The following is a 183,147-nucleotide window of genomic DNA, read 5'->3' as shown; positions in this document are numbered from 1 at the left end:
GCCGTTTGGCCCCACCCGCATAGCGGGTGGTTTCTGATGCGGCGCGCTGCGCGCCCCGCACAGGCTAAAGCCCGTAATGAAAAAACCCGCCGCATAAGCGACGGGTTTTACAACCTGGCTCCCCGGGTAGGACTCGAACCTACAACAGCGCGGTTAACAGCCGCGTGCTCTACCATTGAGCTACCGAGGAATAGGTGCGTGCTCTCAAGCAACGAAGTTTATTATACGGACGAATCAGCTTAGGGCAAGAACTTTTTTAAGAAATTTTCCGACCCAGTCATTGGGGACGTTCTTGAACGACTAGTCATTCAAGAACGTCCCCAACGACTACATGAAAGCGCCCCCAAGCAGATGTGCTTGGGGGCGCTTCTTGCTTGACTAGCTCTCGATATAGTCTTTGAGCTTACTGCTACGGCTGGGATGGCGGAGCTTGGCCAGGGTCTTGGACTCGATCTGGCGGATGCGCTCGCGCGTGACGCCAAACTCGCGGCCGACTTCCTCGAGCGTACGGGGATGTCCGTCGACAAGGCCAAAGCGCAGCTCGATAACCTTGCGCTCACGATCGGCAAGCGAGTCGAGCACCTGGGTGAGCTGCTCCTGCAGCATGGAGAAGCTGGCCGCATCGGGCGGAACGATGGCCTGGGAGTCCTCGATGAAGTCGCCCAGCTGGGAATCCTCTTCCTCGCCGATGGGGGTCTCGAGCGACACGGGCTCCTGCGAGATCTTCTGGATCTCGCGGACGCGGTCGGCGCTCATGTCCATTTCGGCACCGATCTCCTCGGGGGTCGGGTCGCGACCAAGGTCCTGAAGAAGCTGGCGCTGCACGCGGACGAGTTTGTTGATGGTCTCGACCATGTGCACGGGAATACGGATGGTACGGGCCTGGTCGGCGATAGCGCGCGTGATGGCCTGACGGATCCACCACGTGGCGTACGTGGAGAACTTAAAGCCCTTCTGGTAGTCGAACTTCTCGACGGCGCGGATCAGACCGAGGTTGCCCTCCTGGATCAAGTCCAGGAACAGCATGCCGCGTCCGACATAGCGCTTAGCGATGGAGACGACCAGACGCAGGTTTGCGCTGATGAGCGCCTGCTTGGCTTCGAGGCCCACGTTCTCAATGCGCGTAAGACGACGCATCTCGGCACGCGTGAGTTCGAGCTCACCAGCATCGGCAGCCTCGAGCTTCTCGGTGGCCTCAAGACCGGCCTCGATCTTCATAGCCAGATCGACCTCTTCGGAGGCGGTCAACAGGTCGACCTTGCCGATCTCCTTGAGGTACATACGGACCGGATCGCCGGTCAGCATCACCGTGGAGGCATCGATGCCACGCACGCGGGAGCGTGAACGGGACGTGCGCACGGTGCGCTTCTTCTTGCTCTTGGAAGAACCCATCTCGGCATCGGCCTGACGGGCCATCTTGAGCTCATGATCGTCAAGCGAGCCGGAATCGTGCTCGTCGTCGTCATCGAAATCGTCGGTATCGGTATCGTTATCGTCATCGTCGACGTCCATGGGGGCGTCGTCGTTACCGCTCGCGGAGATAATCTGGATGCCGCTGTTGCGCAGCGCGGAATACACCGCGGTGAGCTGCTCGTCAGAAACATCGATATCCTTCAGGGCGACCTGAATCTCGTCCTCGGTTACCGAAGTCCTGTTTGAGCCGTTGCCCATGAGCTTTGCAACGTAGGATTCCAGCCCAGTACCCGTGCTCTCAGTCTTTTTTGGCACAGATTCTCCCTTCATAGTCCACAGGACTCAATACTTTAGCACACACATTGACGTCTATACCCAAAAAGAGGACTGGATATAGGCGAGAATACGCTGGTTGACCACAACATCTAGGCTTGTTCAGTGCCTGCGGCCTCCAGGCCGATCAAACGGAACGGGTCCGCCACGCCGCCGATCGACTTTTGCAGTTCGCGCTGACGCTGCGAGTCCCGCGCGGCCTGCACGGTCAGCGAACGACGGCCCTCATCATCGAGCGAACGGTCTTGGCGCAGCTTGGCCTGTGCGGCACGCATGCGGCGCTTGATGGTGTAGAGCTCGAGCGTATCGAGCATAAACACAATGTTCGTCTCGGTGGGGTGCTTGCTCGTCGCCGAGATGCGCCCGGCACTCACAAGCGTTGCCGCCTCGGGACACACCGAGCGTGCCGCATCCATGCAAGCTGCAGGATCGGTTCCCGGCGGCGTAGCCAGAACGGCCCATGCGATGGACTCGTGACGTGGGTCAACCCACTCGATGGAGCAGATGCGGTCGGCATACGTGCGGAACAGGTCGGGGTAGCTCGTGAGCATCGTCAGCAGCTCGCGCTCCCCTGCCAAGGACTTGCGCTCAAGATCGGTCAGAACCATAGGGGCCGAAGCGTCTGCCGGGGCACCGGCGGGCTCAGAGCCCATACCATGAGGCACATCGATTGGCGGCAGATCATCGACGACCTCTACAGGCGCGGCACCGTAGGCATCGAGCGGGACATAGTCGTACGGCTCTTCTTCGACCGGCGCGGACACCGGCGGCGTCGCGCCCGACGCCCAAGCACCACGAGATGTCCCCTGCGAACCAGACGACCGACCGCCCGCGCTACCAGAGCGCTCGGCTTGCGCCCGCTGGCGTTCATAGTTCTGCTCACGACGTCGTTCCGCATCTTCGCGCTTGGCGACATCGCGAAACACGCGACCCGAACTCGCGCGCACCGTCTCCAAATCCAAACCCAGCAAATCAGCAATCTGGATAAAGTACGTGTCGATCATATAGCTATCGCGCAGCGGATAGATAAGCGTCAGCGCATCTTCAAGCGCCTTGGCGCGACCGCCCGGCGTGGTGATGTCGCTCGACTCCTGCAGCGAACGGTAGACAAAGTCCATGAGCGGCTCGGCGGCGTCAATGCGTTTCTGCAGCTCCTCTCCGCCGTGCGCCGTGATGAACTCCATGGGATCGTTGCCGTCGGGAAGTACCACGCAGCGCAGGTCCATCGAATCCTGCTCGATAAACTGAATCGCGCGGCGCGCGGCCTTTTGACCGGCGGCGTCGCCATCGAACATATACACGATGCGCTTGGCAAAGCGGGTGAGCGTCTTGACGTGATGCTCCGTGAGCGCGGTGCCCAGCGTGGCGACGACGTTTTTGATCCCCGCCTCCCAGCAGGCGATACAGTCGGTATAACCCTCCACCACGATGGCGGTATCCTGCGCGACGATAAACTCCTTGGCCCAGTTAAAGCCGTAGAGGTTTCGCTTTTTATGGAACACGCTCGTCTCGGCGGTGTTGAGGTACTTCGGCTGGCCGTCGCCCATAATGCGCCCGCCAAAGGCGATGTTATGACCCTGCTCGTCAAAGATGGGAAACATCACGCGGTCGTAAAAACGATCGGCAAGCTGCCCACGCCCACGGCTCACGGCCACGTTGGCGTCGATCATCTCCTGCGGGGTAAAGCCCGCCTGCGAAAGATGCGACACCAGCGCGTTGCGACCCGGCGCAAAGCCCAGGCAGTAGCGGCGGCAGACGTCGCCGCCCATGCCGCGGCTGGCGAAATACTCGCGCGGACGGCTGTCCTTACCGCGCATGAGCATGGTGTGGTAGAACTGGGCCGTCTCGGCGCACAGATCGTATATGCGGGCACGCTTGGTGCCGCGCTCACGGCGATCTCCGGTGTCATGCAGCTCAATACCCGCGCGATCGGCCAAATAACGGATTGACTCGGGAAAGCTCAGGTTCTCGCGCTTCATGATATAAGTGAAGACGTCGCCACCCTCGCCGCAGCCAAAGCAATGCCACACCTGCGTGGCGGGAATAATATGGAAGGACGGCGTCTTTTCGCCATGGAAGGGGCAGCATCCCCAAAACTCATGGCCGCGGGGCTTGAGCTCAACCGTTTCCTGCACGATGGCAACCAGGTCGGACGCAGCGCGTACCTGGTCTTTTTCCTCATCGCTAATCACGGATGCTCACCCCCTGCTCACCCAAGTTGTGACGAATGTCTTCGATATTACCCTCGACGGTCGCGATCAACTCATCCAGCGAATCGAACACGCGCGACGGACGCAGCCAACGCGTAAACGCCAGCGAAACAGAAGAGCCGTACAGGTCGCCCGTATAACCAATTAAATTAGCCTCGAGATGCGCCGAAGCGACATCGTCGGCATACGTTGGCGGTAGGCCGACGTTCACGGCAGCGGGCCACACGGTGTCATCGACCAGCACCAGACCCTCATACACGCCGTCCGCAGGCACCTGAATACCATCGGGAACTTGTAGGTTTGCCGTGGGAAAGCCCATGCCAGAACCCTCGTGACGGCCGCGAATAACACCGCCACGCACCATATACGGACGGCCGAGTAACTCAGCAGCAAGCTCCACATGGCCCTGTCCCAACTCATGACGAATGCGGGTGGCGCAAATGGCCTCACCGCCCTCGCAAAGCAGGTCGTGACCATACACGTCAACGCCGTGCTCGGAACCCCAGGCGCGCATCTCAGCAACACCAGATGCACCGCCACGACCCAGCCTAAAGTCACTGCCAACGCGAATCGATCGAATGTCGACCAGACGCGACACCAGCGAGAGAAAGTCAACATGGTCAAGCGCCGCAACCTCAGGCGTAAAGGGAACGGCCACCACCGCATCGACCCCGGTTTGAGCCAAAGCATGCAGACGGTCGGCCGTCGTCATCAATTTTTGAGCGGGCGAAGGGCTCACCACAACGTCCGGGTCGGGATCAAAGGTAACCACGACCGCCTTACAGCCATGGGCACGGGCATCACGGACAAGCGCTTCGATGAGTTCCTGGTGTCCACGGTGAACGCCGTCGAACACGCCGATGGCAATCGATGCGGCACCCAAGTGCTCACACTCATCAAACGCATCGGCAGTAACGATGCGAGCCTCGTCCGACTCACCCGCGAAAAAGACACGCGCGAGCTCGCGAGCGGACAACATCATCGAACACCGCCGATTGCCTGCGGAAACACGTGCTCCATGACAAAGCGGCCACCCTCAATGCGGGCGAGCGCCTTGAGTCCCCCATCGAGCACCAACGCAAACGGCGGCTTCGAGGCATCGAAATCGGCAAGCGAACGCTCAACGGGAATGCGTCGGCCGCAGAGCAGGTCGTCGGCAAGATTACCCGGCAAGTCAACACGCGTGGCGCCCAGGGCCGCAATGGGATCCAGGGCAAAGCCAGCGGCGGACTCGGGAGAAAGCTCCTCCACCGCATGACAGGCGCCAATGGAAACAACACCAGAGGCCGTGCGGCGCAGCGCGGAAATGTGCGCGGCGCTCTCGCAGGCGCGGCCCAGGTCGCGAGCGAGCGCACGAATGTAGGTGCCCTTGCTCACCGAGAACGCCACGGTCCACACGCACGTATCACCTTCGCCGCCCACGGCGATCAGGTCGGCGGCATAGACCTCGACGGGACGCGGAGGTAGGTCCACCGCATTGCCCTCGCGAGCAGACTTGTAGGCGCGAACGCCATTGACCGAGATAGCCGAAAACGCCGGCGGCACCTGCATCTGCGGACCCAGCATGGAGGCCAAGTGCTCACGCGCATAGGCAGGATCGCGGAGCTCGTTGGCAACAGCCACCGTGCGGACCGCCTCGCCTTCCGCATCATCGGTATTGGTCTCGGCGCCAAACGAGATGTCGGCGACGTAGCTTTTGGTATCGAGCGTGAGCATACCCAGTAGACGGGTTGCCTGGCCCACGCCCACTACCATGACACCCGATGCCATGGGGTCGAGCGTGCCGGCATGGCCGACGCGCCGCTCATGGAGGGTGCGCCGGCACTGCGAAACCACATCGTGGGACGTGCAGCCCACCGGCTTATCGACAGCGAGCAGCATATTCAATTGAGAAGGCGTACGACGAGCCATGTACCATCCAAAAAGTTAAAGCTCGACGGTCACCGAAGCGGGATCCTCCCCTACCAGCTCGGCCAGCATGGGAAGTGCCACGGTGAGCGTCTCGAGAATCGTTCCGTTGTTGGAGAAACCGGCGGCAGCGGAATGTCCACCCCCGCCAAAGGCAGCAGCGATCTCGGACACGTTGAGGTCGCCCTTAGAGCGCAGGTTGCCGCGCACCTTGGTATCGCCCTCAATGCCCTTCAGGAACAGGCAGACCTCGACGCCCATCACCGAGCGCACCACATCGACCAGGCCGTCGCACTCATCCGAGGTGACACCGCAAGCCTCAAGGTCGCTCTGGTACGCGTAGCTATACGCAACGCGCCCGTGGGCCACCGTCTTGATGCGGCCCATAACGATGGACTTGAGGTGCAAAAACTCAACGCGCATGCTCTGGTATACCTCGAGTGCCACACGCGCCGGATCGGCACCGTGGGCAACCAGACGCGATGCCGCATGGAACGCGGCGGCATCGGCGTTTTGGTACTGAAAACGGCCGGTATCGGTAACCAAGCCACACAGCAGGCAGGTCGCAACGCCATCACGTGCGACAATGCCACAATTGTCCAAGAAACGGTCAATGATCATGGCGCAGGCTGCAGCTTCAACGCGCCTCAGACTGAGCTCGGCAAACTCCTCACGCGCCGGATGGTGGTCGAAACACACCACATGCTTGGAGCGACGAAGCACCTCGGCGGAATTATTGAGACGCTCGACGACCGGTACGTCCACCGAGATGAACAGGTCCGGGTTGCCAGCGTACGCAGATGCCGGCACCAGGCGATCGGAGCCTTCCATAAAGCGGTAGATGCGCGGAACCGGGTCATCGTCTGCCAGCAGCAGCGCAATGTCCTTGTTGGGGAAAAACTTCATGAGCGAAAGGCCCAGACCCAACACGGAGCCCAGGGCGTCGCCGTCGGGAGAAGTGTGTCCCGAAATCGCAATGGAGGACGCACCCTCGATGAACTCGAGGATGCGTCGCTGAATATCTGCAGACTCGCACGAGGCGAGGTCGGCGGAATTAGTCATCTAAAGCTGCCTCCTGGGCGGCATCCACTATCGGATAGCCGTCCTCGTCCTTTTCGATCGCAAGCGTGGCGGGAACGTTTTCCAGCGCACGCGTGATGCGCTCGGCCTCATCGGTCGAGCGATCGATGCGAAAATCGAGCTCGGGCGTAACACGCCAATCGAGCGAGCGAGCCAACAAGCTGCGAATACGGCCCTTGGCGCTAGCGAGCGCCTCCATGACCTCGTCGTAGCGGCTCGCATCGCACGACACATACACGCGCGCGAACGAACGGTCCACCGCGACCTCGACCGCGGTCAAAGTAACGAGGTCGAGACGCGGATCGGAAACCTCAAAGAGCAGGATATAACCGAGCTTCTCGCGAAGCTGCTCGCCCAGACGGCGGGTTGCCTGCGTTTGCTTCATAGCGCTACCCCCCTACTCGGTACGGGCAACCTGGTCGATGCGGTAACCCTCGATCTGGTCGCCGGGCTTGATGTCCTGGAAGTTCTCCAGGCCAATGCCGCCCTCGGAACCGCTCTTGAGGCTCTTGGCCTCGTCCTTGTAGTGGCGCATCGAGGCGATCTTGCCGTTGAAGACCACGATGCCGTCGCGCACCAGGCGCACGGAATCGGTCGCGGCGATCTCGCCCTCTTCGACGCGGACACCGGCAGCGATACCGACTTTGGGCACCTTGAAGGTGTCCAGGACGGTCGCGGTACCCGTGGCGACCTCGACCTCGGTGGGCTTGAGCATGCCGATACGGGCGGCGTCGAGCTCCTCGAGGCACTTATAGATGACGTCGTAGCAACGGATCTCGACGCCCTCGCGCTCGGCGGCGGAGCGGGCCTTACCGTCGGGACGGACGCCAAAGCCGATGATGATGGCGTTGGAGGCGTCGGCCAGGACGACGTCGGTCTCGTTGATGGCGCCAACGGCGGAGTGGATCGTGTTGATGCGAACCTCGGACTGATCCATCTTGTCGAGCGAGTCCTGAAGGGCCTCGATGGAACCCTGGACGTCGGCCTTGATGATCAGGTTGAGCTCCTTGACCTCGGCGTCGGCAATGGTCTCGAAGAGGTTCTCGAGCGTGACGTGCTTGACGCGGCTCTGCTCCTCGATACGGGCCTTGAGCGAACGCTCGTCGGCAAGGGCGCGAGCCTCGCGCTCGTCCTCGAACACGCGGAACTCGTCACCGGCGTTGGGCACGGACTGCAGGCCCAGGATCTCGACAGCGTCGGAGGGACCGGCCTCGGTGACGGCGCGACCCTTGGGGTCGAGCATGGCGCGGACGCGGCCGTAGGTAAGGCCGGCGACCAGCGTATCACCCACGTGCAGGGTACCGCGGGTCACGAGCACGGTAGCAACCGAGCCGCGGCCCTTGTCGAGCTTGGCCTCGAGGACGTTGCCGGAGGCAAAGGTGTCCGGGTTGGCCTTGAGCTCGAGCACGTCGGCCTGGAGCAGCACGGTCTCCAGAAGGTCGTCGATACCGATCTTCTGCTTGGCCGAGATGTTGACGAACATGTTCTGTCCGCCCCACTCCTCGGGGATGACGCCGTACTCGGTGAGTTCCTGACGCACACGGTCGGGGTTGGCGCCGGGCTTATCGATCTTGTTGACGGCGACGACGATGGGTACGCCGGCGGCCTTGGCGTGGTTGATCGACTCGACCGTCTGGGGCATGACGCCGTCGTCGGCGGCGACGATCAGGATGACGATGTCGGTCACCTTGGCGCCACGGGCACGCATAGCCGTAAAGGTGGCGTGACCCGGGGTATCGATAAAGGTGATCTTGCGGTCGTTTATCATGACCTGCGAAGCGCCGATGGCCTGCGTAATGCCGCCCGCCTCGCCGGCAGCAACGCCGGTGTGACGGATGGCGTCGAGCAGCGACGTCTTACCGTGGTCGACGTGGCCCATGACGGTGACGACCGGGGCGCGCGGCTTAAGGTCGGCGGGATCGTCGTAGAACGAGAAGGTGTTCTCCTCCTCGGGGGTGATGATCTTGATCTGACGACCCAGGTCGTCGGCGACGAGCTCGACGAGGTCGTCGGACATGGACTGCGTCATGGTGAGCGGCGTACCCAGCAGGAACAGGCGCTTGATGATGTCGTTGGCCGGAACGTCGAGCGCCTCGGCAAGCTCCTGGACGGTAACGCCCTGGGAGACCTTGATGGCGTCGAGGTCCTCGGGGTTCACGCCCTGGGCCAGCGCCTCCTCTATCTTGCGCTCCTCCTGAGCCTTGGCAGCCTCGCGCTCGCGCTTCTCCTTGCGCTTCTTGCGGCGACCGGTGGACTCGCGAGAGGCCTCCTCGACGGCGGCGCGGGCCTCCTCGAGCACCTTCTCGCGGCTGTACTCCTCGGCCTCACGCGCCATGCGGCTGTAGTGGTCCTCTTCGTTGTTGTGACCGCCCTTGCGCTTCTTGCCCTTGCCCTGCTTATCGGGGTTGGGGAAGTCCATGCCGGCAGCAACGTTGTTGCTGGCGTTGGTGCGATGGCTGTGCGGACGGCTCTCGGAGGCGTTGCGCTCGGAGTTGTTGTCAGAGGCGTTGCGATCGTTACGACGGCCACCGCGGCGGTCGTTGTTGCCGCCACGACGGTTACCGCGCTCGGCAGCGCGCTCGGCCTTGGCCTTGTCCTCGGCGTCCTTCTTCTCCTTGAGCACGGTCTCCTGTGCGGCGATCTGGTCGAGCAGCGAACGGAAGCGCGAACCGGAGTCGGAAGCGGGAACGGCGCGGCGCTGGGCCTCGCGGGCAGCCTCCTCCTTCTCACGGGCAAGGCGCTCCTGCTCGGCCTTCTTCTTGGCCTCGGCCTCGGCGCGGGCAGCCTCCTCAGCAGCCTGGGCTGCGGCAAACTGGCGACGCTCCTCCTCGCGGGCCTTCTCGGCGGCGATGCGCTCGCGCTCGGCCTCGGCGGCGCGAGCGGCCTCCTCGGCGGCAGCTGCCTGCTCCTCGGCCTGCTTGGCGGCCTCGACTTCCTGGGCGCGGGCCTCGATCACCGAGGCGAGCTGCTTGCGGACCATGGCGACATAAGCGTCCTCCAAGGTGGAGGAAGCGGACTTAGCGGGAATCTTCATATCGGCGAGATGACCCATCAGTTCCTTGGAGGTCATGCCGAACTCTTTGGCCAGGGTGGACACACGGACTTTTGCCATATGACTTCACCTACCCTTTCTGGCACCTTGGGTGCCTAGAGACTGAACGAGCGTGGGAGACGCGCCGGGACCCGCCCGGCGCGACCGCGCGCTAGATCAGGTCCTCCGCATCATCGAAGGCGTCGGTGTCATGGACACCGCAGAAACGGGAGCCGGGACGAGCCTGGTTGCGGCACTGGATGCCGTCCTCGGACACATACTCGCAGCGGCGGACGTCCTCGTCCTCCTCGTCACCGATCAGGTCGGCGGCGGGCTCCTCGTGAACGGGAACGTTCTTGAGGATGTCGGCGGCAAGGGTCTCGGACTTGATGTCGATGTGCCAGCCGGTCAGGCGCGCGGCGAGGCGGGCGTTCTGGCCCTCCTTGCCGATTGCGAGCGAAAGCTGGTCGTCGGGCACGATGACGCCGGCGTAGGCCTTCTCCTCGTCGATGAGGACGCGGGTGACCTTGGCGGGCGACAGGGCGTTGGCGACGTAGACGACCGGATCGGCATCCCACAGGATGACGTCGACGCGCTCGCCGCGGAGCTCGCCCACGACGGCGCGAACGCGGCTGCCCTTGGGGCCGACGCAGGCGCCCACGGGATCCAGGCGGTCGTCGAGCGAGTGGACGGCAACCTTGGAGCGCTGGCCGGGCTCGCGGGCAATCGACTTAATCTGGACGGTGCCCTCATAGATCTCGGGCACCTCCTGCTCAAACAGACGACGCATGAGCTCGGGGTGGGTGCGGGAGATGACGATCGGCGGACGGCTGTGCTCGCCGCGAACCGGCTGCAGGTTGGAGTTGGGATCGCGGACGTCGATGATCACGGCCTTGATGTGCTGGTTGTGCAGATAGCGCTCGCCCATCGGACGCTCGTTGCGCTCGTTCTCGTAACGGCGCTGGTCAAAATGCGGCAGCTCGGCCTCGACGCCATCGCGGATCTTGACGATCGTGAAGTCGGGCGTGGACTGCAGCACGGTACCGCTGATGAGGTCACCGATACGACCGGAGAACTCCTCGTAGATCTGCTCGCGGGCGGAGTTACGCACGATGGCGTTGATCTCGGCCTTGGCGTGCTGAGCGGCGATGCGGCTCGTGTTCTTGGGGGTGACGTCGATCTCCTCGAACTCGGTGAAGTTGCCTTCCTCGTCCATGGAATCGTCAATCGGCTCCAGACGGTAGACGTAGATCTTGCCGGTGGTGCGGTCGATGGTCACCTTGGCGCCCCACTCAAGATGCAGGATCTCGGCATAGCTCTTGGCGAGCGACTGCTCCAGGCGGTCGATCAGGTAGAGCTGGTCGATGTGCTTCTCCTGGCAAAGCTCCATCAGGGCGGACATCATGTCGGATGCTGCCATCTTACTTTCCTTCCTTCGCGGGCTTGAAGTCGTAGGTGGGCTTCAACTTGCACTTTTTAACATCAGAGAAATCGAGGGTAACGGACTCGCCGTCCTCGAGCTCGAGGGTCACGTTCGCCTCGGTGGCGGCGGCAATCTTGCCGGCGTACTTGCGACGGCCCTCGGTGGCGGTGGAGGTGAGCTCGCAGTTCTCGCCCACAAAGCGGGCAAAGTCGCACGGGCGGCGCAGCGGGCGCGCCATACCCGGGCTCGACACCTCGAGCGTATAGCTCGAAGAGATGGGGTCGAGCTCCTCAATCACATCGCCGACCCACTTGGTGTTGGCCGTGACGTCGTTGAGCGAAAGACTCTGACCCTCGGCACCCTCGATACGCACGCGCACGCAGGGGGCCTTGGTGGCACCCACGAGCTCGACGTCGACGATGTCGATATCGTGCTGGGGAGCGACGGCCTCGAGCGCGTCGATAATCGCCTGCTCGGTCTTGGTCTTGACCATTGCGGCACCTCCATCCATACAAAAAAGAAGCGGGGCCGAAACCCCACTTCTTTCAATTACAACTTCATTTGCAAGCAAACTATACCAATAGCTGCGGAAACGTGCAAGCACAGTACGAATCTGCAGGTCAGCGTGCGCACAGCTTCTCCACAAGAATAGGACAATTGACCGCAGACATCAGGGCAGGTACATGAAAAACGAGGGACGACCCAATCGGATCGCCCCTCGTCTTTTATGCGTCAGTTAAGCGCGCAATGCTTACTTGACCACCAGGTTGACCAGCTTGCCGGGCACGCAGATGGCCTTGACGACCGTCTTGCCGTCGAGCCACTTGGCGACGGCGGTCTCGGCGGCAGCCTGCATTTCCTCGTTGGAGGCATCGCGGGCCACGTCGATGCGGCCACGGACCTTGCCGAGTACCTGGACGACGATCTGCACCGTGTCCTCGATGGACTCGGCCAGGTCGAACTCGGGCCAGGCGGCGGTGTAAGCGTTGCCCTCGCAGCCGAGCGCCTCGTGCCACAGCTCGTCGGCCCAGAACGGGCAGATGGGCGCCAGGACGCTCACGATGTCCTTGGCCACGCCGTAGCACAGGGCCTTGTCGCGGTCAGCACCCTCGGTGGCGTTGAGGTAGGCGCTCGCCGCGTTGACGAGCTCCATGACGGCCGAGATCGCGGTGTTGAACTGGCCGCGATCGAAGTCCTCGGTGCACTTGGCGATGGTGCGGTGACGCTCACGGTAGAGCTTCATCGCGGTCTCGCCGAGCACGGACTTGTCGAAGGCCACGTTGGCGTCACCCGACTGGACGAGCTGCCACACGATACGCCAGGCGCGCTTGATAAAGCGGTTGGCGCCCTCGACGGCCTTGGGATCCCAGTCGAAGTCCTTCTCGGGCGGGGCGATAAACAGGATCGCCAGACGCATGGTGTCGGCGCCGTAGGGCTCGATAACCGAGCTCGGGGGCACGACGTTGCCTTTGGACTTGGACATGGTGTCGCCGTTCTCGTCCTTGACCATGCCCTGGCACAGCAGGTTGGTGAAGGGCTCGTCAACACTCAGCAGACCCAGGTCGCGAAGCGCCTTGGTAAAGAAGCGGCTGTAGAGCAGGTGCAGAATGGCGTGCTCGATGCCACCGATGTAGTTATCGACGGGCATCCAACGGTCGGCTGCCTCGCGGGAGAAGGGCAGCTCGGTGTTGTGCGGGTCGGTATAGCGCAGGTAATACCAGCTGGAGCAGGTGAACGTGTCCATGGTATCGGTCTCGCGCTTAGCCGGGCGGCCGCAGACCGGGCAGGTGGTCTCGTAGAAGTCCTTGCACTCGGCGAGGGTCTCGCCGGCGCCCAGGTCCAGGTTCTCGGGCAGCGTCACCGGCAGCTGATCCTCAGGCACGGGCACAATGCCGCAGTGCTCGCAGTGGATGGCCGGGATGGGGTTGCCCCAATAGCGTTGACGGCTGATGAGCCAGTCGCGTAGGCGGAACTCGACCTTGCGACGGCCGCAGCCCATGGCCTCGAGGTCGGCCACGATGGCAGCCTCGCCCTCGGAGTGCTTACCGCCGCGCATGCCGGTGTACTTGCCGGACTGGACAAGCGTGCCCTCGGCAGCGTGGGCGCAATCCCAGTCGACGGTCTCGGCATGGAAGGTATCGATGGTCTCGCCGGTGGCCTCGACGGCAGCGCGATCGTCATCGTCCAGGATGATCGGCACGATCGGCAGGTCGTACTTGCGGGCAAACTCAAAGTCGCGCTGGTCACCACAGGGAACGGCCATGACGGCGCCGGTTCCATAGTCGGCAACGACATAATCGGCAACCCACACGGGGACCTTCTCGCCGTTGACGGGGTTTACCACGTAGCGGCCGGTAAAGGCACCGTGCTTCTCGAGGGTGCCCTGGGCACGCTCGACGGCAGAGATATGCTTGGAGTCCTCGACGATCTTGGTGACGGCCTCCTCATACTCCGTGCCCTCGACGAGCTCGTGCAGACGAGCGTACTCGGGAGCCAGGACAAAAAAGGAGACGCCAAAGAGGGTGTCGGCACGCGTGGTAAAGACGGTGATCTTGCCCTCGTCGCCCTCAATGGGCTCGCCATCCTGGTCGCACAGGGTAAAGTCGACCTCGGCACCCTCGGAGCGACCGATCCAGTTGGCCTGCATCTGCTTGACGCGCTCGGGCCAGCCGGGGAGCTTCTCCAGGTCGTCGAGCAGCTCCTGGGAGTACTCGGTGATCTTGAAGTACCACTGCTCAAGGTCGCGCTTCTCGGGCTCGGTGCCGCAGCGCCAGCACTTGCCCTCGGTGACCTGCTCGTTGGCCAGAACGGTCTTGCAGTTAGGACACCAGTTGACCGGGTTCTTTTTGCGGTAGACCAGGCCCTTTTCCCACAGCTTCTCAAAGATCCACTGGCCCCAGCGGTAGTAGTCGGGGCTGCAGGTCTTGACCATGCGATCCAGATCGTAGGAGAAGCCCATGCGCTTCATCGTGGCGAGCGCCTGGTCCATATTCTTATACGTCCAGGCGGCAGCCTGCGTATTGTGCTTGATGGCGGCGTTCTCGGCAGGCAGGCCAAAGGCGTCAAAGCCGATGGGATGCAACACGTCGTAGCCGCGCATGCGGGCCTGACGGGCCATGGCATCGCCGATGGTATAGTTGCGCGCGTGGCCCATGTGCAGGTCGCCCGACGGATACGGGAACATCTCGAGCACGTACTTCTTGGGCTTGCTGTCGTCGGTGTCGACGGCAAAGAGGTTGGAGTCCTCCCAGGCCTTCATCCACCGGGACTCAATGGCCTGCGCGTCGTAGGCAGGAATCTCGTCCTTATGATCTGTGCAATCGCACATATCAGCTCCTTTGTTAGCTGGGTTGGGGCGGGGCGTTCTTACCTTTACTCGCTGCTACGGACAGTCCTGCTCGCACGAAGAGCACATTAAGTGCTCTTCGGCTCGTGCGGAACTTGCAGCGAGCAAAGGTAAGAACGCCCCGCCACATCGTTAACTCGCATGATGATAGCAAATACGACAAGCGAGATGCCTGCGACTTGCATGCATCTCGCTTTATCTAAATAACGTGGTTGATACTCAACCTTTATGTTCAGCTCTTATCCTATCGATAAGACACAGACTGCTGCGAATCCTTGACCACAACATCGTGGGCGCCGCCTTCGACGATGGAGGTGGAGCTGACCAGGGTCAGGCGTGCCTTTTCCTGGAGCTCGGGGATCGAGAGGGCGCCGCAGTTGCACATCGTTGACTTGACCTTGTAGAGCGTACCGCCCACGCCGTCCTTAAGGGAACCGGCGTACGGGACGTAGGAGTCGACGCCCTCGACGAAGCTGAGCTTCGCGGCGCCGCCCAGGTCGTAGCGCTGCCAGTTGCGGGCACGCGCAGAACCCTCGCCCCAGTACTCCTTCATGTACTGGCCGTTGACGTTGACGCGCTCGGTCGGGCTCTCGTCAAAGCGGGCGAAATAGCGGCCCAGCATCATAAAGTCGGCACCCATGGCAAGGGCGAGCGTCATGTGGTAGTCGTAGACGATACCGCCGTCAGAGCACACGGGCACGTAGACACCGGTCTCCTCGTAGTACTCGTCACGGGCGCGGCAGACGTCGATCAGCGCGGTGGCCTGGCCGCGGCCGATACCCTTGGTCTCGCGGGTAATGCAGATGGAGCCGCCGCCGATACCGACCTTGATGAAGTCGGCGCCGCAATCGGCCAGGAAGCGGAAGCCCTCGGCGTCGACGACGTTGCCGGCACCGACCTTGACGTCCTCGCCGTAGTTGGCGCGGATCCACTCGATAGTGCGCTTCTGCCACTCGCTGAAGCCCTCGGAGGAGTCGATGCACAGAACGTCGGCACCAGCCTCGATGAGCAGCGGCACGCGCTCGGCATAATCGCGGGTGTTGATACCGGCGCCGACCATGTAGCGCTTGTCGTTATCGAGCAGCTCGTTAGGGTTAGTCTTGTGGCTGTCGTAGTCCTTGCGGAAGACAATGCCCATCAGGTGATCGTTGTCGTCGACAATGGGCAGGGCGTTGAGCTTGTTGTCCCAGATGACGTCGTTAGCGACCTTGAGGCTGATGTTCTTGTCGCCCACGATGAGCTGCTCACGCGGGGTCATAAACTCGGAGACCTTTGTCTGGTGATCATCGCGGCTGGGGCGATAGTCACGGCTGGTGACGATGCCCAGGAGCTTACCCTTGGGAGTGCCGTCGTCGGTAACCGGCATAGTAGAGTGACCGGTCTTCTCCTTGAGCTCGATGACCTGCTCCATGGTCATGTCGGGGGTCAGAGTGGAATCGGACTGAACGAAGCCAGCCTTGTGATCCTTGACGGCCTTGACCATAGCGGCCTCGGACTCGGCGCTCTGGGAACCGTAAATGAAGGACAGGCCACCCTCGGTAGCGAGCGCGACACCCATGTCGACGCCCGAGACGGACTGCATGATGGCGGAAACCATGGGGATGTTCAGGGTGATTGCCGGCTTCTCACCGCGCTTAAAGCGGGTTAGCGGCGTCTTAAGAGAGACGTTGTTGGGGATGCACTGCGAGGACGAGTAACCAGGGACCAGCAGATACTCCGAAAACGTGTGGGACTCACCGGGAAAGAACGTAGCCATGTTTCTCCTTTTTCCATGCGACCGGTCGGCTGCAGGCCTCGTAGGACCCAGCCCAACCTTGGGCGCCCAATACTGGGGAAGTATCTTAACGCACTTTGACTGCTACAATGCATGTTTTAAGAAGAGCACACGAGGGTTTGACGCAGGCTTTGCGTTTGCCCAGCAAACACTTTAGCGGGGAGACGTGGAGCATATGGAGTACAAGACGACGGCAAAGTTGGTCATTCAAGCGTGCGACAAGAATCTGCCGGGCGTGTTTGGACACGGCTGCGTCTTGCTGTTGCAGGGTATTGCCCGCGAGCACTCGCTCAACCGTGCCGCCAAGAGCATGGGCATGGCATATTCCAAGGCCTGGCGTATTGTGAACGAGGCCGAAGGGCAGCTGGGCTGCAAGCTCATCGAGCGCGACGGAGCCCGCGGATCCACCCTCACCCCCGCCGGCGAGCGAGCCATAGCGGTCTACGAGGAGCTGCAGGCCGACATAAACAAGGTCATTGCCACCAAAGCCGACGCCCTCATCGCCAGCATCAAAGAGTAGCTAACTTGCGAAGGGCGTTGTCTAGGGTGGACGCTACAACCAGGGGATCGTCGGTACCGGCGAAGAGGCGGATGGCGCTCCCCCGCTTACCGCGTGGGGCCGAAAGGCGCGTTCTTGAGCCGCCGGCGGGCGACGTGCGGAACTCCCCCGGCAATGTGTCGAACAGCTCGCCCGCGCTACGATCGATAAGGTCAAACTCAACTGCCGGACCAAAGCCGTGCTCGAGGATTCCCGTTGCAACCGAATGGTCGGGATGCGAGCTCAACCCGGGATAGCACACGTCGCGCACCATCTCGTTGGTGGCCAGATACTCGGCCAGCGCACGGGCGCGGTCGAAGTGTGCCTGCATGCGAGCGTTAAGCGAGGAGAGCCCACGCTCCAGCACGTCGGCCTCCTCGGCAGACAAATCGAGCGCCGACGCCCCACAGCCAGCAAACAACGTATGCGCGCACTCGGAAGCGGCATCCACGCGATGGCGCTTGAGCTGCGAGCGTGCCACCGGAGCGGCAACGAGCTTGCGCGGAGCCTTACCGGCGCACACGCGGTCGAGCGCCTCGAGCGACAGGACGGCACCCAAACGCAGCGGATCGCACCCAAAGACGCTTGCCACGGTGTTATCCACCACAAGCAGCGCACGGGCCTCACGCGCCGCCCAACCCAGCGCACGCAGATCGGGCACGCGCAGACCAAACCCGCCGATGGAGTTGACGAACCACCACAGGTGCGGACCCTCGGCATCAAACGAAGCATCCAAGCCCTCGGACGCGGCGGTAAACGCCGCAACCGACGGCTCCCCCACGAGCACAACGTCGCAGGCATCAAAGCCGCGCGCAAACGCATCGGCAAAGTCGTCCGCAAAGGCCACCAGGCGGTCACCAGGACGCACAATCCCCAACAGAGACAGCGCCGCCGGCACATGCGAGGCCGCAACAAGACGCGCCTCACGCGCGCCGGCCCTTGCAGCCCAGGACTCTTCTAGCTGTTGCACGTCCACGCGGCACCATCCCTTACATAAAACCAAACCAAGACCAGCCCACCCAGGTCGAGAAAACGTCAGCGCAAGCAGCGTCGAGCGGTCCGGCGTTCGTTAGAACGCCGGAACAAAATTAGCCGTGATATTCGCCGTTGTATTGGATCAACGTTAGATCTTCCACGCCATCGAGCGCGCGGATGGCGTCGGCATAGGGCATATCCACGCCGTCCGAGAACACCTCAACGGCCATCTCGACCTTGTCGCCGCGCATCGTCTTGGACTTGACGGAAAACTTGGTGCGCCCAAATGCACGCACGATATCGTCGCCGGTGGTCTGACCCGTGTAGTGGATGACCATCATGTACACGCGCGCCTTGTCCTGGTGGCTCGCAAAGCCGGCAATCATCACCACGATCACCACCGCCGTGAGTCCCACGAGCGCATACATACCGGCTCCCGCCGTAATGCCCGTGGTAATGGCCCAAAACAGATACAGCAGGTCGAGCGGGTCCTTGACCGCCGTACGGTAGCGGACGATGGACAGAGCACCGACCATACCGAGCGAGATGACCACGTTGGTCGAGATCGCGAGCGTGACCATGCAGGTGAGCACGCACATGCCCACGAGCGTCACGGCAAAGCTGCGCGAATACACCACGCCGGTAAAAAAGCGCTTGTACACGTAATAGATCAGGATGCCCATGGCGAGCGCCACGAGCAGCGAAAGGCCAATCTTGGCAGGGTCGACCTGGCCAAACGCCTCCAAAACGGAGTTCTTAAAAAAGTCCCTGGTGCTCATGGTCTAAATATCCCCTCGGTTCTCAAAATCCGATTCCCAGTAGTTAAATCCGCGAAGGTAGGCGGTCTTTTCGTAACACAGGCAGTACTTGGAGACCGCCGTAAGCTCGGCCGCTCCCGGCGGCACCATATCACGCACCAGTTGCGGGCAAAACTCCGTAAACTTGACCTCCATCACCAGCTTGCCGGGCTCCAGGACCGGCAGCGCGGGCAGCGTCGCGTCAAAGATATCGAAGCTTCCCACCGCGGCACGCACGTTCATGTCAAACGTAATGCGCACGGTGCCCTCATCCATCACCCACGGCTCGCGCTCGTAGTCCACGATGGTCCGCGGGCGCATCATGTTGCAGATGCACTCGATGTAGAACTCGCGGCAGAGCGGATAGGGGCTCCTCAGCAAAAAGTCGTAGTCGCCGGCCAGAATCTGCTCAAACTCGCCGCGCGTGAGCGGCGCGTCCTCCTTGTAGATCCAGCTGCCGAACTTCTTTTTGCGCTCGAGCTTAATCACCTTGTCGCTGCCGTTATAGATGCGCACGCGATACTTTTTGCGCATGAGAATACCGGCGTCTTTTTCCTCGTAGGCCGAGTTGCAGTAGTCGTCAAAATACAGGCTGCGAATGGTGTAACCACCCGCCCGCGCATGCTTGTCCAGTTTAAAAACCGGCGCCATGCGACAGGCAAGCGCGGAGTGCTCGCCCTCGTTAATGAGATATTTGAGCTCGTGGCGGTAACGCTCCTGCGTGGTACGCACAGGCGGAGCCGCCAAGCGCTCAAGCAGCGCGCTAGCCCTCCTCATACGTGTCCTCCACGACCTTACCGCCGTCTTGCACGTAAAAACACTTCATGCCGTAGTGCTTGCCGTCGTCGGTCACATAGTAGTCAAACGCATCTTGCCTATAACCGTCGGAGTTGGTGGCACGCACGCGCACAAAATACTGGCCGGTATCGGGCGCATCGCAGGTCACCTCGGGAAGCAGCACGTCCTCGGCCTTAAAGACCACGTCGCTAATGGCATAGTCACGAGCAAGCTCCACAGTGTAGCGAATGTCGCGCGCCTCAAAGTCGTAGGACGCATCCCAGTTAATACGCAGCTTACCGTTATCGATCTGCGGCACGCCGATGTAGAACGGCATGGGCTTTTTAAAACTCTCGCGAAAGCTCTTGTAGTTCTCCTCGACCTCGGAGGGAATCGCCGCAGCGATCTGCTCGTATTGGTCCTTGGTGACAGGCAGATTGTCGATATCGGGCGAAGCAAAGACCAGAGATTCAGTCACATCGCGGTAGTGCTTGATCATCTTGGTCAGGCGAGTCTCGGTCAAATACGAGCGCAAGTCCTTGACGGCACGGTCGAGTTCGCTGCGGAACGACTTGCTGCGCAACGCGCGGTTAAACAGCACGTTGCCCCAGTAGTTGCTTGCACCGCGCTCCCAGCTCGCGTAGTCCGAAAACCCGGTAAGAGAAAGCTCCAGCTTACGCAGCATGCCGTCGTTATCCCAATCTAAAAAGTACCAGGTATTTGAGTTGAGCGGGCTGTACAGATAGCAGTTACGGTTCTGCGTATCACAGTTGCCCGTCAGAATCTGAAACGCCAGCCAATAGACCAGATTCTCGGTATCAAAGTAGGTATCGAGCACGTTATCGATCTTTTGCGATTCGTCGTTGAGCGCATCGAGCATCTCGATGAGCTTGGTGTGGTCCGAATCACCCTTAATCTCGAGCATGCCCTCAAAGTTTGCCTGGTTGTAGTCGGGATCATCAGCGAGCTTAATGGTGTCCTCGTAGCGATGGAAATCAAAGCTGTTCACCTTGTACAGGTGCCCGTTCTTATCCAAGCCGTGCGCCTTAAGCGCCGTCTTATTGAGCTGCTCCACCTGCGTAAACAGGCCGTAGTCCTCAAAGGTGTCGTTGGACTTTTCGGTCTGGTCGCACACCCACAGATGCACAAACTGCGTACGCAGGCCCATCATCTGGGGAATCCCACGGATAAGGTCGTAGGCCATCTTGTTGCGAAAACGCATACCCTCGCCCATGTGCTTGTTGAGCGCAATCCCGCGCTGTTGGCGCCAGGTACCCTTGCCCTTTTTGAGCTCCACCTTGTAATTCTTTTGCGAGTTCATGCTCGACGTCTGGCCGCGCACCTGCACGGTAGCATTGGGCGCTTCCTCGCCATAGCCAACCTCGCCGGCCACCGGGCCGTCTTCGTCACCCGGCTGCAGCAGGCCCATAACCTGATAGCGCGTCACGCCCATGTCAGCATAGTCATACACCGAGTACGTGTTGATCTCGGCCCAGCTGTGGTCGGTGTTCTCGGAGCTGTTGCCGCGCGAGACCGTCAGGTACATGGTCACAATGCCCGAGTCGTCGTAGACCTCGTACAGCTCGTCTTTATCGCGTAGGTGCTTGGTACCGTCCGAGGACTCGGCCTTTTTAATCTTGTCCTGCTTTTTGACCTTTTTGGTCGAGGAGTCTTCCTGCACCGAGCAGCCCGAAAGCAACAGCGCGCCGGCAGCCGCCTCGATCAGGCAGCGGCGAGACATCATCCTATCGGTCATCAGAACCTCCCCAATGTTTTTGATACAGGCGAACCACCATACGTTCAAACGCACTGCGCGGCTCACCGCCCGCGCGCTTGTCCTCGTAGCATTGCTCAACACGGTCGAGCACCCGGCCAAGTTCGGTAAACCAGCCCGTCTTGTCGGTCGCCACAATGGGCTGCTGGCTCAGGATACGATAAGGCAAGTTGGCGGTATAGGTATCGAGCCGCAGCAGCGCCACGATAAAAAACACCGCCGCACCCAACAAAAAGCCAAAGCCGTAAAACTGCTGCGGCAAAAGCAACGACACGGCAGTCGCCAGCCCGGCCACACCGGCAAACAGGCCCGAAGCCAGCACGGCCCCCTTATAGTCGGTAAAATACAGCAAGATGAGCAACAACGTATTGCCCACGGCATACAGGCCATAGCCCACGCATAACGTGCGGAAATACCCGTGCATCAGGTTGTTAAAGCCCAACGGTAGGGCCGACAGCACCGTGGTCTCGAGCGAGATGACCGCCGCCGTCACAAACAGTTGCTTGAGCGCACAAAAGCGCAGTTCTCGGTTGAGCGTGGCAAGCATTTCCTCCTCGGCCACCACAATGTCACCCACCACGCCACCGTCGTTGAACAGGCTGTAGTAGTCGCGGTAGCGCGGATAAAAGTTGACCTCGACCGAGACCACAAAGTTAACGGACGTGACCAGGATCGTCAAAAACGCGATGAGCGCCGGCACATCGTGGTAGGGCGCACCATAAAACAAGCCCTTGACCTGCACGCCAATGGGACCGGCCCAAATTATCACCAAGTGCGCAAAGAGGCCTAGGTTGGTAAACAAGCCCGTGAGCGCCAACGGCATAAACTGATCAAGCCACCGTAAAAAGAGCCAGGGGCTGCGGTCGCTCTGCGGAAAATACCGGTACAGCAGCACCACGTCCCAGGCGAGCATGACGCCGTAGCCCAGAGCAATTGACGCCAAAAGGCCCTCGACCGGCGGCAGCCCCAGCGCCAGCGCGGCCAGGGCGCACAGGCACGCCACGCCAATGGCAGCCGCAAAGCTGCATAGGATACCGCGGTAATCCTTGATGGCCGTGAGGTAACTCATGCCGTTCCAGTTGACGATCATAATGTTGAACAGCCACAGGCACAGCAGCCCCTGCAGCAGCGTGGCGCCCGAGAACAGCAAAAAGACGCCGTAGAGCACGGTGCCCGCAACGAGCATGACGGCATTAGACCCCCAAAACGAAGGCAGGATCTCATCCTCGCGCTCGGCAAAAAGCATGTCCGCCAAAAAGCGCGTGACCGGCATGGAGAAAAAGCTCGTGAGTGTAAGCGACGCCAGCAGCGTATAGGTCACCATGCACACCAGCAGGTCCTGGTTGGCTCGGCCCACGCCCCACAGACCGCACAGCACCAAGATGCCCACCTGGAGTAGCACACCCAGCAGCATGGGGCCCGTGCACACAATGCCGGCGTAGCCATAGGCGCGCATCGTGGCAAACAGACCCTTGCGCCTAAACAGGCGCTTAAGCTCAAAACCGATTCCGGCCACCGGCTACTCCCCCTCTCTGGGCAGGTTAAACGCACGCGCCGTCTCGTCATACAGCGCGCGATAGTTGGCGAGCATCTGCTCGTGCAAAAAGTACGTGGCAACGCGACGCTGGCCGCGTTCCCCCATCTCAATGCGACGAGCGCGGCTTGTGCACATGCGTTCCATGGCATCGGCCAAGCCCTTGCGATACATAGGCGGTGTCACAAAACCTGCCACGCCAAAGCCATCGCCCGGAGCGCCTTCGAGCAGTTCACGGCAGCAGCCCACCTCGGTCGTCACGCAGGGACGACACGCGGCAAGCGACTCCAGCACGCTGAGCGGCTGACCTTCGGAGATGCTCGTCAAAATGGTAAAGTCGAGCTTTTCCATGTACTCGACCACGTTGACGCGGCCGGTAAAGATCAGGTCGCGCACGCCCAGGGTTTCGACCAGCGCGTGGCACTCGGCGCCGTACTCCTCGTCGTCCACGCCGCCCATGATGTGCAGGCGCACCTTGGGCAGGCGCTCGTGCAGCTCAAAGAAGGCATAGATCATGGTCTTGACATCCTTGATGGGCGCAAGGCGCACCACCGCGCCAATATCCACCCAGCCGTCATCGGTCTTTAAGGGAATGTCCTTAAAGCGGTCGAACTGGATACCGTTGGGGATGACCAGACATTTGTCTGCATCGCAACCCATATCGATCTGCGTCTTGCGGGCGTTATGGAACAAACTCGTCACGCGGAAGGCGCGGCGGTAGATCTCCTCCGAAAGCAGGTAGAAAAAGCGAATCCAGCGGTCCTTAAACGAAGGCACCACCCAATCGGCGCGAATGATCTCTTCCTCGCGCTCGCGGGTATAGATGCCATGTTCGGTCAGCAGCACCGGCGCATGGCGAACGCTTGAGCCCAGGCAGGCGAGCAGGCCACCGTAGCCGGTCGAGATGGCGTGGTACACATCGGCCACCGGCACCTCGCTGCCCAACAGGTAGAGCACGGGAAGCAACATAGAGCGCATGGTGTGGAATGCGTCGGCAAAAGGCGTGTAGGGGTACTCGGCAAGGCACACGTCGCGGAAATTATCCATAAACGTGCGGCTCTGCAAAAACGAGAGCGGATGTACGCGACGGCGCTGGAAGATATCGAACAGCACGTCCCAGTCCGGATTGGAGAGCGACACCAGGCGGCGTAGCGCCTCGCGCTCGCGGTCGTTAAAACTGGCTTCGTGTTGCTCGCCCGAAAGCCGCAGGGCATCGTCCAGGAACACCTCGTGCACCTCGACCACGTTGCTGGGCAGCTCGTAGACAAATTTGCCGCGGTCGGCAGCATGCGCGCCAATCACCCACAGCACGAACTCGTGCTCGGGCATGGCCTGGATATAGCCATGCATCCAGGTAGATACGCCGCCGTGCACATAGGGGTAGCAACCCTCGAGTACCAAGCAGATTCTCATCTGTCGCCACCCTCCTTGCGCTCGATCGTCAGGGTCTTATCATTTGCCTTGAGCAGATACAGATTGCCCGTCAGATGCGTAATCTCGCCACCCGTGACTGCACCCGGCTCGCCATTATTGGCGCGGAACATGAGCCACGCCTCGTCGTGGAAATTGCCCAGGCTGAGCGTCCAGGCATCCGCGCTGGTATCCACGCTCACCGTCACGGACGAAAAACGCTGGATGGCACCGGAGCACTCCGACGCCGTCTGGTGCCGCAGATCGGGCGCCGACTTGGTAAGCCAGTCCAGGTAGTCGACCAGGCCGCCCTTGTAGACCTCCCAGCCCTCCTTGGCTCCGCGATCAGGGTCCAAAAGGTCGTCCGGGTGCATAAAGTGCGTGCTCACGTAGTGCATGTTGAGCTCGGACACGGCTGCCAGGCGCATATAGGAATCGTCGACCATGCCGCCCGAAACAATACGTGGCTGCTCCACAATGCCATCGCTCGCCACGCCAAACTCCTGCACGTACGGCAGGTCGGTGCCATCCTCAAAATACGTACTGGCGATGGTCTTAATGCGCGGAACGTCGGTGCCGATGAGCTTGCGCGCTCGGGCAGAAAGGATATTCGATGGCGGCACGTAAACCGAGCCATGAGCGTTGGGCAGGACCTCGTCCTGAAACGCGATAAGTTCGTTGAGCGAAGCGGCAAGCGTCTCTTTGTTCTTCCAAGTCTTGTAGTCGTACAGCGTGCCGTAGTCGGTGTCCCAGAGCGCCAGAGGCTGATGGTTGTAACCGTGAAAGCCCAGCTCGCCGCCCATCTGCAGCAGCATGCCGCCAAAATATCGAAACTGCGTGGTATCGGCCTGTCGCGCGGGCTCGGTCTGGTTGACCGCGTCCTCGTAGTTTTCGATCATCACGCCGGTATAGCGAATGCCATATTTTTGCGCGAGCTTTTGCAGATCGGGCCACCAGACCTTGGTGTAAAAATCCGCAATGGAAAGGCCGTAGTCACGCTTGATATAAGTACCATCGCCCGAGGGCACGGGGCTGGGAAAGTCGTCCAAATAGAACACGGCGCTGTTGATGACCGGATAGGCCGTGGCATCACCCAGCAAGCTTATGGCCGAAGCATAGAACCCACGCATAACCTTGTCGTAGATGCCAATGTTGCACGCCACGGTGTGACCACTGCCGCAATCGTTAGACCAAATGAGCGGCGTGCCCGCGTCACCGGTCCTTGCCCAGACGTGCGCCGTTTCGCGCAATGAAACCGAAAGCGAAGAATCGAAGGGGTCCGAGAACTCGTAGCGCTCTCCTCCGCCCAACATAAAGTCCTCGCTCGGAACGATACTTTCGGCTGTCGCATAGTCATATCCGGCCGATTCGATCCCAAGCTTGGAAGCAATAGCCTGCAGGCAGTTCGAGTTATCTGGCGTCATGCCCAGCATGAGTGAGCCGCCCGCACTCACCCAACTCATCAGATCGGTCAGATGCGCACCCAGTCCGTCAAGCGAGGGCATAAGCAGAATCACGCGATCAAACGACGTGAGCGATGGGATCGCGTCCGCACCGTCGATGGCAATATCAACATCGCGATGGGCGATCTTCATGTCGAGCAGGATCTGGTCGAACTGTTCCTTTACGTCCTCGACGCCATCTTGATCCGAGTCGGTAATGACCAGGCACGTGGGCTTTTGGCCAAAGATTGCCGAGGAGGCCGGCACCGCATCGTTGGCGGCAAGCATCCCCAGCTTATGCTGGCCCGCACTGTACTGCACGCCGGAACGCTCCACCAGCAGCACGGCGGCCATGGCAGTAAAGACCGCCCACACCACGAGGAGCCCCATCCAACGAAAGCGACCTGCACGGTCGCGGATATGTTGCGCCACGCTCATCTGGCCTCCTCCCCGTCGCGCCAAAACGCCAACTGTTCGCGGTTGTCGGCGCTCAAATACACATGTTGCTCGTCAATCGCATCGATCACACGGTGGACCTCGTCACCATCGCGGCGCATCACGGCCAGGCGCAGGCAAAGCATCCAAACCTCCTGCTCCTCGGGCACGTCGAGCACCAGCTGGTCGGTCACGGCCTGCGCCTCGTCGATCTGTCCGACATCGGCCAGCGCCGTCGCGTATCGAATGCGCAGCTCAAAAGTGTCTTCGCGCTCGCAGCGACGCGCAAGCAGGCGCGCGTACTGTTGGCGCTGAATCTGAGCCACGCGCCCCTCGGCCAAGCCCGAGCCTAAGTATTCACCAAGAAAATCACAGTATTCGATGAGGTTTTGCGCGCTCGGGTCCGTCTTAAAGGCGCGCTCCAGCTGCTGCAGTTTAAGGTCGGACTCCTTGGAGATCTGCGCCACCGCCGTCGCGGCATAGTGCGCCACCTCAACGTCGTCGTTAAGCTTAGCCGCCTGCAGCTGCGCCAGGTACGCGTCGGGCTCCTCGGTGAGCATGGAGAGCATTAGGCGGCGCCGGTATGCCGGGTCGTTGACGATGAGCGCCTCCTCGAGCGGCACTACGCCTGCATCGTCCTCACCACTCGGTACCGACATACTGCGATGCAGGTCATCGTTAAAGCGCAGCGACTCCAACGCAGACTCTTTCAGCCCCTCGCCAAACACCGCGCCGCGGACCGATAGCAGAACCACCAGCAACGGGCCCCACAGCGGCACCAGCACTATCACAGCCAGCATATGCCCGCGCACCGGCAGCAGGCCCAACTTCATGAGCGTCCACAGCATCAGACAAACCAGAGCATGAATCAGCAACAAGACTGCGGCAACGACAAGCGAGATCAAGCGGCACCCCCCTCACCGTCACCGGTGTAAGCGATGTGCTGCAGTAGCGCCACGATGTCCTCGCCGTCGACGGGCTCCACCGCAATCTGCTTTGCGCTCAGGCGCTCGCGGATAATGGGCAGATCGCACGCCTTTGCCTGGCGCATAAGCAGGTAAAGCACGTCACCATCGACCAGGCCCGCCGCATCGCTCTCGCGGATTGCCGACCCAATTGCGCCCACCAGCTCGCCGACAGGCTCCATGCCCGGTACCACGCGCAGGAGCAAAAAGCTGCCCATCTTGCCATCTGCCAGCGCCTGCTCGGCCGCGAGCTCTTGGCCAAAGGCAGCCTGCTTGAGCACGCAAGTGCCGTCAACGCAGCGTTTATCCTGTGCCACCGCCTCATAGTCAAAGGCACGGCCCAGCGCGCTTTCGACCAGGCTGCACAAGATGCGGAACAAGTTTTGATAATAAAGGGTCATTTGGTTTTCGGCCGCACGACGCACAAAGATCAACACGGCGGGCGCCCCGTCACGCTCGATCGTGTATCCAAACATGGGAAGCCCCGGCGTCAGCTCGCGGTTCACCCACAGATTCGAACGACCCCCGTCGCCCAAAAGAGGTGCAAGCTGCTCAAGCGTGAGCGAGCGTGCGGCATCTTCGGCAATCGCGGGACTTGCTGCCACCAGGCGTGCAAATGCCCCGCCCGAAACATGGTAGATCGCCACTGAATCGTTCTCGAGGATCTCGCCCAAAAGCTCGCAGCACTTGCGATAGATGTCGCGTGGGTTGAACACGTCGAGCTCCTGCGTCACGGCAAAGATCTTGCCAAAGCTGTCGTGGCGACCCACGATCTGGCGCCTGTACGCGCGCTTGTCCTCGATCGCGTCGTGGTAGAGCTGCGTAAGGAACGTATTGCGGTTGCGCACGAGCTCGTTTTGATCGCGCTCCGCCCTAATGGCTTCGCTGTTGCGCAGCTGCACATAGCCGCACACGGCACCCACAACAAAGTACGCAATAAACGGCAGCCAGTTAGACGGCTCATAGAACAGACCCTGGAAGGTATAGCCGTACTGAGTAAAGTAGCTCGCGGCCAAACCCACCGACGCCAGCAGCGCCGCAACCAGGCCAAAGTCCAAGCCATACAGCGTGCCGATCAGCACCACGTAGAGCAGGCGATAATCGAGCACGTTGAGCTGGGCCGATTGGGAGAACAAGCGCTCCAGCACCTCGAACAGAACCCAGGCAACGCCCGTCTCCAGGCATTTGACAGGCAGCGTGCGCATTTGAATGCGGTCGATGGCCGCGCGCAAGGGGTTGACCTTCTTTGCACGGCCAGCATCCCAGCGAGCCTGAATGGTCGAGAGGTCGCGCAGCAAGTCGTAACGCTGAAACCAGCCATAACGCACGCGAACGACGTCGCTGGCGGGCAGGGCGTAGCCGGCAGAATCGCCATAGGCAACTGAGAGCCCTGGAAACAGCGCCTGAAGGGCCTCGCCCACCTCACCCACCGTGTGATGGAAGGTATCGACTACATCGAGTGTCTCAAAGTTGCCATCCCAGCTGTCGAAGATACGGCGTACCAGCACCGAAAGCTCCTCGGCACACAGCAGGGGAAACGCCGCATCCTGCGCGCCCTGCAGAGCGGCCGATCCAGTTGAGCATGCGTCGAGCATCGGCACCAAAAACGGGTCCTCCAGCGCGGCAGACGCGGTATACAGGAACGGCACGCGCAGGATCTTGGTCTGAACGCCCTCGCGAGCAGCGTAGTAGCGGCACAGGTCGTTGGCTGCGTGCGCGATAATGCCCTTGCCCGTTCGCCCCGCGGCATCGGCGGCGCCCTCGGCACCCGCGGGCCCCGCTACATACAGTAGTTGGACCCGGCGACCCGCGCACGTACGAAAGACCGAGCGCAGTAGCTCGATATCGCCCACGGTATCGGTATGCGGGGTAAGGTAATTAGACAGGTAGACCACGCGGTCGAACTCGTAGGCCTGTTCCAAGTGCTGAAGCAGCTCTTTCCACGAGGCATGGGGCGACGACTCGTCGCGGCGCGATTCCTGCGCGGCTACAACCTTAACGTGGTCCCCAGGGAATGCCTTGGCACAAAAGTCATCGTCAACATATGCGGTGTTGCCAACAACCAGCACCTCCATGGCGTACTCCTCCCCTAAAAACCACTTCTGTCATAGTCAAACATGCGTATTTTACGCTGTCAACGCGAGCTGGGGCGCCTTTAAGGTTGTTTTAAGAACTTTTTTAAAGGATGTGGGGACATCGAGAGCTAGATAGTGAATCCAATCTGTGGCAGATAAAGTGGCCCCCACACTCCACCAGCTGCGACATTTTCAATAAAGCCTCTTGCATAGGAATACAGGTCCTGCATACCGGTGCTAAGTGCTTCTCTGTCAAAAGCATCGTCATCTAAATTCGCAGGAGCGCGATATATGCCAGAAACGGATATTTCGGAACGGTAATAATGGCCCTCATCGCCAGGTAAAAGCTCAATAACTAAGTTGAGCTGACGAAACCTGACTCCGTTTTCGTCCGAGAATGCACTGGTAATAGCATTTCGGACGTTGCATTCAACGTCAGACTTATTGATGCCCTTTTTCGGAGTCACTCCGCCATCAAATGAAAAACTGTCCACTTTTCTGGTCACGCACGTAATCAGCGGAGATTCAATGCGTTGCTTCTGTAACGATTCCATCTACATCTCCAATCGAAAGGCATTCTCATCTGCCAAAGGAGTCGAGTCCCTATAAGCTGGAGCCTCTCCTCCTGGTATCACCGAAAACCGCGATGTGTTAAGTCCTGAGGTCGTCTCACCAGAAGAGAGACCCAGATATTTACGCGCCTCCGGGACATCTCGAATGAGCCTCATAAGATTATTTGCGGTAATAGATTGTTGCGATGCCCCGTTCTCCCAACGAGACGCCGTGGGTTTTGAAACCCCTAATAGCGACTCAAACTCATGCTGAGTCAAACCAAGATCAGAGCGCAAATCCTTTATATCCGAGGGAGATAAAAGTTCATGAGCCTTAGCATATTGGGAAGCCAGTGCATGGGCAAGCTTAGTCGCCTCTGTAGCAGTCATTTCATCGTTACCGCACTCGCAAACATAATGCTCAATTCCTTTTACGGTAATTTTCTCGCCACGGTAAATTTCAGTCATTGGCGCCGTGGTAAATTGCATTTCTTTGCCGCATTCCATGCAACGCATGACTCCTCCTTTAATGAATGTATCCATCGATGTTCGCAGACAAAACGTTTAAATGCGCATTGCCTTCGGAATCAATTGAAAACTTAACGTACCAATCCTCGCATTCAAAACCTCGGCACACGTAGACATCTGCGTAAACATCATGCAGAGGCCCATCCATATCGAGCGCGATGGATTTTCTAAAATCGTCAGGCTTCAGATAATCAAATAGGTCAGCAAGGAAATGATCGATGTCCAAATAACCAAACTGATTCATCAGGTGTCTGCGCACCCTACCATTTACAATCATCTTTCCCGAGCGAGCCAAAGACTTCGCTTCGTCAAGTGAATATGTCGGTCGGAGCTTGGTTCGATTCATAACCACCCCTTAGTTAGCATAATGCTAACTATATTCGTCTTGTTGCCAATTGGCAACTCTATATAACGGTCCACGCCAGGCGCATTAACGCCCCTATTTTGCGTCTATCCGGAAGTGCGGGGCAAGACGGAGATCTGGGGACCAGACCTCGGTCTTGCCCTTCCACGACCTGCGGTTTTGTCGTCACAATACGAGTTGTGCTCGGAGGTTTTCGATTTTTCCCAGCACATCCGAAATGCGAGGCCCTGCAAAGCATGTTCTAGCAACATTAGCGGCATCCGCGACAACATCCAGTTGTCGCGGAAACGTCAAAGGGCCGTTGTCGGAAACCGAACAACGGCCCTTCTTTGTCTCCGCCTCACGCAAAGTGCACGACGACTGTATCACTGAGGACATCCTCTTCAACCAGATCAAAAGCGCAGTTCGTACTTTAAGCTAACTGATAGGAACTTCAATTCTAGATCGTGCTATACAAACGCCGCTCCTAACCGCATAGCACTCAACATAATGTGGGCCAACAAAATCAGTCTTCTCATCATGAAAGCCATCTTTATTGCCACGTTGAATTTCGCCTCGGATGCAGTTTCTCTGAAATGCAGCTTCACCGCAGTTGCGAACTTTCCAGTAAAAAACGCAATCTCTAAAAGAAGCAGCATTGACAACAAAGAAGTGAAGCGAACGCCTTCGTAGCAAAGGACAATGCCTAGACAACATATCCCTAAGTAATGAGGGTCTAAATCCACGCTGTATAACTTCGCAATCGATATCCATCGAACGACGAATGTCAACCTTAAATATATCCTCGACAAATCGCTCCTCAATGGCCACGCCATACCTGGAAGCAAATTGGGCTTCTTCACTATCGGAAGAACCATCGACAACAGCGTCGGAGAATGACTTTCCAAATAAATCAATGAGAGCTTGCTCTTTTTCATCAGAGCTAGTGGCATCGATTAGTTTTCCATGAGCTTTCTTGGCTTTTGGCACAAACGCCCCGCCATCATCATTTGTAACCTGCTGGTTACTACCCAGGGCATGCCAAAATGATTGTTCGCGATCTTGCTCGGACAGAAATTCAAAGAGATCAGCCAAAAGATCATAAGGTTCACCTGAGCGGTCATCCTGGCTGTAAAAATTATTAACAAGAGTATCGATGAGCAGTCCCTTGAAATGGAATCCGAGAGTATTTTTCCAAACCCTTAAAGCATTGCAGAGCCTTTTGCCATCTCCATCGGTCTTTTCAAATAGAGTAGAACAGGCACCTTGCTCAGGAATAGGATCCGTCTTTTTCCAAGACCCACCATCATTTGAATCGGGATATTTGAACGATCCGTCGTCCTGCTCAAAAGCAGGAACCAAATCAATCGAATAAAACCTATCTGTGAAGTTAATCACTACAGCTTGTCCGTCACCTTTTATGTCAGTCTTGGGGTAACGGCTTTTAATTGTTTTTTTGACTTCTTGGAGAAGCGCCGACTGCCCATTAGAGTCATAGGCATTGAATCTCGTATAAACTTCCTGCGGCAGTACAAACAAAAGGTCAAGATCGCTAGTTTCGGAAACAGCAGTTTGCCGACCAACTGATCCGACCACAAGACAATGATCATCGACAGAATCCAAATCGTAGTATTTTTTGTTCAATAATTTCGTCAATGACTCAATCGACGATTGATACTCACTCAATGAATCAAGCGAAATTGATTCGAAGAAATTCTCAAAAGATTGCTTTTCGTCCATGTTGGTCCCTTCAGTTATCTAACCAAATCCCTCAATCCGACAGGGAGTATCTGTTCTATCTCCACCGGAGAAAACCCACAGTTACCTGCCTTAATGCTTTCACGGGCCTTTGAATAAGCTTTGGGATTTGTCATAGGGCTTTTTGCGTAAATTGAAGCAACTTCCTTTTGAAGAGAATCGCGACGAGATCTGATTTCCGCCAAATCAAATGAGCGGATGTCGGCAAGAAGTGATAGATACCCCTGAAGAATCACCCAAATTGCATCTGCGGTTGCGCCATGACAATTTGCCCTCTCGCTCAAGTTTGCCCCTTTAAGATAAATTGTTATTGCTAGACTGATGACAGATAGCCCGGCGGCAACCAGCGCCGCAATTTCCATTCCAGATAGCCAGATACTTACAAAGCCACAAGCGGAAACCGATGTCAAAACAGTCTGCATTACGGATAAACGGTTGTTGAGTCCGTTGGCGCTGTCTGCCGCAACGAGCTGCGTCTTATACGTATATAAAAGATTTGCATAAGCCTCAGCTATTTGCAGTAAGAGCCTGCGCCTTTCTTCAAACTCTTCAGCGGTTGTTTCCATTACTATCCTCCAAACAGTCAGTGTTTTTCTAAAAGGATAGGACGCCGCGAGGACAAAAAATATTGCACAATAAGGCAGACATTAACCCCGAGATTCGAGTACCAGAAGTGAGCCATATGCATAGCCCCATTGATAGCGAAAGCTACGTCAAGCCCATCCTTGGCAGGACCAAAATCGATATCTGGGAGTGTTATGCGAGACATGTTCTGCAATTTATCGATAGCAACAAATATGGCAATTTGGCTTACAGCGACAAACCGGATCTGATCGATCGGGCGCAGTCCCTAGGCATCGAGGTAACAGCTTCCCAATCGCAAGACAGCAGAAAGGCAGAATCCCTCTATTCCAAACTCCTATACGAGAATGATTCTTCTCAGGAAAAACGCCGAATCGAACTTATTGAGCAATGTGGAGCGCATTTCGAAAAAGGAGTCCTGTTTGGTCCAAATGGTACGGATTCATTCGAGCCGATTATTGAAGCTCTTCGCAAAAAGCTGGACAGACTCGACTCTGGTGACTACGAACTCTTTAGGAGAAACGAGTTGTTTGTCAGATCCAATATTCTTGCTGACGAGGAAATGCTTCGCGAAGCGCTCTCCAACATGAAAAAAGAATCCCGAGATCACTCATGGCACTTCGTATCCGTTATCGTCTCGGTCCCTGGATACAATTACATTTTCGACCTCGATGCATCGACATGCGTATCCCTTGAATTCGGATACGCAGACCAGTATCGAATTGCTCTTGAAGCAAACAAGGAAGTGAACATCGCAGAGTCAAGCTGAGCTGAGTTACTATAACCGCTCAACTAGCAGACCATTTCGCAGCAGGTCGGAATAAAGCCCCCAGAGTTCTTTGCTGTACAAGCCTCAGAGTCCCAATGAGCCAGCACACCCAAGCGTCGCAAATCCACGCCAATCCGGCACGAGGGTCCCACCAAGCGCCCTTACCTTGGTGGCAAGCAACCCGGACGCACAAAGCGGCCCGGGGCACCTCCACCCAAGAAAGGATCCGCTATGCTCAAAGACGGCATCGCATGCCTACTTAAGTTCGCACCCAGGGAAGCATACATCGACGACCTGATAAACGGTCACCTCTACATGAACGCAGCCGGCTACTACCATGGCCTGCCTGGCGAACAGGGCGATCCGCTCGAAGCTTCCATGGCTCCCGGGGCGTGCCTCTACAGATATACTTGCCTGCCTATCTACTGCATGTACACGGTCCGCGAGAACGATATCGTCAACAACACTGTGAATATCCCGAAACGCATGATCCAGGAGTTCGGATGCGAGGACGGATGGATCAGCATTGTGCAGTACGCCAGCTTCGCGCGCCTCGCCGACAGACACACCACCGACGACGGAAGCATCTACGCCCACGGTCCCATCTCCTATGGCGTACCCGGACCAAAACTGATCCACGAGATCTTTGAGGGCATCCCGCACAATCTCGTTATTAAAACGCCCAAGTACGCATATCAGCGTGAGTACCGAATCATCGGGACGCAGCCGGTCGAATGCCGTCTTATACCCGACGAGAAACACCCTGGCTGCAAAATTGAAGAATACGACCATGCAGAGCTTGACCTAGGCAGTGGCCTCACTGGCTTTTCCTGGAAGGTCTCGGTGGCGAGTCTCGAAGAGGCGCAAGGCGACCTCATGCTGGAGTTGTCGCATCAGGCATAGTCAACGAAGCACGAGCCCGAGCGCCACCGGGGACTAAAGTGGGGCCACCGCCTCCCCCCAACAATCCCCCAGAAAGTTCACTGATGTTGACTGTTATTCCCGTAAAATAAACCCCAACAAAATATGTGCGGAGTGCTGGCCTGGAGCTGCCTTCGGACCCTATTGGCTGCTCACCGAGAGGCTCCGCTATGAAACGACCCCTTTACTACCTGCTCTGCGCGATCGCGTGCACGTCCATAGCCAGCGCGACGATGCCCATGGCAGCCGTCGCGGAAGCCATCCAGCCTCAGGAGACCGCCGAGCAGCAGTCGCAAGCCGACGCCGCCACGAGCAGCAACACAGGCAGGGCCGAAGACGGCACCAACGCAAATGCGACAGCAGATACCGTAGAGGTCAGCACCGCAACATCCACCGGCACCAGCGCGGCCAACACGGAAACCACCGACGGCACCGCCGCCACGCCCGGCACCACCGCCGCAACCGGCACCCCTGCCCCATCCCTCCGAGCCCAGACCAACCCCACGCCCGCCACAATCTCCGCCGCGTCACAAACCGCCTACGCCCACTGCGCCACCGCAACCCAAAACGGCGTCACCTTCACCGTCTCGTGGAACGACGCCCCCGCGGGCACCGCGACGACCTTCCACGTAACCCAGACCAACGGCTCGACCCAGGCCAAGGCGCGCATGGACGTGCCCACCTATTGGGACGGCGGCAGCCAGGAAAGCGTCTGCGACCCGTCGCGCCCGGCATGGGCCAGCTACTACAGCCTTCGGGCCCGCGCTCGCGATCGGGCCCAAAGAATCCACGTGGGACCACAATTCACTTGCATGGAGCTAGCGAAGGTGCCTATCCCAAATCAGAAATGGTAAAACCAGCAGCAGCGCGATGCAGAGGGGCGCGGCCAGCAGGGTGGCCACGCCCGAGTTGATGCGCTCGCGAATTTCTTGGGGGCTCAAGAGATGAGCTCGTTCACGCGCTTTTGCACAGACGCATAGAGGCTTCCGAGCTTCTTTGAATAGCCGGCGCGCCCCTGCTATGCGTCATACACGTTGCAATTGCCCCTACCTAGAAAGTGTATAGCAGTTCGGTCAATCGCCTTTACGCTTTGGCCTACCTAGAACCGCAATCACGACGTTAACAAACACAAGCGCTGTTCCCAGCAGGAATAGCGCCAAGGAGGCGGCGATCCAGTTGTTTTCGGCGGTCTTGGGGAGCGTGGCGGCGGCGCTGACGGTCTTGGCCTTGGATGGCGTGGACGCCGTGGTCTTGGTCACTGTCGTCTTGGGCGTCGCGGCTGTCCTAGGCGTCGCAGCCGCGGGCTTAAGGACCGGATCCGTCGCGGACCCGGCACCGGGCCGCTCAACGGCAGGACCGCCGCCGGCCGGCTCGCCCGCGCCGCCGGGCACCTCGCGCCCGTCGGTCTCCCCCGCCGGCGCCGTGGCGCCCTGGGGCTCGATCACCACATGCGGCGCCATGGCCCCGGAAGCATCCACCACGCCGCCAGCACCAAAGGCCCCGCCCGCAGGCGTCACGAACCGCGCGGACACGAGAGACCCGCCTGCGCACGCGACGCCGCCATCGGCACCAGACGCATCGAGCCACGAGGCATTTACGGAAAGCCCGCACGCAGCCGGGCCATCGCCCGCGCCCGCGTCCTGCAGGTACACGCCAAAAGCCTGCACGCCGGCGGCGGGCGCGGCACCGGCGGCGACGACGCGCCCGCCGCCGCGCACGGCCATGCGGGCGGCGATCATGCCGGCCACGGCCTCGTCCGTGACGCCGGCCCCGTCCGCCCGGGCATCGACGGCGCAGCCGTCCACCGCGAGCGCCCGCGAGACGTGGATCGCGCACTGCGAGCCCGATGCCGCCAGGGACCCGGTGCCGCGAAGCGTCAGGCTGCCCCACACCTCCATGCCGCACTGCGCGATGTCCGCATCGGGCGCATGCGACTCGGTCACCGAGTTGCGCCCGGCAAGCGTCACGACCAGGTCGCCGTCGGCGCCGATGGCGTCGCCCGCGTAGCCGTCAAGCTCCAGGTGGCCGGCATCGGTCCAGGCCCAGCCGGGGCCCGACACGCCCGGCTCGCAGTACGTCGCGCCCGCGATGAACAGGCTCTCCGCGCCCGCGGCATAGGAAGGCCCGCCCAGCAAAACGCATAGGCAGGCCATGGCAGCGATCGCGATGTGATGACGGCTGGCGTGGGACTCGGCGGCAAACATACCCGCTCCGATCTTCGCAGGAGCCAATAGAATGTGCACCAGAAAATGCCCTGGTAGCGACAGTTATTAGTTTAGCGAGATCGATGCGGGGGCAAAGATAAATCGCGTGGGTAATGTCGACAATTAGGTGTAAATCGTTTTGCCAGTCGGTGAAAGGAGGAATGCAGGGTTATGCGTTAAGACGCGCTATCTTTGACACTCACGTTGCATATAGCTTCTGGGAATCTACTACCCGTTCCAGTTTGCTTCACCTTCCGCTCGCATCAGAGCGCGCCAAAGCTCACTGAGTCGCTAACTCGCTGTAATTAGCGAAGACGATCCCCCCCCCCTCTATCCTGGATAAGACATGTAAAACCGATTTTATTATTCAGACCCTGTTGTTTATATATTCGTCTGTTGCCCCATCTCGAGAAATGATTTTGCATGGGTGCCCAATCACAATCGAATGGCTTGGTACGTCGCAGTTAACATAAGTGTTCGGTGCAACGAGAACGTCGTTGCCTAAACGAACGCCACCAACAATAGTTGAGTTGACACCAAGCCAAACGCAATCGCCAAGAACAGGCGCACCTTTTCGTTTGCCGCGGTTTTCCCGACCAATTGTCACACCTTTGTGCATATTGCAGTTGCGACCGATAACGGCATTCGGGTTTACCGTAATGCCAAAAGCGTGACCCAGATACAAGCCTTCGCCAATCGAGGTGGCAGGCGCGATCTCGAGACCATATTTGCAAGCCATCCTCTTTCGAAAAAGATGCCATAAAGGATTGTGCGAATTCTGGCACTTTCGAAGTAGCCAAACAAACCTCAAAGCATGGTTTGAGAGAATAGACCCCCCCCCAAAGCGAATACGGTCACTGCTGTATACATTCGACATTGCTATCACCCAGCTAATTCCCGTAGAACTCGCGATACCACTTCGCGAATTCACGAAGACCGTCCTCGAGCGGCGTTGCGGGTTTGTAACCAAAATCGCGCTCCAAGGCGCCAGTATCCGCATAGGTTACAGGCACGTCACCAGGCTGCATAGGAACGAGCTGCTTATGCGCCTCGAAATCGTAATCGGCGGGGAGCACGCCCTCCTCAACCAGCACACGCTGCAGGGTGTCCACGAAGTCCAGCAGGTTCTCGGGATTCGAATTGCCGATGTTATACACGCGATGAGCGGCAATTGGCAAACCATCAGCACCGATCTTGACCTCAGGAGCGCCGTCCATGACCCTGCGCACGCCCTCCACAATATCGTCCACGTACGTAAAGTCGCGCTTACAATCGCCCATGTTGAAAATCTTAATCGTATCGCCACGACGCAACTTCTCGGTGAAGCCGAAGTACGCCATGTCGGGCCTTCCCATGGGCCCGTACACCGTAAAGAAGCGCAGACCCGTGGCCGGGATGGAGTAGAGCTTGGAGTAGGCCGCGGCCATGAGTTCATTGCTCTTCTTGGTGGCAGCATACAAACTCACGGGGGAGTCTACGCGGTCCTCCTCGCTGAAGGGAACCTTCTCGTTGCCGCCATAAACCGAACTCGAACTCGCGTACACCAGGTGCTTCACCGGGTGATGACGGCATCCTTCCAAAATGTTAAAGAATCCAATCAGGTTCGAGTCGATGTAAGCCCTCGGGTTCTCAATGGAATACCGCACACCCGCCTGGGCGGCCAAGTTCACCACAACGTCGAAGCCGTTCTCAGCGAACAGGCGCTCTATCAACGCGGCATCGCACAGGTCGCCGCGCACGAAGGCGAAACGCCCCGCCTTGTCCACCTCCGCCAGCATTCGCAGGCGAGCCTCCTTGATGCCAGGGTCGTAGTAGCTGTTCACGTTGTCCAGACCGATGATCGCGTCGTCGGTGGTTTCGAGCAGCCGCTTCACCAGAAACGCCCCGATGAAGCCGGCGGCGCCAGTGACGAGGACTTTTCTATCCTGCATATATACCCCACTCTTTCGTTTTAAGGAAGTCCTGAGATGGAACTCCCAACAAGTTAATTACAGACCTCAAAACGTTTTAAAGCCGCCGCCCTTGACCAGCTTCAGCAGCACCCTCCTACTCTTGGGCAAAGCAAAGCAAATCGCGAAATAGACAACGACGCACCCTACAATGTCCAACCCGACGCCAAGCCAGTTGCTAGATGCGAGTCCATACGTCACCCATGCAAATGCGCACATCATCGATGTGCAGAAAATGGGCTCCTTGAGCGACAACATAGTGCGCCCAAACGAAAGGCCAACCACGAAATATGTGACCACTTGGTTGATAGCAATCAAAAGGATTCTCAATCCCGCATCAGCCCACACGACGGCATCGAACCCTTGCATAGCCGCCACGGTCATAAGCGGCGTCATCAACACGAGGTACATCACCTGCACAAGCGTAGACACGCGCGGTTTACCAAGAGAGCGATACATCTCGCTGCTGTAGTATGAGAGCAGCACCATCGGCCCCTGCACCAGCCCATACAACCCGAACATGAGCGTCGCCTCGCCCCACTGATCGCCGAGCAACAGGGCCACCAAAGGCTCGCGGAATACGAAGATACCCGCAGACAACGGCAACAGGAACAATGCCACCATGAACTGGAAGCGTCGCAGATAAGCAACGTATTCTTCCCGATCAAACTGAAGGCGCGAAAGTGACGAGAACAAGATGGGCGTCGTAGCGTTCGTGATAATCCCGAAGCACCCGCTCACAAAGGTGACTGGCGTCTTGTAATATCCCAACTCAGCCGCACCCAGGAAATGCCCCACGATAAAGGTGCCCGCCCAAGAGGAAAGCCATATGGTGAACGACTCCAAAAGCGTCCATCCGCTGAATGAGAACATAGCCTTCAGCATGTTGAAGGAGTAGAAAAAACGCGGCTTCCACTCAGACAGCAGAGTCAGCCCCACTGCATTTACAATATTCGCCGCCAAAGTGCCAACGATAAGCGACCAGTAACCAAATCCCATAAACGCCAGTACAAGCGTCGAGCCGAAGTTAAGTAAGGTCGACGTCAGTCTCACCGGCATAAGCGACTTGAAATCGAGATTACGGTGGAACAACGCCATCTGAATGCTCGAAAACGACGTCAACGGGAGAGAGAGGCAGGCCACGGCCAAGGGAAAGCCCAGCGACGGATTGCCCACGAAGGTGGCCACCGGATCGTTGAATATGGCAATGAGACACCACAGGACCACCGATATGCCGAAGTTCGTCCAAAAGGCCACGTTAGCGTTGGCATGCAGGTCTTTTTTGTCTCGGAAGCTGTGTTGCACCAGGTACTTCTGGAACCCGGCGTCCGCGAACATGTCGGCAAAGCTCACTACCATGGTGACGGTCGCCACCATGCCAAACGCCTCTGGCGCCAGCAGCCTCGCTAAGACGAGCTGCGAGATAGGCGAGATGATTTTGGCGATAATCTCGGTTGCCAGAGACCACTTTGCCGCGCTTGCCGACCTCGCCCGGAGGTCTTTTGTGTCGGACATACTAAACCTCCATGAAGAAACGCCGGAGCGCGCTTACTGGCTGATTATCCATGCGCACGCACTGAATGCAGCTTTCGTTTGCCATCATTCCTCGTTTTCACGTTGAGGCAAAGAAACCATTTGCCCCAACGTCCTCTCCGCCTCAGCGGGGCTGAAAGGCGTAAACCCGCCCCACGGGTAGAAAGTCAGCTCGCCGACGAGAACGCGCCCCTTGCAGATGAAGAGGTCGACCCTCAAGAAAGGTACACCGTCACTCAGTTTCCTTGATAGCTCGAGCATCTCGCTGAGCTGCTCCGGGGCAGGGATCGTCTCTTCGGAACTCGCGTATCCCATCGCCAAAGGCAGCAGATTCCACTCAGTGTCGTAGAAATCGTTGTACCTCTTCTCAGAATCGTTCTTGTCCCCGTGACAATAAGAAATCAGCCGGGGTTCCCCGTCAAAGCAGAAGAAGTCGAACTCGTCGATGCCTTCCCAGTTATCGTCTTCATCACGGGCATTATCGCCCTCGCTCTCCAAGAACTCCTCGGCGAACACGACGGGCTTCACGTTCTTGTAAGGCCATTCCCTGCACCCGTAAAAATAATTCTGCTTCAAATGACCCCGAAAAAAGTCCTTGGCACCGTTGAGATCGAAGTGTCCCTTGTCAGTGCAGATGAGCACGCCGCCGCAGTCGTGGTTCGTCTTGAGTACGAACTTCTCCGGTAGCCCACTCACATCGATGTCATCAGCGGAATTCCAGGCGCCCAACGTCTTGACCACGTGCTCGGAGCCCACACGCGAGGCAATGAGGTCCTTAGCGCGGTACTTGTCGACCATGGTCGTGTACGCAGGGTTGTGATCGTTAAGCTTCAGCCACTGCATCTTCTCAGTGAAGGTCACCGGCGAGTCTATGCTAGGCCACATGCCCAACTTGGCGCGATGCATCAATCGAAGGTGCGTCCTGTCGGAAACCCATTTCGTTAGACCCTTCGACGTAAAGGCACAGTAGGCCATCCACGGGTCACTTAGGTATTTTTTAATTTTGCTTTCCATATATACAATTTCCTTAAGTCCGAGCTTAAACAAAGCGTTTTACTTTTTAATTCTCTGCGCTACACATGGAACAAGCCCTGGGCGTATGCAAACCACCAACGTAGACTTTGCTCGTATATGCCCGAAACGGTTTCGGGCACTATTTACCCCATCCACACGAACGAATAAGACTCGATACCAAGCCCGGTATGAAGCAGATAGGCATAAAAGGCGTAGAAAAGGAACCAGACAACTAGAAAACAGCCAAGACAAAAACGGGCTTTTATTTTCCGAGCGTCCTTCACGAAGCCTCCGAAAATCACGGGGCCTAATACGGTGAAGTAATAGGCTATGCGGCCGGCGTTGGCAATCACATAAGAGGACGCCGAAGCCAAAATGCCTAAAGCGTAAAACACGAGCGGCATCCGGTTGGCTTTGAGCCGCGACGTTCCGTCGCTCTCAACCGGGGCAACATTCGCAGTTTCGCGGCTGACGAAATATGCGATCGCGAGGACGGTCGCCTGCGCAAAAACCATCAACCCGATGCTCGATTCGTTCACGGAGTAACGCGCATACCGGTCGACGAGCTTAGAGCCCGCATAAGCTGCCAGGAACAGCAGGGCAACCGATGCAAGCATCTTCGCGGCGAACTGCGATCGGCTCTTGCTTTTGTTGGAAAATAGGTAGTAGATGAGGAATAGGACCCCTATCAGGGCGGACGCGTGCAAAAGAGCGCCAACAGCCCACCAAGCGCAAAAAAGCAACGGCTTATTCTGTTCTAAAAACCTGGTTGCGTAGAAAACCAGCGAGACTGCAATCATCTGGCACGTCAGACACATAGACAGCGGGAACACCGTTGCCGTATAGACGAACATCGCAAACGAGAGCGATGCCGTTCGTCTAAAATCCCAAAGCCTGAAAGCAAAAAAGGCGTTGGTGATCAGCGACTCGACGACGAGCAAGAACGAGTAATTGTTACAGATATGGAGCACCGCACTTGTGAAGACACCGTACGGAACGCTGAACGTATGGTTCCACATCGTGGTCCCATACGCGTAGAAGTACTCGATTCCCTCTTTATAACCCAGGGTATCCTGCCCAACCGCATACGACCTCAAGCCCCCGACGGCGGTAAGAAGAACCACGGCAGCGACCAGCCCAGCCTTACTCTTGCCGTTTTCCGACATGCGCGCAAGCGCCGCTGAAAGCAAAACGACAAGAAAGTAGAAAAGCGATGTTTCGATAAAGTTCATCCGAATACCAGCCTCACGAAACCGGGAAGCTCCGAATTGATTTCATAGCCCGAGCCTTTCAAATCCCTCGCACTGGCGCTTGACCCTATGCGATCCGCGGAGAGCGCGGCGTCGGCCCATTCGTCCAGAGCGTCGCCCAGACTTTTGTAAACGACGTTCTCGCAAATGCCAACCTCCCGCGTGATGGAGTCGCTAATCACGCAAGGGAGTCCGTTTGCCTGCGCCTCGACGACGACGTTCGGCAGGCCTTCGTAGACAGAGGGGAAGATGAAGACGTCCATAGCCGAATAGAGACGGCGGACATCGCTCCTAACCCCGGCAAACACCACCCTATCGGTCAATCCGAGCTCGGCAACGCGCCTCTCAACGGCCGTGCGTGTCTCGCCTTTGCCGACGAGAATGAGGACGGCGTCTGGCCTTCTCCGGGCGATTTCAGCAAAAACATCGACAAGGAAGAGGTGGTTCTTCTGCTCACTGAACCTCCCGACGTGCCCGACGACATAGGACTCGGCAGGAACGCCCAGTTCGCGCTTAACATCGTCCCGTGTCGAAGCGTCATAGGCGTAGTCCTCGAGTTTGAGCGCGTTCTTCATGAGATGGAAACGCGGCCCCGATACCCCCGCCTTGCCGAACATGTAGACGCCCGCCTCGGTAGACGGGGCGGCGAAGTCGGTCGCCGCAACCCTGACAAGGGGCTTGAAAAGATTGTGCAGCAGGGTCTCCTTTTTGCTGTTCGAAACTGTACCCGTGTTGCTTGACCTGAATATGGTTCTGGACACGCCTCCGAATCTCATGGCGAGCAAATCAAGACAGGAAAGGCTGTGCTGAGACGACCTGACAGCACAGCAATAACCGCCGTCCCGGGCTATCTGCATGAGCCGCTTGAACGAAGCGACCGGCCCGGCCTCGGTCTTCTTGACTGTGTGCACAATTCTGCCGCCCATCGACTCGATTTCGGCGTCGTAAAAGCCCGGCACGTCGGACGACACACAGAAGTCGAGCTGATAGCGCGACTTGTCCAAAGCCCGGTAATACTTCATGAATACCGTCTCGGCCCCGCCGGTGTCCATCGAGGTCACGATATAGAGGGCCTTCTTCATTGGACGATCACCGCATCGGATTTCTCGATCAGCTTCTGCAGCGCCTTTTTAGCAATCGCCTTCCTGCGGTTGGCCGGAGATTCCTGATAGCGCTCGTATACCTCGGCCTTCACCGCGAACCTTGCGTCGCCTGAAAGATCCGCCATTGCGCGGAGCTGCGCTATATGTAGATGATGGTAGGCGGGAGAGGCGATACGCTTTTCCATGTCGTAATAAGACCAGAAGCCGGCGTCGTAGTCATCCAAATGGCAAGCCAACGTCTCCGCAGAGTGCTTGAATGGCCCGGCGAAGCGCGCGTCGACCAACGATGCGTCATAGAGACCGAAAAGGCTAAACACCCAACCGTTCATGACACTGCGCCTGGGGCGTTGAGGGTACTCCTCCAGGAACAGTTCTCCCCCGTCATGCGACGACACGCCGCCATTGTCCATGTCGATAAGCATGAACTCGGCAGCTTTCAGCGCCGCAACTCTATAGCACTCGTCCCCGAAAGCCGCATGGGCCCTCAGCAGCATCGAGCACCCCTCGCCTTGGGCCATCGAGGAGACGGAGTACTTAGCGCTGCCTATCGGACCAAATGCGTCCCAAGAGCCGTCATCCCGCTGGGCGCCGATCGCCCAATCCGAGCATACCCTTAGTGCGTCGAGAAAGCGCTCAACTTCATCCGACCTGAGAATGCTCAAGTCGTAACAGCCCAAACCGTATTGGAAAATGGCGATGGGGAAATGCACCCGCGCCCCACCGGCGATGACGCTAACAGGGACACCGCCCTCGTCGAGCAGAGTACTGCCAGTGACCTTGCCGGTCAAATCGTTGTAGTACCCGGACAACTGTCCGACATTATAGGCCCTGCCCAAGCTCTGCTCTACGGCCACAGCCGTCTTGCCAGTGAGCATTTTGCTCCACCTTTTGAGCATGGTCATCTTCTGCGCAATCTGGCCCATCATTCACCTTCGTTTCTGTAATCGACTCCGAGCGAGCGCACAAGCCCCTCCACGTTGGCCTCCAAACGGAAGTCCCTCTCCCAAACGGCCCTTGCAGCGCGCCTCATAGAAGACCCTTCGGCCTTGCCCAAAAAGACGAATCGCTTTATGGCCGCGGCGACATCTTCCGGTCCACAGTCGCTAGGTAGGAGAAAGCCGTTGACGCCATCGCTTACTATCTCGTGGGTTCCGCCAACGTCCGTGGCGATGACGGGAATGCCGAATCCGAAGGCCTCCATGATCGAAAGCGGCAGGCCCTCGCTTGACGAGACGTTCACGAAGACGTCGAAATGCTTCGCTGCGTACTCCCCCAAAAGCGCGTCGTTCGGCAAAGCCCCCGCGAACTTCGCGGTGGAGTGCGTCAGCAACGAGCAGGCGGCCCTCGCCTCCTCGAGCTGTGGGCCGTCGCCGTAATGGGTCCATTCGACGCGAAGCCCTTCGGCATCAAGAAGGGTGACAGCCTTAGCAAGAAGAGGCACGCGCTTAACGTCGACAATACGCGAGCACGAGACGACCCGCAACGGGCAGGTCAACGGCTCGCCGGACTTGTCTGGCATCTCCCGCGTTCCGAGATAGGAGGTCGTCACCTTGCCCTCATGGCCCGGCCAGTTCGCGTTTATGTATTCCTCCCCGTCTTTCGAGCAGGGAAGCACTCCGGAAAGCTTGGATAGGAGGTATCCCCGGAAGGGCAAATAATGCACATCGGTACGATCTGCATACAGATCGTACCCATGTGCACGCGCAACGGCGCGTGCACATGGGTACGTGCCGGTCAGCCAAGCAGCGACCAAAGCGGTGTCGTAAAGCCAAAAGCTGTATATGTGCGTGGGCTCAAAGCCAAAGCGGACCAGTTCCTCCGCAAGCACGTCCGCCTTTGCCTTCGCCCTCGCGGCAAAGTAGCCCCGAAACACGCGCTTTCCGATTCCATGAACGGATTCTGTGGCATAGGCCTCACGAACGTCCGCACCGCCCAAAAGGGGAAACGCGATCCCTTTGACTGCAAGCAAAGCCTTGTCCTTGGAGGTATTACCGCAACCCAAGGCCAGGGGCGTCACATTGCCCGGCAGCGCGCAGGTGGGCGCGTCACCCGGCTGCGCCTCGGTCCCCACGGCGAGCACCTCGTCGAAATAGGTCGAAAGAACGCCTATCTCGTTCTCGAGATAGGACTCAGCGGCGACCTCGCCGCGGTTAAAGGGGAACCTCCTCGTCAGAAGGAGCAGCCGTCTCTTTTTTTTATCAGCAGTAATCGCCACAAATACTAATCCCTCTTGAATAGGTCGCGGGTATACACCTTGCCGGCAACATCGGCCAGATCGTCGCTCCACCGGTTGGCAATGATCACGTCGCACTCGGCCTTGAACCTCTCAAGGTCATGCGTCACCTCGGAACCGAAGAATTCCGGCGCGTCCAGCGTTGGCTCGTAGACAACGACCGGCACTCCCTTGGCCTTCACGCGCTTCATAACGCCTTGGATGGAACTGGCGCGGAAATTGTCGGAGTTAGACTTCATGGTCAGGCGGTACACGCCCGCCACGGGCTTCTCCTTGCCTTCGTATACCTTGTCCCACAGCAGTTGCAATACCTCGTCTGCAATGTAGTCCTTGCGAGTGCGGTTGGCATCGACGATGGCCTCGATAAGGTTCTGAGGCACGTCCTTATAGTTGGCCAGCAACTGCTTGGTGTCCTTGGGCAGGCAGTAGCCGCCGTAGCCGAAGGAGGGGTTGTTGTAGTGGGAGCCAATGCGGGGCTCTAGGCACACGCCATCGATGACGTCCTTGGTGTTGAGTCCCCTCATCTCGCAGTAAGTGTCCAGCTCATTGAAGTACGCCACGCGAAGTGCCAGGTAGGTGTTGGCGAACAGCTTCACGGCCTCCGCCTCGGTGGTACCAAGAACGAGCTGCGGGATGCCCGTCGTGCCATCAGGGTTGGTGCGCTCAAGCTCGGCGGGGCCGACGCCTTGGGCGAGCAGCCCAGCAAACGTCTTTGCGGCCTTCACAGCTTCCTCGTCGTCCTTGGGCGCGCCCACAACGATGCGGCTAGGGTGCAAATTATCGTAGAGCGCCTTGCTCTCTCGAAGGAACTCGGGGCTGAAGATGATGCGGCTGTCGCCAAGCGTCTCGCGAAGCGACGAAGTGTAACCCACAGGGATGGTCGACTTGATGACAATCCAGGCCGTCGGGTTCACCGAGCGGATTGCCGAAATTGCGGCTTCAACAGACGAGGTGTCGAAAAAGTTGCGGTCCGAGTCGTAGTTCGTTGGCGTGGCCACGATGGCGAAATCCGCGCCTGTATAGGCCTCGGCGACGTCCACGGTTGCATGCAGGTCGAGCTTCCTCGTGCCCGCCTTAGCCTCGGCCAGGAAGAGCTCAATCTCGTCGTCCTGGATGGGCGACTGAAAAGCGTTAATCTTCTCTACCTTCTCGGAGACGATGTCGAGCGCGCGCACCTCGTTGTGCTGCGAGAGCAGAACGGCCAACGAGAGCCCCACATAGCCGGTGCCGGCGACTGCTATCTTCATTTTTTCGGACATATCATTCAACCTTTCGTTAAGAGCAGGCACACATATGAAATAGTTAGGATTTCGCCTTGCCGAAGAACTTCAGCGCCTCAGAGACGCAGGCGGCGGGCGATGAGGCAATGGCCTTTAAGGCGTAAATCACAGCCTGGCCTGGCTGGTTGCTGCGCTTCATAGCGAAGGCGAGCACGGCGTTGTGGCGAAATTCGATGTAGCGCACATCCTTCTTGCTGAGGCGCGGGTAGTAGCCGCGCACCACCTCGTGCCTTGCGACCTCGCCGTTTACCTTGTTCTTGCCAAGCGAGAGCCTCTCGCCGGAATGGAGGTACTGCCTCACGTGCACCTCGGGCATGTAGCCCATGTGGGCGCCAGCCTCTATGCAGCGCAGCATCAGCCACCAGTCTTGGCCGGTCGCCACCTCGCCGAAACCCTCAGTGCGGTCGAACAGGTCGCGCCTGAGCATATAGATGGCCGTTGGGCTTATCGGCGTTAGGAGGTGCGCGCGCAGCAGACCCTCGGTGGAGAAGTCCTCGCAATGGTCGAGCCTGCGGTGCTCCACAAGCCGGCCACGTTCGTCATACCACGAGACATCCTGCCAGCTCATGTCGAGGGAGTTTTCCTGCATGAAGGCGACCTGGGTGGACACCTTGTCAGGCAGGAACTCGTCGTCATCGTCGAGGAACGTGAGGTACTCGCCCGTCGCCTGGCGGCAGGCGTAGTTGCGCGCCGCCCCGCCGCCGGTCTGGCCGGAGGTGTGCAGCAGCCTAAAGTGCGGAAGGCTCGCGGCATAGGGGGCGACCGCCGCGTCAGTCTCGGCGCTTTCCGGCCACTCCGGCCGATTGTCGCTCACTACAATCAGTTCGATGTTCTCCGCGCCGTAGTCCTGCGCGGCGATTGAGTCCAGGGCCACGCGAATCCTGTCAGAGCGCTTGTAGGTCGGCACCACGATCGAGACGAGGGGTTTGTCAGCACCCATGCGCTACCTCCCCGTCTTCTTCTTGCCGAACATGACGCCAAAGGTCTTGAAGAAGACCTTCCAGTCTGCCTTGAGGCTGGCACCCTTCGCGTAGGCAAGCTCGAACTCCTGGCGCAGGCCGTTCTCGAAGGTCGCGAGGTTGCGCGGGCCCGACTGCCAGGCACCGGTAATGCCCTGCGGGACGGCAAGCACCTGCACCTGCTGCTCGTGCGTAAAGTTCCCGAGCTCCTCGTAGGTGATGGCGCGAGGGCCGATGACGGAGAGCTGGCCCGCGAGCACGTTGAAGAACTGGGGCAGCTCGTCCAGGGAAGTCTTGCGCAGGACGCGGCCTAGCTTGGTGATGCGGGGATCGTTTGTGACCTTCCGCTCGCGGTGCCACTCCTCGATCTGCTCGGGGCTGAGGTACTTCTCCACGTCGTTGGCGTCGGCGACCATGGAGCGGAACTTGAGCACGCGGATGGGGCGACCGAAGCGCCCCGCGCGCTCGTGAGCGTAGATGGGTGCGCCCTTGGTATCGGCCGCAATGAACGCACAGAGCACCGCGCCAGGGATGAGCCCCACGACGCAGACGCACGCGCTGAACGCGATGTCGAAGGTGCGCTTGACGAAGCGGTAGCCAAGCGACCTCGTGTCGAGCGCGCGGGACTCTGCGGCAAACTCGGGCGAGCCTGGGAGGCTCATCGTGCCCGTGCTTGCAGCGGAGCCGGCACCGGCGCCCGCCGCGCTCTCGCGCCGGTCCATGGCCTGAGCAATGAGCGCCGCGCCCACGGGCGCATTATCCTCTATTACTTCTTTAGCAGTCATAATAAAAATTTCGTTCCTGTCCCCAGGAACCCCCCCCCAATCCACAAATTCAAAAACCAAATAAATTGCCGGCGTAACGTCTTCCTTACGTTTTGCTGGGCACGTCGAGCGGAAGCAGCTCCCTAAATGTGGAGTCGCCTTCGCCTACGTCCACCAGGCACCAGCGCTTATGACGGTCGATCTTTTTAACGCGGGCCTCTTGCCCCACCAAGGGACCCTGCTCTATGTGCAGCACACCGTCTTCTATGCGGGCGACGCTGTTTCGAACCACGCCGTCGTCGTCGAGCACGCTGCGGTACCAGTCCTGCGCATCGTCCGGCATGGGCGCATAGGCCCGCTCCTTACTGCCGGCGATCCTGCAGCCAAAGCTCAGCTGGGCCAAAGCCTTATCGAGCAGGGCGGCATCGCGCGTAGCAACGAAGAAGTATTCCTTGTACATGGGTTTGGTTTGAAGCGACCAGGCGCCATCCCGCTTAAACCAGAACTCCTTTTGCATCACAAAAGCGTCCTGCATCAGCTCGTGCGGGATAATACGACGGACCTTTTCGCAGGTCTCGCGCTCTTTTCCATTGGGGGTGTGGACCAGATACCAGCGGACGCGGCCGCGCTGGCTGTTGGTGATGGCGCCACTAAAGGCACCGGGCAGCTGCTCTTGGCGCCGCATTGTCTGTTCCATCTCTCGCCCCCTTAACTTGCTCCGCGACGCACGCGGATGCAGGGGCGTTAAGAACAGGCTTCTCGCTCGCAGCTAGGCGCAGTCGCAAAAGTACAGGTTTTTGTATCTTTCGACGGAGTTCATTATACGAGCAAACTGCTCGCGTTTTCCCAGATTGCACAAAATGCGCCGCGAATGGGCGCATCTCCATACGCCTCTACAAAAACCTGTACCTTTTTGCACAACAAAAAAGCCGCTCTAACCAGCGGCTTTTCTTCTATAGACAACAAAAAAGGCGACCGCCCGCGAGGACGGTCGCCTTTGTTAATTCTTGTATTGTTTGTGCTAGGCGCGAGACTTGATCTCCTCGAGCACCTTGGCCACAAACTCGTCAACGCTCATCTGAACGGTCTCGTTGGAGCGATCGCGGACGGAGATGTTGTCGGCCTCGACCTCCTTCTCGCCCAAGATGAGCATGTAGGGCACGCGGTCGATGCTGCGGGCCTCGCGGATCTTGTAGCCGATCTTCTCGTCGCGGTCGTCGCAGACCACGCGAATGCCGGCCTCCTCCAGCTTGGCGCACACCTCGTGGGCGTAGTCGCGGCTCTTCTCGGAAACGGGAAGCGCCTTGACCTGCACGGGAGCCAGCCAAGTGGGGAACTTGCCCGCAAAGTGCTCGATCAGAATACCGATGAAGCGCTCGATGGAGCCAAAGCACACGCGATGCAGCATGATGGGGCGCTTCTTGGTGCCGTCGGCGTCCACGTACTCCAGGTCAAAGTTAAGCGGCATCTGGAAGTCGAGCTGCACGGTGCCGCACTGCCAGGTACGGCCGAGCGAGTCTTCCAGGTGAAAGTCGATCTTGGGGCCGTAGAAGGCGCCGTCGCCTTCGTTGACCTCGTAGTCCATGTGCAGCTGCTCCAGAGCGGTGCGCAGGCCCTCCTCGGCGCGGGCCCAGTCCTCGTCCGAACCCATGGAGTCCTCGGGGCGGGTGGAAAGCTCAACGTGGTACTTAAAGCCAAACTTCTGGTACACGGAGTCGATCAGGTTGACCACGCCCACGATCTCGTCGGTCAACTGGTCGGGACGCACAAACAGGTGGGCGTCGTCCTGGTTAAAGCAGCGCACGCGGAACAGGCCGTGCAGGGCGCCGCGCAGCTCGTGGCGGTGCACCAGGCCGATCTCGCCGGCGCGGATGGGCAGCTCGCGGTAGGAGTGCGGCTTGGAGGCGTACACCAGCACGCCGCCCGGGCAGTTCATGGGCTTAATGCAGTACTCTTCGTCATCGATGACGGTAGAGTACATGTTGTCCTTGTAGTGATCCCAGTGGCCCGAGGTCTTCCACAGCTGCTTGTTCATGATGAGCGGCGTGGAGATCTCCACGTAGCCGGCCTTGTGGTGGATCTCGCGCCAGTAGTCCAGCAGCGTGTTCTTAAGGATCATGCCGTTAGGCAGGAAGAACGGAAAGCCGGGGGCCTCGTCGCGCATCATAAAGAGGTCCATCTCGCGGCCGATCTTGCGGTGGTCGCGCTTCTTGGCCTCCTCCAGCATGTGCATGTACTCGTCGAGCTCTTCCTTGGTGGCAAAGGCGACGCCGTTGATGCGGGTGAGCATCTTGTTGTCCTTGTCGCCCTTCCAGTAGGCGCCCGAGACGCCGGTGAGCTTAAAGGCCTTCAGCGCCTTGGTGTAGCAGATGTGGGGGCCGACGCACATGTCGATGTAGTCGCCCTGCTGGTAGAAGGTGATGCGGGCGTCGTCATCCAGGTCGCCGATGTGCTCGACCTTGTACTTCTCGCCGCGCTCCTCCATAAGGGCGATGGCCTCGGCGCGGGGCTTCTCGTACACGGAAAACTTGAGGTTCTCCTTGACGATCTTCTTCATCTCGGCCTCGATCGCGGGGAAGTCGTCCTCGCTGATCTTGACGCCCTCGGGCAGGTCGACGTCGTAGTAGAAGCCGTTGTCGGTCGCGGGGCCGTAGGCAAAATCGGCCTCGGGGTACAGGCGCTTGATGGCCTGCGCCATGATGTGCGCGGCGGAGTGACGGATGACGTGCGTGACCTCGTCCTGCGGGAGCTCGGCCACCGAGCCGTCATTGTAGAGTGCCTTCATGGGTATGTTTTCTCCTCTCGGATGCCTGATGCAAGTGTGTGCGATGCGCTCGGCGTTTTTGACTTGCATCATTATAGGCAGGTTGCCTTGGTATACAAGCGCCCGCCGCACCTTAATGGCACGGCGGGCGATTTTCTACGCATGCTTCATCGTGTGGGGCGGGTTGTGGGGCGCGCGTGGCTTGCGGCGTGCCCGCAGCTTGCGGCTGGCCCGGCGATGGATGCGTTACTGGATGCGAGTTCGGCAGTAGGGGCAGACTTTCCAGTGCGCATCGAGCGGGCGATGGCAGCTGGGGCATACGTTGCGAACCTGGGTATCGCACACCGGGCAGACGACGAAGTCCTTCTCGATGGGCGCGCCGCACTGCGGGCAGGTGCCGTATTGGGCAAGCTGGCGCTCGCGCAGGGCCATGTCCAGCTCCTGCTCCTCGCGGTCGGACGCGTAGGAGTGCGGGCGCAGGACCAGGTAGGCGATGAGGCCCACAAACGGGATGAGGGCGATGACGCCCCATGCCACGTAGGCGCTGGCGCCGCGGCGGCGAGCGTCGATGAACACATAGACGACCGACAGCACATACAGGGCGATGATAAAGCCAACGAAGGCATAGACGACGCCCATAAGCTGCGGCGACATGAGCTCGGAGATGTACTTGGACATTACGGGTACCTTTCGGATTATTTACATTCCGGTCAAGTTTACCACGGGGTTTGTTTATATGGGACCACGGCTAGGGGCGGGGCTAGCGCGGACACAAACATCTCAATCTGTAACAGGTGGGAGCGGAATCCGGTCCTAGATGTTACAGATCGAGACACAGGGGTCCCTCCCCGACTTCAATCTCGATCTGTAACATCTTGGGCTCCAAAACCCCTCTTACTGTTACAGATCGAGACATTCAAAATCCGCCGGAAGGTTTGTCTTGATCTGTAACATCTAGAACCCAAATCCTCGTCTAACTGTTACAGGTCGAGACGAACGGTTGCCGTAGCTGTCGGCAGACGAGACCAACATCCGTGCCGGGTCTCCCCTCGCCTGCCGTTGGCGGGTGTTGCGGGGCTGTTCGCCGCATTGCCGCCGCACTGGGGGTGTGTAGACCGTAGGATAGTCTTATTGACAGCCTGTCAACTCGTCTGGGAGGCACTGTGACAGAAACGTTTGATATCGCGATTGTCGGCGCGGGCATCACCGGATGCGCCATCGCGCGGCAGCTCGCGCGGTTTGACCTGTCCATATGCGTGATCGAGGCGGCCAACGACATCGCGCTGGGCGCGTCGAAGGCCAATGGCGGCCTGGTGCACGCCGGCTACGACCCGGCGCCGGGCACGGTAAAGGCGCAGGTCAACGCCCGTGGCTGTGAACTGTACGGTACGTGGGCCCAGGAGCTGGGCTTTCTGTTCAGCCGCACCGGGTCGATGGTGTTGGGCTTTAATGACGAGGACCGCGCACACCTGGAGAAGCTGCGCCAGAATGGCCTTGCCAACGGCGTGCCCGAGCTGGCGATCATTGGCCCCAAGCGTATCCGCGAGCTGGAACCGCGTGCCAGCGCCGACGCAACATGCGCGTTGTGGTGCCCCTCGACCGGTTACGTCGACCCGTTTGAAGTGGCCATCGCCGCGCTGGAGAACGCGGTTGCCAACGGCGTGACGTTTATGCGCTCCGCACCGGTGGAGGCCATTGAAGTTGCCGGCGGCGCTGACGGGGGCACTGCCGCCGACGGCAAGGGCCGCGCGCGCTTTACGCTGGTGACGCTCGCCGGCAATGTGCGCTGCCGTTACCTGATCAACGCCGCGGGCAACGGTGCCGCGGACATCTCGCATATGGCGGGCGCCGAGGAGTTCCAGATGGTCTGGCGCCAGGGCAACATTGTGGTGCTGGACAAGGAGCCGCGCGCGCTCATGCCGCTCTACCCAGTGCCCACGTCAATTTCCAAGGGCGTCATTGTGACGGGAACCGTGCACGGCAACACCGTGATTACCGCGACGGCCGCCGAGCGCGAGCCCGGCGACACGCAGACCTATGCGGGCGACGTCAACGTGCTGCTGAGCGGCGCGCGCAAGCTGGTGCCCGATCTGGACACGCGCCGCGTGGTGCGCGCGTTTGCCGGCGGACGCCCGGTCATAAAGGGGACGAACGACTTTTTTATTGGGCAGTCGACCATGGTGCCGGGGCTGTTCCAGGCGGCAGGTATTCAGTCACCGGGCGTGGCGAGCGCGCCAGCCATTGCCGGGCGCATGGAACAGGTGCTGCGCGAGGCGGGCGTTGCTTTGCGCGAACGGGCCGATTGGGATCCCATCCGCCGCGCGCCGGACGACTTTGACCGCGCCCCGCTTGCGCGCAAGGAAGAGCTCATTGAGTCCGACCCCGCGTGGGGGCAGATCGTCTGCCGCTGCGAGACGGTGCCCGAGGCCGAGATCGTGGCCGCGATCCGACGCCGCCCGGGCGCGATTTCGGTCGAGGGCGTCAAGCGCCGCTGTCGTGCCGGCATGGGTCGGTGTCAGAGCGGCTTTTGCCAGAGCCGCGTGGTAGCGATCCTGGCGCGCGAACTGGGCTGCGACCCCAGCGAGGTGTTGTTGGAGGATGCCGGATCTTGGTTGGTCGAGGGACCGCTGAAGGGGGTGCGCTAGGATGGCGACGTTGGATATGCGCGACGGACGCGCGGAAGCCGGAGCTGTAGCGTCGGTGTCGACGAAGGCCTTCGACGTGGTCGTCATCGGCGGCGGACCTGCTGGCATGGCGGCTGCGCTTGCCGCACATAAGGCCGGCGCCCACGTGGCCATCGTGGAGCGCGAGCAGCATCTAGGAGGAATTCTCCGCCAGTGCATCCACCCCGGTTTTGGCCTTTCACACTTTAAGCAGGAGCTCACCGGTCCCGAGTACGCGCAGCGCTTTATCGACCAGGTGCGCGCGACCGATATTGCACTGTTCTTGGGCAGCATGGTGCTTGGGATTGATTCGAGCGAGGGCGCGGGCGAACCGAGCACAGGCGAGGCCTCGGGAGCCACCGCAGTCCATACCGTCACGCTCATGAGCCGCGCCGGCATGCTTCAGCTCATCGGACGCGCGGTCGTCCTTGCCATGGGGTGCCGCGAGCGCACGCGCAGCGAGATCAAGATCCCCGGCAGCCGCCCCGCCGGCGTATTTACGGCCGGCCTGGCGCAGCGATACATCAATATCGAAAACCTCAAGCCCGGCTCGCGCGCCGTCATTTTGGGCTCGGGCGACATCGGGCTGATCATGGCGCGCCGCTGTACGCTCGAGGGAATTTCGGTCGAGGGCGTGTACGAGCTCATGCCGTACGCCAACGGTCTGCGCCGCAACGTCAAGAACTGCCTGGACGACTTTGGCATTCCGCTTCACCTGTCTACTACCGTCACACGCGTAATCGGACACGACCGCGTGGAGGCCGTCGAGGTGAGTAAGGTCGACGAGCACCTGGCACCCATTCCGGAGACCGAGCGCGTTGTTCCGTGCGACACGTTGCTGCTTTCGGTGGGTCTGATTCCCGAGAACGAGCTTTCGGTGGGCGCGGGCGTTGAACTTGACCCGCGCACGCGCGGCGCCGTGGTGGACCAGAGCCTGCAAACGGGCGTGCCGGGCATCTTTGCCTGCGGCAACGTGCTGCACGTGCACGACCTGGCCGACAACGTGACGACCGAGTCCGAGAGGGCCGGCGCAGCTGCAGCGGCGTACGCGCTGGGGACCGGCGCAGGCGCCGTTCCGGACTGCGAGCTCACCGTCTCCCCTGCCGGCATTGCGGGATACGCGCTGCCGGGACGCATTACGGCCGTGGCGCTCACCAAGCTAAACTTCCGCGTGCGCCGGCCAGTCGATGCCGCCTGCTTGAGGATCTTAGCCGACGGCAAGGAACTGTTCGCCGGCAAGGTCCGTGCGTTTAAGCCGAGCGTAATGGAGAGTTTCCCGCTACCGGCAAAGGTGATTCAGCGTGCACTCGACCTGGGTGCCAGCGAGATTGTCCTGTCCGTTGACCCTGTTGAGGGGGCGTAAAGCCATGGGCACAAACGCAATCGAGACGCTGAAGTTCAACTGCACCACCTGCCCATCCGAGTGCCTTCTGACCGTAGAGGTAGAGCGCGACGCAGACGGCACCGTGGCAGAAGTGCGCTCCGTGACCGGCAACAGATGTCCGCGTGGTGATAAGTTCGCACATCAGGAGCTCACCTGCCCCATGCGCGTACTCACCACCACCGTGGCCGTATCCGGAGGCGACGAGGCGTTGCTGCCCGTGCGCACGGCTGAGGCCATCCCGCTAGCGCTCCACGCCCAAGCCATGAACCTCATCCGAGGCCCAGTCGTCAACGCCCCCATCCGCATGGGCGACATCATGCTGGAAGACCTCCTCGACACCAACATCAACCTCATCGCCAGTATGGACATCGACCGAGTCAAAGTAGCTAATTAGGGACGTGTCTCTTTTAGCTACCCCGCCATCCACCCCGCCCCTCCTCAATTGCGGTGAAATAGTTCCTGATTTCCGCCAAAACCCCGACATCCAGGAACTATTCCACCGCAACTTATGTGGAGGCGCTTGGGATACTATGGTGGCAACCTAGCGAAAGGATGTTTCATGGCACATGTCGATGACCAGCGTGTGGCGCGCGTGCTCGATGCGCTCGAGGCTCAGCACCCCGGCGCGCAGCTGCTTGTGAATGACCCGTGGTCGATCTACTATCTGACCGGCTTTTATGCCGATATGTTCGAGCGTTTTTGTGGCGTGCTGCTCACACGCGATGCCGAGCCGGTGATCCTGGTCAACGCACTGCACCAGCTGCCCGAGTATGACAATGCCCGCATCGCCTATCACACCGATGCCGACGTCGTGACCGACGCCATCGCACGCGAAGTCAATCCATCCAAGCCCCTTGGCATCGACACCGTCATGCGCTCTGGCTTTTTGATGCCGCTCATGGAGCGCCACGCAGCCAGCGAGTTTTTCCTGGGCGACTTTGCCGTCACCGCCGCGCGCACCCACAAGGATGACGCCGAGCAGGAGCTCATGCGCGTGTCCTCGGCCGCTAACGACGCCGTGATGGCCGACGCCATCAAGCTTGTCCACGAAGGTGTGACGGAACGCGAAATTGCCGATCAGATGCTCGGTCTGTACCGCAAGCACGGCTGCGAGGGCTTTAGCTTTCCGCCGATCGTGAGCTTTGGCGCCAACGTCGGCGACCCGCATCACGAACCCGACGACACCGTGCTCAAGCGCGGCGACGTGGTGCTGTTCGACATTGGCGGACGCCGCTGCAACTACTGCTCGGACATGACGCGCACGTTCTTTTGGGGCGAGCCGGACGAGGAGACGGCTCGCATCTACGATATCGTGCGCCGCGCCAACGAGGCCGCCGAGGCGCTCATCGCACCGGGCGTGCGCATGTGCGACCTGGACCGTGCCGCGCGCGATGTGATTGAAAACGCGGGCTATGGGCAGTACTTTACGCACCGCCTGGGACATTCGATTGGCCTGCAGGATCACGAGCCGGGCGATGTCTCGCTCGTCAACGAGCAGGTTGTCGAGCCGGGCATGACCTTCTCCATCGAGCCGGGCATCTACCTCCCCGGTCGTACCGGCGTCCGCATCGAGGACCTGGCCCTCGTCACCGAGACCGGCGTCGAAATTCTCAACGTCTATCCCCACGATCCGGCGCGCCTAGACTAGCTAATGTGGCAAAGGGACAGCCCCTTTGCCACATCCCGCCAACGCTTCGCCACCAAAACGGCCTATCTACTACGTTTAACCCGCATGGGTCGACCATGCGGGTCTTTTTTGAAAAATGGCAAGCATTCTACCTGCGGTTTTAATTTCGCAATTCTCGGCATGGTCGAGGGCAACCGGTCAAACGTAGTAGATAGGCCCATATCGTGGCGAGCAGGTCAATTCAAAGCACAGGGTAGCTAATTTGGGTTAGCGGAGCAGGCCGGCTACTTCGCCGGCTAGGGTGATGGTGCCGGCGGCAACAAAGGACTCGCCCGCGGCATCGAGGGCTGCGAGGGCCTCAGGCACGCTGGGATACACGCCCGCCAGCTTGTCGGCGTCCACAAGGGCGGCGAGTTCCTCTGCCGGCAGGGCGCGGTCGGAATCGGTCTGGGTCACGACCACGCGGGGGAACGCTGGAACAAGCACGTCGACGATGCCCGCCACGTCCTTGTCTGCCAGCGCGGCGAACAGCAGCGTGGGGCGATTCTCCGCGCACGGATCGATCTCGTCCAGCGCGCTCACAAAGTTCTCGCAGCTCTGAGGGTTATGGCAGGCGTCGATCAGCTTGAGCGGATCGGTCCCCAGCACGTCAAAACGACCCGGTGTGGGGCAGCCCATAAGCGAGGCATCCAGCGCATCGTGGTCGAGCTCGCGACCCAGATACCCCTCGCACAGCATAATCGCGCACGCGGCATTCTGCGGCTGATAGGACGGTTTGACCATGCTCGACGTATAGATCGCACGCGGCGTGGTGCAGCTAAACTCCACCGTATCGCCCACGTGTGCCGGAAGTTTAGTCGTCGTATGGCTCACCACGAGCGGCACAACGCCGCACTCGCGACAACGTGCATCCATCACGCGCTGAACGCTCGGCTCATGCGTTCCCTCACCCAAAACAACCAGGCGCCCAGGCTTAATAACCGCAGCCTTCTCACCCGCAATGGCCTCGAGCGTATCGCCCAAAATACGTGTGTGATCGAGCCCAATACCCGTAATGGCAACGGTGACGGGATCGGTCGCACTCGTGGCGTCCCAACGACCGCCCATGCCAACCTCGAGCACGGCAACATCCACCGCGGCCTCGGCAAACACTACAAGTGCAGCAGCCGTCAGCAAGTCAAATGGCGTGATGGTATAGGCGCGCCCCCCCGCCGCCACACGGTGCGCATTCACGCGATGTCCCGCCTCAACAGCGGCCGAAACGCCACGGGCAAACGCCTCGTCGCTCACGACATGACCATCGACCTCCATGCGCTCGGGATAGCGCACCAGCTGTGGCGACGTATACAGCGCGGTTTTGAGCCCCTCACCACGAAGAATGGCAGCCGAAAAACGCGTAGTCGAAGTCTTGCCATTGGTACCGGCAACCTGGATGCAATCGAAATACTCGTCCGGACGCCCCAGCTCATCGAGCATATCGACAACCGTCTCAAGCAGAGGACCAGCATCCCCAGAAATCCGCCCCGTATCAGCAGCAAGCCCCACAGCCTCATCAAACGAAAGCAGCTCAAACGAGAAAGGAACGACATACGACCCAGAACGCTTAGCCATAACCCAAAGTCCCCCATAACAGAAAAGAGGCCCACCAAAAAGAATGAGCCCCTCGCGTTGACAATATCAGCCTTTATCCGCTTGCAGCAAGATCAAGGCCACGAACAAGTGGCCCTAACCTACCAGATGCAAACAACCACGTAAACGAACTGGGAGCGGCCCGACGCTTTGCTCGATACAAGTTCCGCACGCAAAGGACAGCACTAAATGTGCTGTCCGTCTTGCGCAGGACTGTTCGCAGTAGCGAGCAAAGCGTCGGGACGCGCCCCAGAGTAAACCTTACGAGAAGTCAGCAACCTGAGCAGTCAGCGCCGCCAGGATCTCCTTGAGCTCAGCTGCACGGTCCCTCTTCTTCTGGACCACCGCAGGCGCGGCCTTGGCCACGAAGCCCTCGTTAGCGAGCGTCTTCTCGCAACCGGCGAGCTCCTTCTGGGCCGCGGCGATCTCCTTCTCCAGGCGTGCCTTCTCGGCCGAAAGATCGACCTTGCCCTCGAGCACCACAAAGACCTCGACGCCGCTGTCGACCACGGCAATGCTCGCGGCCGGCTTCTCAACGTCGGTACCCATGACCAGCGAGGCGGTGTTCGCCAGCGGCTCAATGGTCGAGCGCAGGCTCTCGAGCTTCTCGATATCCTCAGCACCGGCGCGCACGACCACGTCGAGCTCTGACTTGGGGCTCAGGCGATAACGCGAACGCGTGGCGCGGGCGGCAGACACGACGGCGCGGCACAGCTCAAACGCGCGCTCGGCGTCCTCGTCAACATACTTGACGTAGTCGGCGGGCTCGGGCCACTTGGCGATCATGAGCGCCTCGGCGCGGTCCACGTTGCCCTCGGCGTCCAGGTCGAGCACGCTCGCCGGCATGTTGTCCCAGATCTCCTCGGTGACAAACGGCATAAGCGGGTGCATCAGGCGAATGGAGGTGTCGAGCACAAAGATCAGGTTGCGCTGGGCCTGCAGACGGCCCTCGCCCTTCAGGCGGGCCTTGGTGACCTCGACGTACCAGTCGCAGACCTCGTTCCAGAAGAACTGCTGCACGCCGCGGGCCATATCGCCAAAGGTGTAGTTCTCGATGCCCTCGGTGACCATCTTCACGGCCTTGGCCAGGCGACTGAACATCCAGGCGTCGGCCGGCGTCTCCACGACGGGCTCGCCGGGCGTGTAGCCCTCCATGTTCATGAGCAGGAAGCGGCTTGCGTTCCAGATCTTGGTCACAAAGCTCTTGGCCTGCTCGGTGCGCGGGCTGTCGATGAGCTTCTTGGTCTTCTTGTCGATGTTCGCGTCGAACTTGACGTCCTGATTGTTGGTGCACAGCGTGAGCAGGTTGTAACGCATGGCGTCGGCACCGTACATGCCAATGAGGTCCATGGGGTCAACGCCGTTGCCCTTGGACTTGGACATGCGGCTGCCGTCCTTGGCAAGGATCGTCGGGTAGATGACGACGTCCTTAAACGGCACCTCGTCCAGGAAGTACAGCGAGCTCATGACCATGCGGGCGACCCACAGCGCAATGATGTCGCGCGCGGTGACGAGCGCCGTCGTGGGGTGATGTCCCTCGAGCAGCTCCGGCTTTTGCGGCCAGCCCTGTGTGGCGAAGGTCCACAGCTGCGAGCTGAACCAGGTGTCCAGCACGTTCTCGTCCTGATGCACGTGATGGCCGCCACACTTTGGGCACACGTCGGTGTCCTCGGTCAGGGCGTCCTCCCAGCCGCAGTCCTCGCAGTAGAACACGGGGATGCGGTGGCCCCACCACAGCTGGCGGCTGATGCACCAGTCCTTGAGGTTCTCCATCCAGGTGGTGTAGGTCTGCGTCCAGCGCGCGGGGTGGAAGGTGACCTTGCCGGAGTTGACGGCGTCGAGCGCCGGCCCCTTGAGTTTGTCAACGGCCACGAACCACTGCTCAGAAAGCCACGGCTCAAGCGCGGCGTCGCAACGGTAGCAGTGCATGACGGAGTGATCGAGGTCCTCGACGTGATCGAGCAGATCATGCTCCTCGAACCACTTAATGACGGCCTCGCGGCACTCCTCACGGGTCATGCCGGTAAACTCGCCATAGCCCTCGACGACCACCGCGTGCTCATCGAAGATGTTGATCTGCGGCAGGTCGTGGGCCTGACCCATGGCGTAGTCGTTGGGGTCGTGAGCAGGCGTGACCTTAACGAAGCCGGAACCAAAGTTGGCGTCGACGTGCCAATCCTCAAAGATGGGGATCTCGCGGTCGACGATGGGGAGCTTGACGGTCTTGCCCACAAAGGCGGCCTTCTCGGGATCCTTCGGGGATACGGCGACGCCCGTGTCGCCGAGCATGGTCTCGGGGCGCGTGGTGGCAACAACGATGTAGTCCTGGCCGTTGACAGGCTCGGTCAGCGGGTAGCGCAGGTGCCACAGATGGCCCTTCTCGTCCTTGTACTCGGCCTCGTCGTCCGAGATAGCGGTGGTGCAGTTGGGGCACCAGTTGACGATGCGCTTGCCGCGGTAAATCAGACCGTCATGGTACCAGTCGCAGAAGACCTTGCGCACGGCCTGGGCGTAGTCCTCGTCCATGGTGAAGCGCTCGTTATCGAAGTCGACGGAGCAGCCCATACGCTTGATCTGCTCGACGATAATGCCGCCGTACTCGTGGGTCCAATCCCAGCAGGCGTCGACAAACTTATCGCGGCCGATCTCCAGGCGACTGATGCCCTCGCTCTTGAGCTTCTTGTCGACCTTGGTCTGCGTGGCGATACCGGCATGGTCGGTGCCGAGCACCCAGCGCGTGGACTTACCGCGCATGCGAGCCATACGGACGATGGCATCCTGGATGGAGTCATCGGTGGCATGGCCCATGTGGAGCTTGCCGGTCACGTTGGGAGGCGGAATGGTGACGGTGCAGTCGCCCACGCCCTCGCGGCGCTTATAGTAGCCGCCGTCGAGCCACTTCTGCAGGATCGCCGGCTCGTTGGTCGACGGATCGTAGTTCTTGGGCATTTCTTCCATATATCTCTCCCTTGCCCATCGGCGTGTCCGCCTGCTTGGTTTTCGCTCGGTCAGGTCCTGGGCTCGCACGAAGAGCACATTTAGTGCTCTTCGGCTCGTGCGGAATCTACGAAAACCAAGCAGGCGGACACGCCTTAGGTATCGATTACTTCAGTCTGAAGGTACTAACTTGACAATCTCACAGAATAGCACAGGCATACCTGCCGAAAAGGGACAGGTTTATTTTGGTAGGTTTTATCAGGGGAAACGACAGTTGCCCATATAAAACCGACCAAAATAAACCTGTCCCTAAATGGCAGGCCCCGCGGTGGTTGCCGCGGGGCCTGGATTCAAGCTATTTAACCGTAGATGCGCTGGGGCTGTTCTTCGCCCTTTACGGAGGCTTCGGTCACAACGACCTTGGAAACGCCCTCCTCACTGGGCAGATCGAACATCGTCTGCTGCAGCACGTCCTCGCAGATGGAGCGCAGGCCGCGGGCGCCGGTCTTGCGGGCGAGCGCCATGCGGGCGATCTCGTGCAGGGCCGCATCCTCAAACTCAAGCTCAACGTCCTCGAGCTGGAACATCTTACGATACTGGCGCACCACGGCGTTCTTGGGCTCGGTCAGAATCGACACCAGGTCATCCTCGTCGAGCGCCTGCGTCTGGGTGACGACGGGCGTACGTCCCACAAACTCGGGGATCATGCCAAAGGCGTTGAGGTCCTGTGGGAGCACCTGGCGCAGCAGGTCGTTCTCGTCGACCGAGGTGGGGCCGGCAATCTCGGAGTTAAAGCCCACGCCCTTGTTGCCCACGCGATCGGCGATGATCTTATCCAGGCCCACAAAGGCACCGCCGCAGATGAACAGGATGTTGGTCGTGTCGATCTGCAGCAGCTCCTGCTGGGGATGCTTACGGCCGCCGGTGGGCGGAACGCTTGCCACCGTGCCCTCAAGGATCTTAAGCAGCGCCTGCTGAACTCCCTCGCCCGAGACATCGCGGGTAATGGAGAGGTTCTCGGCCTTACGGGCGATCTTATCAATCTCGTCCACGTAGATAATGCCCACCTGAGCGCGCTCAATGTCACCATCGGCAGCATTGATGAGCTTGAGCAGGATGTTCTCCACGTCCTCGCCCACATAGCCGGCCTCGGTGAGCGCGGTGGCGTCGGCAATGGCAAACGGCACCTCGAGGATGCGCGCGAGCGTCTGGGCCAACAAGGTCTTGCCGGTACCGGTGGGACCGAGCAGCAGGATGTTGGACTTGGCGAGCTCTACCTCGTCCATATCGTCATCGAACTGCGAGCCCATGCCAGCATCAAAAGCGGACACCGCGGCGCCGCCCTCGATCACGCGGCGATAGTGATTGTACACGGCAACCGACATAGCGCGCTTGGCGTCCTCCTGGCCCATAACATAAGCCGAAAGCTCGTCATAGATCTCGTGCGGCGTCGGCACGTGCGTAATGACCTGGCGAGCGTCGTCCTCCAGCTCAAAACCCTCGGCCTCGGGATCTACAGCAGGCTGGCCGGCAGCCTGGCCGTGGTCGTTGAGGAAGCCCGGCAGCTTGCCGTTGCGGGCAGCGTCCATAAAGTCCGAAGCCAGCGACTCCTCCAAGATCTCGGAACAGGCGGCGACGCACTCGTCACAGATAAAGATGTTGGTCGGGCCCTTTACGAGGCGACGAACCTGGCCCTGCTCTTTTCCGCAGAAGGAGCAGCGGATGGGGTTGCCGTTCTCGTCAAAGTTGTCCTGCATGTTACCTGCCATCCTAGGCGTCCTTCGCGGCGAGGTCGCGCGAGGTGACGATACGATCGATCAGGCCGTAGTCGAGGGCCTCGGCAGCGGTCAGGTAGTTGTCGCGCTCGGTATCGGCCTGGACCTTTTCGATGGGCTGGCCAGAGGCGTCGGACAGGATCTGGTTGAGCTCGCGACGGGTCTTCTTGATCTCCTCGGCCACGATTTCGATCTCGGTCTGCTGACCCTGGGCACCGCCGCTGGGCTGGTGAATCATGACCTTGGAGTGCGGCAGGCAGAAGCGCTTGCCCTTGGCGCCGGCCGAAAGCAGCACGGCGGCCATAGACGCGGCCATGCCGACGCAAATGGTCGAGACCTGCGGCTTGATAAAGTTCATAGTGTCAAGAATTGCCAGGCCGGAGTAGACCTCGCCGCCGGGCGAATTGATGTAGAGCGAGATATCCTTCTCGGCATCCTGGCTCTCAAGATGCAGCAGCTGGGCAACGACCAGGTTGGCGCTGACGGAGTTGATCTCCTCGCCCAAAAAGATGATGCGGTCGTTGAGCAGGCGCGAATAGATATCGTAGCTGCGCTCGCCGCGCGGCGTCTGCTCGATAACGTATGGCACGAGGGCGGAATCGAACTTGGCGATCATACGCATCTCCATTTCTCTCTTGCGGACCAAATTGGTTCTAGATAAACGTACGGTGCCCGCATGCTATGCATTGGCTGGCACCGTACGAAGCAACCGGATAACCGGTGTATAACTTTACCCCATCACGGGCACACGCATGCGCTCGCGGGCAAGGTGGCGAGAATTACTCAGCGTCCTTGGCGGTCTCGTCGACCTCGGTCACCTTGGCGTTCTCGACCAGGTGGTCGACAGCCTTGGAGCGACGGATGGACTCACGGACGGCAGGCATGCGGCCATCGGCGATGAACTCGGCCTTGGAAGCCTCGACGTCCTTGACGCCGGCCTTCTCGAACTCAGCGTTGACGTCGTCCTCGGTGACCTCAATCTTGAGCTCGCGGGCGAGGGCGTCCAGAGCCAGGGACTCACGGGCAACGTCGTTGGCCTGCTTGTGCAGGTCGCCGATGAACTGCTCCATGGTCAGGCCGGAAGCGGGCAGCCAGGTGTCCAGGGTCATGCCGCGGGCAGCGAGGTTGGACAGGAAGTTCTGGCCAAGCTCCTCAAAGACGGACTGCTCGTAGTCGGCGTCCATCTCGTCGAGCTGCAGACGCTCGGCGAGGGCGGCGACGCAACGGTTCTCTTTCTCGGCCGGGAGGCGGGAAGCCTTGTCCTGCTCGATCTCGAGCTTGATGGCGTCGCGCATAGCGTCGATGCTGTCGAAGCCAAAGTCGGACTTGACGAGCTCGTCGGTGAGCTCGGGGGTGTTGCGGACCTTGATGCCCTTGACGGTGACCTCGACGGTGTGGGTCTCGGCCTCCTCGCCCTCCTCGACCTCGTCGGTCCAGGTGACGGTCTTGACGTCGTCAACGTTAGCGCCGATCAGGGCCTCGTTGAACTCCTTGGGGTTGCTGTCGCTACCGGCGATGAGCATGCGGCCCTCGGCGGCAAAGTTGTCGGCGTTCTCGACGGCCTTGAGGTCGACGGTGACGTAGTCCTCGGCCTCGACGGCGCGACCCTCAACGTCCTCGAAGGTGGCACGGTAGTTGAGGAGCATCTCGACCTGGTTGTTGATCTCGGACTCGGTGACCTCCGCAGGGGGCATCTCGATCTCGACAGCGTCGAAGGAGGAGAGCTCAGCGGCGGGACGCAGGGAGAACTCGACGGTGTAGGTGTAGTCCTCGTGATCCTTGGCGAGGTCGAGCTCCTTGTAGTCACCGTTCTTGGTGGGGACGATGTCCAGCTCGTTGAGGACGGCGGGCTCGTTGGCGGCGATCAGGTCGTTGGTGGCCTGAGCGAGGGTAGCCTCGGCGCCAAGTGCGGAGTCGATGACCGGACGGGGAGCCTTGCCAGCGCGGAAGCCCGGGAAGCGGTACTTCTTGGCGGTGTCCTTGTAGGCCTTCTTGATCGCGGCGTCGACGTCGGCGGCCGGGATGGTGACCGTAGCGGTGAGCTTGGCGTCCTTGACGTCAGAAGCGGTGATGTTCAACACGTTCCTCCTCATACTGCCCAGCTTATCTGAGGTGCTGGTACCTTTATGCAACAAAGTGTCGCGACGGCCGGGGCCGACGCAGGTGCGATGGTGCGGGCGAAAGGACTCGAACCTTCACGGGAATCCCACCAGAACCTAAATCTGGCGCGTCTACCAATTCCGCCACGCCCGCATGAGCGCACAGACTAGGAATGATAGCAGATACGAACGGCAAGCGCACGCACACCTTTTACAGGCTCACGACCTCACCACGAGTGAATGGCACGAGCAAGGGAAAGCGCGTCCCATTTTGAACCGATATTCCGGGTCGCGCTTTCCGCGAAGGGCTTCAAAAGGAAACTGCATCCCAGATTTCGGCTGAAAAATGGGATGCAGTTTCCGGACGGGAAGCGAGCGAGCTCGCCTACTCCCCCAGCAGCGCCTTTTCGGGCGTGATGGGCAGCGAGCGCACCTGGTGGCCGGTGGCGTGTGCGACGGCCGAGGCCACGGCGGCGAGCGGCGTGTTGATGACGACCTCACCGATCGACTTAGCGCCAAACGGACCCGTCGGCTCGTAGCTCGGCTCAAAGGCCACGCGGATGCTGCCGATATCCAGGCGCGTGGGCAGCTTGTAGCTCATAAAGTTGCCGGTGCGCAGACGGCCGCGGTCGTCACGCTCAACGATCTCGTAGAGCGCGTGACCGATACCCTGGGCAATGCCGCCCTCGGCCTGGACGCGCGCGAGCGCCTCGTTGATCACGGTGCCGCAGTCCACAGCCGCGGCGTAATCCACCACGGTCACCTTGCCGGTGGCCTTGTCGACCTCGACCTCGGCAATGCCGGCCATAAACGGCGGAGGCGAAACGGGCAGGCAGGCAGAGGCGTGCGAGGTAAGCGCGTCGCCGCCCGCGATGTTCTTGACGCACAGGTTGGCAAAGTCGCGCAGCGTGAGGTAGCGACCGTGTTCGCGGGCAGCACGTTCGTCGGCCAGGCGCACGTACTGGCCATCGAAGACCACGTCGGCGGCATCCACATCCCACATCCGGGCGGCCTTGGCGCAAATCTTGCCGCGCAGCTCGGTCGCGGCGTTCTTGGCCGCCAGGCCCGTCACGTACGTACCGGAGCTCGCGTACGATCCGGCGTCGAACGGCGACACGTCGGTGTCCACGCCGCGCACCACGATGAGCGAGCTCTCCACGCCCAGCTCCTCGGCGGCAATTTGCGCCAGGATGGTGTCGACGCCCATGCCGTTATCGGTGGCACCGGTCGAAAGCGTAATAAAGCCGTCCTCTTCCAGGCGCAGGTCGATGCCGGCAATGTCGATGTTGGAGATGCCCGAGCCCTGCATGGTGAGCGCGCAGCCCAGGGCGCGCACGCGGTCGCCCAGGTCCACGGCCAGGGGCTTGTCGCGCCAACCGATCATGTCCATCGCGCGCAGCAAGCAGCGGTCGAGCGCGCAGGCGTTGAGCTTCTCGTTGTAGTACTGCGGCATGGTCTCGCCCTCGCGCACGATGTTCTTAAGGCGCAGGTCGGCAGGATCCATGTGCAGCATGTCAGCGAGCTCGTTGACGGCGCTCTCCACGGCAAACTGGCCCTGAGTGGCACCGTAGCCGCGATACGCGCCGCCGCGGTTGGTGTTGGTGTAGACGGCGTCCCAGCTAAAGCGGCTCGCCTTCACGTGGTTGTAGATCGGCAGGCTCTTGTGGCCCGAAAGGCCGATCGTCGTGGTGGCGTGCTCGCCGTACGCGCCGGCGTTGGACAATGTATGCAGGTCGATGGCCGTGATGGTGCCGTCGTTCATGGCGCCCAGCTTGACGGTCATCTGCATCTGATGGCGCGAGTTGCCCGCGGTGATGGTCTCCTCGCGGGTGTAGCAGCAGTAGCTGGGACGGCCGGTCTGCTGGGTGACGAACGCCACGAAGATCTCGCAGCAACCCGTCTGCTTGGAGCCAAAGCCGCCGCCGATGCGCGGCTTAATAACCTGCACCTGTGACTGCGGAATGTCGAGCGACTGCGCGACCATGCGGCGCACGTGGAAGGGCACCTGTGTGGAGGTAGTCACCGAGATGCGCCCGAACGCGTCGGTCGTCGCGAAGGCACGGAAGGTTTCCATGGGCGCGGTCTGCGTGGCCTGGCTGGTGTAGGTGCGCTCAAAGACGATATCGCTCTGGGCGAATGCCTCGTCCAAGTCGCCAAAGTCGCTGGTACCGCTGCACACCAGGTTGCGGGGCACGTCGCCGCCCTGCGGGAACATAAAGGTCACGTCGCCCTCGGGGTGGACCACGATGTCGTTATCGAGCGCCTGGGTAAAGTCGAGCAGCGGCTCGAGCACCTCATAGTCGACCTTGATGAGCTTGAGCGCCTTGTCGGCAGCCTCCTCAGTCTCGGCGGCAACGATCGCCACCTCCTCGTTTTGGTAACGAACGAGGTTCTCGAGAATCAGGCGGTCGTAGGGACTCGGCTGCGGATAGCTCTGGCCGGCGATGGTAAAGCGGCGCTGGGGCACATTCTCGTAGGTGTAGACACCCACCACGCCGGGCACCTTCAGGGCACGCGAGGTGTCGATGGAGCGGATCTTGGCGCGGGCATACGGGCTGCGCTTGAGTTTGACGATGAGCGCGCCGGCGGGCACCATATCGCCCGTGTAGACGGGACGACCCTCGAGCAGGGCCTTCGAGTCCTTCTTGGGCTGCTTGTGGGTAATCTGCTTGTAAGAGACACCGTCGCAGCTGGTGTCGTTGACCGGCAGCTCGGGCATCTCAAAGCCCACCTGCACGCCGGACTCGTTGAGAAAGCGGACGATGGCGCGCAGCTGGCTCTCGTAGCCGCTGCAACGGCAGAGGTTACCGGCAAGCTGACGTGAGAGCTCCTCACGCGTGGCGACGAGGCTCGGGTCCTCCTTGGCGGCGCGGGCAAGCGCCAGCACGTTCATGATAAGGCCGGGGGCGCAAAAACCGCACTGCTCGGCGCCTTCGGCAGCCATCGCACGGGCCAGTGCCTCGGACTCGGCCTTGAGGCCCTCGAGCGTGGTGATGGTATGGCCCTCGACGCGCGCGGCGGGAACCGAACAGCTCAGCACCGGGTCGCCGTCAAGCCACACCGTGCACAGGCCGCAGTTGGTGGTTTCGCAAGCGCAGCGCACCGACGCGCAGCCCAGCTCGCGCAGCAGCGCAAAGAGCATGGTGTCGGGGGCAATCTGAACCTTGACCTTACGGCCGTTGAGCGTAAAGGAAAGATCGATGAGTTTGGCAGCCATTAGCGCACCTCGCTAGAATCGACGCCGGGCACGCGGCGGCAGGAATACTCGTCCGTGGCAAACTTAGGCACTTGCACGCCCTCGAGCTCGCGGGCAAGCGCGGCCGAAAGCTCGATGCCGGCGGCGCGGCGCACGGCCTGCACGGCAAGCGGGGCCGAGATGCGGCGGCGGTAGTCGGCCGAGCCCCACATGTTGGTGCCGTAGCTCAGCGCGCGCACGGACGCGGCCAGGGAGCGCAGCTCGTCCTCGGAAGGCCGCTCGTTCACCAGGCCGCATGCCTCGCCCTGCAGCAGGGTCGCACGCAGCGGGCGGGCGCCCACGGTGACATGCCAGCTGTTGTCCCACCAGGCGGCGGTGACATTGAGCGAGGGGAAGTCGGTCGCGGCCTTGCGCACAGCCTCATAGCTTGCGCGGTAATCGTGCTTAACGACCACCACGTGCTCGATCACGTCGCGCACGTAGCCCATGTCCACGAACTCGGCGAGCGGCACGCGACCGGCACCCGTCAGCTCAACATAGGAATCGAGCGCGAGGAAGGCGGAGAGAACGTCCGAGAAGCCAAAGCGGCCGTAGATGCTGCCGCCCACCGTGACGGTATTGCGCAGCTGCACGCCCACGATGTCATGGACGGCGAACTCAAAGACATTGTTGACAAGCACGTTGAGCCCGGCATGACGCTCGAGCTGGCGCAGGGTGCACATGGCACCGATGCGAAACTCGGTCTCGGTCTCCTCGATCTGATCGAGTCCGCAGGCCGAAAGGTCAATCGCCGTCGCCACGCGACGCGAACCCAGGCGCATCCAGATGCCGCCGCCCACAATCTTGTTGTTGCGGTTCTTCTGTAAGAGCTCATAGGCTTCGGCCGCGTTTCCAACACGGACGTAGGTACCGAACTTGAGCACGTTCTCCCCCATCTCTCCACTTGCCCAGTACTTTTAAGTGTACCAAACGAGGGGGCTCAGCTCGTGTCGGGACAAAATGAACCGTTTTCCTCCGTCGCGTGCGGATCAAAAAAGGCTCCCAGCCAAGATGACTGAGAGCCTTCTGCGATGCTATATCGAGCGAAGATTTAGCAGACGCCCTGGGCGAGCATGGCGTCGGCGACCTTCAGGAAGCCAGCGATGTTGGCGCCCATGACGAAGTTGCCCTCCTCGCCGTACTTCTTGGCGGTGTCGTCCACGTTGTGGAACATGCCGCGCATGAGCTGCTCGAGCTTGCCGTCGACCTCCTCGAAGGTCCAGGACAGGTGCTCGGCGTTCTGGCTCATCTCCAGGCCGGACACGAGCACGCCGCCGGCGTTGGCAGCCTTACCGGGCATAAAGGCGACGCCGTTCTCCTGGAAGTAGGTCGTGGCCTCGATGGTCGTGGGCATGTTCGCGCCCTCGCCGACCACCTTGCAGCCGTTGGCGACGAGCGCCTGGGCGTCCTCGAGCAGCAGCGTGTTCTCGCGAGCGCAGGGCAGCGCGATGTCGCAGGGCAGCTGCCACACGCCGCGGCCGTCACCCTCGTGCCACGTGGCATTGGGCTTCTCGTCGACGTACATGGCGAGCGTGACGCCCTTGTCGTGGCCGGAGCGCTTCTTGTTGTAGACATGCTCGAGCACGGTGTAGTCGATGCCGTCGGGATCCTCAACCCAGCCGTGGGTATCGGAGCAGGCCAGCACCTTGCCGCCGAGCTGGGAGACCTTCTGGACCGCGTAGATGGCGACGTTACCGGAGCCGTGAACGACGACGTTCTTGCCCTCGAAGGAGTCGCCGCGACTCTTGAGGTACTCGTCCACAAAGTAGGCCAGGCCGTAGCCGGTGGCCTCGGTACGGGCGAGAGAGCCGCCAAAGGAGAGGCCCTTGCCGGTGAGGACGCCGGTCCACTCGTTGGTCAGGCGCTTGTACTGACCGAACAGGTAGGCAACCTCGCGGCCACCAACGCCCAGGTCGCCGGCGGGAACGTCGGTGTTGGGGCCAATGTGGCGATAGAGCTCGGTCATGAAGGACTGGCAGAAGTGCATGATCTCGTTGTTGGACTTGCCCTTGGGGTCAAAGTCGGAACCGCCCTTGCCGCCGCCCATGGGAAGGGTGGTCAGGCTGTTCTTGAGAATCTGCTCCAGGCCCAGGAACTTGAGCATGCCCAGGGTAACCGTCGGGTTAAAGCGCAGGCCGCCCTTGTAGGGTCCAATGGCAGAGTTGAACTCGACGCGATAGCCGCGGTTGACCTGAACCTTGCCCTGGTCGTCGACCCAGGGAACACGGAACATGACGATGCGCTCGGGCTCGACGAGGCGCTCAAGCAGGGCGGCCTCCTCGTACTCGGGGTGGGCGTCGAGCGCCGGCTGAATGGTGCCGAGGATCTCGGTCGCGGCCTGGATGAACTCAGGCTGCTCGGGATAGCGGGCCTTGAGCTCGTCGAGAACTTTCTGCGTGTAGCTCATGCTTCCTCCAATGATGGGAAACGAAAAATGTTGGTCGCGGCACCCTATGTGCCGCGAACTTTATCGAGTATGGATAATATCGCACTGTTGCAGCAAAGTTTCGCATAAGCCGACGAGCAGATGTTTCGTTTTGATTACGGTGCAGGTAGAAGCGTTTTTGAGAGCCTGACGTGCAAAACCCGTGTTTCAAACCTGTTTCGTCCACGTGTTCCAAACCACCACATTGGGGACAGGCACCTTTGTGGTGGTGCTGGTGGTTAGAGGACGAGCTGATGGTAGTCGGCGGGAGTTATGCGGCTCTCGGTGGCGGCGCGGAAAGCGGCGAGGGCGTCGCCCGAGAACGGCATGGCCCAGCACAGCCCGCAGCCGGCGGTGATGGAGCCGGGCAGCGGCATGATGCGCCCAGGAACACCGGCGGCAAGGCACAGCTGTTCGCATTCCATCACATCGAACGTGCTGTCGAACGATACGATGATCTTGCGTTCGTGGTCGAGGGCATCACCGGACGGGCCTTCGCGGTGTGCCTCACGATACGCCGCGGCGGTCGCTTCCTCTTCCGCGGTATGCCCGCAGCCTCCGCAGCCGCAGGTACAGGGTTCGGACCCGTCGCAAGTGCAAGGTTCTCCCGTGTCGGGACAAATATCGTGAGACATGGCAACTCCAATCGTCTAGGCAAGCAACTCGGCCGCCGCAAACTCCTCGGGCGTATTGACGTTCTCGAAGCAGAGCGTCGAGCCCGCGGCCTTAACGATCTGCGGCTCATCCATATAACCAGCTTGAACGCGATTGATCAGGCAGCGAATGCGTTGGCGGTCGCAGGCGAGCAGCTCTTGGGCAACCGGCGCGCACGCGTCACGGCGCCAGACAGCGCAAAGCGGCTCAATCCCCCGCTCCTCGCGCGGCACGCACACATCGAGCGCCTCGGCCTCAACACGATCGGCAAGCGCGCCGATGAGTTCCGGCGAGACAAACGGCATATCGCAGGCAACGATCGCCACGAGAGGCAGCCGAGCCGCAGCCAACGAGCTCGCGATGCCGCGCATAGCGCCCGCCGACCCTTCAAGATCCGCCACCACACGCGGCACCAGGCCGCCAAACGTGTGCTCCTCAAGGTAGGCAAGTTCGCTGGGACGCGAAGTCGTCACGACCAACTCGCCGGCAACTGGCGCCAGCCGACCCAGCACGCGCTCGATGAGCGGCTCGCCGCAAAACGCCATGCGTGCCTTATCGCAGCCCATGCGCGAGGACAGCCCGCCCGCCTGGACGACACAAGAAAGATCGGCACGTCTTACGGTAGTCATACGGCAAAACACCTCCATCGGCATGCTCGAAACCCAGTGCACGAAGCTAAATACAGCCGCCGAAATAGCGGCGCTACGAAAAGCTCGTGCAAAAACAAAACAGCGCCTTTGCGGCACGCAGCAAGACCGCGAGCACAAAAACGCTGGTAGCATATGGCGGGAACGTATGTGAATCGAACACATCCAAGACGTTTTGCACGCCTCGCAACGGTTTTGAGGACCGCGGAGCCCACCGGAGCCCATCCGTTCCCAAGTGCGGCGGTATTTTACCAAACCGAGCAGCCGATCTAGCGTAGGGACCTCAGGCCGCCGGCTTCCTTGTCGAGCACTGTAAAGTGCACGGCATCCAGGTGCTCCAAGATGCTGATGGCACGTTTTCGCGACACGTCCAGCGCCTCGCGCAGCACACTCGTGGTGGCAGCGCCGCCGGCAGCCTCGATAGCGGCGGCAACAAGCTCGCGCGCATGCGACTCCACGGTGGCGGACAAGGCCACATCGCGCTCGACCTTAACGATCGCACGGTTGAGCGAAAGCTCGCGCAGGGCACGCGTCATGGTGTCGCGATCGAGCTGCAACTGCTCGCCCACCTCGGGCAACGTCGGTGCATCGAGGCCGGCTTCATCCAGCAAGGCAACGATACGTTCGCAGGCCTCGCGCACCACACGCGCCGCGGCGGCAGCGGAGTGCGGGTCGAACACCTCGGCGCCCTCGGAGGCACACACGCCGCGCGAGCAGCCCTCGGAAACCAGGGCTGCGGCAACCGTATCATCAGCGGCAGGCCACGCAGCATGGGCAACGGCGCCGGGCGTAAAGCCCGTCTCCTTGGGAGACGCCGCATGCATGGCTGACAGGGTCGCCGCCAGGGCATCCATCGCGGCGTCAAGCACCACGGCGTCCGCCAAGAGGTCCGCATCACCCACCGCAAGCTTGCGGACGGAGGCCTGCGCCACCAACCCGCGCAGTGCGGCATCGGCCTCGCCGACACCAAGATCCAAAGCCTCGGCAACATCAACCGGCGTAACCGGCAGCGTCTGCAGCGCCAGCCAAGCGCCCACACCGCCCGCGATATCGCCGGACTCGAGTGCCGCAAACAGCGCGCGCTCGCCGGCCGAAAGCTCGCGCGAGCGACGGCAGCGCGATAGCAGCACGCGCCCGCCGCCGATGAGCATAACGGGCGAATACGACAGCACCACGGCATGGTCTCCGGCTCGCAGCGGCAGCGGCTCCTCCAAGCGCACCTGTACGGTACGGGTCTCGCCCACCGCCATGGGGGCCTCGCCCTCCAAAAGCATGATGCGGCCGACGACCTCGGCCGTGCCGGCCATCACATGCACACGCGCGCCCGACTCGAGCACGCGCGGCTTGGCGCCCTCGCGGCCCAAATACGTAAACGTCATCATAAAACGCATCGTCTGGCCAAAACGGCCCTCCACGCCGAGCATCTCGCCGCGATCGAGCGCGGCGACAGCATCGCCCACCAAGTTGAGCGCCACACGCTGACCGGGCAACGCCTGCTGCGTGTCGCCATGCACCTGGATCCCGCGTACGCGGCAGACCGTGCGCGACGGCAGCGCGACGAGCTCATCGCCCACCGCAACCGGCGCATCGTGCAGCGTTCCCGTCACGACGGTGCCGGCGCCCTTGATCGTAAAGCAGCGGTCAATCGGCAGGCGCGGCGCGGCATCGCTCCGCTCGGCACGCTCGCGACAGGTATCCCAGCAGACACCCACCTGCTCGTCGAGCACCGCAAGCAGCCCGTCAATCCCCTCGCCCGTCTTAGACGACACGGGCACAATTGGCGCGCCCGCAAACACAGTACCCGACAAAAAGTCATCGACATCGAGCTCGGCAAGCTCGGTCATCTCGGCATCGGCCAGGTCACACATCGTCAGCGCCACCACCATATGCGTGACGCCCAGCAGCTCCAGCACATGCACGTGCTCGCGGGTCTGCGGCATCACGCCCTCGACGGCTGAGACCACCAGCACGGCAACGTCGATGCCCGTGGCACCCTGCACCATGGCGCGCAAGTAATGCGCATGGCCCGGCACGTCGACAAGGCCGACGATCTTGCCACTCGGCAGCGCCAGCTCGCCAAAGCCCAACTCCACCGTCATGCCGCGGCGACGCTCGACCTCAAGGCGATCAGGATTCTTGCCGGTCAGCGCCTCGATCAGTGCCGACTTACCGTGGTCAACGTGGCCCGCCGTGCCAACGATAACGGGACACTCCACCAGCGCCTGAACCTCACTCATCGAGCAATCGCCTTCTCAACGCATGCGGCAAGCGTCGACGCCGCCGTCTCGATATCGCGGTCGCCCACGAGCGTACGGACGTCAAACAAAATGCGATCGTGCGAGGCGCGCGTGACGACCGGCGTGTCGAAATCTTGGACGAGTGAGCGCTTGAGTGCGTCAACGGAAAGACGCTCATCGACAAGACGCACGGCAACGCACATGGTGGGCAGCTCGACGGTAGGCAGCGAACCGCCGCCGGGAGTCGACGACTCCTCGACGATCTCCACCTGAACGGCGCACAGGCAACCGGCCTTGTCGAGACCGGCGACCATACGATCGCGCAGCTTGCGGGCACGTCGCTCCAAATGGGTCTGCGGAAGCGTAAGCATGCTGAGCACCGGAATATCGCGATGGGCAACATCGGCGCCATCCATGTAGATACGCAGCGTGGCCTCGAGCGCCGACAGGGCCAGTTTGCCCGGGCGCAGGGCGCGCATAAGCGGATGTGACCCACAGGCCTGAACCAGGTCACGACGGCCCATGATAATGCCCGCCTGTGCTGCACCGAGAAGTTTATCGCCCGAGCACGACACCAAATCGAGCCCTGCCGAAACCGAAGCCGGCGTGGTTTCTTCGCCTCCGCGCACCAAGATGTCGTCGGGCAACAGCGCGCCCGACCCCTGATCTTCATAGAACAGCAGGCCGTGCTTATGGGCCAGTGCGGCGAGCTCCCGAGAGCCCACTTCCTCGTGAAAACCCTCGATGCGATAATTGGAAGGATGAACCTTGAGGATCATGGCCGTATCGGGCGTAATAGCTTGCTCATAATCTGCCAGGTGCGTGCGGTTGGTGGCGCCGACCTCGACGAGCTTGGCGCCCGAGGCCGCCATGACATCGGGGATGCGGAAGCTGCCGCCAATCTCGACAAGCTCGCCGCGGCTGACGATAACCTCTTTGCCCGCGGCATGGGTGGCAAGCACCAGCAGCACCGCGGCGGCATTGTTGTTGACCACGAGCGCGTCCTCGGCACCGGTGAGTGAGCGGATCAGCTGCGCGGCGTGCTCCTTGCGCGAACCGCGCGAACAGGTGTCCACGCTGTACTCGAGCGTGCTGTAGCCGCGCGCGACCTCGGCCACGGCCTTGGCGGCCGACTCCGCGAGCGGGGCGCGACCCAAGTTGGTATGGATGACCACACCCGTGGCATTAACCGCTGGGCGCAGGCTCGGCAGCGCGGAGCGGTGCGCACGCCACTCGATAGCCGAAGCCAGGTCACGCTTGGAACGCGGGGCGGCGCCGGCGCGAATGGCGGCGCGCTCCTCGTCAAGCTCGGCCGTGACGGCGGCATGGACCACCGCGTCGCAGGTCTCCCCTGCCGCCTTCACCACCGGCCACTCGGTGAGCAGCTCGTTGACGGAAGGAATGGCACGCAGACGGGCGCGCACCTCATCGGACATGTTCTGGCTATCGCTCATGTGCGGCCTTTCAAAACCAAAGGTGAATCAATCGTTCGAACGTCAAACTATCAGCCAATTCGATCGGCTGAGTCAATCAATCGTTATTATCCACGTGCTCCGTGATCTTTTCCACGCGAACGGCGTTTTCCTGGGTGAGCGCGGCACCTGTCAACGGATCCCAACGCAACGGCGTATGGTCGAGCGGGCCCACGCCCAAGGCTTGAGCGCCACCGACATCGGCGCCAAGCGAACGCCCGCCGGGGGCGGCCGACGTGAAGATGCACGCCGGATGCAGATAGGGCGTCGTCTCCACGCGCACGCGGTCGCGGCCCATATCGCTCACGAGCTCGACGATCTCGCCGTCGGCGATGCCCATGTGCGCAGCAGCATCGGCATTCATCTGCACGGCATCCAGGTCCGATCCAGCCTCGGCGGCACCTTGAGCCGCAAGCCTGCGCGAGGTGTGCGACTCAAAGGGACGGTTGCCACTAATGAGGCGAAACATCCCCGGGCCGGGCTCCACAATGGGCGCAATCCAGTTGGGCACACGACCCATGCCGACTCGTTCCCATACGTCGCTTGCCAGCGCAATTTTGCCGCCGGCAAGCGGAATCACCGGCTCACCCGTGCGCGACGGCAGCGCCACGCCCGTATCGGCCCAGCCGCGCTCCTTGAGCTCGTCCAGATCGATCCCAAAAGGCGCCACCTGGGCAGCCGTCAGATCGTCAGACGTAAACTGGAAATACTCGCCCACGCCACACGCCTGCGCCAGACCGGCAAAAATCTCCCGACCGGGACGTGTGCCGTCATGCTGCACGGGCAGCACGGCGTTGCGGTAGAACACGCGCGAATCGTTGACGCCCACGACCGTGCCCACACCGCGGTCGGCCTCCAGATACGTCACGTCGGGCAGCACGAAGTCAGAAGCACGCGCCGTCTCGGACCAACGAATATCAATCGTCACAAGCAAGTCGAGCTGCTGCAAAATACCCAACCAAGCCTGTGCATTGCCATAGCCCGCACCGGGGTTACTGGCATAGACGATGAGCCCACGCAAATCGCCGGCAAGAATCGACTGGCCGATGGTCGTGCACAGACCGCGCTCGGGGTCGACGAGCGGATAGCGTTCGGACCCCAACTTGGGCTCACGTGGCATCGACGGCGTCGCGAAACGCGCAGGGTCCAAATCGCCCAACGCAAGCGGTGTGGGCGGGTTGAGGGCACCGCCCGCATGTCCGATGCAGCCCAGCAGCACATCGACCAAACAGATAGCGCGCGCCGTCTGCGTACTGTTGGCATACGCGATACCGATGCCGCCATGAAAGCCCGCATCCACCACGGCGGCAGGCGCGGCGGCAGCCAGATCGCGCGCCGTGGCGACAATCTCTTCGGCCGGCACGTCGGACATCGACTCAGCCCACTCGGGCATCCAAGCACTGGCCGCCTGCGCCAGCTCATCAAAGCCCGTGGTATAGCGGGCAACGAACTCGTGATCGTACAGACCCTCGGCAATCAACACGTGTGCGATACCCAGCAGCAACGCCAGATCGCATCCGGGACGCACGCGGAGCCAGCGATCGGCAATAGCAGCCGAACCGCTGCGCCGAGGGTCAACCACGATGATTTTCGCCCCACGCCGGCGCGCGTCGTTGAGCGCATCGACCGACCCCATCGACGACGAATCCACCAAGGAACGCCCCAGGTACATGATGCAGTCGGTATGCGCAAGGTCGGAGGCGGGACTATAGCCCAGGCTGTGCTCCCAACCGGTAAGTCGGCTTACCTCGCAGGCACCGTCGGCACCGTACACGTTGGGCGAGCCCAGCGCATGCATAAAACGATAGGCCCAGTAGCGGTCGAACGAGGGCACGCCGAGTGTCATGCCCAGCGCACGAGGCCCGCGCTCGTCAACAATCCCCAAAAGGCGCTCGGCAATCTGGGCAAACGCCTCATCCCAGGAAATCGCATCAAACCCCGAGCCATCAGCTCGGCGGCGCATGGGATGCAAAATCCGGTCGCGCTCGTCAAACGGCATGTCCAGGCGATGTCGCCCGCGGGCGCACAGGGCACGCGCCGCGCACGGATGCCCCGGCACCGGCAACTCGGCCACCACGCGACCGTCCTCAACGCGTGCCGCAAAGGCGCAATCGGCATAGCATCCCCCGCATGCAGTCACCACGGCGCGACCGTCACGCTTCACAGCAGATGCCATCTCGATTACCCCTTTCATCAGCCAAACACAGCAGGCCAAAAGCCCGGCAACGAGTCCCGGACCCAAAAAGCCTCCCGCACGGCAACGCCCCGCGGGAGGCCCAACGTCAAACAGACGATACCTTACGCCTCGGACTTCTTGGCGTAGATAAACCAGTAGCCGAGCGCGACCAGAACCGCGCCGCCCACGATGTTGCCCAGCGTGGCAGCGGACAGGTTAAACGCAATGCCCGCGGCGTTGAGCGCATCGGCGCCGGCGACCTTGGCACCGTAGCCGCATGCATGCATCACGGCGCCCATGGGCAAAAAGTACATGTTGGCGACGCAGTGCTCAAAACCGCAGGCCACAAAGGCGGCGATGGGAAGCAGAATGCCCACGACCTTATCGACCACGGTCTTGCCGGCGGTACCGATCCACACGGCCAGGCACACAAAGATGTTGCACAGGATGCCGCGGAAGAAGATCGTCACCCAGTCGATCGTCACCTTGCCGGCGGCGACGCTCACCATGGAATTGGCGACCGCCTCGCCGTTGAGCTTGTAAATGCCGGCCATGTACACCAAAAAGACGATGAACAGGGCACCGACAAAATTGCCGACCCACACGACGACCCAGGCCTTGAGCATCTGAGCCAGGGTGATCTTTTTGCTCTTGAGCGCGCAGACCATAAGCGAATTGCCGGTAAACAGCTCGGCGCCGCACACCAGCACCAGCACCAGGCCCAGGCAAAAGCACAGGCCGCCCACGACGCGCTGGGCACCCCAGCCCAGCGTGCCGTCGCTCAAAAACACCGTAAAGAACAGGCCGCCGAAGGCGATAAACGCACCGGCGAACATTGCCAACAGAAAGGCCTTAGCGACCGGCAGGTTGGCCTTGGTCACGCCGGCGGCCTCGGTCTTGGCCTCGATCGCGGCGGGCGCCAGGCAATCGGGAGCGGGGTACTCCACCTTGGAATCTGCCATGTCAATCACTTCTTTCCTATTCAGCAGGGGCAAGCGCTGCTATAGCTCCTGCCCCAAGCGGACAAAGTGGGAAAAGTCGTTGGCGGCCACGGCGTCGTACACGGCGTCGACGGCCCCAAAGACCTCCGGGGACATGGGGTTATAGAACTCCGTATCGCCCGGCTGAATCCCTATGAAGACGATATCTTCGCACGATTGCTCAATCTCTTCGATCAGAATCGACAAGGGAAGCGAATGCGTGGTGAACATCGACTTGCGGGCCACATCACGTTTGTCGAGCAAGCGGATGGCACCGACGGGCAGCGCCATGTCAGAGGCATCGACCAAGACCAGGCGAGGCGGACGCTCGCGCTTGACCTCGATGATGTCATCCTCGGGCGTCTGACCGCCATCGATGGTGTACCAGCCGGCAATGGGCGCGTCCTCCATCTTTTTGGAGAGCACGGGGCCGGCGGCATCGTCGGCACGCAGCACGCTTCCCGCCGTGAGCACGATACCCGCAAACGGGGCGCCGTTCACACGTCCATCCACAACGCGACCCATTACTGCAACCTCCCCGTCAGATACACGCCCGACACATCGCGCACGCGCTCAACCAGATCGCGAAACTTCATTAAGAACGCGACCTGCTGGGCATGCAGGCCAAAGTCGTCGTCGAACACCGAGATGCCGGCCTTGGCCGAGCCGCGAAAACCGCGCTCGTCGAGCAGCATATCGCAGGCCTCGAGCAGCGACGGCACCGCCGCCTTGTCGAGCTGGCACTCGCCAAAGGAGCGGATGGCCTCGAACTTGGTCTTGGCCTCCCCCTCCGGCAACGCATCGACGAGCGAATAGAACACATCCACCGGCACCGACAGGCGCGGCTCAAAGCAGTCGAGCACGCCGGTGTGGTGGCCCACGGCGAGCGTGTAGTACAGCACGTCGCAGGCCTCCTGGGGAACGTCTTCCTCGGTCTCCACAAACTTACGCGTGAGCTCGTAAAAGACCACCTGGTCGGGCGCATGGCCCAGGCAGGGGTCGGCGACGCCCTCGGCGGCCTCGTCGCTTGCGCGCGAGGCATCGCCAAAAGAGCCGCCGAGCATACCGGGGCCCGCAAAGTAACCAGAGCGGTCCGTGAGTTCCATCTAACGGCCTCCGGCCAGCACCAGATCCTGCAGCGCCGAGTAGACCTCAACACGACGAGGATCATCTTGCTTGTCGATGAGGAGCGCCATGGCACCGCGGATATCGCCCTTGGGCGCGCCCTCGAGCGTATCCATAAACTCGTTGGCTAGGTCGCGGCCGTAACGGTAGCCGCTCATGGCGCGAGCCTCACGCTCGATGGCCACACGCAGCTTGTACGGCACGCCGGGGTGCAGGATATCGGCCTGCTCGCCGGCGGCCTCCACCGTGGTCTCGGCATGGAGCTTTTGGTCCAGCAGGCCAAGTGCCATGGCAAAGCCGTAGACGGTCTGCGCGGGGCTGGGCGGGCAGCCGGGGATATAGACATCGACCGGCAAGATCTTGTCCGTGCCGCCCCAGACGCAGTAGTTGTCGTAGAAGATGCCGCCGGTGCAGCCGCACGCGCCATAGGACACCACGATCTTGGGATCGGGTGCGGCCTCAAAGGCGCGCAGGGCCGGCATGCGCATGGCACGCGTCACGGCACCGGTGTACAGCAGCACATCGGCGTGACGGGGCGAGGGCACGACCTTGATGCCAAAGCGCTCGACGTCGAAGACGGGCGTGATGGAACCGAAGATCTCGATCTCGCAGCCGTTACAGCCGCCGCAGTCAACACGGTAGACGTACACCGAGCGCTTGATCTTCTTAAGAAGGGTCGCCTTGGCCTTCTCGATGCTCTCGTCGAGCTCGATCTTGGTCGGGCGGTACTGAAGCCGCTCGGGCAAAAGCGTGGGTTCGGCCATGGTTACTCCTCCTTCGTTTCAAAATCCATGATGATGCCCTCGACCGGCGCCGGACCGGCGGGAATCTCGGGCGCATCGGGGTTGAGCTCGCGGTCGATATACTCCGGGTTCACGCCGTGGCCGCCCAGATACTCCATGCCGGGGCCCTGGGGCTCGCCGGACGCAAGCGTCTCGTTGGCAGCCATGCCGGCAGCGTTGCCGGTCTTTACGGCCGAGGCGGCGCGCAGGGCGTCGAGCTCGCGCTTGCACTCCTGGCACATACCGACGGTACGGGCGGCCTGCTCGGCCTCCATGCCGCCGGCCTTTTGCAACAGGCGCTTAGCGTAGTCGATTTCCTTGTGCGGGGCAAACGGCTTGCCGCAGCGCGAGCAGTGCTCGAGCGTGTAGACGCTCTTGCTGGTGAGGTCGTCTTTGCTCATGACGGCCAGCTCAAACTCCTCGGTGAGCTTGATGGCCTCCATGGGGCAGGCCTCCTCGCAGCGGCCGCAGAAGATGCAGCGACCGTAGTCGATCGACCAGGTGATGGTATCGTCCGCAAGGTCGGTGTCCATACGAATGGCATCGGCCGGGCACGCCACGCCGCAGGCACCGCAGGCGATGCAGAGCTCGGCATTGTGCTCGGGCTTGCCGCGCATGTCCTTGTTGGTGGGAAACGGCGCAAACGGGTACTTGACCGTCGCGTCGCCGGCCTTGGCGTTAACCTTCCAAAGCTTCAGCATATTAGAGCGCCTCCTCATCGAGCGGGGCGGCCATGGTGCCCTCGCCCGCAAGCGGCGACTTGTCGCGCCAGACGTTTTCGAACTGCTCCTTGTCGAGCACGTGGTCGCGCTTGGCGGCGACATCGGTCACCGTCACGCGGTCGGTGCAGGAGTAGCACGGGTCGAGCGAACCGACGATCAGCGCAGCGTCGCCCACGGTGTTGCCGCGGAACATGTAGCGCAGGACCGGCCAGTTGCTGTACGTGGCCGCCTTGGCGCGCCAGCGGTAGCACTTCTGGTTGTTGCCGAGCATGGCCCAGTGCACGTCCTCGCCGCGCGGCGCCTCGGTGGCGCCGATGGCGTACTTGTGCGGGGTGTACTCCCAATCCGTGGTGAGGATGGGGCCCGACGGGCAGTTCTCGAGCATGGTCTCGATCATGTCGATCGAATCGTAGACCTCCTGGATGCGAACGGCGGTACGGCCGAAGGCATCGCAGGTGTCGGCCGTAGCGGCGTGCATCTTTTGAACGTCCGGATCGGCGTAGCCGTCGAAGGGATGGTCAAAGCGCACGTCGCGGGCATAGCCAGAGCCACGCATGAGCGGGCCGACCGGCGAAAAGTCGCGAGCGATCTTACGGTCGAGAATGCCGATGCCGCTCGTGCGCTCAATAAAGTTGGGCGTGGAGAGCAAAACGTCGACGAGCTCCTGGACCTCGGAGCGCAGCTGATGGATGGTCGTGAGCGTGGAGAGCTTCTGCTCGGCCAGGATGTCGCGACGCACGCCACCGATCACATTGAGGCCATAGGTCTTACGGTGGCCGGAGAGTTTCTCGGCCAGGTCCATGGACTTCTCGCGAACGCGGAAGAACTGCTGGAAGCCGGAATCGAAGCCGGTGTAGTGCGATGCGAGGCCAATGTTGAGCAGGTGCGAGTGCAGGCGCTCGACCTCGAGCATGATGGCGCGGATGTACTGCGCGCGCGGCGGGACGTGAATGCCCTGGGCGCGCTCGACAGCCTCGGCGTAGGCCACCGAGTGGGCGCAGCCGCAGATGCCGCAGATGCGGTCGGCAAGGAACGTGACGGCATCATAGTTCAGGCGCGTCTCGGCGACCTTCTCCATGCCGCGGTGCACGTAGAACAGACGATAGTCGGCGTCGACGATCGTCTCGCCCTCGACGAACAGGCGGAAGTGGCCGGGCTCGTCGGAGGTAATGTGCAGCGGGCCCATGGGGACGAGCGTGGTCTCCTTGCCCTTGGTGTCGGCCAAGAACTCGTAGTTTTCCATGTCGCTCGCGGGAGCGGGACGGAAACGGTAATCCATCGAATCCTTGCGCAACGGGTACAGCCCGCTGGGCCAATCATCGGGCAGCACGAGGCGACGACGGTCGGGCAGACCCTCGGGGATCAGGCCGAACATGTCGCGCAGCTCGCGCTCGCCCCACACGCAGGCGGGGACGAACGGCGTCACGGACGGGAACGTCATCTTGGCGGGATCGACCTCGGTGCGCACGGTCACCCAGCCGGGATCCTCCCCCTCCATGGAGATGACGTAGTACACGGCGTAACGGCCGCACAGGCTGCGCTCATCGTTGCCGATGATCACGGGAATCCAGCCGTAGCGCTCGTAGTACAGGTAGTGGACGGCCTCGGGCAGCTTGTCCTGCTTGACGGTAATCGTCAGCTGGTCCTCGCACTGCCACTCAACCTTCTCGATAGCGCCCGGCACTGCGGCGCGCAGGGCCTCGACGTGGCTTTCGCAACGACGAGCGTAGTCCTTCTTTTCAGGTTCTGCCATGGTGCTAATTCACCTCGCTTGTCTTGGTCTGGGAACTGAACACCATGCGGTAGAGAGGAGCCTCGTGGAGCTCTTCGACGCTCTGGTTCAAAACGACGGACGTTGCATCCTCGACGCCGCTCGTGATGGCGACCGGGGTGGCGATACCGAACCACATGACCACGATCGCGAGGGCGATCTCGGGGATGATCATGAGGGCGGGCACCTCGTGGCGCTTCATGCCCTCGGGCGCCTTGCCGAAGATGGACTTGAGCGCGATGCCGGTAAGGGCAAAGTACACGCCGGTGAGGCCAGTGGCCACGAGCACGACCACCCAGATGGGACCGGACTGGACGCCGGCCACGAAGGTGAGGAACTCGGAGATGAACAGGGCGAACGGCGGGAAGGCGGCGAGCGCGAGCAGGGCGATGATGGTGAGCGCTGCCGTGACGGGAGCGATCTCGACGACGCCCTTGATCTTGTTCAGGTCGCGGGTGTGGTAGATGTGCTGGATGTTACCGGCCATGCAGAAGGCGAGCGCCTTCGTGAAACCGTGGAAGATGCAGTGCAGCAGGCAGGCGGCGATACCGAGCGGACCACCGATACCCAGGCACAGCGCGACCACGCCGACGTTGTCGACGGAGGAGTACGCGAAGCGGCGCTTGATATCGTCCTGCTTAAAGATGCACAGGGCGGCCACCAGGATGGACAGCGTGCCCAGGATGAGCAGGAGCGTACGCGGATAGGTGTCGCCCACCGTGATGATGGACAGGGAGTAGAAGCGGATGATCACCAGCATGGCGCACTTGAGCAGCACGCCCGAGAGCAGCGCGGAGACCGGGCTCGGAGCCTGGGAGTGCGCCTCGGGCAGCCAAGTGTGCATGGGGAACAGGCCCGCCTTGGTGCCGAAGCCGATGACGATGAACGCGAACGCGAGGCGCACGAGCATCGGGTCGAACTGGTCGGCGTAGGGCATGATGGAGGTGAGGAAGGCTGCCTCATGCGCATTGGGCATGATATCGGCGGCGTTCGCGTAGATGAGCAGCGTGCCGAACAGGCCGAAGGCCACGCCGGCGGTGCAGACCATCGCGTACTTCCAAGACGCCTCGAGCGCCTGCTTGTTCTTGTAGATGCCCACGAGGAACACGGTCGACAGCGTGGTGGCCTCGACCGCCGCCCAGGTGAGGATGATGTTGTTGGACAGGCAGGCGAGCAGCATCGTGAAAACGAACAGGCTAAACAGCGCGTAGTACTGCTTGGTGCGCTCGGCCGGCATGGTCTTCTCCTCGATATCGATCTTGATATAGGAGATGGAGTACACGCCGGTGATGAACCCGATGATGCCTACCAGAAGGACGAAGATCGACGAGAGCGAATCGAGATGGAGCCACAGGCCCAAAGCGTCGATATTCTGCCCGCTCGAGAGCATGGTTCCCGCGGTGACGACCGAAAGGACGAGGGTCGCCGCGACGGAGATGGTGTTGAGCCCCGCAAAGACGCTGTAGGACGTCGTCTTGGGGAGCGCAGCCATAATCAGGGAGAACACGAGGGGACAAGCGAGCAGGGCGACCGTCAGCATTGAAACATCCATGGCCTACCCCTTCAATTCGGTCAGGTCGTGGGAGTCGAGCGACTTGGTGTCGTTCCAGATCCTCACGACGACGGCGGACATGATGATGACGGCGAAAATGGCGTCGGTGGCGATGCCGATCTCGATGATCTCGGGGGCCGTGGGCGCGAGCAGGGCGAGCGTCACGTGGCTACCGTTCTCCATAAGGCAGTACCCGAAGATTTGCTTGAGGATGTTGCGCTGGGAGATGATGCACGTGAGGCCGACGAAGAAGTGCGCGAAGCTGATGGCGAGGGCCGGAGTAGCCACCTCAGCGGTGGGCAGGCTCAGGCGCGTGACCACCGCGAAGCAGATGGCCACCTCCAGACCGGTGAGGATGATGGTCCAGGCCGGCTTGATGGAGGAGGTCAGCGTGCTATCGGCAGGCGAACCCATCTTTTTGTAGGCACGGTTGAGAATGAACGGAACGAGGATCACCTTGGTGACGAAGGCCGACGCGGCCCACATGAGAAGCTCGGTGGCACCGGTGGTGAGGCCCAGGGTGAGCAGCACGCCCACCAGGACAACCGACTGGATCGCGTACCACTTAATGGCGGACGGGATGGTCTTCGAGACGACCACCATGGTGGAGGTCACGATCAGAAGACCGCCCAGGATATTGACTAACGAATAACCCATGTCCTACCTCCTAACCCATCCAACTAGAGGACAGAGGACCGGCGACGACGACCATGATCATGAGGACGACGAACACGAACGCCATGGCGCGCGGAAGGGGCTGGCCGGCGGCCACGGTCTCGCTCGGCTCACCGGGCAGGACCTTACCCATCCAACGCAGGAACCATGCGAAGGTGGCGACGGTCTCGACGACCATGACGCACACGAGGACGAAGATGACCGTGTTGGAAGCACCAACCGCGAAGCCACCGGAAATAATCTGGAACTTGGAGAAGAACGTGCTCATGGGGGGCACGCCGGCGATAGCGGTCGCGGCGACCGCGAAGCCCACGCCCGTGACCGGGTACTTCTTCATGAGGCCCTGGATCTTGGGCAACATACGGGTTCCCAGCGTGAAGCTGAGGGAGCCGGCGATGAGGAAGAACAGGGTCTTGGTGAACGCGTGGTTGAAGATGTGCTCGACGGCGCCGTTGAACGCCATCTGGCTTCCGAACACGGAGAGGCCCAGGCCGAAGAACACGTAGGCGAGCTGCGCGATCGTCGAGAAGGCGAGCAGGCGCTTCATATCCTTCTGGGGCAGGTACATGAGGAAGCCGAAGAGCATGGTCACGACGGCGTCGATGATGGCGACCCAACCGACGATCTCGGGGATATCGCCGGCACTCGCAAGAGCGCGGGCGAACACGCACACGCCGACCTTCACCATGGACGCGCCATGGAGGTAGGCGGAAACGGGCGTGGGGGCCTCCATTGCGGAGGGCAGCCACATGTAGAGCGGGAACTGGGCGGACTTGGCCCAAGCGGCGAACAGGATGAGCAGCAGCACGACGGTCTTCATACCGGAATCGAGCTGGGAGATCGCGCTCAGCGCGAACGTGCCGGTTCCGGCGAACAGGAAGGCCGCGCCGATGTAGAGTCCCAGAGCGCCGATATGGGTGATGATGAGCGCCTTCATACCGGCCTTCTTGGCCGTGGGCGTCATGTAGTAGCTGATGAGGCCCCAGGAGCACACGCCGGTGATCTCGAAGAAAACGAGCTGGCCGACGATGGTGGAGCTGTAGGCGAGACCGGCCATGGCGCCGATGAACGTGGAGAAGTACACGTAGAAGCGGCGACGGGGCGCGTCGGGATGCTCCTTGTTCTTATCGCTCATGTACGGGAACGAATAGATGACGACGAGCAGGCCGATAGCGACGAACGCGGGTGCGAGCAGCGTGCTCATCCGGTCGAATATGAAGCCCATGACCAAGGTCTGGCCCATACTCGCCCAGGTTACATCGACCGCGTTCATGCCGTTTCCGGCAAACGTCGCGGCCAAGCCAACGGAAGCGACCGTGGCGATGCCGCCGGCAAAGGCGCAGATCCATTTAGCGTAGGGACGCGGCAGCATGACGATGAGCAGGGAGCCCAGCATGGGGACGGCGATCGCCACCATGGCAAAGAGGGACAAGCTCGATTCGATTGACATAGTTTCTCCCTTCTCCCTACACGCCTACGACGACGAAGACGAACGCGAGGACCGCGATGCCGACGACGGCCCAGGTCTGGTTACCGAGCACCTTGAAGCGCGAACGGGAAACGGAGTTCTCGAGCACGCCGCAGACAACGAAATCGACCAGGCACTTGACAAGGAAGACGACGGCGCCCACGAGAGCGGTGACGCCGATGGTCGCGGGCTCTCCCCAGGGGATGAAGATGGAGGTGAACCAAGCGACGACCACGACCTGCTTCATGCCCATGGCGAGCTTCATCATGGCCAGGGACGGGCCGGAGAGCTCGGCGAGCGGGCCCTCCTGGAGCTCCTGCTCGGCTTCGGCCTGATCGAACGGAAGCTTGCCGAGCTCCATATAGCAGGCGGCCGCGAAGGCGACGCCGGCGAGGATGACGGCGACGACGCTCGAGACGTTGCCCGTAACGATGTGCTGACCCATGGTCGCAATGTCCGTGGAGCCGCACACGATGGCGACGGTAAACAGCGCGATGAGCATGGACGGCTCGATGAGCACGCTCATGAGGAGCTCGCGGATACCGCCGAAGCCCGCGTAGGCGTTGGAGGAATCCACGCCGGACAGCGCGAAGAAGAAACGGGACAGCGCGAGCGCGTACATGATGGTGATGGCGTCACCAAAGACGGGCATGGGGCTCTCGAGCGTGAACATGGGCAGGCCCATGGCGAGCATGAACGACACCGCGAGGAACAGCGGCGGCATGATGCGCAGCACGAAGCTCGAGTCGGAACTCACGGACTCGGGACGCGCCATGAGCTTCGCGAGGTCCCGGTAATCCTGAAGGATGGACGGACCGCGGCGATTGTGCATCTTCGCGCGAATCACACGGGCGAGGCCGGAGAAGAAGGGCGCGACCAGCATGACCACGAGGCCCTGCGCTATCGCAAGAACGATGTTCATAATATCCTCTCCCCTCTCTAGACCATGACCACGGCGAGCACGAGGAAGACCACGAGCGCCGCGACGATGTAGCAGATGTATACGGAGTAGTTGCCGCCCTCGATCTTGGAGGCGAGGCCGGCCAGCTTATCGGCACCCTCGCTCGGTGCATCGACCAGGAAGCGGTCGGGCAGGGGCTCAACGCCCTGGGCGACACCGGTGAGCTTCTGGAACACGTGCGCGATGGACCAGCAGATCTTGGTGCATACCTCGCGCAGGGTGTAGAGCGGGCCCATGAAGAGCTCTACGTCTGACGCGAAGCTCGTGGCGACGACGGGCATGTGCTCGTTGGGCTCGTAGCCGCACGCCCAAGGGTCGGTCTTCTTAGCGGGGGCCTTGGTGCCGAGGCAGGACCTCAACACGAACGCGAGGCCGGTGAGGACCACGAGCGCGATGGCGATCGCGGGGGTGGAGGTGGCGGCACCGGAAATCTCGTTCACCAGAGACACGCCCGAGGTGGCTGTGACGGCAGAGCCGGCAAGCACGCTCTGGGCGACGTCGCCCAGAACCGGGGCGATGACGGGAGAGCCGATTCCCAGCACCACGCAGATGGCCGCGAGGAGCATCTGCGAGAACAACATCGGAGCCGGGGACTCCTTGGCGTTCGCGGCCTCCTGGGAACGAGGGCTGCTCGCGAACGAGACGCCGTAGGCCTTCACGAAGCACGTGACGGCCAGGGCACCGGTGATGGCGAGGGCGGCCGCGGAGGCGACGGCGAACACCATGACGACCGGGTCGGAGAGCGTCGAGATGTTGAACAGGGACTGGTAGGTGAACCACTCGGAAACGAAGCCGTTGAGCGGCGGGATAGCCGAGATGGCAAGGGCACCGATGAGGAAGCAGACGGCCGTGACCGGCATACGGCGGAACAGGCCGCCCATCTTCTCCATGTTGCGCGTACCCGTGGCATAGAGCAGGGAGCCCGCGCCGAGGAACAGCTCGCCCTTGAACATGGCGTGGTTGAGCGTGTGGTAGAGGGCGGCCATGAGCGCGATCGTCGCGATGACGTCGTTGCCCAGGGCGTGCGCCGTCATGGACGCGCCGACACCGAGCAAGATGATGCCGATGTTCTCGACGGAGTGGTAGGCCAGCAGGCGCTTAATGTCGTGCTCGTGGAGGGCGTAGACGACGCCCAGGACCGACGAGATGGATCCAAAGACCAGGACCATGAGGCCCCACCAGAGCTGGACGCCCGAACCCGCGAGCAGGTCGAGACCGACCTTGAGGATTCCCAGGATGCCGATCTTGATCATGCCGCCGGACATGAGGGCGGACACGTTGGACGGCGCCTCGGGGTGCGCCTGGGGCAGCCAGGAGTGCAGCGGGATGATACCGGCCTTTGCGCCGAATCCGAAGAACGCGAGGACGAAGCACGCGGAGGAGACGGCGGGTCCAAAGTCATGCGTACGGAAATCACTGAAGCTGAAGGAACCGCCCACGCCGTTGGTCATGAGCAGGAAGCTCGCCATGATAAGGACAAAGCCCACGTGCGCGATGACGAAGTAGAGCCAACCGCCCCTAATGGAGTTCTTGTTCTCCTCGATAACGACAAGGAAGTAGCTCGTAAGGGACATGAGCTCAAAGGCGACCAGGAACCAGAACACGTTGTCGGCGGTGATGACGAGCATCATCGAGGCGACGAAGGTGTTCATGAAGAAACCGGCGCGCCCGACCTTGCCCGGGTACTCATCGAAGTAGGACAGACCGTAGATGAAGCCCGCAAAGGCGAGGATTGAGATGAGGACCACGATCAGGCCCGCAAGGCCGTTGAGCAAGAGCTCGAGACGGGCGAACGGGAAAAAGAAGACCGTGTTGAGGGACGAAACGTCGCCAAGCACGGCCTCGAGGCCCGCGATGAACGACAGCACGGCCGCGACGGCGCCGATCAGGCAGCCGGCGGTCTTGGCGGCGTTGTCGGCCTTGATCAGCAGAACCGAGGCGAGCGCACCGATGCACGAGACGGCAAGCGATGCGATAAACAGCGTCATGCTATCCATTGTTTACGCTCCCTTCTGCTTTCTCGGACAGGCCCTGGGCCACAGCGGTAGCGTCGACGGACGGACCGTTTTCGATCGAGCGCAGGCGCTTGGCCTCGTCGAGCTCGCGATCGGCCGCGCCGCCCATGACGGTCAGAGCCTTGGTGGGGCACGCCGCCACACAATGCGGGCCGTCCGGATCGAAGGCGCACAGGTCGCACTTGACAGCGCAGGTGTACTGGCCAGGAGCCCACGTAAGCAGGCTGCTCAGGGACTTAGGATACGAAGGCGTCGGGTCGCACATGCCTGCGACACCGGTGATAGACGTGCCATCGGGATGGATGGCACCGAAGGGGCACGCGATGGCGCACAGCCTGCACCCGATGCACTCCTGCTCCTTGACGTGGTTGCGCTCGCCATCGTGCTCGATGGCATTCACCGGGCAAACCTCGGCGCAGGGGGCACCCTCGCAATGGTGGCAGGCAAGGGCGGCCGAAATACCGCCGGTCTTCACGAGCGCCAGGCGCGGCGTATCCTGAAGACCCTGCATCCGGTGGGCGTCGGCACAGGCGGACTGGCATGTCCCGCAGCCGATGCATCTCTCCGGGTTGATGTCGATGAAGCGGTTCATCCCCACTTCCTTTCAAAATAACGGGCCGGGGTCCCGAACGTACGGGACGCCCGGCCCAAAAAGCCAACGAGAACGGGACTACACGATTTGGTTCACGTGCGTCTCGTCGTCGAACTTGGCGGCGCCGGGCTCAACGTCTTGGGGAGCGGCGGCGTCCACCAGAGCCTGCTTGAGCTCGGTATACTGACGCTCGACTTCGCCCTCTGCCCAAACCTGGTCGGCAATGGCGTCGACCTGGCAGGCGGAGAACTTATCCTCGGGCGTGTGCGAGACCGGGTCGACCTTGTGAATGGTCAGCTCATTGCACTTGCCGATCCACCACTGGTAGGTCATGTAGACCGTGCCCTTGTTGATGCGATCGCTCACGTCGGCGCGGCTGTATACCTGGCCGCGGCGGCTGTGAATCGAGACGATATCGCCATTCTTGATGCCGCGCGCCTGGGCGTCCGCGGGATTCATGCGGACAAAGCCGGGCTCGTCGGCAAGCAGCGCCAGCGTCTTGCAGTTGCCGGTCATCGAGCGGCAGCTGTAGTGGCCGACCTCGCGGACGGTGCACAGGATGAGCGGGTACTCATCATCGGGAAGCTCGGAGGGCGCCTCCCAGTCGTGCGCCATCAGGTTGGCGCGGCCGTCCTTGGTGGTGAACTTGCCACCAGCGAACATGTCGGGCGTACCGTGGTCGTTCACATCGGTGCTCTTGACGGGCCACTGGGCGTAGCCGCCCTCGGGAGCCATCTTCTCGTAAGTCGCGCCCACAAAGTTGGGGCACAGGCTAATGCACTCGTTCCAGATCTGCTCGGTGTTGTCGTAGTGCATGGGGTAACCCATGCGCGTAGACAGGTCCGCGAAGATCTCCCAGTCGTGACGGCACTCGCCCTTGGGCGGAACGGCCGCGTCAAAGTGCTGGAAGCTACGGTCGGATGCGGTAAAGACACCCTCGTGCTCGCCCCAAGAGGTAGCGGGCAGGATGACGTCGGCGAGCATGGTCGTCTGCGTCATAAAGATGTCCTGGCAGATGAACAGATCCAGCTCGGAGAGCGTCTTGCGCATACCGGCCGAATCGGGCTCGGTCTGCACCGGGTCCTCGCCGTAGTTGTAGAAGCAGTGCACCTTGCCCTCGTCGACCAGGTGGCCCAGGTCGGTGAGTTTGTAGCCCTCCTCGAGCGGGAGCTTTTCCTCGGGCACGCCCCAAGCCTTGGCAAACTTGGCACGCACAGCCGGGTCGGTGACCTTCTGGTAGCCAGGGTACAGGTTGGGCAGCATGCCCATATCGCAGGAGCCCTGGACGTTGTTCTGACCGCGCACGGGCGCGAGGCCGGAATTGGGTTTGCCGATCTGGCCGGCAACGCAGGCGATGGAGGCGATGGTGTGCACCGTCTTCAGGTTCTGCTTCTGCTGGCATACGCCCATGCCCCAGCCAATGATGGCAGAAGGCTTCGCCGTGGCGTACATCTCGGCAGCTTGGTGGATCAACGCGGGCTCGACACCCGTGATGTCCTGTACGGATTCGGGAGTGTAGTTCTTGATGGTCTCCCACCACTCGTCAAAGCCGTTCGTGTGCTCGGCGACGAATTCCTTGTCGTAGAGGCCATCGTTGACCAAGCAGTTGGCAAAGGCGTTGAGGAACGCGACGTTGCAACCGTTCTTGATCGGAAGGTAGAGATCGGCGATACGCGCGGTTTCGATATGGCGCGGATCGGCGACGATGATCTTGCAACCCTTTTCTTTGGCTCGCACGATACGCCTTGCGACGATGGGGTGCGAATCGGCAGGGTTATAGCCGAAGAGGAAAATGCAGCCCGCATCCTCCATACCGGGGATGGAGCATGACATGCAACCTGAACCAACCGTGTCCATCAGACCGAGGACAGTAGGGCCGTGTCAAGTACGGGCGCAGTTGTCCACGCTGTGGGTGCCGATGCACGCACGCGTAAACTTCTGCATGACGTAGTTCGCCTCATTGCCGCCGCCTCGCGAAGAGCCGGTGGTCATGACAGCGTTAGGACCATATTCGTCAATTATGGCCTGCATCTTAGATGCGGTGAAATCCAGTGCCTCGTCCCAGCTTACGCGCTCAAGACCCGCGCCCTTAGTGCGGCGGATCATCGGGTGCAGTACGCGAGGAGTCAAGATCTTGGTGTCGTTGATGAAGTCGTAGCCGCTCATACCCTTAAGGCACAGCTCGCCCTGATTGGTGATGCCGTTGAGCGGTTCGGTACCCACGACCTGGCCGTTTTGGACCAGGAGGTTAAACTGGCAACCGGCGCCGCAGTACGGGCAGATCACTTTATGCTTCTCCATGACACCCTCCTTCCTTTTTCTGCTACCGAATACTCGGTACTTATTTGACAATCATTGGGCCTGTCGCCCGACGCTTACGCCTCGTTTTCGATGGTGGCGCGGGCACGCTCGGCAGTCAGTTCTGCCAGACGCTCCTCGTCTACCAGGGTGAGGCCCTTGGTCGGGCATGCCTCGGCACACGCCGGACCGCCGGGACGGTCCACGCACAGGTCGCACTTGAGCACGAAGCTCTTAGTCTGCGAACCGACGCGAACGTCACCCATCAAGACGGGGACCTGCGTGGTCGCCACGCTCACGGCGCCAAAGGGGCATGCCATGACGCAGCTCTTGCAGCCAATGCAGTTGTCCTCGTTGACGCCGATGCGATGGTTCTTTGGATCAAAGAACAAGGCGCCCGTAGGACAAGCCTTGGCGCACGGGGCATCCTCGCAGTGATGGCAAGCCACCGGTGCGGAGATCTCGTACGTACGCGTCACGCGCAGGCGCGGCGCGGCGATGTTGCCGGGAATATCGTGTGCCTCGATGCACGCCGCCATACAGGTTTGGCATCCAATGCAGCGTGAAGAATCAGCCACGACTCGTTTATTGCCCATGTTGTTCACTCCCTCCTGAATCCCATGCCGGAGAGACCCTGTCGACGTTGCCCCAAGCCGCCCGTGGCCTGGCGTCGGCATATCGAATGCATGCGGCGAAACAGACACTCGGTAGAATTTCTCCAACGGTATACAGGTTGAATATACGCAGTTGCAGGGGGCAAACTTGAGCATAACCCCTGCAATACGGGTGTATTGCAGGGGTTTTGGCAGGTTGGAATTATTCTCTAGAAGCTATAAAGGTGAGTGTATTTCATGCGTACATCCAAGGGAGATTTCACGCTCGTTTCTGAAAGATGTAGTACGTTTGTAATATCGTTTACACTCAATTACTCTAGTGCAATAAAGTAGTGGTTGTAAGATTGGCTATTATTAGCCGATGTTGTATTTGACTATTCAAATTGCACGCTCATTAAGGGAGGCCAGTGATGTCATCGACTCAAAAACGAGCCATCCTGCAGGTGCGCATTCGCGAGGAAGACAAGCAGCATGCCGAGCGTCTCTACGACGCCATGGGCACATCGCTCGCCGAGGCTGTCCGTCTATTTGTCGCGCAGAGTATTTTGATGCGCAAGCTCCCATTTCAACCGGTCGCCGTGCGCTCCAAGGACGGCACGGCCGCCTATGGACTGCTCAAAGCATACGGGGACCCCAATCGCCGCTCCGAGGAGCGCAATGCCTGGATTGAATACCTAGCCACAGAAAGCGACGAGTCGGTTTTGGGTCCCGAGGAAGTAGATATCCATGAGTAGCACCATCATCGACGAGACCGTCATCCTTCGCTACCTGCTTAACGACGACGAGGTCCTGTCACCGCGCGCCGCCAAGGTCATCGCCACGCGCACCGCACGTGTCTACCCCGAAATCATCACGCGCGTCGTGGTCACGCTGCGCGACGTCTATAAGGTTCCCCGCGTTGAAATTGCTGCGGCCATGAAAAGGCTGCTCGATGACGTCATGGTCGACGAGCCCACCGTTGTCGCCCTTGCCGTCAAACTCTTCGGCAAGACCCATATGGACTTTACCGACTGCCTCCTCGCAGCCCGAACCGCCATCTACAACGATGATGTCGTGAGCTTTGGCAAGCCCATCATCCAAGGCATGATCGATTACCGCCGTAAACGCCAAACCGCCGCCGACGCTCGCGACCGCGCCGCCGAAGCCCGCAGCCGAAGCACCGACTCCACCATCGACAAGCTCCACCATCGACAAGCTCCGCCATCACGGTCGCCACTAACCCCATCCCCACCTGAGTTGCGGTGAAATACGGACTGATGCCTTTAAAGGCCACAACAGTCCGTATTTCACCGCAACTTATTGAAGGTGGACCGCGAACGATTTCGCCATCGGGAGTCGGCGTAGGGTTTTATTGTCGGAATGCCGTAACCGCGCATCATGGCACCGAACGATTCTACGTCGTAGGTGTCCGAGAGTTTGAAATGAATGACGTTGTGGCCCATGGCGCGAAGGTTCGCGTCGCGCATGAGGGCCGCTCGATACGTTTTTGCCGCCGCCCGCTCTGGATCATTTTGAGCCTCGTCTTCAAACTTGCCTAGCCCATGCAGCTCTGCCAGCGTCCATGAGCCGTCTGGCATCTGCCAGCCATAATCTGCTAGATAATAGCCAGCGTTTCCCGGTCGCGTTATCTCAACTTGAAGCTCGGGCGCGGCAACCCCAGCGAGAATCATCGCTGCTCTCGCCTCAGACTCGCCGCCATTGTCTGACCTGCCGTCCATATACTCAAAAACGTCAAAAGCACGCGCGATGCCATGCAGCCCTCGACAATTTGCCTGCGCATATGCTCGCAGCTCTTCGCGTTCGACATCGTACTCACGGGCCAAGCCATCGACATAACCCAGCGCATAGCGAAAGGCGCTCGATCGCGCGATATCAACAACCGTTCGACACGGATCCGTCAGTGTAAACAGACCAAGCCGCCACACTTCGCCCGGGCGCCAGCGCTTGTATTCAACGAACTCATACGTATCACGCCTTGTAGACCGTGGCAGCAGCACTTGCACTTTATCCAGAAGCGTATACGCCGAGCCGATGCCGTAGAGCAACGCTGCTGTCGCTCCGCAAAACACAGCATCCGGTTCAACGACCGCAATAGCGGATGCCAGCTGAAAGATACGATCTTCAACCCCAAGATTATTCCAATAGACCGGATCCGCATACACATGGTTGTAAAGACGAAGCATGAGCTCTTCCTGCATAAGCTCGCGCGCACGGCGTTCATCCCAAGGATCAATTGTTATAAGCAGCTGTCCATCTTGATGAATTCCAACGGCCGAGAATAGCATCCTTGCATAGGACTGCGGAAAATGTTTGCCTTTATCGAGCATGGCCAACCCCATAACCATCACGGCGGAGAGAATACCATTACGCTATCGCATGCTTCCGTCCGCAGGCCTTGCCAAAAGCTGACCAAAAGCTTGACGTCGCAGGTCAGAGCTTCAAAAAATATTTCCACTCTCGGTAGACGGTCGCTACGATCCTCCCAACGGCATCAAAATCCAACCTTACAAATAGTTGCGGTGAAATACGGACTACATGGGCCATAAAAGCCGAAAACAGTCCGTATTTCACCGCAACTTAGGTGGGGATGTGGGGTCCCCGGCACGTTTACGAAAACGGCTCTGATCCCAAAGGGAATCAGAGCCGTTAAGCTATCTTGTGGAGCGGGCGACGGGAATCGAACCCGCGTCATCAGCTTGGAAGGCTGGGGTTCTACCATTGAACTACGCCCGCAAGATATGGTCGGGACGACAGGATTTGAACCTGCGACATCCTGCTCCCAAAGCAGGCGCGCTACCAAACTGCGCCACGTCCCGAAGGTGTTGAGCAGCTAAGGTCTAAACCTTGCGTGTCCCAAAGCGAAGGAAATTATAGGGGAGACTCCCCGCCTGTGCAAGCGGCAATACCCTAGTTCCTCGAATGTGCGACAAACTGGCTATGAACCAGACCAATCACAAACGCGACCACAGCAACCGGCGCCCACGCAGCACCGATATCTGCCAGCGGCAACGCATCGAACGGTAGCCAGGCCCCCGCAAAGAACGCATCGCGGACCGAGGTGATCACGCTCTGCACCGCGACGACGCCGCCGACCCAAACCCACACCTGCGGATGCGCGTCACAAAAACCGTGCACCAGGCCCATCAGCACCAGCACGATGGCAACGGGATACAAGGCGTTGAGCATGGGCACCGAGAACATAAGGATCACGTCGAGGCCCACGTTGGAGAGCACGCACGAAAACGTTGCGAACACAAAGGCGAGAATCGCAAAGGGACGGCGCATGGCCTCCTCGGAAGCCTCCGCTCCCCCTTCGACCACATACGTCTCGCAGAAGTAACGCGAGCAGCAGCTGATAAGGCCGATACAGACATTCATGCAGGCGAGGAAGAAAATCGCAAAGACGACAACCGTGCCGGCTAGGCCAAAGTGCATAGAGGCCGAACGCGCAAGGATCGCGGCGCCGTTGGTGGCGTCGGGCATAACCGTGCCGAGCTGCATACCGGCAAGCGCCAGGCCGCAGTAGATGATGGCCATGAGCACGCCGGCGATCACACCGGAACGCGAAATCTCGAAGGCCACGCGCTTGTCATCGGTAACGCCCAACTCGTGGATGGTCTCAGCGATGATGATGCCAAAGGCGAGCGACGCGAGCAGGTCCATGGTCTGATAGCCAGTCAAAAAGCCCTGCACGGCGGCGCCGGCATTGTAGGGGGCCTGTGGCGCGGCTGCGGGACCCAGCGGCGACACCACGGCGGCACCCACGACCAGCACGATGAGCGCAATGAGCGCGGGGCCCGTAATGCGGCCGAGCACGCGTGTGATAACACCCGGGCGCAGCGTGAGCACAAACGCGACGACGAAGAACCCGATGGCAAACACCAGACGTGCCGTGCCGAGCGAAACACCCTCGGGCAGCAGCGGCACCAGCATTTCGAACGCCGTAGAGCTTGTGCGAGGAATGGCCAGGCACGGGCCGATGGCCAGATAGACCGCCGCAACGAAGAATTCGCCAAACTTGGGATGCACGCGGCCGGCAAGCTCGCGCGCCGTTCCGGCAAGCGCCACGGCGATAAAGCCCATGACGGGCAGGCCGATGGCGGCGATGAGAAAGCCGAGCATGGCGACCGGCGTGGCAGAACCTGCCTGCAGCGCCAGCAGTGGCGGAATAATGAGGTTGCCGGCGCCAAAGAGCATCGAGAATAGGGCGATGCCGACGGTGACGACATGGTCGGAGCGCAGACCGCGCGGCGCGGATGAGGCCATAGACACACCTTTCGGGTCGAAACAAAAACGGGACGGGCAAAAACACCCATCCCGCAAGTATATACGCTCTAGCAGGCTAAATCGCGTAAAGCGTCGATCGCGGTGTCGATTTCCTCGTCCGTGTTGAAATACCCAAACGAGAAGCGGACGACGCCCTGGCGCTCGGTACCCAGTGCACGGTGCATGAGCGGGGCGCAATGGGCGCCGGGGCGCGTCGCAATCCCCCACCCTTGCATGAGCGCATCCGAGATCTCGGCCGAATCGATATCGCCCACGTTGAGCGACACAATTGCAGAGCGCGTCGGCTGGTCAAAGGCGCCGTAAAGCTTGATCTCCGGGATTTCGCGCACGCCGGCAAGAAAGCGATCAGCGAGCGCACGCTCGCTGGAAGCAATCGCCTCGACCCCACCCTGGGCCTCGATAAAGTCGAGACCAGCGGATAGGCCCGCTATGCCGTGACCGTTGAGCGTGCCCGCCTCGAGGCGCGTGGGCCACTCAAGCGGCTGCAGCGCATCGAAGCTGCGCACGCCCGTGCCGCCCATGGCCCACGGAGCCACGTCAATGCCCTCCGCCACGGCCAGGCCGCCGGTGCCTTGGGGTCCCATGAGCCCCTTGTGGCCGGTAAAACACACGACGTCGAGCCCCATGGTATCCATGTCAATCTTCGCCGTACCGGCAGACTGAGAGGCGTCGACGATAACCAGCGCGCCGGCCGCATGAGCCACAGCCGCCACACGTGCAACATCAACGGAGTTGCCGGTCACATTGGAGGCGTGCGTCACCACCACGGCACGCGTGCCCGGCGTGACCAGCTGCTCGAGTTCGTCGTAGTCGAGCACGCCGTTCGCGTCGCAGCCCGCATACTCAACGGTCACGCCCTGCTCTACCGCCAGGCGATTGAGCGGACGCAGCACGGAGTTATGCTCGAGCACCGTCGTGACCACACGATCGCCGGGACGCACCACGCCATTGATGACGGTGTTGAGCGCCGCGGTGGAGTTGGGCGTAAAACAAACATGGTCTGCCCTCGGGCAACCTAAAAAGCGCGCAAGCTTAGTGCGGCAGCCATGAATCGTGCGCGCCGCATCGAGCGCGCCCGACGTCGCGCCACGTCCGGCATTGCCGAGCGAGCACATCGCCTGCGTCACGGCATCGATCACCGTCTGCGGCTTATGCATGGTCGTCGCCGCGTTATCCAGGTAGATCATCGCACGACCTCCCACATGTCGATTACCGTAAAGCCCTCGGTGGGGACGCCCGCCGCGGCAAGCTCGCCGCGCAGCAGGTCCTCATCGGCAGGCAACGCCTTCCATGCCAAACCGCAGCCGGCAGCGACCTCCCCGGGTACGGGAATCGTTCGCCCGGGAAGGCTGCGCTCGATGCACAGGGACTCGCACCCCATGGCGGCCGCCGTGGTGGGAAACGTGATGACAAGCGCCGGGCGCTTCTCCCTCATGGCAACTCCAACCAATACGCTACGGGCGCACGACGCGCACGGCCTGCTCCATCTTCTCCACAATCACGTACATGTTGGTGACCTCGCCCACCGCAAGCTGGTCTTTAATGCCATAGTGGTCGAGGCAGGTACCACAGGTGAGAATCTCGACACCCTGCTCGGCCAGACCCTTCAGGTCGTCGAGTACCGGTGAGCCCTCGACGGTGAGCTTGGCGCCGCCGTTGTAGAACAGCATGGTCGCGGGCAGCTCCTCCTGCTGCGTCACGGCAAAGATGAAGGCCTTCATGAGCTTGTGGCCCAGCTCGTCGTCGCCGTGGCCCATACAGTCGGTGTAGACGGAAATGACGAGCTTGCCCTTGCCGGCGCTGGCATCACAGAAGGCAGCACCATCCTGCTCGGGATCAGCCACGGCAACGGCGCCAGAGGTCGCCACGGTCACGTGCCACTCGGCGTCAGAAACCTTCTCGACCGAGGCCGTGCAGCCCTTCTCCTGCGCCATCTTGGAGATGTTCTTGACGGCGGTCTCGTTATCGACCGAGGTCACCACGGCACCCTCGCCATCGAGCTGTTTGAGCGCCTTGAGCGTCTTAACAACGGGCAGCGGGCAGGCATCGCCCATGGCATTGACTTCAATCTTGGTAGACATAGCTTTTCCTTTCGAAAGAACCGTTCTAGAGAACGGTAAACAGTTACATAAACGTGCGGGCTAGCGAACAACGTGGACGGCAGGACCGCCCGGCACCGGTTCGCACACGCGACCGACGACGGCGGCGATACGTCCTTCGGCATGCAGACGGCGCGCGAGCTCATCCACATCGTCAGCAGGCGCCGCAATAAGCAGGCCACCAGATGTCTGCGGATCGTACAGCGCGTCGAGCATGCCCGGCTCCAGGTCCTCGCCGGCAGCCACACGGGGGCCAAAGAAGTCCTGGTTGCGGTAGGAGCCCGCGGGGATAATGCCCAGGCGCGCCATGTCGAGCACCTGATCAAAGAGCGGTACCGCTCCCGACGCAAGCTCAACCTGCACGCCCGAGCCCTCGGCCATCTCGCACGCGTGCCCGATCAGGCCAAAGCCCGTGACATCGGTGCAGCCGTGAAGCTCAAGTCCCTCGGCCAGACGAATCGGCGCCTCGTTGAGAGTGCACATCGAGTCAAACATGGCTGCGGCCTCGTCCTGCTCGATGAGCTCGCCCTTGATGGCTGTGGTGATGATACCCGAGCCAACCGCCTTGGTCAGCAGCAGGACATCGCCCACGCATGCACCGCTGTTAGCGAGCATGCGGTCGAGCGCGACAAAGCCGCTCACGGACAGGCCGTACTTGGGCTCGTCGTCGTTGATGGTGTGGCCGCCCGCGATGGTGCAGCCGGCCTCGACGCACTTGTCGGCGCCACCCGCCAAAATCTGCCCGGCAACCTCAACGCCCAGGCAACTGGGTATGCAGAGCAGGTTCATGGCATGACTCGGCCGCCCGCCCATGGCGTAGATGTCCGACAGCGAGTTGGCCGCGGCGATTTGGCCAAACAGGAACGGGTCGTCGACCATCGGCGGGAAGAAGTCGATGGACTGCACGAGGCCTAAGTTATCGCCAACGCGAAAGACGCTCGCATCGTCGGAGGTATCGAATCCCACGAGCAAGTTGTCGTTATGCACATTGGGTAAATCGCCCAGGACCTGGGCGAGGGCTCCGGGAGCCAACTTAGCGGCTCAACCGCTCGCGGCTGTCATAGACGTGAGCTTAATAACATCGTCAGCCATCGATTCCTCCTCTCATAGGTCAATCAGTTCCTCCCAGTATACGCATGGCGGCGCCGAGAGCGGACGGCGAATGACACCGCCCCTTACATGAGCGCCTGGGCTCGAATGGCCGCGCCGATCGCTCCGGCAAAGCGAGCCTGGGGCGAGGTGGTCACCGGCGACCCCAGTAGCTCGCCCAACCGCTCCACCACGAAGGCGTTCTCGCACAGGCCACCGGTCAGATAGTACGGGGCGCCCGCTGCCTGCCCGGCCATAGTGGCCACGCGCGAGACCACGCTGTCGATCACGCCGCGCGCAATGTTCTCGCGCGGCTCACCGCGACCGATCAGGCTGATGACCTCGCTTTCGGCAAAGACCGTGCACATGCTGGATATCTTGGTGGGCTCACCGGAACGCGCAAGGTCGGCCATCTGCTGCTGGGTAATGCCCAGGCGGTCGGCCATGATCTCCAGAAAGCGCCCCGTGCCGGCGGCGCACTTGTCGTTCATGGCAAACTTGGCCACGCGGCCGCCTTTAAGCTGAATGACCTTGGTGTCCTGGCCGCCCACGTCGATCACGGTACCGTGGTCACCAAACAGGAGCACGGCACCGGTACCGTGGCAGGTAATCTCGGTCACGACCTTGTGCGCATAGGGCACGGCGACACGACCGTAGCCAGTCGCGACCACGCGAGCATCTTCAGCCGTCACGTCATAGCCGGCTGCAGCGAGCTCACCGCGCAGGCGCTCGGCCGCATCGACCGAGGAAAACCCGGTTGGCTGCACGCACGTCCACGCCACCGAACCCTCCCCATTGACCACAGCAGCCTTAGCCGCAGTAGACCCGATATCGATCCCGATCCCTATCATGGCTCTTTCCCAATCTAAACATCAAAGGTAGCGGCGCGTTCAGGCGCCTTAGCTCTAGGTTTCTCAGGTGCCGGAGATTGCCCCGAAAGAGGAGCGCAGCGTACTTTGGGTACGCAAGCGACGGTTTGAGGGGCAAGATCCGGTGCCTGAGAAAGCTAGAGGGTTTCGATGAAGGCGGCGATGCGAGTCTCGATCTGACCCATGTCGCCGTTGCTGTAGTCGGTCTCGATCTTCATATACGCAATACCCGCGCTCTCGACAGCCTCCTGCATGCGAGCACTCTCCACGTTAAAGGTGTGGCAGGCCTGGAGCACGTTTTCGACCACGCCATCAACGTGATACTTCTCGCACATGGCCAGCGTATTTTCCATACGACCGACGTTGGGCGTCATGACCGAGCAGTTGATGTCCAGGTAGCGGTCGGCGATGGCGCGCAGGATATCGGGAGCCTCCGGGTCGATCATCATGGCCGCCGTGCGCTCGCCCGAGCAGTCGTCCATACACACGACCACACCGCCGTTGGACTCGATAGTACGGCCGATCTTGTTGATCACGCCGCCCACCGGGCAACCGGTGATCAGAATGCGCTTGGCATCCGCCGCAACCGGGCGCTCGCCCGCATCGTAGGCCTCGCGCAGCTTGGCGACCTTTTGCTCCAGCTGCTGCGTATAGGCCTCGATATCAAAGCTGAACGTACCGGCAAACATAGTGCTCATCAGGTCAACGCCACTCATGGCCGCAGGCTGGTTGGCCTGAAGCGCGAACATATCGAGCTGCGCCGCACGCAGGCGATTGCGGCGACGGACGGCGGCGCGCAGGTCGTCATCAGTAATCGTAATGCCGTAGAAGCCCTCGAGCTCCTCCTTGAGCAGGCGGCACTCCTCGTACCAGCTTTCACGCTCGTAGGCACGATCGCGACCCTGCGGAAGATGCAGAATGTGCGTGCGCTTGAGCTCGTTGAGCAACTCGTACATCTTCTTTTTGCCGTCGCAGGTGGTCTCGCCGATGATCATGTCGCTAAAGTACGTAAACGGACACTTTTGCGAGTAGGCAAAGCCGTAGGTCGACTTGATGAGCGGGCAGAGGTTTGCCGGCAGCACCTTCTCGGCCTCGGGAATCACCTCATCGGACGTGCCGCACAAGGCCACACTTGCAGCGCCCGCGGCGTCGATAATCTCGAGCGGCGTATAGCTGCACAAAAAGCCGACCAGGCGATTGCCGGCCTGTTTGTAATCCTTGACGCGAATAAACGCCGCCTTGCGCTGCTCGTTGAACTCCTCAAACGTGGACGGCAATGGCTGCTCAATATTTTCCGACATATAACTCCTTAACAAACCTTTTAGCCAACCAAGGAAACGGCTTTCCCAGGTGCCCGAGGTTGCCGTGAAAGAGGAGCGCCGCGTACTTTGACACGCAAGCGACGGTTTGAACGGCAAGATCGGGTGTCCGGGAAAGCCGCCGGGACGGATAGCCCTAAATGGTTTCCAAGAAAGCCTCAATCCTGGTTTGTAGCTGGCCTGCATCCTCGCCGGCGTAGTCGGTCGTGATGTGCATAAACGGAATGCCGGCCTCCTCGGCAGCCTTCTCCACGGCAAACGACTCCATCTCGTAGAGCGTGCAGAACTGCAGGGCCACGTCGACGATACCGTCTGCATGCAGGTCCTTGGCCATCTGGACAATGTCCTTCATACGCTGGTCGTTGGGCGTAAAGACAGCGCAGTTGATCTTAAAGTAGCGCTCGGCGATGGCGTCGAGCATCTCGTCGACCGTCTCGCCGGACTCGTCGACCAGGTCCTTGTAGTAGCGCGAGCCCGTGCAGGACTCCTCGCCTACCACAACGCCGCCGGCCTTCTCGATGAGGTTGAACAGCTTCCAGTTGGGCACGGCCATGGGCGTGCCGGTGTACAGGATGCGCTTGGTCCCCTTGGGCGCCACGCCCTCGCCGGTCTCAACACGCTGCTCGCACTCAGCCGCCATATCGTTAATGGCTCCGGTCAGACGCGGCGTGTCGTCCATAAAGGCTGCCTGCACGGTCAGCAGGCTATCGAGACCGCTGATAGGCACCGGGTCGGCAGTGCGCGTGGCAGCGAGGCGCTGCAGGGCGCGACGCTTCTCATTGACGGCGCGGATGGCGGTCTTCAGACGCTCAGGCGTAATCTTGACGTCACACTCTTCCTCGATCTTGGCGGCAAGCTTTTTAACCTCGGCCTTCCAGGTCACGAGCGTCGACTCGTCGTGTACGTTGGGAATATCCATGACGTACATGTTCTTTTGCGTGGCAAAGAACTCGTAAGCTTTCTTCTTGCCATCGCAGGTGTTCTCGCCTACCACCAGGTCGCTCGACTCGATATAGGGGCAGACCTCGCCCAGCTTAAAGCCGGCAAAGCTCTTGATAAGCGGGCAGGTGTTGCGCGGCAGGTGCTCCTCGACCTTATCGGTTGCCCAATCGGCACCCGAGCACAGGCCCACGGGGATGCCGTCGCAGGCAAGCACGATCTCCTCGGGCACGTACACACAGAACGAACCGACGATCTTGGTGGCCTCGCCGGCCTCCTTCTTGTCGAGCATCTCCTTAATACGGCCGCTATGGATGTTGGTGGCGACAAAATCCAGGTAGGACGTGGACTTGGGGCGATTGTTCTGCGTCAGGAACATGTCGCCGTACATCTGACCCACGGCGCCCAGCAGCATGTCGTGGTCGGCAAGATTCATGCCGAGGCTCTCCCACATCGGATGGAAATCAAATTCTTCAGCCATGACGGTTCCCCTCTCGAACCAAAAATGAATAGCTACGGTATTCCTGCACGGTGGGTGGCGAAAACCCAGCCGCGCTCAAACCCGGAATTTTGGGGAACCCGCTTTGCAGCTGATTATTTAGTTGTGCGTCGTCTCTCCCGGAGCCGTGAACATACCTGCTCATATGCGGCTCCGAGCCATATACAGGGCGCGCGCGGCAACGCGACGCGAATATGTCATCTGCAGCACCGGCGCACCCTCCTTTTCTCGTCGAAGGTAACTATATCAACGGTTGTCGTCCAGACGAACACCGCCGACATGCGTACGACAGCGTCGTGTGCCGTCGTTTAATAATTTATTATCTGTGTTGATAAGAGTTTGTCATCCATCATTCGGCGAACGGCAAGACAAAGCCGCCGAGGCTTATATCCCCGACGGCATTACCCGGCGCTATCGACAAACCAAATGGATCTTACTCGCATCGAAGTGCATGCGTAGCGTCTCGCCTGCTTGCGGCAGCTCGTCGACAGGCACGCCCACCTTGTTGACCTTCCACTGCAGACGCGTGGGCGCATCGACGCGCGGCACGTCCAGCAGCACCAGCCGCTCAAAGCGCGAATCGCTCACACGAGCCACGTGCAAATCGTAGCTGTTACGGCCCCGCTCCGCGCGATTGTCAACATGGAAGTAGCTCGCACGAATACCGAGGTACGCCACGTCATCTCGAACCTCACGGCCCACATTAAAGGTCATGCCCCAGTCGAGGGCCTCAACTTCTTCGTCGCCGATCTTGCGCGCGCGGCTCGTATTCTTGCAGCCCGTCAGGCGCAGTGCCGCCAGCGTCTGCGGACGACGGACCACGTCCTCGATGGAGCCGATCTCCTCCACATGCCCGTCGTGCATCACGCAGATGCGCTGACACAGGCGGCACGCTTCGTCGATGTCGTGGCTCACGTAGAGCACGGTACGGTTGCAGACGTCGAACAGGTCGAGCATGTTTTGCTCAAGCGCGCTCTTGAGATACGCATCGAGTGCGCTCATGGGCTCGTCGAACATAAAAATGCCCGGATGCGCCGCCACCATACGGGCAAGCGCCACGCGTTGCTGCTGCCCGCCCGAGAGTCGCGCGGGGTAGCGATCGACAAAATCGGCCAGACCGAAAATGCCCAGATAGCGCTCGGCGAGCTTTTTGCGCGCGGCGGCGTCGCCAGCATCCTTTACACCGGCGCATACGTTATCGGCCACCGTCATGTTGGGAAACAGCTGATAGTTTTGGAACAACAGGGCGCATTTTCGCTCCTGGGGTGACAGGTTGATGCCAGCCGCCGAGTCAAAAAAGGTCACGCCGTTGACGACGATCTTGCCCTCGTCGGGCGTCTCCACGCCGGCAATGCAGCGCAGCGTGCAGCTCTTGCCACATCCGGAGGCACCGAGCAAGGCCACGCGCTCCTCGCCGGCCTCAAGCTGCATGTCGAGCATAAACCCGGGATAACGCTTTTTGATATCCAGAACGAGTGACATGACCTATAGACCTCCCTGCGGCGCAGCATCATCGCGCATGAGCTCGGCCAGCGCCTCGCGATCGATACGCAAGGCATCGCCGCCCGCCGGATCGAGCGAATCGCCCTGTCCGGCAAACTCTTTGGCCTGCTTGCGCTCCGCACGGGAAAGGCCCCGTTCGCGATACTTTTGCGAATGCGCCGTGTACATGTTGATGAACAGGATGACCAGGAAACTAAACACGATCACGACGGCGACCCAAAAGAGGGCCACCGAGGTGTTGCCGCCCATCCACTCAAAGTAAATGGCGATGGGGATGGTCTGGGTAATGCCGGCGTAGTTGCCCGCAAAGAACAGGGTGCAGCCAAACTCGCCCATCGCACGGGCAAAGGCGAGCACCGTGCCGGCGGCAATCGAGGGCCAGCCAAGCGGCATCATAAGCTTGGTGAAGATGCGACGCTCGGACCAGCCCAGCGTGCGCGCCGCATCGAGCATCTGCGTGTCGAGACTCTCGAAGGCTCCGAGTGCCGTACGATAGACGAGCGGGAACGACACCACCACGGCAGAGATCACCGCCGCGGGCCACGTAAAGACAATCGAGATGCCGTGCGCAATGAGCCACTGGCCCACCCCGGTCAAGCGGCCAAACAGCATAAGCAGCAGAAAGCCGCAGACCGTGGGCGGCAGCACCATGGGAATCGTAAAGACCGAATCGAGCAAACCCTTCACGCGGCTCGAGGTACCCATAGTCTTCCACGCGGCGAACAGGCCCAGTGCAAAGGAGATCAGCAGGGCAAGGCCACTCGTTTTAATAGACACCCAAAACGGTCGGTAGTCGATGCCGCCCAATAAGGAGGCCAGAGAGGTCAAGGGCCCCCGCTCATCCCGCAACACGACAGACGACGCTTCTACCATTTGAGCGCTATCAAGCCAACGCGCGCCGCCCTTGGCATCACCCGAGGCTGATGCAATCACCACATAACGGTCCCCATCCGCACCGCGCTCGTCAAAGCCATAGGTATACCCGCCGGCATCAAACGTTGTTTCCGCCGTGACATACCAAGGAAGATCCACGTCCCCTAGCTGCGCACCTCCCATGCAGTTTGCGCTGTCGAGCTCACAGACGAGGGCTTTGAGACCCGATACGCACTCGTTGTCCTGCGGATCAAATCCATACTTCTCGACCGCCTTGGGCGATATCCACACAACAACGCGATCGGCAGCAGGCGCCACCACAAGGTCCACGTCCTCGTCAACGGGAAACCGGTAGCCCTCAGGCTGGCCCTCCATGGCACGAGCGGTCCCCTTGGCCAGCCGCTCAAAACCCTCGATCCCATAGGAAAGCCCATGAGCGGTCGCAGCAACCTGGGCCCCGTCCTCAGCATCCCCAGCAAACGCAAATCCCGGCACCCAGCAAAGCGCAAAGGTCAAAGCACAGGTGACAAGCATGCGGAATCTATTAAGCACGAAAAGCTCCAAGCGAATACAAGGACGGAGTGAAACACAAAACGATGGAATTATCGCGCCAAGCCGCACTACGCGGAAAGCTCAAAGCCGTACTTAGCCCAAATCTTCTGAGCCTTCTTGTTGGTCAGACAGAAGTCGATGAACGCCTTGGCCTCGTCGGCATGCTCGGAGCTCTCGGCAACGGCACCCGGATACACGATGGGCTTGTGCGAATCCTCGGGGCACACGAAGGCCTCCTCGATGCCGTCGTAGCGGAAGATATCGGAGCTGTAGACAAAACCGGCCACGCAGTCGCCCGTAGAGACGTAGGCGGCAGCGGTGCCGACCTTATCGGCCAGGGCCACCTTGTCGGCGAGTTCGGGCGCATACTCGCCATCGTCGCCCTCGGTGCCGGTGTAGAGGCCCACGGAGGCCAGGGCCTGGTTGGCATACTTGCCGGCGGGAACGGTCTTGGCGTCGCCAATGGCAATCTTGCCGTCCAGGTTCGCGACGTCGGCGATGGCCTCGACCTTGGCGTCGGAGCCCTCGGCGCGAATGATCACGAGGTCGTTGACGAACATGTCCTCACGCGTGTCGGCGTCGACGAGTTCGGCGGTCTCAGCGTCATCCATGGTGCCCTTGGAAGCGGTGATGAGCACGTCGACGGCGGCACCGGCGCGCATCTGCTCGACAAGGTCGCCGGACGCTTTGAACTGCGTGTCGGCGAAGGTGGTGCCGGTCTGGTCGGTGTAGAGCTCCTGGACCTCGGGAAGGGCCTTCTCGAGGGAGTTGGCGGCAAAGACCTGCAGTTCGACGGTTTCCTTCTTGGAAGAGGCCTTGGCGGAGCCGGCATCGGATCCGGCCGGCTCGGACGTCTTGTTGTCCGAGCAGCCGGCAAGACCAAGGCCGGCAGCGACGGCAGCAGAGAGCGAGACGAATCCGCGGCGAGAAACCATATCGAACATGTTCAACCCTTTCGAACGCTATGCCCGGGCACCCCGCCGCAGGCTTTAATCTGCAATCAGATTATACTTCCGTGCGAATAATGGTAGTGAGAAATTATTCTCGCTAGAGAATATAGTTTCGAGTTACCGTACACCTCGGCGTCGATTCGGCGGAAAACAAAAGCGGAGCGACCGATAAGGTCGCCCCACCGCAGGTAAATAGCTTAGTTGGTATGTCCGCCGCCCGCTGTCATCTGAGCCGCGTGCTCCAGCTGGTCCGCTATGGCCTCCCAGCTTTCGCGGGCGGCCTTCGTGGAACCGGGAAAGTTTACGACAAGTGTATGACCTCGTTGCATGCAAATAGCACGCGAGAGCATAGCGCGGCGCGTCTTGGTCATCGAGTACGCACGAATTGCCTCTGCAATACCCGGCACATCGCGGTCGCAGACGGCACGCGTCGCCTCGGGCGTCACATCGCGCATCGAAAGCCCCGTGCCGCCGCAGGTGAGCACGACATTGGCGTGGCACTCATCGGCGGCTTCCACAATGGCATCACCAATCTCGCTGACGTCATCGCGCACGACCACATGTGAGGCGACCGTCCAGCCCTGCGCCTCGATAAGTTCCTCGAGTGCGGCTCCAGCCTCGTCCTGGGCAAGATCGCGCGTATCCGAGCACGTCACAATCGAAATCTTCAACTCCATAGCGATCCTCCTATAGCACCGTTCCCTCAGGCAGGTCGACACGCACGACGTCCACGACATCTCCCGCCTTGAGCTCGCACGGTCCTTCGTCAATACGCAGCAGGCAGTTGGCCCGCTGCATCGTGCCGAGCAGCGCCGAATTCTGCGTCTTGGCCTCGGTCACCAACAGCTCACCGGTCTCGGGGTCGCGCAAAACCGTGGCGCGATCGAAGAAGCGTCGGTCCTGGCGCTTTTTCACACCGTGCGTGAGCGTCGCCTGCTGCACGGGACGCGCGCCCTCGGCAAAGCCGCGCATCTTACGAATCGCCGGGCGGGCGAGCATCTCGAAGCCCACATACGCCGCGGCCGGATTGCCTGAAAGCCCCAGGTAAGGCTTACCCCCGAGCAAGCCAAACGTAATGGCCTTGCCGGGACGCATCGAGATCCGATCGAACAGAACCTCGCCCTCGCGCTTGACCAGCGCCGTCACATAGTCGTAATCGCCCGCCGAGGCGCCACCGCTCGTAATGACAAAATCGCACTCCTGCACGGCACGATGTACGAGCTCGGCAATCGCCTGTTCATCATCGGGAGCGATGCCGTAGAACACGGGCTCGGCTCCTACATCGAGCGCCTCGGCCATCAGCGCCGAGGAGTTGGAATCGCGAATCTGACCGCGTGCCGGTACCCTACTCGGTGCGACCAGTTCCGTGCCCAGCGAAATGATGCCCACGCGCGGGGCAGCGTGCACCTTCACGCTCGCGTATCCGGCGCTTGCCAGCAAGCCGGCGCCGGCCGGAGCCACGACCTCGCCGGCGTGCATCACAACATCGCCGGCATGGGCCTCCTCGGCAGCCGAGCGAACGTTCTCCCCTACCTTGGCAGGCGCCGAGAAGCGAACGTGCGAGCCCTCGTTGCCATCGCCATCGAGTACGTCGACGATCTCGTACTTCACCACGGCATCGGCACCTTCGGGTACTGGCGCGCCTGTCATAATGCGGACCGTCTCGCCCGCGCCGACCACGCCCTCAAAGACATGGCCCGCTGCCTCATGTCCTACGACGGAGAGCGTCACCGGAGTGTCACCGGTGGCCGCAGCAAGATCGGCTGCGCGCACGGCATACCCGTCCATAGCGCTGTTGGCAAACGGCGAAATGTCGATATCGGCCACCGCATCCTCGGCCAAGGGAAAACCAGCCGCCTGCCACACGGGAATCTCGACGAGATCGGTCGGAGCAACGTGCGACAGGACAATCGACTGCGCGTCCTCCAGCGGAATGAGTTTCTCTGCCATATGCACCTCTTAATGCCACGGCGCACAACAAGGACGCCGATTCTTTATGCTTGCCTCAGTATAATCCCCCGACGCATGGCCGCGACTCGGCCTGAACCCGCAAATACACCTGTCGGTTGCAGGCCGCGAAACAGAATGGAAACCAACCCACCGGCTCGTCGCGTTTACCGCGTTTTATAATGCTTGCGTTGCAACCTAAAAGAGGAACGTATGGCTCATAACGACAAACCCGAAAGCGCAAACGAAGCGCAGGATCATCCCCAGCCGCTCGACGATGGCGGTTTTTTCTCCCTGAACGACGTCATCATGGCAGGCAGGCATCAGCTCACCCGCTCCGAGCATCTCTTGGCTGCCGACACGCGCCGCAACGTCCGCAACCTACTCGCGAGCGCCAAGTTGCTCGCACTCGTCGTCATCGTCTCGCTCGCCATGGGTGTTGCCGCTTGGGCATTTTTGGCCTCGCTGAATATCGCGACCGATTATCGCGAGCACCACGTGTGGATTTACGCGTTGCTTCCCGTTGCGGGCGTTGCCACCGCATGGGTGTACAAAAACCACGGCCTTGCCGCCAAACGAGGTAACAATCTGGTCATCGACTCCGCCCTGGGCACACGCCTTATCCATATGCGCATGGCCGTTCTCACCTTCGTCTGCTCCACGCTCACGCACCTCACCGGCGGATCGGCCGGTCGCGAGGGGGCTGCGGTGCAGATTGGCGGCACCATCGCCAGCAACATCTCGAGCCTCGCCCACCTCAAAAAGCATGACCACCACGACCTCATGCTCGCCGGCATCTCGTCGGCCTTTGGCGCCGTATTCGGCTCGCCCCTTGCCGGAGCTTTCTTTGGCATGGAGATGTGCTTTATCGGCAAAATCGACTACACCGCGGGCATCTACTGCCTGGTCGCCTCGTTTACCGGCTACTTTTCGTCGCTTGCCTTGGGAACCGAGTACGAGGCGAATGTTATCGCCAGCGTTCCCGCTATGACGCCCAAAACGGTCGTCATCGTTGTTATCAGCGCAATTATCTTCGGTCTGACGGCACGCCTCTTTGCCTGGTCGGTTCGAACCGTCAAGAGCCTCTACGGTCGCTTTATCACCAATTACCTCGTTCGCGCACTCATCGGCGCACTCGTGGTTTTGGCCGCCTATGCCCTCCTCGACGCCTGGAACTACGCCGGCCTTTCCACGTGGCTTTCCGGCGCCGGATTTGCCGGCAACACCACCCTGGCGGACGCAGCCATCAAGTTGGTCGTCACAGCGCTTACCCTGGGCGCGGGCTTCCAAGGCGGCGAGGTCACGCCCCTGTTTGGCATCGGTGCGGCGCTCGGCGGCTGGATAGGTTGCCTCGTCGGAATCGATCCCAGCTTTCTGGCAGCGCTGGGCATGCTCGGCGTGTTCTGCGCCGGCCTTAACGTGCCTATCACCACCTGTATGATGGCCATCGACCTGTTCCACGGCACGGCTGCCGGGTTCTTTGTCATCGTGGCCTTTATCAGCTACCTAACCGCCGGACACCGCGGCGTGTACCCCGCCCAGCGCATTATCTCGCCCAAGCGCCGTTCGCTTATTGTAGATGAGGGCGGTACGGTAGCGGATGCTATCGAGCGCCACAACGACCTGATAGAGTAGACGTAAGTATTCGACGTGCAGCCACAATCGGGGGCAATTCGACCTGAGCGCGACCGCACCGTCACGTCATACGCCGGGAGTCGCCCCATGCACGCAACTGATTTTGGCCTCACGCTCATCATCGCCAACCCAGCCGCCCAGTTGGGTGCGGCGCGCGAAGTTGCCGAGCGCCTGCAACGCTTTATGGACATGACTGCACGCGCATCCCAGTTTGACCTGGTGCTAACCGAGCGCATGGGACACGCCAAGGAGCTTGCCGCACAGGCTCAGGGCTATCGCACCGTTATCGCCCTTGGCGGCGACGGCGTGATTCACGAGGTCGTCAACGGGCTTATGACGCAGGATGAGGCGGTCCGCCCCGCTCTCGCCATCCTACCCGTGGGCTCCGGCAACGATTTTGCCCAAACACTCGGCATCGACGATTTCTCCGGTAAGGATTTTGGCGCGCTGCTCTCCTGCGAGCTGCAGCGTCAGGACATCGGGCGCATTCGCTCATGGAACCCCGCAAGCGGTAGCGGCGAGGCTTCCGTTGAGTACTACGACCAGACGCTTTCGATCGGCATCGATGCCGCCATCGGCCTGGGCACCACCGAGCTGCGCAAAAAGACGGGTCTCGCCGGCACTCCGCTCTACACCCTCTCGGGACTTGAGCAGTTTGGCCTACGCTATCGCAATTACCCCATGACAGCCAGCTTTGACGACGCGCCCGCCGAGCGCGTGAGGGCGATCATCATGGCGATTCAGCTGGGCCCCACGTATGGCTCGGGCTATCGTATCTGCCCCGATGCCGACCCCTGCGACGGCATGCTCGACGTCTGCTACGCCTGCGGCCCCGTCCCTCGCGCGGTTGCCCTGCCTATGTTTCTTTCGGCTAAGGACGGCCACCATACCAAGTTGCCACCGGTTCGCATGCGCCGATGCCGCCATGCCGCGCTCACCTTGGAGGAGCCCGACTACCCCATCCAGGCCGACGGCGAGCCCGTTGTCGCCTCACGCATCGAGGTCGACATCCTCGCCGGCGCCCTCGAGGTCTGGCACCCCACCCGCTAACCCCACCTAAGTTGCGGTGAAATAGGGACTGTCTTACGGCTTTAGCTGCATAAACAGTCCCTATTTCACCGCAACTTACGAGGAGGCTATTCCTCCCCGCCCGGCTTGCGACGGTTGGCCTTTTTAATGGCGTTGAAGTGCTTGTCATTAAGCCTGCGCTGGCGAGAGCGCTGAGGCACCTTGGTCTTTACGCGTCGACGCGGTGGACGCCCGCGACGCTCAAGCTCAGCGCGCAGCTTACGCAGGCAGCTCGCGCGATTCTGAAACTGGCTGCGGCTCTCACGCGCCGTCACGACAATCCCCGTGGGCCCATGTTTCATGCGCACCGCAGAGTCCGTCGTGTTCACGCCCTGCCCACCCGGACCCGTCGCGCGAAACACCTGTACCTCGCAATCGCGCGCCAGCTCCTCAACCGACATCTCGGCAAAGCGCGCATACTCGCGCCAGCCCATCTTGTTCTCGTCCATATCAACACCTCCCCTCATACAAAAAATGTGACAAAGGGACAGTCCCTTTGTCACATCGCATACCAATCGCTTATGTTGCGCGCTTAGGCGAAGGTGATCTCGCCGTTCTCGCAGTCCATATCGGCGATACGGGCCAAGCTCTCAACGCGGAAGCCGCGCTTACGGAGCTTATCGCCGCCGCCCTGGAAGCCCTTCTCAACGGCAATGCCAATGCCGGCAACTTCGGCGCCCGCAGCCTCGCAGATCTTAATAAGGCCCTCAAGCGCGCAGCCGTTGGCCAGGAAGTCGTCGATAATCAGGACCTTATCGCCCTCGGACAGAAAGCGCTTGCCGACAATGACCGGGTACTCCTTCTGCTTGGTAAAGGAGTAGATGGTCGTGGCATACTGCTCGCCGTCAAGGTTGATGGACTGGGCCTTCTTTGCAAAGACCACCGGCACGCCGCCAAAATGCTGAGCTGCGATGCAGGCCATACCAATACCCGAAGCCTCAATCGTCAGGATCTTGTTGATCTCGACACCCTCGAACAGACGGGCCCATTCGGCGCCCATGTGGTCGAACAGCTCAACGTCGCACTGGTGGTTGAGGAAGGCATCAACCTTAAGGACGTTACCGGCCTTTACGATGCCGTCATGGCGAATACGATCCTCAAGCTCCTGCATGGCGCAACCCCTTCTCGCGGCAACGATACCGCGCGATTAATAAACGTTGTTCGATAGTCTACCACGGACCGACCCCCGCCCGCCCCACAAGCCACATCGCACCACAAACCAGTCTTTTTGGGACGGCGCGAATCGTGGCAGACAGCCTCCCAACATGCTAATGGCGGGCGCGCATCTTCACCAAACGCACCATGGCAAGCGCAAAGCCCACGGCGGCCACAGCCATGAGTACGTAGAACACCGAGCGAAAGCCGAATAGGAATACGTCCGGACGACCTGTAACAAAACTGGTCACGGCCTCGCCCATTGCCACGCTCATCTGCCCATACAGGATATGCGACGCCGCCGTAATGCCGAGCGCCATGCCGGCGTAGCGTGCCAAACTACCCAGGCTGCCCGCAAAGCCGAGCGCTTCGCGCGGAGCCGAGCCCATATACAGCGAGTTGTTGGGGCTCTGGAAAATCGACGTACCGCACGACATAAACGCGGCACAGCACACAATCACAGGGATGGAAGAGTGCTCGTCGAGCGTACTTACCGCAAAGAGCCCGCACACGTACACGCCCAGGCCGACCGCCGTGGGACCCTCGCAGCCAACACGGTCCGAAACCGCACCCGAAAGCGGGCCGATAAAGGCATTCACCATCGGCAGCGCCAAAAACAGCAATCCGGAAATGTCGGAACCAAAGCCGTGGGCGTCCTGAAAATAGAACGGCAGGATAAACTCGGATGCGCCAATACCAACGAACACGATGAGCATGCAGGCAAGGTTGATGGTGAAGGCCGAATTTGCAAAGCAGCGACGCGCGGCCTCCGCCAGCGACATGGGGCGCTCGCCGGCCTCCGGCTTTACATGCGGCAGCGTGTAGAGCCCCACGATAAACGAGATGACGCCAATGGGCAGGTTGATGAGGAAGATGCTCTCCCAAGGAAAGCTTGCCACCAGCATGCCGCCGAGCACGGGGCCACACATCATGCCGAGGGCCACAAAGGTCGCGAGAATACCCATAGCACGGCCTCGTTCGCGCGCCGGAAACGACTCGGTGATGATACCCATGTTGTTAGCCATGGCCGCCGCGCAACCGACGCCCTGAACAATGCGTGCCAGGATAAGAACCTCGAGCGAGGCCGAAAGGCCGCACAGCAGCGAACCGACCGAAAAGACGATGACACCCAGCTGGAACACATTCACCTTGCCGCGCACGTCACCCAGACGGCCAAACGGCAACATAGCCACGCATGTCGCAAGCAGGTACACCGAGCTCACCAGCTGAATGCGATCGAGGCCCACGCCCAGCTCCTTTTGCATCACGGGCAGCGCCACGGTCACGACGGTCGAATCCAAACACACCATAAAGGTCATGACGAGCACGGTGAACAGAATCGCCCATTTATTCTTACCGTGGGTGTCGCCCTCTAGGGCAATGTGTTCGCGGCGCAGCTGCTCGGCAGTTTTCTCCATGTATATCCTTTCTATCGTGCAACGCAAAAAAGGGACCCCAATCGCCTACAAACGGACACGATCGGGGTCCCGCCTACGGAATCGGAACTATGAGGACGTCGTCAGCCGAAAAGCCGTCCCACGCCTCGCACGCACGCTAGCCTAGCACTGCTCGAGTGCCTGCTCAAGGTCGGCAATCAAATCGGCCGTATCCTCAAGGCCGCACGACAGGCGCACCATATCGGCGGAGATGCCGCAGGCGATGAGCTCCTCGTCGTTCATCTGGCGATGGGTGGCGTTTGCCGGGTGCAGGCAGCAGGTGCGGGCATCGGCCACGTGCGTGGCAATCTGGGCGAGCTTAAGACTCTTCATAAAGGTCTCGGCCGCCGCACGACCACCGGTAAAGCCAAAGCTCACGACGCCGCAGGTACCGTTGGGCATGTACTTCTGAGCCATGTCGTAGTACTTGTCGCCCTCTAGGCCCGGATAGCTCACGAAGCGCACTTTGGGGTGGCCCTGCAGGAACTTGGCGACCGCCAGACCGTTCTCGCAATGGCGCGGCATACGCACGTGCAGGCTCTCGAGCGAGCTGTTCAGGAAGAACGCCGCCTGCGGGTTCTGCATGGGGCCGAGGTCGCGCATGAGCTGCGCGGTAGCCTTGGTAATAAAGGCGCCCTCGCGGCCGAACTTCTCGGCATAGGTCACGCCGTGGTAGCTCTCGTCGGGCGTGGTGAGACCCGGGAACTTGTCCGCATGGGCCATCCAGTCAAACTGACCGTGATCAACGATCACGCCGCCCAGGTAGGCCGCGTGACCATCCATGTACTTGGTGGTGGAATGCGTGACGATGTCGGCGCCCCACTCAAAGGGACGGCACATCACGGGCGTCGGGAAGGTGTTGTCGACCATCAGCGGCACGCCGTGGTCGTGCGCGGCCTTGGCAAAGCGCTCAATATCGAGCACGGCAAGCGCGGGGTTAGCGATGGTCTCGCCAAAGACGAGCTTGGTGTTGGGCTGGAAAGCGGCCTCCAGCTCCTCATCGGTGCAGTCGGGTGCGACGAACGTGCAGGTCAGGCCCATGCGGCCCATAGTGTGAGCCAGCAGGTTGTAGGTGCCGCCGTAGATGGCAGAGCACGCAACCACGTGATCACCGGCACCGGCGACGTTAAAGATGGCGAGGAAGTTCGCAGCCATGCCCGAGCTCGTGAGCATCGCGGCGGTGCCGCCCTCCATCTCGCAGATCTTGGCAGCAACCAGATCGCACGTGGGGTTCTGCAGGCGGCTGTAGAAGTAACCGGACTCCTCCAGGTCAAACAGCTTGCCCATATGCTCGGACGTATCATACTTCCACGTGGTGGACTGGTAGATAGGCACCTGGCGCGGCTCCGCGTCACCCGGGCGGTAGCCGCCCTGAACACATGTGGTACCGATAGTCTGCTCGCTCATATCTTGCTCCCTTGCCTGGGTTTTAGTTTTATTCGGTTCACGATACCGCTACCCTGCACCCCTCTCAACCCATCCCAAAGGTAGGTTATGGGACTAATTAATCAAGGGTTTTATCTCAAGCCTTGGGCATTTGCTCGATAGATAAAAATGAGGCATACATGAAGCTCTCGATGATTACATGCACCGTCACGGGTACCATAGGCGAGTACACCGTAACCAAGGAGACAACGATGAAGCAAATCGATACGGCCCAGCTCGACATCAACGCCTGTCAGGCTCAGGCTGCCGAATACCACGCCCGCGGCTTTAACTGCGCCCAAGCCGTCGCCTGCACCCTCGCGCCTGCCGTCGGACTCGACCCCCAGATCGCCTTTACCCTCACCGAGGGCTTTGGTGCCGGCATGGGCGGCATGACCGAAACCTGCGGCGCCATCTCGGGCGCCGTGGCCATCATGGGCTTCGTGATGAGCGACGGCATGGAAAACCCCAAGACCAAGGGCCAGACCTACAAGCTGTCGCGCGAAATCGCCAAGCGTTTTGGCGAGAAGAACACGACGACCGTCTGCGGCACGCTCAAGGGCATCGGATCGGACAAGGGTCCGCTTCGCAGCTGCCCCGGCTGCATCGACGATGCCGTCGAAATCGCCTGTGATGTACTAAAGCAGCTCGCCGAGTAAACGGCAGCACAGAAAAACGACGGCCGGCGCGCTTGGGATCCATCCAAAAGCACGCCGGCCGTCGCCGTTAGAACTCGGCAAATACGGGAGCACCGACCTCGATCTCCTCGCGCCCCGCCATAAGCTCGCGCATCCTGGCGCAAAAAGACTCCTGCTCCCCCGCCTTAAACACCAAGTGAAGTGTCACGGCATCCGCGTAATCGGTATCCGAAACCTTGGCACCCGAATCCTGCGCCAAGCGAAGCACCTGCTCGTACTGCGGATAGGCCACATGCACGTCAACAGGCACGACGCTCGTCATCTCGACGATCTGCCCGGCCTCCCGAGCCGCGGCCACCGCCGCTTGCGTCGCCGCGGTATAGGCGCGTACCAAGCCACCAGGCCCCAACAGCGTGCCACCAAAATAGCGCGTCACTACGCAGCAAACATTTTTGAGCCCCGCGCCGCGCAACACCTCGAGCGTCGGCATACCGCTCGTGCGGCTCGGCTCACCGTCATCGCTTTGACGCTCGCGTCCATCGACCAAAATCCACGCGGGAACATTGTGTCGAGCGTCGTAATGACGTTTGCGAACGGTCTCGATAAAGGCATTCGCCTCATCCTCGGACTCAATATGGACCAGCTGGGCAATAAACCGGCTCTTGCGGTCCACAAATTCGCCCGAAACCTCAATATTCGATTGCAGAGTAAAATAGCTGTCCAACAAAGCCCCTCAACAAAATAAAGCGCAGCAACAAACAGCCTCAATAATACGGCAAAGACAGCACCGTTGACCTCGCCAACAAGAACGGAAACGCCAATGATACCGTCACCAACAGCGAGAACCCGTCAGCGCGAGCAATGTGCCTTGAAAGACAAGGGCATTGACCTTATGGTCATGCCCGAAGGCTTGAAAGGCAGATTGCCGCGCTGACGGGTTCGCAGCGTCAACAAAGTGCTGAGTGGGCCGATAAGCCGGGTTCTGTCGTGAACGGTCATTTATCTTGTCTGCACGTTACCGTGCAGTTCCACGCACGCTACCCGAACGCGGACCGGGCCGGCCCATAGCGTTCCTATTCGCGCTTGCTCCGGATGGGGCTTGCCAAGCCGCCGTGTTACCACGACGCTGGTGGTCTCTTACACCACCGTTTCAGCTTTTCCCTTTACGCCTTGCGGCGCAGGTGGGAGTCTTCTTTTCTGCGGCGCTTTCCGTCGGATCACTCCGCCCGGCCGTTAGCCGGCATCCCGCCCTCTGGAGCCCGGACTTTCCTCACGCGTGCTGCAAGCAGCACATCGCGCGACCGTCTGGCCCACTCAGCAGTGCAAGAGTGTAACACACCGTTGCCGCAGGCAATGGCACAACGCAAACGCTCGACACGATAAACCAAGAACCGCCATGCGCTACAATGGTCCTGTCGATGGGCAACGTCGTCAGTCGAGACGCGACCGCGCTCCACACCCCTCCGTCTACTCGGTGTGTTCCCGCCTCCTCCCCGAGGCGGGATGTCGGCATTTTTCATGCACTGACAACCCAATAGCCTGTGGACAGCCCGGGCAGCATCGCGCATCTCGGCACCAAATGCAAAAAGGGACCCGTCCATTGCGGACGGATCCCTTAAAACAAGTGATCGTCAAACCGATTTACTCGGCGTCGGTCTCCTCGTCCTTCTTCTCGGAAGGCAGCGGGGTAACCTCGATCTCGACGCCCAGAGTCTCAGCAGCGGACTTCATGGACAGGGAGATACGACGACGGTCGAGGTCGATCTCCATGACCTTGACCTGAACCTTGTCGCCCACGTGGGTGACCTGAGAAGGCTGATCGACGTGCTTGTTGGCCATCTCGGAGATGTGCACCAGGCCCTCGATGCCCTCGCCCAGATCGACGAAAGCGCCGAACGGGACAAGCTTGGTCACAGTGCCCTCGACGATAGCGCCGACGGGGTACTTCTTGACCAGTGCGCGCCACGGATCCTCGGTGGTCTGCTTGAGACCCAGGGAGATGCGCTCGCGGTTGAGGTCGACGTCGAGAACCTCGACCTCGACCTCCTGGCCGACCTTGACAACCTCGGAAGGATGGTTGACGTGGTTCCAGGAGAGCTCGGAAATGTGGATGAGGCCGTCGATACCACCGAGGTCGACGAAGGCGCCGAAGTCGACGATGGAGGAAACGGTGCCCTGGAGACGCATGCCAGACTTGAGCTTGGACAGGATCTCGGAGCGCTCGGCCTTACGGGACTCCTCGAGCACGACGCGACGGGAGAGGACGACGTTGTTGCGGTTGCGGTCCATCTCGATGACGCGGGCCTCGATGCGGGTGCCCATGTAGGAGGTGAGGTCCTTGACGCGACGGAGGTCGACGAGGGAGGCGGGCAGGAAGCCACGCAGGCCGATGTCGAGGATCAGGCCGCCCTTGACAACCTCGATAACCTCGCCCTCGACGTTCTCGCCGGAGTTGAACTTCTCCTCGATGCGGTTCCAAGCACGCTCGTACTCGGCACGCTTCTTGGACAGGACCAGACGACCGTCCTTGTCCTCCTTCTGGAGTACCAGAGCCTCGATGGGATCACCGAGTGCAACGATGTCTGCAGGGTTAGCGTCCTTGCGGATGGACAGCTCGCGGACCGGGATAACGCCCTCGGACTTGAATCCGATGTCAACGAGCACCTCGTCATGCTCGATCTTAACGACAGTGCCGTTAACGAGATCGCCCTCATCAAAGTCGGTAATCGTACCGTCGATGAGGTTGTTCATCTCCTCCTCGTTGACATCGTCAAGAGAGAAAATGGACGAGTTCTGAATCTCACTCAAAGGTGGACCCCTTTCGAACTACGGGGCCCCGATTGCTAGGACCTACAGAAGGGTGCGACAAGCACACAACGTTTAGGAACACTCGGGAGCCGACAGATACTAATGTGACGCTTATGCAATCACGTTCGTATAGGTTACGGGGAAATGAGTTCGATTTCAAGCGTGAACTGCGATTTTTTACTCGTGTGGAGACTTTTTCGTAATCTTATGAACACACGTCTCCGCAACTTGACGATAACCAGCCAGGCATTCGGCTTTGGGGTAAAGTATCCGGAGCCAACGATTCTAGATCGATTTTTCGAGAAAGGTGCCCGCGTGCTCAAAGCAGTCGTTTTCGATATGGACGAAACGCTTCTCAGCATCAACCTCAACGCGTTCATCCTTCGCTATTTTAAGGATGTCTCTTCGATGCTCGCGGATATCGGGCGCCGCAGCCGCGGTGGCACGATGGCGCGCCTCGGCACCATCCTGGTCGACCTCAACGCCAATCGCCGCAGCGGCACGGACAACCGCACCAATCTTGAGTTTTACCAAGAAGAGGTCGAGCGCCGATGCGGGATCTGCCTCTCCGATCCCCTCATCTACGAGGCGTTTACCTACTATGACCGCGAAGTTCTTCCGTACAAGAACGACGATATCATTAACGCCCACGCCATGCCGGGCGCACACGCCGCGCTCCAGGCCGTACAGGACGCAGGGCTGCGCTGCGCGCTCTTTACCAACCCCAGCTTTCCCCAGGGGGCCATCGAGTGCCGCATGGGTTGGGGCGACCTGGCCGACGCCCCCTTTGAACTCGTGACGCACATGGGAAACGCCACCCGCTGCAAGCCCGATGCCACCTACTATCTAGAGCAGCTTCAGGTGATGGGGCTCGAGCCACACGAGGTCCTTATGGTGGGCAACGATCCCAAGCGCGACTTCCCCAGTCCCGCCTGCGGCATTCAAACTGCCTATGTTGGCCAGGGAAAACCCGGCCGAGCCACCTGGCGCGGAACCATGGAAGACTTCGCCCGCGACTTTAACGCCGTAATCGAAGCCTTCTACGAACACCAAGTAGCCGACGAACTGTCGTAGGACCCCTCGCTCCAAACCAAATATCGCCGCAGGTTGAGCACAAGTCAGACACTATGACCCAATCCAGGGGCACGGAAACGACAGGAGCCCCCGCTCGTGACCGCGGGTCGGGGCTGCGACAATGTTGTTGAAGTGCCAGAGGCGCAGCCGCGCCGCAACGAGGTTGGGAGGCTCCCGTGCCTAGATATTCTACCGCCTTCGGAATGGACGTACACCTCAGGTCCACCACCGTCTGCGCGCTCGACGCGGAGACGGGCGAGGCCGTGACGAGGAGGTTCCGCGGCAACCCCTGGGGCGAGGTCGCGGAGTGGATGTCGGGCTTCCCCGGCCCGTCGCTCGCCGCCTACGAGAGCGGCTACCTCGGCTTCGCCCCGCAGAGGGAGCTCTCCGGGCTCGGCGTCGACTGCGTCGTCGCGGCCGTCTCCAGGGTCCCGAGGTCGGCGGCCGACCTCTCGTCCAAGAACGACCGCAACGACGCGGCCAGGATGGCCAAGGCGATACTGTCGCACGATATCTCCCCGGTATGGGTGCCGTCCCCCGAGATCGAGGGGCTCAGGGACCTCGCCGGGGCCCACGACGCGGCGACCGCGAGGCTCGCGGCGGCGAAGCAGCGGCTCCTGGCGTTCCTAGCCCGCCGTGGCTACGCCTACGGCGGCACGACGCCGGCCGGAAACCCCCGGAGGTACTGGACGTACGACTTCCTCAGGTGGCTCGACAAGGTCCGGCCCGCCGACGACGGCGGCATCCGGGCGCTGGCGGCGCTGAGGAACGAGGTCGAGGCGGCCGCCGAGACGCGCGACGACCTCCTCGCCGAGTACAGGGCCGCCGTCGCGGCGGGCCCCCTCTCGGCGGAGGTCGAGGCGCTCCAGTCGATCAAGGGGTGCGGCTTCGCGCTCGCCGCCGCCTTCGCGTCCGAGGTCGGCGACTTCTCGAGGTTCCGCTCCGGCAGGCAGGTGACGGCCTACTTCGGCCTCGCCCCGAAGCAGAGGTCGAGCGCGGACTCCGTGCGCCTCGGCGGGATCAGCGGGGCCGGCAACGCCCTCGTCAGGAGGCTGGCCGTCGAGGGGTCCTGGAGCTACGTCCAGGCGAGCCACCAACCGAAGCTGATGCCCAAGGGCAGCGGCGTCCCGCTCGAGGTGAGGATGCACGGGAGGAAGGGTTCCGAGCGCCTGCTCCGGCGCCGCGAGGAGATGCTCGCCAGGGGCATGCCCCAGGCGAAGGCGAACGCCGCCACCGCCGCCGAGCTCGTGAGGTGGCTGTGGGCCCTCGGCGCGATGTGCCGGGAGGCAACCGAATAGACATAGCCCCCGTCCCGGCGAGCCGGGCAGCCTTCGGGGATACCCCCGCTTTCGCTGGGCGCGCGGCAGCGGCCGCATGCGCGTAGTCAGACTTGGGGAGCCCCGCCGAAGGAGAGGATTGCGGGCCGCCGGAGCGGTATCCGCGGATATGAGACTGAGCCGAAGGCGTCGACGACATGCCGGGGGCGGACCGGGACGGGTTCAACGGCAGGCCCCGCCGACCGATTGCAAGCGGTCGGCGGGGCCATTGTGGCTCTTGACAGCGGATTGGGTCATATGAGCGAAAATGCCCCTAAGCGAGCAATGTGCCTTGAAAGAGGAGGGCATAGGCCTTCTGGCCATGCCCGACGATTGAAAGGCAGATTGCCGCTTAGGGGCATTTGCAGCGTCGACTGGTTACGCGGTTTGGTAAAACCGCGTAACTAGCACACCTGGGTTTTGCCGATCATGATGTTGAGGATCTCGATGTCGGTGTCCTTCATGCCCACGCGGCCTACGTAGCCCATACTGGCGATTGTTTGCTCAACGGTATCTTGGATCAGGCCCTCGCCGGCGCGGAAGCCGCGACCCTGCATGGCCATATCATGGCCCAGAATCGCCGCATCGACGGCAGCCGAGATCTTGGCGGCACAGCTCGCCTTGGCGCCGTCGCACACGATGCCGCCCACGTTACCGAGCGTGTTCGAGACGGTCGCGCCAATCTGTTCGCGCGTGCCACCGCACAGCCAGGTAATCGCAGCGCCGGCGCCGCACGCAGCGCAAATAGCACCGCAAAACGCCGAAAGCGCACCAATATAGCTCTTGATATGCACGGCGATAAGATCGGACAGCATCACGGCGCGCACCAGGCGCTCGTGGTCGCAACGCAGGTACTCGGCATACTCCATGACGGGCAATGCGCAGGTAATGCCCTGATTGCCCGAGCCGCACACAATGGCGACCGGCAGCGCGCAACCGTTCATGCGGGCGTCGGACCCGGCGGCCGCACGGGCACGGGCGCGGCAGGCGACGTCATCGGCACGAGCACCCAGCAGCGTACGGCCCACCTCGGCGCCCCAAGCGTGCGCGAGACCCTCGGCACTGATCGCGCCATTCAGCTCAATCTGACGCTCAACGGCAGCGCGGGCGTCCTCAATGTCACCATCCTCGATAAAGTCGATGATGGTCTCGATCGACATGGGCGTGTCGGCGTTATCTGCCGCACGCTCGGCCACCACGCGCTCGGCGCAGGCGGCGCACTCCCCCGCCGACTTACCGCATACCGGAATACCGTCGAGCGTATGGCACGTGACATTAGTGTGGTGATCGGTAATCTCGACGACCGCGGTATGGCCCCCGGCCGTCGCAGTCACCTTGATGTAGAGGTTGGGCACACCCTCGACAAGCGACACATCGCAGTAGTCCGCATCGGCAAGCAGCTCGGCCACGCGGGCGCGGTCCGCGTCATCGACGCTCTCGAGCACCTCGAGCGCGCTCTTGGCGTCGCCGCCCACGGCACCCAGCACGGCCGCGGCCTCAATACCGTGCATACCGCCCGAGTTGGGCACGGTCACGCTCTTGACGTTCTTGATGATGTTGCCCGAGCAGGCAACATCCATATGATCGGGTTCGCAACCGAGCGTCTGGCTCGCCAGCGCCGCTGCATAAGCAACGGCAATGGGCTCGGTGCAGCCGAGTGCACAAACAAGTTCGCGGTTCAAAACATCGCAAAACGCGGCATCACGAAGGGAATCGGCAGGCATAGGTATCTCCTACTTGTATAACGGGCTGGGCTCTCAATAATAATTAGCTCTTTTATTTGATAACAATGCATCAAAAACCGCAACCCAGGTTCCGGTAGACGGCATTCAGGCGCAAACTGACGGCATTCATTCATGAGAAACCGGTCTTGTTGCATGCTAAAGCGTTTGACCAAAAAACGCCCAAGCGTTTACACAAAAGTCGCGCTATCATGCAGTCGAACGCGGTAAAACCTTTAGCAATCTCGCCGCACAGACCAGAGAGGAACTATCCATGAAGATCGGTATCGGTAACGACCACGCCGCCGTCGAGCTCAAGAACATCATCTCCGAGCACCTGAAGGAGCGCGGCTGCGAGGTCGTGAACTTTGGCACCGACACCTCCGAGAGCTTTGACTACCCCATCGCCGGCTACAAGGTGGGTAAGGCCGTTGCCAACGGCGACGTCGATCTAGGCATCCTGATCTGTGGCACCGGCGTCGGTATCAGCCTGGCTGCCAACAAGGTCGAGGGCGTACGCGCCGTCGTGTGCTCCGAGCCCTTCAGCGCCAAGCTCTCCCGCATGCACAACAATACCAACGTGCTCGCTTTTGGCGCCCGCGTCGTGGGCTCCGAGCTCGCCAAGATGATCGTCGACGAGTGGCTCGACGCCGAGTTTGAGGGCGGTCGTCACGAGCGTCGCGTTAACCTCCTCAACGAGATCGATCACACGCGCGCCCTTAAGATCGTCGACGAAGCCTAAACTATTCAGTGCCACAAGCTAACAGCAGGGGCCCGCTCGGAACACATGTCCGAGCGGGCCCCTGCATAGATTTTGGAATAAAAGGGCGCCGCGGATGGAGTTCCGCGGCGCCCAAGCCACACGCTAACAGCTTTAAGGAGTCAAAGCTGGTTTAGCCAAAGAAGCGCTTGATCTCAATCTCGGCGTTCTCCAGGCAGTCGGAGCCGTGGATCACGTTGGCGTTGACATCGACGGCAAAGTCGCCGCGGATGGTACCAGGAGCAGCCTCAAGCGGGTTGGTAGCGCCCATGAGGGTGCGCATCTTAGCAACAGCGGAGAGACCGGAAACGACCATCTTGACGACCGGACCGCTCGTCATAAAGTCGCAGAGACCGCCAAAGAAGGGCTTGTCGGCCAGATGGGCGTAGTGCTCCTCGACGGTAGCGCGCTCGAGCGTGGTCATCTCCATGCGCTCGATGACAAGGCCGCTGCGCTCAATGCGAGCAACGATCTCGCCGATCTTGCGGTCGCGCACGGCGTCGGGCTTAATCATGATGAAGGTCTTCTCGATAGCCATAAAAGTAGCCTTTCAAGTAGGTTCGCGCGTGCCCAAGTCCCATTCCGGCACCCGCCTGGACTGCATCGTAACAGAGTTTTAGCTGCAGTTAAACAAAATGCTGTTTATTGAAACGTTGCAATTTATTAAAGCGCTCCATATGTGTCACTTCTGTTTCGAAGCCCGATTAGAGTACCATCCGACCGCCCATCAACTGCGCCGAACAGAGCAGGCGGTCGGTTGCCGCCCGCGAACGTATCCCCTTCACAACCTGCCCAAAGGTCCTACAGAAGTTCTCGACAAGCCCCTCCCCCATAGCAACAAAATACGGGCTCCCACATCAGCAGGCGCCCGTAAAGCGAAAACGATTTATCAATACATGGCCAAAACGGCTTCAGCCAAACCTCTACTTTGCCCCGTGACCCATCTCGACGACCTTGGTCAGCGATCCAAACACGCCCTCGTCAGCCACGAGCTGTGCCTCGGCACGCTGCAACTGCACGGCAACGGCGGCAGGAGCGGTGCCGCCCTCGGTCGTGCGCGCGGCGACAATCGACGGGATATCGAGCGCCTCGGTAATGTCGCGCTCAAAGAGCGGGCTTGCCTCCTGGAACACCTCAAACGGCAGGTCCTCAAGATTGCAGCCGCGCTTCTCGCACATCAGGACCAGATGGCCCACCACGGCATGTGCCTCGCGGAACGGCAGGCCACGCTTGGCCAGGTAATCGGCAACATCGGTGGCGGCAAGGTGCCCCACGCCGCACTCGCGCGCCATGGCATCCTCGTTGACGGTCCAAGTCGAAATCATTCCGGCCATAACGGACAGGCACTGCATGAGCGTATGGGCGGTATCGAGCGCGCCCTCCTTGTCCTCCTGCAAGTCCTTGTTATAAGCAAGCGGCAGGCCCTTCATGGTTACCAGCAGCTGCACCAGGTTGCCGTACACGCGACCGCTCTTGCCGCGGATAAGCTCGGCAAAGTCGGGGTTCTTCTTCTGCGGCATGATGGACGAGCCAGTGGAGTACGAGTCGGAAAGCGTGATAAAGCCAAATTCGGAGCTCGACCACAGTACGATCTCCTCGGAAAGACGCGCCAGGTGCATCGCCATGACGGATCCGGCGTAATGCAGATCGAGCAGAAAATCACGGTCGGAAACGGCATCGAGCGAGTTGGGGATCACGCCCGCAAAGCCAAGTTCGGCAGCCGTCATCTGGCGATCGAGCGGATAGCTCGTACCGGCAAGCGCAGCGGCACCCAGCGGGCAGTTGTCGGCAGCATCAAAGGCGGCCTTCAAACGCGTAAAGTCGCGCGCGAACATCCAGGAATACGCCAGCAGGTGATGCGACAGCAGCACGGGCTGAGCATGTTGCATGTGCGTGTAGCCCGGCAGAATCACCTTGTCGTACTTCTTGGCCGCATCCACCAGCACATGGCGCAGCTCAAGATTGGCCTCCATGAGCTCCTTGGCCAGCGCCTTGACGCCCAGGCGCGTATCGGTCGCCACCTGGTCGTTGCGCGAACGCCCAGTATGCAAGCGCTTGCCAGCCTCGCCGATGCGACGCGTCAGCTCGCTCTCGATGGACATATGAATGTCCTCATCGTTGATGTCGAAGGTAAAGTTGCCGGCATCGATATCCTGTTCGATTCCGGTCAGGCCCTTGGCAATCGCCTGCTCGTCCTCGGCACTGATGATGCCCTGGGCGGCCAACATCTTGGCATGCGCCTTAGAGCCGGCGATATCCTGCTTATAGAGATGTTTGTCGACCGGCAGCGACGCGCCAAACTCCTGCGTGACCTCGGCCACGCCCGCCTCAAAACGACCGCCCCAAAGAGCCATGGAACCGTCTCCTTTCTCCAAATACCAAAACAAGCGTCCAAAGCAATGTGCCCTGTCGCTAAAGCGATTTATCAACCGCTAGTTTTACACACTCCCTGCCGCGCGCGGGGCCATGTAGCTAATTTGCAAAGAAGTGACGCACCATGCACTTGGCACCCAACGTCTCCCTCCGAATGTTGCCCTGCGAACCGTCAATCCAAGCCTTCAGGCTCATAGGGACGTCCTCGACCTTTGCAGCATCGAGCTCGGGCGCGAGGGCAAATAAAGCATGCGCGATGACATTGAACATATTGGATACTCCTCATATATATAGGCGCAAGGCCGACAAATTGATAGAAAGAGCCCCGCCGGACAACCCCGGCGGGGCTCGGACTCAGCCGCAAGCGCGGCGTCATATATGCGGGCGGAACGTAGGGGCCACCGATGTTAAGAAGTGTCAGCAAGCATAACGAAAGGTAGGGACCCCGTGCGCCCGTTATGTATCACGCGGATGGGCCGCGCGGATACCAAGGGAAGGAAGGCTTAAGCCTGGGCGGCAGTGGAGCTGGGACCCTGGACCTTAGCCCACGTCTTGAGCGACAGCGTATCGATCTCGATAAAGCCGGCGCTGGCCTTCTCGTCAAACGTGGTGTCGCGGTCGTAGGTAGCCAGACCGTAGTCGTAGAGGCTGAAGGGGCTCTTGCGGCCGACGACATGGCAGTTGCCCTTAAAGAACTTCAGGCGGACGGTGCCGGTCACGAACTTCTGGGTATCGGCCATAAAGGCATCGAGCGCGTTCTTGAGCGGACTGTACCACTGGCCGTTGTACACGGCGGTGGCCCAATCCTGCTCGAGCTTGATCTTGGTCTTGAGCAGGTCGCCCTCGACGCAGATGTCCTCGAGCGCCTTGTGGGCGGTGATGAGCGTCAGGGCGCCGGGAACCTCGTAGCACTCGCGGCTCTTGAGGCCCACCAGACGATCCTCGACCAGATCGAGACGGCCAAAGCCGTTGTCGCCGGAGATCTTGTTGAGGGCGATGACGATCTCGGAGAGCTTCATCTTCTTGCCGTCGACGGCGACGGGCTTGCCGGCCTCAAACTCAATCTCGGTGTAGGTCGGGGTGTCGGGCGTGTCCTCGGGATTCTTAGTCATAACCCAAGCGTCGTCGAGCGGCTCGTTCCAGGGATCCTCCAGGTGGCCGCACTCGATGGCGCGACCCCACAGGTTGTCGTCGATGGAGTAGGGGTTGTCGTTGGCACCCTCGGGAACCGGCACGTTGTGGGCATGGGCATAGGCGACCTCATCGGGACGGCACTTCAGATCCCACTCGCGAACCGGGGCGATAACCTTAAGCTCGGGGTCGAGGGCCTTGACGGCAGCCTCGAAGCGGACCTGGTCGTTACCCTTACCGGTGCAGCCGTGGGCAACGTAAGTCGCGCCAAACTCGTGAGCGACCTCGACAAGCTTCTTGGCGAGCAGCGGGCGAGACAGGGCGGAGAGCAGCGGATACTTGTTCTCGTACATAGAGTTGGCGGCGATGGCCTTAGTCAGGAACTCGTCGGAGAACTCGTCGCGCAGGTCGAGCACCTGGCAATCAAGAACGCCCAGGTCGAGCGCCTTCTGTTTCTTGGCATCCAGGCCGGTCTCCTCCTGGCCCACGTTGCCGCAGACGCAAACGACATCGAGATTCTTCTCGTCCTGGAGCCACTTGACACATACGGATGTATCAAGACCACCGGAATATGCGAGAACGACTTTTTCCTTGCTCATGGCTGTTTCCTTTCGCCCTTGGTAGCTAGTTAGAACAACGGTCAGTTGCAAGTCATTTCAAGGTCGAATACCGTGCAATATTAGGTTATTCAGCAGAATGCATCACAGGCATGCCCTAGAAACATGCGGCTATGTCGTGCTTAAACCCAACGACCTCAAAATGACTCTGTTGAGGCATTGCGCCCCATGCGGACAGAGACGATTGTTATCGTCGTCGGGAAATTGCGCGCTGGCGTCGGATGGCATTGTCTGCAGTGGTGATGATCTTTACGAACTGCATCTGCCTCTCCTTTCACGTATCGCCGAGCGCAATTCAAATATCGCAAACGGTACCTTATGTTCGGTAAGCGGTTGTTTTTCCGCCTCCGTTTTCGATGGTCGCTATATTACGCTAAAGTGCCCGCGGCGCAAGCGACAAATTCAAATTTCTGAAAAGTTTTTTCATTAGTTTGTGAATTGCAGTGCAAATACGCACCATTCCTGCGAAAATACGCTCGACTACTAGTTGATGGTTATAACGTCTGAAACAATCTCGAAACGAAAGGCGCATTTTTATGCAAACTTACGAATCGGACGCCAACATCGGCAACATTAAGATTCTCGCCGTCGATATGGACAAGACGCTGCTGACCGACGAGCGCGTGCTGCCCCAGGGTCTCGACGAGCGTCTGGACAAGCTCGCCGACGCAGGCATCGTATTCTGCCCCGCCAGCGGACGTCCCGCCCCCAAGCTCGAGGAGATGTTCGAGGGCATCAAGAACCGCCTCGCCTTTTGTCCCGACAACGGAGCGTGCGTGATCTATCGCGGCAGCTATATCTATAAAAGCAATATTGACGTGGAGCTGTATCAGCAGGTCTTGAACCGTGCCTCGGAGGATCCTCGCGCTGTCCCCGTCCTGTGCTGCTTCGACGAGTTCTACGTGCTTGCCCGCGACCATCAATACCACGACGAGATCAGCGTCTACTACAACACAATCAACTACGTAGACAGCTTTGAGGGCATTGATTTCGAGTCCAACAAGATTTCGGTCTTCTTCCCCGGCTACGACGCCGAGCCCGCTTTCCGCGAGACCTATAGCCCCGAGTTCTCGGACAAACTCTACGTCACCAACGCTGGGCGCGAGTGGATCGACTTTATGAACCTGGGCGTCGACAAGGGCGCCGGCGTCGCTCACCTGTGCGAGCACCTGGGCATCGATATTGCCGATGCTGCCGCCGTGGGCGACACCTACAACGACATCCCCATGCTGGAGCGCGTCGGTCACAGCTTTATCGTGGACAATGCCGAGGAGCACATGAACGCGCATGCCAAATGGCGCATTCCGAGCAACAACGACGGGGGCGTACTGACGCTCATCGACGCCATCTTGGCGGCTCGTTAACGTGGCTCGTCGGACCTGGCCGGGCGAGACGGGTAAGTTTTTCGTTCGGTCAGGTCCTGGGCTCGCTCGGAAAGCACATTAAGTGCTTTCCGGCTCGTGCGGAATCTACGAAAAACTTACCCGCCTCGCCCGGCCAGGTCCTAGGGTGACTTGCTTGCCGCCTAGATGGCGTCTTGGCGTCTAGATACTTGGCTGAATAATTATGGATGAAGGGAGTTCCTTGCTGAAAGGGACTCCCTTCTGGTTTGGCTGCTTTGGACCTGTGGCTGTTTTTCTATTTCGCGTCGGCCCAGGTTATGCCGGTGCTGGCTTCGGCGATTAGGGGGACGCGGAGGTCTACTACGTGCTCCATGACGTCGCGGACCATGGTGGTTAGGCGCTCGACTTCGTCGATGGGGCACTCAAAGTCCAGTTCGTCGTGCACTTGCAGGATCATGTGGGCGGCAAAGCCTTCCTCTTCCAGGCGGCGGCTTACGCGGGCCATCGCGATCTTGATGATGTCGGCGGCGGTTCCCTGCATGGGATGATTCATGGCCGTGCGCTCGCCAAAGCCGCGGAGTTGCGGGTTTTTGGCCTTGAGCTCCGGAATATGACGACGGCGGCCGTACATGGTCTCGGCGTAGCCCGTCTGCTTGGCGCGTGCCACCACGTTGTCGAGGAACGTGCGCACGCCCGGGTAGGCCTCGTAGTAGCGGTCGATCATGTCGCGTGCCTCGGCCATCGAGATATGCAGCGACTGCGACAGGCCGTAGGCCTGCTGACCATACACGATGCCAAAGTTCACGGCCTTGGCGCGACTGCGCAGGTCGGGCGTTACCTCGGACACGGGAACGCCAAACACGCGCGCGGCCGTCTCGGCGTGGAAGTCCTCGCCCTCGTTAAAGGCGCGCACCAGGTGCTCGTCGCCCGAAAGATGCGCGAGCAGGCGCAGCTCGATCTGCGAGTAGTCCACCGCCAAAAAGACGCTGCCCTCGCCTGCCGAAAACGCCGTCTTGACGGTACGACCCAGCTCCGAGCGCGTCGGGATGTTCTGCAGGTTCGGGTCGCTCGAGGACAGACGCCCCGTTGCGGTAATGGTTTGGTTGTACGTGGTGTGCACGCGGCCGTCACCGCGGCGTAGCGGGCCCAACGTGTCCAGATAGGTTGACTTGATCTTGGACTTCTCGCGCCAGTCCAAGATCAGACGAACAATCTCGTGGTCGCGGGCAAGATCACTCAGTACCTTGGCGTTGGTCGAATAGTAGCCGCGCTTGGTCTTTTTGAGACCCTTGGTCGGAAGGCCCATCACATCGAAGAGCACATGCGAAAGTTGCATGGGGCTGCCGATGTTAAAGGTCTCGTCACCGGCAAGGTCGCGAATGCATCGCTCGACCTCGGTGATCTGGGTCGCCAGGCCCTCGGACAGGCTGCGCAGACGGTCGGGATCCACGAGCATGCCCGCGCGCTCCATCTTGGCAAGCACCGGCACGAGTGGCATCTCGATGCCATCGAACACGTTGACGGCGTTCTCGCGGGCCATGCGGTCGCGCAACGGTGCGACCAGCGCCAGCGCCAGAGCCGCAGTACGGGCGGCAGGCGCAGGAGCGTCCTCGCCGGCACCCTCTGCACCGCGCGCCGCAGGCAGCGCCATCTGCAGATAAGTATCGGCCAGATACGCCTCGTCAAACTCGGAGCGGTCGGAATCCAACAGGTAGGCGGCGACCACGGTGTCGAAGATGCGCGTGGAGTCGACTGCCAGCGGATCCATGAGCTCGGGCTCCGAAGAATCGATGGGCGAAAGCTCATGCAGCAGCGCTTTCATATCCGGGCTCGCCATGCGGCCCTCCATAAACAGGCGCGCAAGCACGCCGGCAATCACGCCGTGGGCGAAGTTGAAACCATCGACCACAGCAGTGGTACCTCCGTCGCCCTCCTCAAGCGCAAGCAGCCCCTTGGACGTCGTCAGCCACAGCGTGCGTGTCAAGCCAAAAAGCGCGCCCTCCTCCTTGTCATCGTCCACCACGGCGGCAATCCACTCGCCTGCCTCGATCGCACGCGAAACCTCGGACGCAACGGCAGCAAGTGCCCCAGCATCGCCGGCGGCAGCGCGCATAACGGCGGGAATCTCAAACGTGCTGGCAGAGGCCGCAGCCCCACCCTTGCCACCAATCAGTGACAAGAAACGGTTCTGCATGGCCGTAATGCCGAGTACGCCCAGCGCCGCGGACACTTCGTCGGCAGAAAACGCCGGGAAGGACGTTTCGTCAAAGTCGAGCTCGACAGGTGCATCGGTGCGAATGGTTGCGACCTTGCGGCTCAGCAGGGCATCGTCGATGTGTGCACGCAGGTTCTCGCCCATCTTGCCCTTGACCTCGTCGGCGTGTGCGATAACCTCGTCCAGGCTACCGTACTGCGCAATGAGCGCGCTCGCCTTTTTGGGGCCGATGCCCGGCACGCCGGGGATGTTATCGGACGTGTCGCCCTTCAGACCGTAAAAATCGGGCACGAGCGCCGGCGTAATGCCGTGATACAGGTCATCCACGCTCTCGGGCGTCATAATCGCCACGTCGGACAGGCCTTTGCGAGTCGATACCACGTTGACGTGCTCGGTCACGAGTTGATACATGTCGCGGTCGCCGGTCACCAGCAGCATGTCGCAGCCGGCCTCCTCGCCCAGGCGCGCCATGGTTCCCAGGATATCGTCGCCTTCCCAGCCCTCGGACTGCAGAATCGGCACGTTGAGCGCGGTGAGCAGCTCCTTAATCATCGGAAACTGCGCGTGCAGATCGGGGTCCATGGGCGGGCGCTGCGCCTTATACTGCGGCAGCATCTCCATGCGCACGCGCGGCTTGCCCTTGTCAAACGCCACGACCACACCGTCGGGGTTAAAGGCATCAATCATCTTGAGGAACATATTCAGAAAGCCAAAGATCGCGTTGGTGGGGCGACCGTCCGGCGCGTTCATGGTCGGCGGCACGGCGTGGAAGGCGCGGTGCATGAGTGAGTTACCGTCGATAACGGCAAAAGTGCGGCGCTTGTCAGACATATTGAATACCTCGCTTTGGGCTGGGCACGGTTTGCTCACTCCAGTTTACACGCTCCCCGCCCCGCGACTACCGCACATCAGCCCCTGCCACCGTGAGCCCGCGCGTGATACGATGGCTCACGGTACATCAACCAGCACGATCGATCCGAAAGGAGCCTGCGTCATGGAGCGTCCCTGCGCATGGAAAAAGTACACGCCACAGCAAATCGAGGAGCTCGAGGAGCTTTGCCGCGGCTATAAGCAGTTTTTGAGTGAGAACAAGACCGAGCGCCTGTGCGTCAAGGCCGGCATCAAGATGGCCGAGAAGGCGGGATACGTCGACCTGGAGACCGTAATCGCCGAAGGCCGCGAGCTCAAGGCAGGCGACAAGGTGTACGCCGCCAACCACGGCAAGGACCTTATGCTCGTCAACCTGGGCACCGCCCCGCTCGAGCAGGGTTTTAACATCCTGGGCGCCCACGTGGACTCGCCGCGCCTGGACCTTAAGCAGAACCCCGCCTTCGAGGCCGGCGACATGGCCTATCTCGACACGCACTACTATGGCGGCGTCAAGAGCTACCACTGGGTGGCCTCCCCGCTCGCACTCGTAGGCGTCATCTGCAAAAAGGACGGCACCACCGTCGACATCAACATCGGTGACAAGGTCGACGATCCGGTCTTTACCATCTCCGATCTGCTGATCCACCTCTCGAGCGAGCAGATGGCCAAGCCCGCCAAGGACGCCGTCGATGCCGAGATCCTCGACGTGATCGTGGGCGGCCGTCCCGTCAAGTTCGATGAGGACGACAAGGACGCCCCCAAGGAGCCCGTCAAGCAGATGTTCCTGGACATCCTCAAGGAGCAGTATGACGTCGAGGAGGAGGACTTCCTCTCCGCCGAGATCGAGGTCGTGCCCGCCGGTCCCGCCCGCGACATGGGCCTCGACCGCTCCATGATTTTGGGCTATGGTCACGACGACCGCGTCTGCGCTTACCCCTCCATGCTCGCCCAGATCAATGTGGCCAATGTCGAGCGCACGAGCATCACGCTCATCGTCGACAAAGAGGAGATCGGCTCCGTGGGCGCCACCGGCATGACGAGCCGCTTCTTCGAGAACACCGTCGCCGAGATCATGACGCTCGCCGGCGAGGACAGCCCGCTGGCTCTGCGCCGCGCGCTCGCCCACAGCCGCATGCTCTCCTCCGACGTGTCCGCCGGCTTCGACCCGGGCTATGCCGGCAAGTTCGAGACCAAAAACGCCGCCTTTATGGGTCGCGGCCTGTGCTTTAACAAGTACACGGGCAGCCGCGGCAAGGGCGGCTCTAACGACGCCGACGCCGAGTATGTGGCCCTCATTCGCGACATCATGGACAAGGCAGGAGTGGACTTCCAGACCTGCGAGCTCGGCCGCGTCAACGCGGGCGGCGGCGGCACCATCGCCTACATCATGGCCAAGTACGGCATGAACGTCATCGATTCCGGCGTTGCCGTCCTGTCCATGCACGCCCTGTGGGAGGTCGCCAACAAGGCCGACATCTACGAGGCCTATCGCGGCTACAAGGCCTTCATCGAGCGAGCCTAACCAACCCTTCATCAGTTGCGGTGAAATACGGATTCATCAGGCCTTCCAACGGGGAAAGCGGTCTGTATTTCACCGCAACTTTTTTAGCGGGAGGAGGATTCCGTGCTACAGGTCGTCATTTCGCCCGCCAAACAGATGCGGACAGCTCAAGATGCCTTTGACGTTTTGGGCATACCGCCTTTTGCACATCAGACGGCCCGGCTCCATCAGGCACTGCTGGGCATCGAACGCGAGGATGGCGCAGCAGGTCTTCAGGCCCTTTGGAACGTGAGCGACAGGCTGCTTACAACGTGCCTGGATACGCTTCACGAATTTATGCCCGCCCTGAGCGATGCCGACCTCGCCGATCCCGATATCGCGCGCCGAATCTCCCCCGCCGTCATGTCCTACCACGGCATCCAATACCAAAGCATGGCGCCCGAGGTCATGGATGCTGCACAGCTCGACTGGCTGCAAAACCATCTCTGGATCCTCTCCGGATTGTACGGATGTGTGCGGCCTTTCCATGGCGTTGAGCCCTATCGGCTCGAAATGGGAGCCAAGCTCGCCGTCAACAACGCCCGTGACCTCTATGCGTTTTGGGGCGACAAACTTGCATGCGCCATTGCGCCGACCGGCTCCAACACCACGGTCGTCAACCTTGCCAGCGCGGAGTACGCCAAGGCCGTTCTACCCCATCTCGCAGGCGACGCCACAACCGTCACTTGTCTCTTTGGCGAAGGTGTCCGCAACGGCAAGCCCATCCAGCGCTCGACCGCCAGCAAAAAGGCGCGCGGCTCCATGGTGCGCTGGATGGCAGAAAACAAGCTCGAGGACGCCGCCGGTCTTACCGAGTTCAACATCGGCTATCGCCACGCCCCCGAGATCTCATACCCAGGCACCCTCGTGTTCATCAACGAACAGATGCTCTAGACCCGCCACCCAAAACTGACCCGCTCAGCCTTCTCTATATAACTTGCGGTGGAATAGTTCCTATTTGAGCCTTTTATCGCACAATCAGGAACTATTCCACCGCAACTTTTATGAATTGGCTGACTAGGCTCGACACCTATTCTGCTAGACCGTCGGCCTTTGCAATCCCGTTTGTCGAACCGTCCTGATAGATAATCTTGACGTGCTCAACCTCGGAAACCGCAACACCCGTCGGAGGCTCCAGACGCCATTCCGTCAGGGCGATATCCATGGTCGTGGGCACATCTCCTTGATCTTTGAGCTTCACCGTCAGCGTTTTGAGCGCCGCGTCAAACGTCACGCGTTCGATTTCTTCGCCCGGAATGGACCCACCACTCAGCTGCAACTGCACAAACTCATCGCGCGGGTACCAATAATCGCCCGGAATGGCGAGCGTATTGGCATTACCGCCAGTACTCCTCACCGTCATAATCGGTAGGCTATCATCAGCCTCGAACTCCCATGCAGCGCCGCCGCGACCACCAAACGTCCAGATACAACAGGCAATCACCATCACGACAAGGATCGCAAAACCAATCGCGACAAGGCCATGGTGCGCACGGCCCTCCTCGGCCGATACGTCCCATTGCATCTCTCGATATAGATGCTTGTCTTCCATGTTCGCCTCCCCACGGGCATGCTCATCGCGTCAATCGTACCCATTCGAGCTATACTTGAGCCCACCACATAAACGGGGAGCTTGCAGGACAAGACAGCAGGCTGAGACTGGGCGCGCCCGCCCTGACCCGCAAACCTGATATGGGTAATGCCAACGAAGGGAGCCGTGCCAATGAGCACACAGACCGAGCCCAAGCTCGTCACGCAAATCGACTTCGCCCGCGCTGGGCAGATCACACCTCAGATGAAAGAGGTCGCCGAGCGCGAGCATCGCGACCCCGAGTACATCCGCGAGCGCGTGGCAGACGGCCGCATCGCCATTCCCGCCAACATCGTGCATATCAAAAAGGGCATGCGCGCCTTTGGTGTCGGCGAGGGCCTGTCCACCAAGGTCAACGTGAACTTGGGCATCTCGGGCGACAAGGCCGATGCCGCCGAGGAATGGAAGAAGGTCAAGATTGCCGAGGACTTTGGCGCCGACGCCATCATGGACCTCTCCAACTCGGGCAAGACGCGCCAGTTCCGCCAGCAGCTCATCGACGAGACGCCGCTTATGGTGGGCACCGTCCCCATGTACGACGCCATCGGCTACATGGAAAAGCCGCTGGTCAAGCTCACCAAGGACGACCTGCTCGAGGTCGTTCGCGCGCACGCCGAGGACGGCGTGGACTTCATGACCATCCACTGCGGCATCAACAAGTCGGTCATCAAGACCTTTAAGGAGACCGGCCGCCTCATGAACATCGTCAGCCGCGGCGGCTCGCTGCTGTTTGGCTGGATGGAAGTCACCGGCAACGAAAACCCCTTCTACGAGTTCTACGACGAGGTGCTCGAGATCTGCCACGAGTACGACGTGACGATCTCGCTCGGCGATTCCTGCCGCCCGGGCTGTCTCTACGACTCAAACGATGCCACCGAGACCGCCGAGATGATCGAGCTGGGCAAGCTGTGCAAGCGCGCTTGGGCCGCCGGCGTCCAGGTTATGGTCGAGGGACCGGGTCACATGGCGCTCGACGAGATCGCCGCCAACATGAAGCTGCAGAAGCGCCTGTGCCATAATGCGCCGTTCTATGTGCTGGGGCCGCTGGTGACCGATATCGGCGTGGGCTACGACCACATCACCGCCGCCATCGGTGGCGCCATCTCGGCGAGCTCCGGCGCCGACTTCCTGTGCTACGTGACACCCGCTGAGCACCTGTGCCTGCCCAACGCCCAGGACGTGCTCGATGGCCTCATGGCCACCAAGATCGCCGCACACGCCGCCGATATCGCCAAGAAGGTGCCGCACGCCCGCGATCTGGACGACAAGATGGGCCAGGCACGCCGCAAGCTCGACTGGGACGCCATGTGGAAGTGCGCCCTCGATCCCGTCACCGGCAAGAAGCGCTACGAGGAGTCCCCTGCCGCCACCGAGGGCACCTGTACCATGTGCGGCAAGATGTGCGCCGTCCGCACCGTCAACAAGGTATTCGAGGGCACGACGATCGACCTTGGCATGGAGGACTAGACTCCTCGCTGCGATCGCTTCTAGCGGCGAGCCGGCGCCCCTCAATTGTTGACGTGTGAACATTTGCTTACATTTGCGTAAAGATTGCATCGCCCGCCCGGGTTCGACATAGAGTCGGCCCGGGCATCTTTATAATGCTGGCTTAAAGACCCATTTGAATCCGACCGAACAAGGGAGCGAACATGGATCGCAGTAAGGTACCCGCCGTCCTGTCCATCGCAGGATCAGATTCCAGCGGTGGTGCCGGCATTCAGGCCGACATCAAGACCATCACGGCGCACCGCCTGTATGCCGAGACGGCCATCACCGCCATCACCGCACAGAACACCCTGGGCGTCACCGCCGTGCAGAACATCTCCCCGGATATTGTCGCGGCGCAGATCGATGCCGTTTTTGACGATATCCGCCCCAAAGCCGTCAAGATTGGCATGGTTTCCTCTGCCGAGATTATCGATGTTATCGCCGACCGCCTGAGCTCCTGGAACGCGACAAACGTGGTCGTCGACCCCGTCATGGTAGCCACCTCGGGCGCACGGCTGATTGCCGAAGATGCCGCCGAGGCGCTCACCCGCCGCCTGTTCCCGCTAGCGACGGTTATCACGCCCAATATTCCCGAGGCCATGGCCCTGCTCGACTACGAGGTCGACTCCGAGCGCACGCAGCAAAATGCCGCCATACTCCTCACCCGCCGCTTTGGCTGCGCATCCCTCGTTAAGGGTGGGCATCTTGTCAACGAGGCCAACGATGTACTGGCCGAACCCGCGCCACTCGATGACGAGGGCAACCATCTGGGAGATCCACTCACCACGTGGTTCCGCCACAAGCGCATCGAGACCGACAACACGCACGGCACCGGCTGCACGCTCTCGTCCGCCATCGCCTGCGCGCTGGCCCAGGGCATGGATCTTGCCGACGCCGTCAACGCGGGCAAGGCATACCTGACAGGCGCTCTGGCCGCCGGCCTGAACATGGGCAAAGGTTCCGGCCCCGTCAATCACATGTGGCAGTATTAAGATTCGCAGCCCAAGCCGCCGCAAAGGGGACAGACACCTTTGCGGCGGCTTGGGATCGCACTACTCACCGAGCATCTCTTGGAGCTTGGCTGCCACGGCGTGACCCAGGCTCTCGTGGCTTTCGGGCATCATATGCAGATAGTCGATATCGCCCGGCTCGGCAAAGTCGGCGGCATTCAAAAAGTCGCAGCCAAACTGCTCAGCCACATGTGCGTAGTACTCACCAAAATGCTCCGAGGCCTCGACAGAACGCTCGTCAAAATCGGTCATATATACATCGGCGATTTGCGGCTTGATCTTGATAGGTGCCATCAGCAGAATACGCGGGCAGGGTGCGGCATTGGTCCAGGGAAATGCACGCACCGCGCGAATCAGCGCCATAGTGCCACGGGCAATATCGGAGGCCGTCACACCAAAGACCGTCTTGCAATCGTTAGTTCCCAGCATAATAACGATCGCATCCAGCGGCTTATGGGCCTCGAGTAGCATCGGCAGCGCGCGGATGCCGTTAAGATTGGTGTCCAAATGGCACATGTCGTCGCGTACCGTCGTGCGGCCGTTGAGGCCTTCTTCAATTACATGCCAGCCCTCGCCTAAGTCACGTTGGGCCACGCCACACCAGCGCACATCCCGCGCATAGCGCACCGCGGTGCCGTCGCGCATGCCCGCCGGATCGTAACCATAGGTGTTGCTATCGCCAAAGCATAGAACGTTTTTCATCGTAAGCCCCTCGCTCGGTAAAAAGCCGACGGGAGCAGCCTCTCCCGCCGGCTCGACCTATCTGTCAGCACGTACCGATTACAGGTACTTGCGCCAATCGTCCTCGTCCTCATCATCCTCGGTAGCAGCCTGGGCCTGCTCGGCGGCGCGAGCTGCCGCAGCGCGAGCGGCAACCTGGGCATAGGACTCCTCGTTGCGCTCGGGGAAGTTTGCCAGCACGTGCTCGAACTTGGCAAAATCCTCATCCCAGCGCGTAGAAGGCACGGCAAAGAAGACTTGCTTGACCTTAAAGTCGCCCGACGCGAGCTCCTTGCGGAAGAGCTCGGCCACGGTCTCTGCGTCAAAGCCGTTGTTGTCGCAGCCCCAAGCGCCCAGCACGAGCTTCTCGCGACCTAGCTCGTCGCAGATGGCAAGCACAAAGCGGATGCGGTCGCGCAGGGCATCTAGCAGAGCATCGTCGCTCACGCGATACTCCTGGCGGGCGCGCTTAACGTTGGGCGCGGCGGCCACGATCACGTCGGCGTATGCATGCACGTGGTTGCGGTCGAAGCGCACCGCAGGCACCACCAGCGCACGGTTTCGGTAAAGCTCGCAGTTGATGTTGCGGCGACGGTTCTCACCGTACCATTTGCGCTGCTTATCGAGAACGTTGTACAGATACGAATCGGCGCACAGCGTGGCCTCCTGGCCCAAATAACCCTGAATATAGCCACCGCCCGGGTTGGTAAACGAGGCAAAGGCGAGCACGGCCATGTCGCAGAACTGCGCATAGCCACGACCGTTGTCCAGGATGGCCTGCGTGGCGGAGGCATCGAGCACGGTGACCTCGGGCAGAACCGGAGCGGGCTCCTCAGCAGGCGCGGACTCAGCTTCAGCGATTTCCTCGGCAGGCTCCTCGACGGGCTCAGGCGCTGCCTCGGTCTCGGGCGCTGCCTCGGTCTCGGGCGCCGCCTCGGTCTCGGCAGCCTCCGCGCCCTCGACGTCCTCGGCAACCTGTTCTTCGGTGGCCACAGCACTCTGGGCCTTGGCCTTCATCGCCGAGACAAAGCCGGCAGGCATACCGTCAAACTCGCGAACACCGGCAAGCGAACGCTCGATATCCTTGGCGCACGCTTCGGACACAGTTGCCACGTGACGCTCGGCGGCCTTGGCACGGGCCTCGCGCTTGGGATTGGGCTGACCCGCTCGGTTGGACCTGCGGTTACGGTTCCTATTGTCGACGTCTGCCATACGTGGCCACCTTTCCTGTCGCTGCCGCTATCGGCTTTTTCCCATCCATGATACCCCGCCGCGTACAAAAAAGACGGCCCCGAAGGACCGCCTTTCACATCGATTTACACGCACGGCAAACACCGCCGCAATTCGCCACTAGTCGCGACGGCCAAGGATGTTCAAAATGCGCAGGAACACGTTGATAATGTCCACGAACAGATTGGACGCCATGAGCACCGCATTGGGCAGCGTGGGCGGCACCGTCGTGGCAACATAGGTGTCGTAGCCAATAAAGCCAGCGAACACCACGATCACGATCAGGTCGGTGATGGTCTGCGAGACGCCCATGAACATCAGCATGATCTCAACCAGAATAGTGGCGAGCAGAATGCCAAAACCGATGCCATATACGCGCTGGAAAAACTTGGGGAACGTCACGCCCAAGGCGCCAAAGACAAAGGTGATGGCGGCCGTGGCGATAAAGGCAGTGTTGATGGTGGGCAGGTCGTAGTTGGCAAGGCCAAACGACGCGGTCAGGCCAAAGGTACTCGCAAAGATTACGTAGCCCACAAGGGACAGGCCCACGGACTGCTTGCTGGCGGCGGCCGACATCATGACCATGCCGACGATGGTCAAAATAAATGAGCCAAAGACCAGCGGCAAAGCGGCGCCGCTCATCATCATGCGGGCAAACGCCATGGTGCTCGTAAAGTAAGCACCAGCGCCCATGGCACAAAAGCCCAAGAAGATGAGGGCAGACATGGCAAGATTGTACGCACGCGGCGACATCTCCTTGGCACGGCTTGCGCCGGCCTCGATGGGGCCGTTCTGATAGCCCTGGATATCGTTCATAATTTCGTCCTTTCAAAAAGTGCCGTGAAAGACGGCGCAGCAGGTGACAAGATTCCTGTCATTGTACCCGAATGCCGTACGTCCTTACCCACGGCGCTCGCCCTCGAGCGTACGATCAAAGGCCCAGACCCACCAACGCATCACGTGTGCCTGCGAGCCGTCCGCCCGCTCGCGCGTCTGGTCCTCCAGATACAACTCGGTCGCGTGCCCGCCAAAACGCACCTTATAGGTCGCCGTACGGATGCCGTGGACCGTCAGGCCAAACCCGGTGGTCGAGATAATTTCATCGATTGTAAAACAACGTCCGTCGACCCAGCAGACGGCGACTGGCACGACTTGTCCGCCCGCGAGGATGCGAGCCACGACGTCCACATACTGCTTGTGTACGCGCCGAGTTTTGCCGTCTGTCTGTCGATATTCCATGCCTCCTATTATCGAACGCATGTTTGCATGTTGTAAAGCGAACAGACTGTGGTTTTGGAGTGTCGTAGTAATCGCACGTGTCCGCATGGCGTGTTAGCAAAAAGAACACCCGCGGTCAACAGGGCTAATATTCAATTTTAGTGCCAAAAAGTTCACTTCTCCCATCAGAACTCGGTAAAGAAACCCGCAGGAGGTGATACGATTTATCATGTTTTTGTAACGTGCCTGCAAACTTCGAGAAAGCCCATATATGGACGTAACGTTCTCAACCTTCCTCGGCCAAATTGTGTCGAACCCAGTCCTTGCCGTCACCGTGATCCTCGCGTTGGGCGCCATCTTCGTCAATGGATGGACCGACGCGCCCAACGCCATCGCGACCTGCGTCACTACGCGTTGCATGCCCGCCCGCGCCGCCATTCTCATGAGCGCCGCATTCAACTTCCTCGGCGTGCTCATCATGACGCACTTTAACGCGAGCGTCGCCAACACCATCTCACATATCGTCGACTTTGGCGGAAACAGCACCATGGCGCTCGCCTGCCTGTGCGCGGCGCTGTTCTCCATCGTCGTCTACGGCGCCACAGCGTCGCGTTTTGGCATCCCCACCTCGCAAAGCCACAGCCTTATCGCCGGCCTGACCGGTGCCGCCATCGCCCTCGGCGGCGCGAGCAGCGTCAACGTCCACGAGTGGATGAAGGTCATCTACGGCCTGGCGCTCTCCATCGGCCTGGGCTTTGTTATGGGCTGGGTCCTGTGCAAGCTCGTCTCGATTCTTTTCGCCGCCGCCAACAGGCGACGTGCCAATGTCTTCTTTAAATACGCTCAGATCGCGAGCGCCGCGGCCATGAGCTTTATGCACGGCGCGCAGGATGGACAGAAGTTCATCGGCGTGCTCTTTTTAGGCGTGGCCTTCGCCAACGGCCAGACGAGCATCGGCGATGCCGGCATCCCCATCTGGATTATGCTGCTGTGCTCGGCCACTATGGGTATCGGCACCAGCGTGGGCGGCGAGCGCATCATCAAGTCCGTCGGCCAGAGCATGGTCAAGCTCGAGAAGTATCAGGGCTTCTCTGCCGACCTCGCAGGCGCCGCGAACTTGCTGCTTGCCACCCTTACCGGCATCCCCGTGTCCTCCACGCACATCAAAACCTGCGCCATCATGGGCGTCGGTGCCGTCAAGCGCCTTTCGGCCATCAACTTCGGCGTGGTCAAGGACATGATGTTCACCTGGTTCTTCACCTTCCCCGCCTGCGGACTCATCAGCTTTGTCATGGCCAAGCTGTTCATGATGTTCCTCTAATCAAACCGAACGTCCATCCGGACCGCAACACTTCGCCCACCCGTCTTCGCCTCGAAAGGACCCACCCATGGCAAAGAAACCCGATTCGTTCTACTTTGACAACTACGTTGCCTGCGCCGACCTCGCCGTCCAGGCCGCAGAGCTGCTCACCAAGATTTTCGAGAACTTCGATCCCGCGCAGATTCACGACATGCTCAATAAGATGCATGCGATTGAGCATGCGGCAGACAAGAAGCACCACGAGCTCGAAGACGCCCTGCTCACCGCCTTTATCACCCCGCTCGAGCGCGAGGACCTGGACCTGATGAGCTGCGCGCTCGACACCGTGCTCGACCGCATCGAGGGCGTCGTGCAGCGCGTCTACTTCACCAACATCCAGAGCATCCATCCCGACGCCATCGTCATCGCCCACAAGGTGACTGACGCCTGCCGCGCCATGAAAGACCTGATGGTCGAGCTGCCCAACTACCGCAAGTCCAAGACCCTGCGCGAACTCGTCATCCAGATCAACACCATCGAGTCCGAAGCCGACGAGCTCTATATCAACGCCATGCGCAACCTGCACGTTAACGGCAAGGACCCGCTCGAGGTCATCGCCTGGCGTGACGTCTACGCCTTCCTGGAGTACTGCGCTGACTGCTGCGAGAATGTGGCCGATGTCGTGGATTCGATTGTCATGAAGAACAGTTAATTGGGGGTACATGTCCCGGCGGTCGCGGGCCCGACCACTGATAACCTTTTTCACTCCGGCTGCAAGCAGAGTCGTTCAAAAGCGGTTAATTAGTGGTACGCGTCCCACCGGCGAAGGCCCGGCACCTATTTGCTTTCTCACTCCGGCTGCGTGGCAGAGTCGTTCGAAAGTAAATAGGTGTCGGGCCTTCGCCTTACGTATCACCATTGGGAACCTGGGCTAATAGGCGGAATGCATGGTGGCTTTGGTTGAAAGCGTCTTTGGCATCAGTCATGACTTTGGGCAGCGCTGAGCGTTTGGCTGAATGTTGCTCTGGGTACCCTTTGGTTGTCTTTTATTTCGTTATTAAATTGTTGGAGGGCTTGTATGTCTTATTTGGATCTGGCTCGGGGTCGGTATTCTTGTCGTGAATTTGAGGCTCGGGCTGTTGAGCAGGCTGTGGTGGATGCCATTGTTGAGGCTGGGCGCATTGCTCCTTCTGCTTGTAATAACCATCCAACCCGTGTGATGGTGTTGGATACGCCTGAGCTTCTGGAGAAGGCAGCTGCTTGTCAGCCTCGGTTTGCTCGTGATGGGTCCATCTTTGGCGCTCCGCTCATCTTCCTTATTTGCAGCGTTACCGACGACGCTTGGGTCCGCCCCTATGACCAGATGAACTCCAGCGCTATCGACACCTCGATTGTTTGCGATCAGATGATGATGGAGGCCGAGGAGCAGGGCCTGGGAACGTGCTGGGTGTGCCATTTTAAGCCCGAGCTTGCCTGCGAGCAGTTCAACCTGCCCGAGGGCGTCTATCCCTATCACATGCTCGTCTGCGGATATCCTGCCGACCACATCGCCGATTCCGAGCATCGCGAGGCCCGTACCATTCCCCTCTCCGACTTCCTCCTCAAGTAGATTTTGGGACATGCCCTAAAACCTATCCTTGACCGCTCACCGGTTCGCCGAGTTCTGCGCCACTATGTGCAGGGCTCGGTTTTTTATGTTGCGCGCCCCGGTACAGTCATAAAAAAGGACCCGCAAGCTGCGGGTCCTTTCTAGGCACTAAATTGTAGGCCGAATGTTAGTCCAGGTCGTCGGCAGCGAAGTTGTCGATCGGGGCGAAGGGATCGGCCACGGGGACAACCGGGTCAGCGACGGGCAGCGGCTCGGCGGGAACAGTCACCGCAGGAGAAGCGGCAGAACCGACCGGCGTGGAGGCCATGAGGTCGGCCGGGAAGGAGTTCTGGGCATCGTCCATGAAGTGCTGGATGAGCTTGAGATACTCGGCCTTGAACTCCTCACGAGAAGCCTTGAGACGATCGATCTCCTCGAGCTCAGCCTGCTTTTCGGTCAGAGCCTGGCGGATAACCTCGCGGGCCTTGGCGTCAGCCTCGTTGCGAATACGCTCAGCGTTCTCATTGGCATCGTTGACGATGGTCTCAGCGGTCTGCTGGGCAGCGATCAGGGCAGCGGAAATCTGGCGCTCCTGAGCGGAGAAGTCAGGGGCGGGAGCAGCCACGGGGGCGGCAGGAACGGCCTGGGCGGGGGCATCCTGAGCCTGGGCAAGCTGAGCCTGCGCATCGGCAAGCTGCTGCTCGGTAGCAGTCAGACGACCCTTAAGGTCGACGATCTTAGCGAGCATAGCGTCAACCTCAGAGGACAGCGTCTCCAAGAAGACGTCGACCTCAGCAGGATCGTAGCCACGCTTGGCCTCAGAGAAAGTCTGAGCCTGGATGTCTGCAGGGGTAATAGCCATAACAAGTCTCCTTTTTCATCGCCTCGGCGCTACACGCCCGACGTAAGTTACTAAGACAGTTCTACACGAGTATACCTATAAGAAGCTGCAGAACCAGCCTCTGCACCAACTGCAACGCAATAATCGCAACGACCGGCGAAAAATCGATACCGCCCATCGGCGGGATGAAACGACGGAACAGGTTGAGCCACGGACCGCACACGCTATCAAGCACCGCGGCAATATCCTGAAGCAAACCACCCTGCTTCATGGGAATCCACGTCATAAAGCAGTAGACGACAATGAGCGTGGAATAGAAGTTGAACAGCGTATTGACCAGCTGGACGATAGTGTAGATGTTGATGGGAATCTCCTCGTCTTGTCTTTACTTAAGGTAGCCGTCGGCACGAAGCTTCTTGAGATCGGAATCTTTGACCTCGCAACCGGCGGGCAGCACCATGAACACGCGGTCGCCCACCTCCTTGACCGTGGCACCCAGACCGCAGGCAAAGCCGTAAGAGAAGTCCAAGACGCGCTTGGCAACTTCGGTGCGTACGCCCACAAAAATCAGTGCGACAGGCTGCTTGGTGCGAACGCGGCGCACCACGGTCTCCACGTCGTCATAGCTCTCGGGGCGCAGGACATAGGCCGGCAGCTGCGGTGTGGCGTTGATGATATTGCTCGCATAGGCCGAGGCATCGCTCGGTGCAGGCGCAGGCGCAGCGGCGGCACGGGCGCGGGTGTTCTCGGCGTAGCTCGACGGCGTGTCATAGGCACCAGGACGATAACCGCTCGCAACACTGTCCTGCGAGCGCGAAGGCGGGTTATACGTTGTGGCATGGCGGGAGTCATCGCCGACCAGCTGCCCGGAGCGTGTATACACGGCAACCGACTCAGCTTCACCACGGCGCGTCTGACCAAGCAGGCCGTTGCTCGGCTCGTCTTGGGTGTAGAAGCCCTCGCCCGAAGCACCGCTGTAGCCGTTGCCCTGATAGCCATCGTCATAGCCATCATCGTAGCCGTAGTCGTCGTCCTGGCCATAACCCTGGTCGTAACCCTGCTGGCCGCCCAGGTGCATCTTATTTTTAATCTCGTCAAGGAAGCCCATGGTTGTGTCCTCTCGCGGTTTAGTGCAGGCGCCCCGATAATCAGTGCGCACTTCAGAGCCTTATTTTACTGCAAACTCCGGGCTAAATACTACCCTGCCCAGGCGAACGAGCGTAGAGCCCTCCTCAAGGGCAGGCTCAAAGTCTTCGCTCATGCCGCAGGAAAGCTCAGGCAGGTTCAAATCGGGATGCGCCGCCTCCAGCTCATCCCTCAGCTCACGAAGCCCCGCAAAGGTGCGGCGTGCCACATCCTTATTCCCCCGGGGCGCCATAGTCATAAGCCCCTGTACGCAAATTCCCTCAAGTTCCGCAAGCTCACCCGCGGCGGCGCGAATCTCATCGGGCGAAAAGCCTCCCTTCGACTCCTCACCACTCACATTGACCTCAATGAGCACACGCTGGGGGCCGGCGAGTTCGCCTGCCTCAATCTTGCGGGCAGCACGGCTCGAGATCGCCTGCGCCAGATGCAGCGAACCCACCGAGTGAATCAGCTCGGCTGAGCCCAGCACCGCATTGATCTTATTGGTCTGCAGGTTGCCGATCATATCGAAGCGCACCTCGGGCAGCTCCGGATGCTCCGCCAAACCTGTGAGCTTGCGAACCAGCTCCTGCGGGCGATTCTCGGCAAAATGGCGATACCCCGCCTGGATGGCGGCAACGGTCTCATCGACACCAACGGTCTTGGACACGGCAATGAGGCGCGCGGCGTCGTGGGGACGGCCCGCGCGATCGAGCGCCGCATAAAAACGTTCCAGAATCTGCTCGCGGCGAGCGCGCATCAAGTCCAAATAGTTATCCATTGCCAATCGCCTCCGCTGACAGCCAAACAAGTAGTCCCATGCTAACGCAAGAGCGCGGCCCCGCATGTGCAAGGCCGCGCTCACTTAGGTATTTACAATCTTTCGACGAACGGGGTTACTTACTCCTCGTCGTCCTCGCCATCGTCCTCATCCTCAAGATGATCGAGCAGGTAGCGAAGACCCTCGCTGACCTCGTTAACGGGCACCTTGGCAACGTAGCGTGCATCGACGGCGGGCCTCATGATAACACCCTCGCCCGAAGGCACGCGCATGCTCTCGAGCTCATCCTCATCAGTGCAGGCGATATCACCGGCAGTCATACGCTGTCCGGTCAACAGGAAGGTCAGACGGCAGGCGGCATCGATGGAAATCGAGGCGATGCGATCGAGATAGCGCGATACCATGATGGCGCGGCGCAGGTCGTCATAGTTGCTGTCGTCGTCCATAAAATCGCCCGTGTCCATGCGGTTAAAGGTGCGGAAGAACTTCTCGTAGGCGGCGTGCACTGGCTCGTCCTCGACGGCCAAGTTGCAGATGATGGACATGTCGTTGGTGACGAGCGCAGAAAGCGAAGAGCCCAGCACCTGGTAGACGGCCTCAGCCTCGGCCTCGACCGTGCCGACAAGCTCCTTGGGCAGCGAGATGTCGGCCTTGATCATATGACGCGTGGCGCGGCAAATCTGGCGAACCTTATCGGTCATGCGCTGCAGGTTAAAGTCGACGTAGATGATCGTCTGCAGCAAGCGGAAGTCGGAGGCGACCGGTGACTGCGTGGCAATCAGGTTGTAGCAGACGGCCTCCAGGTTGGCGCAGCGTGCGTCAATCGAAAGCGTACGCTTCTTGGTCTTGGTGGCGAGCTTGCGGTCGTCGGTCACATAGGCCTTCACGGCATCGTGGAGGGCCAGATCGACGGCCTCGTAGATGCTCAGCATCTCGTGACGGGCCTCGATGAGCTGACGGGAAAACAGTTTGCGCATGGTTCACTCCAATCAGTTGGGTGCGGTCATGCCGCCCGCACAGTGAATACGCACCGGACCAGATCCGATCGGCTTGGGACTAGTCGCACCGATCAGCCAAAGCGGCCGGTGATATAGTCTTCCGTCCGCGAGTCCACCGGGCTGGTGAAGATCGCGTCGGTTTGACCATACTCGATGAGCGTAGCGGGCTCGCCGGCAACTTCCTGCAAGAAGAACGCGGTGTAGTCACTGATACGAGCTGCCTGCTGCATTGAATGCGTGACGATGATGATCGTCATCTCGGGCGCCAGCTCGGCCATCAGATCCTCGACCTTAGAGACGGAAGTGGGGTCGATGGCGGAGCAGGGCTCGTCCATCAGGAGGACATCGGGTTGCACCGCAAGCACGCGCGCGATGCACAGACGCTGCTGCTGACCGCCCGAGAGCGCCAAACCATCCTTGTTGAGCTGATTGGATACCTCTTTCCAGAGGTTGGCGCGCTTGAGCGATTCTTCCACGATGTCATCGAGGTCGCTTTTGCTAGTCACGCCCTGCAGACGAGGGCCAAAGGCGACATTCTCGTAGATGGATTTGGGAAACGGGTTGGGCTGCTGAAAGATCATGCCCACGCGACGACGGAGATCGACCGGATCGACACCCTCGGCATAGATATCGTTGCCGTCGAGCGTCATGGTGCCCTCGACGCGCGTGCCCTCAATCAGGTCATTCATGCGGTTGATGCAGCGCAAAAACGTCGACTTGCCGCAGCCCGAAGGGCCAATGAAGGAGGTGATGGCGTTTTTGGCGATGTTGAGGTCAAGCCCCGTCAGCGCATGAAAGTCACCGTACCAAAAGTTGAAATCCTTGGCCGTAATGGCCGCTTGCTCCAACGCGGGAGCGGACTGATAAACGGACATGGGACTCCTTAACTAGCGACGCTTGCGCGACAGGAAGCGCGCAAACAGGTTGAAGGCCAAAATGATCACCATCAGCAAGAGCGCGGTGCCGTAGGCTGCGTTCATGTTGATGCCGTCGTTGGCAAGCAGGTACAGGTGAACGGTCATGGGACGACCGGAATCGAGCGGCGAAATAGGTAGATTGATGGCCTGGCCCATGGTGTAGAGCACCACGGCGGTCTCGCCGATGGCACGGCCGATGGCAAGGACGATGCCCGTGGCAATGCGGCCAAAGGCCGAAGGAAGCACGATCTTGGAGACGACCTGCCACTTGGTAGCGCCCAGGCCGTACGCGCCCCAACGGATATAGCGCGGAACGGCGCGAATGGCTTCTTCGGTGGTGCGCATGACGATGGGAAGCATCAAGAGCGCGAGCGCCAGAGCGGCCGAGACCATCGAAAGGCCCAGGCCCATAGCCTCGACAAACAAGGCGTAGCCAAACAGGCCCATAACGATGGAGGGCACCGAGGCCAAAGCGTCAGCAGCGTAGCGAATGAGCTCGACGACCTTGCCCTGCTTGGCGTACTCGGCCAGATAGACGGCTGCCAGCACAGCGATCGGCGTGCAGATAAGCATGGCGAGCGCCGTCACGTAGACGGTCGAGACGATCGTGGGCCAAATTCCGCCCTCGGCGTTGACGCCCTGGGGCCAACCGAAGATAAAGTCGAGCGAGATGTGTGGCAGGCCGTTGATGACCACGTAGGCGATGATAGCGACCAGCACCAGCGTGGTGATGTAGGCAGCGGCACGAAACACGCCAAGCATGATCTTGTTGGACAGGTCCTTGTTGATGCGGCCCTTCTTGCCGTGGGAAAGGGCACGCTTGATGCGCTCGCGCGACGAGGTCGTATCGACCGTCGTGTCAACGGAATCGGACATAGCCTACCCCCTCTTCTTCTTGGAAATCAGACGGACGATACCCACCAGCGTGGCGGAGATGATAAACAGGACCACACCCATGCCGAACAGCGCCGAGCGGTGCAGACCCGAGGAATAGCTCATGTCGAGCGCAATCTGGCTCGTGAGCGTCGAGATGGGGCTCGCAATGCTGTCGGGAATAACCGGGGCGTTACCTACGACCATGAGCACGGCCATGGTCTCGCCGATGGCACGGCCCATACCCAGCACGATGGCATCAACGATACCCAGCTTCGCGGCAGGTAGCACGACCTTATAGATGGTCTGCCACTTTGTGGCGCCCATGGCATACGATGCCTCGCGAATGCCCATGGGAATGGAATTGAGAGCATCGATGGTGAGCGTGGTGATGGTAGGGACGATCATGATGGCGAGCACAAACCACGCCGTCAGCGCACCAAAACCAAGGCCGCCGGTCAGTTGTGCGATAAACGGGCGGATGATGATCATGCCAAAGAAGCCGTAGATGATGGAGGGTATGCCCGCCAGCAGGTCAACGGCGGGGCTGATGAGCTTGCGCACGCGCTTGCTGGCAATCTCGACCAGGTACACGGCCGTGCCCACACCTAGCGGCACGCCCATGGCGAGCGCACCGACGGTCACCAGACCCGAGCCGGCAAGCAGCGACAAGATGCCGTAGTGGCCCTCGGAAGGCGCCCACGTAAAGCTAAAGAAGTCAGCCAGACCGATGTCAGTAAAGACGGGCAGCGCCGAGTACGTGGTAAAGACAAAAATCAGGATGACGGTAACGACCGCCAAGAACGCGCAGGCAAAGAAGATCCACTGCAGCGCCTTCTCCTTGATATAGGTACTGCGCGATACGAGCGCCAGCTCGCGCTTCTTGGGCGTCTGAACATTCTGCTCAGTCTGGGAGTTTTCCTGTGCTTCCATGCTACTCACTCCCCTTCTCGTCGTTGGTGACGGGAATAAAGCCCGCCTCGCGAATCTGCTTGTCCATCTTTTCGGACGTCACATAGTCGATGTAATCCTGCGCCTGCTGCGAAGGCACACCCTTCACAAAGAAGTAAAGGTCGCGCGAGATGGGATAGCCGCCACTCGCGACCGTCTTCTCGGACGCCTCAACATGATTGACCGAGACGGCCTTGACCGAGGTCTTGGCGTTGAGGCTATCGACGAAGCCCAGCGAAATGTAGCCGATGGCCCCACGCGAACGAGATACCACGTCGCGCACCTGGCCCGTACCCGAAAGAACAGCCGAGCGGCGATCGAACGGCGTGCCATCCATCACGATGGTACGGAAGGCCTCGCGCGTACCGGACGCCTCGTCTCGGTTGATGACCTGAATCCTCAGGTCCTCGCCACCGACCTCTTTCCAATTGGTAATCTTGCCGGCGTAGATATCGCGGAGCTGCTCGGTCGAGAGGTTATCGACGGGGTTGTCGTCGTTCACGATGACCGCAATACCGTCGTGGGCAATGACGATGGGAGTCAGGCCCAGATCCTGTTCGTCGGCATTGAGTCCACGGGAGGAGCTGGCGATATCGGCCGTGCCGGCGCTGACGGCCTCGATCCCAGCGGAAGAACCCAAACCGGAAACGAGCACGTCGATGCCGGTCTCCTCCTTAAAGCCCTCGGCCGCAATCTCGGCGATAGGAAGGCAGGTCGTGGAGCCGGCCACGGTAATGGAAGAGGTCGAAGATCCCGAAGAACAGGCGCACAGCGTAAGCGTAAGCACAGCGGCGCTCAGAACCGATACGATCTTTCTCATAGCATCACGCCGATCGCAGCATGGCGCCCACAGGTGCCGTCCTCGTTACGGTAGGAATAAAAGCGGTCGTTCTGACGCACGGTCGAAAGCTGGGTATCCACGATATTATCCGCGTCGACACCGACATCTACCAGCGCCTCGCGAATGGCAGCGGAAAGATCAAGCATGCGAGAGGTATTCGCATCGATGCAAGAGAACTCGGCGGCAAAGCGATCCATGAGTTCCTGGGATACCTCATATTCGTCACCCAAGATATGGGGGCCGATATAGGCGGAAACGTCGCTCGCATCGCAACCGGCAGCATCGCAAAGCGCCTGGCACGCCTTGGCGGAAATACGTGCAATCGTGCCCTTCCAACCGGAGTGCACCACGGCAAATCCGCCGGGGGCCACCAGCACCACGGGAACGCAGTCGGCAAAGCAGAGCAGCACGGGCACGTCATGGGCCGTACAGACGATGGCATCGCAGCCCTCGGCAATCTGCTCGCGAACAGCCTCAAGATCGTCGGCGCCGTTCGAAGTCACCGTAACGATATGGTCACCATGGACCTGATTGGGCACGAGCAGATTATGCTCGCACTCAGTGGCGCCCATAGCTTCGAGCGCTCGACGACGATTTTCTTGAACAGCAAAGGGGTCATCGCCTACATGCGAGCCCAGGTTGAGCGAGGAGTACGCATCTTCAGAAACGCCACCGGTGCGCTCGGTAAAGGCAAAGCGGACATCGGATGTCGCGCCCTCCACCAACGTAACTCCATCATGGTCGACACGCGAAACGTTGTCCGCACGTGCTGCCATACTAAAGCCTCCTAATAACACAAGTACCGCGGCGTCGCCGCGCAGTCCGCGTTTATACGGCTGTCATACTTCCTTAAAAGGATACCCGCAGCGGTAGGGACCAAACGTAAAGGGAACGTAAGGAGATTGGAGGCTTTCGTTTACAAACGAGAAACAAAACGGGGTGCATCCAAATGGACACACCCCGTGCAGGTCGTTGAGAAAAACGAACTAGAAGCTACCGCGCTTCAGGAAGTCGGGAAGCTCGAACTGGTCGTTGCCAAAGTTGGGCAGCTCGGTACCACCGACGTTGCGGGTCGGAGCGGCCTGAGCCGGGCTGGCAGCCGGAGCGGTGCGCTGCGGCTCAGCGGAGGCAGCGGCCTTGCTCTGAGACTGCTGAGCAGCAAAGAGCTCGTCCTGACGGTTGACGTTGGAGTCGGAGAAGCCCGTAGCGATGACGGTGATACGCACCTGATCGCCCAGGGACTCGTCGACAACGGTACCGAAGATGATGTTGGCCTCGGGGTCGACGGCGTTGGCGACAACGTCGGCGGCGTCGCTGATCTCCTGGATGCCCAGGTCCTTGGAACCGGCGATGGAGAGCAGCACGCGCGTGGCACCATCGATGGAGCTCTCGAGCAGCGGGCTGGAGATGGCCTGCTGGGCAGCATCGACGGCACGGGTATCCCCAGAAGAGGTACCGATACCCATCATGGCGGTACCGGCCTGCTTCATGATGGTCTTAACATCGGCGAAGTCCAGGTTGATGATACCGGGGACGGTGATGAGGTCGGTGATGCCCTGGGTGCCCTGGGAAAGGACGCCATCGGCAATCGCGAAGGCCTCGAGCATGGTGGTCTTCTTCTCGGCGATGTCGAGCAGCTTATCGTTAGGGATGACGATCATGGTGTCGACGCAATCGGAGAGGGTCTTAATGCCCTCCTCGGCGCTCTTCTTGCGCTTGCGGCCCTCGAAGGTGAAGGGCTTGGTCACGACGGCGACGGTCAGCGCACCGACCTCGTTCATCGCTATATCGGCAACGATGGGAGCAGCGCCGGTACCGGTGCCACCGCCCTCGCCGCAGGTGATGAACACCATGTCGGCGCCAGCGAGCGCCTCGGCAATGTCGTCGCGGGACTCATCGGCAGCCTTGCGGCCAACCTCGGGGTTGGCGCCGGCGCCCAGGCCGCGGGTAAGGTCGGTGCCGATGTGCACCTTGATATCGGCATCAGAGATCGCGAGTGCCTGAGCATCGGTGTTGATGGCAACAAACTCGACGCCGCGGATGCCCTCTTCGATCATTCGATTGACCGCGTTGGTACCGCCGCCGCCGACGCCGACCACCTTAATGACGGCAAGGTAGTTGTTGATCTCTGTCTCGTGCATGTCGGTCCTCCGAACAAAGGTTATAGCCATAGCATGGGTCGACCCCTGCGCACATTAACCTTCAGGTTGAAAGTAAATGCAAAGGTAAACCGTATTATGGTTGCACATTATGAACGTATCAGTCAAATAATTGACCGTGAAAACCAAACAAACCAGATAAACGGCGTGGTATGGCCCCTCAACAAAGCATCAACCAGCGCTATGAGGTCGGAGCATTCCTAAATGTGTAGTTGCCCGGAGAGCGCACATTGATATACGTTACGCCCTCTACCTGCGAAAGCAACTTGGTGACTACGCGTTCCTTCTTGGCGATATCGTCCGAATCGCCCAGCGACACCTCAATGCCGTTATTGAGGTTTGCCGAGATGGCTTCGACCGAAGGCGTGGAAATATCCTTGACTTGTCCCAAGAACTCGCTCGAAAAACCACGCACATAATCCAGGCCGGCCTTAACGGCCTTGGAGCTCACCGCCTGGCCGGAAACTGGAGCGACATCCGCCGAGACATCAGTCAGCAACACCGCGCCATAGTGCTTAGCGAGCGCCAGTGCGGCATCGATGCCGGTCAGGGTATTTGAGCCCTGCCCTGTCGCGATGACGTTGCCCTGGTCGTCCACTTCGACCGACGTCGACAGCGGGGCGATCCAGGTGTCATCATCCCCGATGGCCCAGGCTAGGTCATCGGAGCTGATATAGGCAATTGCGATGACCTTGCGCTCCATAGGCGTAATGATGAGCGTATGCGGGAACTGACGCTGAACATCCACGCCCGAGACCCACGGGTTCTGCTTGAGGTCCTCGGTAATCTGGTCGGGATCGACGTTAAAAAGCGACGTTCCCTCGGGCAAATCGATCAGCTGGATAGCATCGTGCTTCGTCACATGCTCGCTGCCTTGAATCTGAATATCAGTGGCGGTAAACAATCCAGAGTTAATCACCACGATGGCAACGACGACGAGCACGGCCAAGACGGCCAGAACGCCGCCCACGATTTTGCCTTTGCCTGTAACGACAGAAGCGGCGTCTGATGTTTTATTTGCCATCGCCCCAAGTGAAGACAACGGGTTGACGCCTTTTTTACCCGAAGGCTTCTTGGCGGTAGCCGGCACCGATGTCAGCGAGCGCGGTTTCGATGCGCCCAGCGTGCGACCCGGACGCAGCGTTTTAGTTCCCGTCGGTGGCTTAGGAGTTGCCATGGGACGGGCAGGCTTGGCGCCCATAACAGGCTTTGACGTCACCGAGGGACGCGAGGACTTTTTTGCGGCCGGACGATTACCGAGCTGCGAGCCGACGACCGGACGACTGGTCTGTCGAGCATGCCCGACAGACTTAGAGTGCGCGACGGTATTGCGTTGAGGTTTGGCAGGCGCGCCGGAACGCCCTCCGGCGCGGCGGAAGGTGGGTTTCGATGCTCTAGAAGCCGAGGAATTTAACTTCCGGTCTGAGCTCGATGCCATACGCCTCCCTCACCTTTCCGTGCACATGTCTGATAACCGCGGCAACGTCATCGGCCGAGGCAGTTCCGTTATTAACGATAAAATTAGCGTGAACGGGCGAAACTTCCGCGCCGCCAATCGAAAAACCCTTTAATCCACAATCCTCGATAAGCTTGCCCACGCTCGCATCGGGCGGGTTGCGAAAGACCGACCCGCAGGATGCGCGACCCATGGGCTGTGTACGCTTGCGCCTCGTCAGGTACCGCTCCATGCGCTCGCGAATGTCGGCCTTGGGCGCCAGTTTAAGCTTGAGCACGCACTCGAGGATGATCTCATTGCGGGGAAGGCTACATTCGCGGTAGCCCCAAGTGATCTCGGACCCCGCATAATGTTTGATACCGGATGCCGGGTCAAACGTTACGACATCCTCAACCAGCGAGCCAATCCACTCGGTCCGTGTGCCGGCATTCATAGATATCGCACCGCCAACCGAACCAGGGATGCCAACGGCAAACTCAAGGCCCGAGAGGCTACGCGACAGGGCATCGTTGACCAGGCGCGCAAACATCACGCCCGCACCGACCGTCAGCGTACAACCGTCATCGGCAACAACCGTGCGCTGAAACTCACGTCCGAGCGAAATGACGGCGCCGCGATAACCGCCATCGGCAACCAGCAGATTGGAGCCCTTGCCGATGATGACCCACGGCACCTGCTCGCGATCGAGCACCGCCACGGCGCGGCGGAGAGCATGGTAGCTATGGCACGTGACAAAGAGGTCCGCCTTGCCGCCGATGCGATAGCTCGTATGGCGGGCAAGGCGCTCGTCCTCAATCACATCCGTGTCGATCATGCCCGAAAGCGCCATGACGGCGTTAAACAGACCCATAGGGGTTAAGCATCCTTCTTGGAGGTCAGGTACTCGATAAACTCGGGGCCGACCGTCGTAACGTCGCCGGCGCCCATGGTAAGCAGCAAGTCGCCCTCGCCCACCAGCTGCTCGAGTTCCTTGTTGAGCTCAAGGCGGCTGGAACAGTAGACGACCTCCTTGCCAGGGTGCTTGGCACGCACGGTATCGGCGAGCATCTTAGAGGTGACGCCCGGAATGGGCATCTCGCCAGCCGAGAACACATCAATCAGCAGCAGTTTATCGGCATTGGCAAATGCATCGGCAAAGTCGTCGCACAGGGCCTGCAGGCGCGAATAGCGGTGCGGCTGGAACACGACGTCGACGTGCTTGTAGCCCAGCGACGAAGCGGCGGCAAGCGTCGCCTTGATCTCGGTGGGGTGATGGCCGTAATCATCGACTACGGTGATGCCATCGATATCGCCCACGTGGGTAAAGCGACGGCGGACGCCCTCAAAGCTCGAGAGCGCCTTGGCGGCGGCGTCAATGTCAAGGCCCAGGACATGTGCGACGGTGAGCACCGCCGTGGCGTTGAGCATGTTGTGGCGACCGGGATTGCTCTTGATCTCCACAGCATGCTCAGTGCCGTCCTCAAAGCGAACGATAAAGTCACTCTGGATGCCCTTAACATCCGGGTGCATGCAGACGATGTCGTTGCTCTCGGCAAAGCCGTAGGAAAGCACGTGACGGCCCGTCGACTTGGCGAGCTCGACCAGATGCGGGTCCTCGCCGCAGACGATGACAGTGCCGTCCTCGCCCACCAGGCTCATGAATTTGGCGAAAGTCGCCTCGATCTCCTCGATACCCGAGTAGTGATCGAGGTGGTCGGCCTCGACGTTGGTCACAATGACTACGTTGGGGTTCAGGAACAGGAAGGAGCTGTCGGACTCGTCGGCCTCGGCGACAAAGTAGTCGCCAGAGCCGTTCTTGCCGTTCGTGTCATAGCCCTCAACGATGCCACCGATCAAGAAGCTCGGATCCAGACCCATGCGGTCGAGCATGGTGGCGCACATCGAAGACGTGGTGGTCTTGCCGTGCGTGCCGGCAACAGCGACGGTAGTGTAGCCGTGGCCCAAGGCAGAGAGCATCTTGGCACGGGGCCACACGGGAATGCCCAGCTCGCGAGCGCGCACGAGCTCAGGGTTGGACTCCGGAATAGCGGTGGAGACAACAACCACGTCGGGCTTGACCTCGTCGATCGTGGCGGCCTCATGGCCCACATGCACCTTCACACCAGCGCGGGTAAGCTGGCGGATATAGCGTGACGTCTTAAGATCGGAGCCGGTAACGGCATAACCGCGCTCGTGCAGAACGAGGGCGATGCCGCTCATGCCGGCGCCGCCGATACCGATAAAGTGGGCGCTCTTAAACTCGGGCGTGGAGGTTGCAGTCTGGGAATCAGCCATGTGCTCGTGTACTCCTTGCGTAAACACTGCCTGTAACCCGTTAACTGTACCGCACCTACCGCATCAGCGCGAGGGCGACCGACGATATCCCGTCTAACTAACGCAAACCCTCTACCGCATCCGCCAGAAGAGTGGCGGCCCTATCCTGAGCCAGACCACGCGCCGCCTGACGCATGGCGTCGCGCGCCGCCGCGTCATCGACCAGGTGCAGCAGTTCATCGGCAAACGCAGAACCGTCGATATCGGCATCGGCGCAGAGCACGCCGGCCCCGGCGTCGACCAGATACCGGGCATTGGTAGTTTGGTGGTCGGCCGTCGCATGCGGATACGGCACGAGCACCGAGGGCACGGCGAGCGCAGCGATCTCGGCCACGCTCGATGCACCCGAACGCGAGAGTGCCAAATCGGCAGCAGCCAGCATATCGCCCATGTTGTCGATGTAAGGCTGGACGCGGTAACGCTTCGCCTCCTCGGGCGCCAGCGCCAAAGCGCGCTCGGTCTCCTCAAAGCCGTCGGCACCCGTCGAATGCAACACATAGAGGTTCTTGCGCGAAAGCAGCTCGTTTTTGAGCGAAACCACGCGCTCGTTGAGGTGCTGGGCGCCAAGTGAACCGCCAAAGACGAGCAGCAGCGTAGCGTCCTCGGGAACGCCAAGTGCTTTGCGGCCGCGAGCGCGATCGCCCTCGATTACCGAGCGACGTACGGGGTTGCCGGTCATGAGCACGTGGCCAGGGTCACCTTCGCGCTCAAAGACCGAACGCGCTGCCGGCACCGAGATGCACACGCGGGCGGCGTGGGAGTTCATCATCTTGTTGGCCAGGCCCGGAACAGAGTTCTGCTCATGCAGCAGATACGGAACGCCCGCGCCCTTGCACCACCCCAGCAGCGGAACCTCGACATAGGCACCAAAACCAATGGCGGCATCGGGCTTGCCGACCTTTGAGAAATGACTGGCGAGAGCACGCTTGGCCTTGTTGACACGCCACAGCGAGGTCAGCGCCGTCCAAGGACGGGAGCGGTCGAAGCCCGTGACTGTAATGGGCACAAAATCAAACCCAGCCTCGGGGACCAGACGACCCTCGAGCTTGCGCGACTGGCCCACGAACACAACGTGGTGGCCACGATCACGCAGCTCTTCGGCCAAGGCGAGCGCGGGGTTGATGTGTCCTGCCGTGCCGCCGGCTGCAATAGCAACGGTCATTTTATCGGTCATGGTAGTCCCTTCGTACACGCGGTCCCTGGTCGTCGGTGCGCAGACGCGCCGACGGGTCCGAGTTCAAATCGATTCGATTATATCCACCGCCCGCATTGCGAGAGCTGGGGCGCTGCGGACGACCTTGCGGAGCCGTTCGCGGGCGTGGACGAGCTGCCGGCTCGGATGCAGAACCATCCAGAACGGTAAAGCCGCTACGCGAAGGTCGTTCACCGCGCACATGAGCTACGCCGGCGGTACTCTCATCCATAACGGCAAAGCTCTCGCGGCGACGGTCGTACTCATCGCGACGGGCGCTCTCGTACGAAACGCGCAGGATCAATCCGGCAAGCATAAGCGACACAATAATCGACGAACCGCCGTAGCTAATAAACGGCAACGGTTTGCCCGTCATGGGAAACACGTTGAGGATGCCCAACGCGTTAATCAAAAACTGCACCGCGAGAATGACCGCGGAGCCAGACGCCATGAGCGCGCCCCGACGATCGGTCGCCTGCTCGGCAATGCGAAACGCCGAGTAGATCAGCATCGCAAACACCAAGAAGAACAACACGGTTCCGACAAAACCGACTTCCTCGCCAATGATGGCCAGGATGTAGTCGTTGTGCGCCTCGGGCAGATACGAGTACTTCATGGTTGAGTTGCCGATGCCACGGCCGAACAGACCGCCCGAGGCAAAGGCCATGATGGCAAGCGTGGCCTGATAGCCGTCACCATACTCGTCGGCCCAAGGGTTCAAGGCAACCTGAATACGCACCATACGGTACGGCTCTGCGACAAGCGCAATCACGATCACCAGAATGCCGAAGATTAGCACGCCGATGATAAATCTGGGGTCGAGACCCGCAAACAACGCCATGCACATGAGGGTCAACAGGATGATCAGGACAGTACCGAAATCGGGCTGGATAAAGATCAGAAAGAGCGAAATGCCCAAGTAGATGCCCATCTTGCGAAGGAATTCGTTGATGTTGCCACCGGGCGAAAAGAAACGATCAAGCATGATGGCCGAATACGCAATGGCAAATGGCTTTAAAAACTCGGAAGGCTGGAACTGAATACCGGCGATGTTGAGCCAGCGCGTGGCGCCACGGCTGCCGCTGCCCACCAAGAACACCAGAAGCAGTAGCCCCATCATGCCGATGAGGAAGATCCTGAGCACGTCTTCCCCAAACCAACTGTCCGGCAAGATGCGCACGATGGCAACCATAGCCAGCACGCCAACTCCGGCAAACGCGGCTTGTCGAAACAGAAAAAACGTCGCCGAGCCATTCTCGTGCAGCGCCTCGACCGAAGACGCCGAGTACACCATCAGCAGGCCAAAGCACACCAAGGTAAACAGGCAGGCCATGAATATCAAACGGGGGCGCATGATACGGGCGGGAACGCCGGCAATATAGCGTTCGCTAAACGTCTGCCCGCCGCGACCGGAACGCGGTGTGCTGCGCCGCGAGGAAGCACGGTCCGAATCGGGCCTCCTCATACCTTGTCGGGGGCTCTCCTCTCTCACCGGCAACCCCTATTCCATTTGCGATTTCGCCGCAGCGGCAAGCTGGGCCACATAGTCCTTAAACACGCGGCCGCGCTCCTCATAGCCCGAGAACTCATCGAACGAAGAGCAGGCAGGAGAAAGTAAGATCACATCGCCACGGCTCGACAGCGAACGGGCGACGTCCACGGCATCGCGCAGGTCATCCGCCTGGGCGATATCCACATCGCCATCGACATCGGCCTCGTCCATAGCGGCGGTGAAACGCTCGCGCGCATCGCCAAAGCAGACGACCGAGCGTACGTTATCCATAACAACGCGCGCGAAGTCCGTGAGCGGCGTGCCCTTATCGTGGCCGCCGAGCAGCAAGATCACGTCGTCATCGGGAAATGCCGTCAGTGCCTTCTCGACCGCATCGGTGTTGGTCGCCTTGGAATCGTTGACGTAGCGCACGCCGTCAATCTCGCCACACGGCTCCACGCGGTGCTCGAGCGGCTGGAACGAGGCCAGACCGCGGCAGACGCCATCGACATCGGCACCGACTGCCAGGGCAGCCGTGGCAGCGCACAGGGCATTGATAACATTGTGATGGCCCGAAATCTTGAGCTCGGATGTAGCGATGAGCGGGGTCTCGACGCCCTTCAGGCGCACGATCATCTTGCCATCGCGTACAAAGGCGGCATCCTCACCCTCAGGCTCGTCAAAGGCAACCTTGCAGATGCGACGACCCGGCGTGTAGATGTACTCATCGAACTCGTGAATGCCGGCGTCTTCGACGTCGACAACCGCCAGATCGTCATCGACCATATTGTCAAACAGTTTGATCTTGGCAAGCGCATAGTTCTTATGGCTCTTATGCCAGCCCAAGTGGTCGGGAGTGATGTTGAGCAGCACCGCCACGCGAGGATGAAGCTCGGCGGTCGTAGCAATCTGGTAGCTCGAGAGCTCGGCCACAAACCACTCGTTGTGGGCTCGGCCGTCAATCTCGTTGACCGGCGGCTCGCCGATGTTGCCGACAGCTACGCTGACCTCGCCGGCAGCCTTGAGCAGATAATCAGTCAACGACGTGGTGGTCGTCTTGCCGTTGGTACCCGTGATGGCAATCCAGTTATCGGGCGACAGGCGATAGGCAAACTCGGGCTCACCCATAATCTGGGCGGCATGCTCGCGCCCGGCCTTAAAGAAGCCCGAGAACTCCGAGATGCCCGGGCACGTCACGCATACGTCATAGGCGCCCTCGACCTGTTCGGTCCCATAGACAAACGACGCACCAGCAGCCTCAAGCGCACGCGTGGCGTCATTGGGCTCAGAGGTGCCGCCGCCATACACGGTAACGGCGCTTACGCGCTCGGGATGTGCCAGCGCCCAGCGGGCGACATCGAGACCGGATTTGCCCTGACCCAAAACGAGCAGGCTAAAGACATCAGCAAGAGGCATGAAAGACCACTATCCCAACTGGAAGAACAAAGCAAGGCCAACGGCACCAAAGGCCGCAGCGATAATCCAAAAACGGATGACGACCTTGGTCTCGGCCCAGCCCTTCTTTTCGAAATGATGATGGATGGGCGCCATAAGGAAGACGCGCTTGTGCGTAAAGTGGAAGTAGACAACCTGAATCATTACCGACAGGGTCTCAACGATAAACAGGCCGCCGATGATGAGGGAGACGACCTCGGTGTTGGTCATGATGGACGTGCAGGCAAACGCGGCGCCCAGGGCAAGCGAGCCGGTATCGCCCATAAAGATGCTCGCCGGATAGCAGTTGAACCACAGAAAGCCCAAGCAGGCACCGGCACACGCGGTGCAGAAGATGGACAGGTTCACGTCTCCGTGCAAAAACGCCATGGCAGCCATGGCGAGCATGGCAATCATGGAGGTGCCACCAGCAAGACCGTCAAGGCCATCGGTCAGGTTCACGGCATTAGAAAGACCGGCGATCATCAGCCAGCAAAAGACAATGTAGAGCCACGGGAACGAAAGGCCGCAGATGGTGGTCGAAAGAACACCGAGGTCAATCGTCAGGCCGCCGGGAAAACGAATCTCGGGGGCGACGCCGCACCAGTTGACGGCAAGTACCGTAAAGGTGACACAGATAATGGTTAGGCCGATCATCTTGGCATGAGGCGTCAGACCGAGCGAGCGCCCATGCGTAACGGAGGTCAGGTCGTCGATCAGGCCCAGCACGCCGGTCGCCAGCGTGGCGAGCAGCACGAGCACGAGCTCGGTGGTGAGCTTGCCCATCAGCAGGCAGGTCAGCGAGATCGCGACGAGGATGACAACACCACCCATGGTGGGCGTTCCCTGCTTAACCAAATGACGCTTGGGGCCGTCGGCACGAACCTGCTGGCCGATACCCTCGACCTTGAGCAGCTTGATCCACCACGGCATGAGCAGCAGCGCAATGGCAGCGGCGATGCCAAGCCCCAAAAAAGCCTGATACGTTGGATACGAGGGATTGCCGAACATGGGCTAGCACACACCTTCCACAAAGCGGTCGAGCTCAACAAAGCGGGAACCCTTGACCAGTACAACATCATGTTTTTCAAGCGCGCCGCCCATGCGGTCGAGCACCTGCTGATAATCGGAGAACACCTGGATGCGGTCCTCGTCCATGCCCATCATGCGCGCGGCATCGGCCATAAGCTGGGCCAGCTCACCACCCACGCACGCCAGCATGTCGAGCTTCTTGGCGGCGGCATAGGCGCCCACGAGTTCATGCATGCGAGGGGCCTCATCGCCCATCTCGCCCATCTCGCCCAAGATCGCCATGCGAGACCCCGTGCACGAAAGCGAGCACAGTAGATCGAGGCCAGCAGCCATGGATTCGGCGCTGGCGTTATAGGAATCGTCGATGACGCGGGCACCGCTCTTGGCGCGCTTGATCTCCTGGCGATGACCGGTAATCGTGAGGCCCCTAAAGGCAGCATCGATCTGCTCGGGCGTCACGCCCAGGCGATAGGCAACCGCGGCGGCCTTAACGGCATTTGGGACGGACTGCACGCCGGGGATGGCAAGCATGGTATCGATTGTCTCGCCCTGACCAAAATCGAGCGTAAAGACCGGACGGCCCTCGTCATCAACTCGAACGTCGCGGGCACGGACCTCATCATCGTCCGAGACGCCGGCCAGCATCACGTCGATACCAGCAGGCTGGGCGAACGTATCGCGAATGAACGGCGTAAAGTCGTCCTCGCCGCCCAAAACCAGCAGCGGCAAGAAGTCGCCGGCGGCGCACATACCCTGGACAATCTCGGCCTTAGCGCGGGCGATGTTCTCGCGGCTACCCAAAATGCCGATATGAGAGGTACCAATCTTGCTCACGATGGCAAGGTTGGGATTGGCGGACTGGGACAGGCGCTCGATCTCGTGGAAATGGTTCATGCCCATCTCGAGCACCAGGACCTCGGTATCGGCCGGAGCGGAAAGCACCGTGAGCGGCATGCCGATCAGGTTATTGAAATTGCCCTTGGTGGCCCAGACACGATAGCGCTTGGCGAGCACGGCGGCGAGCACGTCCTTGGTCGTCGTCTTGCCGATAGAACCGGTAATACCAACGACCAGGCAGCCAAGCTCCAGACGGTACGTGTGCGCCAAACGCAGCAGAAACTCCTCGGGATCATCGGTCAGCAAGATGGCACAGCCCTTGTCCTGCGCCAGCGAGACCAGCTCGGCCTCGGGCTCACGCGTCATCACGACGGCGCCGGCGCCCGACTGGACGGCACGGGAAGCAAAATCATTGCCGTCGACGTTTTCACCGGGAAAGGCGACGAAAATCGTCCCTTCCTCGACCTGGCGCGAGTCGATAACGCACCCGCGGCATACCCGATCGGCTTCTCCCGTCACGGTTCGGGCCCCTGTTGCGGCCGCGAGGTTGTTGACGGCGATCTCTATCATTGCAGCTCCCCTGTAAACCTAATAATGCTATCGGCGTATTGTATCCCAGCGCCGCGCATGCGTGGTGCAGGGCATGTGAACACCCCTCATATGGGACAACAAACCACGCCCCAAAGATTGTAACCCCCTACTTCGTGTGCGGGATACCCAGCACGTCGAGCGCGTTGGCCATAATGGACTGGAACGGCACCGCAGCGGCATCTGAGCCGCTCGGCGTTCCGTCGAGCGTGATATAGCACAGCACCTTGGGCGATTGTGCCGGCGCAAAGCCCATAAAGGACGACATGTAGTTCTCCTTGAGGTAGCCGCCGTTCTCGTCGGCTCGTTCGGCCGTACCGGTCTTACCCGCCACGTCATAGCCGTCAACCGCGCCGCCAACGCCCGTTCCCTCGGACACGACCGTCTGCATGCACGATGTCACCTGGGATGCGGCGTCCTCAGAAATCGCGCGCTCGCCTTCGCCCCAGTCCTTCTCGTCGCCTTTGCTGGACTTATAGAAGTGCGGGGTCATCATCACGCCGCCGTTGGCGATGCCGCCCACGGCACGTGCGATCTCAATCGGCGAGACGGACAGCGCCTGTCCAAAGCTCATCGATCCCAGCGTGGCGCCGTCATACTGGTCACGCTCCTTGACGATACCCAGGCTCTCGCCCGGAAAATCTACACCAGAGCTGTGACCGATGCCCCACTTGTCCACATAGGCGGCAAAGTCGTCGGCACCGATCTTGCGCCCCACCAGGACAAAGCCCACGTTGGACGAACGGCGCATCATCTCGCGCACATCCATGGTCATGGCGTAGTCGCGCTTGTCGGCATCGGTGACGGTATCGTCGCCCACCTTGATGCTCGCCGGCACCTCAAACGACGTACTCGATCGCACGACACCCAAGTCGAAGCCGGCGCCCGCCACGAGCGTCTTAAAGACCGAGCCGGGCTCGTAGGCGTCGGTGACCAGGCGCAAGTTCATATCCTCGGTTTTGGCGTTTTCCAGATCGGTCTGGTCGTAAGTCGGATACGAGCAGGCTGCCAAGATCTCGCCTGTCGTAGGATCGGTGACCAGCGCCGAGCCGTTCTTGGCCTTTGTCTTCTCGACAGCCTCTGCCAGGGCATCCTCGGCCGCACGCTGGATATTGACGTCGAGCGTCGTCACGATATCAACGCCGTCGACCGCGGCCACCTTTTTATAGGCACCGCCCGCGATATAGCTGCCGTCCCTCGCGCGCTCGCGTACGAGAGAACCGTTCGTGCCAGTCAGAAGCTTGTTGTATTGCTTTTCGAGACCCGTCAAGCCGTCGTTGTCCACATTCACTACACCCAGCACCTGCGATGCCAGGTTGCCGTATGGATATACGCGCTTCATGGCCTGCTCAAAAAGCACGCCGGGCAGGTTCTTCTTCTCCAGCGCCGCAACATCGTCTTCGTCCACCTGGCGCTTGATATACACCCAGGTTCCATCGGACTCAACGAGCTTGCGGCAGGTCTTTTTATCGATTCCAGTTGCCTTGACCAGCGCCGACACCGTCTTGCCAACATCCTCGACAAGCTGCGGGTTCACGGCGATGTTGCGACATTCGACTGACGACGCCAGCACGTTGCCGTTGCGGTCGTAGATGGTGCCACGTTTGGCATAGAGGGTCTGCGCAAGCAGGCGACGCGCGTCGGCACGCTCGCGCAGTTTATCGGCTTCGACAATTTGATAGTCGGCAAGGCGAAAGACGCCCAAGCCCAAGCCAAGCCCGATGAAGCCCATGACGGCTTTGCGGCGAGGCAGAGGCGCGCCTGTGAGCCATTCGGTCGACGAACTCTTGCGCGACCTGGTGTTATGCACTTGAGGGCCGCCCGAGCCGCGAAGTCGCGACGCCGGGTCGTTGCCACGGGACTGCCCGGCGTTGTAAGATTGCCGACCCGTTCCTTGATAACCAGAACGTCCCCGCGACGAGGGACGTCCAGAACCGCGGCCCCCATCGGAACCGCGGCGATAGTCACTTGTCATACTCAGCTACCGTCTTGCTACTGAGCGGTCGCGGTCGCGTTGGCGCCCGCGGCTGCATCCTGCGAAAAGTCAAGTGTAACGCTCTCGCTGGGCTCCACCATGCCATAAGCGCCCGCAAGGTCGCGAATGCGCGTGTCGGCGCCATAGACCGAATGCATGACCTCCAGGTCGGAGCTCTCATCGGTCGCCTTTTCGAGCGTGTTGGTAAGCTCGGCGTTGCTGTTGAGCACCTGGGCCGTAACGCCGGCGAGCGCCACGCGGGCGACGCCGATCGTCATGAAGATAGCCGCAATGATGCAAAACGTTTTAAGAACGCTCATGAAAACCGGGCTGACCGCCTGGTTTGCCTGACGGCCCGCGCCCGTGTAGACATCAAAGCGCGGCGTGCGCTGCTCACGGGGAGCAACGGGGGCCTGCGGCGTCTCACGATAGGCGGGCATGGCGTTCATATCATAGGCGAGTGCTGCGCTTGAAGTGTTGTAGCCCATGATATGCCGCCTCCCATCCCGAGTACGTTGGTAGTGTGTTTAAGCTTCGTTTATGGTGCGAGCGGGAGGTCCAATATCGCGCGGTCGCGCCTACAGACGCTGCGCCACGCGGATTTTGGCTGATCTCGCCCGAGGGTTGCGCTCAACCTCATCAGGCTGGGCAACCAAGGGTTTGCGGGTGATGACCTTGAGTATCGGCACGTTGCCGCACACGCACACCGGAATCTCCGGCGGACACGTGCACCCCTGGCTCATCTCCTTAAAGTGGTTCTTTACGATACGGTCCTCGAGCGAGTGATACGAGATGACGCAGATACGTCCGCCCGGGTTGAGCCACCTGGTGGCGGCATCAAGCCCTCGTTCGAGCACATCGAGCTCGTGATTGACCTCGATGCGAATGGCCTGGAAACTTTTCTTGGCCGGGTGTCCGCCATGCCGACGAGCGGCAGCCGGGATACCCGCCTTGATGATCTCGACAAATTGGCCGGTGGTTTCGATCGGTTCTTGCTCGCGGCGGCGCACGATCTCGCGCGCAATCTGCGAGGCGAAGTTCTCTTCGCCGTAGACGCGTAGAATCCGGGCGAGGTCGTGTTCGTTATAGGTGTTGATGACCTCAGCTGCGTTTAAGGTGTTATTACCCGGATCCATCCGCATGTCCAATGGGGCGTCCTCGTTATACGAAAAGCCCCTGCCAGGGATATCGAGTTGCGGTGACGAAACGCCCAAATCGAACAGGAAGCCATCGACCCCGGGCACCTCGGCCGAGCAAAGCAGCTCGTCCAAGTCGCCGAAGTTGCCCTTCAGCAGCTGGTGCGGAACGCCGGGAACCTCGCGGTCCAGACGGGCGCCAGCGGCCTCGAGGGCCATGTCGTCCTGATCGACGCCGAGCAAAAGGCCGGTTTCCCCCACCTGCGCGGCCATCTTTACCGAATGGCCGGCACCGCCAAGGGTGCAGTCGCAGACGACGGAGCCGCTCTTTAGCTGCAGCGACTCAAGCACTTCGCCGAGCATGACAGGTTCATGCCGATATTCTTGTGTCAAGATCCCACGCTCCATCCGTTACTCGTGCCTTGCCCTTACGAGAAGAAGAGGTCCAGCAGGGCCTCGTCATCATCGTCCTCATCGGCCGCGGCGCGATCCCAAACCTCAAGGTGGTCGTAGTTGCCCACAACCGTGACCTCGCGGTCGAGGTTCGCCTGCTTACGGAGAGACTCGGAAAGACCGATACGACCGGCGCTGTCCACGTCCATCGACGTGGTGCGCTTGTTGATCGCCCTCATGAGCTTCTGGTCGTTAATGTCACGCGGGTTAAAACCCTCGTGGCCCTCACGACCCGCGAAGAGTCCTTCGACCCACTTATCGAAGGCCTCGGCAGAGAACACGTACAGAGCATCGACATCCAGGGCTTTGAACACGCGAACGTGCTCTCCAAGCTCCTCGCGAAGGGGTGCAGGCAGGGACAGACGACCTTTTGCATCGAGATTGCGCTCGTATGCACCAGTCATTCCCATGTGCGCCCTCCCCTCGGTTACTCAGATGGCACGTACGCGGGGAACCACCCCGCCTGTCGACGTCATTAATAATATGGGGAACCGCCCCATTTTTCAACACCTTTCCCCACCCCTTCCCCCACCCCACCCCACTACTCCACCCACCATATATTGCAAAACACCCCCAAGCATATGTTCGAAAACACAATATGTTGTGTTTGCAGCAAAGGCGGGATGCCACCTGTAGAACCACGCCCGCGAACCTCAACCTTCAAGTTGACCTTGAGGCGATTTTTACGTCCCTTTACACGCCGTTCACATCGCCCCCAAACTCCCCCACCCACGGTACACACGGCCCACCACCGCGTCGGTGTCTGGCGAAAAATGGGACGGGCCCCAGATTGCCCATGCGTGCAAAAGTGCGTCTCGGCAATCTGGGGCTCGTCCCATTTAATATTTATAAATATGCAGGTCAGCGAGGTGCTAGCGATGTGCTAGCGGATGCGCCGCCAGATAGACCTCGGTCAGTTGCGTTCGGTCGACATGCGTGTAGACCTGCGTGGTCGAAATATCGGCATGGCCCAAAATCTCCTGCAGCACACGCAGGTCGGCACCGCCCGCGAGCATGTGGGTAGCAAAGGAGTGGCGCAAGGTATGGGGATGGAGCCCCACCAGCCCCACCTGACGCCCATACCGCTCGCATATCGCATGCACGGCCTGGCGCGACAGGCGACGTCCGTTCTTATTTAAAAAGACCGCCGAGGTCTCGGTTCCGCGGGCATGGGCCGCCAAGCGAGAACGTCCCTCAGTTACATAGAGCGTCAGAGCTCGCGCCGCGCTTCCCACCAGTGGGGACAGGCGTTCCTTTGAGCCCTTACCGCGAACGAGCACAAAGCCATCGTCGATATGGATATCGCCCACATCGAGCCCCACCAACTCGCTCACACGCAAACCACATCCGTAGAGCACTTCCAAGATGGCATGGTCGCGCAAGCCCATCTCCCCCTCGGGGAAGTCTTGATCGAGCAGCGCCGAGACATCCTCTACCGATAGATACTCCGGCAAACGATCAGCCTTTTTAGGTAGGCGCAACGCCGCCGTTGGATTTTGGGCCACAGCCCCATCGCGCACCAAAAAGGCATGCAAGCCCTTCACGGCCGCAAGCGCACGCTCCACCGAGGCATCGGAATAGCCCCCATCGCGACGGTCGGCGACAAAGCCCTCCACGACCTGACGGGTCACCTCTTCAAAAGACACAATACCCGCCCGCTCCAGATAGGCGCAGTACGTCGTCAGGTCACGACGATAGGCCGCAATCGTGTTGCGCGCCAAACCCCGCTCGACCGCGAGGTAATCGAGATACTCCCCCGCCGCCACGGCGAGCGACGAGGGAGTAGCTTCGGTATGTTCCTTATTCGCCGGCACCCTTAGTCCGTAGCGAGGTTCATGGGCGTCACCTGCAGACGGTCGACACCCTCGTGCTGGCCGATCGAAGCGCGCACGAACTCGCGGAACAGCGGCTGCGGGTTGGTCGGGCGGCTCTTGAACTCGGGATGAGCCTGAGTTGCCACATACCACGGATGCACGTCGCGCGGCAGCTCGACCATCTCGACCAGGCGCTCGTCGGGCGACAGACCCGAGATAACCAAACCGGCGTCCTCGAGCTGGTCGCGGAAGGCGTTGTTGAACTCAAAGCGGTGACGGTGACGCTCGTAGACGAGCTCCTCGCCATATGCCTCGCGAGCGAGGGTATCGGCGGCGAGCTTGCACGGATAGGCGCCCAGGCGCATGGTGCCGCCCTTCTCGGTCACGTCCTCCTGCGAGCTCATCAGATCGATGACGCTATACGGACCGTCCGGATCAAACTCGGAGGAGCTGGCGCCGGCAAGGCCAACGACATTGCGGGCGAACTCGCACACGGCGACCTGCATACCCAGGCAAATGCCCAGATACGGAATCTTGTGCTCACGGGCAAACTCGGCCGCGAGGATTTTGCCCTCCAGGGCGCGCTTGCCAAAGCCGCCGGGAACCAGGATGCCCGAGGCGTCGCCCAGAACCTCGGAGACATTCTGCTCGTCGAGGCTCTCGCCGTCGACCAGCTGGACGTCCACATGGCGATCGTAGAAGACGCCCGCATGGTGCAGGGCCTCGATAACCGACAGGTACGCATCGGGCAGCTGCGTGTACTTACCCACGACGGCGATCTTCACCTTGTCGGCGTGATGGTTGGCGTGATTCTGTTTGCGCAGGAACTCGTTCCACTCGCTCATGTCGCGCTCACGCGGATCCAGACCCAGGCGCTCGCAAATGCGCAGGTCAAAGTCCTGCTCGGCAAGCAGCTGCGGAACATCGTAAATGCTCGCGCAGTCCTCGTTGGTAAAGACGCAATCGGTGTCGACGTCGCAGAAGCTTGCGATCTTTCCGCGGATAGCGTCATCGATATGGTGGTCGGAGCGCAGCACGATGATATCGGGCTGGATGCCAAAACTGCGGAGCTCCTTGACGGAATGCTGCGTGGGCTTGGTCTTGACCTCGTGGGCGGCGGCGATATAGGGAACGAGCGACACGTGGATGTAGCAGACGTTCTCGGGGCCGGCCTCCTTGCGGTACTGGCGGATGGCCTCGACAAACGGCTGCGACTCGATGTCGCCGATCGTGCCGCCCAGCTCGGTGATGACCACATCGGAGCCGGTCTGCTCCTCAATGCGGCGGAACTTGTCCTTAATGGCATTGGTGACGTGAGGAATCACCTGCACGGTACCGCCCAAAAAGTCGCCGCGACGCTCGCGGGCGATTAGGCTTTTGTAGATGGCACCGGTCGTAAAGTTGGAATCGCGGGTCAGGTTCTCATCAATAAAGCGCTCGTAATGACCCAGGTCCAGGTCGGACTCGTAACCATCCTCGGTAACGAAGACCTCACCATGCTGGAAGGGGCTCATGGTGCCGGGGTCGACGTTCAGATACGGGTCGGCCTTCTGCATCGTTACTTTGTAGCCACGCGACTTGAGCAGACGGCCCAGCGAGGCCGCGGTGATACCCTTGCCCAGGGACGAAACCACGCCACCGGTTACGAACACATGCTTGGTCATATTGAGTTACCTGCGCTTCCCGTAGAAGTTGTTTATCCACATCTTACGGGTCTTCATTGTAATACTCGCGCCGCGGACCGTTCGCAATTTTTCTCGCGCGCGATTGCATTTCTCAATCTTGAAACAAAACGCCGCCCGGTTTCCCAGGCGGCGTCGCCATGGCAAGGGTTACATGCTGCTATCGATCAGCAACCTCGTCCTCAAGCATTTCTTGAACGAGCATGCCGGTACGGACGCCCTCAAGATACCACTCGCCACGTTCGGTGAGGCAAATGCCATTTGCAAGCTGACCGCCGTCGTCGCTATAACGCGAGACGACATCAATCATGCCTTCGGAATCCAAGCGATCGATTGCGGCGCGGACACGATACGGCGAAACCCCCACGCGCTCGGCAAGCGTTTTGCGCGAGAAACCATACGGCCCGCCATTGTCTTCGGTTTGCTGGTCGATCTCCATCAACACCAGCACCTCGACACGCTTCATATCGTTGACACTCGCACGACCCTTGCCCGCCATAGCAGCCTCCTCAAACCGAGCACGAGCATCTAACGCGCCGTGCGCGACCGACACACCTCACGATGGCAGGTAATATCCATCATGCGGCATCCCGCTAAGGATGAAACAGTTACGGTTATTGTATACCGCTCAAATTGTTTCTAGGCAGGTAAACAGCTATTTTTCGCCGAAATAGGCGCTTTATTGATCAAAAAGCCGTACCGGGCGCTAACCCGATACGGCCAAAATGCAATGCAATTACCGCGGTGCTTCAAACTTAGCGATGGAAGAAACCGCGGCGCTCAAACTTGGGCTCGCAGCACACGTTGATACCCAGTTTGCGCAGTACCGTCTCGTCCGTCGGCGAGATGATCACGCTAAAGAAGGCATCGCAACCGCGCAGCTGCTCCAGGCCCGAAAGGACGCGAGCGGCCGTCTCACTCGTGGCCGAGGTGATCGACAGCGCCATAAGCGTCTCGTCGGTGTGGAGGCGCGGGTTTTTGCTTCCCAGGAAATGCGTCTTGAGCTTGCTGATGGGCTCGATCGCCTCATCGCTAATGACCTCGAGCTCAAGGTCGACGCCCGAGACATGCTTGAGGGCGTTCATAATGAGCGAACTTGCGGCGCCCAGGCGCGTGGAGGTCTTACCGGTCACCACGGAGCCATCGGGCATGACCATGGCACCCACGGGACCACCCGTCAGCTGCTCCCTGGTGAGGGCCGCCGAGCGCGCCGGTGAGTAGTTCTTATCGATGCCGGCTTTCTTCATAATAATCTTGAGACGGTCGACTTGCTCATCGCCCATGCCGGTACGGCGCACATTTTCGACCGCGGTAAAGTAGCGACGGACGATCTCCATCTTGGAAGCGTCGCGGCAGGCATCGTCATCGGTGATGGCAAAGCCGACCATATTGACGCCCATGTCCGTAGGACTCTGATAGGGGCTCTTGCCCAGGATCTTTTCCATCAGAGCACGGACCACCGGGAAGGCCTCGACGTCGCGGTTGTAGTTGACCGTGGTCTTGTTGTAGGCCTCCAAGTGGAAGGAGTCGATGATATTGGCATCGTCGAGATCTGCCGTGGCGGCCTCATAGGCAATATTGACCGGATGCGTCAGAGGAAGATTCCAGACCGGGAAGGTCTCGAACTTGGCATAGCCAGCGGCGGTGCCGTGCTTATGCTCGTGATACAGCTGAGAGAGGCAGGTGGCGAGCTTGCCCGAGCCAGGGCCGGGCGCCGTCACGACAACGAGCGGACGCGTGGTCTCGACGAACTCGTTCTTGCCGTAGCCTTCGTCAGAAACGATCAGATCGACATCGTGCGGATAGCCCTCGATGGGATAGTGCAGCTTGGCGGGAATACCGAGCGCGTTCAGGCGGTTGCGGAACACATCGGCAGCGGGCTGGCCGGCATATTGGGTGATGACCACAGCCGCGACGGCAAAGCCGTTGCCGCGGAACAGGTCAACCAGGCGCAGCACATCCTCGTCATAGGTAATGCCCAAGTCACCACGTGCCTTGTTCTTCTCGATATGGTTCGCATTGATTGCGATGATGACCTCGACGTCATCGGCAATGCTCTTGAGCATGCGAAACTTGCTGTCCGGCTCAAAGCCCGGCAGCACACGGCTGGCATGATAGTCATCGAACAGTTTACCGCCAAACTCCAAATAGAGCTTGCCACCAAACTGCGAGATGCGCTCCTTAATATGAGCAGCCTGCAGCTCGATATACTTCGCGTTGTCGAAACCCTGACGCATACATGGCTCCCGTCCCGTTTCCATTTAATGTTCTAGGCGATTATAACGGAGCCCGCCCTCCCCGATACCCAAACCATCAACAGGCACCAACCAAACACGCCCACCGCAACCACCGGGGACCCAGGATGGCTAATTTGAGGCGGGGAACAAGTCGCTCAGCACCAACGATGGCAGCGCCGCAGGTTGAGCATAAGCCAGCGAAAGCCCGCCAGAGCGAGCAAGGTGACGTGAAAGAGGAGGGCATAGGCCTTTTGGCCATGCCCGACGATTGAACGTCAGATTGCCGCTCTGGCGGGCTTGCAGCGTCGAGCGGTTCCGGCGTTTGGTAAAACGCCGGAACACAAGAGCGCCCCCTCCCGCGCACGGAACGGAAGGGGGCTAAAGGTAGGAGTCTACCGGTGGGTTGACCCCACCGGACAGACGATGACCAGGTGATCCTTTACAGGATCGTCAAGGTTTCCGTGGGGTACCCGTTGGGTACTTAGAGCAGCACGCAGGCGACGGTCAGGATGACGGCGCAGACGACGGAGAGCGCGACGATGAGCTTAAGGGCAAACTTGAGCCAGGTCGTCCACTCGATCTTGGCCAGGGCGAGACCGCCCATGATGGCACCGGAGGTCGGGGTGAACAGGTTCACGACACCGATAGCAGCGGAGAAGATCATGACCATGACCTCGGGCGAGAAGCCGAGCTTAACAGCCAGCGGTCCCATGATGGGCATGGAGACGGTAGCCATACCAGAGGTCGAGGGGATCAGGAAGGACAGGCCGAAGTAGACCAGGAAGCTCATGGGAGCGAAGATCACGCCGGACAGGCCAGCCAGAGCATTGGCGGCAGCGTCGAGGACGTAGACGTCGAGGCCGGTGTTAGCCATGAGGACGGAGATACCACGGGCGAGGGCGATGACGAGAACAACGGACATCATGTCGGCAGCGCCGGTGATGAAGGTGTTAACGATCTGCTTCTCGGACAGGCCACCGATGATACCGATCAGGACGGCCATGAGGAAGAACCAGGTGGAAGCCTCGTCGAAGTACCACTGGCCAATGGGCAGGCCGGTGATCAGGGCAGACCAGCCCTGGACGACGGCGTTACCGTCGGCGTCGTAGACGGCGCCAGCGTCGAAGAAGTTGGCGACGCCCTCGTTGAGGTCGGCCAGCGGAATGAAGCCGACGATCATGACGACGAAGGTGAAGGCGAAGGCAATCAGAACACCCTTCTGACGACCGGTGAGCTTGACCTCCTTGTGGACCTCGGAAGCAGCCTTGCCGTGAGCCTCTTCGGCGTCCTTGAGCTCCTGCATCGACAGGATGGTGGAACCCTTGTCAGCCTTGACCTTCTTGGCGTAGCTCATCACGAAGAAGATGGACATAGCGGTAGTGACAATCCACAGGACGGCACCGAGGCCGATGATGATGGACTGGTTGACCTCAATGCCAACGCCGGTCAGAGCGTCGACGGCAGCGCCGACGGCGAACGGGTTAACCGTGGAGCCCAGGCAGCCGCAGCCAGCGCCGAGCAGGACGGTAGCGGCACCGACCATGGGGTCGAAGCCAGCGGCCATCATGGTAGCGGCGAGCAGGGCGTAGAAGGGAACGGTCTCCTCGCACATACCATAGGTGGTACCACCGAGGGAGAAGATGAGCATCAGCACGGGAATGAGCATAATCTCGTTGCCCTTAAGCTTCTGCACCAGAACGGCGATGCCGTTGTCCAGGGCGCCGGTCTCGGTCATCATACCGAGGAAGCCGCCCAGGATCATAACGAAGAGGCAGACGGGCAGAGCGTCAGCGAAGCCCAGGATCGGGGCGGTGCAGAAATCGCTCAGGCGGGCTGCGGTAACCGCGCCGCCGGACGTGCCGGAGACGATAACGGTAATCACTGCAACAATTGCCAGCAGAGCTAGAAGAATGGTGAACGATGAAGGCATACCGCGCTTTTTCTTAGCGGTCTCAGTCATGGTTCTCATCCCCCCTTCATAAATCATTTAACTTTCTCGCGCGAAGCGGATCTTCCGTGCCGTGCCCACCGCCCGACGCGAGATATTTACCAGACAAAGCCGCTCGGGGTGTGCAGCAAGACACCCCGAGCGAGATGCTAGATGCTCTTACTTGAGCGTGGCGTACATGACAGCCTTGATGGTGTGCATGCGGTTCTCGGCCTCGTCGAAGACCTTGGAAGCGGGGCTCTCGAAGACCTCGTCGGTGACCTCCTGCTCGGTGATGCCGAACTGCTCGCACTTCTCGGCGCCAATGGTGGTGTTGGTGTCGTGGAAGCTGGGCAGGCAGTGCAGGAAGATGGCACCCGGGTTGGCCATAGCCATGACCTCGGAGGTGACACGATACGGGGTGAGCTGAGCGATGCGCTCGGCCCAGACCTCGTCGGGCTCGCCCATGGAGACCCACACGTCGGTGTAGATAACGTCGGCACCGGTGACGCCGTCCTTGACGTCGGTGGTCAGCTTGATGGTGCAGCCGTTGGCCTCGGCGATGGGCTTGCAGGCCTCGATGACGTCGTCGGCGGGCATGCACTCCTCGGGGCCGCAGGCCACGAAGTTCATGCCGAGCTTGGAGCAGACAACCATGAGGGAGCGAGCGACGTTGTTCTTGCAGTCGCCCATGAAGACGAGGGTCTTGCCCTTGATGTCGTAGTTGAAGTTCTCCTGGACGGTCAGGATGTCGGCGAGCATCTGGGTGGGGTGCCACTCGGTGGTCAGGCCGTTCCACACGGGCACGCCGGACTTGGCAGCGAGCTCCTCGACGTCGTCCTGGGCAAAGCCACGGAACTCGATGCCGTCATACATGCGGCCGAGAACGCGGGCGGTGTCCTCGATGGACTCCTTCTTGCCCATCTGCGACGAACCGGGATCGAGGTAGGTGACGCCCATGCCCAGATCCATGCCGCCGACCTCGAAGGCGCAGCGGGTACGAGTGGAGGTCTTCTGGAAGAGCAGAACGATGTTCTTGCCCTCGAGATAGCGGTGCGGAACGCCAGCGCGCTTCATATCCTTGAAGTTCTTGGAAAGCTTGAGCAGGTACTCGATCTCCTCGGTGGTGAGGTCGAGAAGCTTGAGGAAGCTACGGCCGGAGAGGTTAACACCCATGGTTCGATTCCTTTCGAAGAAATGAATTACGTAAGTATTAGTGTTGCCCGTTTAACGGGCGAAGCCGGTGCGGTTGTAGGGGGACCGCACCGGAAACGGAAAGACTTAGAGGTCCTCGCGCCAGAAGGGCATGCTCATGCAGCGCGGGCCGCCGCGGCCGCGGGAGAGCTCGGCGGAGGGCACGACGAGAAGGTCCAGGCCCTCCTTGTACAGCACGTCGTTGGTGACGGTGTTGCGGGCGTAGACGCAGATCTTGCCGGGCTCGACGCACAGGGTGTTGGAGCCGTCGTTCCACTGCTCGCGGGAGGCCGCGATCGGGTCGCCGCCGCCGCAGGGGATCAGCTTGACCTGGTCGACGCCGGTGGCGTCCTCCAGGACGTGCTCGAGGGTGTCCTCGATCAGGCGGATGTTCACGTCGCCCGGGTTCTTGCCGGCGGTCAGCTCGTAGACGCGCAGGGTGCCCATGATGGCGGGGTGGATCGTGAACTTATCGACGTCGATCTGGGTGAAGACCGTGTCGAGGTGCATGAAGGCGCGCGAGACCGGGATGTCGAAGGCCAGGATGCGCTCGACCTTGGAGTCGGAGTTCCAGAAGATGTTCTGGGCCATGACGTCGATCGCGGCGGCCTGGGTGCGCTGGGAGATGCCGACGGCGAGGGTCTTCTCGTTGATGTTCAGCACGTCGCCGCCCTCGGTGTGGAACTGGCAGTCGCGGCGGAAGTACAGCGAGACGTCCTTGTAGTCGGGGTGGTACTTGAAGATGTACTTGCCGTACAGGGTCTCGCGGTTGCGGGTGACCGAGTACATGCGGTTGAGGTTGACGCCCTCGCCGACGACCGCGAACGGGTCGCGGGTGAAGTAGAGGTTGGGCATCGGGTCGATGATCAGGTCGGACTCGGACTCGGAGTTGACCAGGGAGTCGAGGGTCGTGGACGCCGTGAGGGGCATGTCGATCTCGGACTTGGTCATGCCGGCCATGGTCTTCTTGACGAACTCGAGGTTGTCCTCGATGGAGTCCAGCTTCTCGCGGACGATCTGCGGCATGTGCTGGCCGCGGATGCCGGCCTCGGCGATGTACTGGTCGGTGAACTCGGCGCGGGCGCCGGGGACCTGGTCGAACACCTCGGCGACGAGGTTCTCGAGATAGAGGACCTCCACGCCCTGGTCCCTCAGGATCTGGGCGAAGGTGTCGTGCTCCTGCTGCGCGACCTCCAGGAACGGGACGTCGTCGAACAGGAGTCGCTCGAGCTCGTCGGGCGGCAGGTTGAGGAGCTCGTCGCCGGGACGGTGCAGGCAGACCTTCCTGAGCTTGCCGATCTCGGAAGGCACGTGCAGACCTTTCGTCATGGCCTCCTACCTTTCTTTCGGGCCCTTGTCAGGGCCGATTCGTTAGCGCCCCTCCGTGTGAGGCGTTATTGCTGACGACATATTTATATCCAAAATCAGCCCATACTTCCACCTTGCCCCCGAACGGTTTTTTATAGGGGGTGAACGGCATACACATATACTTCACGCATGGCACACTTCATCTTAATAAAGCGTATTTACGTGCTTAAACGCGTTTTCAATCCTAAAATCAAATGGAACTTAACTTTGTTAAACCATCCTCAAATTGCATATTTCCACTAAAGCTATGAATAGAATTAGCGGTTCATACCGCGTCTCAACCATTTTCATTTTTATTCAGAAAAAAGTTTGTCCTATTCATTTCTGGTAAATAAATTATCGTTTACCAGACGCTTGATACCGTTCACCGGAAACTCAGTATAAGGCCCAGCGGATACCGCCTCGCTTTACGGCCCCATTTGTAACAACTTGACTTCTCGGTATAGAAAAACGGGCCCGCTTCCCCTAGGGAAACGGGTCCGTTTTCGATTATCTTCGGCTAATTTGGATAAGGCCCCCGAAGACCATCGGAATCCTAGCGATCGAACTCCGCCAGCGCCTCGCCCAAAAGCCTCAGGCCCTCGCGCAGAACGTCCTCGCTCGCGCAGTAGCCCAGGCGTGCGCCACAGGAAAGCTCAAAACGGCTACCGGGGACCAGCAGCACTCCCCTCTCGGACAGCAGGCGCCTGCGGAACTCCTCGTCATCCTCGGGAATATCCAGCTGGATAAACGAGGTGGACACGCCCTGCGGGGCCGTCCAGGAAACGCGATGCTGCGTATCGATCCAAGCCTGCGCGATATCGCGGTTGCCAAACACGATCTTGCGATTGCGCTCGAGAATCTTATCCTTGTGCTCAAGCACATAGGTCGCCAGAGCATCGTCGAACACGCCGCCGCAGATCATGGTGTAATCGCGATAGGTACGGATGCGGTTGGACACCTCTTTGTCGGCCAGGACCCAGCCCACGCGGGCCGCAGGTGTCGAATAGGTCTTCGACAACGAGTTGGTGACAATGGCCCTCTCGTACACGTCGACCATCGACATAAAGGACTCAGTGTTTTCGAGCGGCAGATATACCTCGTCGCACAGCACGTAGGCGCCCACCGAGCGGGCGATCTCGGCAATCTGGCCGAGCATATCGGCATCGAGCACCGTACCGATGGGGTTAGATGCGTTGTTTATGCAGATAAGCTTGGTGTTGGGACGCACCAAGCGCTTGAGTTCCTCGATATCGGGCTTCCAGCCGAGTTCCTCGCGAAGCTCCCAATACTCGACCTCGGCGCCCAGCGTGCGCGGAATCTCGTAGAGCGGCGCGTAGGTGGGCCACTCGGCGATAACATGGTCGCCGGGCTCGACCACAGCCATGATGGCGTTGAGGTTAGCGCCCGTGCAGCCATTGGTCTGCAGAATGTGATCGGGATTGACCTCCCGACGATACAGCTTGGCAACCTCGGCCTTAAACTCCGGCGAGCCCTCGATCCAGCCGTAGTTCATCTTCTCGCGGTCCAGGCGCTCGTAGAACGTGGCGCCGTCCTGCTCATCGAGCGCGCGCAGCTCGCCCATGGTGAGCGACGAGATCGTCGACTGGGCGATGTCCCACGTGGCACTCTTCTCCCAAACGTTGAGCCATTCCTCAACGCCAATCGTCTTGATGTCCATGGCCAAGCTCCTTACAAAAGCAGTCATCCAACCGTGTTGACGTTCCTCATACAAGATTGGGGCGGTGCGAAAACCCGCACCGCCCCAATGGGAGACATCTAATGGCAGCTAGATGTATGTATTAAGACCTGTACGGGTCCTAGAAGACCCTAGAGGTCCTCGCGCCAGAAGGGCATGCTCATGCAGCGCGGGCCGCCGCGGCCGCGGGAGAGCTCGGCGGAGGGCACGACGAGAAGGTCCAGGCCCTCCTTGTACAGCACGTCGTTGGTGACGGTGTTGCGGGCGTAGACGCAGATCTTGCCGGGCTCGACGCACAGGGTGTTGGAGCCGTCGTTCCACTGCTCGCGGGAGGCCGCGATCGGGTCGCCGCCGCCGCAGGGGATCAGCTTGACCTGGTCGACGCCGGTGGCGTCCTCCAGGACGTGCTCGAGGGTGTCCTCGATCAGGCGGATGTTCACGTCGCCCGGGTTCTTGCCGGCGGTCAGCTCGTAGACGCGCAGGGTGCCCATGATGGCGGGGTGGATCGTGAACTTATCGACGTCGATCTGGGTGAAGACCGTGTCGAGGTGCATGAAGGCGCGCGAGACCGGGATGTCGAAGGCCAGGATGCGCTCGACCTTGGAGTCGGAGTTCCAGAAGATGTTCTGGGCCATGACGTCGATCGCGGCGGCCTGGGTGCGCTGGGAGATGCCGACGGCGAGGGTCTTCTCGTTGATGTTCAGCACGTCGCCGCCCTCGGTGTGGAACTGGCAGTCGCGGCGGAAGTACAGCGAGACGTCCTTGTAGTCGGGGTGGTACTTGAAGATGTACTTGCCGTACAGGGTCTCGCGGTTGCGGGTGACCGAGTACATGCGGTTGAGGTTGACGCCCTCGCCGACGACCGCGAACGGGTCGCGGGTGAAGTAGAGGTTGGGCATCGGGTCGATGATCAGGTCGGACTCGGACTCGGAGTTGACCAGGGAGTCGAGGGTCGTGGACGCCGTGAGGGGCATGTCGATCTCGGACTTGGTCATGCCGGCCATGGTCTTCTTGACGAACTCGAGGTTGTCCTCGATGGAGTCCAGCTTCTCGCGGACGATCTGCGGCATGTGCTGGCCGCGGATGCCGGCCTCGGCGATGTACTGGTCGGTGAACTCGGCGCGGGCGCCGGGGACCTGGTCGAACACCTCGGCGACGAGGTTCTCGAGATAGAGGACCTCCACGCCCTGGTCCCTCAGGATCTGGGCGAAGGTGTCGTGCTCCTGCTGCGCGACCTCCAGGAACGGGACGTCGTCGAACAGGAGTCGCTCGAGCTCGTCGGGCGGCAGGTTGAGGAGCTCGTCGCCGGGACGGTGCAGGCAGACCTTCCTGAGCTTGCCGATCTCGGAAGGCACGTGCAGACCTTTCGTCATGGCCTCCTACCTTTCTTTCGGGCC

Annotated in this window: 153 protein-coding genes, 5 tRNA genes, 1 other RNA gene and 2 pseudogenes; 24 read left to right on the top strand and 137 right to left on the bottom strand. The window is 60.5% G+C overall.

All coding sequences use genetic code 11. The annotated features are described in order from the left end of the window. Window positions 1-115: 115 nt before the first annotated feature. From I2H19_RS01005 to I2H19_RS00950, 12 genes are all read right to left on the bottom strand, one after another. Window positions 116-190 (bottom strand) — tRNA-Asn (locus I2H19_RS01005). A gap of 188 nt (window positions 191-378) precedes the next feature. After that, window positions 379-1,728: an RNA polymerase sigma factor RpoD gene (rpoD, locus tag I2H19_RS01000; RefSeq protein WP_055286388.1), complete on the bottom strand. Its 1,350-nt coding sequence runs from the start codon at window positions 1,726-1,728 to the stop codon at window positions 379-381. Window positions 1,729-1,838: 110 nt separating this feature from the next. After that, window positions 1,839-3,938, bottom strand: a complete 2,100-nt coding sequence (dnaG, locus tag I2H19_RS00995) for a DNA primase (RefSeq protein WP_195620740.1) — start codon at window positions 3,936-3,938, stop codon at window positions 1,839-1,841. Then, window positions 3,931-4,938, bottom strand: a complete 1,008-nt coding sequence (ribF, locus tag I2H19_RS00990) for a riboflavin biosynthesis protein RibF (RefSeq protein ID WP_229058874.1) — start codon at window positions 4,936-4,938, stop codon at window positions 3,931-3,933. Before ribF ends, dnaG begins: the two co-directional genes overlap by 8 nt. Further along, window positions 4,935-5,867 carry a tRNA pseudouridine(55) synthase TruB gene (gene truB / locus I2H19_RS00985; protein WP_195445274.1) on the bottom strand — a complete coding sequence of 311 codons (933 nt, stop codon included), beginning with the start codon at window positions 5,865-5,867 and terminating at the stop codon, window positions 4,935-4,937. The genes ribF and truB overlap by 4 nt, the downstream gene beginning before the upstream one ends. 15 nt (window positions 5,868-5,882) lie before the next feature. Then, window positions 5,883-6,926, bottom strand: a complete 1,044-nt coding sequence (locus I2H19_RS00980; protein WP_195445272.1) for a DHH family phosphoesterase — start codon at window positions 6,924-6,926, stop codon at window positions 5,883-5,885. Then, entirely contained in the window at window positions 6,919-7,329 is a 411-nt protein-coding gene (gene rbfA / locus I2H19_RS00975; protein ID WP_195362079.1) for a 30S ribosome-binding factor RbfA, read from the bottom strand. Before rbfA ends, I2H19_RS00980 begins: the two co-directional genes overlap by 8 nt. Before the next feature lie 12 nt (window positions 7,330-7,341). Beyond that, a complete protein-coding gene (gene infB / locus I2H19_RS00970) occupies window positions 7,342-10,056 on the bottom strand; it encodes a translation initiation factor IF-2 (protein ID WP_006234040.1) in 2,715 nt (904 codons plus the stop codon). Window positions 10,057-10,147: 91 nt separating this feature from the next. Further along, entirely contained in the window at window positions 10,148-11,395 is a 1,248-nt protein-coding gene (nusA, locus tag I2H19_RS00965; RefSeq protein WP_195620737.1) for a transcription termination factor NusA, read from the bottom strand. A gap of 1 nt (window position 11,396) precedes the next feature. Then, complete coding sequence (locus I2H19_RS00960) at window positions 11,397-11,891, bottom strand: ribosome maturation factor RimP (protein WP_195620734.1); 495 nt, start codon at window positions 11,889-11,891, stop codon at window positions 11,397-11,399. A 258-nt stretch (window positions 11,892-12,149) separates the two neighbouring features. Then, a complete protein-coding gene (gene leuS / locus I2H19_RS00955; RefSeq protein WP_195620731.1) occupies window positions 12,150-14,726 on the bottom strand; it encodes a leucine--tRNA ligase in 2,577 nt (858 codons plus the stop codon). A gap of 262 nt (window positions 14,727-14,988) precedes the next feature. Further along, window positions 14,989-16,500, bottom strand: coding sequence for an IMP dehydrogenase (locus tag I2H19_RS00950; protein ID WP_006234046.1), 1,512 nt, complete (start codon window positions 16,498-16,500; stop codon window positions 14,989-14,991). A 193-nt stretch (window positions 16,501-16,693) separates the two neighbouring features. Here I2H19_RS00950 and I2H19_RS00945 point away from each other — a divergent pair, with 193 nt between their 5' ends. Further along, entirely contained in the window at window positions 16,694-17,038 is a 345-nt protein-coding gene (locus I2H19_RS00945) for a winged helix-turn-helix domain-containing protein (RefSeq protein ID WP_195620728.1), read from the top strand. Here the strand turns inward: I2H19_RS00945 and I2H19_RS00940 are convergent. From I2H19_RS00940 to I2H19_RS00875, 14 genes are all read right to left on the bottom strand, one after another. Next, window positions 17,028-18,032, bottom strand: a complete 1,005-nt coding sequence (locus tag I2H19_RS00940; protein WP_195620718.1) for a PLP-dependent transferase — start codon at window positions 18,030-18,032, stop codon at window positions 17,028-17,030. The two genes, I2H19_RS00945 and I2H19_RS00940, sit on opposite strands and share 11 nt — an antisense overlap. A 112-nt stretch (window positions 18,033-18,144) precedes the next feature. Next, entirely contained in the window at window positions 18,145-18,810 is a 666-nt protein-coding gene (locus I2H19_RS00935; RefSeq protein ID WP_117736271.1) for a DUF4956 domain-containing protein, read from the bottom strand. A gap of 3 nt (window positions 18,811-18,813) precedes the next feature. Next, the gene (locus I2H19_RS00930; RefSeq protein WP_195620717.1) at window positions 18,814-19,605 is read right to left on the bottom strand and encodes a polyphosphate polymerase domain-containing protein; all 792 of its coding nucleotides are present in this window, start codon (window positions 19,603-19,605) and stop codon (window positions 18,814-18,816) included. Further along, on the bottom strand, window positions 19,592-21,361 hold the full coding sequence (locus tag I2H19_RS00925) for a CotH kinase family protein (protein WP_195620716.1): 1,770 nt from the start codon (window positions 21,359-21,361) through the stop codon (window positions 19,592-19,594). Before I2H19_RS00925 ends, I2H19_RS00930 begins: the two co-directional genes overlap by 14 nt. Continuing rightward, a complete protein-coding gene (gene pelG / locus I2H19_RS00920) occupies window positions 21,351-22,895 on the bottom strand; it encodes an exopolysaccharide Pel transporter PelG (RefSeq protein ID WP_195620715.1) in 1,545 nt (514 codons plus the stop codon). Before pelG ends, I2H19_RS00925 begins: the two co-directional genes overlap by 11 nt. 3 nt (window positions 22,896-22,898) lie before the next feature. Beyond that, window positions 22,899-24,326 carry a GT4 family glycosyltransferase PelF gene (gene pelF, locus I2H19_RS00915; RefSeq protein WP_195620704.1) on the bottom strand — a complete coding sequence of 476 codons (1,428 nt, stop codon included), beginning with the start codon at window positions 24,324-24,326 and terminating at the stop codon, window positions 22,899-22,901. Next, entirely contained in the window at window positions 24,323-26,203 is a 1,881-nt protein-coding gene (locus I2H19_RS00910; protein ID WP_195620701.1) for a DUF2194 domain-containing protein, read from the bottom strand. Before I2H19_RS00910 ends, pelF begins: the two co-directional genes overlap by 4 nt. Next, window positions 26,200-27,105, bottom strand: coding sequence for a hypothetical protein (locus I2H19_RS00905; RefSeq protein WP_195620699.1), 906 nt, complete (start codon window positions 27,103-27,105; stop codon window positions 26,200-26,202). The genes I2H19_RS00910 and I2H19_RS00905 overlap by 4 nt, the downstream gene beginning before the upstream one ends. Further along, the gene (locus I2H19_RS00900; protein ID WP_195620697.1) at window positions 27,102-29,240 is read right to left on the bottom strand and encodes a DUF4118 domain-containing protein; all 2,139 of its coding nucleotides are present in this window, start codon (window positions 29,238-29,240) and stop codon (window positions 27,102-27,104) included. Before I2H19_RS00900 ends, I2H19_RS00905 begins: the two co-directional genes overlap by 4 nt. A gap of 128 nt (window positions 29,241-29,368) precedes the next feature. Further along, on the bottom strand, window positions 29,369-29,794 hold the full coding sequence (locus I2H19_RS00895; protein WP_195620695.1) for a hypothetical protein: 426 nt from the start codon (window positions 29,792-29,794) through the stop codon (window positions 29,369-29,371). Further along, window positions 29,795-30,307: a type II TA system antitoxin MqsA family protein gene (locus I2H19_RS00890; RefSeq protein WP_195620693.1), complete on the bottom strand. Its 513-nt coding sequence runs from the start codon at window positions 30,305-30,307 to the stop codon at window positions 29,795-29,797. A 10-nt stretch (window positions 30,308-30,317) separates the two neighbouring features. Continuing rightward, complete coding sequence (locus I2H19_RS00885; RefSeq protein ID WP_195620685.1) at window positions 30,318-30,665, bottom strand: type II toxin-antitoxin system MqsR family toxin; 348 nt, start codon at window positions 30,663-30,665, stop codon at window positions 30,318-30,320. A 435-nt stretch (window positions 30,666-31,100) separates the two neighbouring features. Continuing rightward, complete coding sequence (locus I2H19_RS00880; protein WP_195620681.1) at window positions 31,101-32,402, bottom strand: SMODS domain-containing nucleotidyltransferase; 1,302 nt, start codon at window positions 32,400-32,402, stop codon at window positions 31,101-31,103. Window positions 32,403-32,416: 14 nt separating this feature from the next. Next, window positions 32,417-32,986 carry an SLATT domain-containing protein gene (locus I2H19_RS00875; protein WP_195620680.1) on the bottom strand — a complete coding sequence of 190 codons (570 nt, stop codon included), beginning with the start codon at window positions 32,984-32,986 and terminating at the stop codon, window positions 32,417-32,419. A 116-nt stretch (window positions 32,987-33,102) separates the two neighbouring features. Here I2H19_RS00875 and I2H19_RS00870 point away from each other — a divergent pair, with 116 nt between their 5' ends. The 3 genes from I2H19_RS00870 (at window position 33,103) to I2H19_RS00860 (ending at window position 35,546) form a co-directional block, all read left to right on the top strand. Next, entirely contained in the window at window positions 33,103-33,771 is a 669-nt protein-coding gene (locus I2H19_RS00870) for a hypothetical protein (RefSeq protein WP_195620674.1), read from the top strand. 231 nt (window positions 33,772-34,002) lie between these two features. Further along, window positions 34,003-34,674 carry a hypothetical protein gene (locus I2H19_RS00865; RefSeq protein ID WP_195620672.1) on the top strand — a complete coding sequence of 224 codons (672 nt, stop codon included), beginning with the start codon at window positions 34,003-34,005 and terminating at the stop codon, window positions 34,672-34,674. A gap of 188 nt (window positions 34,675-34,862) precedes the next feature. Beyond that, a complete protein-coding gene (locus I2H19_RS00860) occupies window positions 34,863-35,546 on the top strand; it encodes a hypothetical protein (protein ID WP_195620670.1) in 684 nt (227 codons plus the stop codon). 219 nt (window positions 35,547-35,765) lie between these two features. Here the strand turns inward: I2H19_RS00860 and I2H19_RS00855 are convergent, their stop codons facing one another. The 15 genes from I2H19_RS00855 to I2H19_RS00785 form a co-directional block, all read right to left on the bottom strand. Next, window positions 35,766-36,923, bottom strand: a complete 1,158-nt coding sequence (locus I2H19_RS00855) for a hypothetical protein (protein ID WP_195620668.1) — start codon at window positions 36,921-36,923, stop codon at window positions 35,766-35,768. Window positions 36,924-37,263: 340 nt separating this feature from the next. Beyond that, the gene (locus I2H19_RS00850; protein WP_117564570.1) at window positions 37,264-37,635 is read right to left on the bottom strand and encodes a serine O-acetyltransferase; all 372 of its coding nucleotides are present in this window, start codon (window positions 37,633-37,635) and stop codon (window positions 37,264-37,266) included. Window positions 37,636-37,786: 151 nt separating this feature from the next. Then, window positions 37,787-38,827 (bottom strand): NAD-dependent epimerase/dehydratase family protein, encoded by a 1,041-nt coding sequence (locus tag I2H19_RS00845; RefSeq protein WP_117564571.1) that lies wholly within the window; start codon window positions 38,825-38,827, stop codon window positions 37,787-37,789. 66 nt (window positions 38,828-38,893) lie between these two features. After that, entirely contained in the window at window positions 38,894-40,360 is a 1,467-nt protein-coding gene (locus I2H19_RS00840) for a lipopolysaccharide biosynthesis protein (RefSeq protein ID WP_117564572.1), read from the bottom strand. An 84-nt stretch (window positions 40,361-40,444) separates the two neighbouring features. Then, a complete protein-coding gene (locus I2H19_RS00835) occupies window positions 40,445-41,392 on the bottom strand; it encodes an ATP-grasp fold amidoligase family protein (RefSeq protein ID WP_229089688.1) in 948 nt (315 codons plus the stop codon). Window positions 41,393-41,535: 143 nt separating this feature from the next. Further along, window positions 41,536-42,624: an EpsG family protein gene (locus I2H19_RS00830; RefSeq protein WP_117638204.1), complete on the bottom strand. Its 1,089-nt coding sequence runs from the start codon at window positions 42,622-42,624 to the stop codon at window positions 41,536-41,538. Continuing rightward, entirely contained in the window at window positions 42,621-43,724 is a 1,104-nt protein-coding gene (locus I2H19_RS00825; RefSeq protein ID WP_195620664.1) for a glycosyltransferase family 1 protein, read from the bottom strand. The genes I2H19_RS00830 and I2H19_RS00825 overlap by 4 nt, the downstream gene beginning before the upstream one ends. Next, on the bottom strand, window positions 43,721-44,668 hold the full coding sequence (locus tag I2H19_RS00820; RefSeq protein ID WP_229089684.1) for a D-glucuronyl C5-epimerase family protein: 948 nt from the start codon (window positions 44,666-44,668) through the stop codon (window positions 43,721-43,723). Before I2H19_RS00820 ends, I2H19_RS00825 begins: the two co-directional genes overlap by 4 nt. Then, window positions 44,668-45,960, bottom strand: coding sequence for a glycosyltransferase (locus I2H19_RS10055; RefSeq protein ID WP_195620661.1), 1,293 nt, complete (start codon window positions 45,958-45,960; stop codon window positions 44,668-44,670). The genes I2H19_RS00820 and I2H19_RS10055 overlap by 1 nt, the downstream gene beginning before the upstream one ends. A 5-nt stretch (window positions 45,961-45,965) precedes the next feature. Beyond that, a complete protein-coding gene (locus I2H19_RS00810) occupies window positions 45,966-47,237 on the bottom strand; it encodes a nucleotide sugar dehydrogenase (protein ID WP_267489784.1) in 1,272 nt (423 codons plus the stop codon). 43 nt (window positions 47,238-47,280) lie between these two features. Beyond that, entirely contained in the window at window positions 47,281-48,198 is a 918-nt protein-coding gene (locus tag I2H19_RS00805; RefSeq protein ID WP_195620660.1) for a glycosyltransferase family 2 protein, read from the bottom strand. A gap of 3 nt (window positions 48,199-48,201) precedes the next feature. Then, on the bottom strand, window positions 48,202-49,002 hold the full coding sequence (locus tag I2H19_RS00800; RefSeq protein ID WP_195620659.1) for a sugar transferase: 801 nt from the start codon (window positions 49,000-49,002) through the stop codon (window positions 48,202-48,204). A gap of 85 nt (window positions 49,003-49,087) precedes the next feature. After that, a complete protein-coding gene (locus tag I2H19_RS00795; protein ID WP_195620654.1) occupies window positions 49,088-49,678 on the bottom strand; it encodes a hypothetical protein in 591 nt (196 codons plus the stop codon). A 324-nt stretch (window positions 49,679-50,002) separates the two neighbouring features. Beyond that, on the bottom strand, window positions 50,003-51,766 hold the full coding sequence (gene thrS, locus I2H19_RS00790) for a threonine--tRNA ligase (protein ID WP_195620648.1): 1,764 nt from the start codon (window positions 51,764-51,766) through the stop codon (window positions 50,003-50,005). 225 nt (window positions 51,767-51,991) lie between these two features. Then, a complete protein-coding gene (locus tag I2H19_RS00785; RefSeq protein WP_195620647.1) occupies window positions 51,992-52,423 on the bottom strand; it encodes a double zinc ribbon domain-containing protein in 432 nt (143 codons plus the stop codon). Window positions 52,424-52,908: 485 nt separating this feature from the next. Here I2H19_RS00785 and I2H19_RS00780 point away from each other — a divergent pair, with 485 nt between their 5' ends. From I2H19_RS00780 to I2H19_RS00765, 4 genes are all read left to right on the top strand, one after another. Beyond that, complete coding sequence (locus I2H19_RS00780) at window positions 52,909-54,390, top strand: NAD(P)/FAD-dependent oxidoreductase (RefSeq protein WP_195620646.1); 1,482 nt, start codon at window positions 52,909-52,911, stop codon at window positions 54,388-54,390. A 1-nt stretch (window position 54,391) separates the two neighbouring features. Then, complete coding sequence (locus I2H19_RS00775) at window positions 54,392-55,771, top strand: NAD(P)/FAD-dependent oxidoreductase (protein WP_195620645.1); 1,380 nt, start codon at window positions 54,392-54,394, stop codon at window positions 55,769-55,771. 4 nt (window positions 55,772-55,775) lie between these two features. Beyond that, entirely contained in the window at window positions 55,776-56,186 is a 411-nt protein-coding gene (locus I2H19_RS00770; RefSeq protein WP_195620636.1) for a DUF1667 domain-containing protein, read from the top strand. Window positions 56,187-56,351: 165 nt separating this feature from the next. Continuing rightward, window positions 56,352-57,440: a M24 family metallopeptidase gene (locus I2H19_RS00765; protein ID WP_195620634.1), complete on the top strand. Its 1,089-nt coding sequence runs from the start codon at window positions 56,352-56,354 to the stop codon at window positions 57,438-57,440. A 246-nt stretch (window positions 57,441-57,686) separates the two neighbouring features. Here I2H19_RS00765 and I2H19_RS00760 read toward each other — a convergent pair whose 3' ends face one another. The 30 genes and pseudogenes from I2H19_RS00760 to I2H19_RS00620 all read right to left on the bottom strand — a co-directional run bounded on the left by I2H19_RS00760 (window position 57,687) and on the right by I2H19_RS00620 (window position 94,242). Further along, window positions 57,687-59,030 carry a bifunctional folylpolyglutamate synthase/dihydrofolate synthase gene (locus tag I2H19_RS00760; RefSeq protein ID WP_195620632.1) on the bottom strand — a complete coding sequence of 448 codons (1,344 nt, stop codon included), beginning with the start codon at window positions 59,028-59,030 and terminating at the stop codon, window positions 57,687-57,689. Window positions 59,031-59,309: 279 nt separating this feature from the next. Next, entirely contained in the window at window positions 59,310-62,006 is a 2,697-nt protein-coding gene (locus tag I2H19_RS00755) for a valine--tRNA ligase (protein ID WP_195620630.1), read from the bottom strand. Between the two features lie 338 nt (window positions 62,007-62,344). Beyond that, complete coding sequence (gene clpX / locus I2H19_RS00750) at window positions 62,345-63,754, bottom strand: ATP-dependent Clp protease ATP-binding subunit ClpX (protein ID WP_195620623.1); 1,410 nt, start codon at window positions 63,752-63,754, stop codon at window positions 62,345-62,347. Window position 63,755: 1 nt separating this feature from the next. After that, complete coding sequence (locus I2H19_RS00745; RefSeq protein WP_022095182.1) at window positions 63,756-64,376, bottom strand: ATP-dependent Clp protease proteolytic subunit; 621 nt, start codon at window positions 64,374-64,376, stop codon at window positions 63,756-63,758. 163 nt (window positions 64,377-64,539) lie between these two features. Further along, window positions 64,540-65,841 carry a trigger factor gene (gene tig, locus I2H19_RS00740; protein ID WP_271745321.1) on the bottom strand — a complete coding sequence of 434 codons (1,302 nt, stop codon included), beginning with the start codon at window positions 65,839-65,841 and terminating at the stop codon, window positions 64,540-64,542. 88 nt (window positions 65,842-65,929) lie between these two features. Further along, window positions 65,930-66,013: transfer RNA gene (locus I2H19_RS00735), tRNA-Leu, on the bottom strand. Between the two features lie 231 nt (window positions 66,014-66,244). Continuing rightward, window positions 66,245-68,455 carry a xanthine dehydrogenase family protein molybdopterin-binding subunit gene (locus I2H19_RS00730; protein WP_411266897.1) on the bottom strand — a complete coding sequence of 737 codons (2,211 nt, stop codon included), beginning with the start codon at window positions 68,453-68,455 and terminating at the stop codon, window positions 66,245-66,247. 177 nt (window positions 68,456-68,632) lie between these two features. Beyond that, a pseudogene (locus I2H19_RS10090) lies at window positions 68,633-69,001 on the bottom strand ((2Fe-2S)-binding protein); the annotation flags it as partial. A gap of 74 nt (window positions 69,002-69,075) precedes the next feature. Further along, window positions 69,076-69,978, bottom strand: a complete 903-nt coding sequence (locus I2H19_RS00725; RefSeq protein WP_271745324.1) for an FAD binding domain-containing protein — start codon at window positions 69,976-69,978, stop codon at window positions 69,076-69,078. Window positions 69,979-70,145: 167 nt separating this feature from the next. Beyond that, entirely contained in the window at window positions 70,146-71,501 is a 1,356-nt protein-coding gene (gene gdhA, locus I2H19_RS00720) for an NADP-specific glutamate dehydrogenase (RefSeq protein ID WP_195620620.1), read from the bottom strand. A 257-nt stretch (window positions 71,502-71,758) separates the two neighbouring features. After that, window positions 71,759-72,154, bottom strand: coding sequence for a DUF3343 domain-containing protein (locus I2H19_RS00715; RefSeq protein ID WP_195620619.1), 396 nt, complete (start codon window positions 72,152-72,154; stop codon window positions 71,759-71,761). Between the two features lie 15 nt (window positions 72,155-72,169). Further along, window positions 72,170-72,802, bottom strand: a complete 633-nt coding sequence (gene mobA / locus I2H19_RS00710; protein WP_195620618.1) for a molybdenum cofactor guanylyltransferase — start codon at window positions 72,800-72,802, stop codon at window positions 72,170-72,172. 154 nt (window positions 72,803-72,956) lie between these two features. After that, window positions 72,957-73,053: transfer RNA gene (locus tag I2H19_RS00705), tRNA-Sec, on the bottom strand. A gap of 36 nt (window positions 73,054-73,089) precedes the next feature. Further along, a complete protein-coding gene (gene selB, locus I2H19_RS00700; RefSeq protein WP_195620616.1) occupies window positions 73,090-75,057 on the bottom strand; it encodes a selenocysteine-specific translation elongation factor in 1,968 nt (655 codons plus the stop codon). Beyond that, window positions 75,054-76,511, bottom strand: coding sequence for an L-seryl-tRNA(Sec) selenium transferase (gene selA, locus I2H19_RS00695; protein WP_229089680.1), 1,458 nt, complete (start codon window positions 76,509-76,511; stop codon window positions 75,054-75,056). Before selA ends, selB begins: the two co-directional genes overlap by 4 nt. 76 nt (window positions 76,512-76,587) lie before the next feature. Continuing rightward, window positions 76,588-78,705: a molybdopterin-containing oxidoreductase family protein gene (locus I2H19_RS00690; protein WP_195620614.1), complete on the bottom strand. Its 2,118-nt coding sequence runs from the start codon at window positions 78,703-78,705 to the stop codon at window positions 76,588-76,590. 122 nt (window positions 78,706-78,827) lie between these two features. After that, window positions 78,828-79,667 (bottom strand): formate/nitrite transporter family protein, encoded by an 840-nt coding sequence (locus I2H19_RS00685; protein ID WP_195568238.1) that lies wholly within the window; start codon window positions 79,665-79,667, stop codon window positions 78,828-78,830. A gap of 39 nt (window positions 79,668-79,706) precedes the next feature. Next, on the bottom strand, window positions 79,707-80,210 hold the full coding sequence (hycI, locus tag I2H19_RS00680; RefSeq protein ID WP_195568237.1) for a hydrogenase maturation peptidase HycI: 504 nt from the start codon (window positions 80,208-80,210) through the stop codon (window positions 79,707-79,709). After that, on the bottom strand, window positions 80,210-80,791 hold the full coding sequence (locus I2H19_RS00675) for a formate hydrogenlyase maturation HycH family protein (RefSeq protein ID WP_195568235.1): 582 nt from the start codon (window positions 80,789-80,791) through the stop codon (window positions 80,210-80,212). The genes hycI and I2H19_RS00675 overlap by 1 nt, the downstream gene beginning before the upstream one ends. Beyond that, window positions 80,792-81,574 (bottom strand): NADH-quinone oxidoreductase subunit B family protein, encoded by a 783-nt coding sequence (locus I2H19_RS00670; RefSeq protein WP_006234107.1) that lies wholly within the window; start codon window positions 81,572-81,574, stop codon window positions 80,792-80,794. It abuts the gene before it with no gap. Between the two features lie 2 nt (window positions 81,575-81,576). Beyond that, window positions 81,577-82,293 (bottom strand): formate hydrogenlyase complex iron-sulfur subunit, encoded by a 717-nt coding sequence (locus I2H19_RS00665; protein WP_152067702.1) that lies wholly within the window; start codon window positions 82,291-82,293, stop codon window positions 81,577-81,579. A gap of 1 nt (window position 82,294) precedes the next feature. Next, window positions 82,295-84,067: a hydrogenase large subunit gene (locus I2H19_RS00660; protein WP_035138048.1), complete on the bottom strand. Its 1,773-nt coding sequence runs from the start codon at window positions 84,065-84,067 to the stop codon at window positions 82,295-82,297. Window positions 84,068-84,071: 4 nt separating this feature from the next. Further along, window positions 84,072-85,637 carry a hydrogenase 4 subunit F gene (locus I2H19_RS00655; RefSeq protein ID WP_195620612.1) on the bottom strand — a complete coding sequence of 522 codons (1,566 nt, stop codon included), beginning with the start codon at window positions 85,635-85,637 and terminating at the stop codon, window positions 84,072-84,074. A 3-nt stretch (window positions 85,638-85,640) separates the two neighbouring features. Beyond that, the gene (hyfE, locus tag I2H19_RS00650; RefSeq protein ID WP_035138044.1) at window positions 85,641-86,294 is read right to left on the bottom strand and encodes a hydrogenase 4 membrane subunit; all 654 of its coding nucleotides are present in this window, start codon (window positions 86,292-86,294) and stop codon (window positions 85,641-85,643) included. Between the two features lie 10 nt (window positions 86,295-86,304). Further along, on the bottom strand, window positions 86,305-87,762 hold the full coding sequence (locus tag I2H19_RS00645) for a hydrogenase 4 subunit D (protein ID WP_055309579.1): 1,458 nt from the start codon (window positions 87,760-87,762) through the stop codon (window positions 86,305-86,307). A 16-nt stretch (window positions 87,763-87,778) separates the two neighbouring features. After that, the gene (locus I2H19_RS00640) at window positions 87,779-88,702 is read right to left on the bottom strand and encodes a respiratory chain complex I subunit 1 family protein (protein WP_055309580.1); all 924 of its coding nucleotides are present in this window, start codon (window positions 88,700-88,702) and stop codon (window positions 87,779-87,781) included. A gap of 17 nt (window positions 88,703-88,719) precedes the next feature. Continuing rightward, window positions 88,720-90,738: a hydrogenase 4 subunit B gene (gene hyfB / locus I2H19_RS00635; protein WP_195568229.1), complete on the bottom strand. Its 2,019-nt coding sequence runs from the start codon at window positions 90,736-90,738 to the stop codon at window positions 88,720-88,722. Continuing rightward, a complete protein-coding gene (locus I2H19_RS00630; protein ID WP_195620609.1) occupies window positions 90,731-91,348 on the bottom strand; it encodes a 4Fe-4S dicluster domain-containing protein in 618 nt (205 codons plus the stop codon). The genes hyfB and I2H19_RS00630 overlap by 8 nt, the downstream gene beginning before the upstream one ends. 78 nt (window positions 91,349-91,426) lie before the next feature. Next, on the bottom strand, window positions 91,427-93,649 hold the full coding sequence (gene fdhF / locus I2H19_RS10005) for a formate dehydrogenase subunit alpha (protein ID WP_195568225.1): 2,223 nt from the start codon (window positions 93,647-93,649) through the stop codon (window positions 91,427-91,429). Window positions 93,650-93,723: 74 nt separating this feature from the next. Beyond that, window positions 93,724-94,242, bottom strand: a complete 519-nt coding sequence (locus I2H19_RS00620; RefSeq protein WP_022095206.1) for a 4Fe-4S dicluster domain-containing protein — start codon at window positions 94,240-94,242, stop codon at window positions 93,724-93,726. A 428-nt stretch (window positions 94,243-94,670) separates the two neighbouring features. On the opposite strand from I2H19_RS00620, the gene I2H19_RS00615 reads away from it, so the two are divergent. Continuing rightward, complete coding sequence (locus I2H19_RS00615) at window positions 94,671-94,994, top strand: type II toxin-antitoxin system RelB/DinJ family antitoxin (protein WP_138112252.1); 324 nt, start codon at window positions 94,671-94,673, stop codon at window positions 94,992-94,994. After that, window positions 94,987-95,505 carry a PIN domain-containing protein gene (locus I2H19_RS00610; protein WP_195620607.1) on the top strand — a complete coding sequence of 173 codons (519 nt, stop codon included), beginning with the start codon at window positions 94,987-94,989 and terminating at the stop codon, window positions 95,503-95,505. The genes I2H19_RS00615 and I2H19_RS00610 overlap by 8 nt, the downstream gene beginning before the upstream one ends. A 41-nt stretch (window positions 95,506-95,546) precedes the next feature. Here the strand turns inward: I2H19_RS00610 and I2H19_RS00605 are convergent, their stop codons facing one another. The 16 genes from I2H19_RS00605 to I2H19_RS00530 all read right to left on the bottom strand — a co-directional run bounded on the left by I2H19_RS00605 (window position 95,547) and on the right by I2H19_RS00530 (window position 111,189). After that, window positions 95,547-96,587: a hypothetical protein gene (locus I2H19_RS00605; protein WP_138112250.1), complete on the bottom strand. Its 1,041-nt coding sequence runs from the start codon at window positions 96,585-96,587 to the stop codon at window positions 95,547-95,549. A gap of 332 nt (window positions 96,588-96,919) precedes the next feature. After that, window positions 96,920-96,993: transfer RNA gene (locus tag I2H19_RS00600), tRNA-Gly, on the bottom strand. A 6-nt stretch (window positions 96,994-96,999) separates the two neighbouring features. Then, window positions 97,000-97,076: transfer RNA gene (locus tag I2H19_RS00595), tRNA-Pro, on the bottom strand. 91 nt (window positions 97,077-97,167) lie between these two features. After that, window positions 97,168-98,526 carry a branched-chain amino acid transport system II carrier protein gene (gene brnQ / locus I2H19_RS00590; RefSeq protein ID WP_195568218.1) on the bottom strand — a complete coding sequence of 453 codons (1,359 nt, stop codon included), beginning with the start codon at window positions 98,524-98,526 and terminating at the stop codon, window positions 97,168-97,170. Window positions 98,527-98,594: 68 nt separating this feature from the next. Then, window positions 98,595-99,734 (bottom strand): aminotransferase class V-fold PLP-dependent enzyme, encoded by a 1,140-nt coding sequence (locus tag I2H19_RS00585; RefSeq protein ID WP_195620605.1) that lies wholly within the window; start codon window positions 99,732-99,734, stop codon window positions 98,595-98,597. Further along, window positions 99,731-99,982, bottom strand: coding sequence for a DUF3343 domain-containing protein (locus I2H19_RS00580; protein WP_195568214.1), 252 nt, complete (start codon window positions 99,980-99,982; stop codon window positions 99,731-99,733). Before I2H19_RS00580 ends, I2H19_RS00585 begins: the two co-directional genes overlap by 4 nt. A 19-nt stretch (window positions 99,983-100,001) precedes the next feature. After that, window positions 100,002-100,628, bottom strand: a complete 627-nt coding sequence (yedF, locus tag I2H19_RS00575; protein ID WP_195568212.1) for a sulfurtransferase-like selenium metabolism protein YedF — start codon at window positions 100,626-100,628, stop codon at window positions 100,002-100,004. Between the two features lie 60 nt (window positions 100,629-100,688). Then, complete coding sequence (gene selD / locus I2H19_RS00570) at window positions 100,689-101,738, bottom strand: selenide, water dikinase SelD (RefSeq protein ID WP_411266896.1); 1,050 nt, start codon at window positions 101,736-101,738, stop codon at window positions 100,689-100,691. An 83-nt stretch (window positions 101,739-101,821) separates the two neighbouring features. Then, window positions 101,822-102,586, bottom strand: a complete 765-nt coding sequence (locus tag I2H19_RS00565) for an acyl-CoA dehydratase activase (RefSeq protein ID WP_195568208.1) — start codon at window positions 102,584-102,586, stop codon at window positions 101,822-101,824. Between the two features lie 155 nt (window positions 102,587-102,741). After that, on the bottom strand, window positions 102,742-103,905 hold the full coding sequence (locus I2H19_RS00560) for a double-cubane-cluster-containing anaerobic reductase (protein WP_195568207.1): 1,164 nt from the start codon (window positions 103,903-103,905) through the stop codon (window positions 102,742-102,744). Between the two features lie 154 nt (window positions 103,906-104,059). After that, window positions 104,060-105,343, bottom strand: coding sequence for a double-cubane-cluster-containing anaerobic reductase (locus I2H19_RS00555; RefSeq protein ID WP_195568205.1), 1,284 nt, complete (start codon window positions 105,341-105,343; stop codon window positions 104,060-104,062). Window positions 105,344-105,772: 429 nt separating this feature from the next. Further along, entirely contained in the window at window positions 105,773-106,843 is a 1,071-nt protein-coding gene (locus I2H19_RS00550; protein ID WP_195620603.1) for a sulfate/molybdate ABC transporter ATP-binding protein, read from the bottom strand. Between the two features lie 3 nt (window positions 106,844-106,846). After that, complete coding sequence (gene modB, locus I2H19_RS00545) at window positions 106,847-108,289, bottom strand: molybdate ABC transporter permease subunit (RefSeq protein WP_238057264.1); 1,443 nt, start codon at window positions 108,287-108,289, stop codon at window positions 106,847-106,849. 68 nt (window positions 108,290-108,357) lie between these two features. Continuing rightward, window positions 108,358-109,233: a molybdate ABC transporter substrate-binding protein gene (gene modA, locus I2H19_RS00540; RefSeq protein ID WP_195620598.1), complete on the bottom strand. Its 876-nt coding sequence runs from the start codon at window positions 109,231-109,233 to the stop codon at window positions 108,358-108,360. Between the two features lie 203 nt (window positions 109,234-109,436). Next, entirely contained in the window at window positions 109,437-109,916 is a 480-nt protein-coding gene (locus tag I2H19_RS00535; protein ID WP_118080408.1) for a MogA/MoaB family molybdenum cofactor biosynthesis protein, read from the bottom strand. Window positions 109,917-109,926: 10 nt separating this feature from the next. Further along, on the bottom strand, window positions 109,927-111,189 hold the full coding sequence (locus I2H19_RS00530; protein ID WP_195568199.1) for a molybdopterin molybdotransferase MoeA: 1,263 nt from the start codon (window positions 111,187-111,189) through the stop codon (window positions 109,927-109,929). A gap of 210 nt (window positions 111,190-111,399) precedes the next feature. Here I2H19_RS00530 and I2H19_RS00525 point away from each other — a divergent pair, with 210 nt between their 5' ends. Both I2H19_RS00525 and I2H19_RS00520 read left to right on the top strand, forming a co-directional pair. Next, window positions 111,400-112,821: a chloride channel protein gene (locus tag I2H19_RS00525; protein WP_195568198.1), complete on the top strand. Its 1,422-nt coding sequence runs from the start codon at window positions 111,400-111,402 to the stop codon at window positions 112,819-112,821. 87 nt (window positions 112,822-112,908) lie between these two features. After that, window positions 112,909-113,871, top strand: coding sequence for a diacylglycerol/lipid kinase family protein (locus I2H19_RS00520; RefSeq protein ID WP_195620596.1), 963 nt, complete (start codon window positions 112,909-112,911; stop codon window positions 113,869-113,871). An 86-nt stretch (window positions 113,872-113,957) separates the two neighbouring features. Here the strand turns inward: I2H19_RS00520 and I2H19_RS00515 are convergent. From I2H19_RS00515 to I2H19_RS00500, 4 genes and pseudogenes are all read right to left on the bottom strand, one after another. Beyond that, window positions 113,958-114,269: pseudogene (locus I2H19_RS00515) on the bottom strand (peptide chain release factor-like protein); the annotation flags it as partial. A 152-nt stretch (window positions 114,270-114,421) separates the two neighbouring features. Continuing rightward, window positions 114,422-115,000: a xanthine phosphoribosyltransferase gene (locus I2H19_RS00510; RefSeq protein WP_055286127.1), complete on the bottom strand. Its 579-nt coding sequence runs from the start codon at window positions 114,998-115,000 to the stop codon at window positions 114,422-114,424. A 157-nt stretch (window positions 115,001-115,157) separates the two neighbouring features. Then, window positions 115,158-116,462, bottom strand: a complete 1,305-nt coding sequence (locus tag I2H19_RS00505; RefSeq protein WP_195620595.1) for an MFS transporter — start codon at window positions 116,460-116,462, stop codon at window positions 115,158-115,160. A gap of 141 nt (window positions 116,463-116,603) precedes the next feature. After that, the gene (locus I2H19_RS00500) at window positions 116,604-117,887 is read right to left on the bottom strand and encodes an O-acetylhomoserine aminocarboxypropyltransferase/cysteine synthase family protein (protein ID WP_195620594.1); all 1,284 of its coding nucleotides are present in this window, start codon (window positions 117,885-117,887) and stop codon (window positions 116,604-116,606) included. Between the two features lie 230 nt (window positions 117,888-118,117). On the opposite strand from I2H19_RS00500, the gene I2H19_RS00495 reads away from it, so the two are divergent. Beyond that, on the top strand, window positions 118,118-118,564 hold the full coding sequence (locus I2H19_RS00495) for a C-GCAxxG-C-C family protein (RefSeq protein WP_229089678.1): 447 nt from the start codon (window positions 118,118-118,120) through the stop codon (window positions 118,562-118,564). A 67-nt stretch (window positions 118,565-118,631) separates the two neighbouring features. On the opposite strand, the gene I2H19_RS00490 is transcribed toward I2H19_RS00495, so the two are convergent. The 3 genes from I2H19_RS00490 to rpsA form a co-directional block, all read right to left on the bottom strand. Then, window positions 118,632-119,270: a YigZ family protein gene (locus I2H19_RS00490; protein ID WP_192923900.1), complete on the bottom strand. Its 639-nt coding sequence runs from the start codon at window positions 119,268-119,270 to the stop codon at window positions 118,632-118,634. Window positions 119,271-119,498: 228 nt separating this feature from the next. Beyond that, an RNA gene (gene rnpB, locus I2H19_RS00485) (RNase P RNA component class A) lies at window positions 119,499-119,860 on the bottom strand. Window positions 119,861-120,184: 324 nt separating this feature from the next. Beyond that, window positions 120,185-121,351, bottom strand: a complete 1,167-nt coding sequence (rpsA, locus tag I2H19_RS00480; RefSeq protein ID WP_022095232.1) for a 30S ribosomal protein S1 — start codon at window positions 121,349-121,351, stop codon at window positions 120,185-120,187. Between the two features lie 207 nt (window positions 121,352-121,558). Here rpsA and I2H19_RS00475 point away from each other — a divergent pair, with 207 nt between their 5' ends. Together I2H19_RS00475 and I2H19_RS00470 are read left to right on the top strand one after the other, a co-directional pair. Next, window positions 121,559-122,425, top strand: coding sequence for an HAD family hydrolase (locus I2H19_RS00475; RefSeq protein WP_171021484.1), 867 nt, complete (start codon window positions 121,559-121,561; stop codon window positions 122,423-122,425). A gap of 176 nt (window positions 122,426-122,601) precedes the next feature. Continuing rightward, complete coding sequence (locus I2H19_RS00470) at window positions 122,602-123,723, top strand: IS110 family RNA-guided transposase (RefSeq protein ID WP_195620589.1); 1,122 nt, start codon at window positions 122,602-122,604, stop codon at window positions 123,721-123,723. 422 nt (window positions 123,724-124,145) lie between these two features. Here I2H19_RS00470 and I2H19_RS00465 read toward each other — a convergent pair whose 3' ends face one another. Next, window positions 124,146-125,465 carry an L-cysteine desulfidase family protein gene (locus tag I2H19_RS00465; RefSeq protein ID WP_138374464.1) on the bottom strand — a complete coding sequence of 440 codons (1,320 nt, stop codon included), beginning with the start codon at window positions 125,463-125,465 and terminating at the stop codon, window positions 124,146-124,148. A 271-nt stretch (window positions 125,466-125,736) separates the two neighbouring features. On the opposite strand from I2H19_RS00465, the gene rpiB reads away from it, so the two are divergent. Next, window positions 125,737-126,204, top strand: a complete 468-nt coding sequence (rpiB, locus tag I2H19_RS00460; RefSeq protein ID WP_117762860.1) for a ribose 5-phosphate isomerase B — start codon at window positions 125,737-125,739, stop codon at window positions 126,202-126,204. Window positions 126,205-126,355: 151 nt separating this feature from the next. On the opposite strand, the gene ndk is transcribed toward rpiB, so the two are convergent. From ndk to I2H19_RS00440, 4 genes are all read right to left on the bottom strand, one after another. After that, complete coding sequence (ndk, locus tag I2H19_RS00455; RefSeq protein WP_035138006.1) at window positions 126,356-126,760, bottom strand: nucleoside-diphosphate kinase; 405 nt, start codon at window positions 126,758-126,760, stop codon at window positions 126,356-126,358. A 385-nt stretch (window positions 126,761-127,145) separates the two neighbouring features. Then, entirely contained in the window at window positions 127,146-128,576 is a 1,431-nt protein-coding gene (gene argH / locus I2H19_RS00450; RefSeq protein WP_161144720.1) for an argininosuccinate lyase, read from the bottom strand. A gap of 118 nt (window positions 128,577-128,694) precedes the next feature. Beyond that, window positions 128,695-128,865, bottom strand: coding sequence for a hypothetical protein (locus I2H19_RS00445; RefSeq protein WP_195620588.1), 171 nt, complete (start codon window positions 128,863-128,865; stop codon window positions 128,695-128,697). Window positions 128,866-129,098: 233 nt separating this feature from the next. Then, complete coding sequence (locus I2H19_RS00440) at window positions 129,099-130,325, bottom strand: argininosuccinate synthase (protein WP_195620587.1); 1,227 nt, start codon at window positions 130,323-130,325, stop codon at window positions 129,099-129,101. A 554-nt stretch (window positions 130,326-130,879) separates the two neighbouring features. On the opposite strand from I2H19_RS00440, the gene I2H19_RS00435 reads away from it, so the two are divergent. Then, window positions 130,880-131,707, top strand: coding sequence for a Cof-type HAD-IIB family hydrolase (locus I2H19_RS00435; protein ID WP_117746767.1), 828 nt, complete (start codon window positions 130,880-130,882; stop codon window positions 131,705-131,707). A 274-nt stretch (window positions 131,708-131,981) separates the two neighbouring features. Here I2H19_RS00435 and polA read toward each other — a convergent pair whose 3' ends face one another. Continuing rightward, on the bottom strand, window positions 131,982-134,732 hold the full coding sequence (gene polA, locus I2H19_RS00430) for a DNA polymerase I (RefSeq protein WP_195620586.1): 2,751 nt from the start codon (window positions 134,730-134,732) through the stop codon (window positions 131,982-131,984). 163 nt (window positions 134,733-134,895) lie between these two features. Here polA and I2H19_RS00425 point away from each other — a divergent pair, with 163 nt between their 5' ends. Both I2H19_RS00425 and I2H19_RS00420 read left to right on the top strand, forming a co-directional pair. After that, a complete protein-coding gene (locus I2H19_RS00425; RefSeq protein ID WP_195620584.1) occupies window positions 134,896-136,293 on the top strand; it encodes an aminopeptidase in 1,398 nt (465 codons plus the stop codon). Between the two features lie 135 nt (window positions 136,294-136,428). Beyond that, on the top strand, window positions 136,429-137,205 hold the full coding sequence (locus tag I2H19_RS00420; protein ID WP_229089701.1) for a YaaA family protein: 777 nt from the start codon (window positions 136,429-136,431) through the stop codon (window positions 137,203-137,205). A 136-nt stretch (window positions 137,206-137,341) separates the two neighbouring features. Here the strand turns inward: I2H19_RS00420 and I2H19_RS00415 are convergent, their stop codons facing one another. Then, complete coding sequence (locus tag I2H19_RS00415) at window positions 137,342-137,863, bottom strand: hypothetical protein (RefSeq protein ID WP_195620581.1); 522 nt, start codon at window positions 137,861-137,863, stop codon at window positions 137,342-137,344. 171 nt (window positions 137,864-138,034) lie between these two features. Between I2H19_RS00415 and thiC the strand changes: the two genes are divergently transcribed. Beyond that, window positions 138,035-139,369, top strand: coding sequence for a phosphomethylpyrimidine synthase ThiC (gene thiC, locus I2H19_RS00410; RefSeq protein WP_195620580.1), 1,335 nt, complete (start codon window positions 138,035-138,037; stop codon window positions 139,367-139,369). Between the two features lie 182 nt (window positions 139,370-139,551). Beyond that, window positions 139,552-140,382, top strand: a complete 831-nt coding sequence (thiD, locus tag I2H19_RS00405; RefSeq protein ID WP_195620579.1) for a bifunctional hydroxymethylpyrimidine kinase/phosphomethylpyrimidine kinase — start codon at window positions 139,552-139,554, stop codon at window positions 140,380-140,382. Window positions 140,383-140,442: 60 nt separating this feature from the next. Here the strand turns inward: thiD and I2H19_RS00400 are convergent, their stop codons facing one another. The 4 genes from I2H19_RS00400 to I2H19_RS00385 all read right to left on the bottom strand — a co-directional run bounded on the left by I2H19_RS00400 (window position 140,443) and on the right by I2H19_RS00385 (window position 143,589). Then, complete coding sequence (locus tag I2H19_RS00400; RefSeq protein ID WP_195620578.1) at window positions 140,443-141,102, bottom strand: SGNH/GDSL hydrolase family protein; 660 nt, start codon at window positions 141,100-141,102, stop codon at window positions 140,443-140,445. Between the two features lie 78 nt (window positions 141,103-141,180). Further along, the gene (locus I2H19_RS00395; protein WP_195620577.1) at window positions 141,181-142,332 is read right to left on the bottom strand and encodes a TIGR02452 family protein; all 1,152 of its coding nucleotides are present in this window, start codon (window positions 142,330-142,332) and stop codon (window positions 141,181-141,183) included. 138 nt (window positions 142,333-142,470) lie between these two features. Next, a complete protein-coding gene (locus tag I2H19_RS00390; RefSeq protein WP_195620575.1) occupies window positions 142,471-143,166 on the bottom strand; it encodes a Bax inhibitor-1 family protein in 696 nt (231 codons plus the stop codon). Between the two features lie 84 nt (window positions 143,167-143,250). Beyond that, entirely contained in the window at window positions 143,251-143,589 is a 339-nt protein-coding gene (locus I2H19_RS00385) for a hypothetical protein (protein WP_195232062.1), read from the bottom strand. 250 nt (window positions 143,590-143,839) lie between these two features. On the opposite strand from I2H19_RS00385, the gene I2H19_RS00380 reads away from it, so the two are divergent. The 3 genes from I2H19_RS00380 to I2H19_RS00370 all read left to right on the top strand — a co-directional run bounded on the left by I2H19_RS00380 (window position 143,840) and on the right by I2H19_RS00370 (window position 146,477). Further along, window positions 143,840-144,889: an inorganic phosphate transporter gene (locus I2H19_RS00380; protein ID WP_195232063.1), complete on the top strand. Its 1,050-nt coding sequence runs from the start codon at window positions 143,840-143,842 to the stop codon at window positions 144,887-144,889. Window positions 144,890-144,956: 67 nt separating this feature from the next. Next, window positions 144,957-145,580 carry a DUF47 domain-containing protein gene (locus tag I2H19_RS00375; RefSeq protein WP_138112201.1) on the top strand — a complete coding sequence of 208 codons (624 nt, stop codon included), beginning with the start codon at window positions 144,957-144,959 and terminating at the stop codon, window positions 145,578-145,580. A gap of 366 nt (window positions 145,581-145,946) precedes the next feature. Beyond that, a complete protein-coding gene (locus I2H19_RS00370) occupies window positions 145,947-146,477 on the top strand; it encodes a nitroreductase family protein (protein WP_195620573.1) in 531 nt (176 codons plus the stop codon). 166 nt (window positions 146,478-146,643) lie between these two features. Here the strand turns inward: I2H19_RS00370 and I2H19_RS00365 are convergent, their stop codons facing one another. The 32 genes from I2H19_RS00365 to arcA (I2H19_RS00210) form a co-directional block, all read right to left on the bottom strand. Continuing rightward, complete coding sequence (locus tag I2H19_RS00365; protein ID WP_022094499.1) at window positions 146,644-147,318, bottom strand: DivIVA domain-containing protein; 675 nt, start codon at window positions 147,316-147,318, stop codon at window positions 146,644-146,646. 61 nt (window positions 147,319-147,379) lie between these two features. Next, the gene (locus tag I2H19_RS00360) at window positions 147,380-147,625 is read right to left on the bottom strand and encodes a YggT family protein (protein WP_227790178.1); all 246 of its coding nucleotides are present in this window, start codon (window positions 147,623-147,625) and stop codon (window positions 147,380-147,382) included. Between the two features lie 57 nt (window positions 147,626-147,682). Next, a complete protein-coding gene (locus I2H19_RS00355) occupies window positions 147,683-148,405 on the bottom strand; it encodes a cell division protein SepF (protein ID WP_022094497.1) in 723 nt (240 codons plus the stop codon). A 60-nt stretch (window positions 148,406-148,465) separates the two neighbouring features. Beyond that, window positions 148,466-149,203, bottom strand: a complete 738-nt coding sequence (locus I2H19_RS00350) for a YggS family pyridoxal phosphate-dependent enzyme (RefSeq protein ID WP_138112193.1) — start codon at window positions 149,201-149,203, stop codon at window positions 148,466-148,468. A gap of 119 nt (window positions 149,204-149,322) precedes the next feature. Beyond that, window positions 149,323-150,180, bottom strand: a complete 858-nt coding sequence (locus tag I2H19_RS00345; RefSeq protein ID WP_006234247.1) for a phosphate signaling complex PhoU family protein — start codon at window positions 150,178-150,180, stop codon at window positions 149,323-149,325. A gap of 92 nt (window positions 150,181-150,272) precedes the next feature. Beyond that, window positions 150,273-151,076, bottom strand: coding sequence for a phosphate ABC transporter ATP-binding protein PstB (pstB, locus tag I2H19_RS00340; protein ID WP_006234249.1), 804 nt, complete (start codon window positions 151,074-151,076; stop codon window positions 150,273-150,275). A 12-nt stretch (window positions 151,077-151,088) separates the two neighbouring features. After that, on the bottom strand, window positions 151,089-151,994 hold the full coding sequence (gene pstA, locus I2H19_RS00335; RefSeq protein ID WP_006234250.1) for a phosphate ABC transporter permease PstA: 906 nt from the start codon (window positions 151,992-151,994) through the stop codon (window positions 151,089-151,091). A gap of 3 nt (window positions 151,995-151,997) precedes the next feature. Continuing rightward, on the bottom strand, window positions 151,998-152,924 hold the full coding sequence (pstC, locus tag I2H19_RS00330; RefSeq protein WP_006234251.1) for a phosphate ABC transporter permease subunit PstC: 927 nt from the start codon (window positions 152,922-152,924) through the stop codon (window positions 151,998-152,000). Between the two features lies 1 nt (window position 152,925). Next, the gene (locus tag I2H19_RS00325; protein ID WP_022094493.1) at window positions 152,926-153,762 is read right to left on the bottom strand and encodes a phosphate ABC transporter substrate-binding protein; all 837 of its coding nucleotides are present in this window, start codon (window positions 153,760-153,762) and stop codon (window positions 152,926-152,928) included. Then, window positions 153,759-154,559: a polyphenol oxidase family protein gene (locus I2H19_RS00320; protein WP_195620572.1), complete on the bottom strand. Its 801-nt coding sequence runs from the start codon at window positions 154,557-154,559 to the stop codon at window positions 153,759-153,761. Before I2H19_RS00320 ends, I2H19_RS00325 begins: the two co-directional genes overlap by 4 nt. 210 nt (window positions 154,560-154,769) lie before the next feature. Continuing rightward, window positions 154,770-155,924 (bottom strand): cell division protein FtsZ, encoded by a 1,155-nt coding sequence (gene ftsZ, locus I2H19_RS00315; RefSeq protein WP_055251674.1) that lies wholly within the window; start codon window positions 155,922-155,924, stop codon window positions 154,770-154,772. Window positions 155,925-156,123: 199 nt separating this feature from the next. Beyond that, entirely contained in the window at window positions 156,124-157,119 is a 996-nt protein-coding gene (locus tag I2H19_RS00310) for a cell division protein FtsQ/DivIB (protein ID WP_229089673.1), read from the bottom strand. Window positions 157,120-157,336: 217 nt separating this feature from the next. After that, the gene (gene murB, locus I2H19_RS00305) at window positions 157,337-158,248 is read right to left on the bottom strand and encodes a UDP-N-acetylmuramate dehydrogenase (RefSeq protein ID WP_195620569.1); all 912 of its coding nucleotides are present in this window, start codon (window positions 158,246-158,248) and stop codon (window positions 157,337-157,339) included. A 5-nt stretch (window positions 158,249-158,253) separates the two neighbouring features. Beyond that, window positions 158,254-159,672, bottom strand: coding sequence for a UDP-N-acetylmuramate--L-alanine ligase (gene murC / locus I2H19_RS00300; protein WP_195620567.1), 1,419 nt, complete (start codon window positions 159,670-159,672; stop codon window positions 158,254-158,256). A gap of 97 nt (window positions 159,673-159,769) precedes the next feature. Continuing rightward, window positions 159,770-160,885, bottom strand: a complete 1,116-nt coding sequence (murG, locus tag I2H19_RS00295; protein WP_195620565.1) for an undecaprenyldiphospho-muramoylpentapeptide beta-N-acetylglucosaminyltransferase — start codon at window positions 160,883-160,885, stop codon at window positions 159,770-159,772. Beyond that, window positions 160,875-162,368, bottom strand: coding sequence for a putative lipid II flippase FtsW (gene ftsW / locus I2H19_RS00290; protein ID WP_195620563.1), 1,494 nt, complete (start codon window positions 162,366-162,368; stop codon window positions 160,875-160,877). The genes murG and ftsW overlap by 11 nt, the downstream gene beginning before the upstream one ends. A 36-nt stretch (window positions 162,369-162,404) precedes the next feature. Further along, window positions 162,405-163,811 carry a UDP-N-acetylmuramoyl-L-alanine--D-glutamate ligase gene (murD, locus tag I2H19_RS00285; RefSeq protein WP_195568170.1) on the bottom strand — a complete coding sequence of 469 codons (1,407 nt, stop codon included), beginning with the start codon at window positions 163,809-163,811 and terminating at the stop codon, window positions 162,405-162,407. A gap of 9 nt (window positions 163,812-163,820) precedes the next feature. Beyond that, window positions 163,821-164,840, bottom strand: a complete 1,020-nt coding sequence (gene mraY / locus I2H19_RS00280; RefSeq protein ID WP_006234262.1) for a phospho-N-acetylmuramoyl-pentapeptide-transferase — start codon at window positions 164,838-164,840, stop codon at window positions 163,821-163,823. A 3-nt stretch (window positions 164,841-164,843) separates the two neighbouring features. Then, the gene (locus I2H19_RS00275; RefSeq protein ID WP_161144737.1) at window positions 164,844-166,268 is read right to left on the bottom strand and encodes a UDP-N-acetylmuramoyl-tripeptide--D-alanyl-D-alanine ligase; all 1,425 of its coding nucleotides are present in this window, start codon (window positions 166,266-166,268) and stop codon (window positions 164,844-164,846) included. Window positions 166,269-166,395: 127 nt separating this feature from the next. After that, window positions 166,396-168,096 (bottom strand): peptidoglycan D,D-transpeptidase FtsI family protein, encoded by a 1,701-nt coding sequence (locus tag I2H19_RS00270; RefSeq protein WP_324249177.1) that lies wholly within the window; start codon window positions 168,094-168,096, stop codon window positions 166,396-166,398. 182 nt (window positions 168,097-168,278) lie between these two features. Then, window positions 168,279-168,749, bottom strand: coding sequence for a hypothetical protein (locus tag I2H19_RS00265; RefSeq protein WP_022094483.1), 471 nt, complete (start codon window positions 168,747-168,749; stop codon window positions 168,279-168,281). Between the two features lie 90 nt (window positions 168,750-168,839). Beyond that, window positions 168,840-169,805 carry a 16S rRNA (cytosine(1402)-N(4))-methyltransferase RsmH gene (rsmH, locus tag I2H19_RS00260; RefSeq protein WP_195620561.1) on the bottom strand — a complete coding sequence of 322 codons (966 nt, stop codon included), beginning with the start codon at window positions 169,803-169,805 and terminating at the stop codon, window positions 168,840-168,842. 20 nt (window positions 169,806-169,825) lie between these two features. Next, window positions 169,826-170,260: a division/cell wall cluster transcriptional repressor MraZ gene (locus I2H19_RS00255; RefSeq protein ID WP_006234269.1), complete on the bottom strand. Its 435-nt coding sequence runs from the start codon at window positions 170,258-170,260 to the stop codon at window positions 169,826-169,828. A 462-nt stretch (window positions 170,261-170,722) separates the two neighbouring features. Further along, window positions 170,723-171,664: a site-specific tyrosine recombinase XerD gene (xerD, locus tag I2H19_RS00250; protein ID WP_195620559.1), complete on the bottom strand. Its 942-nt coding sequence runs from the start codon at window positions 171,662-171,664 to the stop codon at window positions 170,723-170,725. Window positions 171,665-171,666: 2 nt separating this feature from the next. After that, window positions 171,667-173,328, bottom strand: coding sequence for a CTP synthase (locus I2H19_RS00245; RefSeq protein ID WP_006234274.1), 1,662 nt, complete (start codon window positions 173,326-173,328; stop codon window positions 171,667-171,669). Window positions 173,329-173,506: 178 nt separating this feature from the next. Continuing rightward, a complete protein-coding gene (locus tag I2H19_RS00240) occupies window positions 173,507-173,845 on the bottom strand; it encodes a helix-turn-helix domain-containing protein (RefSeq protein ID WP_161115922.1) in 339 nt (112 codons plus the stop codon). Window positions 173,846-174,101: 256 nt separating this feature from the next. Next, window positions 174,102-175,583 (bottom strand): DUF1846 domain-containing protein, encoded by a 1,482-nt coding sequence (locus I2H19_RS00235; protein ID WP_195620557.1) that lies wholly within the window; start codon window positions 175,581-175,583, stop codon window positions 174,102-174,104. Window positions 175,584-176,064: 481 nt separating this feature from the next. Continuing rightward, window positions 176,065-177,552 carry a YfcC family protein gene (locus I2H19_RS00230; protein WP_411266895.1) on the bottom strand — a complete coding sequence of 496 codons (1,488 nt, stop codon included), beginning with the start codon at window positions 177,550-177,552 and terminating at the stop codon, window positions 176,065-176,067. A gap of 138 nt (window positions 177,553-177,690) precedes the next feature. Then, complete coding sequence (gene argF / locus I2H19_RS00225) at window positions 177,691-178,686, bottom strand: ornithine carbamoyltransferase (RefSeq protein ID WP_006234279.1); 996 nt, start codon at window positions 178,684-178,686, stop codon at window positions 177,691-177,693. 105 nt (window positions 178,687-178,791) lie between these two features. Next, window positions 178,792-180,033, bottom strand: a complete 1,242-nt coding sequence (arcA, locus tag I2H19_RS00220; protein WP_117848985.1) for an arginine deiminase — start codon at window positions 180,031-180,033, stop codon at window positions 178,792-178,794. Between the two features lie 574 nt (window positions 180,034-180,607). Continuing rightward, window positions 180,608-181,732 carry an aminotransferase gene (locus tag I2H19_RS00215; protein ID WP_195620555.1) on the bottom strand — a complete coding sequence of 375 codons (1,125 nt, stop codon included), beginning with the start codon at window positions 181,730-181,732 and terminating at the stop codon, window positions 180,608-180,610. A 149-nt stretch (window positions 181,733-181,881) separates the two neighbouring features. After that, window positions 181,882-183,123: an arginine deiminase gene (gene arcA / locus I2H19_RS00210; protein WP_117848985.1), complete on the bottom strand. Its 1,242-nt coding sequence runs from the start codon at window positions 183,121-183,123 to the stop codon at window positions 181,882-181,884. Between the last annotated feature and the right edge of the window lie 24 nt (window positions 183,124-183,147).

The sequence above is a fragment of the Collinsella aerofaciens genome, assembly GCF_015560135.1.
GTDB lineage: Bacteria > Actinomycetota > Coriobacteriia > Coriobacteriales > Coriobacteriaceae > Collinsella > Collinsella aerofaciens_AN.
Note: the sequence above shows the minus strand (reverse complement) of the source record. Positions and strands in the feature narration are given on the sequence as shown.

What these genes read in the sequence shown, in the direction of transcription:
- I2H19_RS00910 (WP_195620701.1), bottom strand. Translation starts at nt 26,203, where the DNA reads ATGAGCGTGGCGCAACATATCCGCGACCGTGCAGGTCGCTTTCGTTGG.
- I2H19_RS00890 (WP_195620693.1), bottom strand. Translation starts at nt 30,307, where the DNA reads ATGCGTTGCATGGAATGCGGCAAAGAAATGCAATTTACCACGGCGCCA.
- I2H19_RS00840 (WP_117564572.1), bottom strand. Translation starts at nt 40,360, where the DNA reads ATGTCCGACACAAAAGACCTCCGGGCGAGGTCGGCAAGCGCGGCAAAG.
- I2H19_RS00230 (WP_411266895.1), bottom strand. Translation starts at nt 177,552, where the DNA reads ATGAGAACCATGACTGAGACCGCTAAGAAAAAGCGCGGTATGCCTTCA.
- I2H19_RS00755 (WP_195620630.1), bottom strand. Translation starts at nt 62,006, where the DNA reads ATGGAAGAAATGCCCAAGAACTACGATCCGTCGACCAACGAGCCGGCG.
- I2H19_RS00510 (WP_055286127.1), bottom strand. Translation starts at nt 115,000, where the DNA reads ATGCAGGAGCTTGAGGATCGTATTCGCCATGACGGCATCGTAAAGGCC.
- argF (WP_006234279.1), bottom strand. Translation starts at nt 178,686, where the DNA reads ATGGGTGTTAACCTCTCCGGCCGTAGCTTCCTCAAGCTTCTCGACCTC.
- thiD (WP_195620579.1), top strand. Translation starts at nt 139,552, where the DNA reads ATGGATCGCAGTAAGGTACCCGCCGTCCTGTCCATCGCAGGATCAGAT.
- I2H19_RS00800 (WP_195620659.1), bottom strand. Translation starts at nt 49,002, where the DNA reads ATGACTGCTAAAGAAGTAATAGAGGATAATGCGCCCGTGGGCGCGGCG.
- I2H19_RS00715 (WP_195620619.1), bottom strand. Translation starts at nt 72,154, where the DNA reads ATGTCTCACGATATTTGTCCCGACACGGGAGAACCTTGCACTTGCGAC.
- I2H19_RS00745 (WP_022095182.1), bottom strand. Translation starts at nt 64,376, where the DNA reads ATGATCGCCAAGTTCGATTCCGCCCTCGTGCCATACGTTATCGAGCAG.
- I2H19_RS00775 (WP_195620645.1), top strand. Translation starts at nt 54,392, where the DNA reads ATGGCGACGTTGGATATGCGCGACGGACGCGCGGAAGCCGGAGCTGTA.
- I2H19_RS00605 (WP_138112250.1), bottom strand. Translation starts at nt 96,587, where the DNA reads ATGCTCGATAAAGGCAAACATTTTCCGCAGTCCTATGCAAGGATGCTA.
- I2H19_RS00880 (WP_195620681.1), bottom strand. Translation starts at nt 32,402, where the DNA reads ATGGACGAAAAGCAATCTTTTGAGAATTTCTTCGAATCAATTTCGCTT.
- truB (WP_195445274.1), bottom strand. Translation starts at nt 5,867, where the DNA reads ATGGCTCGTCGTACGCCTTCTCAATTGAATATGCTGCTCGCTGTCGAT.
- I2H19_RS00520 (WP_195620596.1), top strand. Translation starts at nt 112,909, where the DNA reads ATGCACGCAACTGATTTTGGCCTCACGCTCATCATCGCCAACCCAGCC.
- I2H19_RS00835 (WP_229089688.1), bottom strand. Translation starts at nt 41,392, where the DNA reads ATGGAAAGCAAAATTAAAAAATACCTAAGTGACCCGTGGATGGCCTAC.
- rsmH (WP_195620561.1), bottom strand. Translation starts at nt 169,805, where the DNA reads ATGGAGCGTGGGATCTTGACACAAGAATATCGGCATGAACCTGTCATG.
- I2H19_RS00805 (WP_195620660.1), bottom strand. Translation starts at nt 48,198, where the DNA reads ATGGGTGCTGACAAACCCCTCGTCTCGATCGTGGTGCCGACCTACAAG.
- I2H19_RS00380 (WP_195232063.1), top strand. Translation starts at nt 143,840, where the DNA reads ATGGACGTAACGTTCTCAACCTTCCTCGGCCAAATTGTGTCGAACCCA.
- I2H19_RS00980 (WP_195445272.1), bottom strand. Translation starts at nt 6,926, where the DNA reads ATGACTAATTCCGCCGACCTCGCCTCGTGCGAGTCTGCAGATATTCAG.
- I2H19_RS00845 (WP_117564571.1), bottom strand. Translation starts at nt 38,827, where the DNA reads ATGCAGGATAGAAAAGTCCTCGTCACTGGCGCCGCCGGCTTCATCGGG.
- I2H19_RS00655 (WP_195620612.1), bottom strand. Translation starts at nt 85,637, where the DNA reads ATGGATGTTTCAATGCTGACGGTCGCCCTGCTCGCTTGTCCCCTCGTG.
- I2H19_RS00730 (WP_411266897.1), bottom strand. Translation starts at nt 68,455, where the DNA reads ATGGTGCCCGCCGGCGCGCTCATCGTCAAACTCAAGCGCAGCCCGTAT.
- murD (WP_195568170.1), bottom strand. Translation starts at nt 163,811, where the DNA reads ATGCCTCTTGCTGATGTCTTTAGCCTGCTCGTTTTGGGTCAGGGCAAA.
- I2H19_RS00530 (WP_195568199.1), bottom strand. Translation starts at nt 111,189, where the DNA reads ATGGCAGAGAAACTCATTCCGCTGGAGGACGCGCAGTCGATTGTCCTG.
- I2H19_RS00630 (WP_195620609.1), bottom strand. Translation starts at nt 91,348, where the DNA reads ATGAACCGCTTCATCGACATCAACCCGGAGAGATGCATCGGCTGCGGG.
- pstB (WP_006234249.1), bottom strand. Translation starts at nt 151,076, where the DNA reads ATGTCCGTTTATCAGTCCGCTCCCGCGTTGGAGCAAGCGGCCATTACG.
- mraY (WP_006234262.1), bottom strand. Translation starts at nt 164,840, where the DNA reads ATGTTCGGCAATCCCTCGTATCCAACGTATCAGGCTTTTTTGGGGCTT.
- I2H19_RS00580 (WP_195568214.1), bottom strand. Translation starts at nt 99,982, where the DNA reads ATGAGGGAGAAGCGCCCGGCGCTTGTCATCACGTTTCCCACCACGGCG.
- pelF (WP_195620704.1), bottom strand. Translation starts at nt 24,326, where the DNA reads ATGAGAATCTGCTTGGTACTCGAGGGTTGCTACCCCTATGTGCACGGC.
- modA (WP_195620598.1), bottom strand. Translation starts at nt 109,233, where the DNA reads ATGTTCGATATGGTTTCTCGCCGCGGATTCGTCTCGCTCTCTGCTGCC.
- I2H19_RS00465 (WP_138374464.1), bottom strand. Translation starts at nt 125,465, where the DNA reads ATGCCTGCCGATTCCCTTCGTGATGCCGCGTTTTGCGATGTTTTGAAC.
- I2H19_RS00875 (WP_195620680.1), bottom strand. Translation starts at nt 32,986, where the DNA reads ATGGAAACAACCGCTGAAGAGTTTGAAGAAAGGCGCAGGCTCTTACTG.
- I2H19_RS00475 (WP_171021484.1), top strand. Translation starts at nt 121,559, where the DNA reads ATGAACACACGTCTCCGCAACTTGACGATAACCAGCCAGGCATTCGGC.
- murB (WP_195620569.1), bottom strand. Translation starts at nt 158,248, where the DNA reads ATGGGTCTGTTTAACGCCGTCATGGCGCTTTCGGGCATGATCGACACG.
- I2H19_RS00825 (WP_195620664.1), bottom strand. Translation starts at nt 43,724, where the DNA reads ATGAAGAAGGCCCTCTATATCGTGACCTCGATGGACACCGGCGGGGCC.
- I2H19_RS00355 (WP_022094497.1), bottom strand. Translation starts at nt 148,405, where the DNA reads ATGGGCTTCCTTGACGAGATTAAAAATAAGATGCACCTGGGCGGCCAG.
- selA (WP_229089680.1), bottom strand. Translation starts at nt 76,511, where the DNA reads ATGAGCGATAGCCAGAACATGTCCGATGAGGTGCGCGCCCGTCTGCGT.
- I2H19_RS00495 (WP_229089678.1), top strand. Translation starts at nt 118,118, where the DNA reads ATGAAGCAAATCGATACGGCCCAGCTCGACATCAACGCCTGTCAGGCT.
- hycI (WP_195568237.1), bottom strand. Translation starts at nt 80,210, where the DNA reads ATGGGTCGCGTTGTGGATGGACGTGTGAACGGCGCCCCGTTTGCGGGT.
- I2H19_RS00810 (WP_267489784.1), bottom strand. Translation starts at nt 47,237, where the DNA reads ATGTCCGAAAAAATGAAGATAGCAGTCGCCGGCACCGGCTATGTGGGG.
- I2H19_RS00665 (WP_152067702.1), bottom strand. Translation starts at nt 82,293, where the DNA reads ATGCTGAAGCTTTGGAAGGTTAACGCCAAGGCCGGCGACGCGACGGTC.
- I2H19_RS00365 (WP_022094499.1), bottom strand. Translation starts at nt 147,318, where the DNA reads ATGGCTATTACCCCTGCAGACATCCAGGCTCAGACTTTCTCTGAGGCC.
- I2H19_RS00420 (WP_229089701.1), top strand. Translation starts at nt 136,429, where the DNA reads ATGCGGACAGCTCAAGATGCCTTTGACGTTTTGGGCATACCGCCTTTT.
- I2H19_RS00930 (WP_195620717.1), bottom strand. Translation starts at nt 19,605, where the DNA reads ATGAGGAGGGCTAGCGCGCTGCTTGAGCGCTTGGCGGCTCCGCCTGTG.
- I2H19_RS00325 (WP_022094493.1), bottom strand. Translation starts at nt 153,762, where the DNA reads ATGAGAAAGATCGTATCGGTTCTGAGCGCCGCTGTGCTTACGCTTACG.
- I2H19_RS00275 (WP_161144737.1), bottom strand. Translation starts at nt 166,268, where the DNA reads ATGATAGAGATCGCCGTCAACAACCTCGCGGCCGCAACAGGGGCCCGA.
- I2H19_RS00925 (WP_195620716.1), bottom strand. Translation starts at nt 21,361, where the DNA reads ATGACCGATAGGATGATGTCTCGCCGCTGCCTGATCGAGGCGGCTGCC.
- yedF (WP_195568212.1), bottom strand. Translation starts at nt 100,628, where the DNA reads ATGTCTACCAAGATTGAAGTCAATGCCATGGGCGATGCCTGCCCGCTG.
- I2H19_RS00350 (WP_138112193.1), bottom strand. Translation starts at nt 149,203, where the DNA reads ATGGATAACTATTTGGACTTGATGCGCGCTCGCCGCGAGCAGATTCTG.
- I2H19_RS00785 (WP_195620647.1), bottom strand. Translation starts at nt 52,423, where the DNA reads ATGTCCAAGTACATCTCCGAGCTCATGTCGCCGCAGCTTATGGGCGTC.
- mobA (WP_195620618.1), bottom strand. Translation starts at nt 72,802, where the DNA reads ATGACTACCGTAAGACGTGCCGATCTTTCTTGTGTCGTCCAGGCGGGC.
- I2H19_RS00375 (WP_138112201.1), top strand. Translation starts at nt 144,957, where the DNA reads ATGGCAAAGAAACCCGATTCGTTCTACTTTGACAACTACGTTGCCTGC.
- I2H19_RS00585 (WP_195620605.1), bottom strand. Translation starts at nt 99,734, where the DNA reads ATGATCTACCTGGATAACGCGGCGACGACCATGCATAAGCCGCAGACG.
- I2H19_RS00235 (WP_195620557.1), bottom strand. Translation starts at nt 175,583, where the DNA reads ATGCGTCAGGGTTTCGACAACGCGAAGTATATCGAGCTGCAGGCTGCT.
- I2H19_RS00560 (WP_195568207.1), bottom strand. Translation starts at nt 103,905, where the DNA reads ATGTCGGAAAATATTGAGCAGCCATTGCCGTCCACGTTTGAGGAGTTC.
- I2H19_RS00345 (WP_006234247.1), bottom strand. Translation starts at nt 150,180, where the DNA reads ATGCGCAAACTGTTTTCCCGTCAGCTCATCGAGGCCCGTCACGAGATG.
- I2H19_RS00620 (WP_022095206.1), bottom strand. Translation starts at nt 94,242, where the DNA reads ATGGGCAATAAACGAGTCGTGGCTGATTCTTCACGCTGCATTGGATGC.
- I2H19_RS00555 (WP_195568205.1), bottom strand. Translation starts at nt 105,343, where the DNA reads ATGGCTGAAGAATTTGATTTCCATCCGATGTGGGAGAGCCTCGGCATG.
- I2H19_RS00690 (WP_195620614.1), bottom strand. Translation starts at nt 78,705, where the DNA reads ATGGCATCTGCTGTGAAGCGTGACGGTCGCGCCGTGGTGACTGCATGC.
- selB (WP_195620616.1), bottom strand. Translation starts at nt 75,057, where the DNA reads ATGAGTGAGGTTCAGGCGCTGGTGGAGTGTCCCGTTATCGTTGGCACG.
- I2H19_RS00685 (WP_195568238.1), bottom strand. Translation starts at nt 79,667, where the DNA reads ATGGCAGATTCCAAGGTGGAGTACCCCGCTCCCGATTGCCTGGCGCCC.
- I2H19_RS00795 (WP_195620654.1), bottom strand. Translation starts at nt 49,678, where the DNA reads ATGGAACAGACAATGCGGCGCCAAGAGCAGCTGCCCGGTGCCTTTAGT.
- I2H19_RS00640 (WP_055309580.1), bottom strand. Translation starts at nt 88,702, where the DNA reads ATGAACATCGTTCTTGCGATAGCGCAGGGCCTCGTGGTCATGCTGGTC.
- I2H19_RS00935 (WP_117736271.1), bottom strand. Translation starts at nt 18,810, where the DNA reads ATGAGCACCAGGGACTTTTTTAAGAACTCCGTTTTGGAGGCGTTTGGC.
- murC (WP_195620567.1), bottom strand. Translation starts at nt 159,672, where the DNA reads ATGGCTGATTCCCAGACTGCAACCTCCACGCCCGAGTTTAAGAGCGCC.
- pstC (WP_006234251.1), bottom strand. Translation starts at nt 152,924, where the DNA reads ATGGAAGCACAGGAAAACTCCCAGACTGAGCAGAATGTTCAGACGCCC.
- I2H19_RS00670 (WP_006234107.1), bottom strand. Translation starts at nt 81,574, where the DNA reads ATGGCCGAACCCACGCTTTTGCCCGAGCGGCTTCAGTACCGCCCGACC.
- I2H19_RS00445 (WP_195620588.1), bottom strand. Translation starts at nt 128,865, where the DNA reads ATGTTCAATGTCATCGCGCATGCTTTATTTGCCCTCGCGCCCGAGCTC.
- thrS (WP_195620648.1), bottom strand. Translation starts at nt 51,766, where the DNA reads ATGAAGGCACTCTACAATGACGGCTCGGTGGCCGAGCTCCCGCAGGAC.
- I2H19_RS00255 (WP_006234269.1), bottom strand. Translation starts at nt 170,260, where the DNA reads ATGGGAATGACTGGTGCATACGAGCGCAATCTCGATGCAAAAGGTCGT.
- I2H19_RS00865 (WP_195620672.1), top strand. Translation starts at nt 34,003, where the DNA reads ATGCTCAAAGACGGCATCGCATGCCTACTTAAGTTCGCACCCAGGGAA.
- I2H19_RS00760 (WP_195620632.1), bottom strand. Translation starts at nt 59,030, where the DNA reads ATGGCTAAGCGTTCTGGGTCGTATGTCGTTCCTTTCTCGTTTGAGCTG.
- pstA (WP_006234250.1), bottom strand. Translation starts at nt 151,994, where the DNA reads ATGTCCGATTCCGTTGACACGACGGTCGATACGACCTCGTCGCGCGAG.
- brnQ (WP_195568218.1), bottom strand. Translation starts at nt 98,526, where the DNA reads ATGGCCTCATCCGCGCCGCGCGGTCTGCGCTCCGACCATGTCGTCACC.
- clpX (WP_195620623.1), bottom strand. Translation starts at nt 63,754, where the DNA reads ATGGCAGGTAACATGCAGGACAACTTTGACGAGAACGGCAACCCCATC.
- I2H19_RS00535 (WP_118080408.1), bottom strand. Translation starts at nt 109,916, where the DNA reads ATGGAGTTGAAGATTTCGATTGTGACGTGCTCGGATACGCGCGATCTT.
- hyfB (WP_195568229.1), bottom strand. Translation starts at nt 90,738, where the DNA reads ATGGATAGCATGACGCTGTTTATCGCATCGCTTGCCGTCTCGTGCATC.
- I2H19_RS00675 (WP_195568235.1), bottom strand. Translation starts at nt 80,791, where the DNA reads ATGGAACTCACGGACCGCTCTGGTTACTTTGCGGGCCCCGGTATGCTC.
- I2H19_RS00435 (WP_117746767.1), top strand. Translation starts at nt 130,880, where the DNA reads ATGCAAACTTACGAATCGGACGCCAACATCGGCAACATTAAGATTCTC.
- I2H19_RS00565 (WP_195568208.1), bottom strand. Translation starts at nt 102,586, where the DNA reads ATGATAGGGATCGGGATCGATATCGGGTCTACTGCGGCTAAGGCTGCT.
- I2H19_RS00395 (WP_195620577.1), bottom strand. Translation starts at nt 142,332, where the DNA reads ATGGCAGACGTCGACAATAGGAACCGTAACCGCAGGTCCAACCGAGCG.
- I2H19_RS00215 (WP_195620555.1), bottom strand. Translation starts at nt 181,732, where the DNA reads ATGGACATCAAGACGATTGGCGTTGAGGAATGGCTCAACGTTTGGGAG.
- I2H19_RS00525 (WP_195568198.1), top strand. Translation starts at nt 111,400, where the DNA reads ATGGCTCATAACGACAAACCCGAAAGCGCAAACGAAGCGCAGGATCAT.
- I2H19_RS00900 (WP_195620697.1), bottom strand. Translation starts at nt 29,240, where the DNA reads ATGGAGGTGCTGGTTGTTGGCAACACCGCATATGTTGACGATGACTTT.
- I2H19_RS00440 (WP_195620587.1), bottom strand. Translation starts at nt 130,325, where the DNA reads ATGAGCAAGGAAAAAGTCGTTCTCGCATATTCCGGTGGTCTTGATACA.
- I2H19_RS00820 (WP_229089684.1), bottom strand. Translation starts at nt 44,668, where the DNA reads ATGGGCCAGATTGCGCAGAAGATGACCATGCTCAAAAGGTGGAGCAAA.
- I2H19_RS00310 (WP_229089673.1), bottom strand. Translation starts at nt 157,119, where the DNA reads ATGGCAACTCCTAAGCCACCGACGGGAACTAAAACGCTGCGTCCGGGT.
- I2H19_RS00850 (WP_117564570.1), bottom strand. Translation starts at nt 37,635, where the DNA reads ATGGCTTGCAAATATGGTCTCGAGATCGCGCCTGCCACCTCGATTGGC.
- infB (WP_006234040.1), bottom strand. Translation starts at nt 10,056, where the DNA reads ATGGCAAAAGTCCGTGTGTCCACCCTGGCCAAAGAGTTCGGCATGACC.
- I2H19_RS00415 (WP_195620581.1), bottom strand. Translation starts at nt 137,863, where the DNA reads ATGGAAGACAAGCATCTATATCGAGAGATGCAATGGGACGTATCGGCC.
- I2H19_RS00950 (WP_006234046.1), bottom strand. Translation starts at nt 16,500, where the DNA reads ATGGCTACGTTCTTTCCCGGTGAGTCCCACACGTTTTCGGAGTATCTG.
- rpiB (WP_117762860.1), top strand. Translation starts at nt 125,737, where the DNA reads ATGAAGATCGGTATCGGTAACGACCACGCCGCCGTCGAGCTCAAGAAC.
- I2H19_RS00390 (WP_195620575.1), bottom strand. Translation starts at nt 143,166, where the DNA reads ATGAACGATATCCAGGGCTATCAGAACGGCCCCATCGAGGCCGGCGCA.
- I2H19_RS00610 (WP_195620607.1), top strand. Translation starts at nt 94,987, where the DNA reads ATGAGTAGCACCATCATCGACGAGACCGTCATCCTTCGCTACCTGCTT.
- nusA (WP_195620737.1), bottom strand. Translation starts at nt 11,395, where the DNA reads ATGGCAGCATCCGACATGATGTCCGCCCTGATGGAGCTTTGCCAGGAG.
- arcA (WP_117848985.1), bottom strand. Translation starts at nt 183,123, where the DNA reads ATGACGAAAGGTCTGCACGTGCCTTCCGAGATCGGCAAGCTCAGGAAG.
- I2H19_RS00765 (WP_195620634.1), top strand. Translation starts at nt 56,352, where the DNA reads ATGGCACATGTCGATGACCAGCGTGTGGCGCGCGTGCTCGATGCGCTC.
- I2H19_RS00885 (WP_195620685.1), bottom strand. Translation starts at nt 30,665, where the DNA reads ATGAATCGAACCAAGCTCCGACCGACATATTCACTTGACGAAGCGAAG.
- ftsW (WP_195620563.1), bottom strand. Translation starts at nt 162,368, where the DNA reads ATGAGGAGGCCCGATTCGGACCGTGCTTCCTCGCGGCGCAGCACACCG.
- rbfA (WP_195362079.1), bottom strand. Translation starts at nt 7,329, where the DNA reads ATGAAGCAAACGCAGGCAACCCGCCGTCTGGGCGAGCAGCTTCGCGAG.
- I2H19_RS00960 (WP_195620734.1), bottom strand. Translation starts at nt 11,891, where the DNA reads ATGGTCAAGACCAAGACCGAGCAGGCGATTATCGACGCGCTCGAGGCC.
- I2H19_RS00660 (WP_035138048.1), bottom strand. Translation starts at nt 84,067, where the DNA reads ATGGCAGAACCTGAAAAGAAGGACTACGCTCGTCGTTGCGAAAGCCAC.
- I2H19_RS00770 (WP_195620636.1), top strand. Translation starts at nt 55,776, where the DNA reads ATGGGCACAAACGCAATCGAGACGCTGAAGTTCAACTGCACCACCTGC.
- I2H19_RS00320 (WP_195620572.1), bottom strand. Translation starts at nt 154,559, where the DNA reads ATGGCAGCACGTGCGGACAACGTTTCGCGTGTCGACCATGATGGAGTT.
- arcA (WP_117848985.1), bottom strand. Translation starts at nt 180,033, where the DNA reads ATGACGAAAGGTCTGCACGTGCCTTCCGAGATCGGCAAGCTCAGGAAG.
- I2H19_RS00615 (WP_138112252.1), top strand. Translation starts at nt 94,671, where the DNA reads ATGTCATCGACTCAAAAACGAGCCATCCTGCAGGTGCGCATTCGCGAG.
- I2H19_RS00425 (WP_195620584.1), top strand. Translation starts at nt 134,896, where the DNA reads ATGGAGCGTCCCTGCGCATGGAAAAAGTACACGCCACAGCAAATCGAG.
- I2H19_RS00870 (WP_195620674.1), top strand. Translation starts at nt 33,103, where the DNA reads ATGCATAGCCCCATTGATAGCGAAAGCTACGTCAAGCCCATCCTTGGC.
- murG (WP_195620565.1), bottom strand. Translation starts at nt 160,885, where the DNA reads ATGACCGATAAAATGACCGTTGCTATTGCAGCCGGCGGCACGGCAGGA.
- I2H19_RS00370 (WP_195620573.1), top strand. Translation starts at nt 145,947, where the DNA reads ATGTCTTATTTGGATCTGGCTCGGGGTCGGTATTCTTGTCGTGAATTT.
- I2H19_RS00240 (WP_161115922.1), bottom strand. Translation starts at nt 173,845, where the DNA reads ATGGCGGGCAAGGGTCGTGCGAGTGTCAACGATATGAAGCGTGTCGAG.
- I2H19_RS00385 (WP_195232062.1), bottom strand. Translation starts at nt 143,589, where the DNA reads ATGGAATATCGACAGACAGACGGCAAAACTCGGCGCGTACACAAGCAG.
- ribF (WP_229058874.1), bottom strand. Translation starts at nt 4,938, where the DNA reads ATGATGTTGTCCGCTCGCGAGCTCGCGCGTGTCTTTTTCGCGGGTGAG.
- I2H19_RS00500 (WP_195620594.1), bottom strand. Translation starts at nt 117,887, where the DNA reads ATGAGCGAGCAGACTATCGGTACCACATGTGTTCAGGGCGGCTACCGC.
- I2H19_RS00830 (WP_117638204.1), bottom strand. Translation starts at nt 42,624, where the DNA reads ATGAACTTTATCGAAACATCGCTTTTCTACTTTCTTGTCGTTTTGCTT.
- ndk (WP_035138006.1), bottom strand. Translation starts at nt 126,760, where the DNA reads ATGGCTATCGAGAAGACCTTCATCATGATTAAGCCCGACGCCGTGCGC.
- I2H19_RS00945 (WP_195620728.1), top strand. Translation starts at nt 16,694, where the DNA reads ATGGAGTACAAGACGACGGCAAAGTTGGTCATTCAAGCGTGCGACAAG.
- I2H19_RS00645 (WP_055309579.1), bottom strand. Translation starts at nt 87,762, where the DNA reads ATGTCAATCGAATCGAGCTTGTCCCTCTTTGCCATGGTGGCGATCGCC.
- I2H19_RS00550 (WP_195620603.1), bottom strand. Translation starts at nt 106,843, where the DNA reads ATGTCACTCGTTCTGGATATCAAAAAGCGTTATCCCGGGTTTATGCTC.
- thiC (WP_195620580.1), top strand. Translation starts at nt 138,035, where the DNA reads ATGAGCACACAGACCGAGCCCAAGCTCGTCACGCAAATCGACTTCGCC.
- leuS (WP_195620731.1), bottom strand. Translation starts at nt 14,726, where the DNA reads ATGTGCGATTGCACAGATCATAAGGACGAGATTCCTGCCTACGACGCG.
- I2H19_RS00860 (WP_195620670.1), top strand. Translation starts at nt 34,863, where the DNA reads ATGAAACGACCCCTTTACTACCTGCTCTGCGCGATCGCGTGCACGTCC.
- polA (WP_195620586.1), bottom strand. Translation starts at nt 134,732, where the DNA reads ATGTCTGACAAGCGCCGCACTTTTGCCGTTATCGACGGTAACTCACTC.
- argH (WP_161144720.1), bottom strand. Translation starts at nt 128,576, where the DNA reads ATGGCTCTTTGGGGCGGTCGTTTTGAGGCGGGCGTGGCCGAGGTCACG.
- gdhA (WP_195620620.1), bottom strand. Translation starts at nt 71,501, where the DNA reads ATGAGCTACACGCAGAAAGTTCTCGACGAGCTCAAGGCCCGCTATCCC.
- I2H19_RS00245 (WP_006234274.1), bottom strand. Translation starts at nt 173,328, where the DNA reads ATGACCAAGCATGTGTTCGTAACCGGTGGCGTGGTTTCGTCCCTGGGC.
- I2H19_RS00505 (WP_195620595.1), bottom strand. Translation starts at nt 116,462, where the DNA reads ATGGAGAAAACTGCCGAGCAGCTGCGCCGCGAACACATTGCCCTAGAG.
- ftsZ (WP_055251674.1), bottom strand. Translation starts at nt 155,924, where the DNA reads ATGCACGAGACAGAGATCAACAACTACCTTGCCGTCATTAAGGTGGTC.
- I2H19_RS00895 (WP_195620695.1), bottom strand. Translation starts at nt 29,794, where the DNA reads ATGGAATCGTTACAGAAGCAACGCATTGAATCTCCGCTGATTACGTGC.
- I2H19_RS00400 (WP_195620578.1), bottom strand. Translation starts at nt 141,102, where the DNA reads ATGAAAAACGTTCTATGCTTTGGCGATAGCAACACCTATGGTTACGAT.
- I2H19_RS00265 (WP_022094483.1), bottom strand. Translation starts at nt 168,749, where the DNA reads ATGGGCTACAACACTTCAAGCGCAGCACTCGCCTATGATATGAACGCC.
- hyfE (WP_035138044.1), bottom strand. Translation starts at nt 86,294, where the DNA reads ATGGGTTATTCGTTAGTCAATATCCTGGGCGGTCTTCTGATCGTGACC.